Source organism: Sutcliffiella halmapala (genome assembly GCF_050107295.1).
Taxonomy (GTDB): domain Bacteria; phylum Bacillota; class Bacilli; order Bacillales; family Bacillaceae_I; genus Sutcliffiella_A; species Sutcliffiella_A halmapala_A.
Genome location: NZ_JBNIKR010000001.1, coordinates 345,152 through 575,837, shown reverse-complemented (window position 1 = coordinate 575,837; position 230,686 = coordinate 345,152). Strand labels below are relative to the sequence as shown.

The 230,686-nt window shown below is 41.1% G+C and carries 218 protein-coding genes, 3 pseudogenes and 1 riboswitch (2 of these 222 cut by a window edge); of the genes and pseudogenes, 67 read left to right on the top strand and 154 right to left on the bottom strand.

Translation table 11 applies throughout. The features are described from left to right. A protein-coding gene (locus tag ACQCT5_RS02780; protein WP_499638771.1) for an FAD-dependent oxidoreductase crosses the window boundary here: on the top strand, positions 1-498 show its 3' end. The gene continues 579 nt to the left of window position 1, outside the view; 498 of the gene's 1,077 nt are visible here — the last part of the coding sequence; the start codon falls outside the window, past its left edge; the stop codon is at positions 496-498. A gap of 23 nt (positions 499-521) precedes the next feature. On the opposite strand, the gene ACQCT5_RS02775 is transcribed toward ACQCT5_RS02780, so the two are convergent. From ACQCT5_RS02775 to ACQCT5_RS02755, 5 genes are all read right to left on the bottom strand, one after another. Next, complete coding sequence (locus ACQCT5_RS02775) at positions 522-1,478, bottom strand: ABC transporter ATP-binding protein (protein ID WP_499638769.1); 957 nt, start codon at positions 1,476-1,478, stop codon at positions 522-524. Positions 1,479-1,484: 6 nt separating this feature from the next. Then, positions 1,485-2,273 (bottom strand): ABC transporter permease, encoded by a 789-nt coding sequence (locus tag ACQCT5_RS02770; protein WP_499638767.1) that lies wholly within the window; start codon positions 2,271-2,273, stop codon positions 1,485-1,487. A 15-nt stretch (positions 2,274-2,288) separates the two neighbouring features. Then, complete coding sequence (locus ACQCT5_RS02765; RefSeq protein ID WP_499638765.1) at positions 2,289-3,152, bottom strand: ABC transporter permease; 864 nt, start codon at positions 3,150-3,152, stop codon at positions 2,289-2,291. Continuing rightward, positions 3,130-4,362 (bottom strand): ABC transporter substrate-binding protein, encoded by a 1,233-nt coding sequence (locus ACQCT5_RS02760; RefSeq protein ID WP_499638763.1) that lies wholly within the window; start codon positions 4,360-4,362, stop codon positions 3,130-3,132. The genes ACQCT5_RS02765 and ACQCT5_RS02760 overlap by 23 nt, the downstream gene beginning before the upstream one ends. 153 nt (positions 4,363-4,515) lie before the next feature. Continuing rightward, positions 4,516-4,758, bottom strand: a complete 243-nt coding sequence (locus tag ACQCT5_RS02755) for a glutaredoxin family protein (RefSeq protein ID WP_499638761.1) — start codon at positions 4,756-4,758, stop codon at positions 4,516-4,518. A gap of 87 nt (positions 4,759-4,845) precedes the next feature. On the opposite strand from ACQCT5_RS02755, the gene ACQCT5_RS02750 reads away from it, so the two are divergent. The 3 genes from ACQCT5_RS02750 to ACQCT5_RS02740 all read left to right on the top strand — a co-directional run bounded on the left by ACQCT5_RS02750 (position 4,846) and on the right by ACQCT5_RS02740 (position 6,840). Then, positions 4,846-5,526: a Crp/Fnr family transcriptional regulator gene (locus ACQCT5_RS02750; RefSeq protein ID WP_499638759.1), complete on the top strand. Its 681-nt coding sequence runs from the start codon at positions 4,846-4,848 to the stop codon at positions 5,524-5,526. Positions 5,527-5,598: 72 nt separating this feature from the next. Further along, positions 5,599-6,105 (top strand): peroxiredoxin family protein, encoded by a 507-nt coding sequence (locus tag ACQCT5_RS02745; RefSeq protein WP_499638757.1) that lies wholly within the window; start codon positions 5,599-5,601, stop codon positions 6,103-6,105. Positions 6,106-6,180: 75 nt separating this feature from the next. Further along, positions 6,181-6,840 (top strand): haloacid dehalogenase type II, encoded by a 660-nt coding sequence (locus tag ACQCT5_RS02740; protein ID WP_499638755.1) that lies wholly within the window; start codon positions 6,181-6,183, stop codon positions 6,838-6,840. Between the two features lie 234 nt (positions 6,841-7,074). Here the strand turns inward: ACQCT5_RS02740 and ACQCT5_RS02735 are convergent, their stop codons facing one another. After that, positions 7,075-7,509 (bottom strand): hypothetical protein, encoded by a 435-nt coding sequence (locus ACQCT5_RS02735; protein ID WP_499638753.1) that lies wholly within the window; start codon positions 7,507-7,509, stop codon positions 7,075-7,077. 220 nt (positions 7,510-7,729) lie between these two features. Between ACQCT5_RS02735 and ACQCT5_RS02730 the strand changes: the two are divergent. Next, positions 7,730-8,270 (top strand): annotated as a pseudogene (locus ACQCT5_RS02730) (ABC transporter permease); the annotation flags it as partial. Positions 8,271-8,328: 58 nt separating this feature from the next. Here ACQCT5_RS02730 and ACQCT5_RS02725 read toward each other — a convergent pair. After that, entirely contained in the window at positions 8,329-8,748 is a 420-nt protein-coding gene (locus tag ACQCT5_RS02725; protein ID WP_499638751.1) for an Lrp/AsnC family transcriptional regulator, read from the bottom strand. A 221-nt stretch (positions 8,749-8,969) separates the two neighbouring features. Here ACQCT5_RS02725 and ACQCT5_RS02720 point away from each other — a divergent pair, with 221 nt between their 5' ends. Then, positions 8,970-9,521 (top strand): cysteine hydrolase family protein, encoded by a 552-nt coding sequence (locus ACQCT5_RS02720; RefSeq protein WP_499638749.1) that lies wholly within the window; start codon positions 8,970-8,972, stop codon positions 9,519-9,521. A gap of 212 nt (positions 9,522-9,733) precedes the next feature. Here ACQCT5_RS02720 and ACQCT5_RS02715 read toward each other — a convergent pair whose 3' ends face one another. Then, on the bottom strand, positions 9,734-10,192 hold the full coding sequence (locus ACQCT5_RS02715) for a 2-thiouracil desulfurase family protein (protein ID WP_499638747.1): 459 nt from the start codon (positions 10,190-10,192) through the stop codon (positions 9,734-9,736). A gap of 491 nt (positions 10,193-10,683) precedes the next feature. Between ACQCT5_RS02715 and ACQCT5_RS02710 the strand changes: the two genes are divergently transcribed. The 3 genes from ACQCT5_RS02710 to ACQCT5_RS02700 are packed head-to-tail and all read left to right on the top strand — an operon-like array spanning position 10,684 to position 11,580. Then, positions 10,684-10,890, top strand: a complete 207-nt coding sequence (locus tag ACQCT5_RS02710; RefSeq protein ID WP_499638745.1) for a helix-turn-helix transcriptional regulator — start codon at positions 10,684-10,686, stop codon at positions 10,888-10,890. Next, positions 10,890-11,381 carry a hypothetical protein gene (locus ACQCT5_RS02705; RefSeq protein WP_499638743.1) on the top strand — a complete coding sequence of 164 codons (492 nt, stop codon included), beginning with the start codon at positions 10,890-10,892 and terminating at the stop codon, positions 11,379-11,381. The genes ACQCT5_RS02710 and ACQCT5_RS02705 overlap by 1 nt, the downstream gene beginning before the upstream one ends. A gap of 13 nt (positions 11,382-11,394) precedes the next feature. After that, complete coding sequence (locus ACQCT5_RS02700; protein ID WP_417897740.1) at positions 11,395-11,580, top strand: hypothetical protein; 186 nt, start codon at positions 11,395-11,397, stop codon at positions 11,578-11,580. Between the two features lie 185 nt (positions 11,581-11,765). Here ACQCT5_RS02700 and ACQCT5_RS02695 read toward each other — a convergent pair whose 3' ends face one another. The 10 genes from ACQCT5_RS02695 to ACQCT5_RS02650 form a co-directional block, all read right to left on the bottom strand. Beyond that, a complete protein-coding gene (locus tag ACQCT5_RS02695; protein WP_499638741.1) occupies positions 11,766-12,140 on the bottom strand; it encodes a hypothetical protein in 375 nt (124 codons plus the stop codon). Between the two features lie 1,026 nt (positions 12,141-13,166). Then, the gene (locus tag ACQCT5_RS02690; protein WP_499638739.1) at positions 13,167-13,481 is read right to left on the bottom strand and encodes a DUF3888 domain-containing protein; all 315 of its coding nucleotides are present in this window, start codon (positions 13,479-13,481) and stop codon (positions 13,167-13,169) included. 215 nt (positions 13,482-13,696) lie between these two features. Beyond that, complete coding sequence (locus ACQCT5_RS02685; protein WP_499638737.1) at positions 13,697-14,023, bottom strand: hypothetical protein; 327 nt, start codon at positions 14,021-14,023, stop codon at positions 13,697-13,699. 195 nt (positions 14,024-14,218) lie between these two features. After that, positions 14,219-15,526 carry a DUF4179 domain-containing protein gene (locus ACQCT5_RS02680; protein WP_499638735.1) on the bottom strand — a complete coding sequence of 436 codons (1,308 nt, stop codon included), beginning with the start codon at positions 15,524-15,526 and terminating at the stop codon, positions 14,219-14,221. Further along, positions 15,519-16,040 (bottom strand): sigma-70 family RNA polymerase sigma factor, encoded by a 522-nt coding sequence (locus ACQCT5_RS02675; RefSeq protein WP_499638733.1) that lies wholly within the window; start codon positions 16,038-16,040, stop codon positions 15,519-15,521. The genes ACQCT5_RS02680 and ACQCT5_RS02675 overlap by 8 nt, the downstream gene beginning before the upstream one ends. 270 nt (positions 16,041-16,310) lie before the next feature. After that, the gene (locus tag ACQCT5_RS02670; protein ID WP_499638731.1) at positions 16,311-18,299 is read right to left on the bottom strand and encodes a phospholipase D-like domain-containing protein; all 1,989 of its coding nucleotides are present in this window, start codon (positions 18,297-18,299) and stop codon (positions 16,311-16,313) included. Positions 18,300-18,952: 653 nt separating this feature from the next. After that, on the bottom strand, positions 18,953-19,864 hold the full coding sequence (locus tag ACQCT5_RS02665; protein ID WP_499638729.1) for a LysR family transcriptional regulator: 912 nt from the start codon (positions 19,862-19,864) through the stop codon (positions 18,953-18,955). A gap of 284 nt (positions 19,865-20,148) precedes the next feature. Beyond that, entirely contained in the window at positions 20,149-24,159 is a 4,011-nt protein-coding gene (locus ACQCT5_RS02660; protein WP_499638727.1) for a S8 family serine peptidase, read from the bottom strand. A gap of 409 nt (positions 24,160-24,568) precedes the next feature. Continuing rightward, on the bottom strand, positions 24,569-25,777 hold the full coding sequence (locus tag ACQCT5_RS02655) for a sugar efflux transporter (protein ID WP_499638725.1): 1,209 nt from the start codon (positions 25,775-25,777) through the stop codon (positions 24,569-24,571). A 133-nt stretch (positions 25,778-25,910) separates the two neighbouring features. After that, positions 25,911-26,762, bottom strand: a complete 852-nt coding sequence (locus ACQCT5_RS02650) for an aldo/keto reductase (protein ID WP_499638723.1) — start codon at positions 26,760-26,762, stop codon at positions 25,911-25,913. Between the two features lie 207 nt (positions 26,763-26,969). Here ACQCT5_RS02650 and ACQCT5_RS02645 point away from each other — a divergent pair, with 207 nt between their 5' ends. Continuing rightward, a complete protein-coding gene (locus ACQCT5_RS02645; RefSeq protein WP_499638721.1) occupies positions 26,970-27,887 on the top strand; it encodes an AraC family transcriptional regulator in 918 nt (305 codons plus the stop codon). A gap of 111 nt (positions 27,888-27,998) precedes the next feature. Here the strand turns inward: ACQCT5_RS02645 and ACQCT5_RS02640 are convergent, their stop codons facing one another. Next, positions 27,999-28,685, bottom strand: a complete 687-nt coding sequence (locus ACQCT5_RS02640; protein ID WP_499638719.1) for a DUF4405 domain-containing protein — start codon at positions 28,683-28,685, stop codon at positions 27,999-28,001. A 57-nt stretch (positions 28,686-28,742) separates the two neighbouring features. Next, positions 28,743-29,450 carry a cytochrome P460 family protein gene (locus ACQCT5_RS02635; protein WP_499638717.1) on the bottom strand — a complete coding sequence of 236 codons (708 nt, stop codon included), beginning with the start codon at positions 29,448-29,450 and terminating at the stop codon, positions 28,743-28,745. Between the two features lie 525 nt (positions 29,451-29,975). Between ACQCT5_RS02635 and ACQCT5_RS02630 the strand changes: the two genes are divergently transcribed. The 4 genes from ACQCT5_RS02630 (at position 29,976) to ACQCT5_RS02615 (ending at position 31,218) form a co-directional block, all read left to right on the top strand. Continuing rightward, complete coding sequence (locus ACQCT5_RS02630) at positions 29,976-30,137, top strand: hypothetical protein (protein ID WP_499638715.1); 162 nt, start codon at positions 29,976-29,978, stop codon at positions 30,135-30,137. Continuing rightward, the gene (locus ACQCT5_RS02625; protein WP_499638713.1) at positions 30,103-30,498 is read left to right on the top strand and encodes a hypothetical protein; all 396 of its coding nucleotides are present in this window, start codon (positions 30,103-30,105) and stop codon (positions 30,496-30,498) included. Before ACQCT5_RS02630 ends, ACQCT5_RS02625 begins: the two co-directional genes overlap by 35 nt. 64 nt (positions 30,499-30,562) lie before the next feature. Beyond that, entirely contained in the window at positions 30,563-30,757 is a 195-nt protein-coding gene (locus ACQCT5_RS02620) for a hypothetical protein (protein ID WP_499639102.1), read from the top strand. Then, the gene (locus ACQCT5_RS02615) at positions 30,715-31,218 is read left to right on the top strand and encodes a class F sortase (RefSeq protein WP_499639093.1); all 504 of its coding nucleotides are present in this window, start codon (positions 30,715-30,717) and stop codon (positions 31,216-31,218) included. Before ACQCT5_RS02620 ends, ACQCT5_RS02615 begins: the two co-directional genes overlap by 43 nt. 131 nt (positions 31,219-31,349) lie before the next feature. Here the strand turns inward: ACQCT5_RS02615 and ACQCT5_RS02610 are convergent, their stop codons facing one another. From ACQCT5_RS02610 to ACQCT5_RS02555, 12 genes and pseudogenes are all read right to left on the bottom strand, one after another. Further along, on the bottom strand, positions 31,350-32,291 hold the full coding sequence (locus tag ACQCT5_RS02610; protein WP_499638711.1) for a DNA/RNA non-specific endonuclease: 942 nt from the start codon (positions 32,289-32,291) through the stop codon (positions 31,350-31,352). Positions 32,292-32,526: 235 nt separating this feature from the next. After that, positions 32,527-32,640: pseudogene (locus ACQCT5_RS02605) on the bottom strand (excalibur calcium-binding domain-containing protein); the annotation flags it as partial. Positions 32,641-32,654: 14 nt separating this feature from the next. Then, the gene (locus ACQCT5_RS02600; protein WP_499638709.1) at positions 32,655-33,395 is read right to left on the bottom strand and encodes a DUF6946 family protein; all 741 of its coding nucleotides are present in this window, start codon (positions 33,393-33,395) and stop codon (positions 32,655-32,657) included. Positions 33,396-33,406: 11 nt separating this feature from the next. Next, positions 33,407-33,646, bottom strand: coding sequence for a hypothetical protein (locus ACQCT5_RS02595; protein ID WP_499638707.1), 240 nt, complete (start codon positions 33,644-33,646; stop codon positions 33,407-33,409). A gap of 160 nt (positions 33,647-33,806) precedes the next feature. Further along, positions 33,807-34,832, bottom strand: a complete 1,026-nt coding sequence (locus ACQCT5_RS02590) for a hypothetical protein (RefSeq protein ID WP_499638705.1) — start codon at positions 34,830-34,832, stop codon at positions 33,807-33,809. Positions 34,833-34,878: 46 nt separating this feature from the next. Beyond that, on the bottom strand, positions 34,879-35,082 hold the full coding sequence (locus ACQCT5_RS02585; protein WP_499638703.1) for a hypothetical protein: 204 nt from the start codon (positions 35,080-35,082) through the stop codon (positions 34,879-34,881). A 254-nt stretch (positions 35,083-35,336) separates the two neighbouring features. Then, positions 35,337-35,660, bottom strand: a complete 324-nt coding sequence (locus ACQCT5_RS02580; RefSeq protein ID WP_499638701.1) for a pyrophosphohydrolase domain-containing protein — start codon at positions 35,658-35,660, stop codon at positions 35,337-35,339. Between the two features lie 18 nt (positions 35,661-35,678). Further along, positions 35,679-38,126, bottom strand: coding sequence for a DUF2357 domain-containing protein (locus ACQCT5_RS02575; protein WP_499638699.1), 2,448 nt, complete (start codon positions 38,124-38,126; stop codon positions 35,679-35,681). Then, positions 38,098-40,665 (bottom strand): MrcB family domain-containing protein, encoded by a 2,568-nt coding sequence (locus ACQCT5_RS02570; RefSeq protein WP_499638697.1) that lies wholly within the window; start codon positions 40,663-40,665, stop codon positions 38,098-38,100. Before ACQCT5_RS02570 ends, ACQCT5_RS02575 begins: the two co-directional genes overlap by 29 nt. Before the next feature lie 249 nt (positions 40,666-40,914). Further along, positions 40,915-42,039, bottom strand: coding sequence for a hypothetical protein (locus ACQCT5_RS02565; protein WP_499638695.1), 1,125 nt, complete (start codon positions 42,037-42,039; stop codon positions 40,915-40,917). Further along, positions 42,029-42,877, bottom strand: coding sequence for a hypothetical protein (locus ACQCT5_RS02560; protein WP_499638693.1), 849 nt, complete (start codon positions 42,875-42,877; stop codon positions 42,029-42,031). The genes ACQCT5_RS02565 and ACQCT5_RS02560 overlap by 11 nt, the downstream gene beginning before the upstream one ends. Positions 42,878-42,880: 3 nt before the next feature. Continuing rightward, complete coding sequence (locus ACQCT5_RS02555; protein WP_499638691.1) at positions 42,881-44,806, bottom strand: hypothetical protein; 1,926 nt, start codon at positions 44,804-44,806, stop codon at positions 42,881-42,883. Positions 44,807-45,059: 253 nt separating this feature from the next. Between ACQCT5_RS02555 and ACQCT5_RS02550 the strand changes: the two genes are divergently transcribed. After that, positions 45,060-45,374 (top strand): hypothetical protein, encoded by a 315-nt coding sequence (locus tag ACQCT5_RS02550; protein WP_499638689.1) that lies wholly within the window; start codon positions 45,060-45,062, stop codon positions 45,372-45,374. Positions 45,375-45,454: 80 nt separating this feature from the next. Here the strand turns inward: ACQCT5_RS02550 and ACQCT5_RS02545 are convergent, their stop codons facing one another. From ACQCT5_RS02545 to ACQCT5_RS02465, 17 genes and pseudogenes are all read right to left on the bottom strand, one after another. Then, positions 45,455-45,907: a hypothetical protein gene (locus ACQCT5_RS02545; RefSeq protein WP_499638687.1), complete on the bottom strand. Its 453-nt coding sequence runs from the start codon at positions 45,905-45,907 to the stop codon at positions 45,455-45,457. Between the two features lie 91 nt (positions 45,908-45,998). After that, positions 45,999-46,895, bottom strand: a complete 897-nt coding sequence (locus ACQCT5_RS02540) for a hypothetical protein (protein WP_499638685.1) — start codon at positions 46,893-46,895, stop codon at positions 45,999-46,001. Between the two features lie 143 nt (positions 46,896-47,038). Beyond that, positions 47,039-48,538 carry a DUF2357 domain-containing protein gene (locus ACQCT5_RS02535; protein ID WP_499638683.1) on the bottom strand — a complete coding sequence of 500 codons (1,500 nt, stop codon included), beginning with the start codon at positions 48,536-48,538 and terminating at the stop codon, positions 47,039-47,041. Further along, on the bottom strand, positions 48,513-50,777 hold the full coding sequence (locus ACQCT5_RS02530) for an McrB family protein (RefSeq protein ID WP_499638681.1): 2,265 nt from the start codon (positions 50,775-50,777) through the stop codon (positions 48,513-48,515). The genes ACQCT5_RS02535 and ACQCT5_RS02530 overlap by 26 nt, the downstream gene beginning before the upstream one ends. Before the next feature lie 279 nt (positions 50,778-51,056). Continuing rightward, complete coding sequence (locus ACQCT5_RS02525; protein WP_499638679.1) at positions 51,057-52,985, bottom strand: 3'-5' exonuclease; 1,929 nt, start codon at positions 52,983-52,985, stop codon at positions 51,057-51,059. Positions 52,986-53,217: 232 nt separating this feature from the next. Next, the gene (locus ACQCT5_RS02520) at positions 53,218-54,498 is read right to left on the bottom strand and encodes a HEPN domain-containing protein (protein WP_499638677.1); all 1,281 of its coding nucleotides are present in this window, start codon (positions 54,496-54,498) and stop codon (positions 53,218-53,220) included. Beyond that, the gene (locus ACQCT5_RS02515) at positions 54,491-55,624 is read right to left on the bottom strand and encodes a GmrSD restriction endonuclease domain-containing protein (protein WP_499638675.1); all 1,134 of its coding nucleotides are present in this window, start codon (positions 55,622-55,624) and stop codon (positions 54,491-54,493) included. Before ACQCT5_RS02515 ends, ACQCT5_RS02520 begins: the two co-directional genes overlap by 8 nt. Positions 55,625-56,130: 506 nt before the next feature. Next, positions 56,131-58,848, bottom strand: coding sequence for a phospholipase D-like domain-containing anti-phage protein (locus tag ACQCT5_RS02510; RefSeq protein ID WP_499638673.1), 2,718 nt, complete (start codon positions 58,846-58,848; stop codon positions 56,131-56,133). Positions 58,849-58,851: 3 nt separating this feature from the next. Next, entirely contained in the window at positions 58,852-61,686 is a 2,835-nt protein-coding gene (locus ACQCT5_RS02505; RefSeq protein ID WP_499638671.1) for an anti-phage-associated DUF1156 domain-containing protein, read from the bottom strand. Continuing rightward, positions 61,686-62,282 carry an anti-phage-associated DUF3780 domain-containing protein gene (locus ACQCT5_RS02500; protein ID WP_499638669.1) on the bottom strand — a complete coding sequence of 199 codons (597 nt, stop codon included), beginning with the start codon at positions 62,280-62,282 and terminating at the stop codon, positions 61,686-61,688. The genes ACQCT5_RS02505 and ACQCT5_RS02500 overlap by 1 nt, the downstream gene beginning before the upstream one ends. Then, positions 62,279-65,347, bottom strand: a complete 3,069-nt coding sequence (locus ACQCT5_RS02495; RefSeq protein ID WP_499638667.1) for an anti-phage-associated DUF499 domain-containing protein — start codon at positions 65,345-65,347, stop codon at positions 62,279-62,281. Before ACQCT5_RS02495 ends, ACQCT5_RS02500 begins: the two co-directional genes overlap by 4 nt. 428 nt (positions 65,348-65,775) lie before the next feature. Continuing rightward, complete coding sequence (locus ACQCT5_RS02490; protein ID WP_499638665.1) at positions 65,776-67,998, bottom strand: DEAD/DEAH box helicase; 2,223 nt, start codon at positions 67,996-67,998, stop codon at positions 65,776-65,778. Then, positions 67,995-68,858 (bottom strand): HamA C-terminal domain-containing protein, encoded by an 864-nt coding sequence (locus tag ACQCT5_RS02485; RefSeq protein WP_499638663.1) that lies wholly within the window; start codon positions 68,856-68,858, stop codon positions 67,995-67,997. The genes ACQCT5_RS02490 and ACQCT5_RS02485 overlap by 4 nt, the downstream gene beginning before the upstream one ends. A 402-nt stretch (positions 68,859-69,260) precedes the next feature. Beyond that, positions 69,261-69,639, bottom strand: a pseudogene (locus tag ACQCT5_RS02480) (glutathione-dependent formaldehyde dehydrogenase); the annotation flags it as partial. A gap of 286 nt (positions 69,640-69,925) precedes the next feature. Continuing rightward, positions 69,926-70,828: a DUF4238 domain-containing protein gene (locus ACQCT5_RS02475; protein WP_499638661.1), complete on the bottom strand. Its 903-nt coding sequence runs from the start codon at positions 70,826-70,828 to the stop codon at positions 69,926-69,928. A gap of 19 nt (positions 70,829-70,847) precedes the next feature. Further along, complete coding sequence (locus tag ACQCT5_RS02470) at positions 70,848-71,069, bottom strand: hypothetical protein (RefSeq protein ID WP_499638659.1); 222 nt, start codon at positions 71,067-71,069, stop codon at positions 70,848-70,850. Next, a complete protein-coding gene (locus ACQCT5_RS02465) occupies positions 71,032-71,907 on the bottom strand; it encodes a hypothetical protein (RefSeq protein WP_499638657.1) in 876 nt (291 codons plus the stop codon). The genes ACQCT5_RS02470 and ACQCT5_RS02465 overlap by 38 nt, the downstream gene beginning before the upstream one ends. Positions 71,908-72,140: 233 nt before the next feature. Here ACQCT5_RS02465 and ACQCT5_RS02460 point away from each other — a divergent pair, with 233 nt between their 5' ends. Further along, positions 72,141-73,445 carry an HRDC domain-containing protein gene (locus ACQCT5_RS02460; protein WP_499638656.1) on the top strand — a complete coding sequence of 435 codons (1,305 nt, stop codon included), beginning with the start codon at positions 72,141-72,143 and terminating at the stop codon, positions 73,443-73,445. Positions 73,446-73,546: 101 nt separating this feature from the next. Next, on the top strand, positions 73,547-75,163 hold the full coding sequence (locus ACQCT5_RS02455; RefSeq protein WP_499638655.1) for a serine hydrolase domain-containing protein: 1,617 nt from the start codon (positions 73,547-73,549) through the stop codon (positions 75,161-75,163). 53 nt (positions 75,164-75,216) lie between these two features. Here the strand turns inward: ACQCT5_RS02455 and ACQCT5_RS02450 are convergent, their stop codons facing one another. Continuing rightward, entirely contained in the window at positions 75,217-76,794 is a 1,578-nt protein-coding gene (locus tag ACQCT5_RS02450) for a restriction endonuclease (RefSeq protein WP_499638653.1), read from the bottom strand. Between the two features lie 372 nt (positions 76,795-77,166). Between ACQCT5_RS02450 and ACQCT5_RS02445 the strand changes: the two genes are divergently transcribed. From ACQCT5_RS02445 to ACQCT5_RS02425, 5 genes are all read left to right on the top strand, one after another. Then, the gene (locus tag ACQCT5_RS02445) at positions 77,167-78,246 is read left to right on the top strand and encodes a M42 family metallopeptidase (protein WP_499638651.1); all 1,080 of its coding nucleotides are present in this window, start codon (positions 77,167-77,169) and stop codon (positions 78,244-78,246) included. A 67-nt stretch (positions 78,247-78,313) separates the two neighbouring features. Next, positions 78,314-79,774 carry a sulfatase family protein gene (locus tag ACQCT5_RS02440; protein WP_499638649.1) on the top strand — a complete coding sequence of 487 codons (1,461 nt, stop codon included), beginning with the start codon at positions 78,314-78,316 and terminating at the stop codon, positions 79,772-79,774. Between the two features lie 192 nt (positions 79,775-79,966). Continuing rightward, on the top strand, positions 79,967-81,256 hold the full coding sequence (locus tag ACQCT5_RS02435) for a spore germination protein (RefSeq protein WP_499638647.1): 1,290 nt from the start codon (positions 79,967-79,969) through the stop codon (positions 81,254-81,256). Between the two features lie 16 nt (positions 81,257-81,272). Further along, positions 81,273-82,337, top strand: coding sequence for a hypothetical protein (locus ACQCT5_RS02430; RefSeq protein WP_499638645.1), 1,065 nt, complete (start codon positions 81,273-81,275; stop codon positions 82,335-82,337). Beyond that, positions 82,334-83,419, top strand: coding sequence for a Ger(x)C family spore germination protein (locus ACQCT5_RS02425; protein WP_499638643.1), 1,086 nt, complete (start codon positions 82,334-82,336; stop codon positions 83,417-83,419). Before ACQCT5_RS02430 ends, ACQCT5_RS02425 begins: the two co-directional genes overlap by 4 nt. 271 nt (positions 83,420-83,690) lie before the next feature. Here ACQCT5_RS02425 and ACQCT5_RS02420 read toward each other — a convergent pair whose 3' ends face one another. The 11 genes from ACQCT5_RS02420 to ACQCT5_RS02370 all read right to left on the bottom strand — a co-directional run bounded on the left by ACQCT5_RS02420 (position 83,691) and on the right by ACQCT5_RS02370 (position 95,172). Continuing rightward, the gene (locus tag ACQCT5_RS02420) at positions 83,691-84,092 is read right to left on the bottom strand and encodes a hotdog fold thioesterase (RefSeq protein WP_499638641.1); all 402 of its coding nucleotides are present in this window, start codon (positions 84,090-84,092) and stop codon (positions 83,691-83,693) included. Positions 84,093-84,160: 68 nt separating this feature from the next. Next, a complete protein-coding gene (locus ACQCT5_RS02415) occupies positions 84,161-85,324 on the bottom strand; it encodes an ABC transporter substrate-binding protein (protein WP_499638639.1) in 1,164 nt (387 codons plus the stop codon). Positions 85,325-85,382: 58 nt separating this feature from the next. After that, entirely contained in the window at positions 85,383-86,120 is a 738-nt protein-coding gene (locus ACQCT5_RS02410; RefSeq protein ID WP_499638637.1) for an ABC transporter ATP-binding protein, read from the bottom strand. Next, on the bottom strand, positions 86,117-86,899 hold the full coding sequence (locus ACQCT5_RS02405; RefSeq protein ID WP_499638635.1) for an ABC transporter ATP-binding protein: 783 nt from the start codon (positions 86,897-86,899) through the stop codon (positions 86,117-86,119). The genes ACQCT5_RS02410 and ACQCT5_RS02405 overlap by 4 nt, the downstream gene beginning before the upstream one ends. After that, positions 86,892-87,923, bottom strand: coding sequence for a branched-chain amino acid ABC transporter permease (locus ACQCT5_RS02400; protein WP_499638633.1), 1,032 nt, complete (start codon positions 87,921-87,923; stop codon positions 86,892-86,894). Before ACQCT5_RS02400 ends, ACQCT5_RS02405 begins: the two co-directional genes overlap by 8 nt. Next, on the bottom strand, positions 87,924-88,802 hold the full coding sequence (locus ACQCT5_RS02395; protein WP_499638631.1) for a branched-chain amino acid ABC transporter permease: 879 nt from the start codon (positions 88,800-88,802) through the stop codon (positions 87,924-87,926). An 80-nt stretch (positions 88,803-88,882) separates the two neighbouring features. After that, a complete protein-coding gene (locus tag ACQCT5_RS02390) occupies positions 88,883-90,208 on the bottom strand; it encodes a phenylacetate--CoA ligase family protein (protein ID WP_499638629.1) in 1,326 nt (441 codons plus the stop codon). 449 nt (positions 90,209-90,657) lie between these two features. Next, on the bottom strand, positions 90,658-91,233 hold the full coding sequence (locus ACQCT5_RS02385; RefSeq protein WP_499638627.1) for an MEDS domain-containing protein: 576 nt from the start codon (positions 91,231-91,233) through the stop codon (positions 90,658-90,660). A gap of 175 nt (positions 91,234-91,408) precedes the next feature. Then, a complete protein-coding gene (locus ACQCT5_RS02380) occupies positions 91,409-92,014 on the bottom strand; it encodes a YdcF family protein (protein ID WP_499638625.1) in 606 nt (201 codons plus the stop codon). Between the two features lie 250 nt (positions 92,015-92,264). Then, positions 92,265-93,602, bottom strand: a complete 1,338-nt coding sequence (locus ACQCT5_RS02375) for an alkaline phosphatase (protein WP_499638623.1) — start codon at positions 93,600-93,602, stop codon at positions 92,265-92,267. Positions 93,603-93,978: 376 nt separating this feature from the next. Beyond that, a complete protein-coding gene (locus ACQCT5_RS02370) occupies positions 93,979-95,172 on the bottom strand; it encodes an aminotransferase-like domain-containing protein (RefSeq protein ID WP_499638621.1) in 1,194 nt (397 codons plus the stop codon). 195 nt (positions 95,173-95,367) lie between these two features. Then, positions 95,368-95,475: riboswitch (SAM riboswitch) on the top strand. Positions 95,476-95,589: 114 nt separating this feature from the next. Between ACQCT5_RS02370 and ACQCT5_RS02365 the strand changes: the two genes are divergently transcribed. The 3 genes from ACQCT5_RS02365 (at position 95,590) to ACQCT5_RS02355 (ending at position 99,259) form a co-directional block, all read left to right on the top strand. Continuing rightward, complete coding sequence (locus ACQCT5_RS02365; protein ID WP_499638619.1) at positions 95,590-96,708, top strand: sugar ABC transporter substrate-binding protein; 1,119 nt, start codon at positions 95,590-95,592, stop codon at positions 96,706-96,708. A gap of 69 nt (positions 96,709-96,777) precedes the next feature. Continuing rightward, on the top strand, positions 96,778-98,277 hold the full coding sequence (locus ACQCT5_RS02360; RefSeq protein WP_499638617.1) for a sugar ABC transporter ATP-binding protein: 1,500 nt from the start codon (positions 96,778-96,780) through the stop codon (positions 98,275-98,277). Position 98,278: 1 nt separating this feature from the next. Then, positions 98,279-99,259 carry an ABC transporter permease gene (locus tag ACQCT5_RS02355; protein WP_499638615.1) on the top strand — a complete coding sequence of 327 codons (981 nt, stop codon included), beginning with the start codon at positions 98,279-98,281 and terminating at the stop codon, positions 99,257-99,259. A gap of 31 nt (positions 99,260-99,290) precedes the next feature. On the opposite strand, the gene ACQCT5_RS02350 is transcribed toward ACQCT5_RS02355, so the two are convergent. The 3 genes from ACQCT5_RS02350 to ACQCT5_RS02340 all read right to left on the bottom strand — a co-directional run bounded on the left by ACQCT5_RS02350 (position 99,291) and on the right by ACQCT5_RS02340 (position 100,337). Continuing rightward, positions 99,291-99,503 carry a helix-turn-helix domain-containing protein gene (locus tag ACQCT5_RS02350; protein ID WP_499638613.1) on the bottom strand — a complete coding sequence of 71 codons (213 nt, stop codon included), beginning with the start codon at positions 99,501-99,503 and terminating at the stop codon, positions 99,291-99,293. A gap of 9 nt (positions 99,504-99,512) precedes the next feature. Beyond that, entirely contained in the window at positions 99,513-99,992 is a 480-nt protein-coding gene (locus tag ACQCT5_RS02345) for a DUF2975 domain-containing protein (protein WP_499638611.1), read from the bottom strand. 156 nt (positions 99,993-100,148) lie between these two features. Beyond that, a complete protein-coding gene (locus ACQCT5_RS02340) occupies positions 100,149-100,337 on the bottom strand; it encodes a hypothetical protein (protein WP_499638609.1) in 189 nt (62 codons plus the stop codon). 193 nt (positions 100,338-100,530) lie between these two features. Here ACQCT5_RS02340 and ACQCT5_RS02335 point away from each other — a divergent pair, with 193 nt between their 5' ends. Genes ACQCT5_RS02335 through ACQCT5_RS02325 form a run of 3 tightly spaced genes read left to right on the top strand, consistent with a single transcriptional unit; the run spans position 100,531 to position 102,024 of the window. Continuing rightward, positions 100,531-101,076, top strand: a complete 546-nt coding sequence (locus tag ACQCT5_RS02335; RefSeq protein WP_499638607.1) for a class I SAM-dependent methyltransferase — start codon at positions 100,531-100,533, stop codon at positions 101,074-101,076. 21 nt (positions 101,077-101,097) lie between these two features. Continuing rightward, on the top strand, positions 101,098-101,601 hold the full coding sequence (locus ACQCT5_RS02330; RefSeq protein WP_499638605.1) for a GNAT family N-acetyltransferase: 504 nt from the start codon (positions 101,098-101,100) through the stop codon (positions 101,599-101,601). Between the two features lie 24 nt (positions 101,602-101,625). Beyond that, complete coding sequence (locus tag ACQCT5_RS02325; protein ID WP_499638603.1) at positions 101,626-102,024, top strand: VOC family protein; 399 nt, start codon at positions 101,626-101,628, stop codon at positions 102,022-102,024. A gap of 116 nt (positions 102,025-102,140) precedes the next feature. Here the strand turns inward: ACQCT5_RS02325 and ACQCT5_RS02320 are convergent, their stop codons facing one another. The 3 genes from ACQCT5_RS02320 to ACQCT5_RS02310 all read right to left on the bottom strand — a co-directional run bounded on the left by ACQCT5_RS02320 (position 102,141) and on the right by ACQCT5_RS02310 (position 103,640). Further along, positions 102,141-102,539, bottom strand: a complete 399-nt coding sequence (locus tag ACQCT5_RS02320; protein WP_499638601.1) for a VOC family protein — start codon at positions 102,537-102,539, stop codon at positions 102,141-102,143. A 22-nt stretch (positions 102,540-102,561) separates the two neighbouring features. After that, complete coding sequence (locus ACQCT5_RS02315) at positions 102,562-102,921, bottom strand: VOC family protein (protein WP_499639091.1); 360 nt, start codon at positions 102,919-102,921, stop codon at positions 102,562-102,564. 65 nt (positions 102,922-102,986) lie between these two features. Further along, positions 102,987-103,640: a sigma-70 family RNA polymerase sigma factor gene (locus ACQCT5_RS02310; RefSeq protein WP_499638599.1), complete on the bottom strand. Its 654-nt coding sequence runs from the start codon at positions 103,638-103,640 to the stop codon at positions 102,987-102,989. A gap of 154 nt (positions 103,641-103,794) precedes the next feature. Here ACQCT5_RS02310 and ACQCT5_RS02305 point away from each other — a divergent pair, with 154 nt between their 5' ends. The 3 genes from ACQCT5_RS02305 to ACQCT5_RS02295 are packed head-to-tail and all read left to right on the top strand — an operon-like array spanning position 103,795 to position 105,824. Then, a complete protein-coding gene (locus ACQCT5_RS02305; RefSeq protein ID WP_499638597.1) occupies positions 103,795-104,433 on the top strand; it encodes a YhbD family protein in 639 nt (212 codons plus the stop codon). Continuing rightward, positions 104,430-105,086, top strand: a complete 657-nt coding sequence (locus ACQCT5_RS02300; RefSeq protein WP_499638595.1) for a hypothetical protein — start codon at positions 104,430-104,432, stop codon at positions 105,084-105,086. Before ACQCT5_RS02305 ends, ACQCT5_RS02300 begins: the two co-directional genes overlap by 4 nt. Before the next feature lie 12 nt (positions 105,087-105,098). Further along, positions 105,099-105,824, top strand: a complete 726-nt coding sequence (locus ACQCT5_RS02295; protein ID WP_499638593.1) for a polymer-forming cytoskeletal protein — start codon at positions 105,099-105,101, stop codon at positions 105,822-105,824. 68 nt (positions 105,825-105,892) lie between these two features. Here the strand turns inward: ACQCT5_RS02295 and ACQCT5_RS02290 are convergent, their stop codons facing one another. The 18 genes from ACQCT5_RS02290 to ACQCT5_RS02205 form a co-directional block, all read right to left on the bottom strand. After that, a complete protein-coding gene (locus ACQCT5_RS02290; protein WP_499638591.1) occupies positions 105,893-106,798 on the bottom strand; it encodes an HD domain-containing phosphohydrolase in 906 nt (301 codons plus the stop codon). 84 nt (positions 106,799-106,882) lie between these two features. After that, positions 106,883-107,338: a hypothetical protein gene (locus ACQCT5_RS02285; RefSeq protein WP_499638589.1), complete on the bottom strand. Its 456-nt coding sequence runs from the start codon at positions 107,336-107,338 to the stop codon at positions 106,883-106,885. A 247-nt stretch (positions 107,339-107,585) separates the two neighbouring features. Beyond that, positions 107,586-108,527 (bottom strand): DUF4097 family beta strand repeat-containing protein, encoded by a 942-nt coding sequence (locus ACQCT5_RS02280; protein ID WP_499638587.1) that lies wholly within the window; start codon positions 108,525-108,527, stop codon positions 107,586-107,588. A gap of 204 nt (positions 108,528-108,731) precedes the next feature. Continuing rightward, a complete protein-coding gene (locus tag ACQCT5_RS02275; RefSeq protein ID WP_499638585.1) occupies positions 108,732-109,286 on the bottom strand; it encodes a CBO0543 family protein in 555 nt (184 codons plus the stop codon). Continuing rightward, the gene (locus ACQCT5_RS02270; RefSeq protein ID WP_499638583.1) at positions 109,283-109,768 is read right to left on the bottom strand and encodes a hypothetical protein; all 486 of its coding nucleotides are present in this window, start codon (positions 109,766-109,768) and stop codon (positions 109,283-109,285) included. Before ACQCT5_RS02270 ends, ACQCT5_RS02275 begins: the two co-directional genes overlap by 4 nt. A 281-nt stretch (positions 109,769-110,049) precedes the next feature. Beyond that, positions 110,050-111,132, bottom strand: coding sequence for a diguanylate cyclase (locus ACQCT5_RS02265; protein ID WP_499638581.1), 1,083 nt, complete (start codon positions 111,130-111,132; stop codon positions 110,050-110,052). 180 nt (positions 111,133-111,312) lie between these two features. Continuing rightward, positions 111,313-112,281 carry a carbohydrate kinase family protein gene (locus tag ACQCT5_RS02260; protein ID WP_499638580.1) on the bottom strand — a complete coding sequence of 323 codons (969 nt, stop codon included), beginning with the start codon at positions 112,279-112,281 and terminating at the stop codon, positions 111,313-111,315. 171 nt (positions 112,282-112,452) lie between these two features. Then, positions 112,453-113,928 carry a glycoside hydrolase family 32 protein gene (locus ACQCT5_RS02255; protein ID WP_499638578.1) on the bottom strand — a complete coding sequence of 492 codons (1,476 nt, stop codon included), beginning with the start codon at positions 113,926-113,928 and terminating at the stop codon, positions 112,453-112,455. An 87-nt stretch (positions 113,929-114,015) separates the two neighbouring features. After that, a complete protein-coding gene (locus ACQCT5_RS02250; protein ID WP_499639089.1) occupies positions 114,016-115,629 on the bottom strand; it encodes an ABC transporter substrate-binding protein in 1,614 nt (537 codons plus the stop codon). A 24-nt stretch (positions 115,630-115,653) separates the two neighbouring features. Next, a complete protein-coding gene (locus ACQCT5_RS02245; RefSeq protein WP_499638576.1) occupies positions 115,654-116,529 on the bottom strand; it encodes a carbohydrate ABC transporter permease in 876 nt (291 codons plus the stop codon). Positions 116,530-116,544: 15 nt separating this feature from the next. Beyond that, positions 116,545-117,450, bottom strand: a complete 906-nt coding sequence (locus ACQCT5_RS02240) for an ABC transporter permease (protein ID WP_499639087.1) — start codon at positions 117,448-117,450, stop codon at positions 116,545-116,547. Positions 117,451-117,687: 237 nt separating this feature from the next. Beyond that, complete coding sequence (locus ACQCT5_RS02235; protein ID WP_499638574.1) at positions 117,688-119,022, bottom strand: ABC transporter substrate-binding protein; 1,335 nt, start codon at positions 119,020-119,022, stop codon at positions 117,688-117,690. 13 nt (positions 119,023-119,035) lie between these two features. Then, complete coding sequence (locus ACQCT5_RS02230; protein ID WP_499638572.1) at positions 119,036-120,640, bottom strand: response regulator; 1,605 nt, start codon at positions 120,638-120,640, stop codon at positions 119,036-119,038. Continuing rightward, positions 120,615-122,420, bottom strand: coding sequence for a sensor histidine kinase (locus ACQCT5_RS02225; RefSeq protein ID WP_499638570.1), 1,806 nt, complete (start codon positions 122,418-122,420; stop codon positions 120,615-120,617). Before ACQCT5_RS02225 ends, ACQCT5_RS02230 begins: the two co-directional genes overlap by 26 nt. Positions 122,421-122,641: 221 nt before the next feature. Then, positions 122,642-123,307: a type 1 glutamine amidotransferase domain-containing protein gene (locus ACQCT5_RS02220; RefSeq protein WP_499638568.1), complete on the bottom strand. Its 666-nt coding sequence runs from the start codon at positions 123,305-123,307 to the stop codon at positions 122,642-122,644. Positions 123,308-123,581: 274 nt separating this feature from the next. Continuing rightward, complete coding sequence (locus ACQCT5_RS02215) at positions 123,582-124,085, bottom strand: response regulator (protein WP_499638565.1); 504 nt, start codon at positions 124,083-124,085, stop codon at positions 123,582-123,584. Positions 124,086-124,166: 81 nt separating this feature from the next. Next, on the bottom strand, positions 124,167-125,201 hold the full coding sequence (gene desA, locus ACQCT5_RS02210) for a Delta(5) desaturase DesA (RefSeq protein ID WP_499638563.1): 1,035 nt from the start codon (positions 125,199-125,201) through the stop codon (positions 124,167-124,169). Between the two features lie 357 nt (positions 125,202-125,558). Next, complete coding sequence (locus tag ACQCT5_RS02205) at positions 125,559-126,374, bottom strand: aminoglycoside adenylyltransferase domain-containing protein (RefSeq protein ID WP_499638561.1); 816 nt, start codon at positions 126,372-126,374, stop codon at positions 125,559-125,561. 115 nt (positions 126,375-126,489) lie between these two features. On the opposite strand from ACQCT5_RS02205, the gene ACQCT5_RS02200 reads away from it, so the two are divergent. After that, positions 126,490-127,197, top strand: a complete 708-nt coding sequence (locus ACQCT5_RS02200; RefSeq protein WP_499638559.1) for a metallophosphoesterase family protein — start codon at positions 126,490-126,492, stop codon at positions 127,195-127,197. Positions 127,198-127,248: 51 nt separating this feature from the next. Here ACQCT5_RS02200 and ACQCT5_RS02195 read toward each other — a convergent pair whose 3' ends face one another. From ACQCT5_RS02195 to ACQCT5_RS02165, 7 genes are all read right to left on the bottom strand, one after another. After that, positions 127,249-128,076, bottom strand: coding sequence for an STAS domain-containing protein (locus ACQCT5_RS02195; protein ID WP_499638557.1), 828 nt, complete (start codon positions 128,074-128,076; stop codon positions 127,249-127,251). A gap of 199 nt (positions 128,077-128,275) precedes the next feature. Further along, the gene (locus ACQCT5_RS02190; protein ID WP_499638555.1) at positions 128,276-128,764 is read right to left on the bottom strand and encodes a hypothetical protein; all 489 of its coding nucleotides are present in this window, start codon (positions 128,762-128,764) and stop codon (positions 128,276-128,278) included. A gap of 86 nt (positions 128,765-128,850) precedes the next feature. Beyond that, positions 128,851-129,267 (bottom strand): FosM family fosfomycin resistance protein, encoded by a 417-nt coding sequence (gene fosM, locus ACQCT5_RS02185; RefSeq protein ID WP_499638553.1) that lies wholly within the window; start codon positions 129,265-129,267, stop codon positions 128,851-128,853. A 26-nt stretch (positions 129,268-129,293) separates the two neighbouring features. Continuing rightward, complete coding sequence (locus ACQCT5_RS02180; RefSeq protein ID WP_499638551.1) at positions 129,294-129,821, bottom strand: DinB family protein; 528 nt, start codon at positions 129,819-129,821, stop codon at positions 129,294-129,296. A 425-nt stretch (positions 129,822-130,246) separates the two neighbouring features. Beyond that, the gene (locus tag ACQCT5_RS02175; RefSeq protein WP_499638549.1) at positions 130,247-130,717 is read right to left on the bottom strand and encodes an NUDIX domain-containing protein; all 471 of its coding nucleotides are present in this window, start codon (positions 130,715-130,717) and stop codon (positions 130,247-130,249) included. Continuing rightward, positions 130,714-131,337, bottom strand: coding sequence for a histidine phosphatase family protein (locus ACQCT5_RS02170; RefSeq protein WP_499638547.1), 624 nt, complete (start codon positions 131,335-131,337; stop codon positions 130,714-130,716). Before ACQCT5_RS02170 ends, ACQCT5_RS02175 begins: the two co-directional genes overlap by 4 nt. Positions 131,338-131,417: 80 nt before the next feature. Further along, complete coding sequence (locus ACQCT5_RS02165; RefSeq protein WP_499638545.1) at positions 131,418-132,254, bottom strand: TetR/AcrR family transcriptional regulator; 837 nt, start codon at positions 132,252-132,254, stop codon at positions 131,418-131,420. 100 nt (positions 132,255-132,354) lie between these two features. Between ACQCT5_RS02165 and ACQCT5_RS02160 the strand changes: the two genes are divergently transcribed. After that, entirely contained in the window at positions 132,355-135,441 is a 3,087-nt protein-coding gene (locus ACQCT5_RS02160; protein WP_499638543.1) for an efflux RND transporter permease subunit, read from the top strand. Between the two features lie 85 nt (positions 135,442-135,526). On the opposite strand, the gene ACQCT5_RS02155 is transcribed toward ACQCT5_RS02160, so the two are convergent. Then, positions 135,527-138,964, bottom strand: coding sequence for a S8 family serine peptidase (locus tag ACQCT5_RS02155; protein WP_499638541.1), 3,438 nt, complete (start codon positions 138,962-138,964; stop codon positions 135,527-135,529). Between the two features lie 449 nt (positions 138,965-139,413). On the opposite strand from ACQCT5_RS02155, the gene ACQCT5_RS02150 reads away from it, so the two are divergent. Beyond that, positions 139,414-140,049: a lysoplasmalogenase gene (locus tag ACQCT5_RS02150; protein WP_499638540.1), complete on the top strand. Its 636-nt coding sequence runs from the start codon at positions 139,414-139,416 to the stop codon at positions 140,047-140,049. A gap of 169 nt (positions 140,050-140,218) precedes the next feature. On the opposite strand, the gene ACQCT5_RS02145 is transcribed toward ACQCT5_RS02150, so the two are convergent. The 4 genes from ACQCT5_RS02145 to ACQCT5_RS02130 form a co-directional block, all read right to left on the bottom strand. Further along, on the bottom strand, positions 140,219-141,187 hold the full coding sequence (locus tag ACQCT5_RS02145) for an NAD(P)-dependent alcohol dehydrogenase (protein WP_499638539.1): 969 nt from the start codon (positions 141,185-141,187) through the stop codon (positions 140,219-140,221). 129 nt (positions 141,188-141,316) lie between these two features. Further along, a complete protein-coding gene (locus ACQCT5_RS02140; protein ID WP_499638537.1) occupies positions 141,317-141,700 on the bottom strand; it encodes a nuclear transport factor 2 family protein in 384 nt (127 codons plus the stop codon). Positions 141,701-141,705: 5 nt separating this feature from the next. Continuing rightward, positions 141,706-143,262 (bottom strand): AMP-binding protein, encoded by a 1,557-nt coding sequence (locus ACQCT5_RS02135; protein ID WP_499638535.1) that lies wholly within the window; start codon positions 143,260-143,262, stop codon positions 141,706-141,708. Then, on the bottom strand, positions 143,259-144,110 hold the full coding sequence (locus ACQCT5_RS02130; protein WP_499638533.1) for an SDR family NAD(P)-dependent oxidoreductase: 852 nt from the start codon (positions 144,108-144,110) through the stop codon (positions 143,259-143,261). The genes ACQCT5_RS02135 and ACQCT5_RS02130 overlap by 4 nt, the downstream gene beginning before the upstream one ends. Before the next feature lie 397 nt (positions 144,111-144,507). Between ACQCT5_RS02130 and ACQCT5_RS02125 the strand changes: the two genes are divergently transcribed. Next, positions 144,508-144,975, top strand: coding sequence for a DUF2975 domain-containing protein (locus ACQCT5_RS02125; RefSeq protein ID WP_499638531.1), 468 nt, complete (start codon positions 144,508-144,510; stop codon positions 144,973-144,975). A 134-nt stretch (positions 144,976-145,109) separates the two neighbouring features. On the opposite strand, the gene ACQCT5_RS02120 is transcribed toward ACQCT5_RS02125, so the two are convergent. The 6 genes from ACQCT5_RS02120 to ACQCT5_RS02095 all read right to left on the bottom strand — a co-directional run bounded on the left by ACQCT5_RS02120 (position 145,110) and on the right by ACQCT5_RS02095 (position 149,619). Beyond that, the gene (locus ACQCT5_RS02120) at positions 145,110-145,817 is read right to left on the bottom strand and encodes a M48 family metallopeptidase (protein WP_499638529.1); all 708 of its coding nucleotides are present in this window, start codon (positions 145,815-145,817) and stop codon (positions 145,110-145,112) included. Positions 145,818-145,917: 100 nt separating this feature from the next. Beyond that, the gene (rlmD, locus tag ACQCT5_RS02115) at positions 145,918-147,327 is read right to left on the bottom strand and encodes a 23S rRNA (uracil(1939)-C(5))-methyltransferase RlmD (RefSeq protein ID WP_499638527.1); all 1,410 of its coding nucleotides are present in this window, start codon (positions 147,325-147,327) and stop codon (positions 145,918-145,920) included. After that, positions 147,324-148,205, bottom strand: coding sequence for a DNA-3-methyladenine glycosylase family protein (locus ACQCT5_RS02110; RefSeq protein WP_499638525.1), 882 nt, complete (start codon positions 148,203-148,205; stop codon positions 147,324-147,326). Before ACQCT5_RS02110 ends, rlmD begins: the two co-directional genes overlap by 4 nt. Before the next feature lie 130 nt (positions 148,206-148,335). After that, positions 148,336-149,148: a delta-lactam-biosynthetic de-N-acetylase gene (gene pdaA, locus ACQCT5_RS02105; RefSeq protein WP_499638523.1), complete on the bottom strand. Its 813-nt coding sequence runs from the start codon at positions 149,146-149,148 to the stop codon at positions 148,336-148,338. Positions 149,149-149,241: 93 nt separating this feature from the next. Then, complete coding sequence (locus tag ACQCT5_RS02100) at positions 149,242-149,415, bottom strand: hypothetical protein (RefSeq protein WP_499638521.1); 174 nt, start codon at positions 149,413-149,415, stop codon at positions 149,242-149,244. 66 nt (positions 149,416-149,481) lie between these two features. After that, entirely contained in the window at positions 149,482-149,619 is a 138-nt protein-coding gene (locus ACQCT5_RS02095) for a hypothetical protein (RefSeq protein WP_499638519.1), read from the bottom strand. A 107-nt stretch (positions 149,620-149,726) separates the two neighbouring features. Here ACQCT5_RS02095 and ACQCT5_RS02090 point away from each other — a divergent pair, with 107 nt between their 5' ends. Beyond that, positions 149,727-150,560, top strand: coding sequence for an undecaprenyl-diphosphate phosphatase (locus tag ACQCT5_RS02090; protein ID WP_499638517.1), 834 nt, complete (start codon positions 149,727-149,729; stop codon positions 150,558-150,560). Positions 150,561-150,604: 44 nt separating this feature from the next. Here ACQCT5_RS02090 and ACQCT5_RS02085 read toward each other — a convergent pair whose 3' ends face one another. Next, positions 150,605-151,222 (bottom strand): hypothetical protein, encoded by a 618-nt coding sequence (locus tag ACQCT5_RS02085; RefSeq protein ID WP_499638515.1) that lies wholly within the window; start codon positions 151,220-151,222, stop codon positions 150,605-150,607. Positions 151,223-151,412: 190 nt separating this feature from the next. Here ACQCT5_RS02085 and ACQCT5_RS02080 point away from each other — a divergent pair, with 190 nt between their 5' ends. Beyond that, a complete protein-coding gene (locus tag ACQCT5_RS02080; RefSeq protein ID WP_499638513.1) occupies positions 151,413-151,667 on the top strand; it encodes a hypothetical protein in 255 nt (84 codons plus the stop codon). 265 nt (positions 151,668-151,932) lie between these two features. Here the strand turns inward: ACQCT5_RS02080 and ACQCT5_RS02075 are convergent, their stop codons facing one another. From ACQCT5_RS02075 to ACQCT5_RS02055, 5 genes are all read right to left on the bottom strand, one after another. Beyond that, positions 151,933-153,474, bottom strand: a complete 1,542-nt coding sequence (locus ACQCT5_RS02075) for a fumarate hydratase (RefSeq protein WP_499638511.1) — start codon at positions 153,472-153,474, stop codon at positions 151,933-151,935. A gap of 264 nt (positions 153,475-153,738) precedes the next feature. Next, positions 153,739-154,203 carry a hypothetical protein gene (locus ACQCT5_RS02070; RefSeq protein ID WP_499638509.1) on the bottom strand — a complete coding sequence of 155 codons (465 nt, stop codon included), beginning with the start codon at positions 154,201-154,203 and terminating at the stop codon, positions 153,739-153,741. 4 nt (positions 154,204-154,207) lie between these two features. After that, positions 154,208-154,996 carry a hypothetical protein gene (locus tag ACQCT5_RS02065; RefSeq protein ID WP_499638507.1) on the bottom strand — a complete coding sequence of 263 codons (789 nt, stop codon included), beginning with the start codon at positions 154,994-154,996 and terminating at the stop codon, positions 154,208-154,210. Between the two features lie 170 nt (positions 154,997-155,166). Next, positions 155,167-155,412 (bottom strand): hypothetical protein, encoded by a 246-nt coding sequence (locus tag ACQCT5_RS02060; protein ID WP_499638505.1) that lies wholly within the window; start codon positions 155,410-155,412, stop codon positions 155,167-155,169. 252 nt (positions 155,413-155,664) lie between these two features. Then, positions 155,665-155,847: an SE1561 family protein gene (locus ACQCT5_RS02055; RefSeq protein WP_063562007.1), complete on the bottom strand. Its 183-nt coding sequence runs from the start codon at positions 155,845-155,847 to the stop codon at positions 155,665-155,667. Between the two features lie 150 nt (positions 155,848-155,997). Between ACQCT5_RS02055 and yfkAB the strand changes: the two genes are divergently transcribed. Both yfkAB and ACQCT5_RS02045 read left to right on the top strand, forming a co-directional pair. Beyond that, positions 155,998-157,122, top strand: coding sequence for a radical SAM/CxCxxxxC motif protein YfkAB (gene yfkAB, locus ACQCT5_RS02050; RefSeq protein WP_499638503.1), 1,125 nt, complete (start codon positions 155,998-156,000; stop codon positions 157,120-157,122). 111 nt (positions 157,123-157,233) lie between these two features. Then, a complete protein-coding gene (locus ACQCT5_RS02045; protein ID WP_499638502.1) occupies positions 157,234-157,722 on the top strand; it encodes a hypothetical protein in 489 nt (162 codons plus the stop codon). A gap of 34 nt (positions 157,723-157,756) precedes the next feature. On the opposite strand, the gene ACQCT5_RS02040 is transcribed toward ACQCT5_RS02045, so the two are convergent. The 4 genes from ACQCT5_RS02040 to cax all read right to left on the bottom strand — a co-directional run bounded on the left by ACQCT5_RS02040 (position 157,757) and on the right by cax (position 161,483). After that, on the bottom strand, positions 157,757-158,140 hold the full coding sequence (locus ACQCT5_RS02040; RefSeq protein WP_499638500.1) for a hypothetical protein: 384 nt from the start codon (positions 158,138-158,140) through the stop codon (positions 157,757-157,759). Positions 158,141-158,348: 208 nt separating this feature from the next. Beyond that, positions 158,349-159,158 carry a YfkD family protein gene (locus ACQCT5_RS02035; protein WP_499638498.1) on the bottom strand — a complete coding sequence of 270 codons (810 nt, stop codon included), beginning with the start codon at positions 159,156-159,158 and terminating at the stop codon, positions 158,349-158,351. Between the two features lie 329 nt (positions 159,159-159,487). Beyond that, the gene (locus ACQCT5_RS02030; RefSeq protein WP_499638496.1) at positions 159,488-160,102 is read right to left on the bottom strand and encodes a YczE/YyaS/YitT family protein; all 615 of its coding nucleotides are present in this window, start codon (positions 160,100-160,102) and stop codon (positions 159,488-159,490) included. Between the two features lie 322 nt (positions 160,103-160,424). Further along, positions 160,425-161,483 (bottom strand): calcium/proton exchanger, encoded by a 1,059-nt coding sequence (cax, locus tag ACQCT5_RS02025; protein WP_499638494.1) that lies wholly within the window; start codon positions 161,481-161,483, stop codon positions 160,425-160,427. A gap of 147 nt (positions 161,484-161,630) precedes the next feature. On the opposite strand from cax, the gene ACQCT5_RS02020 reads away from it, so the two are divergent. Continuing rightward, the gene (locus ACQCT5_RS02020; protein ID WP_499638492.1) at positions 161,631-162,050 is read left to right on the top strand and encodes a pyridoxamine 5'-phosphate oxidase family protein; all 420 of its coding nucleotides are present in this window, start codon (positions 161,631-161,633) and stop codon (positions 162,048-162,050) included. A 56-nt stretch (positions 162,051-162,106) separates the two neighbouring features. On the opposite strand, the gene ACQCT5_RS02015 is transcribed toward ACQCT5_RS02020, so the two are convergent. Genes ACQCT5_RS02015 through ACQCT5_RS02005 form a run of 3 tightly spaced genes read right to left on the bottom strand, consistent with a single transcriptional unit; the run spans position 162,107 to position 164,977 of the window. After that, positions 162,107-162,814 (bottom strand): LutC/YkgG family protein, encoded by a 708-nt coding sequence (locus ACQCT5_RS02015; protein ID WP_499638490.1) that lies wholly within the window; start codon positions 162,812-162,814, stop codon positions 162,107-162,109. After that, a complete protein-coding gene (locus ACQCT5_RS02010) occupies positions 162,795-164,240 on the bottom strand; it encodes a LutB/LldF family L-lactate oxidation iron-sulfur protein (RefSeq protein WP_499638489.1) in 1,446 nt (481 codons plus the stop codon). The genes ACQCT5_RS02015 and ACQCT5_RS02010 overlap by 20 nt, the downstream gene beginning before the upstream one ends. Positions 164,241-164,260: 20 nt before the next feature. Next, positions 164,261-164,977 carry a (Fe-S)-binding protein gene (locus ACQCT5_RS02005; RefSeq protein WP_499638487.1) on the bottom strand — a complete coding sequence of 239 codons (717 nt, stop codon included), beginning with the start codon at positions 164,975-164,977 and terminating at the stop codon, positions 164,261-164,263. 141 nt (positions 164,978-165,118) lie between these two features. On the opposite strand from ACQCT5_RS02005, the gene ACQCT5_RS02000 reads away from it, so the two are divergent. The 7 genes from ACQCT5_RS02000 to ACQCT5_RS01970 all read left to right on the top strand — a co-directional run bounded on the left by ACQCT5_RS02000 (position 165,119) and on the right by ACQCT5_RS01970 (position 173,124). Next, complete coding sequence (locus tag ACQCT5_RS02000) at positions 165,119-166,219, top strand: CdaR family transcriptional regulator (RefSeq protein ID WP_499638485.1); 1,101 nt, start codon at positions 165,119-165,121, stop codon at positions 166,217-166,219. A gap of 102 nt (positions 166,220-166,321) precedes the next feature. After that, the gene (gene glcD, locus ACQCT5_RS01995) at positions 166,322-167,734 is read left to right on the top strand and encodes a glycolate oxidase subunit GlcD (RefSeq protein ID WP_499638483.1); all 1,413 of its coding nucleotides are present in this window, start codon (positions 166,322-166,324) and stop codon (positions 167,732-167,734) included. After that, complete coding sequence (locus ACQCT5_RS01990; protein WP_499638481.1) at positions 167,731-169,074, top strand: (Fe-S)-binding protein; 1,344 nt, start codon at positions 167,731-167,733, stop codon at positions 169,072-169,074. The genes glcD and ACQCT5_RS01990 overlap by 4 nt, the downstream gene beginning before the upstream one ends. A gap of 182 nt (positions 169,075-169,256) precedes the next feature. Next, a complete protein-coding gene (locus tag ACQCT5_RS01985) occupies positions 169,257-170,147 on the top strand; it encodes an SEC-C metal-binding domain-containing protein (protein ID WP_499638479.1) in 891 nt (296 codons plus the stop codon). A 13-nt stretch (positions 170,148-170,160) separates the two neighbouring features. Then, entirely contained in the window at positions 170,161-171,084 is a 924-nt protein-coding gene (locus tag ACQCT5_RS01980) for a nuclease-related domain-containing protein (RefSeq protein ID WP_499638477.1), read from the top strand. A 373-nt stretch (positions 171,085-171,457) separates the two neighbouring features. Beyond that, the gene (locus ACQCT5_RS01975) at positions 171,458-172,174 is read left to right on the top strand and encodes a DUF459 domain-containing protein (protein WP_499638476.1); all 717 of its coding nucleotides are present in this window, start codon (positions 171,458-171,460) and stop codon (positions 172,172-172,174) included. Between the two features lie 101 nt (positions 172,175-172,275). Then, positions 172,276-173,124, top strand: coding sequence for a protein-glutamine gamma-glutamyltransferase (locus ACQCT5_RS01970; protein WP_499638474.1), 849 nt, complete (start codon positions 172,276-172,278; stop codon positions 173,122-173,124). Between the two features lie 121 nt (positions 173,125-173,245). Here the strand turns inward: ACQCT5_RS01970 and ACQCT5_RS01965 are convergent, their stop codons facing one another. From ACQCT5_RS01965 to ACQCT5_RS01950, 4 genes are read right to left on the bottom strand one after another with little or no spacing between them, the layout of a single operon-like run. Continuing rightward, positions 173,246-173,383, bottom strand: a complete 138-nt coding sequence (locus ACQCT5_RS01965) for an FbpB family small basic protein (RefSeq protein ID WP_499638472.1) — start codon at positions 173,381-173,383, stop codon at positions 173,246-173,248. Positions 173,384-173,395: 12 nt separating this feature from the next. Then, positions 173,396-173,836: a flavodoxin domain-containing protein gene (locus ACQCT5_RS01960; RefSeq protein ID WP_499638470.1), complete on the bottom strand. Its 441-nt coding sequence runs from the start codon at positions 173,834-173,836 to the stop codon at positions 173,396-173,398. Positions 173,837-173,850: 14 nt separating this feature from the next. Continuing rightward, the gene (locus ACQCT5_RS01955) at positions 173,851-174,738 is read right to left on the bottom strand and encodes a hypothetical protein (RefSeq protein WP_499638468.1); all 888 of its coding nucleotides are present in this window, start codon (positions 174,736-174,738) and stop codon (positions 173,851-173,853) included. After that, entirely contained in the window at positions 174,728-175,195 is a 468-nt protein-coding gene (locus tag ACQCT5_RS01950) for a flavodoxin (RefSeq protein WP_499638466.1), read from the bottom strand. Before ACQCT5_RS01950 ends, ACQCT5_RS01955 begins: the two co-directional genes overlap by 11 nt. A 183-nt stretch (positions 175,196-175,378) precedes the next feature. Here ACQCT5_RS01950 and ACQCT5_RS01945 point away from each other — a divergent pair, with 183 nt between their 5' ends. The 4 genes from ACQCT5_RS01945 (at position 175,379) to ACQCT5_RS01930 (ending at position 179,692) form a co-directional block, all read left to right on the top strand. Continuing rightward, positions 175,379-175,633 (top strand): group-specific protein, encoded by a 255-nt coding sequence (locus tag ACQCT5_RS01945; RefSeq protein WP_499639085.1) that lies wholly within the window; start codon positions 175,379-175,381, stop codon positions 175,631-175,633. 272 nt (positions 175,634-175,905) lie between these two features. Next, positions 175,906-177,426, top strand: coding sequence for a spore germination protein (locus tag ACQCT5_RS01940; protein ID WP_499639083.1), 1,521 nt, complete (start codon positions 175,906-175,908; stop codon positions 177,424-177,426). Positions 177,427-177,458: 32 nt separating this feature from the next. Next, positions 177,459-178,550, top strand: coding sequence for a GerAB/ArcD/ProY family transporter (locus ACQCT5_RS01935; protein ID WP_499638464.1), 1,092 nt, complete (start codon positions 177,459-177,461; stop codon positions 178,548-178,550). Next, on the top strand, positions 178,547-179,692 hold the full coding sequence (locus ACQCT5_RS01930; protein WP_499638462.1) for a Ger(x)C family spore germination protein: 1,146 nt from the start codon (positions 178,547-178,549) through the stop codon (positions 179,690-179,692). The genes ACQCT5_RS01935 and ACQCT5_RS01930 overlap by 4 nt, the downstream gene beginning before the upstream one ends. Positions 179,693-179,820: 128 nt before the next feature. On the opposite strand, the gene ACQCT5_RS01925 is transcribed toward ACQCT5_RS01930, so the two are convergent. The 12 genes from ACQCT5_RS01925 to ACQCT5_RS01870 form a co-directional block, all read right to left on the bottom strand. Beyond that, the gene (locus ACQCT5_RS01925; protein WP_499638460.1) at positions 179,821-180,996 is read right to left on the bottom strand and encodes an anhydro-N-acetylmuramic acid kinase; all 1,176 of its coding nucleotides are present in this window, start codon (positions 180,994-180,996) and stop codon (positions 179,821-179,823) included. Beyond that, on the bottom strand, positions 180,993-182,603 hold the full coding sequence (gene nagZ, locus ACQCT5_RS01920) for a beta-N-acetylhexosaminidase (protein WP_499638458.1): 1,611 nt from the start codon (positions 182,601-182,603) through the stop codon (positions 180,993-180,995). Before nagZ ends, ACQCT5_RS01925 begins: the two co-directional genes overlap by 4 nt. A gap of 28 nt (positions 182,604-182,631) precedes the next feature. Continuing rightward, a complete protein-coding gene (locus ACQCT5_RS01915) occupies positions 182,632-183,786 on the bottom strand; it encodes an exo-beta-N-acetylmuramidase NamZ family protein (RefSeq protein WP_499639081.1) in 1,155 nt (384 codons plus the stop codon). A gap of 25 nt (positions 183,787-183,811) precedes the next feature. Beyond that, entirely contained in the window at positions 183,812-184,486 is a 675-nt protein-coding gene (locus tag ACQCT5_RS01910; protein WP_499638456.1) for a YesL family protein, read from the bottom strand. Between the two features lie 20 nt (positions 184,487-184,506). Next, positions 184,507-185,616 carry an ABC transporter ATP-binding protein gene (locus ACQCT5_RS01905; RefSeq protein ID WP_499638454.1) on the bottom strand — a complete coding sequence of 370 codons (1,110 nt, stop codon included), beginning with the start codon at positions 185,614-185,616 and terminating at the stop codon, positions 184,507-184,509. A gap of 11 nt (positions 185,617-185,627) precedes the next feature. Further along, positions 185,628-186,371 (bottom strand): carbohydrate ABC transporter permease, encoded by a 744-nt coding sequence (locus tag ACQCT5_RS01900; protein WP_404802014.1) that lies wholly within the window; start codon positions 186,369-186,371, stop codon positions 185,628-185,630. A gap of 171 nt (positions 186,372-186,542) precedes the next feature. Further along, on the bottom strand, positions 186,543-187,460 hold the full coding sequence (locus ACQCT5_RS01895; RefSeq protein WP_499638452.1) for a carbohydrate ABC transporter permease: 918 nt from the start codon (positions 187,458-187,460) through the stop codon (positions 186,543-186,545). A gap of 294 nt (positions 187,461-187,754) precedes the next feature. Next, positions 187,755-189,074 carry an ABC transporter substrate-binding protein gene (locus ACQCT5_RS01890; RefSeq protein WP_499638450.1) on the bottom strand — a complete coding sequence of 440 codons (1,320 nt, stop codon included), beginning with the start codon at positions 189,072-189,074 and terminating at the stop codon, positions 187,755-187,757. 23 nt (positions 189,075-189,097) lie between these two features. Beyond that, the gene (gene murQ, locus ACQCT5_RS01885) at positions 189,098-190,009 is read right to left on the bottom strand and encodes an N-acetylmuramic acid 6-phosphate etherase (protein ID WP_499638448.1); all 912 of its coding nucleotides are present in this window, start codon (positions 190,007-190,009) and stop codon (positions 189,098-189,100) included. A gap of 27 nt (positions 190,010-190,036) precedes the next feature. Then, positions 190,037-190,894 (bottom strand): MurR/RpiR family transcriptional regulator, encoded by an 858-nt coding sequence (locus tag ACQCT5_RS01880; protein WP_499638446.1) that lies wholly within the window; start codon positions 190,892-190,894, stop codon positions 190,037-190,039. 10 nt (positions 190,895-190,904) lie between these two features. Beyond that, the gene (locus ACQCT5_RS01875) at positions 190,905-191,885 is read right to left on the bottom strand and encodes an N-acetylglucosamine kinase (RefSeq protein WP_499638444.1); all 981 of its coding nucleotides are present in this window, start codon (positions 191,883-191,885) and stop codon (positions 190,905-190,907) included. 256 nt (positions 191,886-192,141) lie between these two features. After that, positions 192,142-192,525 (bottom strand): OsmC family protein, encoded by a 384-nt coding sequence (locus ACQCT5_RS01870; RefSeq protein ID WP_499639079.1) that lies wholly within the window; start codon positions 192,523-192,525, stop codon positions 192,142-192,144. 150 nt (positions 192,526-192,675) lie between these two features. Between ACQCT5_RS01870 and ACQCT5_RS01865 the strand changes: the two genes are divergently transcribed. Together ACQCT5_RS01865 and ACQCT5_RS01860 are read left to right on the top strand one after the other, a co-directional pair. Then, entirely contained in the window at positions 192,676-193,842 is a 1,167-nt protein-coding gene (locus ACQCT5_RS01865) for an MFS transporter (protein ID WP_499638442.1), read from the top strand. A gap of 608 nt (positions 193,843-194,450) precedes the next feature. After that, positions 194,451-194,600 (top strand): BH0509 family protein, encoded by a 150-nt coding sequence (locus ACQCT5_RS01860; RefSeq protein ID WP_386638178.1) that lies wholly within the window; start codon positions 194,451-194,453, stop codon positions 194,598-194,600. A gap of 40 nt (positions 194,601-194,640) precedes the next feature. Here ACQCT5_RS01860 and ACQCT5_RS01855 read toward each other — a convergent pair whose 3' ends face one another. Then, the gene (locus tag ACQCT5_RS01855; RefSeq protein WP_499638440.1) at positions 194,641-195,591 is read right to left on the bottom strand and encodes a DMT family transporter; all 951 of its coding nucleotides are present in this window, start codon (positions 195,589-195,591) and stop codon (positions 194,641-194,643) included. A gap of 271 nt (positions 195,592-195,862) precedes the next feature. Between ACQCT5_RS01855 and ACQCT5_RS01850 the strand changes: the two genes are divergently transcribed. After that, positions 195,863-197,785, top strand: coding sequence for a heavy metal translocating P-type ATPase (locus ACQCT5_RS01850; RefSeq protein WP_499638438.1), 1,923 nt, complete (start codon positions 195,863-195,865; stop codon positions 197,783-197,785). Positions 197,786-198,039: 254 nt separating this feature from the next. On the opposite strand, the gene ACQCT5_RS01845 is transcribed toward ACQCT5_RS01850, so the two are convergent. From ACQCT5_RS01845 to ACQCT5_RS01835, 3 genes are all read right to left on the bottom strand, one after another. Continuing rightward, positions 198,040-198,864, bottom strand: coding sequence for a YihY/virulence factor BrkB family protein (locus ACQCT5_RS01845; RefSeq protein WP_499638436.1), 825 nt, complete (start codon positions 198,862-198,864; stop codon positions 198,040-198,042). Between the two features lie 70 nt (positions 198,865-198,934). Further along, entirely contained in the window at positions 198,935-199,279 is a 345-nt protein-coding gene (locus ACQCT5_RS01840; protein WP_499638434.1) for a YtxH domain-containing protein, read from the bottom strand. Positions 199,280-199,293: 14 nt separating this feature from the next. Beyond that, entirely contained in the window at positions 199,294-199,764 is a 471-nt protein-coding gene (locus ACQCT5_RS01835; protein ID WP_499638432.1) for a low molecular weight protein-tyrosine-phosphatase, read from the bottom strand. A gap of 179 nt (positions 199,765-199,943) precedes the next feature. Here ACQCT5_RS01835 and ACQCT5_RS01830 point away from each other — a divergent pair, with 179 nt between their 5' ends. Then, a complete protein-coding gene (locus ACQCT5_RS01830; protein ID WP_204415081.1) occupies positions 199,944-200,171 on the top strand; it encodes a DUF1128 domain-containing protein in 228 nt (75 codons plus the stop codon). Positions 200,172-200,217: 46 nt separating this feature from the next. Here the strand turns inward: ACQCT5_RS01830 and ACQCT5_RS01825 are convergent, their stop codons facing one another. Then, positions 200,218-200,670 (bottom strand): SRPBCC family protein, encoded by a 453-nt coding sequence (locus ACQCT5_RS01825; RefSeq protein ID WP_499638430.1) that lies wholly within the window; start codon positions 200,668-200,670, stop codon positions 200,218-200,220. A 105-nt stretch (positions 200,671-200,775) separates the two neighbouring features. On the opposite strand from ACQCT5_RS01825, the gene ACQCT5_RS01820 reads away from it, so the two are divergent. The 3 genes from ACQCT5_RS01820 to ACQCT5_RS01810 all read left to right on the top strand — a co-directional run bounded on the left by ACQCT5_RS01820 (position 200,776) and on the right by ACQCT5_RS01810 (position 202,582). Then, a complete protein-coding gene (locus ACQCT5_RS01820) occupies positions 200,776-200,955 on the top strand; it encodes a hypothetical protein (RefSeq protein WP_499638428.1) in 180 nt (59 codons plus the stop codon). Positions 200,956-201,102: 147 nt separating this feature from the next. Further along, positions 201,103-201,969 (top strand): metal-dependent hydrolase, encoded by an 867-nt coding sequence (locus ACQCT5_RS01815; protein WP_499638426.1) that lies wholly within the window; start codon positions 201,103-201,105, stop codon positions 201,967-201,969. 448 nt (positions 201,970-202,417) lie between these two features. Further along, on the top strand, positions 202,418-202,582 hold the full coding sequence (locus tag ACQCT5_RS01810; RefSeq protein ID WP_386638203.1) for a hypothetical protein: 165 nt from the start codon (positions 202,418-202,420) through the stop codon (positions 202,580-202,582). A gap of 109 nt (positions 202,583-202,691) precedes the next feature. Here ACQCT5_RS01810 and ACQCT5_RS01805 read toward each other — a convergent pair whose 3' ends face one another. From ACQCT5_RS01805 to ACQCT5_RS01785, 5 genes are all read right to left on the bottom strand, one after another. Further along, entirely contained in the window at positions 202,692-202,829 is a 138-nt protein-coding gene (locus tag ACQCT5_RS01805) for a hypothetical protein (RefSeq protein WP_499638424.1), read from the bottom strand. Positions 202,830-202,853: 24 nt separating this feature from the next. Beyond that, a complete protein-coding gene (locus tag ACQCT5_RS01800) occupies positions 202,854-204,092 on the bottom strand; it encodes a S1C family serine protease (protein WP_499638422.1) in 1,239 nt (412 codons plus the stop codon). A 115-nt stretch (positions 204,093-204,207) separates the two neighbouring features. After that, positions 204,208-205,623 carry a sensor histidine kinase gene (locus tag ACQCT5_RS01795; RefSeq protein ID WP_499638419.1) on the bottom strand — a complete coding sequence of 472 codons (1,416 nt, stop codon included), beginning with the start codon at positions 205,621-205,623 and terminating at the stop codon, positions 204,208-204,210. Further along, positions 205,620-206,300: a response regulator transcription factor gene (locus ACQCT5_RS01790; RefSeq protein WP_499638417.1), complete on the bottom strand. Its 681-nt coding sequence runs from the start codon at positions 206,298-206,300 to the stop codon at positions 205,620-205,622. The genes ACQCT5_RS01795 and ACQCT5_RS01790 overlap by 4 nt, the downstream gene beginning before the upstream one ends. 209 nt (positions 206,301-206,509) lie before the next feature. Beyond that, positions 206,510-206,878 carry a DnaJ family domain-containing protein gene (locus tag ACQCT5_RS01785; protein WP_499638415.1) on the bottom strand — a complete coding sequence of 123 codons (369 nt, stop codon included), beginning with the start codon at positions 206,876-206,878 and terminating at the stop codon, positions 206,510-206,512. A 194-nt stretch (positions 206,879-207,072) separates the two neighbouring features. Here ACQCT5_RS01785 and ACQCT5_RS01780 point away from each other — a divergent pair, with 194 nt between their 5' ends. Continuing rightward, the gene (locus tag ACQCT5_RS01780) at positions 207,073-208,368 is read left to right on the top strand and encodes an NCS2 family permease (RefSeq protein WP_499638413.1); all 1,296 of its coding nucleotides are present in this window, start codon (positions 207,073-207,075) and stop codon (positions 208,366-208,368) included. A 126-nt stretch (positions 208,369-208,494) separates the two neighbouring features. Here ACQCT5_RS01780 and ACQCT5_RS01775 read toward each other — a convergent pair whose 3' ends face one another. Both ACQCT5_RS01775 and ACQCT5_RS01770 read right to left on the bottom strand, forming a co-directional pair. Then, positions 208,495-208,941, bottom strand: a complete 447-nt coding sequence (locus tag ACQCT5_RS01775; RefSeq protein ID WP_499638411.1) for an NUDIX domain-containing protein — start codon at positions 208,939-208,941, stop codon at positions 208,495-208,497. A 219-nt stretch (positions 208,942-209,160) separates the two neighbouring features. Beyond that, entirely contained in the window at positions 209,161-209,478 is a 318-nt protein-coding gene (locus tag ACQCT5_RS01770) for a hypothetical protein (protein ID WP_499638409.1), read from the bottom strand. Between the two features lie 336 nt (positions 209,479-209,814). Between ACQCT5_RS01770 and ACQCT5_RS01765 the strand changes: the two genes are divergently transcribed. After that, positions 209,815-210,621: a DUF4397 domain-containing protein gene (locus ACQCT5_RS01765; protein ID WP_499638407.1), complete on the top strand. Its 807-nt coding sequence runs from the start codon at positions 209,815-209,817 to the stop codon at positions 210,619-210,621. Beyond that, positions 210,605-211,270, top strand: coding sequence for a class F sortase (locus tag ACQCT5_RS01760; RefSeq protein WP_499638405.1), 666 nt, complete (start codon positions 210,605-210,607; stop codon positions 211,268-211,270). Before ACQCT5_RS01765 ends, ACQCT5_RS01760 begins: the two co-directional genes overlap by 17 nt. 33 nt (positions 211,271-211,303) lie before the next feature. Here ACQCT5_RS01760 and ACQCT5_RS01755 read toward each other — a convergent pair whose 3' ends face one another. Continuing rightward, complete coding sequence (locus tag ACQCT5_RS01755; protein WP_499638403.1) at positions 211,304-211,864, bottom strand: hypothetical protein; 561 nt, start codon at positions 211,862-211,864, stop codon at positions 211,304-211,306. A 243-nt stretch (positions 211,865-212,107) separates the two neighbouring features. Between ACQCT5_RS01755 and mreBH the strand changes: the two genes are divergently transcribed. After that, entirely contained in the window at positions 212,108-213,115 is a 1,008-nt protein-coding gene (gene mreBH, locus ACQCT5_RS01750) for a rod-share determining protein MreBH (RefSeq protein WP_499638401.1), read from the top strand. 112 nt (positions 213,116-213,227) lie between these two features. Here mreBH and ACQCT5_RS01745 read toward each other — a convergent pair whose 3' ends face one another. Further along, on the bottom strand, positions 213,228-213,983 hold the full coding sequence (locus tag ACQCT5_RS01745) for an AAA family ATPase (protein WP_499638400.1): 756 nt from the start codon (positions 213,981-213,983) through the stop codon (positions 213,228-213,230). Positions 213,984-214,067: 84 nt separating this feature from the next. Beyond that, positions 214,068-214,886, bottom strand: coding sequence for a helix-turn-helix domain-containing protein (locus ACQCT5_RS01740; RefSeq protein ID WP_499638399.1), 819 nt, complete (start codon positions 214,884-214,886; stop codon positions 214,068-214,070). A gap of 215 nt (positions 214,887-215,101) precedes the next feature. On the opposite strand from ACQCT5_RS01740, the gene ACQCT5_RS01735 reads away from it, so the two are divergent. Continuing rightward, positions 215,102-215,530, top strand: a complete 429-nt coding sequence (locus ACQCT5_RS01735) for an SRPBCC family protein (RefSeq protein WP_499638397.1) — start codon at positions 215,102-215,104, stop codon at positions 215,528-215,530. A gap of 54 nt (positions 215,531-215,584) precedes the next feature. Further along, positions 215,585-215,788, top strand: a complete 204-nt coding sequence (locus tag ACQCT5_RS01730) for a hypothetical protein (RefSeq protein ID WP_499638395.1) — start codon at positions 215,585-215,587, stop codon at positions 215,786-215,788. A gap of 355 nt (positions 215,789-216,143) precedes the next feature. Here the strand turns inward: ACQCT5_RS01730 and ACQCT5_RS01725 are convergent, their stop codons facing one another. The 4 genes from ACQCT5_RS01725 to ACQCT5_RS01710 form a co-directional block, all read right to left on the bottom strand. Beyond that, positions 216,144-217,394, bottom strand: a complete 1,251-nt coding sequence (locus ACQCT5_RS01725) for a helix-turn-helix domain-containing protein (protein WP_499638393.1) — start codon at positions 217,392-217,394, stop codon at positions 216,144-216,146. A 252-nt stretch (positions 217,395-217,646) separates the two neighbouring features. Beyond that, entirely contained in the window at positions 217,647-221,888 is a 4,242-nt protein-coding gene (locus tag ACQCT5_RS01720; RefSeq protein ID WP_499638392.1) for a S8 family serine peptidase, read from the bottom strand. A gap of 889 nt (positions 221,889-222,777) precedes the next feature. Next, on the bottom strand, positions 222,778-223,326 hold the full coding sequence (locus ACQCT5_RS01715) for a hypothetical protein (protein ID WP_499638390.1): 549 nt from the start codon (positions 223,324-223,326) through the stop codon (positions 222,778-222,780). A gap of 5 nt (positions 223,327-223,331) precedes the next feature. After that, entirely contained in the window at positions 223,332-223,487 is a 156-nt protein-coding gene (locus ACQCT5_RS01710) for a hypothetical protein (protein ID WP_499638388.1), read from the bottom strand. Between the two features lie 736 nt (positions 223,488-224,223). Between ACQCT5_RS01710 and ACQCT5_RS01705 the strand changes: the two genes are divergently transcribed. Genes ACQCT5_RS01705 through ACQCT5_RS01695 form a run of 3 tightly spaced genes read left to right on the top strand, consistent with a single transcriptional unit; the run spans position 224,224 to position 227,917 of the window. Continuing rightward, a complete protein-coding gene (locus tag ACQCT5_RS01705; protein WP_499638386.1) occupies positions 224,224-225,726 on the top strand; it encodes a spore germination protein in 1,503 nt (500 codons plus the stop codon). Further along, positions 225,711-226,814: a GerAB/ArcD/ProY family transporter gene (locus tag ACQCT5_RS01700; RefSeq protein WP_499638384.1), complete on the top strand. Its 1,104-nt coding sequence runs from the start codon at positions 225,711-225,713 to the stop codon at positions 226,812-226,814. Before ACQCT5_RS01705 ends, ACQCT5_RS01700 begins: the two co-directional genes overlap by 16 nt. After that, positions 226,811-227,917 (top strand): Ger(x)C family spore germination protein, encoded by a 1,107-nt coding sequence (locus ACQCT5_RS01695; RefSeq protein WP_499638382.1) that lies wholly within the window; start codon positions 226,811-226,813, stop codon positions 227,915-227,917. The genes ACQCT5_RS01700 and ACQCT5_RS01695 overlap by 4 nt, the downstream gene beginning before the upstream one ends. A gap of 159 nt (positions 227,918-228,076) precedes the next feature. On the opposite strand, the gene ACQCT5_RS01690 is transcribed toward ACQCT5_RS01695, so the two are convergent. The 3 genes from ACQCT5_RS01690 to ACQCT5_RS01680 all read right to left on the bottom strand — a co-directional run. Further along, positions 228,077-228,796: a YebC/PmpR family DNA-binding transcriptional regulator gene (locus ACQCT5_RS01690; protein WP_499638380.1), complete on the bottom strand. Its 720-nt coding sequence runs from the start codon at positions 228,794-228,796 to the stop codon at positions 228,077-228,079. A gap of 177 nt (positions 228,797-228,973) precedes the next feature. Beyond that, complete coding sequence (locus ACQCT5_RS01685; RefSeq protein WP_499638378.1) at positions 228,974-230,062, bottom strand: nitric oxide synthase oxygenase; 1,089 nt, start codon at positions 230,060-230,062, stop codon at positions 228,974-228,976. A 401-nt stretch (positions 230,063-230,463) separates the two neighbouring features. Next, positions 230,464-230,686, bottom strand: partial view of a polysaccharide biosynthesis protein gene (locus ACQCT5_RS01680; protein ID WP_499638376.1) — the end only. 1,109 nt of this gene lie beyond the right edge of the window; the window shows 223 of its 1,332 coding nt (coding positions 1,110-1,332); its start codon lies beyond the right edge, outside the window; its stop codon occupies positions 230,464-230,466.

Here is a 230,686-nt window from a genome sequence, read left to right as displayed (position 1 = left end):
TGCAGAAGCAAAGGGCTCCAAGTCTTTGTGGACGAAGAGGTAGAAAATATTGAAGATCAGATTATCCGAACGAGCAATCGCTCTATCAAGCATTCCGGAGTCCTGCTGCTCACAGGGCCAGCCTCCTCGCCGCTTTTTCGGGAAGGTGGTGTAAGCTGCACAGAAGACGGGTACCTGCTTGTCCGGAATAAGCTGCAAAGCGAGAGCCATCCGGAGATCTTCGGTGCTGGGGATTGCGTGACCCTCTCCTCCTACCCGGAGCTTGCAAAGAATGGTGTCTATGCGGTGCGGCAGGGAACAGTGCTGTGGGAAAATATCAAACGCACGTTAGCGAAAAAGGAACTGACTACCTTCGAGCCACAGAAAAGGTTCCTTTCCATTCTATCCACAGGCGGGAAAGAAGCGATGCTCCTGTACGACAGGTTCTATTTTCACGGAAAATCCCCCTGGAAGCTCAAGAACAGGATCGATCGTTCCTTTATGAAAAAGTATACATGACAGCTGGGTTCTTCACCCTGCTGTCATTCTACTGTTATCACATCTTCTTCCTTCTCTATTCCTATCAGAAGTTCTTCCCCTGCCTGATAGTCGTCCTCTGCCAGAATGGTCAACTGCTTTTGGTTGTCTATCAGTTTAATATCGTAAAAGACTTTTCCGTGCTTCATTCTTTTATTCACGATAGTTGCCTTCCAAGATCGGGCATTGGTTTCTCCATGTTTAATGACATGGAGTTTTTCGGTATGTACAAACGTAGACGGATTGAGCATGAACCCGTCTGAGTAGAACTCTGCCACAAAAGTGCTTTTCGGATGGTAGTAGATGTCGGACGGGTCGCCAATCTGCTGGAGTCTACCTTCCCCAAAGACTGCCACCCTGTCCCCCATGATCATCGCCTCTTCGATATCATGTGTGACAAAGATAGCAGTTGTGTTCTGCTCTCTCAGCAGCCGCTTCACCCAATCCCTTGTTTCCTGCCGAAGCGCATTATCGAGACTGCTGAACGGTTCATCAAGCAGGAGCAGGCTTGGACTGGTGACCAATGCACGGGCAAGGGCCACGCGCTGCTGCTGCCCACCTGACAATTCATAGGGCATGTATGCTTCATAGTCTGTGAGATTGACCTTCCCGAGAAATCTTCTTGCTTTTGCCGTTTTCTCTTTTTTACTTCCCCGCTGAAACTTGAGGCCGTACATGACATTATCGAGTACCGTCATGTGCGGAAAAAGAAACGGCTGCTGAAACATCATGACAACCGGCCTTTTGTTGGCAGGGACTGTGGTCATTTCTTTTTCTTCGATATAGTAGGAGCCGCCAGTCATTTCCTCGAGTCCTGCCAGGCATTTGAGAAAGGTCGACTTTCCGGTGCCTGATGGACCGACAATGCTGACGATTTCACCCTTTTCCATCGTAAAGCTGACCGATTCAAAAACGGACGACGACTTTTTATAGGCTTTTTTCATATCCTGAATGACAATCATGTAAAATCACTTCCTGAAAGAACGGTTTTTATAGGGATTCATTAAATAGAACATACCTTCAAACAGGATGACCACCAATATCGGAAGAATCGCAAACAAGAGCGAAAAGCTTGCGATCACAGAGGTGTCGACACTGTTCAAATAGGGAAAATACAGCAGGGCCAAGGTCAACACATTCCCTCCCCCGATGATGGCGGTGAGGGCGAATTGACTGAGTGAGATGACAAAAATGAGAAACACTGCACTGCGAAAGCTTGAGATCATCTGCGGAAGGTACACCGAGTAGAACGCGTACAGCTTGTTCCCGCCAAGTGTCACCACCTGATTCTCAAAGCCCCCGCCAAGCCGTTCAAAACCGGCGCGGAAAATCTTGATTGAATAGGGAACCGTCGGAATCAGGTGGATCAGAATCACACCGAGCATCGTGTCACTCAATCCCACGCGAATCATGGCAATATGAATGCCCATGACAACAGCGAGACTTGGGATGAGGATCGGGAGGATCAACAGGGTTTCAAGCCATGCTTTTCCTTTGAAAGAGTGAAAGGCGAGCTTTCTTGCTGCAGGCAGGGCGATGACAAAGTTCAGGAGTATAACACTGATCCCAATTGCAAAGCTTGTAAGCACCGCTCGGATCAATTGTGGCTCTCTCATAAGTACCGACCAGCCCCTCAGGCTTAAACCCGGTGGCAGCACCTCTCCCCATCTCCAGTTGAAGGCAAAACTATTTAATAAAAGTAATAGGACAGGCGTGAGAAAGAATAGCGCCCACACGAAATGCCAAGTTCTTTTCATAGAATCATCCATTTTCTAGTTATTTCCCCTCATCATCTGATAGCGCTTCTTATTCATCGAGGAGGATGCTGCTGCCGTGATGAGCAGAATCAGGACGGTAATACAAATCATAAATGCGAAAGATAATGGTCGTTTGCCCCAATCTCCCTGGAAGAACCATTCATACGCGACGACCGATACCATTTGCGGGTAAGTTGTGCCGAGCAGATAAGGCAGCTCGAATGCTGCGATGACAAAGGCGAAGACAATGATCCCCGCCTCGACCAGCACCGGATAGACCCATGGCCATTCGACCGTCTTGAAAACATTCCACCTGCTTCCCCCAAGGGTCCTTACCACCTGTGGCAGCTCCTTAGGCATATTCATATATACCGGCATAAGGAGCAGTACCACAAAAGGGACCTCTTTTGATATATACGTAAGGATGATACCAATTCCGTATTCATCCTGAATGATCAGCGGAAAGGAGGACGAGGTCTCAATGACACCCATTTGATGGAGAATCGATGAGAGCCAGCCCGTCTGTGAAAACAGGAGGATCATCATGTATCCCCAGACAAAGTGTGGAAAAAGCATCGGTAGCCAAAGCAGGCTCCGCGACCTTCCACTCAAAAGCCTATGATGCAAGAGCTTTGTCACACCCAAGCCGATCACAAGGGAGCAAAGGGTGGAGACACCTGCGATGAATAGACTGTAGGTCATCGAATCCCGGAAGCGTTCCTCTTTAAACAATGCCGAATAATGCTCCCACGTCCAGCTTGTGCTGCAGGCGACACTTTCACAAAATGAAAGAAAGAGCGCATAGAGTACGACAAGGCTGATCAGGATAAGCGCAGGCAGAAATGCCAGAAAGTGCTTAGTCTGTCTTGACCACTTCATTGATCCAATGCTCCTTTAGCCAGTTCACATACTTCGCGTCCACTTCCGGAAGGTTTTTAGCGGCAAGCACCTCAGGCGACAGGACGGAAGCTCCTCTATCCATCGACTCCAGCTTAGCCTTGTCTTCTTCCGATAGTAGACTCGGGTCCAATGCAATGTTTTCTCCCCAGTAGGTGGAATCATACTTTGTTAGCTGTGCTTCCGGGGAAAGCAGATAATTGATGGCCGCCATTGCCCCTGCTTTGTTTGGACTGTTGAACGGCACCGCCAGGAAGTGCGTATTGCCGATTGATCCTGAGTCCATAATGAAGGATTTCGTGCTCTTTGGGAAGTTTCCGTCTTTGATCAGGCTCTCGGCACGCGCTTCGTTATACCCGAACGTCATCCACACTTCCCCCTGGTTATACAGGCGGTCGAGCTCCGTCAGGTCGGAAGGATAGGTTTTCCCTTCTCTCCATAGATAAGGCTTGATGTCCCTGAGGTAGCTCCAGAGATTCTCCTCCCCTTTTTCGAGCAAGTCTTCACTGTAGCCGAATTCTAGTAATTCATCCGGACTTGCCACCTCTTCATATAGGAGATGCCTCAAGAATGCATTCCCCGTAAAATCGGAAGCTTCCGGATACGTGAATCTTCCTGGATTCTCCTTGACCCAGGCTTTCAGCTCGTCGAAGGAATTGGGAGGTTCAGCTACCTTCTCTTCATCATAAAAATAGACAAACTGCACCTTGCCCCATGGCGCCTCCATTCCTTCCACTTCCGTCCCGAAGTCATACTGGATATCGAGGCTTTTAGTATCAACGTACTCCTGCACATTCGGCAGTTTCTCTGTAAAAGGTCCGACCAGGAGCTCATTGTCCTTGGCATTTTTGAAGTTCTCGCCGTTGATCCAGATAACATCAATGGTTCCCTTCTCTTTTCCAGCCTTCTTTTCATTGAACAGCTTTTGCAGGATCTCGTTCGTATCCATCGGAACCCGCTCAAGCGTAATATTATGCTCCTCTTTCAAGCGCAGGGCGACAAATTCATCCATATAACGGTTGATCCCGTCATCCCCTCCCCACATATACATGCGGACAGTCGTCCCATGTGCGGACTTTTCTATTTCACTCCAATCCTTCTGCAAGAGCTCTTCTGCATTCTGCCCGCTTTCAGACTGGCAGGCTGCAAGCAAAAGAACGGATATGATCATTGCGGCAAGCTTCTTTATCATGAATGGCTTCTCCCCTTCACTATTTGTATCAGATACACCTATCATACTATTAATGGGTGGGTGGTAAGAACTTTAATGTTCTGTGGGATGTGCAGGTAAAACTGGCTTAGTACTCATTATTTTTATATAAGTCCCATCCCTGTTATGATTTACTTATCTGGTGGGATTTAAAAAGGATATTTGCTGCAAAAGGCTTAACAGTGTTCTGCCTTTATATATAGATCGAGCAGTCAGAACAACCGGAACCGTTACTTCACCGATTATTTCCTGTAGCTCCTGTGCTGCTTGGGGCACTTCTAGGATATTCTTCTCAATAAAAGGAATCTGATAGTGTTCAAGATGCGCTTTGACAGAGTAACACCTTTGGCACCCATCCATTGTATAGAATGTAATCAACTGCATCCCCCCCTACATTAACATTATCATGTTGGTTATTTATTTCCGTAATACAGCTTACAAAATGAATCTAAAGGGAGAAAATTTATGGATAAGATCATGCAGCTTTCCCAAATTACGCTATTCGACGAATTACCGATGAAAGAGCTGAAAGTGATAGACCAACTGAGTGAGATGCGCCCTGTCAGAAAGGGAACCATTATCCTTTCTCCAGATCACCCCATTTCTGCACTGTTTTTGTTGAAAAAAGGACAGGTCCGCTTGTATAGAATGAACGCGCAAGGCAAACAATTTACCGTTGATATTCTGACCGATGGAAACATCTTCGGGGAAACCTCCACTTTATCTCTGACTGACGATCAAATGTATGCCGAAGCAATGACTGATACATATCTCTGCGTCATTGGGGTAGAGGAATTCGAGGAGTTTATTGAAAAGAACCCGAAAATCGCGATAAAATTCATCAGCATTCTATCTAACCGATTAAAAGAAGTCTACTCCATGAGTGAGAAAATCGCGTTAAGCGATGTCAAATATCGAATTATCTTCCTCCTGTTGAAACTTAGTGATAAAACAGGGAAAAGAAAAAAAGAGTGGCAGACCATCAACATGCGTCTAACGCATGCAGACATTGCAAACATGATAGGATCGACACGTGAGACTACGAGCGCCATCCTAAGTCAATTAAAGAAAGAAGGGCTGATCAAGAAGGGGTTAAAGCTATCCATTGACGCAGACAGAGCTTTTCAGCTACTTGATGAATTGTAAGGAAGATTACATACTGTCAGCGTCAAAAGAGATAGGATGTAATAGAAAGATATTAAAAAGGAGGCATTTATTATGAGCAAGCTAGAATTAAATCATGCTGCACCAAATTTCTCTCTACCAATGACAAACGGAGAAAATTTCAACTTTAGCGACCACATGGAAAAACACGATAGTTGGCATCTTCTCATTTTCTTCAGAGGAGCCTGGTGCCCGGTATGTGTACAGGATCTAAAAGCCTTGGAAGAAAACGTCGGATATTTCAAGGAGAAAAAGGTTCATATTATTACTGTATCTTCGGACAAACTAGATGCATTGAAAGAGATGACGGAAGAGCACAAGCTTAGTTTTCCCGTTCTTTCCGATGAAAACCTGGAAGCATTGAAAGCATACGATGTATTCTATCATGGGCCAGATGCACCTTATGAAGACCATGGAACGCATGGTGAGCCTGCCTATTTTCTAATAGATGAAAAAGGAAGACTGCTCTATCAACAAAGACAAACCAGTCCTTTTGGCCGTCCAACTGCAACAGAACTGAGAAAGATTGTGCAATATATTAAAAAGAATATTAAAGGTTGATTGAATATATGGGAAAAGCGGGTATGACTATTCATACTCGTTTTTTTACAATTATAAGGAGAGAGAGGTTTTCAGATGATTACTCCGATTAAAGCTTACGTATTTGATGTGTACGGCACACTATTTGATGTTCATTCAGTGAAAGAAAAATGTGAGGAACTATTCCCTGAAAAAGGAGAAAGCATAAGCCTTACCTGGAGAAAAAAACAGCTTGAATACTTCTTCTTAAGACAATTGATGGGTGATTACGAAGATTTTCAGAGTCTAACAAAGGCTGCCTTACGATATGCGCTTGAAGAACATCACGAAGAATGGAGCAGCCACACAGAACAAACTCTGATTAGTGCCTATTCCCACTTGACGCTTTACCCTGAAGTTGTTGGGGTCTTAAAGAAATTAAGTGAAAATAAAATAGCAATTTTTTCAAATGGAACTCCGGGGATGCTTGACTCTCTAATCTCAAATGCCGGATTGACTCCTCATTTTGATCGGATCATCAGTGTCGATGAAATCAAGCAATATAAACCGACTACTGCTTCCTATAGCTATGCTTTAAAGCAATTAGGTGTTGAGCGGGATGAGGTATTATTCATCTCTTCCAATGGATGGGATATATCTGGTGCAAAAAATTTCGGTTTTCAAACAGCTTGGATTAATCGTGCCAACCTTCCAGAGGAGAAACTAAATCTCTCCCCTGATCGTATTTATAGTGATTTGAAAGGAATAACAGAATAGAATGAGAAAAACAAATCAAGGTAAATAATATAACAATGGAGAACCCCTTTTGGGTTCTCCATTGTTGGCGGTGAACGGTTTTAGAAACGTTACCTTCCTTAAAGAATGTTACTGAAAAATAAAAGAGGAACCGAGCTCTATTACTAAGCTCGGTTCTTTTTTGTTTTCACGGATTTGAAAATGTGATTTTGCTTTTGATGTTGTAAAAACTCGTCAGTTAAAAGGCGATTTTTTTTATTTATTCATTAATTGCAGCACTTCAAGATTACTCTGATCTTCCCCACTGATTTCCAAGCTGTATACCTTCCCCTTTTCTAGATTCAGCGGGAATTTCTCACCTATTGTGACTCTTTTCCGTTCATCTTTTACATCAATAAGAGTCAGTTCAAATAACACTTCCCCTTCTAATGACAAGTCCGCTTCTGTCAGTTCAAACTGAAGGAGCTCTCCTTTTTTCAGTTTGAGGCCATCTTCGGCTTTCATCGTTCCCTGAGAACCTTTCAATTCTTCTTTGTTGTACCAGCTTAGTTCAAGCACGTAGATATCATAATCCGCATTATTCAATACATCTACCACTACCGTGTCTTCTCTAGGCTGGATAACTTCCGTGGAACAGCTGCAAGCAGTTAGACTTAGTACAAGTATAACCGTCAGCATCAGCTTCTTCATTCAATTATCCCCCTTCTTTAAAACCAGTTTACAGTTTTATACCTGGTTCTTTTTTTCTATTATTTTCCTTAATGATACATTTTCACTTATTGTTTATCAATAAATTTTTATCTTTTTTCGTAAGAACCTTATATGTAAAAATCCGTTCATATAGAAGATTTATTCTAAGTTTACAAATGAGGCTCATGTCAAGAGGCCCATAAATAAAGGCGGTATCCCAATGAATCTTGCGTGGAAAGAAATGAGGAAGAATAAAGTGAGGTTTCTGATTTTTGGTTCCATTGTGTTTCTTATCAGTTTTTTTACGTTTATCATTTCTGGTTTGGCCAACGGGTTATCTCAGACAATGCTGCATTAATCAAGGATTTATCGGAGGGGCAATTCTACATGGCGGAGGACGCAGATGAATCCTATAATCTGTCGAGAATTGAGAGCAGTATCCAGGAGAAAGTGTTAACAGATCAGAAGAAAGCTGTGGCACTTTCCATTCAAATGGGGTTTGTGAATGATAAGAGCGACAAGCCACTAAGCGTAGCGTATGTCACCTCGACTGATTCAACACATTTTCAGGATGTTCAATGGAAAGTAAGGGGGTTAAAGAAGGAGACCGCCTGACCGTTCCTTCATCTAGTAAAAAGTTCACAGTAAAAGGATTTGTCGACCAGAAGAAATTCGGCCATGCACCAGTTGCTTTCATTAACATGGACGATTACAAGCTCATGCATAGGGTGGAGGAAATGCAATTGATTTTCATAGTTGGAATGGGCGGTTCCCGCATCCGCATGGCCCCCTATTCTGGAAGATAAACACTTGTGCCGCTTAAATTATTTTGTTAGAAACCGGCGAAGAAAGGTTTATCATAGTGTATGGTTCTCCGTATTCCATTGCTGAATCAATGAATTCTTCCAATAACTCATTCGTTTCCGTTATTACCTTAACAAGATAACTATATTCCCCGGTCAGTCGATGGCATTCAACAACGATGGAACTATCCTTACAAAATTCTCTAAATGCCTTACAACGATGGGTTTTAATTAATACAAATGCTTTAACTGATTTATGTATTTTATTTGGATTAATTTGAGCTTTATATCCCTCTATAACCCCTTGATCCTCTAGCTTTCTTACTCTCTCTGTGACAGCAGGGACAGACAAAGAAATTTTCCTTCCCAATTCAGTCATGGATATTCTGCCTTCTACTTGTAAAATATCTAATATTTGACGGTTTACATTATCCATAATCTTTCACCTTCATATTTTATTTAAAATCACATTATTTTCTATTTTATTTAAGGATAACAGTTCAACTACCTTAAAAAAAGTATGTGTTCTCTTTTATTTTAGAAATAAAATAAGTGTAAGCCAATTGAGGAGGTAAAACATGGGGTTAGAGAAATGGCCGAAACCAATCAGGGTATGTCCCATAAGCTACCTATAATTCTGTAAAGGGAGAATGTTCAATGAACAAAGCACTGATCATAATAGATGTCCAGAAAGCATTTGATGATCCCAAATGGGGAATACGAAACAATTTGGATGCAGAGAAAAATATAAAGTCGTTATTAACTAAATGGAGGGAAAACCAATACGAGGTGGTCTATATTCAACATACATCCAAAAACCCTCAATCTGTTTTTCACCCAGAAAATGAAGGGTTCCTTATAAAAGAAATAGTAAAACCTCATGAGAATGAAACGGTTTTAACAAAAGAGGTCAATAGCGCATTCATAGGCACATCACTTCAGCGTTATATAAATAATTTTGGAATTAAGGAAGTAGTCATTACCGGTTTAACTACTCCCCATTGTGTGTCTACGACCACCAGGATGAGCGGAAACTTAGGATTTGAAACTTACCTTATATCAGATGCAACAGCTGCGTTCGGCTTAATAGATCATAACGGGAAATACATGGATGCCCAAACCGTTCATGATGTTTCTCTTGCTACTATTCATAATGAATTTGCTACTGTCTTATCAACTAAAGATTTTATCGAAAGGCATTTAAAATAGTGAGTGTGGAAGGATACTTTTTGAAAACTGTGTTGGGATAATATTTTTCAAGATTTAATCTATCAAAAGGCATATAAAATAGAGGTTGATACATATGAGTCATATTTCATATATATCAACCTTTACTTCTTTTTCCATAATCGCGCCCGATCGGGGATTTAACCCTTTCATTAAATTAAAGCGCCTGTTAATGGAAAATAACTCGATTTAAATCAACTGAGATCATCGCAAAACTGTTCTTCTGAAATTACTTGTAATCCGTTTCTTTTGAGTAAAGCAGTTGTAACACCATTTCCAACAATTTTCTTACCTTCAAAATCACCATTATAAATCATTGAACTTCCACAAGATGGGCTATACTCTTTAAGAACAACCACATTTGCATGAACCTCTTTGGCCTTTTTTAAAGTAGCATAAGCCCCTTTTATGTACAGTTCCGTAACGTCTCTACCTGACTTCTCGACTACTTTAGCTTTCCCATCCAATACATCTTCCCCGTTACCACCTAATATCTCAGCAGGTTCTCTGGGAGTTAAAAATCCACCAAGCAATTCCGGGCATACAGGTATTGCCTTATTCTCTTCTATTAGTTTACTGATCTTATGATCTAAACTATGCGTACCGTTATATCTTACTTCAAAACCCGCTAAACAAGAACTCACTAATATCATTGATAACACCTCATTGTTCCTAATGACTTTGTACAATAACTCCCTGTTAATTGAATAGCTTAGAGCTTCGATTCACTTTCTAATAGTTACTACTCTTTTACAAGAATGGGAAGCTCTTATTCCAACATCCTGCCAGTTAACGGAACAAGAGCAATTTCTCTATATTTGCATCTTAACATAAATTACCTTTTCCACCTTTTCATTATCGATTAAAAAATACAAAAAAATTTTTTTCGAAAAAAACGATCTAACTTTTGCCCCCGTGCGTTGGGTAGTTGAAACCAAATCATAACGTAGTGTTTGTTGATAAAGAAAAATGTGAACTGGAAAAAAGCAATGATTGCCGTACCATGCTTCCATATCAACCCCATACTGATTTCCATTACAAAATAATGTAAAGCGCCCTTGACATCATTCGGAATGTAAAGTAAACTTTACTTACAAGCTTTTGTAAAGCTAGCTTTACAAAAGTGTTAGGAGTTGAGGAAACGATGAAAAACCGAATCAAAGATATGCGCAAAGCTTCAAAGATGACGCAAGAGGATTTAGCAGTTCAGGTAGGCGTCTCGAGACAATCCATCATTGCGATTGAATCGGGGAAGTATAATCCATCACTTGAACTAGCATACAACATTTCAAAGGTATTCGATTGCATCATTGAAGAGGTCTTTATTTTAGAAGAAGGGGGAGAGGAATAATGGAGGTACAAATAGGTGGGTTGATTGGATTATATGGAGGTGCTGTAATAGGGATATTAGCTTGGTGGTTTGGTCGCCGATTGGCCAAAAAGCAACGTGGTCTGGATGAACTGCATGCTCATATTTGGCAAAAGGCACGGGCCATATCTTGGTTCTTCACCCTTGCTTCCACTTATTTATTACTTACTTTGATCATGTTCGGTATGGAATTAAGGGTCGCCATCGTTCTAGCGGTCATTATGGTTGTTCATATGACAAGCTGGGGTTTTACAGGCATGATTCTGTCCATCAATATGAATATGGAAGAGCCTTTGAAGCCTTCTAGAGTCATATTCGGCATGTTCATTGTGGCCCTGTCAGTTATTTGTTTTGCAATCCTATCTATTACGACAGGTAACTGGTGGTTCATGCTTGCCAGCGTTCCACCAAATACCATTGGGTTAATATTTGCATTGACTCCAGAAAGAAGCCGTGAGGATTTCGAGAAATAAGGAGGTGGCAACTATGACACACGAGGCTAAAAAGCTGATACCAGGTTTAGGCACGCTCGTTAAGATTCAACCGGATGAGGTTAGTTTTCAGATAGAGCACCAAGCTGACTCTACTGCAGCTACACTACCTGAATTAGTAGCAGACTTTAACGAGCTATTAGCAAAGCTTCAAGCAGCAGGTATTATGAAAAAGCAATAGTCCATAACCAGGTCAGGGGCAATAAACCCTGGCTTATTATTTTTGGAAGCATAGGGACGGTTCTCAGCATGCAATTGAACCGCCAATGTGGATTTTTATCACATTCCATCGCGGAACAGATGTCCCATACGATGATTTTGGCCATACTTATTTGACTCTAGCAGTTACATTAATAACAAATTCTATTAATGGAATAACTCTTTCATACCTTCTGGAACAACAATCACATCTTCTATTTCAATTTCATTGTTTCCATCAGGTGCCGTAAGCCTTACCAACAGCAACTCTCCGTTATCAAAGTTTACTAACTCATACCTTATGTAACCAGCACGGGCTGTTGTTATATCTTTAAGTTCTTTGAAATCACTTTCGGTAATACTCCCTTTCCTCCCATCAGAAAACAATGAGTTAAAACTTTCATAATCATCATTTTCTATTGCTAATTTCATTAACCAAGTAGTATTTTCGGGACTATTAGGTTTGACAGTTTCGTTGCTACAACCGAGAGTTGTCCCAAATGAAAAGATAACAAGTAATAATAGATTAAAATTAGTTCTCATACATATCCCCCTCGTGCCAGTTATATTGATTGTCATTAACCTCTTTTTATTCTATTTTACATTACTGCTTTTCTTTAACGATCCTACCTAATTGTTCCATAAGAAATTGCATTCTCGCTGTACTGCAATCGCTCCCATATTGCTAAAGATACGAATACTCACCTAGTAGTTATTGGACTTTCTTTCTAATTCTTCTATTCGATTTTTCAATTCCCCTATTTCCTTGTTGCTAGTCCTTTTAGCTTTGTTTTTGAATACTAAAAAAATTATTATTGATATCATTAACATAATAATAACTAATAGTGGGTTATGTAATAAAAATTCTATCATCTTGTCCCCTCCTTTAAATCATCACGTAATTTTATATAATGTGTTCTATGTCTCAATTAAATTGATAATTACTGTCCGTTCCATAGCAGAAAAAGCAATTACTATGCTGCAACCGCTCTTTGATTGTTGAATATATTTATTACCTTATAAAGAGCCAAACTAAGATAAGTATGATTGCAATTATAGACCAAAAAACAGCCTGCTTATTCTTCATATCTAATCCCACCTTTATTAAATCTATCCTCAAGCCACCCTCTATAAATAAAGGAGAACACATTTCAACAATCGCTCCCAGTTAGAAGTATTACAGCTTCTCTTTCAATAAACTGATTAAATATATAAGTAACGATATTAGTACAGATAACAAAATAATTATTATTGTACTAAATGTGTAAATTGGTGTTTCGTATTGAATATCACTCATAAAAAAACTTGATAAGCCCATAAATAGAAGGACATTAATAAATATTAACAATAAAAATCCACCAAAAACATTTCCCATTTATGCCCCTACCTTTATTAAGATTAACAATTGACTTATTAAACTATAATATTTTGTTTAACTAACCTATTGCTTTATACCAATTATTTCAAACTAGTGTAACTTCTACAATAAAAATTTATATAAAAAAAAGCTTACCCTGTCATGGATAAGCACCCGATTATTGAAAAGCTACATTTATACATTACAAATTCTTATGAAGGGTCTCTGCATTCATAATTTTGATTTAGGACATATTTTCTTACTCTATATTCCTTTAGCACCCAACCTTTGTCCTCCCAATCTTTCTTTACTATAACCGTAAATATATCGTGCGGTGGACTATGAGCCCCAGAGTAAGTCATTCCTTCCAAAGTAGCTTCAAACAACCAAGAACCTGGGTGGTGAAGTTTTTTTATCTCTATTACTCTTAAGCATTGAAAAGCCTTATCGTATGTTGTGCCATAATGTTTTTGAACTGCTTCGTACATTTGTGGTTGCAATAAGTCAATAACGGCATCTTCTAACAAATTTTCTCTTGTTGCTTCGGTTTTTGTGGGTAAGTTAGCATAAGCTGAAGTTGTGATAATTAAAGTACAAAGCTAATATTCTTTTCAATTAATCACCTTTATCTTTTTCCATTAGTTTCGCCCATAAAAAAGACTTTATTCTTACTTAGCTAACCCGCACAATTTGTAAAGAGCTACTCAATATGCAGCAATCGCTCCTAGATTCTTGAAGAAAGCTATTTTTTAGTAATTTTAATTTTTTTCGCAATGTACTGCCCTTCAAATACTTCTATCCACACTTTAACCTCTTGATTTTCATTCAAATCATTAATACTACTAATTTTTCCTGATACTTTAGTATTCTTCAAAAAATAAACTTCAGGAGTAAATGGTTCCTCTTCTGGATCTACTTTTGTAGGGTATAGGATAAATTTATTCTCTTCTAATTCTCCTACTAAACCTTGATGATCTGGTTTAATTACATACCATCCTGATAGGAAAGCCACAACAAAAACTAAGAATATGGAAAGTGAAATTAATTCTTTTTTCACCCTGTTTGTCATCGTATTCTCCCTTCCTTATTCTTGAATACTGCCCGATTGCTCAATACCAATTATTTCAAATACAAACCATTAACTCAATAAATAATTTCATAAAAATGAAGCTTACCTTGTTTGAGATAAGCTTCCCATTATTGAATAAGGATTTCGAACAGCTTTCACAAAAACGACGTCCTGGCTAAAGGTCCACCTCTTTCTTTATTTTACTTTTATTTTCTCCTTTCCTTTGATCCATTGAGGATAAAACGCAAGCTCAATCGTGATCGGGTTTTGAGAACTCGTTATTGCAGGCAGATCCATGCCTATTCTGCTTACTCCTTTTTCATAAAAGGCACTCATTGATGTTGTGGAGAGATCTAGTTCTTTCCCTTGTGCATCTATCACTTTGCTGAAGATAAAGTAATTGAATTCCTTTTTGGTCCGCAAGTCAAAAACCAGTTCACCATTCTCCTTCCGAACATTCTCTAGATTATTTCCAGCAGGCTGTTTCAGGATTTCGAGCTTTTCTGTATCCACTATAACGGTTGCATTGTCTTTTTCAATCGCTTGAGCATTGTTTAAGACAAGATACAACTCTTTAGGCTCCTTAAAATAGTTGCTTTGCAAATAGATTTCCTGTTCAGAATCCTTATCACCTGACTGCGTTATCCCATTTGAGATTTTCCCCCATACCTCATTGTTCTCATCAACAAGACGCAAATCATCCAGATGAAGAATCTGCTTTTTATTATTTGGATCCATCTTTAAATGAACAGCTGCTCTAAGGGGATATATGGTCACTTTTTCAATATTTATCTTTTCACCTTCTAACTCCAACGTTTGATTGACAGGGTATTCTTTTTTAGCTTTAAATTCATTAAGTGTAAATGGTAGGGAGAATTGTTCTCCTTTCACCTCTAAATCTACCACATACTCTTTAGCTGTCAGAGGCGCTTCAAAAAAATACTCAATTGTACCACTGAACGAGTGCTTCCCTTCATCTGAATAATGGGGTTTTCCGTATGAAATAGATGCTTCGTCAAGAGGGATGCCGTTTTGAGCTTTGATGTTCACTTTATCAATCATAATCTCTTTTATCTTCTTGTCTGATTCCAATGTATAAAATAGGACGATTCCCATTTCATCGGATATGGCTCCATCGATCGTAACTTGCAAACTGCCATTTTCATCAGACACACCAATCTCCTGAAAGTATTGATGTTCAACAGCAGCCATCCTTCCTTTATCATCCCTAATCAGCTCGACGATCTTTTCCATGCCGGGTATCCCGGAAATATAGCTCGCAAAAGCAGGTGAAACCCTAATCGTAGAAAACAACCCTAAGAGTAAAAGTGCTACAGCAAGTAAGCTATAGAACCCTTTCTTTTTTCTGGTAGGCTTTCTTTCTTCTGCTTTCGCTCGGTTGAACCCTGCCATGATCGCTTTATCCAGCGAATCGAGTGAAACGGGGATGTTTTCATAATCCTGTTTTAAATGATTCAGTTGTTCCTCTTCCCTTTTAAACATTGAGATTCTCTCCTTTCTCCCCGAGCTTTTCACGTAGCGCTTTAAGTGCTTTATTCAGCCACGTTTTCACCGTTCCTTCAGGGCATTGCATCGAATCGGCGATATCCTTTATCTTCAGGTCATGAAAATATTTTAAGGTCAGGATTTCTCGCGACCGTTCATCAAGGCTGAGCATCGCGTCTTTTATTTCTAGCTTATTATGATTCTGTGAAACTCCCTGCGACTTTAAAAGTTCATCATCAAGTAGAACTCTCTTCTTCTTTTTCAGCTGGTCATTACAATAGTTGATCATGATCCGGATGAGCCATGTCTTAAAATAAGAAGATTCTTTTACAGTCCGAATCCCCTTGTATGCACGATATGTGACTTCCTGAACAGCCTCTAGCGCCTCCTCTTCGTTTCTTAAAAAAGACAGTGCTGTTTTATATAAATCGATTTTAAACAGCTGGATGAGCTGTAAAAATGAATCGTCATCGCCTTTAATGGCTTTTCTGGCTAATTGTTCGATCTCCAAATTCTCTCCTCCTAACCCATACCTATATATTAGACCGTGAAGATTGGAAAAAGTTTTAAAATTGATAAAAAATCATCCCTTTATTTTGAGATGAATTTTTGTTGTAATAATTTGTTCAATTAAAAAATGCATTTCTTCTTATTGAAGAAATGCGATCGATTGCGGAATAAAGTCTTATAGCCTAATGTTATGATAGTTGCCATGCCTGGCACACAATAAAAAGCACGACCATTGAAGGTCGTACTTTCGTGCTCTAGTAAAGGTACTATTCTAGTCTAAACTTCCACCAGCACTCAGGTAGCGTGCATTAAATTCTTGAACAAATTGATTTACTACTTGTGCATCGTGAATGATTAGCATGTTTTCATCATTCACATCATTTCCATTGTTACTCCAATTTGTTGAACCTACAATTACCGTTGGATCACTTGTTGTATCCGCATCGATTATCATGGTTTTGCTATGGAGTTTTCGGTCTTCATTAGCTTTATATACTGGTGCAGGATTGGCCCAACGAGTGTTTGGGTTATCTACACTCGTCTGACTAGCTGTACGGCCTGTCATATCTACACTAGCACTCCACCATTGATTCCAGAAACTATAGTCAAACAACCCTTTCACATCAAATCCAGTAAGCGTTCCTTCTAAGTCATTGTAAGAGCCTTCATATTTATTTTTCAGTTCGTCTACAAGCCCTTGGTCACTCCAAGCAAAAATGGTGAAGTAGGTGTTAATGTCTGCTTCATTTCTAACCAATTCCCTCATACGGCCCAACGCATCGTCTCCAGTAGAAAAATAAACCTCTACCGTTTTCCCACCTACATCAAACAAATGTTGCGTGTTGTCTGTCTTTCCTGTTCCAAAATTAGAAACCATAGGGTCAGGTATCAATGTATCACTACCCCACATTTCATTGAACTCTGTTTCATATGCGTTTGCGATTTCTGGGGCATGAAGTTCTACTACATGCTGCTGATTTCCACCTAGCACACCATTTGCCATGTTCTCTTCTGAACCATATAGTCCAGTGACGGTAAAATTCCAACTACCTGTAAATACCCACGTATCATCTACCACCGCAAACTTATTGTGCATTTGGACACCAGGGGAGTAGTAATTTCCATCTGTCTTTTGCTCGCCGTCAACAAATAAATAACCAGTGTGATCTGTGTTTCCGATTGTGTATGTTCCGTATGCAAAATCACTTGGAACAGACGGTAATCCATGTTTCTCTCTTAAGGTCGTATCTTCTACTGCTAACATAGCGGAATCAGAGAAAACGTGAATATCATCATTCGTATCAACAATACCATCTTTCCCCCGAACCATTTCTTCTATATATAATCTCATGGTGTTAAAACGATCCGCATAATGAGGGTCTGTAGCATCCTTTGCATCCGCAATCACACGAACATCAACCCCTTCTGCTGCTTTATTGATTAAAGTATCAACCACTCGAGGTAAATTGATTTCATAAGTAGCAAAATCAATACTTGTTGTAGCTTGATTTAGCCTCTCAATCAAACGGTCTTCAAGATTAACGTTATAGTTAGCTAGATTCCCTGTTGAAGCATAATCAGTAAAAGCACATTTATTGAAGTAAACATTAATCGCAAACAATTCGCTTGATACGTTGTTTACATGTTCAGTTGTATCGCCGCATATGTTATCACCTATTGGGCCCTCATTAGAACCGCCACTATTGATTGTAGAGCTATTAGCAGGTGTACCATATCCTCCATCATAAACTTCTGTCGCTGTTCCCCAACTTTCAGCAACCGTTCCTGAACCATTCGTGTCTACTCTTTCCATCGTGGCCTTAGAAGTATTGTCACCACCATACCAAGCATTTACAGAATCCACTAAAATCCCACTTGCATCACGCAGCTCTAAAATCTCTTCGCTATTTCCAAGAGAACCACTGTAAAGTAAATCAGCAGTTAAACCTACTACTGAATTATCATCCGTCTTTTCTAATAAAAAGAATCCATTAGCAGGGATTTGTCCGTCTAACATGATAGAAGGAGAACCATCTTGAGCGTTTAACGACCATCCTGTTAAGTCAATGCTCTCAGTTGTGTTGTTATGTAGCTCCACCCATTCATCTGTATAACTGTATGACGTTCCCATCCATGCAATTTCGTTAATAACCACGCTATTAATAGTTGTAGCATGCACTTTTTCTTCCTTTTCATAAACAGGAACAAAAAACGAGAGTACGAGGGCAAAAACCAAGGATAGATTTAAATACCTTTTCATTCTTCCAACTCCTTTAAATATAATTAAAATGATTACTTTACTAGTATATCGGAGCCTAGTAGTTTAATTGTTAACTCATTATTATTTACCTGTAAATATTCTAGAATTCCAAAATAAAGCAGCAACTTCCTTAACTGATTCCCCTTTTCATTTACTTTCACAATCGATTTTAAAAACTTTTAAAAACTTTTTTCAAAAAAAGTGATCCAGATTTTGGTCCGGTGCGTTAGGTAGTTGAAACCAAATCATAAGGGAGTGTTTGTAGATGAAGAAAAATGTGAACTGGAAAAAAGCAATAAATGCCGTACTTTTAAGTGTTGGGTTATTACTACCAGCGTATGGAGTAGCGAATGCAGAGGCTCATGGATTGTAACAGCTATAACGAAGGCGACTATGTAAGGTGTAGGCGAAATGATGGCAGGTGCGATAGATTTGTCGAATAAAAAGAAAGAGAGCGATTATTAACTCTCTTTCACACTCAATTTTTCTGTTATCCATTTCCATAAATTAACTTACTAATAGGTAAGTTACGGATTTATAGTTCTAATGCGAGATTAATTTTCTAGCATTGAAAGCATGAATTGACTTGAATTGAATTGTTCGAAAAACGGAATTTATATATAGTTTTTTTAAAAATATATACTAAATTTCTTTTATTTAATACCTAATAAATGATTATAAACACCTACATTAAATCTATTCACATGTGAAATCAATAAATCAATAAAACCTTTTGCTGCTTTCCCAATGTGTTTTTGTTTATGGTGCACGATGGTGACTTCCCTAATAATAGCTGGATTCATAATCCGTATCGCCTTCAATTCCCCTTTATTTTCCAGAGAAAAAAGTGTATTAGATATAATAGTAGCCCCTATCCCTTCTTTAACTAGATTCAAAATTGACATTGAATCGGTTGATTCAATGATTGGCCGGATTTGAATTCCTGATGCACTACACTCAGCATCTAGTAATTGCCTAAAACAGTGACCTTTAGGATTTAATATCAAGGGTATGTGCTGAATGTCTTTAAAATCTATGGCATTTCTATCTGACCAAACATGATCCCTTCGTACAGCTAAGAAAAATTCTTCTTCGTATAATGAAATATTTGTTAACCTTTCATCCTTTCCTGGCATAAGCGTCAAGGCCAAATCAAATTCATTTTGTATAACCTTTTCAACTACATCATCTAATGAGAAAATCTGTATTTGTACATCTGGGTATAGGGAATGAAATTCTAACAATACCGTGGATGCAATATGATTTAGATCTCCTGACAAGGTGCCGATTACAAGTTTTCCTCTTTTGACATTTTGAAGCTCTCCTATTTGTTCTTTAGCACTTTCTAAATTAGCGAATACCATTTTGCTGTGTTCAAGGAGAATTTTACCAGATTCTGTAATACCTATTTTCTTCCCTAAGCGATCAAATAAACGAACTCCTAGTTCGTCTTCTAGTGCTTTCATTTGGTAACTTAAAGTAGGTTGCCCAATTCTTAATTTTTCAGCAGTCTTTGTAAAGTGCATTTCTTCACAAAGAGCCATAAAATGTTCTAGTTGTCTCAATTCCAATATTCCCCATCCACTCCTTTGATATATGTAAATCCATTTTAAAGCAAAACTCATATAATATACCATTCGAAATATTTTACAAATCTTTTAATAAATTCTCTAAAACGTTTATGAACTTCATTAAAAGTAAAGTATATAACAAAATAGTTCTAACAGACTAAAACTAACAATATGATTTCAAATTTAAGAGACAGTTCACCTATCTTTAAATCAGTGAACTGTCCCAAACAATCTATTACTTTCCCTTTGACTTAATAAATTTCAAACTGGACAACAATTTATTTGACTTTAACTTGAATCGTTTTTCTCCCTATGTTTCCAGCATTATCAATCGCCTTTACGACAATAGTATTGATCCCCTTTTTTAGCACTACTCGATGGAGGAAAGCTCCTTTTGAATCTACTTCTGCTTCTTCTCCCTGAATGAAAACCTTATCCAAATATTCGTCTTTTGCCGTACCACGTACGGTGACCTCATCTCCTTCTTCAAAATGGCCTTTTATCTTGTCTATCGTTAACTTAGGATTCTTCTGATCTAAAATAATATTGACTGGAGCAGATGGATCCGTACTTCCTTCTTTCGTCAAGGCAGCGGCGGTTAACGTATTCAATCCCTTTTTCAATTTAACTGAGATGTTGAAGGTACCGTCCTGTTTGCTTTTGCCGGATCCGACTTTTTTGCCGTTACTTTGAATCGTAACCGTGCTTGCAGGTATTGCTGTTCCCTTTATCATAATCTTTTCTTTATTCGTATACGTATTATCCTGTGGTGTTTCAATAACAGGCGCAGAGATCGCATTATTCATGACTGCTCGAATCATCATGTTTCCATATACTGGTTCCGTATTTTGTACCCAATTTGAATTATTCAAAAACCAATTTCGGTCATGGAACGGGCTATCATTATCACTATAGAGACTTGGTAATGTACCTGTGCCATAAGATTCAGGCTGTACATAGACTAGATAGAAATCTCCAGTGACAAAAATGTTTTTATCCGCTAAATCGACATGAGTCCATTCCCCATCAGTCTGGGCAGTTGCTTCAATCGGACCTGCGATTCTTTTACCTGGAGCTCCGTTAACACCCGTTGAATCATAAACCTCTACTTGAAATCTAGTTGAGCCTGGGTCTGGCCATTCTGTATTAACCTTAAAGAGTCCGCCTGTCAGCCAAGATTTCGTGACTCCTTCTTCCAAAGACATTCGAACAGCAAGGCCGTTGTTTGCATCGAACCAATGCCATGAATTTTCTGATGTTCCATCATCATAGCCGATTTCTCCGGGAAACCCGATAAATCTATTCAATTCGACATTTTGTTTTGTATTCTTTTTCGCCTTGAGTGTAATAGCGTATTCTTTATACACATAATCTTTCTTGAACACATGTAACGTATAGGTACCTTCATAGGCAGTGAGCGTAAATCTTCCCTTACTATCCGTTTTCACAGGTGTAATTGCTGCATCCTCAACTAATGAGATGATAGCATCTGATATCGGTTTCCCTGTCGTTTGATCCTTGACTACCCCTTCTACTGTTCCTTCTCCCAAAGGTTTGAGATTAAAGTCTGCTTCGACGATTCCGTCTTTTGGGATTGAAACAGCTTGGTCTGAAGAATGAAAACCATAGGCCTCAGCACGAAGAGTGAATTCCCCTGCGTTATGTGTGATGGAGTAACTTCCATTTGCCGGATTAGTTGCAACTGAGTATCCAGAGTCTACAAGCGTTACCTTTGCACCGATTGGCAATACATCTGGATGACTAGATGTATGTTGAACCATTGTAGCCGTTGGCGCTAAGATACTATTGTTTGATTGTTTTTTCGTATGGATTTCTCCTGTTGTCTTTTCAGTATTTTTTTCTTTACTATTTACTAGAGATTTATCAGTTAAAGCTATGTCATCCAAGTACCAGCCATCAAAAGGTTCCCAATCAAATCCTGTTAGCACTGTTTTCATAAAGAAGCTGATATAAATCCGCTTTCCAGCATAATCAGAAAGATCAACTTCTGCATCTACCCAATCATCAGTAGTATACTCAATAGGTACCCCATTTTCATGAAATTTAGTGGCTTCCGTTTTAGTTAGGATTTTCCAGTTTTGACGGTCGGTAGAGACCATGACCGCTCCAAAATCTGTTGATCCGTCGACTCCATCTGGACTAATGTGATACCACTGCTTAAACTGCAGGTAGGAATCACCACTTTCTGGAAGGTCGATAGGAGGCATATCGAGATAAGAATACGAATCATCAGCGTGAGGACCATCCACATTGGTTCCATATACTTTTTGTCCTGAATAAGCTTGTCCAGGTCCCCCTACTGGGCTACCCCATTCCCAATCGTTATTCCATCCTTCTGAATACCAGCCTTCAGGAACAGTTTCTAAATCTTGAAAATAACCAATTGTGATTGCAGGCTTCACTTCGACATCATAAGTGGAAGATGTTACTTGATTTTGACCATAATCTACGATATTCCACTTATACATAAATGTACTACCTTTCCTTATATCCTCTCCTGGAACTACAGCTTGATAGGTCCCGTTTCTAAAGTCTCCGGCAGTTCGAGTTGCTTGTACAGTCTTCCATTGTTTATCAACTAAATACTGAATTTCTACAGTATCTACGCTGATGTTATCTTGTACTTCCACTGTTAACGGCAGCACTACCTGGTCGTATACAAAATCAGGAGAGGTATGCTGGTAGGTGGGGTTGGTCGTGTCTTTCCCGTCATGGACAACAACACCTTTAACCTTTCCAGTTCCATTATTTAATGTTTTTATCGCGTTATAAGCATTAACAAACCCATGCCCATAACCGTAATTTGGTGAAGATGAATATTCTGAGTCTGTCAACGGGATGGCAGAAACTGTCAGAATGTCCTCAATTTGGTCAATTGTCAAGGATGCATTTGTTTGCTTTAACAACGCAACAATTCCTGTAATATGAGGAGTAGCCATTGATGTACCGCTCATAAGATCATAATTATTGTTTGGTACAGCTGAACGAACGTCTACACCAGGTGCTGAAACATCTGGTTTCGTCTCATCATATGGTCCTGGTCCACGGGATGAGAAATATGCTAAGGTATTGTCATGATCCGTTGCTGCTACTGCGAAAGATTCAGGATAGTTTGCCGGTGATGCAATCCCTTCCTTAGCACCGTTGTTGCCTGCTGCAAAAACAGGGAAGATATTGGCTGCCCGCCAATTTTGGACCATTGGGCGATACCATTCGTCCAGACCTGGCCCGCCGCCCCAGGAGTTGTTTACTACATCTGGAGCCAGTTCAGGATGGGGATTACCTTCAGCATCTTTCGGTGCCAATATCCACTCTCCAGCTTCGAGCAAGTCAACATCCATTCCACCGCGTGCAGTGAATGCTTTAACAGCGATCCATTGTGCACCTGGGGCCACACCAATTTGGTTACTTCCATCAGACTCTGAGCCAACCATGGTCCCAACCGTATGAGTACCATGAGCTAAATCATCATATGGAGTTTCCCTTCCCCCGACGGCATCAAACCAGTTTAATTGATGATCTGCCTGATTTGGATTCGCTGGATTGTAACCACGGTATTTTTCCATTAAAGCAGGATGGTCCCACTGAACACCTGTATCAATACTGGCTACCACGATACCTGCTCCATCGATTCCCATATCCCATACTTGAGGGGCCCCTACTCGTTCAACTCCCCATTCCACCGATGATGAATTTGCAGCAGATGTTGTTTTCTTATTATGAATAGGTGTAATTAATTGCCGCGTTTCATTCGGCAGTATCTTTGCAACTTCCGGATATGTAGCCAATTTGTCCATCACATCTTTTGTTGCTGTTACTGCTACTGCATTTACAACATAGAAAGGTTGGATCTTTTCCACGTTGCCTTTTAGCTTTGCTTCCTCTAGATATTCAATTACTCCAGTTTGAGTCTCCATTGCAGTATTTCGTAATGTTGAAACAATGGCAGAACGGACCTGAAGTTTTGCACTTACTTCCGTGAGTTTCTGTTCTTTTGCTTTTTCTGCCGCTTCGATTGCTACTCTAGTTGTATCAACCTGCTCTTCAAACTTTAATAAAAATGTGATCTGATCCTGATCCTTAAATTGTTTATGAAGCTTAGAATCTATCTTATTTTCAACCGAAACGTTTTTAATAGCTGAGATTGGCTTACTGCCTACTGAATTACCATATGCGATAGTAGTATACGGAACGACTATACTGATTAATAACATGAAGGATACTAGTAACCGTAACTTAAGATGAAACAAGTTAATCTTTTTGGCCAAGATGGGTGAACTCCTCTCAATTTTCACTTTGTTAAATCTACTAAAGTTTCCTAGTTTATAATTTGGTTAAAATCCCTCCTTTGTTTTTCTAGTCTAAATAGTATTATTATTCAGAAATATTAACAATACAGGATTTTTGATTGAATCGATTCGGTTTTTTAATTGACAATAATGCCCTATCTTTTTTCACCTTTATATACCCATATAAAAGGAATGACAGATCGAAACGACTACTCGTCATTTGAGATATTGATTGATTTAAGTCCACTAAAAAAACTCGTCAACATTTTCTTGACGAGTTTTTTCGTTTATTAAGATTTCTAGTCTCCGTTACAAGATCTACGTACACTAAGTTCCATTTTTATTTATCTTCTTAGATCAGCCAGTAATCGTATCAAAAGATTGCAAATTAACAGGAGTGAGAGGTTTTGATTGATATTTTTAATTTTTCACCAGACTTTGTTGTCCATAAGATAATAATCAATAAGACCGAAATGAAAATACACACCCAATAAACATCACGAAACCCTACATACTGGGCAATCATTCCACCGCCAAAATTCCCCACTAACCTCCCAATAATAGATCCGTTGTAGTAAATGCTTGTTGCTACTCCAGGTGAATCTGGTAGCAGATCCATGAAATAACTTAGTCCATTGCCCATGACAATCGCCACAAACGTTGCTTGCAAAAACTGCGCTGCTATTAGCTGCCATAAATGGTCTGATACTCCTAGAACAGCGAAATAGCTAACCGCGATAAAACAACTGATTATTAGCAGGGTATGGTTCGATATTTTTTTGCCAAATGCACCAAGCGCAATCATTATGGGAATTTCCAAACCTGCACAAATACTAACCACCAAGCCGACATCCGAATATGTACCATTAATTTCATTTACAATAAACAACGGAGTGATAATTGCGTTAATGGCATTAAGCGCAAACAGAAAAATAAAGGCAATCATCGGCTGCCAGACGAGTCTGTTTTTCGGTGACACCATTTTTTTCTTCTTGTTTGTATGCTGAAATGTTCGTTTTTGCAAAAACATGAACATAAGAGAAGCAATTAATAGAAAAATAGTGGATGTTCCCAAAAAGAGTCCCTTGTACCCTAACGCTGCCAAAATCAATGTACCGCCTAACGGTCCTAATACAAAACCAAAGGAGACCAGTGAGCGTAATGTAGATATCGCAAAAGTCTTGTCGTCGGATTTACTATCATTTGCAGATATTTGGGCGTAGGAAAAGATTTGCGGCATCGCAATAGCTCCAAAACCATTAAAAACAGTTACAACAATCAGCAAAATAAAGAAGTTTTGAAACACTACATACGAAGCATATCCTAAAGCAGACGAAAGCAATGCTGTAATAATCAGCCATTTTCGATCTAACCCGCTATCTGACCGTTTCGCGATGAGTGTATTTACCAAGACGCCGCCCAATGAACTGATTGCAATGAAAGCGCCAAAGGCTCCTGTGCTCATTCCAAGTACTTCTGTACAATACAGGGCTAAATATGGCAACGTAATCGAAATTCCGAAGCCAACCAGCAACACACAAATGACAAATAAACTATATCCTTTGATTTCAAATAATTTTTTTAACCGTATAAACAAGCTTTAGCCCTCCTAGGAATTCCGTTGAAAAAGGAAAATCCTGCAAAACCATCATACATCTTACTATAATAATGGAAAAAGCGTGTGTAGAATTCACACGCTTTTTTATGGATTCAACACCTTCCTTCGTACATTAAATATCAAGTTTACGAGTACCGATCCACTTCACCATTTCAGGGTCCCTATGGGAAAAAAACAGGCTTTCTTTCGTGTCTAATGCAGCAATGTTCTCCATATCTTCTTGGCTTAATTCAAAGTCAAAGATATTGAAGTTTTCGATGATTCTTTCCTTACGAACCGACTTCGGAATTGCAACAACTCCTCTTTGTGTCAACCATCGCAAGATAACCTGTGCAACGGATTTGTTGTGCCTTTCAGCAATTGAAACTAATACTTCATTTTGGAACATGTTATTTTTTCCTTCAGCAAATGGTCCCCACGACTCTATTTGAACATTGTTATCTTTCAACAATTTAGCACTTTCAATTTGTTGGTTGAAAGGGTGCGTTTCAACCTGATTTACAGCAGGTACAACTTCATTATGAATCATGAAATCGGTCAGACGATCCGGATAGAAGTTGCTAACTCCAATTGCTCTAATCTTACCCTCGCGGTACAATTCCTCCATCGCAGCCCATGAGCCGTAAACGTCGCCAAATGGCTGATGGATTAAGTACAAATCTAAATAATCCAGTTGCAGTCTTTCAAGCGATTTTTCAAATGCTTTCTTTGTCCGTTCATAGCCTGTATCCTGCACCCATAATTTCGTAGTGATAAACAGTTCCTCTCTTGCTACACCACTGCGTTTAATTGCTTTGCCGACTGCTTCTTCATTTAGATAAGAGGCAGCGGTATCAATAAGACGGTAACCTGCCATAAGTGCATCGTAAACAGCTTGTTCACATTCTTTTTCATCGGTTATTTGAAATACACCAAAGCCTAGTATAGGCATCTCAACACCATTGTTCAAAATTATTTTTTGCATATGAAATCCTCCCATTTAATATAACTGTCACTTTAATCCCAACTCTTGTTCATTGCTTTCTGTGTCTCATTATGCACCATATGAAAAAGTGACTGGTATCACATTCCTATCAAATTATTGCCTAATCCTCCTACAACCATTTACGCAGATAGTAAATTAGTTTTATAATGGGTCCATCGAGGATGAAGAAAACAGAGGTGGGATTTTATGTTTGAACAATTATACAGACAAAGAATTGAGCTCGCCAAAATCATAGATGGCCATACAGGACAGGACGGAACTCAAATGACGGCTATTCCGTCTTTATTTTTCTCCCATTATTCTCATGATACTGGACCAAAATATGGAGTTAATAAGCCTTCCTTATGCATTGTCGTTCAAGGGATGAAGGAGGTATTGCTGTCACAGGAGCGTTATCAGTATGGTCCTGCCGATTACCTAGTTGCATCCGTGAAGCTGCCAATAACCGGACAAGTCACTGAAGCCTCTTCCGAAGTTCCTTATCTTGCTCTCAAACTTGAATTTACACCGAGTGAAATATTGGAGGTGTTACATGAATTCCAAATGGGATTTGAGAAGAAGGAAAATACCAAACGAGGTATGTCTGTAAGCAAGATAGAGTCATCTATGCTAGACGCGGTAACAAGATTAGCCCGGTTGCTAGATACGCCGAAAGACATCAAGGTACTTGCTCCTCTATTCGTGAAAGAAATCATCTACAGGGTTCTGCAAGGAGAACATGGTGGTATGTTAAAACAAATAGCAATAGAAGGAAGTGCTACCCAGCAAATCAGTGACGTGATTGAACATATCATGACTAATTATGAAAAATCTTTTAAGATCGAGGAGCTTGCGGAAATAGCAAACATGAGTGTTTCTTCACTTCATCGGCATTTTAAAGAGGTGACTGCGATGAGTCCAATCAAATACCAAAAACAACTAAGACTTCAAGAAGCTAGAAGCCTGTTGCTAACCGAGTCATCGGATGCAGCAGATGTTGCCTTCCGTGTAGGCTATGAGAGTCCATCACAATTCAGTCGTGAATATTCGCGCATGTTTGGTTTACCACCAAAAGAAGATATAAAGCTCCTAAGGGAGCAAAATGAACAAAGTGTAAAACCTTAATTTCCCTTCCAATGAACTGTCTCAATTATAGTGGCAGCTAAACATTAAATAATATAAAAAAGTGCATTAATCTACTTCCTGATCAATGCACTTCTTCATTCTGAAATTTATCTATCTTTGTATCTCCATAACCTTATGCTGCTTCCGAACAAATTTAAGAGCATAATGAGTCCCACAAATATATATTCCCATGATGGATAGATGATCTATTAAAAATCCCATAGCGGACTTATCACTATTCCAACCAAATGGATTATAGACAGTTAACTTGTAAAACATATCTCTCTCAAAAGAAGCCTGCACACCATATACAACAATCAAGACCGCTAATACACGTAATACAATTGTACGGATACGATTGGTACTAGTAATTCCCCTCATCTTTCGTACTGCATTGATAATTGTTCCCCAGGACATTCCTATATGCACAGACATTAAGATAAATCCCCAATATGAAGTCATAATATGAATCTGTAAAAGACTCATGTTATTGTTTATAGGTATAAAAGCAAATAGGTCACGGGATATTGGCACTGAACTTATCATGACCACAGCCATAGATACAAGAAAGAGCAAATTGACCGCAATGCTCAGTATACGTCGTAAATTGTGCTTTCCTTTAAAAATCGTCGTATACCACCGTCGATTTAAAATATTATGGACAATAAACAACGAAAACAATAAAACTCCTACCAGTTCATGGATTGTATTTCCGGTAATCTGGTAAGCCATTGCTACTAACATCAGTACTGTCATAGAAAGATCAATGACCAGCCTAATTAACATATTGGATTTCAAGAATTTCTCCCCTTTCTTTTTAATCGACTGCCGTTCACATGCTCAATTCTCTGTCACTTAATTAAAATGAATCATTAGTAGAACCTTTTGGATGATTCCAGCTTTTTCTTCTTCTTCCATTGAGCTACTTCCAAGCAAATTATTCTTTGAATCCTCTTTTACCTCCCATTGATCGATAGGGATACCTCTGATTTGGGATTCTGTACTGCCGTCTTTTGACCCTGTTAAATTTTCGAGATCAAAACTCTCCATTTCATCCAATGTGTGAACATATTCATCCCGTTCTTGATTCGCATGGCAGGAAAAGCAGCGTCCAATATCTTCTTCGTAATCCAACGACCTGTCTGCATTGAATTCCTGGAATTGCCAATCTCCGTTACTTGGTGTCCCTTCCGGTGTTTGACCTCCCCATCCAGTTCGCTTTTCCATCACGAAGATCTCATCAAGCTCTTCATCCCTATATATTTCGAGAGTGATTACAGTGCCATCTGGAAATGACTCCCCGTTCTGCACTGCTTCGATTGCTTCTCGGCTCGTGTAAAGTTCCTCTCTGACATTTCCACGATGGACTGTCGTGTAGTTCACACCCTTATCATAGTTCTCAGGGAATTCAACAAGTTCACGGTCATAACCAGTTTGTTCCTGTTGGGAAGTTTCACCTGATGGCACCTGTTGGGAAACCCCATTTGTGTCATTATTGGTGTTGCATGCCGTAAGAGTGAGGGACATCACCAATGCAACAGACGGAATTAGTAGTTTTTTCATATTGTTTTCCTCCTGCAATTTTTCGTATTTTTATCTATTCTTCTAGTCAAATTTGCAATAGAATCTGGGATGTTTTGCTGTGTTTATGGTAAATAGTGTTTTACCAAAGGTAACGACTATTATTAGGGACTAGCAACTTATGTTTCTATTTATCAAGTGGAAGGTATTTAGAACCTTGGATATTATTCAAAAAAAAATATAGAAAAAGTAGAGACTTTATTATTATGCAACAAATAAAAAACCGACCGGTATCCTATTCCTCTCAAAATGTTGCCTAATCCTACTACAATGTTTTAAGTCTGTATATTTTTATAAAGTCTCAAATAGCTACGTATTTAATTATTCACCAGACGGAGAGGGCGATGCTACCTCCTTGCAAGTAATCGCATTCAAAATATCGAAGAGTCAATAGTTATTAATGATATCTACATGCCTCCTTTTCATTTACTTTGAATATCGGATTAAAAAACTTTTAAAATTTTTTTGAAAAAAGTGATCCAGATTTTGATCCGGTGCGTTAGGTAGTTGAAACCAAATCATAAAGGAGCACAATTCGAAAAGATCTGGAGCAGCCATATCGGTTACTTTGTAGACTATGTAGTAGCAACTGCTGAAGCGAACGAAGAAGGTAAAGAAATGGCATTGGCCGAGCTTGAAGAGTACAAAGTGGAGCAAGCAGCTCCTTGAAACAGTAACTGAAGGAAGACTGAAAGCAGAAGACCTTGAAGCAGGATTGCAAATGCATATCGATGAGTTACTGAAGGCATTCAACAGCTATAACGAAGGCGACTATGAAACTGCCTACAACACCATCCGTGAAGCTTATGCGCACATGTTCGGTGTAGACGAAATGATGGCAGGTGCGATTGTCGACCAACATCCTGAAAAATTTGCTGAAGAAAAACCATCCGACATGCCGAATGCCGGTATGGGTGGAGCAGCCACAACTGGCATGAACCCGGCTATCATGTGGAGCATTGCAGGAGTCATCTCTGCTCTAGTAGCCATGACAGTGATCGCTAGAAGAAAAACTGGAAACCAACAATAATAGAGTGATAGATGAGAGAGGGTCCTCCCTCTCTTTCTATTATTCCAAAAAGGAGTCGCTAACCATGAAGCACCTTATCATCGTATCCACCATGCTTCTACTACTTGCCGGATGCACATCCGCAAACGATACTGCGAACAACGCGAATCAAAAAGAAACCCAGAAAACCGAAACTGCCACCACAGAAGCGGCAGCCCCGGAAAAAGAAAAACAGCCATTCCCACCCGCACCCCCTCCACCAATGAGAACGGAAAAGTAGTCAAAGAAGAACGCACCATCATCGAACCACACCGCATCGACATCTCTAGCATAGGCGTCGATGCAATCGTCGAACAAGTAGGCGTCATCGAAAACGGCCAAATGGGCGTACCCGAATCCTTCGAAACCGTCGGCTGGTACAACCAAGGCCACATGCCAGGCGAGCGTGGCAACACCGTCATCTCCGGCCACGTCGACAGCAGAAACGGACCAGCTGTTTTCTTTGAGCTAAAGAATCTGGATACTAGGGATGAGATTCAAGTGTTTAACAAAGAAGAGGAATCGCTTACTTATGTAGTGGATCGGATAGAAACGTATGGCGAAGGCGAAGCGCCGGTTGATGCGATTTTTGATTATTCGTGTCAGAGTAATTTGAACTTGATTACTTGTACAGGGACGTTTGATCGGAGTGTGCGGGAATATTCGGATCGGTTGGTTGTTTATAGTAGTTTGAAGAAGTAAGAGAAGCCGCTTTCCCGATTTAGGGTGGGCGGCTTTTCAATTTGAATCTATTTATATTCGCAAATGGTTATCAATCGTCCAAAGAGAAAAATCTTCTTCGTTCATTTATTTTGCCTCAAAGTTCTAGGGGCTTACTCACCTACTAGACCATCACCATCTGGATCGTCCATATATTTATAGAGCCAATGATCACTCGTAATCGGCATACTGAAACCTGCTTCTTTTGCTTCTTTGATCGTTACCTGTTCATTACCGTTTGTATCGACACTAGAAACATCACCGTCTGTATCCGAACCGGTTGAATCAGTTGGCTCACTGTCAGTTGTACCGAGTGATGCGTTTACTTCATCAGGGTTCACATTGTCAAATCTATCAATGATCCTGTTACCCATTAAAGTGTAGGTATACTGATAACTCGAAGGAATCTGAGTTTCCGTATCCGGATAGGTGATAATTGCTTCAAAATTGGTTGCCCCACCTGCTTTGCGGATCACTTCTTCCATATAAGCTTGATCACCATGTCGGTTGAGCGTACTTTCTTGTGGGGTAATATTATAAGCATTCGATACGCCTCCAAGAGAATCAGCAATAATATGTCCCTCATCTAAAATGTCACTTTCGACACCAGGAACCTTCGCCTCATCAGAGTAGTATCTGCCAGACGATAATACAGGTTCGTTCAGGTCATCTTGTACAATGATTTCATCAGCTATGACACGTACCAGTTGCCCGTATTCATTCGTAAATGCCCAATATTCACGGTCCCCATAACCAATGTCAACGACGACGTTAGCCTCTCGATATCCAGACAAATCACCACCATCAACTTCAATAAGTTTGTATCCCGAGAACAAATCATTTTTTGGTTGCGTTGGCGTTTCCTCTACCTCTGGTTCTTCATCAACAACCGGAGTGACAGCTTCTTCTTTTTCACTATTATCATCTGTATTAACTGTGGTTACTTCTTGTGAGTCTATCTCTCCATCTGTATTGGATGCATCTTCTACGTTGGTGCAACCAAACATCAACATGGCCGTTAAAAGTAACATTAAATAGTTCATTTTCTTTTTCATTCAGGACTCCCCTATTGTTATATCATGTTGTTCATTCAAAAAATCTCGATTACTTCATTTTACAGATTAGTAGATTTCTATCAACTATCATTATATTCCATTAAACAGGATTTATTACTTTATTTTTCTAGGTCTTTCGATTCAAATCTACATTCGGGTATTTCAATTAATCATTTCAAAATAAAAAAATAATCCCATCTCATTATTTGAGAAGGGATTATTCATCATTCAGTATCTATCTTTCACAGGCAAAATTATCTTTATCTCTATCCATTTTAGGTTGATAGGCTGGATGATCAGAAGCTACACCATTTGGATATTTCTTTCTTAGTTCCGTACAATTTTCAAAGTACAAAACATCTACTATAAATCCGTCACGATCTTCCCCACATACAACGGTATCCCCTCAGGAACAAACTCTCCCCCGTTTACTGATACTGGTCCCAGCAATTCGTTTGGCTGTAGGTCAATGTCCTGCTCGAACAAGTCGAATAAGAATCTATTCAGATCATCTTTGTTTCTCGTAACATTCTTGGAGTTCGTTTCTACTGAGTGAAATTCATGAACAAGGAAAATGGCTTGTGTGGCGCCGAACTCTTTTGCTTCAATAAGCGTTCCGGCAATGGCGTGCAGAAGTTGATATCTGAGGTGTTCGCTAGTTTTCGTGCCAAGGATGGAGGATGTTAGATGCTCGATTCTGTTTGGAACGTTTGATCGTGCACTCACACTCTTCAGGTAATCCCCTACCACCTTCCCATAGGCTTCGTCCGCCTTTGCTTCTACAGATAGGAGAATCCTTTCTTTCCCCGTTTCCCCGAATAGAACGAGATCATGATTTCTTCCTTTTCCGTAATTGTCCAATCTGGTTTCTTTCTCGGGGTATGCTTCAGAAATAACCAGGCCCTTTGTAATATCATTTGCATCTAACAGGGACTGCAGCTCTTCTGGAACCTTTGCTTCTCCATCACGAAACCAGCATTTCGCCAATTCCATTGCACTTCTGAAATCTTTCAAATGCCCACCCTTCTTGGCAGGAGCTGCGTAGGTCAGCCAATCACTTAACGAATGGATTTCTTCATTGTTTTTCCCATAAACTTTGATCATCTTCATTCCTCCTATTCCCCTATCAATCTATATACACCTGGCCTAACTCTTCCTAATTGTCTGTATCTAGTGGGGACAGTAGAGCTGTTATTCCCTCCCAATTCCCGTGGAACCATATCAGCCATGATAGTCCCAAAGTCCTTCCACTTCTCTCCGTATTGCTTTGTAACCCAATCTCTTATTTCAGCAATGTTTCTTTCGTTTCCGAGAGTAATAAATGCTTCTATGACAGCTTCAGCCTGGGTTTTCATGTTATCCTCCAATCGGTATAAGAAATTTTAATAATAAATGGTCTATATTTGTACATAGCAATTTTCTTTGGAATACAAGCATTATCTTATACTCACAAAGTATGAGTATTTTTATAGTAGTTTGAAGTTCCCCATTTCTATTAACCTTACTGGAAAATTACTACTTCTTTATATATTTAGGATTAATAATAACTTTTACATCTAGCAAGTGCTTCTTCCAATAATAATTATCGCGGTTATAAGTGTCATTACAAATTGAAGTTATTTTTGTTCTTAGATTGTTATCCTCGAATATAAAGTAATCTCTATTTTTCTGGCTGCTGAACATGCTCATTAATGAAAAGCCATAGGTTGCATAATTGGATATCCCAGCTGTCCCTCTAGGAATAATGTCTGCAATTTCTTTAATAGAGTAACTCTTTCTATAGTCTAGCTCATTCTCTTCTATTCTTTTTAATAAACTAACGAATAATTTGTCTGCATTTACTCTATTCCGAATCATTTTAGTTTCGAAAAATTCACTACTGTTTTCCCAGTCAAATTTAGATTTAATATCCTCTTCAATATTGTTACTTAAAGGATGAAACTCTTCTTCAAAACACATATTATAGTAGCCGAACTCATCTTGCTTACAAATAGCTTTCCTTACTCCTTCTATACCGTTTACAACGAAGTGATACGCCCACACTCTTTCTACTCCTAAACTCTCATCATTAAACCTATATATCATTAATACATTCGATTTTTGTTTCTTATTCTTCTCTAGTATTAATTGGTTTAAAAATGAGATTCGGTTTACAGATTCCACGTATAGTATCCCGACTACATCTTTAGGAATAAAACCCTCATCGGTTTCGGAAAATAGCTTTTCAATTGTTTCCTCATCCTTACTCCAGAGGCTTTCTCTTTCTAGATGTAATGCAAGATAGTCATAATTCTCTGGATCTACTCTCAGATCCCACTTCCACCAGGATAAGTCCATAGGCCGAGAACGGTTCTTTAGCTTATCAAATTTTGAATCTTCTACAAAGCTATCGAACCCAAGCATCTCTCCTAAATCTACAAAATAATTTATTTCTCTCTGAGTAAACATTGATCTGTTATGTAATGTATTTAAATTCAGTTTTCTATAATTTTTTACAAAGCCTTCAAAGAACTGCATAAGATTGAGATGCGGTTTATTCAAATCATTCAAACCCTTCGTATATCATCAGATTCATTTTGTAACTTGCTTAAATGTTAAATTCTTTCTTAATAACTTTTAAAAATTCCTGAGCAGATTCTTTATCAAATTGAATAGATTGACTTACCTTGCCACGAAATTCTCTTTGGTTGGATCCATAGGTATCAATTTGAAGGATTCTATTTCCTTCTTTATCTATAAAGCTTGTATATGTATTATCTACTTCATTATGAACTGTATTTCTTTCTTTCATGATTTTTTTATGGTATTCCCTTTAATTAAGGCCATTTCTTTTTCTCCTAGTCAGTAGTATTGTTTAATTATAATCCCACTTGAGTGTCACGCATGTATATCCCTTGAACACCCAAAATACTTTAAAAATATAGATCCTAATTAAGGTTCTACAAAAAATTACATTATCCTTTATTTTCCACAAAAAAAGACATGTCGCGCATGTCTTTTTACTTTTATCATCAATAAAGTACACTATTCTAATACCTCACACTACTACTCTTCCACCTCAACCAAAAAAACCTTCTCCTCAAACTCACCGCGTTTCACTGCTTTCCCCTGACGAATCTTCTCTATTTCCTCCATAGATAATCCGTGGTATTTTGCTAGAGAACGGATAATTTCCATTAAGTCGGCAAGTTCTTCTACAGCTTCCTCATTTGTATTTGCTGCACAATACTCGTCTAATTCCTCGTAGCATTTTTGTTTAAGGTGCTTAATGAATTCCTGGTCGTTTAAAATTCTTGTTGTGAACTTTTTTCCTGTGGCTTCAATGATTTGAGGGATGTTGTCTCGGACTAGCTTGTTGTAAACTGTCATATGTGTTCCTCCTAGCAATCAGTTAAGCAGATTCCTGAACACTTTCACTCGGTCGTTTTTTAACTCCTCAAAACTTACTCTCTGAACCACATTTCCCTTCACAATCTCCAAAGCCTCTAACTCCCGATTAAAAATAACCGTCGCATCCTTAATGTTATACTTCACTACCCGCTCTGCCTCATCCACTCTCTTATTGTCCAATTCTACCTTGATCCGATCCGACAACCGCCTTAACATCTGCCATACAACTTTCTCTTCCTCGGATTTCATAAACAGCTCGGGTAGCTCAGTCGAGTTTTCCAAGCTTCTTAGGGTGGTCATCATGTATTGAGCCACTCCATAACCAACAGGCACAATTACGTTGTTTAACCTCTTCCAGTGTTCCACTGTGAATGTTGCTCTGTCTCCACTAACATCAACATGATTCACTCTTCCATAACAAACAACCCCGTTGTCCATTCCAACTTCCTTTGTAAGGTAGAGTGCCACATACTTCGCTTCCTGCCATCCTCTTTTTAATACAGCAGCTGGAATCTGGTATTGAGCTGACCTCATATTTTCTCGATATTGACTCTCCGATGAGACCACTCCCACCAGCACCTTCTCCTCCACTCTTTCCTGCCACTTTTGCAGAGAGCCTCTAGGGAGAATGCCTTCGCTTTGGATTTCCTCCGGACTCTTGTCGATGAGGTTTTCGATAAAGCGCTCCACAAGATCCGTGGCATTCGGTAGGAAAGGAAGTGCTCCGATATTTACTTTACCGATGCTTTTGTAAAAGTGTTGGTCCTGATAGAGCTGTTCTTCGTTCCACGGAAAAAGAACATAGGCACCAAATGCTGAGCGTTCGTAGGGACCGTTTTGTTCGGTTACAATGGAGTCACGGTAGCGATGCATGGTATTGATGTCTTCTTCCATTGGGCCAGGAGTGTAATATTTTTTGCCGTAATAGCTACCCTCGAGCGCGAAATCTATTCTGTATTTGGCATCAAAGACATAGTTGAAGGTATAAGCATCCCCTTTTTTCTCAATACTGAGCATCGTGTCTGGTACTTGAGCGATTGTAGGAAGGTTGCCTTCGTATTTTTGGTACGTTAGAGTGATCTTCTCTTTTGTAACTGGATGCCTGTACACGCGGGTTGCTCGGCGATTGGCTTCCATATTAACCTGCAAGCCCTTACGATCAACCTTTATAATGTCCTGGCTAATCATATCGTATTTTTTGTTTAGGATTTGTCCTAGCTTTAGGTAGGTCCAGTATTCGTATAAGGTTGCCACGTCCTTGACCGACATTTTGTACATGCCGTTTTGTAGGGCTAGTCCTTTTGAGATGGTTAGGTAGATTTGGTAGGCATCGCGATAGCCCGGTGCTAGCTGCATAACAAGACTCTGAACCGTTCGATCAGGGAGTGCAAGCTCTATCCAGAATGGAGTGTTTAATTTTCTAGTTAGCGTGCGTTTCATCCCTTCAATAGAGACCAACAGCTCTGCATCCTGATCGCCTTTTGACCAGCGATTATTCTCAATCCTGTAAAGCAAGTCTTCAAGCTTGCTAACAAGGCGCGTAATCATCCATTTAGCAAAACGATTTTCATAGGTGTGAAAGGTGATTTGCTTGTTGGCGGTTCTCCCCTTGCTCGGCATGTATTGCTTATCTCTAATTGGAATGCCATGGGTTACTTCTTGAAAAAGGTGGCTGTTTTTCCGTAAATAGCTCCGGCCACTTCCATCGAGGAATTTAATTCGATCACCTCTCACAATCTCATGGGTTTTAACTAACTTATGATGTGGCTGCCGCTCTATTTGCTCGACTGCTTTAATAAACGTTTCAAAATAAACCGTAATAAGGCGAAAAAATTCAGCTGGGGACGGAGACCCTTCCAACTTTGTTTGCGCACTTAAATAGGTTTTCTTTAAAAAGTGAAAGGCCAGATTATAGATTTCATCGTTTACTTCATCTAAAAGCTTTCGGTAATCCTCCTTATAATTGAGCTTAGTAGGGAAAACCTCTATCGTTACCTCGAGTAAGGTACGTTTTCCCTCCTTAATTTCAAAGGTGGAATAACCGATTTCATTTTGAAAGTGGAGGTTTCCTAGCAGCACATAGGAGTGACCAAGCTCCACTCGGTCAATTGCGTTTCGAAAAATCGGATGCTCATGATAAAACGTTAATTCCTTTCCCGTTTTCGGAGACACCATGACAGTATACACACCGTTTTCAAAGAAGATCGGGCGATGGGTTTGAAGATCGACCAGCTCCAAGGCTTCTACGTCAAAAATCTTGACTTCATCATGGTCTCCCACTACACTGAATCGCATTTCATCATGAAAATCCATGGTACGGTATTGTTGGAGCCCTACATATCTCTCATGATAGGGCTTCCCTTTTATCACTAAGGAAAAATCGGCTGTTTCGATTTTAACTAGTTCGACATCTCCTTTAGCTAATCCAGAAAGAGGTAAAGCCATCGTGCGTTAACCTCCTATACATCTCTACAAGCTTTTCTGTGCTTCGAGGGTACTTAGAGAGCTTAATGAACGCTGTATAATCCTCTTGATCTTCCCGTAATTCTTGATTAGTAAGGAGCTTAAATAATTCCTTTAGTGTGTGCTCTACTCTACTATCACTGCCAGATATTCTAGGCAAAATTTTCTGTACAATACAGTAATCAAAGGCGTCATCAGGCGAAAACAGCTTACCTTCCTGGTTATAGGCAAGGTACATGCAGATTTCATCCCGAACTCGGTAACCAACCTGTGCTCCGAGTGGCTTTAATGCTTCATTGATACCGACTAGTGTAAGAGATGTATCTTTAATGAGTTCCATATGCTTCTCCGTAAGATCCTTCAAATACAGATAATCAGAGCGAAGCATGTCATTTTCAATAATTTTTGGTTCTACAGCTTCACTTGTTACCTGAAGAAAGTCCAGATAATCCAGCTTCACTCGATTAAATTCAATCGTATTTGCGCGATCTAAAACCTTCTTGCTAAAAGGATGCGTTGTTTCATCCATATTAACAGTACCAATGATGTACATGTTTTCCGGGAAACCAATTGACCGTCCCACCATAGACCTGTTCAAAATCTCAGAAGAAATAATCTCATTATCTTTCCAATCCCTGCTCTCCATCACACTAAGAAGATCACTAAAATAATACTCCACACGAGCAAGATTCATTTCATCTAATAACACAAAGTAAGGCTTTGTTGGATTATCCAGAGCCTTCAACATGACCTTGGTTAAAGGACCTTCTATAAAATCACCTTTAATATCCTTATATCCAATCAAATCCGAGCCGTCACTCCAATCTGGTCGTACAGGAATTAATGCGAACTGCCCGTTATCTTGTGTAGCACCTAGACTTTCCGAAAACCATTTAATAACCATTGTCTTTCCTGTACCTGAAAATCCAGAAATGATCACAAACGGCTTTGTTTTCATGGATAGAAAAAGGTTCTTAATTTCGTCTTTTTCATAGAAAAAGCCTTTGTTTTTTATGTACTGATAGATATGATCTACAAGCGCTTTTTTACTCATATAATCTGCCGTTGGAACCGCAACAACCTGGGGTGGGTCATTGGGTATATAACCAGTCCCTTCATTTAATTTAATAAAACCTTCATAATACTCCACCATTTTTTCCAGGTCACGGACAATCGTATCCTCGGAAGGAAAATCCTCTAGCCTATATCTCACATATACCGCTGTTGAAGCAGCATAATCTCTTGCACGCTTGGAAGGGCCAAGGTAAATATCATCATCCTTACGGAACCTAGTATCCATTTCAAGCTGACTTCTAATCGCCTCTTTTATTCTTAGCATCTCTTCCTTAGAGGTCTCTGTAACACCTTGCGCAAATGTCAGATATAGCTCCTGCATATCCTCACTAAACAGATAGACGATGTAATAGCCTCTTTGAGTACTGGAGGTAATCTTCTTATTCAAAATGGCAATCCAAGGAACACTGGCCCAGTTACCTTGACCAACTGATCCGGTAACTATATATTGATCGCTAAGAAACGGGAGTTTTTTTAGTTCGTCAGTAACATCATTTCTTACGAAGGTACCCAAAGAGTGTCCTCCAAAAGATTGGGTTTTGGCTTGTGGGTAATTGCTAATGATATGTAAGAATTGATCTCTTATTCTAGTACTCACTACTTTTCCCTCCAAAGTTATCTCTTCTATAAGTGACCAGTTACTATCTATTACTTCTAATTTTTCTAGCCACATTAATAGATTATGTGTCCGTTCCTTAGCAACCGATTCCACCATCAAGTTTTCACCTTGAGAGTTGCGGACAATTAGCATTCCTAACTCAATAAGAGCAACTTTTTTTTCGTTTTTAGGGTATGCTTCTAAGAGTTGCAGAACAAAAAGAGCTATTTGGAAATATTCTTTTTCAAGTACAAGGTTTCTAATAAATGCTAGTTTATTTTGCGAGGCCTCATAAGCATGAAACTTCTCACTTATTTGATTTGCTTCATTTAACAAACCTAGAAGCCTTAAATCCTGTCTAGCTCTAGAAAGGATTCTATATTCATTATCATTCTTTGCTTGTTTGCTTAAAGCTAGAGGGTCATAGGCACCCTCTGTGACCTGATCTAAAAATCGTAGTACCTTATGGAACTGTTCACACGGAAGCTCATCCGTTTTAAATTCTTTAAGCTTTATCTTTGTTCCAGCTGGTTCTTTCATTACTTCTATATATGGAAGTTGTGCAAAAAAAGCCATTATAAAAGATGATCTACCTCTAGTTTTAGTAAAATCATTAGCCGAAACCATTCTTTTTTGAATAAATTCTTCCCATGCTGTGGTTAAAAACTCAAAAGGGATGTATGCATGAGGATCAGTTGCTTCATTATTTTCAAATTTTCTTTTGGAAGCTTCGGATTCTACATAAATTCCGTTAGAATCAGTTCGGACTATTTTATTTGGTCTATTGGAGGTTAATGTGTGGATGGTATTAACTTTGTTTAATAGTTCGAGTAATATTTTTGTTAGCAATTATGTAATCTCCTTCTACTATTTTTCTAATATTACCACTTTCGACAAAAACCAGCTTTTTCCTTCCAAAAGGCACTTCTGGTTTAAAGGGCTTGCTTCAATAACAATAAAGCCGACTCTCTTATAAATTCGAGAATCGACTTGGACTTTACAGCTTCGGTGTGAGTAGAAAAAAGGTGATTATTTATGTGGTCTGTTTCTACATTTTAAAAGCTAAATTAATCACAATTTGACTTTTTATCCTTAAAATTATTTTTCATACCAAAACCAGGCAGGCCTGTAATTTGATGCCTTTCCACCGGTTGGTTTAAATTTAAAGCGTACTCCCGCTTCCTCTAATGGTTTTAAGGCGCTTTCAATTCCTTTGTTCCCTATTAGCCAGAGGGACCCACCCTTACTACGATGATCAACATATTCCAATTTAAGACTATCTAAATACTTTAGTAAGTTTTCTTTTAATTTACCTCCGCTATCTTCTTGCTTTCCATAGATTATATTATTTTTGTCTTCTGAAGCAGAAACTTCTGTATCGAGGTTGTGACTAGTTACACTCATATCTTTGTATACCAGCTCATCATCAGCAAAATCTGCGGCTACCTCTTTAAAGGAAGATTCTTTATAAGGGAACATTTCGGCAATATCATAATAATAGCTTAAGTACTCTATGAATAGCTTTTGGAGCTCTTCTTTATCAAGCATCGGGGACATAATTACCGGATAGCTTTTATTAAATTCAAAGATTACACGTCGGCCCACACGTTCATCATCCCCTAGATCTTCACGCCCTTTAATTTTTGCTTTTAATACTTTTGATAAGTTCAATTCGTCAATAATTCTTAAAATATTTATTAAAAAGTGATCATTTCTAAAAATCTCGTATTTTATCATATAATTATACAGATCTAGATTCTCAATAATTAATTCATAATACTTTAGACGGTCTTCCTGATTAGTGATGTTGTCATGGATGTATTGTGCACCTAAGATGACTTTATAAATGTAGTTCTCCCAGTCAAATTTTTTAAGGACCACGTTTCGAAAAGTATTTTCTTTTTCTGCAACTTCCGGATACTCCGTGAGGATAAAGTTTTGCTTATTTGTTAAAAGTAACGAGTGCCAAAAAGTCTCATCCAAAAGCAAATCTCTCTCTGTGTTTAAGTAAAACTGTGAAATAATTTGGAAAGCCTTTAAAAAATTCGTTTTTCTTTCTTCTTCACTTCCTCGCCCCATATATATTGGGAAATCAGGAGCTTCTCGTATATAGACCACCTTATCAGAAAAGTACTCCTCCTTTTCCTTTACTTTCCCTTCGAGAAAATCAGGATATAAAGAGTCCAAGTTTTTATATCCTTTTTCCAGTAGCCTAACTTCCATATGTTATAACCTCCCCTAACGCTGATGTATATCTCTCAATAATTCGATCCGAGATCATATAGATGACTTCATCAATATTATCCATGTTTAGTTCTGACACGTTCTTCTTTTTTAACAAATAATATAATTTTAGATCCAAAGGATTTTCTGGTTCTTGAATATCATCCAAATCTACATCGCCATCATCACCATTATTCATGATAAATGCCAGAAGTGCTTTAGAAAGCCCTGCATATATGTAGGGGTTGTTTAGCACATTGCTTTTTGGAAGGTGATTAAACTGAAACTCCGGTCTTCTGTAATGGATAATTATTGTCTCCTGCCCCAGTTCAACCTTAATATCTGAATTTAGGTTTTCATCCAATTTTTTCTCAAAGAGTTCAAATGGCTTGTTAATACTGCCATCAAATGTAATAACGTTGGAATAACCTAATAAAAAATACTTAGGGACCGTCACCTGTTTTCTAAATTGAATATAGAATTCACTTAAATCATCATTTGTCGCAAAAGATACATCATCCAATGCTTGAATTTGTAATTGGATGGACGTTCGCTTATTCAGAGAAATGCGGCTTTTGTGGAGTTTTACAGACCTATCCATTGCATTCAATCTGAAGAATTTATTATCTTTAGATTGTATTATTAGGATTACTTGTGCTTTCTCGCGCCTTATTTGTTCTCTAATAAATTCTGAATCAATTTCATAATCAAATTCAAAGTGAAAATAGTCTGCATTTTCACTAACGTTCACATCTAAGTCAAAGATATTATTTACGTAGCTTTGGGAAGTACTAGACAAAACTGGATATGGAAAATTGGCATCTTTTCGATAGATCACTCCTTACACCTCCACGTAATAAACAAACTTCAATGATCGATTGAAGGATTTTCTTAATTTTAATTGTAGTAAAGCAATTCCATCTTTTATTTGGACATTCTTAATAACGTTTTTTTTGTAAGAGCAAGTTTCTCCAGCTTTCATATCCATAATTCCTTGATAGCTGTTTTGGATCTGAAATTCATCTGAATACTCCACACCCATCCCATCAATAATTGCAAACGAAATATTGCAGGCACTCTCTCCTGCAAGCTGATCGCTTTTTGTGAAATTAAACTTAATCATCTCTTCATTATTGAGAATGATCCTTTCCACCATATCCGGGTGCACACTGTACCTTTCATTCCCTTCTGTATTATCATTAATATTTTCATTGCTTTTTTGCCTTTTTAGGGGATCTCGTTTTCGGATAGTAGTGGTTTTTCCGCTATCTTTGCTGGTATTTTCTTTTTGCCCACGCTTTTCTTTTTGGGATTGTCTTGTAGTAGACTTGACTAATGATTTCCCTTGATTTATTTTCACCGTACCCATAGAGGTTTCGAGATCTTTTTTAAACTGTGTCTCAACAACGTATAGGATATCATGTGTATCGATTAAGCCATCTGTTGGATTGTTTTCATTTATAGCCTCTTTAATCACCTTGGCAATCTCAGTTGATAAATTATTGATAAATCTTGTTGCTAGCCTCTTTAATTTCTTATCGCTAAAGTGATCTTTCGATAATTGTGTGTGTGATTCATTTTCTAGTGACTTCAAGTAGGCATCTTCATTAGGACCACCAATAAGTACCGCATTATATGGTTTAGTAGCGTTAGCCACAACTTTAAAATCTTCAATCTTCATTCCAATTGTACGCACAACCGCTACTCTCCCCCTTGGAATCCTTTCATCGTATCTAAAGTAAAGCTGAAAGCTGAAGTCTTTTTCTCCATTTGATACTGTAATTTCTTTAGCAGGCATACCCAAATATGTATCTATATATAAAGGGGTAAATTCTTTCTTTGCCTCTTTAATATCTTGATTATAATAGTCTTGATCTTTGACATACTGCAAAATCGTATCTTTATTAATCTCCTTTTCATTCACATGTACTTGCAACTTATCTTTTAGAATGGATATGAAAAAGCTATCACAAATACTTTTAATTATTTCTTTTTCATCATCATATTCTTCGCGGAGATATGGAATAACGATTTTTAACCCTCTTGTATTTTTCATAAATACTTGATGAAAGGTGTTCTCATAAGGATAGAACTTTGTGTTACCGTTTTCCTCCTGTTGTACCTTAGTAAAATATCCTGTTGACCTATAGGCCTGGCCATTATGAACATGCTCAATCAATTGTACAGTACCACCCAAATGCTGATCACCGTTTGCATCACAATTCGCAAAGTACATCACATGGAGATCTGAGGCTGCATTAGAAGCAATTTTCCCAACTCCATGAGATCCACCTCGTGAAACTTCCACATCTACGCTTTCTTCCTCAAAGTGAACACCCTTATTGTAAGCATAGATCCCCCAGGTATCTTTTTTTGAGCCGCTCTGTCCGTTTTTGGCACCTGTCAAACCTCGCGTATTTATATCTTCAAAAGAAATATATCTAATTTCATTTTGGTCAAGCCTGTTCTTCATATGACTTATCGTTTCTTTTGTATAGTTATTGCGTCCTTCAAGTTTCAGAATACGGTTTTTAACTTCTTGGATACCTGGAATATTTTCTTTATGAATTGTTCCTACTTCGATTTTTAAAACAACTGGTCCATCATAATCCAATAAGCGACCATCCAATGAATTTTGTATATTTTCTCGGACTAAACCACTTACGCCCATGTCATGAAAACGTTCTAGCGATTTATTAAAATTTGATTCTTCTATATTTGGAATAGGGGAGAACTTCCATTTTTCCTGAGTTGGTATTTGTGACATTGTTGTCAGTCTCCTTCACAACTTTGTTTAGGTTATTAAACTTCATAATAGGACATTAGAACACTATAGAATAATTTTTTAACACACAATTTAATAGTATTTTACCATGTATATCCATTGAAAAATATGTTATATTAAACAATTTATACTCTAACCTAATAAATTTTGAGCAATAAAGAAAGACCATTTATACCTATAAGTGATAATTATGGTAAAATATAAGATATAGCAAGCAACACAAAGGGGATTTACTATGGAAATTATCACTTGGTATCATAACGAGTTGCGAGGTCTTGAAAATCAAAATGTAAAATCTTTGCTCGAAGCTTTGACTAGTAATCAGATGTTGGATGAAATCGACACGAAGGAAGCAATCACACTTTGTAAGGCTAAGCTAATGGGTGAATATCATGGGATATTGATTAAAGAAATGCAGGAAGTTCTAGAAGATGCAGAAATCTATCTTCTAATATGGGACGGGGAAGCATCAGATGGTGGAGAGATGATTAGAATTAACGAGGCTGTTTTAGCTAAAATTGCTAATGAAAGTCTGTTCACCGAAAGATAATAGAAGAACGTAGGACAATCCAATGTCTCTACGTTCTTTTTTTAGGTACTTGGCCAATTAAAATCCTTTTTGTAGTACTTTTACTTGAGTTTACTTAGATCACTCTCCCACTCAGATATGGCATATCGATACTTAGTGAAGCCGTTTTTCTGACCTTTCCTCAGCTTGATATTTCCTGCTATTGTGTAAGCAACTTTTTTTAGCCCGATTAGAGGGACTGCTCTCTCTAACGCTGCCCATCGATGTTCTTTGGTTGTATCAGTTTTCTGGTAGCCAAGTTTTATGAGTGCGCTTTTCTGGTTTAACCCATTAGTTTCGGAATCAATTCCTGCTCCGGAAAGCTCTGTAGACGGCCAAGTGAATAAGCCTAGGTTTTGTTCATTTTGAACCGTGGCTCTTCTTTCAACTAAATTAATGTAATGCGGTCCATTTTCACTCTTTAGCTTCTTAACCGTTGCACTACTTACATAGTACTCCTTTTGATCCTTTAAAGATAAAACTTCAATTGGTATACTTCTAATTTGTTTCTTCATTGTTGAGTTTTCAAAAATAGCCAATTCTACTTGTATTTTCTGGTTGATTGAATTTACCTTTACCCCCTGTGGTAAATTCATAGGTGTAAGTTTAATTACTTGTACTAATTTCCTCTTTCTTTTCTTTCACCTTTTCTGCAGACATCTCAAGATTACTTATATTTCTCGAATGATCATCTAGTCGCCAGTATATCTTCTGAATGAAGAATTCTTTTTCTTTTGCTGAATAATGAGGTAATTTATTGAACTTTGAAATGGCTCGATTCACTTTTTCTGAATCTAGGGGTGTATATTTAGAAAACTTTTTTAACAAATATACATAATATTTTATGCCCCACCTTTCACTTTTTATCTGAAAATCATAATCAGGTATGGTATCTGCTAAATAATCCTCTTCACCAAATGAAAATCCATACCAAAGAAGCTTTTCAAATGCCTCTTCCTGAGAAATCACTTTAAATTCGTTCCAATCTGTTAGCGTATCCATAAGTAATCCTCTAACATCTGCATGGTCTAATAAAAGGTAGCTATGTAACAACTCTACCGTAAGGTCAAAGCGGAAACATTCATAGATGTTCCCATCCATATTAGCTATATTACTCTTATAAATTGCTTTGTTTTCGTTTAATTCATCCACAGAATTCAGCAATTTTAAGGTTAGAAAGTAGATTTCTTCCTTATTTTTATCAAACTGAATAAAGATCAACTTACAAAGCTGTCTCACATTAGTCTCGTTATTTTGGAGGTGAAACTTAGTATGATTTTGCATATGGAGAAACGTTTGTAAAAGGAGTAAAGCAAGCTCTCCATCTTGAGTTTCTAATATATAATCCAATAGTTCTTTAGAATTATCATGGAACTTATCAGTATTTTCTTCACCAACTATTCCAATATGATTAAGCTCCACCAAAAGGGTGAGAAACACTACTTTATCCTGTATTAGATCCATTGAACTTTCTCTCAAGTAAATTAAATCGGCTTTCCTCATGTGAATCCCTCTTCGTAATCTATTTGTTCTTTTCTCATTTGTTGTTCACTGTCATTAATATAACAACAGGTACCTTGCTCTTTTTAGAGTCTCGGTCGATTTCTTATGCAGCCTTAATGTAGCCTATTCCATGCCTTTGGTAGTTAGGAATCTGATGATAATATTCTAGCAACCCATTCTTCAAAATATGAATCCATGTTGTCAGGATTGAAACAGAACGCTCCCATTCCATACCTCTTATGGAATTCCACGCTATAATAATCCTTATCCTTCGCCATTTCATTCTGATTAGGCGTCAAAATGTATACCTCTCTTACAACCGGCTTATCATCTTCACGTAATAATATCCCATCCCGATACTTATGCATTTCTCCCAATGCAGTTGGGAGGTTGGATGCTATGCGATATTTGGGATCCAATACAAATAGTTGGCCTTTAAACTCCAAAACAATATCAGGTATCATCCGCTGGGTGAAGGAGTAGAATGGACTTGTATTGATTTGAATGATTTTTTGATAAGTGAGCTTGGCACCATTGGTTAAATGTATCGTGCTCTCCTTGTTTTCTGCCAGGTTCAAAAAGAAGAATCCATCTCTTTTGGAGAAGATTTCTGAAGCATCCTCTAATAGATTTTGCTTTCTAAATGTTTTAATAATTTGAAGATAGCACCACATTTCATATAGTAAATATGTATCCTTCACGGCAAGCTTTTGGCCCAAATCAAATGACAAATCGTTGAATTGGTATAATGCTTGGAACCATTGATACCATAATCGGTAGGTGGGATGCTTTCGAAACACCTGCGAGATTTTGATTGTACTAGAATGAACTTGGATATTTTGAAGGAAGTTGGACTTCTTCCATACACTAATCCAGTTGAGATACTTAATTGCTTTATTCGAAATCTCCTCATCCTGTATGAAGCTATAGCATTTTAGAAGTTTCTCTAGATCAAGTAGATTCCTAAGTATCACTCGGTTTTCATAAAGATTATATGTTTCTTGTACTCTTGTAGTCTGAAAATGGCTTGGCAGCTTCGTTGGTGTTGCACCATAGGTCTGCCCATGTCTTTCCACCCAGGAGATACTCCTTGGGTTGACATGCTTGACCCGCTCCCTTCTCATAAGAAGCTCTTCTCGCTGCAAGTTGCGCAACGGTTGACGTTCGATTTTACCAAATATATTCCGAAGCTGGTATACCGATGCTTCGATATAACTCCATTGAAGCATTGAACATTCTCTTGTGAATCCAGAAGCAGAAACCGTAGATTGAAGTCCGGACTGCTGAAAGCAGATCTTTGCCTCTTGCAGAAGCTCCTCTAATATCAACTTGTATTGTTGCTCCGTCATCTTTCGGCTATCCGTGTACACATAAGATTCAATAAACATTTCTTCATTTTCAACTAATACGACAAACTGAACTAGTCCACTTTGAAAAGGTGTTTCAAAAGTACCTTCCCACCCATCACTTGTTTTGGTCATTGGAAGAGGTACCTTTTGCATCAACATGCGAATTGGTTTGTCTGTAATGCACTTCCATTGATATACTTTTGCTTCTTCCAAGTAAAGGTCTTGTAGAAATACCCAAGTCTGTAGTTCCTGGTCAAATACTTTAATGTTAGCGCCAGAATTGAGTGGCTCCATAGCGCTCCAGTTCCTTTCTCATCCGCACGATATGCTTGTATGACTCTGATTCAAAGTCAAATTTATTTAAAAACAGGTCTTCCAGCTTATCCATAAGAGGTGCAATTCTTTCGTCTCCTCTTATTTTAGGGATTACTTTTTCAGATAAGACCCTATCAATCGCAACTGCCGACTCCATACGAAAATCCTCAGGTAATAGGCTATTCTTGTAGAGCTTGCGGATTATCTCTGTCATGGTTCTATAGCCGAAGTGCAAGTCATAGTCTGAAAGTTGTTTATGTATTTGTAACAATAGCTGCCATTCCTCTAGTACCGAGTTTTTCAGCTTGCCATCCAGGTCTTCCCAATAACTTGTAAAGTCAACATCAGAAAGTGTCATCACAAATGCACGATCCAGCACCTTGTCCGAAATGCTGTGCGTTGTTTCGTCCACATTGATGGTGCCTATCACATAGAAGTTATGTGGAATTTCTATTGTTTTTGGAATATCCATAAGATCTTCTATATTATGAAGCTGGATTGGCTTCCTCGACTCTACTGCACTTAAATAATCGCTGAGGTAATATTCCACACGTGCAAGATTCATCTCGTCCAGAACTACAAAATGCGGCTTGTCCTTTTCTTTGCTTGCCTGTAGAAGAATTTCTAGAAATTCTGTTTTCATATAGCGCTTTTCAAAAGAGCTATAGTATCCAAACAGTGAAGTTGAATCCATCCAGTCAGGACGCACCGGCACTATTTTCAGGTATGGGTTTTCTTCACTATAATCTAAACCATATACTGCGTTTGAAAACACTTTACAAAGTTGTGTTTTACCTGTTCCTGAAATTCCATTCAGAATAACAAAGTGTTTGTCATCCAAACTGGTTAGATTTAAATAAAAGTCACGGATTATATCCATGGAAAAAGTGAATCCGCTCTGCTCTACAAAGTCCATGATTTGCTGGAAATCAAAAGAGCTTTCGTAGCTTTCAATTTCCTGTTCAAAATCATCCTCTTCTTCCTCCGATATTAGATCTAGGACAATATTGCTTTTAGGAAAGGTGAAATTTTCTTTCACTTCTGCGATAAGGGAAGCAGCTGAAATTAATCTTTCCTTTAACCTCGATATTGGCTCCGTAAACGTCTGGCTCTCTCCAAGGTAAGTACCAACATAAAAAGCATTTGCATCATTAAGTTCAAAGTCGTGTTCTTTTAGCATTTTGACTGTTTTTTCCTGATAAAGCTGGTTTTCATTATTCTCATTGGATTTTCCACGTTGATAAAAGGCCTTCTTGATATACCATTCAAACTTAGCTCTCGCAGTAGCGAGCTTTCGCATCCGGTGAAAAATAAGACCATGGTTATTCACATAAATCCCAATAGACTCATGTGGATCCCTCGTGAAATAGCTTATGTGTCCTTCAGTAATTAGCTGATCCTGCTCATAGATATAGAATAGCTGTTTATAGTCATTGGTACGTACTTTCTTTACTTCCTTGTCGGTTTCAACCCGGTATGTTTTGGAGAATAACTCTATAGAGATGGGTGTCGTATCTTCTTGCATACTTTTCATAAAATGAATTGCTCTGCTATGTACTTCTGCTTCTCTTTCCAACAATTTTCGAACAGGAGAAAGATCTAGGTAGGCAGTCCATAATCTATTAATAAGTTCTTCTTCATGCATTGGCCCTTCCAGAGGAATTGATGTACCAAAATAAATGGTGGGTTTTCTTTTATTCTTGATAAACTGATTTACAGTCTGCATAAAGTTCATTTTTTCTATGTTTGTTTTCTGTTCTTCTATTGTATAAATTTGCATTTCAGAATTCAGTTCCTGAATAGCGTTGTCCATTTCCAGATGAAGTGCTTTAGTATAATGGTAGACCCATATTGGATAAAAGTTTGTACTCATAGCTATACGAACTTCTTTTAACTTCAATTGGAATTCTAATCTAAGGACCACAATGACGCTATCTTCATAACTGTCATCTATCAGCTCCACGAATGCTTTATCTCCATAATGCTGTTTCTTTTCTGCATAATTAGGATTTTTCGAATCGGTAATGGTTGTTTTAAGTGTTTGTTCATACGTATGTACTTTTAGTTTGCGCAAATATGGGTCTCTCTCTGCATATTTATTAATAAATGATTCTATTAAGTTTCTTACTGTCGGCTGCACCTGATCAAGTATTTGCTGGTTACGTTCAGTCGTATCTTCTATATCAACAATAGACGTTAATTTTTCTGTTTGGATCAATGGGGTCAACTCCTATATTTTTGCTATGTATGTTTATATTAGCAGATAAAGGAAGAAGACTAAACACATCAATTTCTTTATTTTCTTCTTACGTATAGGCTAACAGCACTAATGAAATTTTAAGAAAAACTCCAGTTTCCTTAGAGGAAATTGGAGTTATGTTTGGATTTTGATATTTAAATGTTATGAGCCTTTTCACCTGATTGAATTCACATTAGTATTTTTGTTATTCATCTTTATGAGTTAAGAGTGAGTTCCTCGCCTATTATTTCAACCCTACTATTCATAAAGCTTTTTCACTCTCTGTTGTGTCTCTAGTCTGTTCTTTTGCTGCCATCCCTCAAAATAAGAAGTAAACTCAGACTCCCCTGAATACGAAATACACAAATACTCCTTCGCCCTCGTCATTCCAATATACATCAACGACACTTCGCGCTCTTTATCTTTCTCAAGCGGGAATGGCATGGTATCCGCTTTCACAATAAACACTGTTTGGAAGTCAAGCCCTTTGCTGCTGTCTATGGTGCTGATCTTTACTGTCTCTTCTTCTCTATTAAAAGCTCTTTTGCTGGCTTCGTTTTCTGTTATCCATGTTACGGGGATGCGTTCTTTTTGGAGCGCTCTTTGGATGGTACCAATTATATCTGCTTTATGTGTTCTTTTTACTCGATATAGAATGAGCATTTCAGAGTATGGAACTTTCCGCACTTGGTGGAGCTGTTGTATTTGTCTAGCGATAATCTGCATTTCTTTTGGAAAGCTTTCTGCTTTTAAGATAGCCGGTTCTGGACCTTTACGTTTCGTGCTTTTGGGTGAGATAATCTCTACGCCTTCTGTTTCGCCCACTACCACCTTGTTTTGCAGTGAGGAATTCTTTTGGAAGAAGTCCCAGGCACAGTTGACGATTTGTGATGTGTTGCGGTAATTGATATTCAATATTTTCGATCTACCACGGAAATCCAGACCTGTGTCCTTGAGATAACTTCTTTTTCTTGGATAAATTGTTTGTGCACGGTCTTCTACGAGAAGTAGTGCTTTGGTTTCAGGATTTAGACATAAGCTGACGAGATGCAGCCAGCTTGTTTCAAAGTCCTGTCCTTCGTCAATAAGGATAGCGTCATATTTAGGAGCAATTGCTTCTCCCTTCTCTAACTTCTCAATGTATGTATCGACGATTCCTTCACTCATCTTTAGGTCATTTTTTAACCATTGATGAAAGTTTCTTACTTCAATATTCCTTGGATTTTGCTGGATTTGTATTTCTCCATCTCCAAAATGAAAGTCAAATAGATTATCAGGCTCCAACGCCATAGCTCTTACTATTTGCGCGATATTTTGGGAGAGTGATATGTTATAAAACAAGATAAGGATTTTCCAACTAGGATTCTCTTTCGCAAGCATCTTTGCTCTACTCGCCAAAATAATGGTTTTCCCACTGCCTGCTACTCCTCGGATAAGCCTGTTTTTATCTCCAATTTGTTTGGCCATATTCTCCTGGTGGAAATCCATTGTTTTGATATCCCTTAAAGATAAAAGCAGCTGATCCTGATAAGGAACAGGCTCTTTGAATTCAGCACCAATCCGGACCTCTGGAAACAGATAGTACCTAATCGTATTAATTTCTTCATATGTAAGTGGCTCTCTCAACCTGAAAGGTACTTGGAACATATTAATTAATTTCTCAGCAAGCACTTCCTCCGAGAACTCTCCATAATCCGGATCTATCTCTTCCCGTGTAAGCATGCTGTCTGGATCAATGATAGAATAGATCCCGTCCTCTAGAACCTGCTTTTGGTTTAGTCTTGTAAAAACGACGCCATAGCCATAAGGAAACTTCAATTTAAACTGATGTTTTCCCTCCGTTTGAATCAGATTCTTATCTTTCTTCAACACATCATTTATCTTAAACACGTAATCTCTTGCCTGTTTAAGTGGACTCTTCACACTATGTAGATTTCCCCCAGTATCTCTGATAGTCCACTCATCCTTATTCAACTGATACAACGTATTTCTTGTATAATCCTTCACCTCGAGCACAATCAGTCCCAAATCGGGACCAATAATAACAAAGTCCGGCCTAGTCCCCTTAATCTCCGGTTCAAAATATACAATATAGTCATCCGGCAAATACTCCTTCAAAGTACGAAACAAAATCCTCTCCCCAGAAGTAGCACTGCTCCTAATCGTTTCCGGAACCGTAACGGCCATCCTTTTCACCTACCGACAAAATATTACTTTTATTATAGCAAAAGAACTATAATTTTTTACATAAAGTTACAAAAAGATGCCTCTATAGCTACTTAGAGGCATCACTTTACTTTTTCTTATTTATATAATAAGTAATAAAAAATTCCTAGTTCCAACAGTCCACTTATTCAAAGTGTATTTGCAATATGGGGTGTTGGTGAAATTAAAAGTAATAATCATATAAAAAACTCAATCAATTCGCTGTTTGAGGGCTTGTTTCCACCAAAAGATGGACAATTGCTTTTCTTACTTTTCCTCTTAAATCAGTCCGATCTTTTAATTCTTCTAGATTTGGAAGAACATCTCCTTGATATTTCTGTTTAGAGAGTTCAATCACTCTATCAAAAATCTTCAATTCCTTTAAATTCCTATAATTTATTTTAGTAACATCATCTTCGTCGCATAGAAGTATTACAAGTTTACCAAGGTCTAAATCTTTTTGATTCCAAGTTTCAAGAATGTTCAATAGTTCTTCATAATGATAAGTTGTTATTATTCCTAAAATCGCCATTGCTTGCTCACGAGAATATTCCATCAGTGTATCTGGCTCACTCAAGTTTTCTATGAAAAACTCAGATAACAACTCACCTATTATATTTAATTCTTCACTTTTTAAAATATCATTAGATAATTGTTGTAGGGTTTTTAATGAATTAAACAATAAAGCTTTAAAATTCATTGGTATTTCTTTACTAAGTATTTCAATTAATAAGTTTAACCTTTCAGTGGAAACAATTAACGGCAATGAATTTGTTATAAATTTTATTATATCAACCCATAATTCTTTGTTTAGAGCAAATTCTTCATTCTCTAAACATAGACATAAAGCATTTGTAAGGTTAGATAGACTACTAAAAGAATGTGTATATTTAGACAAAACCCTTATTAGAGTGTTATGTTCTGATTCGCTTAATAAGATCCCTCTTAAACTTTCAACAGAGTTTGCTTTTTGCTCAATTTTATTTATTAATACTTGGTCATCGTTTTTTACTACTGAATCAAGAATGTCAATTATCTTTGAAGCCTTAGTAAAATATAATAACACACCATCAAAACTAACAGTTGTGTTCTTTCCATGAGCAAAAGAATTTCTAGCTTCGTTTAAAGATTCTAATGAAGTAAGTAAGGCAGAATCTCTACTTTTCTCTATATTGACACTATTCTTAAATTGTTCATTCCAACTATTATCTATCTTTTTCAACAATGTACATATATTGCTATAACTTGGATTTTTCGAACTTTCTCTTATCTCTTTTTCAACGAAGGTCTTTACTTTTTCACTAGCATTAAAATCAAATGCATCGGCAATAATTGTTTTAAAAGCAGTTTCAATAGACCCACTTATCCTAATTACACAATACTTTACTAAATAAGGATTTTTACTGTTAAATTTATCTCTATTTATAAAGTTGTTGATTATATCAAGTTCATCCTTACAATCCTTAAGGATTTGTTTAGCTTCTATATTATACATAAGATACTCCATATAAGTATTCGGAAGCTAAATTAATTCTTCCGTTTATATGTTCAATCCTTGTTGTCCTTTCACTTATATATTTCTTAAAGTCTTCATCTTTTAAAAGTCTTAGACGTCGCTCCAATAATTTGCCTGAATTAAGTTCTTTGATGGCTCCTTTTTCAAATGCATTGGCAGTAGCTATTGCAATCGCATCAAAAATAGTTGGATGGAATCTAGGAACAAACTCTTCACCTTTTGAATTAAGATTATGAAATGCGTTTTCTCCAAATATGTCAAAAATTAAATTAATAGTATTACTAAACAAAATCCTACATTCTTCAATGTTTTCTAATGAATTATGCTCCACCTTACCCATATAAAGGTTTAATGCTTTCTTTAATGAAATCTGTGCCGTATCATCATTTTTAACATCATCAGACTTTAATGTAAAAAATCTTAAAATTAATTCAATATCTTTCATTCTTGGTTCAAATTCCAAACTACCATATAAATTTCTCCAATTTGGAAATTTATTTAAATCTATTAGCAATTGGTTTACATTATTATGATAAACACAGTTTCTAATTTCTTGCGGCATTAAAGTTCTTCCACCTGTATTTATTCTTTCAAAGACCTGATACAAACTCGTGTCAGAATTGTATGGATGTTTTTGCTCGAAAATAATTGCGTGTATTGTTGTACTTCTAATTCTCTTTTTTTCTTCCCTAGTTAATTGACTAAAAGATTTACCTCTCCATCTTTCATTTATTTTTGATGAATTTGACAATTTAAAGATAGAGTTATCCCTCTGGAAGACCCCTTTTACAAAGTCAAATACGGTCATAATTCTTTGATATCCATCAACAATTAGTTTATCCTCTCCAACTTTTGCTAAGAAGATACTTGGTACAGGTAAACCCATTAAAAGTGTTTCTATAAACCTACTAGCTTCAGCTTTATCCCATACATAATTCCGTTGCATTTCAGGTTTAATTAGTTCATCTTCCTCATACATTGTTATAAGTTCTCTAAAAGATAAATCTGCTCCCCACGAATTTATATTGAATAAATCATCATCGGAGTAATCATCCTCCCGCTCACTTTCGATAATCTCTACATTAGGCTCTTTAATCTCTAACAAAACAATCCCTCCATAATAGTAATCACTTATACTAAATTATAACAAAACTTAGTAGAAATTGTTATTTTATTCAAAAAATCACCCTTTATCGTTAATCAATTCTGTCTTTAAAATATCAAACTTGTTTCATTATTAGTCAAACAAAAAATAAGGTTTCCTCAAATTTTTACAAAAAGATATATTATATACTTTTGAAATTTAAAAGAATTATTCAAATTATAACTAATAAACAACAAAAGCTAATTAAACTAAGTACATAATTATGGAATTGTTACTTATACTATTGAAGATATGAGGGGAGCACATAATATTGATTTCTTAACAGTGGAGAAGTAAAAAGATTAAAATCGGCAGATCTTGGAGAATTCCTCCGACATCGATAGAAATATTTGTAATTTAAAAACACAAAAGCTAGACCTCGCTTAACGAAATCTAGGCGAGGTCTTATTAATTCTTCTCATGATGAATGCCTATTAGCATAAGCATCTTTTTAATAATAAATATAATTACCAAGGCTCACTAAGTTTTCTTACAATGTCACTACGAGATAATACAGACGCACATCGTTCCCATAAATGAGCTTCAGGATCTATGGTCCCACGATACTTCACACTAAAAGCATCTTGAGCCTTTTTCCTTTCATGAATGTATTCATTCATTCTTTCTTTAAGCTCTTCTTCATCTTTAATCCAGTCATCATCAATTGTATCTGGCAGGCTTCCGAAAATGTCATAGGTGTCACGCAGGCGTTCTGACAATACGTTGTACACTTTCTCATCTTGAGTTTCACTATAAACAAGATTTAGCATATCAACAAACTTACGAGATTGGCCAAATCGTTTAATTCTACCCAATCGCTGTTCAAGCCGCGACGGGTTCCAAGGAAGGTCAATGTTAATTAAGGTGCCTAAGGTTTGAAGGTTCAACCCTTCGCAAGCTGCATCAGTTGCTACTACTAGCCTAATCTCACGGGTTTTAACAGCAGCCTTGATGACTTCACGTTCAACATTGTTAAACTGCATTTCTCGAAAAAGACCACTTTTTCCAACACCAGCGTATACTGCCACAACTTCACCTTTAATAGATTTAGCCAGTTCTTTAGCGATCCATTCTGCAGTGTCATAATATTGGCTGAAGATAATACAGCCGTGCTCAAGCCAAGTTTTTCCATCAGTTCTAAACTCAGTTAAGAACCACTTCAATGTATTAAGTTTAGAGTCTACCGCTTCAGGTCGTGAAAGCTGTCTCTCTATTTCTTTGAGGCAGTTGACTTCTTCGGGAGTCATTTCAGAAAGTATGTGTTCTACTTCTTCGATTCGGTCCTCATCCTCGTTTGATATAGAGTGCTTTAACATCTTCTGTGCAGTTTTTAACCCAGATGCAAAACTTGAACAAATACGCTGTAGCATTAACGATTTCATAAAGCCGCCAGCTTTGGTTCTAGATTGAAGCAGCTGGCTAAACTCTTCTGCTTTTTCATACGCAACCTGAAAGGGCGTATTGGTTGGAATCCCCAAGCCAACAAAACGAGACTGATACTGGGCAAGGTTTCGGCTTAATGGGTGCGTATTAACCCCTACTTTTTCTAACAGACCATCGTCTTCAAGCTGCTTTCGCTTTCTTAAAACCGTATGTCGTAAGACGGGATTATTTTCTTTGAAAAATTTGAGATCCAGGCATTCAGAAAGCCACATGTTCTTAATCATATAGTCCAAGTCTTCAAACCGATGTCCGCAATAGAAAGACTGGACGTCAATTGACAAATAATCACGAATCTGCTGCATAATATGATGTTCATATGCCGGTGGTAGTGGATTGCTTAACCATTGCCATGCCTCTTGCTCTGAGGTGACTTGACTTTTCCCAGTCACCAAGGGAATTGCTTGCTCATGATCTCGCCAAGGTGATAATGAGTCCCCAAGAACAAACTCTGCACCGCTATTCAGAATTCCTAAGAGGTCCCAAAGTTCTCGGACGTTTGTCTGGATGGGAGTCGCAGTACCCAAAATTATATGTCGAGTTCGCTTTCCAATTTGCTGCATAAATGCAAGAAGATTGTTTGGTTCAGTTGCTTTACTACCAAGTCCTCCTCTTAATCGTGCCTTGTGCGCCTCATCCAGGATGACTGTTCCAAATCGATTTTTAAGGAGCATTCCTGCTTCTTTGATAAATTCAGTTCTATCTCGCTGGTGCATAATCAAACCTGTTGAAATTATGGCAATTTTGTAAGGGCATTTCTTTATAGAAGATGCGTCTCCACGAGGTGATAAAATCTGACCTTCTACACCAATCCACACCTTTTTTTGAGAAGACCAAACAGCCGTGGGAATCCCAAGCTTATCCATCATCTCAATTTGCCATTGAATTGTTAACGTGGACGGAGCAAGGATGAGAACCGGGCCATCATCAAGAAGAGAGCTTACTAGAGCACTTGTCGCCATTGAGAGTGTTTTACCTACTCCAACCTCGTCGGCCAGAAGTAAGCGAGCTTTTCCATAGATTTCTCGGTGCTCCAAAAACATAGTTACAAACGAGCGTTGCCATGGCTGCAATTGTTCTCCACCTCGATATATTGGAGATTCTGCCATTGCTGCAGCGGGGACCTCTTCAGGTTTTAATACTTCTACAGTGACTTCCCTACGATTTGCCACACGACTAATCTCTGATAAAATGGCTTCGGGCAGAGGAACACCATCATTCCACAATGCCCAGAACTCTTCCTCTACCCAGTCAGCGCTTTCCTCATCATCATCCTGCCATATAAGTTCATAGTTGTGAGAAAAGGCACTTTTTGATTCGTTTACAGATCCTATGAACGACTTACGGCTGCCATTAGTATAGTGTATCGATCCAGCCTTACCATGAAGAAAGAGACGTTCTCTAGGCACAACGCGAATTTCCACATTACCTGACTGCAATAACTGATCGAGGAGCTGATATCGCTCCTTTTTTAGGAGAGCCTCTGCTTCTACATCCACTTCATTCCAGCGTTCTTTAAGGGCTGAGTTCCTACCTGTAGCCACATGAAAATCGGCCAAATCCAGTTCTGAATTACAGATAATCTTTACTTCCGGAATTTGAGCGATTTCCTCGCCAACCAACTCGAATATAGAACTTCTGAAATAGCCTGCAATACGAAAATACTTTGATGCACCTTTCAGAGTTTTAGCCAAAAACTCAGTATCCAATCTTTCTGTTCGAGAAGAAAAACGCTTTAAGGTCATATCTTATAACCTCTGATTCCTTATAGATTCGGCCAATACGCGAGCGCAACTTGCTTCCAAATCGGGGTTATATATTTTAGTGCCTTTAATACCTTCCCTTTTTTCTGCTAGGTAGTCTGCCATTTTGGCCAATAGCGTTTTGTTAGGGAGATAGTTAGGACAGTTTTCCATTAGGTGCAACAGCACATCATCCACTTCTACCTCTTTAGAAAGTTCAAAGAGAGCATATAGTAAGGCTCTCAAGGGAGTTTGAGCAATTTCAGCATTTCCGGACATTAATGAGCTTTTAAACTCCGTCGCTAGCTTCAATCTTGCAGAATTAGCTTTTGAATTATCACTCATCAATTGATCAAAGTTGTGCACCTTAAAGGCTTTGGCAAAGTTCTGGTAATTATCTAGTGTTTTGGCACCCTGATGCTCCATCTCAACCATTTTAAGATAAAAGCGCTCCACAGACTGCAGTTTCTGCCATTCTCCTTTTTCGAACCCCACCGGTACAAGGAACTGGACGGCGGTTTGGACTGCAAATTCTATCAATTCGTCAACAAAAGTCTTTTGGCCTTTCTGGCGAGGTGCTTCCGCCTCTGTCACCATGTCCTTGCCGTCAATACGGGAATAGGCTGTCAGGACTTTCAGAGCAGCGGCATAGCCAGCCATCTGCAAGTCAACATCCGTGTAAAGCCCTTCTGAACCCTGAGCCCTCACCTTTTTATCTAGTCCCATCAAAGACTCTACCTGCTCTTTGACTGCATCCTCAATCTCCCAACCAAGATCATCACGGAAAGTTTCCAAATCTTTATGGCGCTTCCGGAGAATTAAAATAATGGTACCCTTAACATTAGCTCCTTGACGCAAAGCAGAATCAGTTTCCGTTACCACATACCAAGCCGCGGTAACTTGCAAGCCGCTCGCCCAAATGATGTTTGCCATATCTGCCCAGATGGCACCACTTTGATGGGTAAACATTAACACCTGAATGCCATTATCCGGCATTTTTTCGGCCATCTTACGATAGGCTCCTACCATGCCTTTACGGAAACCTTCATCTTCACCTTTAATTGCTAACGAACGACGACTGTCCCAGGTCCAATGGGCAAATTCCTTAGGTGGGTTGTTTTGCAGCCAGGTTATAAAGAACTCCGTAATTTCTTCATATTTAACTGCATCGCCGTATGGAGGATCTGTCACATAGATGTCATTATCTACTTCGAGGTCTTGGGCAGGATGGGAGTTCACAATAGTATTTGAATAAATAGGGTTTGAAGGGTAATCGTTATTAAGGAAAATAATTGATGATTCTGTAGCTCTGCACCCATAGTCAAATAAAGTATTTAAAGCTTGATTGTAAAAAACATCTTTTACACTGCCTCCTCCACCGATTTGAGACCTATCCCAACGTGAAAGTTTTGCATTTCTATTTAATGTTTGAAAAACAGCAAGCGCTGTATTGCTTGTAGCATGTTTCATGCACATAGCACCCCAAAGCAACTGCCTTGGATTAAATAAATGATGCCAGTGGGTCCAGCCACGTTCTCGAATTGGCTGATTAGTATTATATCCCTTTTCAATAACCATATCTGGTATATAGCCTTTTTCCTGCCACTCTTTCAAATGTTCACGTACATAACTAATAACCTTTTGTTCGCGCTTCAAATCATCATCGGTGACTGAGCGAAACTCATAGTCGTACTGAGAGCCAATTGGTTTTTGTTTCATCCACTGGATGCAATAAAGTCGTTCTTGAAAAATATCATCTGGACGAGGTACAAAATCAGACTTTTCCCACAATCGAAGGCGATTTCTATTAATTTTCCCCTCCTTGTAATCTCCTCTAATAGTACTTATTCTAAACCTTACTTGATTAACTCCATCAGGAGAATGAATAACTTCTCCTTTTGCATAAGTGCCCTCTGTGAAGGAAATTAAATTCTCATCCTGTTTTATGTCACGAACTTCAATTTTATATTTCATCTCATTTGGTAGAGGTATTAAATCAACTACTATTTTCCAATCTTTACTGATAAACCTGTTGGGGAGAATAGGCACAATCCAACCAGTTTCTGGACATTTTACTTCAGTACAATAGAGGAAAAATTTAGCCTTCCACCCATTCTCATTAGTTTCTACTTCCAGAGTGTCAATTTCTTCCCTAACCAGGTTTGCTAATTTTTCTTGATCCTGTTTTAATTTTATCCGCTTTTCATCATTTGCGCCAATGATATTGAAACCACCCCATGTAAGCATACAGGCAATAGGATTAAGATCAGATGCATAGACATCACAACCTAAGCGAGCCGCTTCGTAAGGAATTTGACCAGAACCAGAGAATACATCAGCTAGTTTTGGACGTCTTCCGAAACGAGCTACCCCCATTTGTTCAATGAGGTCAGGAAAGGAAGTTGCTGAAGTTCCAAGGTGTTTATTCACTTGATCCCAAATATGTAGGAAAAGGGGTTCTCCAATCTCTTCAGGACGTTTTGCTCTCTTAACCTGCTCATTATATGGAAGAACCAAAAATTCACCGATAGCATGTCTTTTTGATGCAGGAAATTTTGCTTCAAGTCGTTTTTGTATAGACTCGTTATCCATCCCCATCAAAAGCTCAAAGATTTCGAGATCTTTAAGGCGATCATCAGTAGCTGGAAGTAATGCTCCTAAAATACATGCCTTGTTAAGAATGAGCGGTTTTCGTCCTTTCCAGTAACTACCTAGAGAGGTGAGAGCTTTACCTGTATTAGCCATCTGCTCTTTGTAACTCTCAGCGGATATTTTCTGCACCGGAAAGAGATATTCAATCAGTGCTGGTTTTTCTCTCCATTCAAATGACTTTAATGCCATCAGATATCCCCCTTTTCGATTAAATCAAAATCAAAAAGAGACGGTTCCTCTTTTTGTTCAAGTTTATCTTTTTTTGTCTTAGTGTTTATTTTAGGTCCTAGCTTAATACTAGCACCATCCGACATTGCGCAATAAAGTGCCTTTCGCCAACCTCGTTCAGACTGATTGTTATGCCCAGCCTCCGCTGCAGTTTTACTATAAAGCCACCAACGCTCCTCAGGCCGCAATGCCAGCCACTTTTGACTTATTACCTGGCATTCTTCAGGGGAGGCATGCTCCGCTGCCCAGCCCAGGACGCATAGTTCTCTACCCAAAAATCGGTCCAGCTTTACTTTTCCGGTTATCCAACTACCAGTGCTTTGCTTTTTCTTTTTCAAACGGTCATTAAAATCTCGTCTGGCGTCATCTCTGATTTTGGTCCAAAGCTCACGAGCCAGAATTAGTCTACATTCAACCGTTTCCCGACGAGCTTCATCGCCGTCAAAGCCGAAATCTTCATAAATACTGATAGCGTCCCGTGGAGATGCTGGAATCTCCACGTAAAAATGATGCATACCGAATTTAGTTGGCGCTCCAAAATCTGTAGTTCTACTCATTTTTGTTCTACCTCTCCATTGCCTATTTCAATACCGAGTTGCTTGGAAAATTGCTCTAAATCATAACCGGTAGGCGTATAGGCTTTTTTAAATGTCATAATAACAGGTGCATCCGAATTAAGGAGAGTTTGAAGATTTTTTAACTCCATTTCAATAAATTCAGCACCGATTTTAATTTCACCAAGGGAAAGATTAATTGCCTTTGGTGCAGAACCCACCATTAACATAACTTGCTCAAATTCAATGTTTTTCTCCTTAGCGATTTTTAACCCTTCATAAGTTTTAGTGGAGCTATCCAATCGTTTCGGTGACTGGCTGACTAGAATAGCTGGCGCTTCTTTAATTATTGGAACTTCCGTGGAGCCTGACTTAGCAAAGGTAAATTTTCTTTTTTCCTCAATACCATCAGACTCGGCAAAGACATAAATAGTCGTTTCTTCATATCCCAATTGAATTGGACCTGTATAGTCTATTCCGTTTCGGGCTTCTGAGCCGTCCAAGGTATACTTAATAGAACCTCTTGGTGCTACAAACAACTGTACTGTTCGGGAAGATTCGTTAAATCTATTTCGTAATGTCAAACGATTTTTCCATGTTTTAGGTGCTCCAGTCAAATTTTTCCCAGTAGGATCAACGGCAAGAAACTGAACACGAAGCGCTTTAGTTACTAGTGTATTTTCATTCATTATCGGGCTACTTTCTGAAACTTCACCGTCTTCTGCATAATAGATTCGTGGACTGTTACCTGCATTCACTACATCAATTTTCAACCGCACTGTACCTGAATCATCAGGAGAAGTATCTTCACTAAAAATGACTTCGGTTGTTTTAGGTTTAGGCGTTTTCGTGATGTATCCATTCCCCAGATCTTCCCATAGACCCCGCTGGTACGCTTCAATAGCGAGCAGATCAAATCCACGGTTTGGAAGCCATGGCATCTGAGTCTTCTGCTTCATTTTGTCCATCAAGTCTGTTTTTCTTACCTCATCCTGAGAACCGAAAAGCAACGATTCTGCTCTCGCTCGAAGAGCATCAAAATTTTCAGTAACCTGGGTATATAATTTAATAGGATCAGAAGTTAGCGTTTTAACAACCTGCCGTTCACCATTATAAGATTCATTTGATGGATACGTACTGTCAAGTGCTTTCGGTCGAAGCACATCTTCTCCTCGATTGTTTCCTGGGAAGAGCAGTTTGTCGAAGACAGAAAGAACTGTCGTTTGGAAATCCTGTTCATATTGAGCTTTCTTTTCATCTAGTTCCTTTCGCTGTGGGTGTGAATCCAAAATCTCATTATCTGCTTTTATTACTGCATAGACATGGCGAGCGGCCTTTTCAATACTGGCAATAGAAGACTTGTCGCCAGTCAAAACCAATATATTATTTTTATTAACCATTTCCTTGAAAAATTTATCAACAACACCCGGTGGAGTCTTCCCATCTGGACTGATAACCAAAAGTGCTCGTCCAGTTTTAAGAACAGCCTTTGCTTCGTCCATTTCAGGCAGAGGTAACACTTTTTCATACGCTTCTTTGGTTACTGGTTTATACATTTCTTCAATTCGATGACGTATTAGTTCATCAACCTTGTTTTGAGGAGCTTTATCAGCATACCCTTGAAGTTTTTTGGTCAAATTTTCCTGACGACTAAAATAGTTACGTCCTTCCTGGGTCTGATGTAAATACCAAGCGGACTTTTGAAGTTCACTGAATGCAGTCCTATAATCATTTCCTTGGCGAATAGGGTCAATCAAGCATTCAAACATTTCACTTTCAGTAAGCCCTCTTACAGAATTGACAGCAGTTGAAAGGCTGGCTGTTAACAAAAGAGTTCCAACCTGTCTTGCGTAATCATTCCCTCTGTCGATGTCAATAACCTGCGCATGAGCGCTGTAAGTGGAATCCCAGAGGTCTCTTGCAATTACATCTCGCATCTCAGAGATTTCGGTCAATTTTTCACGAACTTCGTGAAGGGAAAGATCAAAGTGCTGAGCACCAATCAAGTACACATCTTCTTTGCTTTCCCATACAGATTTCAAAAGACGTGAAACTAATTCCATTAAACCACGTGTTTGTTTAAACTTTTCGTTATTCTTAAACAGGGCAATAATACTCTTGAAACTTGGGTGGAATGGATAGGTTGATTCAATATCATTAGCCAAAGCCTCTGCGCTTCTTTCAACCGTTTTTGCCCTCGCTGCTTCTGCAAGCCTTGACGCATAGACTGAGGCAACTTGTGCTATTTCGTTTTTATCTGGCAAAGAAAGAAAGAGACGTTTGCGGAGAATTTCATAGATTTCATTAGATTCTAGATTTACCGGAGTAATAGAAACTTCCGCACGTCCTAGCTCCTGTGTAGCATCATCAAGAGCACGTTGAATTAATTTTCCCCCAGTATCGTAAGCAGCCTCTAAGTCAGATACTACAATACACACATTTTTCTTTTTTTGAGCTGCAGTAAGCATGTTTGAAAATGCTCTGGTAACCACGTCGGCAATTGTTCCATGACCTAACACCTGAGTGCTATAATAATGGAAATATGGTGGTATCTCATCCAAGAGAATAAGAATAGGCTCTTCGCCATCGAAGAGGTTCACCCATGACTGTTCGTCCGGAGCCTTAGCACCCGACTCCCAATATTCTCTAAAGAAACTTTCTTTTCCTAACTGACGAGCAATTTCTCCCCAGAAATAAGTATGAGGGTTATTACGTCCATTAAAAGCGGCTATCTTTGCATTATTAAAGTCAGATTGATATGGCATGTAACCTATTTGAGCCTCTCGCAGTGCCGAATCTTTTGCCAGTAGTCCAAATCCAACCATCAAGTGAGTTTTACCTCCACCCATAGCTTGTTTAAGATGGAATACGGTATCGTTTGACTTTCCGGCGAGACGTGCCATACCTTTAGAAAGAAGAGTCTTCATTCCATCTGTTATAAAAGTTTTCTTAAAGTATTCCTGCCCATCGGTTTCATGAATAATTTGATCTAGTTGTTCAATCTGATCACCAACATTTATATCAAGTGCTTTAGGTTGTAATTGACATGCCAATTTAATTGTTTTCATTCTATGTTCATCCCCTTTTTATACTTAGCCAGTATGTAGATATTTATATTTTCACTTTTATATTTATATAGTATATTTTATCGCTTTGTTGGAGTATTGCATAGCCGTTACTCGTCTATTAGTTGGATTTTCACTGGAAAAATTCTCATTCGTAATTAATCTATGCTTTTCATAGTAATATAAAAAAAAGTAACTCACACCACTGATAAGCTAGTAGCATTTTAGTTACCTTTTCAAAAAAATATAACAGATTTTGAAACTGTTGATTTTGAATAAATAGAGTATTATTTACTAAATTAATCAAAACCAGTATTAAAAGTATTTCGGTTTTTTCACGTAAATAACAAACAAATCATTCAATATTTTCTAATTTTATTTAAATATAGGAATTAATAGGTCTGATGCCAAATTTTCTACTTTCCAATTATTTAAACGTACTTACTTAAAATAGCTTTTTCATAATCAGATAAGTTACCTGTGAGGTTGGGGTTCAAAATTAACTTTGCTTTTATCTTATCAATGTTATCACAATCTTCAAGCCCACTTGATATTTTTTTTATAATTCCAACTGGGACCCCCGCTTCTTTTAATGCGATTTCGTGTTTTTCTGTTGAACCGAACTCTAATTTTGTAATTAAAGCCTTTAAACTAATTGCATCTTTAGTGTTATGGTTTTCAAAATAAACATGATTAAATAATACTTCAAAAGCCGAGAAATACTTAGGCAACGCAAACTCAAAGTATCTACTAATTAATGAAAAAGCTAGTCGTACTTTTGTATCTGTTTTTTCTCCGTTTTGTGTTTTTATTATCTCTTTAATAGATGGGTTATTGTATACATAAAAATTTGTTAACCTCTTTAAATTCCCTATCGAGAAACTCCTATTATTTCTATCAGATTCGTTAAACAAATGTGAGTAACATAAATCCATTATAGTATTTAACTGTTCTTTTTTAGGATAATGTGATGAAAATAACAAGTTGTCTAAATAACTTGTATTATTACGTAAAAAATTGATTAATGAATACTGAAAATGTATGGGTATAAATTTATTTTTCCGAATTAATTCTAATGGAATTTTCCAACTATCTAAATTTCTTTCCGTCTCATTTCTTTTATCCAAATTCCCTTTACTCAAATCAGTCTTATCAACTTGTATAATTTCTTCAGCTGAAAGATTCTCATTATCATAATAACTAAACTCAATTGTTCCCTTCTCTTCTTCTTTGGATATTGGTTCTAATGCAATAACCCTTCCAATGAAATGTGAAAGGAATCTTCCTGCTCTTCCCTTTATATTTTTCACATCGAATCCTGACAACATATTAGTACCCTTACTATTAGAGTATATTACAATATTTTTAGCTGAGGTATTAACCCCTTCAGTAAGAGTAGATGTACAAACAAGAATGTCAATAATACCATTATTAAAGGCGTCAACTATTTCAGATTGTATGTATTTGGGTATTGCACTATGGTGAAATGCAATACCTTTTCTAAGACAATTAACAAGGGACCAATCTTCATCAATAGTTGTCTTTATGTAGTCAATGAGATCACTTTTTTTATTTACAACATCTCGCTTCTCAGCTAGCTTTCTTGCTCTCGTTTCAACCGTATCTTTTCTCCCCAAATATACAAGAGTTTGACCATCAATTTTATTTGTTATATTAATTAGGTTTCTATCATTATCTTTTAACTTCTTAAATTTATTTTTAGATATTACATATTCGCTTTGATATTCCAAATTAGATATATCAATTGTGTCTTTCTGAACAATCTCTGCAGAATACCTATTAAATTTAGCATTTGTCCTCTCAAGAAACTTATTGCTAAATTTTTGAAAGTATGGACCTATTAGATAAAAATCAATTGCCATTTTTGATAGTCGATAAAGACAATGAGTAAATACATGTTTTCTTTCTTCATCGTCTTGAATTTTATAAATTTCATCCATTGTAAAAAAATCAACCTTGAGTTTTGGATGTTGGTCTAACAATAAGTCCATTTTTTCCGGTGTTAGTATAAAAATGTTTCCATTTTCATTAAATTCTTGAGTCAATGTATTAATTAATCTATACCTATCTCGAATTGCTGGAATTTTTCTGAAGTTCAAATAAGTTTCATTTAATAATGCTATGGTAGGTAAAACAATTGCAATATTATTATATGAGTTATGAATTATTATTTCAGAAACTATTCTTGATTTCCCAAATGATGTTGGAGCACTTACTACCAATCTTCTATTTTTCTGAAAATCTTTAAATAACCGCATTTGGTCACGTGTTAATATTGTACCAGTTTTTAGTGTATAAAATGATTCACTAAAGTTATCTATCAAACTGTGTTCGATATTTTCTTTATATTTGGTATCTATCTTCTTATACATTTCATGATATAAAAAGACCCTTGATTCAATAATGCAATCAAACAATAATTGATGAATAAAGGCATCTTGCGGTTTTGCCTCAGCAACATGGCAAATGATTGATAAGCCTAGATTATATACTTCATCTTTATTAGAAGAAAATAAATAATAAGCCGTTTCAAGTAAGAACTTATACTCATTATTAGAAAGTGGATCATTTTCTTTTAATTTTTTTAGTAACTCTTTACTCATTTCTACCCTTTCTCCATTAATGAAAGTCATCGCATTGCCGCCTCCAGTTTTTCAATTTCCGACTTTATATTACTGACAGATTCAAAGGGTAGTATAATAAATAGAACTTCAATATTAGGTTTCAAGGTAAGCACATGGGTATCAATATTTTGATATTTGGAAATAAAATCTTTACCCATCTCATTAACGAACTTTGCATCTTCTATATTCGTATGGTTAGGGATTAATTTACAATCGTATGTCAATAAAACAGGTATCCTAATTTTAATTTTATCTAAGGTAACCCCGCCATTAAGTACATTATTAATTTTTTCATACCCCTGAAAGGTCTCATTAATTTCAATGTTAGATGCAAGAATACTGATTTCATCTTTTAGATAATCAATATTACAATGCTCATTCACTGACTTTATTGCATCTGTAATTGCACCACTAAATTGTTTGTGGAATTTTGCTTCACCTAACCACAAAATCACTTCATCATTTTCTATAGAAAAGTGTGCACAATCAAAACCTTTGATCTGGTCCTTCATCGAACTTCTTAGTCTAACTTTAGTAACAAACTTTTCCGCTGGAAAGAAAATACTGAGAATTATAAACAATAATAGTTCCCCATAATCACCTTTAGAATTTTTGTGAGCTTTTGAAATCCGTTCCCAAGCTTTTCTTTGCATCTCACCAAAGTCATCATCTTCTTTATATTTCTGAATTTCTCTTTTTGTTAAAGCAAAATGTACTACAGTATCTCTTATTATGCGCACCAATTCAGACTGCCTGTACTTTCCATCCTCATAATTTAATGTCATTCCTGTTTTTTCTGTTTTTAAATGTGGATGACTGACCTCAAATTTATAAATTAAATTCTTTGCTCTCATAGTTAATTGCTTCATTAAAATATCCTCCAACAATAAAGTAGTAGGTAAATACAATTGGTTCAATATACTTATTCGACATAATCCACTAATAACCTCCACAATTTTCCACAAAAAGTATAATCTTGCCTTGTGTAAAATAACCTATATAATCAATTGTCATTGAAAAAGAAAAAAAGTAATTAAGGAATTAATTTAATTCCTTAATTACTTTCTCATTAGTTTAATAAAATCTGATGGTCTTTAATCTAGCAGATATAACCTAAACAGTGGTGTCAGCAATTTAGATTTTGTAAACCTAAGAGTTTACCGTTATTTATGGTAAGGTTCTCCCAAATACATCCTAAAATATTCCCAATAAAACCTCTTTACTTTATGCAACTATACTGCCCCATTAAACTACTTGACTATGCGCAAGCCTCAAACCTTCAACACCACCTTCACACACCCATCCTCCATCTCATTAAAAATCCGATACCCATGCGCCGCCTCATCCAAAGGCAACCTATCCGTAATAATTTTCCTCGGATCAACCCTCCCATCCCTTATCTGCTTATACAAATACGGCATATAATGACGTGCCGGAGCCTGCCCCATTCTAATTTTAATGTTCCGCGCAAAGAACGACCGAAGTGGAAACATATTGTACAACCCATCGTATTTTGCAGTGTCCCTGCTTTCCGCACAGCTTTTGTAGCAATCTGGATCGGCCCGAGTGTTCCTCCTTGTAGCTTGAGCTTTTGTTCTACCCATTCCAGCGGTATTTCTTTCCGTCCATGCCTACGCAATCAATGATAAGCATCGGGGACGGTTCCAGATGTTTCTTCAACATTACATAGGGTAATTTTTCTAATATTCACTCCAGATCCTTGCCATCTACGAACATAACAAATGATCTACCCGTCTTAATGGTAAGCACCTTGTTAATGAAGGTACATTTAATTGCTCAAAATCACTCATGATTTAGTGACACTTGCGCCAATTATGAATCCCATTTGTGCAACCTATAGGAAAGTCGATATTTCGATATTTATAGCCCAGGAAGCAACCGGAACCGTCCTACATTACAGTGGTCTTTAAATTTCTTATTTAGGAGGTTCTAAAACTTTGAACCAAAAATCATTTCTATAATTCTTTTTTACAACGTAATACTTGTCAGCATGAAACCTCGTTTTTCTATTGATGCTATCTACCATCCTCATATCCGCGTTTAAATACAATGGTAAAGGTGTATGCGAAATTAATATTGCTTGTTTCGGTGATATGGGCAATGTAACTTCAACACTTCTCTTTCCCAATCCAACGAAGCGATAAAATGGTGGTCTTTTATAAGCTTCTGGGTCAAACCAGACACAAGGATTGTCAGAAGTAATAAATCCAACTTCATCATCAGTATTCAAAATGGATAGATGCATTTTTTTATATTGGTTAAATTCTGCATTGATCCTTGGTATCATAATTGTCTGTATTGGTTCTTGATGCAATTTTCCCACTTCATCTAAAGTAAAAGAAGGACCATCCTTATTTAACGAACCAATAGATTCCATGGCTTTCCTATGCTCAGGAGTTCTCTTCTCATAGGATTGTCTCAGCATAATTCCTAACTCTAAAACTTTTCCCCACTCTGAAGACAAATGATCTTTAATTGCTACTGTTCGGTTATGAATCGCTGCAACGAAAATTAATATGTAGTATCTCTCTTCTAATGAAAGTTTCTGTTGGAAAGCTAATTTATTGTCCCTTATTGAAGCGAATTTTCCTTCAAGACCTGACAGCCCATGTTCAATATCTAAAATTCGATTCCCATTTTCATCAACAATGGTATACATATCTGATTCAAAAAATATATTTTTTGGATTTTTCCTTGTGACAGATTCTCCATCAGCGCTAAACATCCAAACGTATTCATCATATCCCTCTGGGATGTTTGAATCACACCAACTCTCCAGATAAGATTGTGGAATATAATGCTGTTTTTTATATTTCATTATTTTCACCTACAAAGATTTAATATAAATATTTTTCCATCAATCCCCAATCAATTAACGGATAATATTGATGTCCAACATATTTAATCTCACCCTTAACTTTAATAAAAAGAAGCATTAATCCTACTTGGATCAATGCGTTCATTAAAGTATCTTTAGCTTGATTAATTATCCGCAATTCTAATGATGTACCCCAGATACTCTTATGATAGCTGGAACCTTGCTCCGGTTGATTGCTCAATAACACTCCACTTTTCATCTTCATGTACAAGTTTCAGACATAGGGGGTCTGGTGTATTTCCGTTAAAAGTTTCTTGAAACAAGCAATCATTTTCAAGAACGTAGTCCTCTATTTTACGTAACTCTTTAACCTGTCCTTGATAGGTCCGCACGTCCTGCATAGCATCTCTTGACGTTGTGATCCCCAGACCGGGTGGAGCTATCACAAGAGTATCTCCATTGACGTCCTTCAACTCGAGAATTACTGCTACACCTGCGTTTCTAAAGTCTGCATGTTGTTCTTCTGTATACTGGTGGCTTAGCCCAATTACTCCTTTTAAAACATATGGTTTTATTAGATCGGGCCAGTTATCTTGCACTGTTTGAAGGATTGATTTATCTGCCCAGTCACCATGTTCGTGTACATTTATTAAATATGCATCATCTTTCATTAAATATAGAAATAATAGTGGGCCTGTTCTCACAATAAACCGTCCATCTCTTGCATCAGGTCGATCCCCAAGATGAAGATGCAGTACTCCCCAGTCATTAAACATCCCATCTATAGCAGATATATTATCAATTTGTTTACTAAGGTACGGAGATATATCTTGTCCGTTCTCTAGTAAATCCACTAACTGATTAAGTCCAGTCAATAGTTCAGGAGGGCATACAAATTCATTAGATCGATGTACACGACGAGGGCGGGGCGTTTGTCCTCCTTTCTTCCTCAAGTAAGTGAAGTAGCGGATCACTAACGAGTCTTTTGGCATTGTACTTGAAAACTGAAGCCCATCCGTGGTCATATCGTCGATCATTATGTCTTGCCAATCAGAAACAAAATCCATTTCAACGTTCATCAAATCAACTCCATCTTTGACCTTATCTGATAAAATATAATCCTATTTCAATTTAATTTCAACCTCCCTATTGATGATTTCCTTTTTCCCCAATCTTTATGGATATAGTTCATCTCTTGATTTTGCGAAATCTACAATTTCATCCAATTCGAACAACTTTATCTGCTATAATCAAATTACATAATGTGACAAAACTACCACTGTAAAACAAATACTACTTTGCGAGGTAAACCATGTCCTTTTTAAAAAATGTAATTAACGGTTTAAAAGATAACCGAGTAATTAAACAACCTATAGTACATAAAGATTTCAACGAAAAATCCAATCTTTTAGAAAACCTGACAAGTCTCTCAGAAAGCAGCAATCCCCTTGTGGACTATAAAAAGGTGGAAAACCACCTTAAATTGTTTTCCATTGGCCATACAGGTGAGAAAAGTGTGATGTTTGAATTGAAGAACTCCATGGTTCCCATGCTTATTCTGCATGATGTATATCTGGAGTTCGAGGATTATCAAGCTCAGATGGATTTTGTTATCGTCACTCCTAAGTTCATTCTTGTGCTTGAGGTAAAGAAGCTGTTTGGGGATATTCTTGTGACGGATAAGGGTGAATTCCAACGTGTAATCAGGAAGAATAATAGAATGGTAAATAAAGAGGGAATGTATAGTCCCATCAACCAGGTGGAAAGACATGTGGCAATACTCGAGAGATACTTAAAGGCTAAAGGGATTATAAAGAAATGTCCTATCAGATATGCTGTTACTTTTGCCAATCCAAAGACTATCCTGGAGATTTCTAAAAATGCTCCATCCCCTATTAAGGACTGTGTCATCCGTCATGATCAAATAAGTGCTTTTTTAAAGGCGGAAATGAAGAAAAGCTCTCCAGTCGAAATGCATGCTTCACTCGTCTATAAGATTGCGGATGGAATCTTGGAGGGCAGCCAACAGAAACCATTTAATGATCAGGAGTATCTGTTGGATAACGTGGAAGTTGGAGCATCCCAGTTTATAGCAACTACTTTTGAGAAAGAAGTATCCCCTAAACCTAATGAAAATACCAATATTAAAAGTTTGCTGACTGAATACCGCACCCAAAAAGCAAAAAAATTAGAAGTAATGCCCTATCATATTTTCAGCAACAGATCCTTGGATTTCCTTCTTGAGAAAATGCCACAAACCATTGAACAATTACTAGAAGTTGAGGGCATTGGTCAGAAAAAAGCAGATGATTACGGACATGACATCCTATCAATTTTACAGACAAAGAATAATGATAGATTCCAAGAATCCCACAAAGTTTCAGAGCCTGTAAAAGTAAAAACGGATGACCTACGATCTCTTTTAATGGAATATCGTAGAACTCGTGCCAGGGAGCTCGATGTAAAGCCATACTATATCTACACTAACAAAACTTTAGATGCAATTCTTGAGCTGAAGCCTCGTACTATAAAAGCTCTATTAGAAATTGAGGGTATTGGACCTAAAAAAGCGGAAGTGTTTGGAGAAGGGATTATAGCAATAATAAATAGAAACTAGATGTAATCCACTAGATCATTAATAGTAGGAATAGAAGGATATCTCGTACACCGGACAGAATTAATAAAGGGCATGATGAAAATAAAAGGAGCAATTACTCTATGGCAACATCACAAGAAAACATCAATAAAATAATTCAAAACTCAATCCAATCCAACTACCTACCCGCCGCAGCCTTTGCAATCATCCAAAACAACGAGATCACCCTCTCCCAAGGCTACGGCAAGACAAACATAGAAGACTGGGCAACTCCTGTCACAGAGTACACGCTCTTCCGCATCGCCTCTGTCAGCAAGCTTTTCACCGGCACAGTGATTATGATGCTCGTGGAAAAAGGGCTGATCGATCTGGACAAGCCTGTTCAGCATTATGTCCCATGGTTTGTTACAGCTGATGCAGAGCGCTCAAAAGAAATAACGATTCGTATGCTGGTGACGCATTCTTCCGGCCTTCCTACTGGGGGGGATGTGAGTTTCTTTTATAAGGAATCGGGCCTCCATGATTATATGAGAGAGGTGGTTCCGACGCTGCCGGTGCTGTTTGCGCCTGGGAGTGCTTATTCGTATGGGAATCATGCACTGAATATTGCGGGGTTTGTGGCAGAGACGGTGACGGGTGTGAAGTTTGCGGATCTGATGCAGGAGATGTTGTTTGATCCGCTTGAGATGACGCAGACGACCTATCATCCGTTGCGGGCGATGACCCAGCCGTTGGCGCTGCCTCATGACCGGGATGCGGAGGGAAATCTCACGGTCGCGAAGCAGTTCTTTGATAACAGTGCGAGCTATCCGTCCTATTATGCGTTCTCTTCCATTAAGGACCTGACCAATTTTGCGCTGATGCATCTGCAGGATGGGATGTTCAATGGGAAGCAGATTCTTTCCGCTACGTCGATCCAGGAGATGAGAACGCAGCAGAGCAAGTGGTATACGACGAATGATGGCGGCTGCGGCATCACTTTCTTCAAGGAGACGAAGGGCGCCATCGAGCGCTTCTGGCATTATGGCCAGTACAGCTACCAGTATTCCAGCCAGTTCATCCTTGTTCCGGAAAAAGGGATCGCGGTCATCGCGCTTGCGAACGGGGAGAATATCTTCCAGGCAGGCTATGAGATCGTGGACGAGCTGCTGAAGGATGAGGCGGCGAATATGGAACCTTCCCCACAGGCTATATTAACGGATGAAATCGACGGTAAAGTCTATGAAGGGACCTACCTCCACAGCTACCACGGACTGTTCGAGATCTCTGAGCTATCCGGGAAACTTTTCATGAAGCATCGTGAAAATAGCTATGAATTGAAAAGACAAACAAGCGACATCTTCAGTGCCCAGGACGAGAACGGCAACAATGTCTTCTCTGTCGGCTTCCCTCCTCTAACTGCAAATCATGGGGATAGATGCATCGTCGTGGATACGAAGGCATGTCCGGAGTTTGAACTGGCGTATACACCAAATCCGTCTGACTGGCAGGACTTTATCGGGACGTACAGTGATGGGACTGAATCCTATGAGGTGGAGCTTGGTGATAGTACGGTTGTTATCAAGGATGTGCAGAATAACAAGGAACTTGTCGGCCATGCCATTGAGCGCAACCGCTTCTTGACGAGGGAATATGGACTTGTTAGTTTCATAGATATTAACGGCGTTGTGACGTTGGAGTTTGATTATGCTTGGCGTTATGCGAAGCAGGTAAAGGGTGCGTTTGTAGGGCAGTCTTAATAACAAAGAAAGTCATCTATCCATAATGTTAGGTGACTTTCTTCATTTTTTTATCATTTATCCTTCATTAACAGCTTAGCCTCTTTTAAATCAATTTTGGCTTGGTGTCCATGTTTGTGAAGCAAGTGTAAAAGGTTGTTTCCATTTAATAAAAAGAGAGGTTTATCCTTTGCAAAACTGTAGGCATCTGGGCCAAAATCCGCTGTTGAGACTAGGATTCCTTTGGTTGCGCCTTCGTTCATGACTGTACCATATAAATCTCGAACGGCAGAGACACCTACGACGTTAGTATATCTCTTCGCCTGAATAACAATTTTCCCACCTCTAATAGGATCAGGGTCAAATGCGACGGCATCCACTCCACCATCTTTGCTGGCCCTTGTAATTCTTACTTCGCCCCCGGAACTATTGAATTCTTTTTCAAAAAGTTCTCTAATCAAATGCTCAAAATCCTGCCAGTCCATTGCAGCCAAATTGGTTCCTTCGTCAATATTCCCGGCTACATTATACGAATCGACAAAACGAACATCTTCCCTATTAATTTTTAGTATTGGGGCAATTGGTGTAAGACTGAACAGTTTGCTACTACCAATACCTTTTAGATTTTTAAAACAGGTTTTTGAATCCACCAGTTTTAAGTTGATTTCCATAAATTCTTCTTTCGTTGTTTGTACAGATAAAATACACGCTTCCTCGCTTTTACCTGTAGCCCTATTTACAGAGGTGACCCATCCGTTAAATACGATGGAATCTATCGCATCAATGGCATCTGCTTCAAAGAGTTCATGTATGGTGCGTAAAGTAATGTCATATAGCAGCTTGTCATACATCTTTCTAAGTGCAGCTTCCGTAATAGCTGATTCTTTGTACTCATCTCTTGTAGCAATATATTTTACCTCTTTAAGGGTTGGAAGCTCCGAAAGATCCGGTAGGTTATATTCAACGATTAATGTGCGGTTATTAGGGTTATAGTCAATATCAAATTCCTGTGGAAAATAGTCTGGATAGACTGAATTTGATAATACCATGTCACAGTATTCCATAATCGATTCACTTTCCCCGGCAAAATACTGTTCCTTTTTCTTTTCGATAGCATCGTTTTTCTCTTTCTTCATTGATTCGTGAATATCACGCATCTCATTCCATTTCTTTAATTGCTCTCCATAGACTTCGACTTCTTTCTCATGCTTTACTTTTAACCTATCCGTTTCGTTTTTCCATTTATTCATTGCATCCTCAAACAACTTATCAGAAGCCTGTATTTTCTTCTGTTTACTCGAAGAAAATATCCTATCTAATAATCCGAAACTGGGCTCAAAAGATTCCTTCACCGGCTCCAAAGGATATATTGGAGCATTAGGGCTTCTAGGCTTTGATTTGGTGAATTTTGAATGATCCTTTAACGAATCCCAATCGATTTCATCATCTATATCTAAAGTATGTAAGAGAGTGTTATTAATTATCTCAAGCTGTTCTAAAGCTTCTAATGTTTGCTGTTCTGCCAGTGCCTTCTTCTGAGCTTTTTCCATTGCAGCAGTTGCTCGCTCGCGTTTTTTCTTCTCTGCTTCCTGTTTTTTCTGCCACATTTCTTCCCACTGTCTCATTTGAATATGAGCTTTTTGCTCAACCACATACTTATCGTTTCCTTTGATATGGCGATACTTATGTAATCCATCATGCCTGATTTCCACTGAATACATGAAATCCCCTCCTTGTTAAGATGCTATACTTCCTTAATTGGAATTTAAATCCTTATTAGTATTATATAGTATTAAATATATATAATTCGACTTTTTTTGCCAATTTGATTTAAGCGTAACAAAAAGCCACCAGTGGGTGAGAGGGTGGTTCTCTCTGAGGCTGAAGCCTTTTTTACGGACCAAAGCCAAAAGGCTAATTCTAAGTGGTTACATCCTTCATCTTTATGCCGCCCTATTTTTCTACCAAATCTAAATATTCAGTATTATGGTATAATAGATATTATTTTGAAGGGAGATGAATTTGTGGAAAAACAGGAATTTCTAGATCAGTTAAAAGAGTTAGCCGAGATTCAGGGGACTCCCGGACAGGAAATGAAGGTTGTGAAGGTATTAGCAGATTGGTTTAACGAGTTTGCTGATGAGGTAGAAGTGGATCACATGGGGAATATCTATGCTTATCTACATGGAACAAATCCAGGACCAACTGTGATGGTTTCTGCACATTCCGATGAAATTGGCCTTGTTGTCCGTGATATAGATGAACGAGGCTTTATCCGAGTGGAGCGGACAGGTGGTGTGATTGAATCGCTCCTGATTGGCCGAAAAGTAAACGTAAATGGTCACTTTGGAGTAGTTGGTGTTAAAGCCGGTCACTTGCAAACACCTGAGGAAAGGAAAAGAATCCCTTCTATTTATGAGTTATATGTTGATGTAGGTGCGGGTTCTAAAGCCGAGGTTCGTGAAATGGGCATTGAAATCGGTGACCCTATTACATATAAGAGTGAAATCGAACAATTTTCCAATCCTGATTTAATCTGCGGGAAAGCAATTGATAACCGTTCATGCTGTGTACTATTACTTCAGCTATTTAAATCTCTATATGAGGAGAAAAATTTCTCCGGAACTTTAGTTGGTGTGATTGCCGTTCAAGAGGAAGTAGGATTACGTGGCGCGAAGGTTGCGACCTATAAAGTTAACCCGGATTTTGCGATTGTGCTTGATACCATTCCTTGTGCAGATACGCCAGACAGCTTAAATAGTGGCTATCCTGTAGGAATTGGAAGAGGACCCGTATTCCCTGCTCTAGCTGGTGGCTCTGTTCGTGGAAATATTATGTCTCCATCGTTTAAGAAGCTGTTAACGAAGTATGCGAATGACTTAGATATTCCCTATCAATTAGCTGTTATGACAGGAGCTACCACTGATTTGGCAGCCGTTCATCTAGAACGAGAAGGAGTGCTCGCTGGTGCGGTAACATTTGCACGACGCTATTCCCATTCTCCAGTTGAAGTTGCTCACCTACGTGACTTCGAGCAAGGCTTTACATTACTTCACAAATTGATCAGTGATGTAGAGAATTGGGGAGAGATGAAATTTATTTAACATGAGCCACCGGGGACAGGCCCGACCATTTTTCAAATTCACCTATTTAAAGAAAGGATGAACGAACATGCGTGTATTATTTTTGGATCTTGATTCATTGAGTCCGGATCATTTAGGCTGTTATGGGTACCATCGTAACACTTCTCCGAATATCGATTCGATTGCAGCGGAAGGCGTCCGCTTTGAAAATTACTACACGACTGATGCTCCTTGTGCACCGTCGCGGGCTGCATTAATGTCCGGCCGTTTCGGTATTCATAACGGCATAGTAGGACATGGCGGCACTGCAGGGGATTTCCGCCACGAAGGTGAAACGAGAGATTTCAGTGATACGTTATCACGAGAAAGTTTACCTGCCTTTCTTCGTTCAGCAGGAATGAAAACGGTACTTTTCAGTCCATTTCCACAAAGACACTCTCAATGGACTTTCTATGCTGGATTTTCCGAAATGCACGATACAGGGAAAAATGGCATGGAATCAGCAGAAGAAGTCACGCCACATTTATTGAAATGGATTGATCAAAACGCCGAAGAAGACGACTGGTTCCTTTATGTAAACTATTGGGATCCGCATACTCCTTATCGGACACCTGAAGACTTTGAAAATCCATTCCAAAACGACCCGCTTCCTGAATGGCTGACTACGGACGTTTTGGAACAGCATAAAGAAAAAGTTGGGCCGCACAGCGCGCGTGAAATCAATATGTATGATAACAAAACCAATCCCGAGTTTCCGAAACATCCCGGTGAGATCCTGGATGAAGAGGGCCTAAGGAAAATGATCGACGGGTACGACTCTGGAATTCGCTACATGGATGAACATATCGGCCGCGTGTTTAAAGCCTTGGAAAGTAAAGGCGTGATGGACGACCTTGTCATTATCATCACTGCCGATCACGGGGAGAACATGGGGCAACTTGGTATTTATGGTGAACATGGCACCGCAGATCAGGGGACTTGTCACATTCCTATGATCATGCGTTGGCCTGGGGTGACGACACCTCATGTGGATACAGGTCTTCACTATCACCTTGACCTCCTTCCAACTTTGGCGGATCTTTTGAATAAAAAGCCGTCTCAGAGCTGGGATGGACAGAGTTACGCGCCTGTACTGACAGAAGGGAAGGACAGTTCCCGTGAATACCTTGTCATTTCACAATGTGCCCATGTTTGCCAGCGAAGTGTTCGTTTCAAAGATTGGCTGTATATTCGTACATACCACGATGGATATCATCTGTTCCCTGACGAGATGCTATACAATCTAAAGGATGATCCTTTCGAGCAGAATGACGTTGCAGAAGAAAATCTGCAAGTTCGTAAAGATGCCGTCTATTACCTTAATGAATGGAATGATCAGATGATGAAAACCATGCCATACGATGTAGACCCACTATGGACAGTCATGAAAGAGGGCGGACCGTTCCATGCAAAAGGCAATCTTCAACGCTATGTGAAACATTTGGAGTCCACTGGCAGAAGCCATGCCGTACCTGAACTTCGCCGCCGCCATCCGAGGGAGTTTGAGTGATTATTTTCCATTAAAAAAATTACAAAAGTGAAAGAAAGTCACCTTCAATTTTGGAGGTGACTTTTTATATGGCATGTAATGACCCTAAGTTAATAGATGACAAATACAGGTTATAGCTGAACTTGTCCCGCACACCGAATTTAAAATGCATAATTTTTCATATTAAGGAAAAAATTTTTGAGAGGTGATTTAATGAAACTGAAAGACTTGCAAGAAAATGATGATTTTGTTCAGAGAGAAGTGAAAAAAGGAACTTTAACAATCACTCTCTATTATCTTAAATCACTTTGTGATGAAAAAAGAATAACGGATCATGTTATCTCACCTTTTTATGAAATAGACGGAATGAATGAATTTATAGATTATGTAAAGTCGTTTGAAGAATGGGATATGGTTAAAGAAGAAAAAATTGCAGTTGAAAAGATTTTCAGTGGATTTGTCTTACTCTTACAAGAAGATGACAGATACGCTGTCAACCTCGACAATTTTGAAGTTCGATCACTAGGAGAATCAACTGAGGAAAGTGTTCTACAAGGACCTAAAGATGGCTTAAGCGAAAAAGTAGGTACATCCTTAAACGTTATTCGCAACCGGTACAGGAAAGAAACATTGATCGCGAAAAACCATACATTAGGAAAAAATTCAAAAACAAAACTTATGGTTCTTTATGATAATCACCTCTGTGACCAGGATATTCTTCGGCACCTGAATAATAAACTGGAAAACATTGAAGTTGATATACTGCAATCAGCGGGTCAATTACAGAAATTATTGATGGATAGTAAGTGGTGCCCTTTTCCGTTATTTTTGACAACGGAGCGCCCCGACAGAGTGGTTACGAACCTGTCCCAAGGGAAAATTGTTTTTCTGATTGAAGGGTCTTCATGGGCTTTACTGGGTCCAGCCAGCTTCTTTGATTTTTTCAAATCGATGGATGATCCAGTAGAATTGCCACTCGTAGGAAAGTTTTTTATTACGCTTCGATATATCGCACTGATGATTACGCTTTTCTTTCCAGCTTTATACGTTGCAGTGATTTCCTACTCTCCGGAAATTCTGAAAGTCCAATTTGCGCTCTTGATTGCCGGGAGCAGAATATCGGTGCCCTTCCCTTCCTACTCGGAGATTATCTTTATGATGCTGATGGCTGAATTTTTAAGTGAAGCTAGTATTCGTTTACCGAGAACAATCAGTTCTTCCGCCACAACGGTAGGTGGCCTGATACTTGGTCAGGCAGCATCCCAGGCTGGCTTGATTGGCAATGTGATGATTGTGGTGATTGCTGCTGTGGCACTTTCGATTTTTGTTATCCCGATAAATTCGATGCATCAGGCTATCAGGATCATCCGATATCCTTTAATTATTCTCGGAAGTCTGTTTGGATCGATCGGCGTATTGATAGGCGCTTTTGCACTTATTGCCTATCTATGTAATTTACGCAGTCTAGGTAGACCGTATATGCAGCTATTTGCTAATAACTGATTGTAGGTGGATATTCATGCTAAGGCAACGCTATTACATATATTTGTTTTCGATTAATGCACTAGTAAGCTTAGCAGCTTTTATCCCTCAGTTTCTATACAAAAACCGCTACAATGGCAGTTTAACGAGTCTTGCCATATCCACCCTGGCCGGATCGCTTCTACTATTTTTATTTCAAGCCCAAATGAAGAAATTCCCGGGACAAAACATTTCAGGGATGTTGAATAGAGTCTTGCCAGGCTTGCTAAAAAAATCGTTTCTTTCTTTGAATTACATTCTCAGCATTTTAACTGGCGTCTTGTTTCTTTCCTCCATTATGCAAATCATCGGGGAATTTCTGACTCTGAACTCATCTATTATCTATTATTTTTTTCTTCTATTAATCGTATTTTCCATATTGAGTGAAACAAAATCCCTCTTGTTCATGCTGGAAATTACTATTTTATTTGTTACTCCCGTCTTCCTCCTTGTACTGCTGAGGTTTTTTACAGACGATTTGGTATTAGTGGATTCCATAAAAGAATCGTTGACTTACTTCAAGCATTTTCCCAAATGGCAATCTCTTGTAGCGGGATTATTTGTATTTACGGGATTTACAAATTTATTGGTCTATAGTGAACATATTCTTCCTTTTACGAAGAAACATCTATTCATCATATGGATCATTTCTTGTGCTGTTCTTTTTTCTTCCTATTTCATACCCATAGGTTATTTTGGACTGAATGGAGTAGGACTGGAAAACCATGTATGGATAACCACCATAGATAGCATGCATATCAACTACTTTTTTCTGGAAAGAATCGTGTTAGTTTTTATTCTAGTCCTGATTGGCGTTACATTGATGTATCTAGTATTAACTTATCACTCGTCAATGAAGTTTCTTCAGATGATGACAGAAGATTACGGAGGGAAAACGAAGTGGGTCGGTATATTTATCATCGTTATCTCAGCTTTTATAACTCAGAATTATTTAGACGAAATAAACCTTTTGAGATTTTTCATTTTCTTCTTCGTTTTCCGGATTTTTATGGACCTAATCTTAATCGTGCTTTTATTTTTGGTTTCCAGAAAGGCAATGTGAGAGCACTAATTGTTACGTTGATATTATTTCCTATTATCCTTACTGGGTGCTCATTTATGGATATTGATAAACGCGCCTTTGTCACTGCAATTGGCATTGATGAGTCTGACAGCATGGAAAAAAAATATAAAGTGACGCTCAAAATTTCACTTTCAAAAGGAGATCCAGCGACAACCGGAGCTGAATTCACTCTCATATCAACCGATGCTGATTCTATTTCTGAGGCCTTAAAAAGCATGAAATCCATGACAGATAAGGAGCTATTCTACGGACAGACTAAAACCATCCTTATCGGTGAAAAAGTTGCTGAAAAAGATATTCGCCCCATTTTGGATTACTTCGTAAGAAGAGCTGACATACAAAGGACTGCCTATTTAGGTGTCGCTGTCCCGACTTCCAAACAGGTCCTGGAGTTTAAACCTGATGTAGAACAAGTAGCGGGCAGTTATTTATACTCCTTGTTTGAGGAAACCAGTGCGGATTCCCCTTATGTCCATGCATTACCGCTATTTGACGCCTTCAGGAGAGAGACAGAAGCTGGCATGAATATTGCAATGCCCATCATTGAAGTGCAAGGCGAAAAAATTCACGTTGATACCATTGCCCTATTCAGCAAAACAGGAATGGAATCTAAACTTAATCCAAAAGAAACGGAACTTTACAACCTCTTGACTGCAGGGATGAAGAACGGCAGTACACTCATTCGTACAAAAGATGGTACATATACAATCAGTATTTCGAATGGTAAAACAAAAACCAGAGTGAAAGAGGAGCAAAACAACATCATTTCAACCGTTTTTCATATTAAACTGGATGCAACCGTCGAAGAGAAAATGGATGATCAACTAAAGCTCACTTTCGACCAAGTAAAAAAAATACAGGACGAAACCGAAAAAACAATAAAAAAAGAGGTTTATTCCCTTCTGGAAAATATACAGAAAACAAAGCTGGATCCCATGGGACTTGGCCTGAAATTCAACTCAAGCAATTTTCAGCATACAGATTTAAATCAATTTTATGATAACCTCAAGTATGAAGTAAAAGTGGATTGCAGGATAAAGGAAGCAGGTATAGTGGAATAAAGTTGGCTTGAATCTTTCCGTGATAGGTAGCCCCCACATTCCCATCATTTGCCTAAATAGAAACGAAATAAATCGTTATTGGCGCTTGTACTAAATATCTCTGGGTAGTCACACTGGAGTTTGCCTTGGCGCTATCCGATGAAGGCGAAGGAATCGCTTGTAGAGCTGGCATAAATAAGTAAAGTCACCTCTCGAGTGAGAAGGTGACTTTACTTGTTTTCTTTATCATAATATCATTTCTATACGCTTATGTTGATACCTTTCCCGACGCTCACGCAAACTGCTCTTTTTTACGGTATACCATTCCATCCGCTGTAGCTAATAATTCCCCATTTTGATTTCGGACTGTCATGCGATAAAGACCAAGCTTGGGATTTTTCGATACCTCTTCTGCTGTTGCAGTTAATGTATCCTTAAAGCTCCCTGCCTTCATATAATTGATTGTCACATGAATGCCTACCGCAGTTTGTCCGTATGAGTTACTAGCAATGGCAAAAGCAACATCCGCTAAGGAAAATATTACACCACCATTTACAGCACCGTGAAAATTCAGCATATTCTCCTTTATGTTTAAGGAAACAATCGCTTTTCCCTCTTCTATTTCTATAGTTTGTATCCCTAAAAGCTTTGCAAAGGGGTCTGCAGATATCTTTTCCATAATTGCTTCGTTCAACTGTTCCACCTCCATATCTATAGAAAAGGCTGACTCATAACAAAGGGTCAGCCTTCTGAATTCCATTTTTATTTTTTCAATACCCATTTCCCATCCTTTACTTCAGCAAGTACCATGCTATCCGCTTTTAACCCATTATGGTCTTCTGGACTGAATGTAAAAGTACCGGTCGCGCCAACATAATCTTTTACATTATTCTCTAAGTAATCACGAATGGATTCTCTGTCTGTTGCGCCGGATTTTAATGCCTCTACCACTAACATTAAGTTATCGTACCCATAAGAACCGAAGTTGGTTGGCTCTCCGTCGTATTCAGCTGTATAACTATCGTAAAAGCTTGAAATAACATCAAATTGTGCATCATCTTCTGGTATTTGTGTCGGGAATAGGAGTTTACCTGTTGGAATCACGACACCTTCTGCTGCATCACCAGCCAGGTTGATGAAGGATTGGTTTGCAATCCCATGACTTCCGATATAGGGAATATTCATCCCTAGCTCTTTCATGTTTTTTGCAATAATAGCTGGTCCAGGGTTGGTACCCCAAACAATCAATGCTTTTGCACCGGAACTGTTGATTTTGGTTAATTGTGTTTTCATATCTGCATCGTCTGTGTTATAGGATTCATTCGCCACAATTTCAATACCGTATTCACTTGTTAAAGCTTCCAACTGCTCCACACCACTTGCTCCGAAAGCATTTGAATCTGCTAAAATAGCTACTTCCTTCATACCTGCTTCTTGCAAATACATATATACTCTTTCGGCTGCATGTGCATCAGAATGAGGGGTTTTAAACACCCATTTTGATTCTTCCACTGGTGAAATGATACCAACCGCTGCACCTGCGGATACCATCGGAACTTCATTATCCATTGCAATGCCTTTCATGGCTAGACTTGCCCCACTTGTCGTAGATCCAAGTACAGCTAGGACCTTCTCATCGTTGATCAGTCGATTCATTTGTTCCATCGCTTTTTCAGGTGTTGATTCATCATCCACTAATATAATCTCTACTGGGGTACCATTAATACCACCGTCATCATTGATTTGTTTTTCTAATAATTTTGTAGCATTCCATTCAGGTTCACCAAGCGGGCTGCCATCACCTGTTTTCGAATAGATCGCACCAATTTTATACACATCTTTCCCATCTCCACTAGTCTCCGAGTTGCAAGCTACTAATCCAAAGGCAAGGGCAACTACCAACATTATCATTAAAAGCTTTTTCAAAAAAAATCCCCCTTATATTCTATTGGTTTCATTCAAACTGCTTGATAAGCGTTCAACCTTACACCACTGAGGTGCCTAAGAAAGCCTCTTTAATCTCAGGATCTTTCAGCAAATCTTTTGAATGTCCTTCTTTGATGATGGCCCCATGTGACATGACATAGCCTCGATCTGCAACCTTTAACGAAGCGCTTACATTTTGTTCGATAAGTAATATTGTTACACCAAAATCATCCCTTAATTGTTTCACGTATTGCAATACCTCTTTGACTATTAAAGGAGCTAGCCCGAGAGATGGCTCATCCAGTAAAAGAAGATTCGGTTTTGCCATAATAGCCCTGGCAATCGCCAACATTTGCTGTTGACCTCCTGAAAGAGTTCCTCCAAGCTGCTCTTTTCGCTCTTTTAGAATCGGAAATAATTGAAACACCTTTTCAATATCTCGTTCCACTTCTTTTTTTCCTGTTCTTTTATAATGATGATAGGTTCCTAGATATAGATTATCCAATACAGATAATGTACTGAAGACTTGTCTATGCTCAGGCACAAGAATTAACCTTTTTTCCACAATCTTCTCTGCCTCAAATGGTGTTATATTCTCATCCTCAAAAAGAATTTGACCTTGGGTTGGCTTGAGAAGACCAGATATATTTTTAAGGATCGTCGTTTTCCCGGCACCATTTGCTCCAAGCAGTGCCACAACTTCACCCTTATTAACATGAAAATCAACACTGTTTAAAGCTTGAATGGGGCCATAACTAAAGGAAACATCCTTGATTTCCAAAATCTTCGAGCTCATCGGCTTCCATCCTCCCCTTCGTCTGCCCCAAGGTAAGCCTCTATGACATGAGGATTGTTTTGTACTTCTTTTGGAGTCCCTTCGGCAATCTTTTCCCCTTGATCGAGAACGATGATTTTATCGCAGATTCTCATAACCAAATCCATATCATGCTCTACGATAAAAACCGATATGCCCAGATCCCTTATTTTTAAAATAAGCTTACTCATTTCCAATGTTTCCTGGTGATTTAATCCCGCTGCAATTTCATCAAATAATAACAGCCTTGGTTCGGTGGAGAGCGCTCTTGCTAATTCCAGCAGCCTCAATTTTCCTAGCGATAGATTTCCAGCCTCTACGTCGCAAATGTCTTCAATTTCTACAAATTCAAGTACTTCCATCGAAGTCTTATAAATAAATTCTTCCTCTTTTTTGAACCTGGGGAGTCTTAACGCCGCAGCTAATATACCGGATGAGGTTCTGGTATGCAAACCAACCATCACATTCTCGAGTACTGTCATATTCTTAAAAACTTGCAGGTTTTGAAACGTTCTTGAAATACCTAATGGAGCAATTTTATACGCTGGGAAAGAATCGATTCTTTCATTTTTGAGCCAAATCTCTCCTTCGGATGGAGGAAAAACAGCTGAAACTATGTTAAATAAAGTGCTTTTTCCTGCTCCATTTGGGCCGATTAAGCCCGTTATTTTTCCTTCCTCAATCTCAAAAGAAACATTTTTATTTGCAACGACTCCGCCAAAACGTTTTGTCAAATTTCTTACTTCCAGTAAGCTAGACATTGGTATCCCCCTTGCTAAGGTTTTGGGATTGCCCGGTAGGTTTAGAATTTTTGTATGTCTTTTTGACCAAAGAAGCTATAGAAGGGAACAATCCTTTAGGAAGAAAAATGACAACCAACATCATAATGAATCCATAAAGTACATGTTCAAAGTCACTTGTGATAAAGGAGATATGTGTCCCTAACGTATGGACTACCAAACTGATGACTGTAATCAGCAATGCTCCCCATACAGCCCCCCATACACTAGTCGCCCCGCCTAGAACCACCATTGTCAAAAATAAAATGGAACCATTCAAACCAAAGGACCCTGGAGAAATACTATAGGACATATGAGCAAAGAGCCAACCGGCCAGCCCCGCAAACATGGCACTGATGACAAAAACCTGCATCTTATACCGCCCTGTATCTACTCCCATTGCACTTGATGCAACTTCACTATCGTGGATGGATCGTAATGCCCGCCCGATCCGTGAGTGAATAATATTCAGGGAAATAATGATCACAAGTAAAGCAAATGCCCAAACTAAATAGTAATAGGGAAGGCCTTGTTTAAAAACAAAACCAAATAGCTCAATCTTGGGAATTCCAAAAAATCCAGAAGCCCCTTTCGTTACGGATTTCCATTCCACCAAAAGCACGTGGATGATAATACCAAATGCGAGTGTCGCCATCGCTAAATAATAGCCGTGAAGTCTTGCCATGGTATGCCCTAATATATACGCAATAAGGGCAGGTGCCGCTATAGAGATGATTAAGCTGATCCATGGATTCATTCCATAAGTGGTCGTTAATACTGCAGTAGAATAGGCACCAACCCCATAAAAGGCAGCTTGTCCCAGTGAAATCTGACCAGCAAATCCCATTAATAAACCCAGTCCAACTGCGATAATGGTATATATCCCTGCAAAAGTAGCCTTTGTAATAAAAAAGGAAGAAGATAAGATAAACGGGAGAATGAGGATAAATACCGCAAAAGCTATAATTCCTTTCCAACCAAATCGTTGGATACCTTTATGTATCAATTATAGCCCTCCCTTTCCAACATTTTTTTCTCCTAGTAATCCATATGGTCTAATAAGTAATAGCATCAGTACCACACTAAAAACTATCGCATCTTTCATTCCAGAACTAATGTAACCAGCTCCAAATGCTTCAATAACACCTAATAAAATCCCCCCAATTACAGCACCTGGCGCACTGCCCAATCCACCTAAAATACTTGCAGAAAACCCTTTAATCCCTAACATGATTCCCATATCATAGGAAGGGAAAAGAATAGGGGCAATAACAAGTCCTGCTAACGCTCCAAAACCGGCACTTAAGGCAAAGGAAAATGAGGACATTTTCTTTGGACTTATGGCCATTAATCTGGCTGCAATCGGGTTAACTGAACATGCTCGAAACGCTTTTCCAATCATTGTTTTTTCTATCAACAAATAGAGGATGACAACAACGATCAACATAAAAACCATTACCCAGATGCTTTGCGGAGTGATGGATGCCCCAAATACATTTATCGGATCATCACCAGTAAATGAGTCGACCTTGACCGCGTTTTTTCCCCACACCATACCCGCAATTCCTCGAATGAATATGGCAGTACCAATGGTTAATATAATCAAGCTTAATGGATCTGCTCCTTTTGCTTTTCGGATAATCATATATTCAATTAACCAGCCTATTGCCACCACTATGACAATTGTTAAAAGAAAAGAGACAAAGTAGGGTATACCTAAACTTATTAAGGAGAACATCGTCATTCCGCCAAGCATGACAAATTCACCTTGTGCCAGATTAATAACTTTTGTTACGCTGTAAATCGTTACAAATCCTAGGGCGACTATCGCATAAATACTCCCGATAGTAAGCCCGGAAATCAAAAATTGAATAGAGTCAGTCATTCTACCACCCTTTTATTGAACGAGATAATATTCATTACGAAATTAATACGGAATTTTATTTAAATGTCATAATAACACCCTTATACTTCTTGTGGTTCATTCATACGATTCACTATTCTTACTGCTTTTCCTTCAGATCTTGGAATGGATTTTGGTTCAAGCACGTTAACTTCTATAGAAATTAAGCATGAACTTTTGATCAGGCTTTGGATTTGTTTACCTAGTCTATTAATATTTTCATGATTCATATCGCTCTGCACTCCATTATAAAATTCTTCTTTTACTTCCACATGCAGTTCCACATGTTGCATGCTTCCTTTCTTATACAAATGGAGCTGATAATGTGGTTCGATTTCATTTACCGAGAGGAGAAAATGCTCAATCTCAGACGGGAACACATTTACTCCACGAATGATGAGCATATCATCTATTCTGCCTTTTACCCGTGACATTCTAATGGTAGATCGTCCGCATTTACACTTGTTTCTATTTAGAGAAGCAATATCACCTGAACGATAACGGATAATAGGGTTTGCTTCTTTGGTCAAACTTGTGAACACGAGCTCTCCGTCTTCTCCATCCGGAACAGGTTGTTGTGTAATTGGATCGATCACTTCTACTAGGAAATGATCTTCTGCAATATGAAGGCCATCCTGTGCTTCATGACATTCCATTGAAACCCCTGGTCCCATCACTTCACTTAATCCATAGATATCACATGCTTTTATATCAAACTTTCCTTCTATCGTACGGCGCATTTCCTCTGACCAAGGTTCTGCACCCAATATGCCGAATCTTAAAGATGTCTCTCTTGGACTCTTACCAAGTGCCTCCATACGCTCCGCTATATTTAATAAATACGAAGGCGTGCAGCATATGACCTCTGGCTTAAAATCTTCAATGAGGGAGATTTGGCGATCTGTGTTCCCGCCCGAGACAGGAACCGTAATCATCCCCAGTTCTTCCCCTCCATAATGGAGACCAAGCCCACCTGTAAAAAGGCCATATCCATATGCATTATGAAGTATCTTTCCAGGCTCCCCACCGGAAACAGCAATAGCACGTGCTACAAGCTTGGACCAATTTTTAATATCATTTTTTGTATAACCTACAACCGTAGGCTTTCCACTAGTTCCTGATGAAGCATGAATACGCACCAACTCTTTTTGTTCAACAGCAAAAAAATCAAATGGATAGTGATCTCTTAAATTACTTTTTACTGTAAAGGGAAGTTTTATCAAATCTCTTATAGATTGAATATCTTTAGGCTTTACACCTAATTCATCAAACTTATTTTTATAAAATGGGACCTTTTCATAAACTCTGCTTACTGTCTCCTGTAGCCGTTTTAATTGAAGTTCCTCCATCTCCCCTTTGGAAGCGGTTTCAATTTTATGAATAATCATGTTATACCTCCTATATACATTTTGGCTTTATAAGTATCCTGATTATTTGTATAACGTCATTTGCTCTTATCGTATAATTTTCGTTTTACTATTAACAATAATTTTACTAAGTAATACTAAAATGTCAATCGATAATTAAAAATATTATTTATATTCTGAATAATTTGATTAGATAAATTAGTTTTGTTTGGACTACAAATAATACGGAGTGAATCCTGGATTATAAGTTAAGGATGCGTAAAATGTTCCGGAAGAGAATATTGTAGTATTGTGTCAAATAAGAGAAAAATCACTTTCTGCTTTGGGCAAGCCTGCAATCAAAATTTCTTCTTAATGAAGACTATGTAATGTTTGGACGTAATCCCAATTTCGGATCTTAGTCCAGTAACCATCTCCCTATTTGAGTAAGAACTAAAAGAGGAGTCACCTTTTTGAGGTGACTCCTCTCCTTATCTTGTTCCGCTATGATATTGTTTCGAGTCAATCAAATCATCCTCCACCAAAACGTAAGGATGTGTTTCCAGCAAAATGTTTCTCAGGTAGTCTGGCATCTTCTCTCCTTCGTACGCACAGATTAAAGGAAAGGACACCACATTCACCGCTTTATCAACTATTCTTTCAAAATCCTCTATCAGATGCAGAGGATCCTCCATCGACCTCCACTCCACATGCGCCCAGGACCGGAAAGAAATGTCTTTTTCAATATATGGCTGTACCGTTTTTTGAAAGTACTTCTCGATAGCAGGAGGATGATAGCTGCCACTTGAAAAGTAAAAATCGAAGCTGTTGACCCAGTGAAAAAACTTCATTTGTTCTTTTGTTAGCCTCATGCTCAATTCTTTGTGGATCATATGGGAAAGACGGTCGTTTTCAATCAGAATCACGTAATCTCCCGCCAATATGCCATCTTGTATATATTGGACTACCTGCTCAAGGTAATTCTTCATTCCTTTATAGGCATACAGCACGTGTACACTTTTTTGTTCGTCAAACAGCTGTTTCATTCTGCTTTTTATGTGAATCACCACTACTTTTCTTTTAGTACCTTCATTTTACTATATTGATGTAAAGAAATCTCAGTATTTGAAATGGAATACCCACATGTCTTCTACATAGCCTGAACAGCCTTTTTCCTTGCTTAGGATATGTTCGGGAAGGTCTAAAAACGAGAAAAGTCACTTTCTTTTTTGGAAAGTGACTTTACAGGAAGATGTCTTCGTCCACCAAAGCGCCCTGTTTGACATACATGATGATCTTCCGTGCCTCTGCCTCCACCCGCTTTCTCCCCTGCTCACTCTGAAACCAGTTATCCGCACGTGTTGTGCGGTCATTCATCGGACAGAGGGTAAAGTTGATCCAAGGCGGCATATACGTTTTCAGCGTCAGGTGTAGCCTTTTCATATGAAATGCCGTAGTGACAATCAGCAGCCTGTCTATATTATGAAGGGAAAATGCCCTGTCCAATACCAGCATGGATGCCAGCACATTCTCTTTCGTGTGGAGGGAGAGATCCTCTACTAATATATCTTTTTCAGGCACTCCCATTTTGACCGCTTCATGTTTTAGCGCAACAGCCTCAGCATGCTCCTGCCCGTCCCATTTCACACCACCGGAACATAGAATCTTCCCTGCTCTGCCGCTGTGGTAAAGTTCTACCGCTTTTGGCAGGCGGTATTGGACCGCTTTGCTGCTACCGACAACAAGAATGCAGTCGCCATTGTGCTGATCATCCTCCAGGCCTTTGAACAGTAGGCTTGCCATTTGATCATCTGTTATCGTATTCTCATCCAACTCTGAAATGAGCATCAGTTCACCTCCACTTATTCGTAGTAAGCTCTTCTTACAGAACTCCCTACTTATAGGATACTCGGTAAGCTTTGGGGTGGTGACTGAAAATGATAATTTTCTTGGTCTCCTGGTCGATTCTACTTCGGTATAGGCAAGATAGAGTAATTTAGTTTTTCGGGAGTGTCCTGGCCCCGCCCACGTTATCATCTCTTATAAAAAATGCCCTCCGAAAGTCAAGTGATCAACTTTTCGGAGAGCCGATATAAGCTTATTTGCCAAATTTAATTTTCATTGCTTCCGCCATAATTTTAGGGAGGTCTGTGTTATCATGCATTCCTATGAATCTATCTGATTGTGGACCATAAGCGTAGACTGGTAAATCAGTTCCTGTATGTGCGCTGCTTGTCCACCCCACCAACGCCCTGTCACTTATCACTTCATTTATGGCGAGTGCCGGTTTTTCTGCATTCCTTATAACAGCCACTTCCTTATCGGAAAGCTCCAGCTTTGTATATTCTTTCACTATTTCCTTCACATTACTTCGATCATCATTCAATTGTTCTGCCATCATGTCGCCAGTAGCCTCTACCTGATGGAGAATATCAATATTCAAGTCATACTGGCCGTTTGACCCGACAGACATTCCTCCTGTTTCATGATCACCTGCAATCACGACAAGGGTGTTGCCATCCTTTTTTGCAAATTCAAGGGCAGCCTCGACTGCTTCATCAAACGCTTTTGTATCATTCATGGCCCATGCAGCATCGTGAGCGTGACCTGCCCAATCAATCTGAGAACCTTCCACCATCAGAAAGAAGCCATGTTTGTTCTGTTTAAGGGCACCGATTGCTGCATTCGTCATTTCCGCTAGGCTAGGTTCGTTAGTCTCCTTCCGCCCCATTTCCGTTGCCATTGCATTATCAGCGAACAGCCCAAGAATTTTTCCACTTTTTGCAGTAGCCAGTTGGTCACGATCTGATACATATTTGTATCCATTCTCTTTTGCCTGTTCAATAAGGTTCGTGGTAGGCTGTTTGCCGCCTTCTTCTACTGTGGTAAAGTATTCTCGTCCGCCACCAAAGATGACATCCACACCATTTTCAAAATATTGGGGGGCAATCAACGCTTCATCTCCGCGTGAGGTGACGCTGGCTCCAAAGACAGCCGGAGTTGCATGAGTAATCGTGGACGTCGCCACAAGCCCTGTGGACTTTTTGGATTTCTCTGCAGCATCGAGAATGGAGTCCACTTCTTTTCCATCAGGTGTCACCCCAACCATCCCATTATTCGTTTTTACCCCTGTAGCCATTGCAGTACCTGCTGCAGCGGAGTCTGTCACCTCTGTATCAGCTGAGTGAGTTTTTATCAGCCCCTTCACATGTGTATCATATGAAGAGTCTTCTCCTTTATACCAGCGATAGTTTGTGGCATAGGCTGCATTATATCCGTCAGGGATCATATAAATGACATTCTTTACCTTGCCATGCTTTTGATTAGCTACTATTTCCGGTTTTTTTGCCTCTGTTTCCTCCAAACCGATATTTACGCCCAGTCCAGATAATAGAACACCTGCCGCAATCACAATACTTGAAGTTTTTTTCAACATGGTAATTCCTCCCTCATATTTAGCTACAAGAAAATGATAACAAGCTCGTGTAAAAGGAGTATGAACCTACCATTAATAGGTAGTGAAAATATTAAGGCTAATCGCCCTATTCCAATTTCCTCTCCTATTATTATCAGTGACAAATGGAGGAGGTGGTAAGTAATTTACTAGTAAGAGTGACATGGCTGATATTTCAATAGGTTTACAGTGTAAATGGAAGGGATTTCCTAATTCTATAAAAAAACCTGTAAAGTCAGGATTTTATTTGTAATAACCTACATTCACAAAGGCTTAACAAGTAAGAGGGATACAGGTCCCATGTCCCCAGTAAAAAGGCCGTCCGAAAAGTAAGCAAACTTTTCGAACGGCCTCTTCTTTATTTTGCAACATTCACGACTACTTTCCCGAGTTTCTTTATTCCTTCCTCAATCTCCTTCACATCCGCATAGCTGAATGAAAGTCGCAGAAACTCTTTTCCTTCTGCCTGATCCAGAAAGAAGTGCTTCCCAGGAATGTAGGCTAACCCTTCTGCCATGGCCGCTGCCAGCATTTCCGCTGTATCGACTCCCGGAATCCTCACCCAGGCAAAATAGCCTCCTTCGGGCACAAACCACGTAACGGATTCTGGCATGTTTTCCTGCAATGCGGAGAGCATGGCCGCACACTTTTCGCGATAGGTCCTCCTCAGCATCTCAAGCCTCGATTCGAAGTCGATGTTTTCCAGAAAAGTGGCCATTGTACTATGGGCAAATGGATGATCGAGGTCTTTTTTGAACCACCATTGTGCTGTAATGAATTCACGCGCTCCTACTACCCATCCGATCCGCATGCCTGGAGCCACGACCTTGGAGAGGGAACCGATATGAAGCACCCGTCCCTCTTTGTCCATCGCCTTCAGCGTCTCTGGGCTTTCGTTGAATGCAAGCTCCCCATAGGCATCGTCCTCGATGATGAGAAAGTTGTAGGAGGAGGCAAGCTTCAGCAGATGCTTCCTCCGTTCTGCTGCCAGGGTGGTCCCGGTAGGATTTTGAAAGGTCGGGATGGTGTACAGGAAACGCGGCAAAGCGAGGCCGCTCCGTTTTCTTTCTTCGAGCTCTTTTTCCAATAGGTCAGTCTGAAGACCCTGCTCATCAACCGGAATGGAGATGTAATGATCCGTGTAGTTCCGGAAGATTTCCAATGCCTCCATATAGGTTGGTGCTTCCATTGCAACGACCGCTTCCTCGTCAAGGAGGATCCGGGCAACCAAATCAATCGCCTGGCATGCGCCGGAAGTGATCAATAGCTCATCACCGGATACACGCATCCCACGCTCCACCAATCTATCTTGAATCTGCTCTTTCAGCTTATCGATACGCCGACTTCCTAGATAGTGAAGAGGCAAATCCCGCTCCTCATCCAGGAGGCGCGCCACTGCTGCCTTCAGCTCCTGGTCAGGAACAAGCTCTGGTGCAGGATAGCCGGAATTCAGCCGAATACAGTTCTCCGGAATATTTGGCATCCATTCACCAGGCGGACTATTTTTCAGTGCAGCTTTTATGTTGTTGGAGAAAAAGGATTTACTGTCCATGTTCACCATTCTCCTTCCACGGGGACAGTCCCCACTCATTTATATTGATTTTAAACTTCTTCCTTGATCAGTTCCAGTAATTCTTGTTTATAGCTTGCAAACTCTCCAAATTCTCGGAAAATTACTTCTTGACATTACCTCTTCAACCTATTAAAGTGATAATTATAAATTTTTCAAAAGAATTTAATACGTATTCTCTTATCGAGAGTGGCGGAGGGACTGGCCCTATGATGCCCGGCAACCGTTCCATTTGGAATTGGTGCTAAATCCTGCAGGACATATCTGTGTTCTGAAAGATGAGAGAGGAGCATCCCGATATATATATTGCGGTGAAACCTCTCTTTTCAGGGAGGTTTTTTTATTTTGTATGATTCCTCCCTGGCCAAAAATAGAAAAAACTAAAGGGGAGTCATGAGCATGAAGAATAAATCAATCGTGAAATCAGTATTTGCCGCAACACTATCCTTATCACTACTTTTAACAGGATGTTCTTCCGGGAATTCCGGCCAGACTGCAGGAGCCGAGGAAAAGGTATCCTTTGAAAATGTACCGGAGCGCTTTGCAGAAGGCGAGGGTGCGAAAATCAAGGTCATCCGCAAAATCGGGGGCGATGATCATACCGCACAATTCCTGGCAGGTGCAAAACAGGAAGGAGAAGCACTCGGTTTTGAAGTGGATGTATTCACAGCAAACGGGGACAGCGCCAAGTTCCACGATGCAATCGAGCAGGCTGTCACTCAGGATTATGATGGGGTCATCCTTTCCCACGGGGATGATGCGGCGACTGTAGAAGGGGTGAAGAAGCTGGTGGAAGCAGGCAAGAGCGTCGTGACATTCGACTCCAATCCGGATGTCGGGACTGTGGAAGGTGTGACACAGACTTCCCAGGACGATGAAGAACTTGCAAAATTGGCACTTGATCAGCTGGTGAAGGATTTTAATGGGGAAGCAAATATTGTTTACCTTTGGGTGGACGGTTTTCCTCCAATGGTAAGACGGAACGCAGTCTATACGGATACGCTTTCTGGCAATCCCGGCATCAAGGAAGTCGAGCGATTCGGTGTGGCAGCTGCTGATACTTCCGTTCAGACCCAGAATGCCGTAGCTGCGATGCTGAATAAACATAAAAAAGGTGAAATCGACGCCATCTTCGCGACATGGGATGCCTTCGCAATCGGTGCGGCACGTGCGATCCAGGAAGCTGGACGTGACGAGATCAAAATCTACGGAATCGATGTATCCAATGCCGATCTTCAGGAAATCCAGGTGGAAAAAAGCCCATGGAAATACACAGCGGCAGTAGATCCGAAACTGATTGGTGCAGTCAATCTGCGTCTGCTTGCAAAGAAGCTGGCTGGCGAGGAAACGCCGGAAACCTATGACCTCGAGGCATCCCTCATCTCCCAGGAGGAGCTTCGCAAATCAGATCAAGCCGTAAATATGGTGAACCTCGCAGATATCATTGACGGCTGGGGAACCTCCTCGGCATTTGAAGAGGACTGGATGAAGGTGCTGAAGGAGCATTATCAGAAGTAGCCAGCATATTAGGGCACTCTCCTTTCCTAGTAAAGAGAGTGTCTCATTTTTGTGAAAGGAGGACATGATATGGCAGCACAGATTCTTCAAATGACCGACATCTCCATCGAATTTCCGGGAGTGAAAGCGTTAAATCAGGTCGATTTCACAGCGGAAACCGGAAAGGTACATGCGCTTATCGGAGCCAATGGTGCAGGAAAGTCCACACTGATGAAGGTTCTCTCTGGGGCCTACAGTCACTATACCGGCCAAATTGCGCTTGATGGAAACCTCCTCCCCATCCGCACGCCAAAGGATGCACAGGACTTTGGCATCCAGACGGTCTATCAGGAAGTGGATACCGCACTCGTTTCCTATCTGACAGTCGGGGAAAATATCATGCTTGCAAAGACAGTCCGTGGGAACAGACAATTCATCGACTGGCGAGGGCTGCATAAGGAAGCATCCGTTGTGCTGGACAGGCTCAACATCAATCTATCCTCCAGAAGGCTTGTCAGCGAACTGACACTCGCGGAAAAGCAAATGGTGCTGATCGCAAAATCCATCGCAACCGATTGCCGATTCTTGGTTCTGGATGAACCTACAGCCCCATTAAGCCAGACGGAGACGAAGGAGCTTTTCCGTATAATAGAAGACTTAAAGAATCAAAATGTTGGCATCATCTTTATTTCTCATCGGCTGCCTGAAATTTTCGAGCTCTGCGAGGAGATAACGGTGATGCGTAACGGAAAGCTTGTGTCTAGAGAAGTGACAACGGCTACTACTCAAAACAGAGTGGTGGAACAGATGCTTGGCAAGAAGCTGGAGGAGCAATTCCCGGAACAACCAGCCATGCGTGGGCAAACTGTGCTGGAAGTGAGCAATCTCTCCGACTCTACTAAACTGAATAACCTTTCCATCAAAGTCGCAGAGGGCGAAATCGTAGGGATTGCCGGTCTTGTTGGCGCTGGCAAAACGGAGCTATGCAAGACGCTATTCGGCCTATCGGACGTGACATCCGGTGACATTTTCATCAAAGGGCAAAAGGTTCAGCTAAAGAGTCCTCATGAAGCGGTGAAAAGGGGTATAGCACTCGTTCCGGAAGAAAGAAGAAAAGAAGGAATCCTTGTGGCTGAAACGGTTACGACAAACCTTACGGCTGCTTCCTTGAACTCGTTCACTTCTTTTTTCAGCTTTTTAGATCGAAAAAAGGAAAGGAAAAAAGCAACTGAACTTATTACGAGTCTCGGAATCAAAACACCCTCCCCAGATGCCTTTGCACAGCATCTTTCCGGCGGAAATCAGCAGAAAATAGCGATTGGAAAGTGGCTCATCACAGACGCCGATGTGTACATTTTCGATGAGCCGACAAAGGGTGTAGACGTTGGGGCAAAAAAGGATATATATGAATTGATTGCCAATCTGGCAAGGCGCGGAAAAGCGGTCCTCTATGCATCCTCGGAAACATCCGAGATAATGGGGATCACGAGCCGTATGTATGTATTGTATGATGGCGAGGTTTCACGGGAGCTTATTACATCAGAGACCAATGAAGAAGAAATCCTATATTACTCAGCAGGAGGAAAGTAACATGCAGGGTAGCACATCACTCAGTTCGAACTCTTTATTTCAATTTTTATATAAATATGGAACCATCCTGACCATTTTCGTGTTGATTGCCGTCTTTACCATGGCCAATCCATCCTTTATCCAAGGCAACAACATCATCAGCATTCTTCGATCCATTTCGATTGTAACGATCATTGCCATTGGCATTACCGTTTCACTTGCTGTGAATGGATTTGATTTATCGGTCGGCTCTGTCGCCTCCCTATCGAACGCGATCGTGATTTCCATGTTTGTATGGTTTTCACAGAATACTTTCATTGCCATCATTGCAGCCATCACGGCTTCTTTGATTGTTGGCCTTTTGAATTCCCTGCTGATCGTAAAAGTGAAGATTCCGGATATGCTCCTCACCCTTGCCATGATGTTCATCATTCAAGGAATCGCCCTTACATATACAAGAGGCGCGGCCATCTCTCAAAACATGATCATGCCTGATGGAAACTTCTACGAAGGACTGATCAGCCCTCTTTTCAGTAAAATTGGCCAAGTTCCCTGGATTATACTGATCATGGGCACCGTCGTTCTTTTCGTACATATCTTTTTGACATACTCGAAGCACGGCAGGTATATGTATGTGATCGGCGGGAATGCGGAAGCCGCCAAGCTCTCAGGGATTCCCGTGAACAGATACAAAACGGTAGCATACCTGATGTCTGCCCTTTTTGCCTCCATTGGCGGAATCGTCCTGGCATCAAGGATCATGACAGCTGAAATCAATGCAGGAGCACCTTATCTCATGGACTCCGTTGCCGCAGCCTTCATCGGCTTCTCCGTATTAGGCGCAGGCAAACCCAACGCCTTCGGAACCTTCATCGGAGCCGTACTCATCGGCGTCCTCCAAAACGGCCTCGTCATGATGTCCGTCCCCTACTACGCCATGGATATCGTCAAAGGCGGTGTACTGGCTCTGGCACTCGGGATTACGTATTACAAAATGAAATAATGGGGACAGGTCTACTGTCCCCACTCACTCTTCACTCTTCGTCACTTCTGTATTCTAATATATCTCCAGGCTGGCATTCCAGCGCTTTGCAAATCGCCTCTAAGGTTGATAGTCGGACCGCTTTTGCCTTTCCGTTTTTTAATATGGAAAGGTTGGCCATTGTGATTCCGACCCTCTCTGAAAGTTCGGTTACGCTCATTTTCCTTTTAGCCAACATTACATCAATATTGATTATAATCGCCATGTTTTCACCTCAGACCGTTAAATCGTTTTCTGATTTTATGTCGATCGCATTTTTTAACAACTTTTGGAGTACAGCGGAAAAGACTGCAATGACCATGCAACCAAAGATTATGACCATTCCGATCAGTATCATACCCGGGGCATCGTCCACCTCTGCCATAAGATAGATGAGTGGCATAAATACCACATAAAAGGAACCGATAATGATAGCGCAGTATTTGATTTTCTTTAAAGCACTGACTGAAACTTCAGAGAACGCCTCGTTTTTGTCAATATAGCTTAAAAGCATTAAAGTTTGGTACAGTGCAGCGAAAAATACGATTGCTGTTATATACAGCCCGATTAAAAAGGGATACTGCAAAAAATCCAGGGTTGGATTTAATTCTGCAAAAAATCTCGCTATCTCAGGTAATACAAAAATACACAAAGCAAGAACAGGCAGTCCCATCAGAACCACAACGAGTTTTAAAAAGATTGTTTCCCGTTTCATAGAATGCACCTCATCTACTTAATAATAATTTGATTTTAGCATCGAATTTATCGATTTGCAATAAATTATTATTGAAATAAAGAAATGCAAAAAGCAGTGTGATTTCTGTTGTGAAATCACACTGCTTTTTTCTAGCTGGCACTAAAAACAGAAAGGCTAATCCCTGGGATCAAGCGCCTGATAATCCAATTGATATCTTCCGCCTTCAGCAACCTCTGAATGATACAACGCTTTTAGGGCGAAGTTTTTTTCCAGGCCGTGCTGGTCCATCAGCTCTCTTAGGCGCTGCTGTAGGTGGTCGTTGTCCTTGATCAGCTGTTTCATTTGTGATTTCATATATTTCATAGGGAGTAACTCCTTTCAATCCAACTTCTATTCTCCCTAGTATACATGATTACATCATAAAAGGATAAAGGCACTATTCCTATATCCTAATCCTTCAAAAGAGGATCATAAGGGCACTGAAGTTTCAATCGGGAGGATTGATGCTGTTTTTGTTGAATATATAGAAGAATTGAAATAGAGGAGTGGTGGAATTATGAAAGTTGTCGTGGGAGCTGGCGAGTATCATAATAATCCAGGGTGGCTACATACCCAGGAACAGGAACTTAACCTATTGGAAGAATCCACGTGGAGAAATAAGTTTCCCGAGAATTCCCTTTCCGCCATTTTAGCGGAACACATATGGGAGCACCTAACGTATGAAGAAGGGGTGGAAGCGGCCAAGGTCTGCTATCAATTTTTGGCCCCGAATGGCTATGTACGCTGTGCGGTTCCTGACGGTTTTTTTCCGAATGAAGAATACCAGAATATCGTGAAAATAGGTGGCCCTGGCCCCGAAGACCACCCTGCTGCAAGTCACAAAATTGTACACAATTATAAGTCCCTATCCAACATGTTCAAGGCTGTAGGATTTAAAGTGAAACTGCTGGAGTATTGCGATGAAAATGGCAAGTTCCATTTTAATGATTGGGATGGAAAGGAAGGGGTGATATTCCGATCCAAGAAGTATGATTCAAGGAATCAAGGGGAGAACTTGGTCTTTCCTTCTCTCATTGTGGACGCGACCAAGCAGTCTGAATAACTTTAAGGTGAAGGTGATTTTATGGACAATTCTATTCTAATAGATACCATGAAACCGGAAGATTGGAATCAAGTGCGCCAAATTTATCTCGAGGGCATCGCCACGGGGAATGCCACGTTTCAACAAGAGGCACCTACCTGGAGTGATTGGGACAGGGATCACATTTCGGAATGTCGTATTGTAGCCCGTTCAGGAGATACTGTAATGGGATGGGCTGCCTTGAGTCCTGTTTCCAGCAGGTGTGTCTATAATGGTGTAGCGGAAGTAAGCGTCTATGTTGGTAGTAGAAGTATGAATATGGGAGTCGGCAGTATGCTTCTGCATGCATTGATTAAATCAAGTGAGCAGCATGGTTACTGGACGCTGCAATCAGGTATTTTTCCCGAGAACCATTCCAGCATTGGCCTACATAAAAAATTTCATTTCAGGGTAATCGGTGTCCGTGAAAAAGTGGGTAAAATGAATGGTGTGTGGCGTGATGTAGTATTGTTGGAGAGAAGAAGCAGGACGATCGGAGTCGAATGAATAATAGCGAAGGAGTCGATAACAATGGAAAAAGTTACACCATTCTTGATGTTTCAAAATGCCGATGCAGAGGAAGCGATGAATTATTACACGTCTTTAATAGAGGATTCTGAGATAAAAAGTATAATTCGTTACGGAGCCAATGAATCTGGTGACGAAGGAACCGTGATGCATGCGATATTCTCCTTGAAGGGCCAGGAGTTTATGTGCATTGACAGTAATATAAAGCACGCGTTCTCTTTTACTCCTTCCTTCTCCATTTTTATCACATGTGATACGGAAGAGGAACTCGATACGCTATTCGAGAAGCTCAGTGTCGATGGACAAGTACTTATGCCATTAGGGGATTACGGCTTTAGCAAGAAGTTCGGCTGGCTGAATGACCGTTTTGGTGTTTCGTGGCAGGTAAATCTTCCTCATTGATAGTGAATAACGGTAAAAGCACGGATAGCGTTTCCGTGCTTTTAAAATTTTGCCCGCCACTTTTTGAATGACCGGAGTGGAAAGCAGGATGCAGACAGAAATAATGTTCACACTCTTTATCTACTATTTTTAAACTTTGGACTCAATTCACTCCATACATCGAAAAGATTTCCATCCAAGTCATAGAACACAAAGTTGTTTCCCGCGTGGCCACGGTCTTCTATCTGCCCGACTTCGACTCCTTTTCCTTTTAAGAACGTATGTAAGGAAGAAAGTTCTTCAAATCCATCCACTTCAAATGTCATGGAGAAATGAAGGTTCCCATGAATGTCTTCAAAACCCAATCTCTCCCCTGGCTTAGCTTTGACAAGAAAAATGCTTTGATCGGCAAAATCCATAATCGCCTTGTCCTCATTGTGGAAATTTTCCACTGCACCCAAAGTCTCCTGATACCAGTTCGAAGCAGTCTCCGGATCTGAAACCGGTATATAGGTAGTCCCCACTCTTTTTATCATCGTGATATCCTCCTTATTACCTTTAAAACTCCACCACACCCAATGTATTGCCATCCGGATCATAGAAGTCAAAGAAACGCATTCCATCCGCAGAGTGGATTTCCCCTACGTTATAGCCGTTTTCCACCAGGAAAGTATGGAATCCATCGACCTCCTCGATATAGAAATTGAATGGACTGTGAATGCGCTCCGGCAGCTTCTCGGTTTTGAAAATCGTTAATGCCGTTTTCACTTCTTCCCCTTCCTCATTAAAACGGAAGCCAACATAGTTACCATCTCCGCTCCGATACACCACTCGAAAAGGAAACACTTTCATATACCACTCCTCCGACCGCTGAATATCCGTCACAGGAACAAAAACCGTATCAATTCTCTTCACCATTTTCAATAGTATTCACCCCCTTTATTAAATAACGAGTTTACGAGCTGAAAAGATACGAAAATCTTTTAAATTTTTTCTAAAATGTCAAACGTATTGCCATCCGGGTCTGTCAGCGTAAAAACAAAGTGTTTGTCACCGCTTTTGACCTTTACTCCTCTGGACACCAATATTCGATATGTAGAAATGATTATCTTCGGGTCATCCTTTTTTAATCCACATAATAGACGGTTTATCAGTGAATCGATTGGCTCTCTTTTCTCAGGAGAATCCATCATCACCTTTAACCTCGTTCTCCCTCGATTCAAGGCAGCTTTTACTCCCCCGGTTGTCATCCCAAGCATGTCCGCCACCTCACTAGCGGAGAAGCAAAAATACTCCGTAAGCAAGATGGATGCCGCTTGCTTAAACGGCAGGAGAACCGTCAGCATTTCCACAGAATCCAACAGACTGATGTCAATTGTCGAAGGGGCCTGAACCTTATCGAACTCCAGCAGATTTACTCTTTTCCTTTTACGGATGGTATCTCGCCACTGATTGGTAGCTGCTTTAAAAAGATACCCCTTTGGATTTGGATGAAGTTCCATGTCAGACGCTCTTTTCATTATATTCATCACGGTATCCTGGAATAAGTCGTCCCCATCCCAGCGACTCCCTGTTATGGAATAGCAGTAATTTCTTAACTCATGTAACAATGGATCCATTTGAGTACTTAGTTGCATAAAATACCCCTTTATTCTCTTTTTAATAAAAGACCTACTTCTTCACCCCACAGTTAATTTCCTGCTTTTAAGTAGATTGATTACACCGTTTACAAACGTAACAGTGTTATGTTACACTGGATTCACATAATGAAACTATAACGGAGGAATAGCCATGGAAGAAGAATTGATTTCCAAGAAGGATTTATTGGATGAAGCCAGTATTTCTTACGGTCAATTGTATCGCTGGAAGCGTAAAGACCTGATCCCTGAAGATTGGTTTGTTCGCAAGTCCACTTATACCGGACAGGAAACCTTTTTTCCACGAGTAAAAATATTGGACCGAATCAATAAAATCAAACAGATGAAGACGGACGTTTCTTTAGATGAATTAGCTGAAATGTTCTCTCCCAATGCTAAACAGATTACTCTCACCAAAGCTGAATTAATTAAACAGAACATTGTTACAGAATCTATCCTTACTTTTTACTCTGAGCAAATCAGCGAGAAGGAAACATTCGAGTTTGAAGGAATTTTACATCTCTTTCTTGTGAACAACCTGCTTCAAGAAGGTCAGATCGTCTTGGAAGAAGCGAAGCAGATTCTTCATACCTTACAGGAGCATTATTCAAAAACAGATCAGACCAATGCAAAGTTGCTTGTTGTAAGAAAAATGGGGGTCGCATTTGTTCTCCTCCTCGGTTCTTCCCATGATGTTTTTGCTGATACCCATGCAAAGGTTATTGTAGAGCAGCCAATGGGAGCCGTTATAGAGGATTTAAAAAACAAGTTGGTAATGGGGGGTAACAGATGACCGCTATCACTAAGAAAAACATTCGGATTTTTGGAGAAGGCACATCCACAGGTGGCATTTATAATAAAGTAAGGATCCATGGGCAAGGGCATATCCGTGGGGATCTGCATTGTGACACGATCAAAATTTTCGGAGATTTTAAAATGAACGGCAAAGCATCCGTTGACACGTTTAAGATGTTCGGAAACAGCAAGGTCTATGACGAGATCAAAGGCAGGAACTTTAAGGTTTTCGGCAACCTTGAGTTGATAAAGAAGATGACCGGGGATGCCTGTCTTGTGAGAGGTTGGCTGTCATCCAAAGAGTCAGTGGAACTCGATACTTTGTCCGTCAAAGGTGGATTGGATATTGAAGGGCTTCTGAATGTCGGGAAATTAACTGTAACATTGGCGCATAGCACAAGCCGCATAAAAGAAATCGGCGGCGAAACTATTCGTATCAAAGGGAAATGGCTAAATTTTTTCGGAGGACAAAACCGGCTTATGGTTGAAAGCATCGAAGGTGACAACATCTATCTCGAACATACCACTGCAAAAATAGTGCGGGGCAACCACATTACCCTTGGTCCAGGTTGTGATATAGAAGTTGTAGAATATCAGAGCAGCTATAAATCCAATAAAACTACAAAGGCCCACAAAGTGGTTCGATACTAAGGAGATGACGAGATGCAAAATGCTAAAAGAGAAGATTTAGTTATTAATGGAAGTGGCAGTGTAGGAGGAGGAACATTTAATAAGGTGGTCATTAATGGCAGTGGAACCATTGTCCATGATCTTGAGTGTGTGGATTTGGAATGTAATGGTGCGGGGAAAATCACTGGAAACGTACACGCCGAGAACACGACCATCAAGGGCAGTTCTACCATAACCGGGAATCTTTTAACTGAAAGAGTTCAGATTCACGGTCATGCAACTGTCAAAGGATTTTTCCATTTTCAGCAATTAGAAGTGAAGGGTGCTTCCACTGTAGGCAAAAGTGCAAAGGGAGAACAACTGACAATAGAAGGATCGATAGATATAGGGGAAGATTGCGAATGCGAAAGTTTTCAGGCAGAAGGTGCCTTTCAAATTCAAGGCCTTCTTAATGCTGATACAATCAACGTTATTCTGCATGGAAAATCCTATGCAAAAGAAATCGGTGGAGAAACCATCACAGTGAAGAAAAGAAATACCCGCTCCTTATTAGATAAGTTTATCAAAAACTTCAACAAAAACCTGCAGTCAGAGGTAATAGAAGGCGACCACATCCACCTGGAATACACCAAGGCAAAAGTCGTAAGAGGAAACTTTATCACTTTGGGCCCAGGCTGCGAGATTGATTTAGTCGAATACAAACAGGAATTCACAGCAGACAAAAATGCTGTTATTAAAGAGAAGAAGAAAATAGATTAATTTTGGGATGTATTTTACTTGAATATGAAGTGAGAGAAAGTGCGAAGAGAATAACAACTTGAGGGACACTAGGAGAGGTGTCCCTCTTCTTTTAGTATTTCTTCTAAGGCATTAACCACTGTTTGGTCATAATGAGTTGGTGTAAGTCTTCTTATTTCCTCCATCGCATAGGCTGCTGAATATGCTTTCCTATAGGCTCTGTCTTCTGTCATCGCATCATATGTGTCGCTTACTGAGATTATCCTTGCCTCAAGGAGAATCTCATCTCCTTTTATTCCATTCGGGTATCCGCTGCCATTCAATCTTTCATGATGCTGTTCAATTATTTTAGGAATTTCTTCATTATAGAAGCCCTTTACCATATTCGCTCCATCTAATGGATGCAATTTAACGATGGAATACTCTTTCTCTGTAAGTTTTCCTGGTTTGTTTAATATCTCTGTAGGTATATTTATCTTTCCAATGTCATGCAGATAGGAAGCGATATATAAGTTTTCCAGTTTCTCTTTTTCAAGTTTCATTTTTCTCGAGATCTTTATGGAGTATTTTGACACCCTATCACTATGCTTACTTGTATATGGGTCTCTTTCCTCCACTTTTTCTACCATTTTCTTTAATTCCGTTACATTTTGGCTTATATGGTAGAATGTCGGCTCAGTGATGAACCACAGGTATGAAACATCTGTTAGTGCATTAAAATGTATCGGCTCCTGTAAATTGCTCGCGGAATAATAGTCATGTGGGCCAAGTATTATCTTTTCTCCATTCAACTCACAAACTACTTCACCTTGGAGTATATAAAAAAACTCCATCACTTCTGGAGATTCACCTGGGTAGATATAAAATATATTATCCTTGCTAATAGACTGAATCATCACTTCAGCCCCATTACCCCTGGATAATAAACTAATATCAAAATTATCCAAATTAACCTTCTCTAAGCTAGTCCCTTTTCTCCCTATGGAAAAACCCACTTTATTCACCTCAAATATTATGAAAAAGCGAGTCGAATTAACTATTAGACTCGCTTTCACTACCGTTAAATATGTACCATTTGGCTATTTCTTTAACCCTACCACACGAACAGGATCAATCCATACATATCGATCAGCAAAGCGCACCAGTACCCAGCTGCACTCCGCTTCCACGCCAAGGTCCGCAGCTTTTTGGATTGTTAGAGCTGACATCTCAAGTGTTTCGTCATACACTTTTGCAATAATTTTATCCAGTTTCTTTTCGTATTTCGCTTCTATCTTTTCTTTTAGCTCTGTTCTCTTCGCCAAATCATTTTCCAACTTCTCGTCCTCTTCAAGCCTTTGAAGATCCATCAGATATGCAGCATGAAGTTTATCCGCCTTCGTGACTCCCTTTTCGATCTTTTTCTCAATCTCGAGATTCGTTTGTTCAATCATCTCCAGAGCCTTTGCTATATCTTTTACTTCAGAGGCAATTACAGGAGACGAAATCCCCAACATTAATATTGCAGTAAAAATAAGCGCCATTATCTTCTTCATGTTCCTTTCCCCCTCTTTTTTCTGGTCTCTAAAAAGGTCTATCATGAAACAGAAATATTGCTTTTGTGCAATTCGCTAAGAAGTCCCAAATTTCTTCATACTTTTACTCTATCACCCATAATTATACAAGGACAATATGCCTAAATCTATTATTTTTTTAAATATTTTGTTTTTTGTGACAAAAAGTCTGACACAAGAAAAAAACACTCTTTATCAAAGTAAAGAGTGCCGTTTCGTAAAATATTCCCTAGTTCAAACTAAAATCCCCTGACGTTGTCCTTACCTTCAGCATGTACTTCCCGTCGCCGACCTTGCCTAGGATTTCGTCCTCCGCTTTTTCATCGTACAGCATTTCCTCCAAGTTGACAGTGCCGTCACCTGAGCTTGCGCGAAAGTCGAGTGACAGGGTGGTTGGTGCATCGCGGAATGATACTTTTACATCTCCACTTGTCGCTTCTGCATGGATATTGCCCTGCACTTCCTTGTTATCAATCGTGATGTCCCCGGAAGATGCCTCCAAAGTCAAGTCACCTGCCGCCTCATAGACGGTTATATCCCCTGAGGATGTATCAACGGAGACCTCTCCTTCCACACCATCAAGTCTAATGTCCCCGCTGCTCGCTGACATAGTGAACTTTGCCGCTTTCACGTTATTCAGACGCATGTCTCCGCTGCTGGCATCCAGTTCAAAAACGGATGCCACAGTAACGTCCTCAGCACGGATATCACCCGAACTCACTTCAGTAAGGATCTCCTTGGCCCGGATTCCCCTGATGTCAAAATCCCCTGACGACGCATAGAGTCTGATGGATTCATACTCTTTTTCCGGAAGCTCGATGACCATCTGGAGGTTGATCATAATAGCTCCGAAACGGAAATTCGGCTCCTCGATTTCAACCTTCAGCGTATCTCCATTCTCTTTCACTTTCAGTTTAAAATCATCCTTATAACGCTCACTCACTTCCCCAGCAAGCTCCACATTAATTTCCTCACCAGTTGTCGATACCACTTTCACATCAATGGAGGACACATCGACCTCCACCTTCTTTATTCCATCCCCCTTTACTGAACTTGCATCCTGAAAGCCAACCGTCTTAAAAGAAAAAACATCCGTAAACTGCCCAGCAGCAACCGTTGCCCCGACTACGATCAGGATTAGGATCAATAGGACTGTTCCCACTTTTTTCACGCTCCATCCCCTCATTTCTATCTACTATAAACATGGCAAGATAAAGCATTGTCCGACTACCACTATCGGAAAACAGATTTGTAAAGTATCTATGTACCTCCAATGAATATCTTACTTCTTCTTTAATAATAACAAAAATATATGGATATTAAGTTAAATATTGTAAATATTTTCAACAAGTTTCTTTGTGCTCTCTTTATTATATTAAAGCCTCTCAAACTTATTTCTCGTAACAATAAAATGTGAAATAAGATAAATGATAAAATATAAAAAAAATGAGTAAATATACTCCCAGTTAGGATATTCATAATAGCCCAGCCACAAAAAAAGTGGTTCAGCAATAAATGCAATGATTGCAGCATACACTATTCCTTTTATAAAAGGGCTTAGACTTGGTTTGAATTGTAAAAAAAACATAGTTGTTACTGGCAATAAACTGAAATCCCATGGCTTAAAGGAAGGAGTAAACGGGATTAGCTCATATTTGTAGTACCACCAGCCTAATTGAGTACCCATACTGTCTAACCAAAGTGAAATAAATATAGTAAAAAATCCTACAAATAAAAGGCGATGGGTGCTTCCTTTTTTTCTATATACCAACCATATAATCCAAGGAATTAGTGTTAAACCTAGTAAAAACCACCATCTCCATGTGAAAACAACATAATCTATCCATATATCCATATGTAAATCAGCGGATTTTTCCAATAGTTGATATACTTTCCTTGCTCCTTCTGTGACCTTTTCATTAACAGTCATATTTTCTCCTCACTTATATCTGTAGGTTTTCTTTCCAACTTTAAAATCCATTTATAATACATTAAAAGAATAACTAATAAAATGGGATCGATAATTACTGAATGCCATATTGTCCACCAACCATAATTGAAATATCCTATGGGTTCAGGCAAAAGTGCCAAAATTTCATAGGCAAGTATACCAAAAACCCAAAAAGTAATGTATTTTATCTGTTTGCTTAACGATTTATTAAGGGGATAAAAGTTTAAAAATATTATGTTTACTGGAGGGACTAGTATTGTTGTAGCAGGTAACTCCCACCAATCCACTGCTTTTGTAAAATACCAATAGCCCTGAAATTTATAATTTATATAAGCATCAAAGCTGGTTTGAAAGGCTATTGTAAACATCCAAATATGAGCAATGTGATTGCCTTTCAATTTTTTATTGAATTTTAATGCAATGAGATTAAATGTAATAATTGAAAGCACGAATCCTATCATAATAATTTCCTTTTTATTTTTTAATATCTCCAAAAAGCAAGAAAAAATGAAGAGTTGTTAAACTGGATTAAATTTGCCTTATTCTTAGATTGATCTGTATCTTCGGTGTTTAAAATTTAACTTTCTCCTTTAAACAATGGAAAATAAAAAAAAGTCCAAATCAAGAATCCATGATTAAGACTTCTACAATTAAGCTATTTTTATGGTTGATTTCTATTTTGAGGAATCGTAATACTAGCTCGACCAGCTGAGTCATACCCTCCTCATATCTGGAAGGTTTATTAATAACAAACCTGGTTACGACCCGAATGCTTCGCTCTATACAGACAATCATCCGCACTTTTAATAATGTTTTCCGTGTTGATATTTGTTTCCGGATAGGTTGCAGCACCTATGGAAACGGTGATGTTTATATGTTCGTCTGCTGAAATTGGAAAAGGATGTGTTTCTACGGCGAGACGGATTTTTTCCCCTTTTTCGATTGCCTGGTGTTTCGGGCAACCGGGCAGGATAACAGAAAACTCCTCGCCTCCATTTCTAGATACCAAGTCGAAGGATCTGGTGTTGCGCTTTAGTACTTCCCCAAGTTCCCTTAGAACCATATCTCCCACTGGATGACCGTATGTATCATTCACCTTTTTAAAATGGTCGATGTCAATCAGTAGCAAAGAAAGCTGTTCTTTTTTTTCTTCTGCATGAATCACCATCTGATTCCACACCACATCAAACTGACGAACATTATTCAGACCTGTCAGAAAGTCTGTGGTTGATTCTTTTTCATACTTCTTCAATAGGGAATGAGATTTCCTTAAGTATCTTACTGCGTATATGGAAGTAAATCCGCCAATGGTCGAAATAATCCAGTAGACAGGAATTAACTTAAGCAATATCCCACTATCTTGAATGAGCAGCATTAAAAAGAAAGAAAACGCGATATTAGCAAATACAATCATCATAATCGCCTTTTTCATCAACATTCTTACAGTATCCTTGTTTTTCAGAATAAGAAGGAATCCGATAAAAATGGCCAGCATTAAAAGTAATGCCGAGACAGATGAAACATTCCAACCAAATAAAAACCTTCCAGCAATAATGAGAGCAGTACTGATTAATCCAGGAAATACACCAATGAATAGCATGGTTAGCATGACTGGCAAATACCGCAGATCGACGATGGTTTCATCTGTGACCTGAATGGAGAAATACATGAGTATATTCCCAAGCAGCCCACCAGCAATACCATCCACCAGGCTCAGTTTTTTAGGCTCCCAATTATCCAGATATGTATTCCACCTAATCTGAAGATATATGAATAGCAGTGCAATTAAAATACATAAGTTAATAAAAAGATCTGACAAAAACATTTGCAATATTCCCCTTCAGGTTGCTTCTTTCCCATTAAACCAAATGTACAGGGTCTAGGTCTGTGCATCCGGCCGATTTCACTACTCTTAATCATATAATTTTTGTCAGATATTTGATAGGGGAATATAAATTATTCCTAAAAATAAAAACTCCTTCCCAATATGAAAAGGAGTTTATTATTACATGGAAATTCCGTTCTCATACAGTTCTTCCATACTCGGCAGTGCAGAGATTGCCCCTATCTTCGTACATACCAAAGCGCCGACTTTATTGCTGAAAACGACCATTTCCTTCAACTTTTCAAAGTCTTCTATGATGTTTTTGGGGTTTGGCACCATTGCCAACTGGTGTAGCATAGCGCCGACAAAGGCGTCACCTGCCCCGGTAGAGTCGATCGATTCCACTTCCATGCTCGGTATGATATCCGACTGCTGTCCATTGGATAGGAATGTTCCTTCTTTTCCTAATGTAACCGCGACGATTTTCGCCCCCATCTCATGTAAGGCGGAAGCTCCAATCTTCAGATCCGTTGTACCGGTGATGATCTCCATTTCTTCTTCACTTACTTTTACAAAATCGGCCAACCCTATCCCTTTTTGCGCCAGTTGCACAAAGTCCGTTACTCGCCCGCGCCAAAGGTCTTTTCTGAAATTCGGGTCAAAGGAGAGGAATTTGCCTGCTTCCTTTCCCGCCTTCATCGTATGAAAATAAGTGGTTTGGAATGGGTCTTCCAGCAATGCCGTAGCAGATCCGAAATGAAGGATCGAGCATTCCACCAACTTGCTTTGATCAATCTCTTTTTCCGTCAGATAGGCATCCGCACCGCGGTTAAAGGTAAAGTCCCTTTCTCCATTTGCTTTCAAAGAAACAAAAGCCAAAGTCGTAGGATGCTTGTCATCCAAAACGAGCATGGAAGAATCCACGTTTGACCTCTCTAAGGTCTGTTTCAAAAAGTGTCCGAATGGGTCATTCCCGACTTTGCCGCAGAACACGGCATGGCCGCCTAATTTCACGGCGGTTGCACATACATTCGCCGGTGCTCCACCTGCCTGCTTCTCAAAATGCTTTCCTTCCACCAGGTCAATATTTACTTCAGTACAGAAAAAGTCGATTAGTAATTCTCCGATGCAAAAAATGGATCCGCTCAAAGTTGGATCACCGTCCTCTTTTTAATAGTAGATTGTAAGGTGGTAAAGGGTAAGAAACATCAAAAATGAAAGCACCCTTTTTACCAGTTTTTCTCTCCTGATTGGAGAGGGTTATTATATGCCTATTTTAACAGATTATCGACTAAGCACCACACTAGACTACCGAAGAGCTTAAGCCCCCCAAATAGACTTCATTTCCGTCAATTTCAAACTTCCTAGTTTTACAGTACCATCCTCCACAAATAGCTGAAGCTCCTGATACGACTCTTCTGGGAACACGAGGCTCGTAAATGCGGCTTCACCGTCGTTCGCAAACACTTCGATGGTCGATACATCCAGGAAGATTTGCAACTTGATTTTGCTGCCCACCGTGTTGACCTTCGCCTCCTGGACAGCTGCAAATGAATCGGAAAAACTGTTATCCCCGCCATGCGTCCGGTCCACTGCCAGGATTTCCTTTCCTACATCAAAGCTTACTACCAGCTTTTCCCCTTTAGCGTTTCGAAGAATAAGACCAAACACCGTTGCATCCTGTACTTCAAAATCCGCCACTATTTCCACACTATCACTCATAAGGTCATAGGTAAATCCTTGGGATTCCATAATCAAATTTTCGTAGATATCTGTTTTATCCCGAAGCACCTTCACTTCCTCAACAGGCTTCTGAACGAGACGCACACCTTCCTCACAGGAAACCAATGATAGCTCCCGTGGCAGGGTCATCGCACTTCTCCACCCTTCTGTTGGTACCAGATTCGCATAGCGCCAGTTGCTCATCCAGCCGATATAGATCCTTCTGCCGTCAGTTGAGGGAACATCCGACCAGCTTACTCCCGCATAATTATCTCTTCCATAATCAAGCCAAAGTATGGTCTCAACAGAATGATCGTTCACGAAAACAGAGCCATCGAATTCCCCGACAAAGTATTGGGTTCTGGAGCCTTCCTTGAAATCGTGGTTATCCCCGATGCTTACAAGGAGGACCCATTTCTGACTGCGCTCATCTCCATCCACTGGCAGCCTGAAAAGGTCTGGACATTCCCAAACTCCAGCATGTGATCCTGCTGTATTTCCAAATTCACTGGCAAACTCCCAATCTATTAGATTCGGGGAAGTATAAAGCATCAGGGATTGCCCGGTGGCCAATACCATCACCCATTTATCTGTTTCCTCATGCCAGAAGACTTTCGGATCTCGGTAATCAGTAATGTTTTCATCGGATAAGACAGGGTTTCCCTCATACTTGATCCACGTTCTTCCGGAGTCCTTGCTGTAGGCGATGCTTTGACGCTGACGTGGACGCTCGGAATCAGGATAGGTTCCCGCACTTGTATAGATGGCAACCAATCCCGGTGCATCCGGAAAGAAGCCGGTAGTATTATTCCAGTCCACCACGGCACTGCCGGAGAAAATCGCGCCATGTTCATCCGGTTCCAAGGCAATAGGCTGATGCTCCCAATGAACCAGGTCCTTACTGATGGCATGGCCCCAGTGCATCGGTCCCCACGTCGTTCCAAAAGGGTGGTGCTGATAGAAAAGGTGATACTCCCCGTTAAAATACACCATGCCGTTCGGATCGTTCAACCAATTCTTTGCTGGTGAAAAGTGATATTGCGGGCGATGCTTTTCTTGGTATGTCACCGTCATTATTATTTCCTCCTTTATTAGGGCAGCGTATTGAAAAAGGCTGTACCTGCCAAACTCTGTACAGCCTTCCCTATTTTTCAAACTCTATTATTCTTGGTTTCGGTCATAGCCTGCCTGTTTGATTTCAAGCCATTCGGATAACCCGTAGCGCTCCAATTCCGCTAAATATTCTTCCCATTCAGCTTCCACATTACCATTGGTGATCCATTCGGCTTTCTTTCTGTGAACGTATGGAATGAGGTCCGCTTCAATTTTGGAGAGGCGATCCAGCTCATCCAGGGAGAAGAATACTCTCGGATAGATATTCTCCGCCAACATGTCTTGAACCATTACATCTTTCATTAATCCAAGTCTCCAGGCTGCATCGTCTGGCTTTGTTGTAACCTTTCCATAATACTCATCCAAAATAGCCAGTGGGCCGCCGATGGATGTTTTCTCCCTTAATTCTACAGGAGCCGTCCCATTCAGTGGAAGGTGTTTCAGCATACCTGCGCTTTCATCCATTTCAAAGATGTTCTGCTGCTTGTCGTCGCCATACGTCCCCCAGTTGTTCTGGACGGATTGGTGCGGGTCATACAACTGGTCGATCCATTTTGCTGTGAGCTCGAGGTTTTTGTTGGCACTGGTGATGACCATTCTTCCTCTGTCAAAGCCCATGCCGTTCGTTCTTGCGACATTCTTATGGCCGTCCGGACCTGCAAGTGCAGGCATCAAGTCATACTTATCATTCATTCCGGTAATGTTCGCCTTATCCCAAGTGAAGTAAAGTCCATATCGCTCTTCTTTCCCTTTCGCCAGGTACGTGTTCCAGTCCTGCTCAAACGCTTCAATATCGATCAAGCCTTCATTATAGAGCTCGTTGAAGAATTTGATTCCTTCCTTGTAGCCTTCCTGTGCAGAGGTGAAAATCACTTCCCCCTCATTGCTTACCACTGTATGATCCCAGTTATCGCCTAGTCCGAATGATCCGAAAAGGAAGGAAAGATCCTGCCCGCCATCATTGATGATCAGGGACATAGGGATTTCGTCCGCTTCACCGTTTCCGTTTGGATCCTGTGTTTTAAAAGCGATCAGAACCTCTTTTAATTCTTCGGTTGTGGTCGGCATTTCCAAGCCTAGCTTATCGAGCCACTCCACATTGATCCACGGGAAGCAGTCCACAGAGTGGATGCTTTCCTTCCCTGCACCTAGTTCCTCGATCCATGGGAACGAATAGATATGTCCGTCTGGTGCGGTCATCATCGCTTTGTATTCCGGTGCTGCCTCCAGCACTTTTTGCAGATTTGGCATGTGGTTTTCAATCAGTTCCTCTACAGGTACAATTGCTCCGTCCTTTGCAAGCTTCAACAATTCATAGTCACTATAGCTGGCATTCAGGATGGCATCCGGAAGCTCACCGCTTGCGATTGCCAGGTTTCTCTTTTCGATGAAAGTATCATGTGTGTAGTTCTTCCATTCGATATTGACTCCTGTTTGCTCCGCCAAACGCTGATAGATCAGCTTTTCGTTCGGATCGGTAGGTGCCATTGGAGAGCTGTTTGTCATAAACTTCAGGCTGACTTTTTCTTCTAATGGAAAGGATACGTCGGATAGCTTATAGTCCTCCGAAGAAGCATTCCCACTGCTTTTGTTGCTGCAGCCTGTTGCAATCAACATTCCCGAAAGCAGTACCGCAGACATTGTTTTCACCGTTTTTCTCATCATAAACCCCTCACTCTGCATGTTTTATTTTAAAGACCCAACCATAACGCCTTTTTCAAAATATTTCTGGAAGAATGGATACATGATCATCAGTGGCAAGCTGGCAATGACAATCGAGGAATACTTGATCATTTCTGATATCTTCTGAAGCTCGGCTCTTGCCAGCTGATCCCCGATCATGCCAGGCTGTACTTCGTTCTGGATCAGGATCGACCTGAGTACGAGCTGCAATGGATAGAGTTCACGATCTTCCAGATAGATCATGGCATCGAAGTAGGCATTCCACTGGCCGATGAATGCGTATAACGCTAGTACAAAAATGATTGGCTTGGACAGAGGGAATACTATTTTCAGGAAAATCTTGAACTCTGATGCCCCGTCTATTCTTGCCGCTTCCTTCAATTCTTTCGGAATGGCCTTGAAATAGGTTCGTGCGAGAATGATGAACCATACATTGATGGCATTTGGAATAATGATGGCCCAGACTGTATTCAACATCCCAAGGTCCCGCACCACAAGATATGTCGGAATCAATCCGCCGTTGAAGAACATCGTAATAATGAAGAACACCATGATCGTTTTCTTCCCGACGAGGTCATCTGTCGATAGCGTGTAGCCAGCCAGTATGCAGACCAGTACTGTGACAATCGTGAATCCGGTTGAATACAGGATCGAGTTGATGAAGCCTCTTACAATGGTTCCATCGGAAAAAATCCTTTTATACCCCTCAAGCGTCCAGTCAGAAGCATGGAGTGAAAGCCCCTTCCTGAGTATGACGTTCGGCTCCAAAAAGGAAGCCAGTAGTACATATAAAAGAGGAAGCAGTACGATCATAACCACCACGCTTAGCAGTACTTTATTTATCAGTAGCAGCATTCGGTCACTTCTTGCGTTGTTCATCCCTTGACCTCCTTTCTATAAAAGTCCTTCACCTTCATTTAATTTTTTCACCACTTTATTAACGAAAATGAGTAGGGCTACATTAATGATGGCGTTAAACAGACCAACCGCTGTCGCAAAAGAATAGTCGCCTGCCTGCAATCCCCGTTTATACACATAGGTTGGGATGATCTCGGATGACGGCAGGTTCATCGCCGTTTGCAGCAGGTAGGCTTTCTCAAACCCGATCGCCATGATCCCGCCGGCAGCGAGAATAAAGAGGACCGCCATAACCGGTTTCAACGTCGGTAGATCGATATGCCAGATCCGCTGAAGGAGTGATGCCCCGTCCACCGTTGCAGCGTCATGCAGTTGCGGATCGACATTGGCCAATGCTGCAATATAGATGATTGACGCCCAGCCCGCTCCCTGCCAGACACCGGACCAGATATAAATCGACCGGAACGCATCAGGGTCTGACATGAACGAAACTGGTTGGTCCATGAAAATCGACAGAATCGCATTGATCGGTCCTGTTGGGGAAAGAAAGAGAAACACCATCCCCGAAATGACAACGACAGAAATGAAATGTGGTGCATAAAGAACCAGTTGAATGTTCTTCTTGAACTTTGCCCTCCTCACCTGATTCAGCATCAGAGCCAAAATGATTGGGATCGGAAACCCTATCAGGAGTTCAAAGGAACTCAGTTTGAGCGTATTCATGAATATACTCATGAAATTCGGTGAGGTGAGAAAGCTGGTAAAATGCTTCAGACCAACCCACTCACTTCCCATGATTCCTTTGATCGGACTGAAATCCTTGAATGCAATGGTTGCTCCGTACATCGGGATGTACTTAAAGATGATGGTTAGAATAATAGCTGGGGCGATGAGCAGGTAAAGGATATAGTTCTTTTTCATGTAGTTCAGCTTCTTCGCCATTTTACTTTCCGTTTTGATTTTCGTGGCAGTATCTTTCCCAGCCTTCACTATTTCCTGCAATGCTAGCAACCTCCTTTTGTAAGATTTCCTATCAATAAATAAAGCGTTTTCATTATCTGATTAAAAATATAACAAAATCCCAGCACGGAATATTTCAATATCTTTGGGACTGACATTCTAATATTTTTGGATAAAAAAAACCCCCAGCCTACATCGCCAGGGGATACTAGTTATTTATTAATCTTCGAAGGCCTTTAGCCCTTTGTTTATCTTTTCTACTGCTTCGTCCGCCGCCTCTTTCACATTTTGGCCCGAGATTCCCACATCTTCAAATAATTCCTTGAGCGCCACACTGACCACAGGATAGGCCGGAGTGACCGGGCGATTCTTGGAGTAGTTCTGCGCCTGGGTAACAAAGATTTTTTTAGGGTACTGATTCAGCTCAGGGAACTCCTTTGCGACAGAATATCTTGCAGGTATATCCCCTGTGATTTCTACATATTTTTTTGCTCCTTCAAAGCCTGTTGCATATTTGACAAACGCCCATGCCTCGTCAGGGAAATCTGTTTTCTGTGAAATCCCAAGGGCCCAGCCCCCATTTGGAACTACCTGGTTCTTTGCCCTCGGTAACGGGGCGATGCCATAATCCTTCCCCAATTTGAAATCAGATTCGCTCTTTTCATAGTCTGCCAATGTCCAGGAACCCATTATTGACATGCCAAGATGCCCCTCGACAAATGGATCTGTCGGCAGCTCAACCGCTGCTACCTTATGTGTGAAGTAAAGATCCTGGTAAAATTGCAGTGCTTCGAGAGCCTCTTCTGAATTCAAATAGCCTTCCGCTGTGCCGCCGTCGGGACTTAATACTTCCGCTCCGAACTGCCATAATATCGGCAGCTTGAAATAAGTCGGGGACTCCCCATCGCTGAATCCCTGGGCAGGATCGATGCCATAGACATCCTTTGAAGGATTGTTTAGTTTCTTCGCAATTTCCACCACTTCACTCCAGGGCAATGGCTGATCCTTGGACGGAAAAGGGACACCTGCTTCTCTGAAAATATGCCTATTATAAAATAGAGCCACACCGGACTCAACGATACTCGCCAAGTAGATTTCATCTTTATAAGTCAGCCCCCTCAGTGTGGTTTCAGGGATATCTTCCATATTCCCTTCTGACCTCATTTGCTTGTCGATCGATAGAAGCGAACCGGAATTTGCATAGACTGCCAAATTCGGACTGTCAATCGCCATAATATCCGGTGGATTTCCGGCTGCAATTTCCGTTCTCAGCTTCAGCTCATAATCTCCGTATGGTATGGAAATCATATTGATTTTAATCGCAGGGTGTTCTTTTTCAAATGTAGCAACAATCTCCCTGTACGCCCTGTTCTCAAGGGAATTCCCATAGTTTCTCCAGAACGTCAATTCCGTCACGGGCTGGTCTTCCGCTTCTTCCTTTCCCGAATTGGTGGACCTGTCGGGGAAAAGGGTGAAAAAAGACAACACATAGGCTGCAATAATCAGTATAATGCCCGTTACGATTCCAATGGCCATCCTTTTTTTCATCATCATACCCTTTCCTTCTTTAGACATGCATCCTATGTGATTTCCTGTATTCGACAGGAGTCTGTTCAAAATGCTTTTTGAAAACGGTGCTGAAATAACCGGAATTGGAGAACCCGACCAGATGTGCTACATCGATTATTTTTAATTGCGGATCCCTGAGCAGCTGCTCGGCCTTTTCAAGTCGCAATCCTATCAGAAAATCACTGAAATTCTTGCCAGTATGTGTCTTGAATATTTCTGATAGATAGGCACTATTGATATGAAACTGCTCCGATAAGCTGGTCAGGGAAATTTCACTTGCATAATGTTGTTCCATATAACGGCGCACCTTTTCCACAATCACGGATCCATTCGAGGAGTTCCTGACTTCCTGGACCTTCCTGATGATGGACTGCGCCAGTTCTGTCAGGTGTTCGATTACCCTGCTTTGTGAATTCAGTTCCCAGATACTCTGCTGGCAATTCCAGATTTTACCATGGGTTTCATTCGTATCAATCTCATATTTTCTTGCATGGGCACTCAACAGAAAAAGGATGCGATTGGCTGAAAGGGAAAATGTCAGGGCCGACTGCCTGGTCGTATACCCCAATACCGCTTTCACATTGGAGATAAAAGCATCCTGGTTGGCATGTTCGATGGCATTAATCAGCCTTTTTTCATAATCTGTGGAGAATTCGAGCTTTTCCTGTTGCACAGCACCTTCTAGCACCTGTGACTTAGAACCAAGCTGACTTTGACTCCACGAAAGCAAGGCAGAAATAAAGCCTGTCTTGAATGCAGCCTGCCCTGTCACCACTTTCCCGATGCCAATCACCGTTTCCAAGCCGAGGAACTCTTTTACAGTGTGCTGCAAATCGATGATGAAGGGTGATTTGTGTGTCAACTGTTCAGATTCAATCCTGTGGATAAAATGAATCATATAGGAATAGTTTGCATCATAAAAAGAATGGGTACCTTCCTTTCGTTCCGCAATTTCCTTGCATAACATACGAAATGGCAGCCAAAGTTCCTTTAAGCTGCCGGAAACAGAAGGGCTGTCGGACTCTCTGATTTCCACGGTGACAAACTGCACTTGCACTTTTTCATTTGCAAACTCTTCTAGCTGCAGCTGTCGCAATCTCTCCTGTGCAATATTGAGCTCCGACCATTCCTCTTTGACTAAGTAGAGCATATACTGTTCTCTCATTTCTTCAAACTGGTTATGAACGAGTCGGTTCATCTGTTCGGATTCCTTTGCCTTCTGCTTTTCCGCTTGCAGCTCACTCCTGATCCGCAGGAGTGCAGCCAGCAATTCATCTGGAGCTACCGGCTTTAATAAGTAGTCTTTCACTCCCTCAATCATGGAGGAACGAACATAATCAAAATCGGAATATCCGGAAAGGACTATCACCTTGACCTGCGGATGCTCCAGACTGCATCGTTTTACAAATTCCATTCCGTCCATGATCGGCATTCTGACATCTGTCAGGACGATATCCACATCCATCCTCCCGAGCAAATCGAGTGCCTCTTTTCCATTCGAAGCTTCCCCGACGATTTCGAATCCTACCTCTTCCCATTCCACCTTCATCCTCAACCCTTTACGGATCTGAACCTCATCATCTGTTATCAACACTTTCATCATGTATATCCCCCTTTAGTCTTATACACAATGTTACCTTTGTGCCTTTCTGTGCTTTTGATTGGATTTTAAACGAAAAATCCTGACCATGATACAACTTCAATCTCCCCAGGACGTTCTTCAATCCGATGCTGCTCCCTTTACTTGCCAGAACTTCATTGAGCTCGTTGTTCTTGTCGGAATGCAACAGCTCGGTAATCACTTCCTCTGATATCCCAACTCCATTGTCTTCCACCGAAATGTAGATTTGGTTATCTGCCTTTTGGGTCTCTATTTTTATGACAGCATGTGTATTTTCGATAAAACTATATTTCACCGCATTTTCCACAAGCGGCTGTACCACAAACCGGATGATCGGGAGCGATCTCGTACCAGGATCTTCCTTTACATCAATGGAAATGTTATCTTCATACCTGACTTTCAATATATCCGTAAAATTTCGGATATAATTGATTTCCTCTCCCAATGTCACCACATCACTTGACGTATCCAAGGAATATCTCATCATGCGGCCAAGATAAACAGTGACATTCATGACCTCTTTATTCATACCTTGTGCAGCCAATCCGCCGATGATTTCCAATGTGTTGTTCATAAAATGCGGATTGATTTGCAGAAGCAATGCTTTATACTCGGCATCCTTTCTGCGGATGTTTGCCTCGTACTCTATTTTTATGAGCCTATTCAACCTGTGGATGGTCTGATCGAACACCTTTACGAGATAGCCAACCTCATGATTGTCCGATTTAATGGTGGGCATCACCAGCTTGGCACGGTCAAAGTCCCCCCGCTCCACATGCGTCATCGCTTTTGCCAGCTTCCCTAACGGACTGACGATATTGGAGGAAAGCAGAAAGGAGGCGATTCCTGTCAAAATGAAAATAAAGGCACTTGTCAGAAAGAGCTTTTTTTGCAACTGATCAATTTTATGGAATAATTCCGACTTAGTAATTTCACTGAATAGAATCCAATCCCCAATGGTCAGTTTTTGATAGAATACAAGGTATTCCTCCCCATCATGATTCATTTCGAGCAGTCCTTCATCCGGCCTGCCCTCTTGTATAAGGGACAAGCTCTCCCTCAATACATGTTCCGGGGTTTCTACCTTTCCGGATAGGACATTTTCTCCAGCGCCATTCAAAAGATAAACACGGCCACTTTCGCCGAGCTGTATCTTGCTTAGCGCCGTTTCAAGCAGAGAGGAAGGGAAATTCACCTTTATCACACCGGCAAGCTCCATGGTATTGATATCAAACAATGGGAGGAGATAGCTGTTTATGGGAACCTCGCTCATTTCATTTCGATGCTGGAATTCATCCAAATGCGTTTTGATCCAACGTTGATCATCATTAGGGAAGTCTTCATACCAATTCATTTTCTGCAAGGATGGGTTATCCGTCCACAAGCCAGTCCCGTCATGAAGGAAAATGGAAAAGGACATTGTATTGGAGTTGTTTATGACCATGGAGGAAAGCTGTCCCCTCAGCTCATTTTTCATCATGAGTCGCTCGGTTTCTGTAATACCCGTATTCTCCCGTTCCATGCGCAGCCACTGCTGTGTGGTCTGATCGACAAGCACCTGTTTTCCCAGATCCTCCGCCTGCCTCGTAATGGAATCAATATACAGCGAGTATTGATCCATCATGTCCTGCGTCGAGCTTTTGGTCTGATTCTCAATGATGGAAGTAAACCAGCTAGGAATCAGAAAGGATAATACTAAAAAGGGAACCGTCAACAACAAAGTAAAAATAAGAAATATACGATTTCGTAAAGAAAAAAACATATGGCCCCTCCGTAAAATAGAACGTCTCGTAATCTATTGATTCTCACCCGTTAAAATAGTCTTACTTTTCTTATTAATCTATCATAAGTGTGTGAACCTTACCATATGGGTTTAAAAGGGAAACGGTTGTCATATTTTATCCATTAATAAAAGCAGGCAGGAAAAACGGTTGTTTTTCCTGCCTGCTTCATGTAAATATATATTTAATTTTTCCACCTTGATTAACCTAACTGCTTCACTACCTCTTTTGCCACACTGGTCGTGGACTGCGGGTTCTGCCCTGTAATCAGCTTGCTGTCCTCTTTCATATGATCTGCCCAATTATCTTTGGCGATGAATTCCGCTCCAAGCTCACGAAGACGGGTTTCCAGGAGGAATTGCACGTCCTTGTCGAGCGTTGTTTCGCGCTCCTCCTCATCTGTAAATGCAGTCAAAGTCTTACCTGCAACAAGTGGGGTATCATCGGATAGCTTCACGCCCACAAGTCCTGCAGGTCCGTGGCATACGGCTGCTACAATCTTGTCCTCTTCATACATATCACGAATTAAATCCTGCAGGTAAATGTTATCAGGGAAGTCAAACATCGTTCCATGTCCGCCTGGAAGGAAGATGGCGTCGAATTTCGTTGAGTCGATCACTTCATCGAGTTTGATGGTGTCCTCTAGGTATTGGGCCGTATCCAGGATTTCCTGCGGTATTTCCCCACCCTCGAGACTTCGTGCATCAACCGGTGCTTTTCCACCTTTTGGGCTTGCCACAGTCACCTCGTAACCCGCATTCTTAAATTCCACGTAAGCTTCTCCGAATTCTGAAAGCCAAAGTCCTGTTTCGTTCCCGTTCTTCATTTTATCTGCTGTTGTTACTACCATTAATATGTGTTTACTCATTCCTGATTCCTCCTCCAGTGTATTCTTTTTAGGGGATGTTCAAAAAGTCCGGTAAAAATAGCTTCGAATTTCTTCGTCAGCTTGTCTCTCCGCTCCTCACGTATGCCAACTATACGCTGCGGTGCTCGAGACTTCGCTTCCTCGAACTTCTTTGCTCTTTTTATCCTCCTTTTTGAACATGCACTTTTCGACATTTCTATATAATACCCGCCCTATATTTTTTCAATCATCTACAAAAAAAGACCATCCACCTCGAATACAAGGTGAATGGCCTTTAGCTGACAATATTGGATAAATAATTTTTTACTGCACGGATGGGTGTCGGTCGAAGAACCACTTTTTCCTCTTCCAGCATATTAACCTGCGGATCCATGTCTGATTTAACCGCATCGTCTGCAAGATCCGGTTCAAAGATTCTTTTTCCTTCAATAATTAATCGGACCGCGTCCACTAATTCTTCACTAGGATTATCTTTCAGCAGGTAGCCACGGACATCTGCATTTCTAGCCCGAAGGAAATAGCCGTCCCTTGCGAAGGTCGTCATGATGATCACCTTGCATGCTGACTCCTTTAAAGCTTCTGCTGCTTCAAGCCCGCTCATCTGGGGCATTTCAACATCCATGATGCAAATATCCGGCTTCATTTCTTCCACCAGCCATAGCGCCTCTTTTCCGTTGCGCGCCTGTCCGACCACTTCCATGTCATCTTCCAAATTGAGGAGGGATCCAATGGTCCCAAGCAACATTTCTTGATCTTCTGCTATTACAATTCGAATCATGGATGTTCTCTCCTTATCGGGTGGCTGATTTTAACGAAAGGCTCCCTTAGATTTAAGAGGAGCCTTTCTTAGTGAAGCATTTTATAGTTCAGGGTTCATTTCTGTGTTCATACTGCGTTTCACCATTTTTCTTGCTTCTCTGAACGTGACAAAGTTCTTTGTCTTTTCATCCCACAGACGGAATTTCAGGGAGCGAAAGCTTGTCGCAAGCGTAATAGTCGGAACATTTTCCAACGGAGGCGTATTCTTGTGCGCCTCTTCAAGCATATAGTTCGGTACTCTCGGGCTTAAATGATGAACATGGTGGAAACCGATGTTCCCAGTCAGGAATTGAAGAAGCTTCGGAAGCTTGTAGAAGGAGCTTCCTTCCACAGCAGCCAGTACATACTCCCATTCTTGATCCGGCTCAAAATAGGAATCCTCGAACGTATGCTGTACATAGAATAGCCAGATACCGATGGATCCTGCTACCATAAAGATTGTTCCGTGTACGATAAGGAATGACTGCCAGCCGATTGCCCAGCAAAGCAATGCAATTACAGCTACGATCAGAACATTCGTCAAGTATAGATTGTTGCGCTCTTTCTTACGGGCGTTTTTTCGATTAAAACGATTTCTCAAAGCGAATACCCAGATAGGTCCAAGTACGAACATGACAAACGGACTGCGATATAAACGATAGCCGATTTTAGTCTTTAATGATGCTGCATTATATTCTTCCACTGTAAGTGTCCAGATGTCGCCAACTCCGCGCTTATCAAGATTACCACTTGTTGCGTGGTGGACAGCGTGATCATGGCCCCATTGCTCATAAGGGAACAAGGTCAATACACCTGTGATGGTCCCGACAACTCGGTTCCATTTGCGGTTTTTAAAGAAAGAGTGATGCGTGCAGTCATGGAAAATGATAAACACGCGTGTCATGAAGCCAGCTGCCAGAACCATCGGAACGAGCGCTAACCAATAAGAAACGGAAAGACTGATATAGGCAAGGTACCATAGTAGAAAGAATGGTCCTAGAGTATTAATGATTTGCCATACACTTTTCATTGTCTGTGATTGTTCAAAGGGAGCCACTTGCTTTTTTAGCGTTTTCGTATTGTTTTGTGTAGTCATATTTTCAAAATCCCTTCTTCTTAATGTTGTTATTTCACATTATAAACAAAGGGGAAAAAAATATTAGTAGCAGGTGTCATATGCAGAGTATGACAAATGTCATGTTGATGGCTGGAAGTGTTGATATAACTGGGATTAGGATCGAAAAGTTTTTTTGAAGACAAGCATGACAGTCGGTGTTCCGCTGTGATTATCAGTTCTGGAGCATGACATTGCCCCCTGTTAGTGCGGGGTGATGGGACATGTTTGAGGACTTCTAGCGATTATTGGAGAGGTTCTAGCGATACTGTTGGGACTTCTAGCGATTCGATAAAATCCCTTTCGTTCGGCAAGGTGACACATTGAAGGAGAAGCATGTTACCTTCTCCCACGCTTGTCATCCAGCGCATTGCATTCCCCTATCACATACTCCATATACGCCAACGCATCAGCACGTCTTTTCCTGATAGATCGATATAAGGATTTCCTTTCTCCTTTTCGCCACCTTATCGCTTCTTGAATGATTTTGTGCCATTTTTGCGGAACGGTTCCAAGGGCATATTCCCCCGCACCCACCTTGGATGTCATGTCCTTTTCCCGGATGGTATAGAACAGTCTTGTCACCCCCAGCACACCCCATTCAATTGATCTAATACTCACAAAGGAACCAAAATAGTTGATGGAAGGAAACCTCTTGCAGCCATCCAGCCAATTTTGCCAGTAAGTATTGATGTTATCCTTCTGATTTTTGAGTACGACATTGAAGTCCACGGAGTAGTCGACCCGCTGACCCTTTATGATGATTCCGTATTTTTTCAATTGAAAAGCATCTATGGAATCTTTGCTGAAGCTTCTATTGCCATTAAACTTTCCTTCTGAAAAATACTGGCTAGGAATGACCCGTTGATTTTCTGCTTCCATTTCTTCCTTCACGATATAATAACCATCCAAAATCGTATTAGAAAACTTTCTCTGCATGTGCTTATGGATATCTTTCATCCTTTGTAATTCATCATCTGTTGGGTGTTGATTGATTAATGCAATAAAATCAATATCACTGAATCCATTTTGGAATGCTCCTAATGATATGGAGCCATATATGTAAAAGTCCTGTAGAAAGCCAGGTAACAATCTATCTATTTCTTCGATCAATTCTTCCACAATCATATTGGTATTTTTAGGAATACTCCTCATAATAAATCCCCCATTTTTCACAATAATTCTATTTTAATGCAAACCTCCAAGCACTTGAATACCCATATTTCAGAAAATTATGATAGAATTTTCTCAAGAAAAGGACGTGATCTAAATGAAACGCATGCTCGCCATCAGTGATATTCATGGTGATATGGACAAATTCGAGAAACTTTTGAAACTAGTAAACTACAATAAAGACAAGGACCAATTGCTTCTACTTGGCGATTATGTAGATCGCGGTCCGAACTCCCGGGCGGTTCTGGACAAGGTGATGGAGCTGACGTCAGAGGGAGCGATCGCCTTGATGGGCAACCACGATAAAATGATGATTGATGCGTTTGAGGATAACGATGACCCTAAGGCATTGAAGAGATGGTTCTATAATGGGGGAATCAAGACCCTCTTGAACTACGGGTACGAAATTGAGAAAGACGATGCAAAGTATTGGTATACGACAGATGAGATGCCAGAGCCGATCGAAACCAATGACGAAATCCGTCCACATATTGAATTCCTCAAAGGGCTTCCTTTCTACCATGAAACCGACACCCATATTTTTGTCCATGCAGGTGTCCATCCGGAGACTCCTATTCACTCGACTGAGCCATATACCCTGGTGTGGATCCGCGAGGAGTTCCATAAGGGCTACAACGGAGAAAAAACGGTGGTCTTCGGTCACACCCCGGTAAAATATTTGCATCAGAAGCCCGAGGTCTATTTTGGCGAAAATAAAATCATTGGAATTGATGGCGGCTGTGCGTATGGAGGCAGGCTTTATTGCTTGGAGGTTGAGGGCTTGCATATTGAATTTGTGGAGTAATGCCCTCAAAATAGCAAAAAGTGGCCCATCCAATGTGGATGGCCACTTCTATTACATCACCAAATATTTCTTCAACGTCTGTTGCAGGGTCCCATGTGTTTCGGCCTGATGGTTGAAGGTCACTCCTAAACGAATCATGTTTCTTACAAGTTCTGCACGCATTCCTGTGATGACTGCCTTGCATCCCATCATCGTTACCCCGCTCAGAATGTTTTCAAAATGGACGATGACATCTTCATCCATTTCGGTCAATCCGGAAAGGTCCATAATCAATGTTTCCAGCTTCAGTTTGGAAATATCCATCAACACTTTTTCCTCAATTGTCTGCATACGGTAGTCATCAACGGCTCCAATCAACGGCAGCACTGCCACAGTAGGGCTGACCGGAATGATAGGAACGGATAGATGCTCGACAAGCTTTCTTTGGGAATTCAACAGCTCATCCTTGTATTCGGAATAGCTGAGGAAAAAATTATTAATGAAAGAGTCTATGGAATCGTTGACCTTTCTTTCCAATTCAAAGAAATCATCTCTGGTGAAAGTGTTACTGTTGAATTTTTCGTACTTATGTAGGAAATGCCACAGCGTACGTCTGATAGCCTGTACCCATTCGAGCTTAAAAGATAGTGTCAAGGAATGCTGCGCCCATAACACTCCTTCAATTCTTGCAAACTCGATCAGCTCTTTCTCTTTCTCTTCCACCACATAGATGACCAGGTTTTGTGCATTCTTCAAAAGGTCAATATTTCCGGTGTTCAAAATATCATTGATTTTGCCCGCTACATTCACCGCTTCGGAAAGCAGCTTTGCTTCGAAATTAGTTTGATTATCTTTAATAAAATTTGTCAGTTCCGAATTACGGTTAAATTTCACCTTCATTTTTATGTACTCTCCTCGCTATTTTTTCTTTTGGAATGAGCTAAAAAATATGAATTAATGTAGTATTTCTATAAAAATCATTCTATTCCTGCTTTTCATTCGACAAAAGCCGCGAATTTAGAACGCTCTTCTCTATCAAGCAATTATATCACTATGAAGATAAATAAAAAAGCAGGCCTGATTTGCTCGGTCTGCTTCATCACTCTATTTTTCTACCTTTTCTCATTATCAAAAATAGAACAAGCGCTACAACCAATCCCCCAAAGAAGAAAATCAGGATCATGGAGAGATCCACCTGTTTCATTCCCTCTTCTTCGAAACTATCACCTTCTACCGTTGCTGCATACTTCCCCTCTCGTTCGGCTTTTAAATAAATTCCTTCTGACTCTTCCACTGCTATCATATCTTCGGGGTTGACTCCTTTGATGGAGTAATACTTTGTTCCACTAGGATAGATATTCGAGAAGTTTCCAGGAAGGCTTTCCATGTCGGAATACTCCGTAACGCTTCCTATTTTCTTCTCCACTTCCACTTCCCCTACACTCTCCTCGCTTACCACATACATGTATCCCTCGTACACTACAAACGGATATGCCCAGGATGTGGCGGATGCTTTACCTGGATAGGAAAGTGCTACAAACAATGTAAAGGAGATAAATAATGCCCATTTAAACCTGCTTCTTTTCATCCTAATTCCTCCTTTTTTCCTTAGACGGAATAGAGAAATAAAAGTTTCGCAGAAGAACGAAGCTGGCGATTCTATATATAGGTTAATCAAAACTCCATATGCATTTTTTCTTGTTTATAGTAATTCAATCTATCCTGCAAAGTCCCTGTATGAAACTCAAACTTATGTCCATCCGGGTCCGTGAAATAAATGGATTGTTTATCTCGCTCATCTCTTGGACGTCCCGACAAGATATTCACATTCCAACGCTTCAGCTTCTCGTACATATCCACAATTTCCGCTTCATCGATCGAAAAAGCTATATGGGTGTATGACTGGCTAATTTCATTGCGAGGTATGTCTTTCTCTTCATTAAGAGCAAGCCACATACCATGGAAATCGAAATAAGCGGTGCTTCTTCCTTTTACGAGCAGCTTCGCATCAAATACTTTTTGGTAGAATTCGATCGACTTTTCCAGATTGGATACGGAGAACAGGAAATGGTTGAGACCTTTTATTGACACTTCAAATCACCTCAAAATCAAGCTTTTCATTTGTTTTTCAATATGCTTAAATAAGCCTCCCACGACCCCACGTCGGTCTGGTATCTCTTCGCCATGACCCGGACGATCTGGCTGATATGGGTCAGGTCATGGACCACCCATGTAGCAAGAAGCTCTCTTAATTTCACTTCCCCGAATTCAGGATGGATGCCTCTTAAGTCTAAAAGCTCATCACTGGTAATCTGCCCTTTCAGCTTGGTCACATTGTTCTCCCGGAGTGAAGAGAATTCCTGTAAAGCTTGTTCAATCGTCTTACTTTCTTGCCCGTTTAGATGTGAAAAGCGGTCAAACGGCGGAAAATGCTTCATCTCTTTATCGTCGAGGATAGACTCCATTCTCGGAATCCAATTTGTTTTATCACATTCAATGAGATGGTCCACCACCTCAGCGGCATTCCAAGTACCTTCCCCTTCGTTGCTTTGCAGCCAGTCACTTGTCAGACCGGAAAGCATCGCTTCAAGCGTTTTTGGGGTCCGTTGGAGTATTTCAATTGCTTCTTTAAGGTTAAAATTCATTGCAAGACGCTCCTCCTCTTCTTTTTATGGACTAATTCCATAATGGAGAGCTGAACTCCTTCTTTCATTGGAACACGACTGCAGGGAAATGAGGTTTTACTTGTGGATAATACACTCATACAAGTGATTTTTCACCGCTTTTGGGGATAATTCGGAATTTTTTGTGGAAAAGCATATGTTTCAAGCTTGGAGGATGGTTGGTTCTGGGGATTCATTTTCACTTATGCACAAACTTGATGGTGATATGCACAATAATTTCAATTTATGCACAATTCCGGGATGCTTACGGTGAAAAATCTCCACTTACGGTGAAAAACACTGCAGATATGCACAAAACTGCTTTATAGCTACGAAAACCGCTGACTCGGATCCGCTCAACAACGAAAATCCTCTACAAAAGAAGCAGCCCCTCAAAGGCTGCTTCCCTATTGAATCTGATTCTTCACTTTGCCCCATAATTCCTTGGTATCCGAATGCGTCAATCGCCCTTCCACTTCTTCCACCTTATAAAATCTCGCTTCCTTTATCTCTTTATCCACAGGCTGGAGCTTGTCTTCATCCCCCAGATATTCCACAAGGAACATCTCTGTTTCCTGTCTTTCAAAGCCGCTTTTTTCGACGATGATTGACGGAAACGGGAAGCAGATTTTCTCCTCCAGATGCCGTACAATTTTAAAATCAGTGGAACCTGTTTCCTCATGCAGCTCTCTCAATAGGGCATCTTCAAGGCTACCATCCTTCTGCTCTATGCCGCCTTTTGGAAAATCCCATTCCCCTTTGTCAGGCCCATCCCAATCCTCTAGTAAACTCGCCATTACTTTATTGACCAGCAGAATTTTCTGTCCCTTATATATGACCGCTCCTACGGCTTTTCGAACACTATCGATCCTTGTCAATGGATGGTTACCTCCCCGCGATGGGATACATCCCCCTCTAAAAGGATATTAATCTGATTGTCAGAGAGTTCTATCACAGTCAAGCAGGTATCATGGATATAGGCGCCTTCCCAGAAATTTTCGAGCTGCAGCTTTTTCATATGTAACAGTAGTGCTTTGATAAAAACGGTGTGGGTGACAATAAGAACATTTCCGTCAGTTTGCTCTTTTTGCAGACGGTCGAGAAAACGCGCAACCCTGCCTTTCAGCTGCTCAAAGTTCTCCCCTGTTTCATTTTTATACAAATGAGGTGTGTTCCAGAAAGCTTGATAGGCCTGTGGATATGCCTCCTTTAGATAGTCGTGGGTCTGGCCCTCCCAATCTCCCATATTGATTTCGCGAAGGTTTTCGTCTTGTAAAATAGCAATCTGCTTTTCTCCAAGTATCAACTCGGCAGTAGCCAATGTACGTTGGCTAGGGCTTGAATAGACCTCAGCAAAATCAATATTCTTCAATCGTTCACCCAAAAGTCGGGCATTCCGCTTCCCGTTCTCTGTCAGCTCCGAGTCTTTCCATCCCTGCAATTTTTTCTCGGTGTTCCAAAGCGTTTCACCGTGCCTTGTGATATAAAGTGTCAGCATTCCAGTTCCTACCTCTCTATTAATAATTATGTAATATTTTACCTTATCCATAAACAAAAAAGATAGCAGGAAAATTCCCGCTATCTTTTTTCCTCATAACTCTCCAGCAGATAGGCAACCCATTTGCACTGGGGCTCCTTCCGTATATTCTCAATCAGACCTTTTACAATGGCTGGACTGAGCGAAGGATTATTCACATGTTCCTTTAACAGCATCAGCGATTCCTTTGCGATTGGCTCCTCCACTTCTGCATTCTTCTGCTCCATCAGCTCCAGGATCTGTTCTTTCGTCATTTCTTTTTGCACTGCAGGCATTTTGAACATTTCTATGAGGTCCTCTGAGATGAAGGGAATGGTAGAATGCTTTGCCAGCACGTTGGTTTTTTCTACCAAGGACCTGGCAAGCAGATCTACATCAAGTTCAAGATTGCAGAAAAGGAACAGCTCGGAATAGATTCGGACGAAGCCCTTTATGCAGTAGATCAGATCATATTTGGTATGATGTATTTCATCGCCATACAGCCGTTCCACCATCATGAGGATGCTCTCATCAAAACGGCTGTCGTAGCTGCGCATTTTCAGGATGACCTCCTCATTCAAGTAGTGTGCAGGCTCCTTCATCAGAACCTTGGCGAAATCGGAATGCTTATAGAAGGACTCCAGCATCGTGTAATAATATTTATATAAAAGTTCTTTTTCATCCACGTTTCTGACTATATGGTCAATCTCCGTTAAAATTTCTATCATAAAGTGGTCAATCAAGCCCAGAATCAGCTCATCCTTCGACTTGAAGGACAAGTAGAAGGCACCCTTGGAAATCCCGCAGCGTTCGGTGATCTGCTGTATAGAAGTGGCTTCGAATCCTTGTTCCGCAAAGAGTTCGAGTGCTTTCTCCATAATCAATTGTTTCTTCATCATATCTTCGCAACTCTCCTATACCATTTTCGTTGACAAATGACTATGTAGTCATTAGTATATGTAATTGAGCTTAACAAGTCAATTAGGGGTAGGTGTAACAGTGAAAGGGTTAGTCAATTTTGTAATTAGAAATAAACTTGCAGTATGGATGCTTACTATTATCATCACCGTATCCGGGATCTATTCCGGAACCAAGATGAAGATGGAGACCATACCGGATATCTCCATCCCATTCCTGATGGTCATGGATGTGTATCCAGGTGCCACTCCGGAAAAAGTGATGAAGGATGTCTCCATGCCTATGGAGCAGGCAGTTGAAAATTTGGAAAATGTGAAATCCGTCTATTCCAATTCCTATTCTAACGTATCAAGTCTGCAAGTGGAATATGATTATGGTATAGATATGGATGAAGCCAAGCGCCAATTGGAATCGGCTTTGGACTCCGTGACATTGCCGGAAGGCGCACAAAAGCCGACCGTAACGGCGATCAGTATGAATATGATGCCGGTTGTCGCACTTAGCGTAAGCAGTGAATCAGAGGATATTGTGGAATTATCTTCTACAGTCGAAGAGGTTCTCCTTCCTAAAATAGAGAAAATTGAAGGTGTCGCTTCGGCTACCATTACCGGTCAGCATATTGAAGAGGTGCAGCTCAGCTATAACCAAGAGAAAATGGCGGAGCTTGGCCTGAAAGAAGATGATGTCAAACAGATGATCCAGGCAAGCGATATGGCTGTATCTCTGGGTCTTTATGAATTTGAAGAAGGCGAAGAAGCTGTGGCAATCGACGGTAAATTCATGACAGCAGATGAATTGAAAGAAATGCTGATCCCTGTCACACCAACTGATGCGAACCAGGTTCCATTTGTGAAGCTTGGTGATATCGCATCCATTGAAGTGATTGGAAAAGTGCAATCCGTTTCCCGTACGAACGGTGCGGATGCGATTGCCATCCAGATCGTAAAAGGCCAGCAGGCCAACACAGTCGATGTGGTCAATGATGTAAAAGAACTGATTGAAGAAGAACAAGATCGAATCGATGGACTTGTTGTCGATGTCACCCTTGACCAAGGGGAGCCAATCGAGAAATCGGTGGCTACCATGGTGGAAAAAGCATTGTTCGGCGGATTGATTGCCGTATTAATCATTCTTTTATTCCTGCGTGATATCAAATCGACAATCATTTCGATTGTTTCCATTCCGGTTTCAATTTTCATGGCATTATTGCTGCTGAACTGGATGGATATCACCTTGAACATTATGACCCTCGGTGCCATTACCGTTGCAATCGGCCGAGTGATCGATGACTCGATTGTAGTAGTGGAAAACATATATCGACGTCTGCATTTAAAAGAAGAGAAATTATCAGGACGTGCACTTGTCCGCGAAGCGACGATTGAAATGTTCAAACCGATTCTATCTTCCACATTAGTAACGGTTGCAGTTTTTGCTCCGCTTATCTTTGTCGGCGGAATGGTCGGAGAGTTGTTCATGCCATTCGCCTTGACGATGACATTCGCCCTTGGTGCGTCGCTGTTTGTGGCGATTACCATCGTTCCTGCATTATCTCACTTCCTTTTCAAGAAAAAGCTATACAGTGAGAAAACGGAAAACAATCATCATAAAGAAGCCGGCAAACTGGCTAAATGGTACAAAGGAATCCTTTCTTGGACCCTTAACCACAAAATCATCACCTCTATCATTTCTGTTCTACTATTGGTTGGAAGCTTGGCCCTTACGCCAATCATCGGCTTCAGCTTCATGGGCAGTGAAGAGGAAAAAGTGATGTATCTGACGTACACACCTGAAGCCGGCGAGCTGATGGAAGATACGTTGGCTAACGTTGAGGTTGTAGAAGAAGAATTGATGAAGCGTGAGGATATCGATATTGTCCAGCTTTCTGTAGCGGAAAGCGGAGATCCGATGTCTGCCATGATGGGCGGAGGCTCGGAAGGCGTATTGATGTATCTGATTTTTGATAAAGACATGGAAAACTTCCCGGAAGCACGCGAAGATGTGGAAGATTATGTGTTCAACATCGGCCAAACCGGCGAATGGAAGAGCCAGAACTTCGCCGCTGCCGGTGGCATGGCATCCAATGAATTGAGCTATACCTTCTATAGTGAAGATCTCGATAAGTTGAATGAAGCAGTAAAAATGGTGGAAGGCGTGATGGCAGAGAACGACGGCTTGAAAGACGTTTCCTCCAGCGCTGAGGATGCCTATGTGGAGCATACCTTCAAAATTGCCCAGGATGAGCTTCTCCAATACGGTCTGACTACCGGACAGCTCGTCATGATGCTTAGTCCGAAGCAGGAAGAAACACTGACAACCGTAGAAAATGACGGTGAATCCATCGAGGTGATCGTTCAGCAGGAAAAGACGGAGCAGCCAAAGTCCATCGAGGATATCCTGGCAACACCGATTCCTACTGCCATGGGCACGACCCTTCCACTTTCCGAGCTTGTGACAGTGGAAGAAGGAACCACGATGAACACCCTTTCCCGCAGTAAAGGTGAGTACCATGCATCTGTTTCAGGCACCATCGTTGGCGACGATATTTCGAAAGCAACCGCAGAAGTCGATGAGGCCTTGGAAGAATTGGATCTGCCAAAAGGTGTGACAATGGAAGTTGCCGGTGTCACAGCAGATATGAATGAAACCTTTACACAACTAGGATTGGCGATGCTCGCTGCTATCGCTATCGTCTACTTCATTCTTGTAGTGACATTCGGTGAAGGTGTCGCACCATTTGCGATCCTGTTCTCCTTGCCGTTTGCTGTAATCGGCGCATTTGTCGGTCTTTTGATCGGCGGGGAAACGATTAGCGTACCGGTTATGATGGGTCTATTGATGCTCATCGGGATTGTCGTAACGAATGCAATCGTTCTTGTCGACCGTATCATCCATATGGAACGTGACGGCATGACAATGCGCGAAGCAATTCTTGAAGCAGGGGTAACCCGTCTTCGTCCAATATTGATGACAGCTATTGCAACAATCGGAGCATTGATTCCACTTGCTATCGGTTCAGGTGGTGGCGGATTGATTTCCAAAGGACTTGGAATCACCGTTATCGGCGGATTGACGAGTTCAACCTTATTGACGTTGATCATCGTACCGATCGTCTATGAAGTATTGTCGAAGATGTTTAAAAAGAATCGTAGAGAGATTCAAGAAAACTGATAGAAATAGAGAATGTGTAAAGCCCAGCAAGGCGGTTGATGCCTTGCTGGGCTTTTTTGTTTACCATAACGGGGTCTGGCCCCTATTAGTGCTTCACTGTCATTTTATATGGTTTGGATGTTAAGCTTAATCCATTTTCGTCTGTTCCTGTCACGGTGACGAAGTAGTCTCCGTTCGGATATTCTGTGTCAGGATACCAGCGCAATCCATAGATGGAATGCTCGTTTTCGATGTTCGCTTCTTCCAGAACATTTCCTTCCGCATCCGAGATTTCAAAATGCCAGTCCAGACGTTTATATCCGAATACTGAAATGGAAGCCGGTTTGTTCTGATTGATGTTGGTGCCTGATACATGCATATAGTTGATGAATGGATCTGCATGGAGAAGCTCTTCATTGCCGAAATAGCTTACTCCTACATTTTGGGCATGATCAATCGCAGATATCATCACGATTTCAGGCTTTACTGCAGCAATGTACTCTTTGGCCCCTGCAGGCAGTGACGTATAACTTCCATTTACCCATAGTATACTTCCAATATAGCCTGTTCCCTCTTCTTTTACATTCCAGGTAATTTTATATTTACCATCCTGCTGCTCCTCTACTTTAATGTCCTTTGCAAGTGGTGCAGTCGCATCCACTTTGATTGGTACCTTGACTTCCTGTGGCTCTGCTCCCTCGAAATCTAGCGTACTTGTAAAGACATAATAGTATTGGCCGTCCGGCAGAATATTTCCTGCATCATCCAATGAATTCCAGAATGGATACTCAAAGCTGTAATAATAGTTTCGGTAGCTCATGATATTTTTTCGGAAAGGATATGGACTTCCATCTTCAGTGAACTCACTAAAGTTCCCGATGGAAGCGACGCTTTTGCCATTCTCATCCTGGATACTGAGTGACATTTCCTTCAAATTGCGTAATGCGGTAAACGATGGGTACGCACCTGAACTGATGGATTCAGATGAAACGCCGATACTATCCTTGTTAAATGTCCCAGTTGACCCGTCATATCCCAATGGTAAATTCAACATTTCGTTCCATAAGACTGTATAGCCAAGGAATGCATCCCCGGTTACAGGGCTTTCGTCCACATTGGAGATGGCACCCCAATCCCCATAGTAGCCCATGAAAGGAATGGTCAGATTCGTCAATTCCTTGACAGAGCTTCCTTTTGGAACAAAACGTACAAACCCTTCTACAAAACGTCCTTCACTCAGCTCTTTTGGAAGTGTGACAGAGATTGTTACCTTATCGTCTCGATGCGGCTTGTATTGGAACTTGCTGTTTCCTTTTTGTTGTTTGCCATTAATTTTTATGACAGCGTCTTCTACTGGAATAGAATTTAAAGTGAGGTACTCCCTTTCAATTCCATCATAGGTTCTTTTCTCTGTTTCATCGGTTAATAAGTCAACATAAATTTCATATTGGTGTTTAGGATGTACAAGGTTTTTAGCTAAAGCATCTACTTCAAGTGTAAAATCAAAAGTTCGATCGATCTCTTTTAATGCAACAGATGCAGCCTCTTCCAACGGAACACCAGCATGCTGCAGCAAGTAAGGCGTATTTAATGCCTGTTCGATTTTCATCAAACCCGAACCCTGTCTTCTTGGTGAATACAGCGCATTTTCTTCTTTTGGATTAGTTAAAAGCTCTGATGTATTCATTAAAGCATTTTTTGCTTTCAACACGGTATCCATGTTCTTCGGGAGATTCCATTCCGTGTAATACTTTTGGAGTAGCAATGCTCCTCCACCAGCAACATGCGGACTGGACATGGAAGTCCCGCTCATTGTTTCGTACTGGTTATTGATGACAGTGGAACTGATTTTTCCTCCTGGTGCAGTGATTTCCGGCTTGAAGCTTAAATCAGTTGGTGAACCAAATGAAGAGAATGTTGACATCGGCTCGGTTGCTGTATTTTGCACCCATAGTCCTTCATCTGATAATTCGACACTTACTTTTTCTCCACTTTGTAAGCGTTCGACGATACGGTTGGATTCCACTTGATCTGTTGTTACCCCTGGAATAAAGTAAGGGCTGAAATATAAATACGAATAGGCAGATAAGCCGCTTGGAGGAATGACGATGACAGCAGCTGCACCTTTTCTGCCTGCTTCATTTTGAATATATGAATAAGTTGCATAGCTTTGTAAAGGTTTTGCAATCGCAATTTTCCCTGTCAAGTCCAGGTCTTTTACATCCGCCGATCTACCTTCTCCAACGTAAACAAGCTCATATTCTTTTGTAGGATCTAAATTTCCGATTAACTTCTTGGAGCTTGGCTGAATTTGATAGCCCAATGTACTCCCATCACTTAAACGTAGGCCGTCCACTTTCATCAAGTCATTTTCAGAAGAAGCTACCTGAAGTGCATATGGCGTCACTCCCGGATCCCCAACCAGACCGATGTCAGGATTTTTTGCTAAAGGAAGCTGAGAGCGTTCCAATAAATTTTGCTTTGTGCTATATGCCGCATTTCCGGCTGCAGCGACTACCAATACTCCGTTTTCTGTTGCAAATTGAATCGCTCGTTGAATTGGATCATTTGCATCCACCTTACCAGCTTCCGATCCCAAGCTTAAGTTAATGACATCCGCACCAACCTCTACAGCATGGTAGATTCCTGCTGCAATGTCATCATCGTAGGCATAGCCAGCTGTATCAGAGAATACTTTTTCAGCGATCAATTGTACATCAGGCGCTACCCCAACCGCCTTTTTTTGAGATTCTTCAAAGGCACCAACAATTCCGGCTACATGTGTCCCATGGGAATCCTTGGATGGAATGACATCATTGTCTTTATCCGCCCAGTCATAGCCGGTAGGGACCTTATCCGAATACCAGGTATCATTGATTTCTGTAGTATCCAATAATGATTGGATGTTATCTTCTGTAAGCTTCGCATTCTTTTTCCCATTTTCCGATAAAGTCATGGCTTCATGGCGGTAATCGATTCCTGAGTCGACAACTGCAACTACCATTCCGTCCCCGCGATAATTGTATTTCGTCCAGACATTCATCGCTTCGACGAGTTCTTTACTATTGACGACGGTTTGTTCATAGGTTTTGGCAATACGGACATCCTTGACGCCATTTAATGCCTTCACCTTTTCCACTTCCTCAAGTGTCGACTCCATACTGAATCCATAAAATCCTTCCGTGTATGTATGCCTTACTTTGGATGAGATATTTCTGGCTTTGGAAAGATTGTTTTTCACTTCCTCTATCTGTGTTTCTGGAAGTGATTTCGCCTTCTCGTTCACCTCTACTTCAACTACTAATCTTACTTTCTCATTCGGATTGAAACTGGATGGTTTCTCTCCATATAACGGATCATTGCCAAGTTGTTCAGTGAACATGTCAAAAACATTTTGGACTTGTGCATCTTTCTGTAATGATTGCGGTTGGATTGCTCCCTTTTCCGGAAGCTGAAAACCTGCACTCGCCGGTGATGCTGCTCCATTTAGAAGCAGGACACCTGCAAATAAACCTGAGAAAATCTTTTTCGTCTTACCCTTCATCTTCGCGCCCTCCCCCTAATAGTGATTAGATTCTTACTATTCACACTATTAATATTAGGTGGGCAGATACTAGAAGTAAAATGGGGTTTTATTTGGCGATTTCTGACTGTTTCATAAAGCCCTTTTGCCTAGCTTTCATGTTTTTTATCCGGATTCCACCCTACAAAAGACCTCATTTTAGCAAAATATGATTCTACCATTAAATATTTTTTTATTGAATTACCCCAACTCATCTAACTTGCAAAATAATGGATCATGTATTCTGAATATACATAACAGACATCCAACCTATGAAAAGGCTCTATTTTACAATTGTTGAAGATGTTAAGATAGGTAAAAAATATAGCTGCTTACTGACAAAAAATACCCATCCCTATGAAAAGGGAAAGGTACCTACGTTGAACTTTTTATTACTTTCACACATTATCATATCCGGGAGTGCTGCTATTATGTTTACCATTTTATCTTTCCTTGCCCTTTTTTCTGCTATTATCTATTTCTTCGGCATCAAAACAAAGAATCAGAAACTAATTTATTTACATAAACCGCTTACCATGCTTTTTATCATTTTCCTTGCTGTAAACGGAGCTGCAACTTCCTGGACTGCCTTAGCAATGTGGATTATCATCGGTCTAATCTTTTCCTTGATCGGGGATGTATTTTTAATGCTGCCAAGTGACCGTTTTCTGTATGGATTGTTAGCCTTTCTGCTTGCTCATGCCTCCTATATGGTTGCATTCCTTCAGTTTCCCTCTTTGGAGGAGGGGAACTATCTGCTTATAGCATTGCTGGCAGTGGTCGCACTTCTTTTTATCCATCGTTTGCACAAAGGAGTGCTGGCTAAAGGCGGCAAGAAGCTGTTTTTTGCCGTTACGTTTTACATCCTACTCATTTCTTCCATGGTGTGGCTTGCGTTTCTGACGAATAATCCATGGATGATTACTGCTGCCATTCTTTTTTATATTTCAGATGCTACGCTTGCATGGGATCGGTTTGTTAAACCGCTGCATTATAGAAGCTACATCGTCATGTCTACGTACTTTGGTGCGCAGTATCTTTTTGCTTGTTCTGTCTATTTCCATTGATTATTAAACCGGTTGCCCCTTCTTTAGTACCTCTCCCACTCGAACCGTTTTTTCATAATTTTTGCGGTTCCATAGTGGTCATAAAGCTGCTGAAACGGCAGGATTCCAAGTTTGGAATCCTGCTTTCGTTATTGTTTACCATAACGGGGTCTGACCCCATTCCCTCGTCCTATACTGCTATAATCACTTTCCCCTGCGCGTGGCCCTCTTCAAAATACTCAAATGCTTCTCTTATTTCACTGAGCGTATAGATTTTATCAATGACAGACTTCACTTTACCAGATTCTAAGAGTTTTTTCATTTCACTTAGGTCAGCCGGGTTGGGTTTATGTAGAAAGACACCCATTTTCTTTTTTCCGGTCATGGAGATCCAAGGTCCTTCTGTCATTGTCTGGAACAATTGCAGACCCGAGCCCCCGACATGGACAAACCTGCCTTCCGGTTTTAATGCTCGCTTATACACAATGGGCGGCTGATGGCCGTTGACACCGATAATCAGGTCATACTGTTGTGTTAGTTTTCGAAAGTCTTCTTGCTTATAATCGATCACATGATCTGCCCCAATCGATTGGACAAGGTCCACATTCCTTGTACTGCATACAGCTGTGACTTCAACCTCGTATGATTTCGCAATCTGCACGGCAAACGTCCCTACACCACCTGATGCACCATAAATCAGCACCTTTTGCCCAGGCTGTATTTCCCCTTTATCACGGATAGCTTGCAAGGCAGTGACTCCCGCCATCGGAACAGCCGCTGCTTCCTCAAAGGAAATACAGGATGGCTTTTGAACTAATACATCTTCAGGAACCGCGACGTATTCACCGAAAGCTCCCCATCCAGATCCGGACAGGTCCGCAAACACCTCATCACCAGGCTGAAACCTCTTCACATTTGGACCAACCACTTCCACTAGACCTGCCATGTCCCCGCCTGGAATGCGAAACTTCGGTTTTGTTAAGCCGAAAGCTAACCTGACCAGAAACGGCTTTCCGCGCAAAAGGGCGAGATTACTAAAATTAACGGATGTGGCATGAACTTTGACAAGCACTTCATTGTCCTTCGGAACAGGCTTTTCAACTTCTTTCAGCTCGAGTACTTCTGGTGAACCATATGTGCTACTTATGACTGCCTTCATGACACTCCCCCTAGAAACCTATTAACTTATAGATATTCGGGATGTATCAAATTCTTGTCCGTCTTGATAAACAAATATCGAATGCAAAAAAACACACCCTATAAAGAATGTGTTTTTTGCATTCGCCTATTAAAACATCCCGTTTTTATTCACGGATTCTTCCGGTACCGCCATGCCCAGATCCCATAGCTCCACAACCCGGTCCCCTTCAAAGCGGAAAATGTGAACAACTGCCGCTCCGAGGTCCTTCGGGTTCTGCCTGACATGGGAGTGTACGGCGACATAATCTTTCTCTTCCAATGCCAGTTTCACATCGAAGACCTTATCCGGGTTCTGTGCAGCATTTTCCTCCATCGCAAGCATGATTGACTCGGCATCGCCTTGAAAAAAAGGATTGTGGTGAATAAAGTCATCACTTATGTATTGTGCAAATCCCTCACGGACGCTTCCGGATGCTACAAGTTTAAGAAAATCTACCGCCTTTTCCTTGCGGGAATTATTATTCGTTTCCATATTCATCATCCTTTCAATTTGTGTGACTCGCTATATAATCCAGCATAATCTATTTCGTACTCTTCTCTCAATCTTTTCTTATCCATTTTCCCAACTGGTGTATAGGGCATAGAATCCATGAAGGCAATCTCCCTAGGTACTTGAAATCTGGAAACTCTCGCCCTCACCCATTGAGTCAGCTTCTCTTCAGTTAGCTCGGCACCCTCTATAGGAACGACAAATGCCTTTAATCTTTGTCCGAAATCCTCATCATGTATACCTACGACTGCTGCTTCCTCCACCTGTGGATGAGTGATCAGCAGCTGCTCCACTACGACAGGATAAACATTTTCCCCGCCGGATATGATCATATCATCCTTTCTGCCGTTCAGAAAAACCAACCCATCGTGATCCTGATAAGCAAGGTCCCCTGTCCCTACCCACCCGCCTTTTGTTTTCAGGCTTATCTCTCCAACTGTACCAGCTTCCACTTCCTCTTTATAATCATCCACAATCCCGAGTTGGACTCCATCAATTATTCTTCCAAGCGTTTGCGGTGCACGCTTTAAGTCCTGCGGGGTGGCGATGATATTCAATCCGGTTTCTGTTGTGCCATAGAGATTGTATAGTACATTGCCTAGCTTTTGGCTTACCTCTTTCGCCAAGCTGGCATGAAGAATTGCTCCTCCTGAAGCAATGGATGAAATCGAAGATAAGTCCGCACCCTTCACCTTCAGCATTCTCTTCACCATCAATGGAACAACGGTTATGATATCCACCTTGTGTTTCCGGATAAGAGTACACGCACGCTCTGCATCAAAATTATCGCTGAGCACAACCTTTTTACCCAATGCCATGAAGGAAAAGAGGATTGCGACGCCATATCCATGATATATTGGCGTAGCAATATATGCGGTATGATAGTCTAACAGCTTTAATCTATTGAGCAGCCCCAAAAAAGGACTAAGATAACGCGATAGGGATTGCTTATGCTCGACCTCTTTGGGCTTTCCTGTCGTTCCGCCTGTCAGGAGCATGATTTTACTGCTAGAATTCTTTTTAAGAGCACGTTTCTGAACAGACTGCAAACGGTTAATTGCCGGCTGGCTTGTGTGGTAGCTCAAGAGCTTCCTACTGCCTGCATCCTCTATCGCTGGCTCAAATTCCGCATCATATATCAGCAGATCAAAACGATGCTGCTCCAGAGCCTGCTTGATCTGGCTCCTGCTCATCCCTGTGTTCATCAGATAGAGCGTTGCCCCGAGTCTTGAGGCAGCGAAGATAGCTTTCACGAATGAGGCATGATTCCTGCACAAAAAACCTACTTTCAAACCTTTTTGCAACTGATATGTATCATGGAGGGTATTTGCTAGTTGCAGCGACTGGGAAAATAATTGTTGATAAGTCAGAGATTCCCGGTCATCCACCATTGCATCATGCTGTGGATAAGCTCTGGCGGCAAAATTCAGCAATGCCATGACATTGAGTCCATTATGCAGGAAGGAAGCTGTCAAATGGAACATGCCTTTAGGAGTAAGTACCTTCATCTTGTAGAGAACAGAAAATAGTTTGAGGATGTTCATTTGTTGTCACCTTTTTCCCTAAGTCCCGCTGGTGCAAAACGCTCCCAGACGCTTCTGAACAGGATTGAACCCCATTGGGCAAATGCCAGCCACCAAGGTGTGTAAGTTCTTCTTTTCGTGTACATTGATTTGGCAATAATGCTGGCAGCATGAACCGGGCTCATCGCAGGTGTATCCCGATAGGATGCAGTCGGAAGGATCATCGGTGTCCTGACCAATGGTAGGTAGATCGTGGTTGTGGATATCCCTGTCGCATTCAGCTCAGGTGCAGTGGAACGGAACCAGGTGTCAAAAGCAGATTTGGATGCCTGATAGGCCGCCCAGTATGGAAAAGGAATCATCCACATATTAATCGTGGATATGTTGATAATCTGCCCCTTGTTCTTTTGCAGCAGCGGAATGACTGAAAGCAAAAGCTGGACAGGTGCAAAATAATTGATGGCCATCGTTCGCGTGAAATCATGGAACCGGTCCAACGATTCGAAAATGGACCTCCTGATGGAAATCCCCGCGTTACTGACTACCATATCCAGCCCCTGTGGAAAAGTGTGCAGGAAAGATAGCAAGCGCTCCATTTCCCCCTGATTGCGAAGGTCCGCGCGGAAAATGCTTACTCTCGCTGTTCGTTTTTCTATATGCTCCTTCATGGCAGACAGCTTCTCTTCCCTTCTTGCCACCAAAATCAGATGACATTCTGTATCAGCTAGCAAATATGCCAACTGCTCGCCGATACCCGAGCTCGCCCCTGTAATGAGGACCGTCTTGCCTTGCAGTTCTTTTTCAAGTTTTTTCATGTGAATGTGCTTAGATCCAAAAAGCAGCTTTTCCTTTAGGGTATATTTAGGCATATTAGGTTCCTTTGCTTTTTTCTCCTATTATAGCAATCTATTACATTTAATGACGTAATTAATTTCACTAGCATAAAAATATGGATATTATCACAAAAGAAAAATTAGAAAGGAACATGGCGAATCTCGCAATGTTCCTTTCCCTTCAAGCTTAATATTACGGTGTTCCACCATTTCCATTATCTGATTCTATATCGAATATACAGAATACAGTGAGAGCGAAGTGGTTGATATGTTTTTTCTTAATCTTTGTTGAACTAGTTGTAAATTTAATATTTTAAAGCAAATGGATACAACTATAACAATAATTATATAATAAAAAACAATATTAGTTTATTGAAAAACAATAAATATTATGTTAAATTCATTTTATGATTAAATCGGTGAGGTGCTTTAAATGAATGTTAAACAAGGTTCAACAACTTTCTTAAAGGTAATAATATTTCTGGCTGGAATTGCAGTGCTTGCATTATGTATCTGGTTGCCTGAGATAGCGGTTAGAGATGCAAGAGTACATCCAGATACGGCTTACTTCCTCATCCCCTTTTTAGTATGTGCATATGGATTCTGTATTGCGTTTTCTGTTGCGTTGTATCAAGCATATAAACTATTAACCTACATTGAAAAGAACAATGCTTTCTCTGAATTATCCCTTAAATCTTTGAGGGTTATAAAAAAATGTGCTTTAACAGTCATTTTTCTCATTTTGTTAGGGATAGTAAGTTTAATAGTGCTTGCTCAAATCACCGGAGATGACGCAGCAGGTCCTATATCACTAAGTCTAATGGGCATTTTTGTGACAAGTATCGTTGCAACTTTTATAAGTGTTCTTCAAATACCTATTAAAAATTTCTTAGAAAAATGAAATAAAAATGTGAGGTGTTTTTTAGTGTTTATTTCGCAACACTTTAAAGGGGACTCAGAGAACCGTTAAAATTCTTTTACCTTCGAAGCTTTGGTTAAATCTGGTAAAGAACAAGGTTTTATGTATGATGACTTCTACACAGTCATTTTCCAGTTTGAAAACGCCAACCATCTTTCTTTATCCTTATAGTCCGGCATGATTTTTCCAACTAGTCGCCAAAAGGAGCGGTCGTGATTTAGATGGACCATATGACACATTTCGTGAACAACTACGTAGTCAAGCACTTCACGTGGTGCCATTGCCAGTTTCCAATTAAATGTTAATTGAAGGTTTGAATCACACGTTCCCCACGTTGTTTGACTATCCGTGATCCGTATCGAACGCGGTTTCTTTTTAAAATGACGTTGATAGGACGCGATACTCTCTTCTACTAAAGCTTTGGTTTGCTGATAATAGAACCGTTTCATTGTTTGTTTCAGCTTTTCTTCATCCAACTGCCTTACATAGATTTGAAAGCTGTCTCCTTCAAACACAACATGATCTTGCTCCATCGTTCTATCTTGGATAATGTTAATTGGATATGTGTTTCCTAAATAAAGGAACTGCTCATCATTTTCATACACCTTTTCTTTGGGTCCATTCATCCGGGCCTTCACTTCTTGAACTTTTTGCACAATGGCATCCCAATTTCCCTCTAACAGCCGAATCACCTGTTCATCCGGTGTTTTTTTCGGTACCGACACTTCCAGATCTCCATAACTATCAATTGCGATCCCGATAGAAGTCCGATTTTTATACTTGATTTCAAAACGTATCGTCTCACCTAAGTAGGTATGTATCATATTATCACCTGTTGAATTCTTTGTTTTTATTATCCATATTGTAGCCTTCTATTTAAAAAAGTTCCTGTCATCTAAGATAACAGGAACGAGATTGCCGAGTCTATTTTAACTTTAGCATTGTTACAGTCTCTACATGCGAAGTCTGGGGAAACATATCCACAGGCTGAATCCACTCCACCTTATACTTCTTGCTGACATACTGGATATCTTTTGCAAGTGTGGATGGATTACAGGAAACGTACACAAATCGCTTCGGCTCGACTTCGAGAACGGTCTGCAGGAATTTTTCATCACAGCCTGTTCTAGGCGGATCAACCACGATCGTATCAGGCTTCCATCCTTCTTTGACCCATTTCGGGAGCCATTTCTCGGCTTTGCCTGTAACATACTGCATGTTGTTGTAGCCGTGTTTGGCCGCGTTCTTTTTCGCGTCCTCGATCGATTCTGGGATGACGTCCATGCCGCGGACCTCTCCCGCTCCATCCGCTAGCCACAGTCCAATAGTACCTACACCACAGTAGGCATCGACGACTTTTTCTTTTCCAGTCAGTTCAGCTGCTTTTTTCACTTCATCATACAGCTTCACCGTCTGCACCGGATTCAGTTGGAAAAACGCGCGTGCGCTCAGCTCGAAGCTGACATCTCCAAGTGTTTCCTGGATGACTTTTTCGCCGCTCAGGTGGATGGTTTCCTCCCCAAAGATAAGCGATGTCTTCTGGCCGTTCACATTTTGGAGGATGCTTTTCACTTTAGGCAGACGCTTCTGAATTTGTTCCACAATCAGGTCTTTTCTCGGCAGTTTTTCCTGAGAGGTTATCAACACAACCTGAATCTCCCCTGTGGAAAAGCCGACTCTTGTCATGATGGTACGGACAATCCCTTGACGGTTCTTTTCGTTATACACAGAGATATTAAAATCCTGCAAAATCTGCTTTATCGTGTTCGTCACCTCGATGGTCGAAGGGTGCTGCACAAGACATTCGTTAATATTGATCAGCTTATGTGAATTCTCGCTGTAAAGACCGGCGATGATTTTCCCTTTTTGCATACCAAGCTGAAATTGGCTCTTGTTGCGATAATACCAAGGGTCGTCCATGCCGATTGTCTGCTTGATTTCAAGCTTCGTCAAATCAAGTTTTGTATGACGCTCCAGTGACTGAATCACAATATCCCGCTTATATTCGAGCTGCTGTTCATATTGCAGATGCTGAAGCTGACAGCCGCCGCATTGCTCATAAACGTGGCACGGCGGGCTGGTCCGGTGCGGCGACTTTATACGGATTTTCTTTATTTTCGCCTCGGCAAACTTGTGTTTGACGCTTGTGACCTCAGCCACAACTTCCTCGTCAGGCAAGGTACCAGGGACAAAGACGACCTGCTTTTTGAAGTAGCCGACTCCCTCACCGTTGATGCCTAAGCGTTTGATGGTCAGAGGGAATGTCTGTCCTACTGTCATGGTCACCTGAGATTGCGATGGTGCCGGTTTTCTTGATTTATAGTTTGTTTTCATTTTACTAACTCCTCATGTTGCGGTTCGATGCTTCTCCATAGGTAAAGGGATGCGTAGCTTAAGTACGGCTCCCACTCCTTGCTCCATTCCTGCATCTGGAGAGTGGTCGGTTTCTCGTCGAGCCCTTTTAGTTTTTTCAAGGCATTCTGAATGCCGATATCTGCGATTGGGAAAAGATTCGGTCGTCCAAGTCCGAACAATAGCAGGTTCTGAACCGTCCAAGGTCCGACGCCCCTTATCTTGACGAGCTCTTTTAAAATCTCTTCATCGTTTTTATTTTTCAGGTCATACAGAGGCAACTCACCCTCTGCAATCAGCCTGGATGTATCAATGATATACTCCGCTTTGCGACGGCTCATTTTAAGTGCGGTAATGTCTTCATAGTCAAGCTTTGCCACATCCTCTGGTCTAGGATAAAACCAGACTCCCTCATGCTCAAAACCGAAGGAATGAACAAATCGCTGTGTCAGGGTATGGGCAAACTTCATGTTCACCTGTTGATGGATGATGCATTTCATCAGGCAGTGATACAGGTCGAAATCCAATACAAGCGGGGTTCCTTTATGTTCCTCGAAAATATCCGCCAGGACGGTCGAAGAAAAATGGTCGCCTACTGGCTGAAGAGACTTGTCCCATTGGAAGATCTCTTTTAGCTTGACGATTTCTTTTTCCGTAAATTTGGAGCTGCTAGTGAGTTCAAATTCCGGCTGATCAGTCGTGCCGGTTGCTTTCACCTTCATGACAATCGGTGTTTTATCTTTATACAACGGCACTCGTACAGATTTCTCCGCATGATCAATCACCATCAATGGGTCAATCGATAAGCGCTGCAGCACTCTGTCAAACTGATAGGGACCTTCGATATTAATTTTCACCATTCTCTCCCGCCCGCCTTCCTTTTCAATCCTTTCCCAATTATAACGGCTTTCTGGTTGCTTGCCAAACGAGTAAGATTCGGCCTGTTTGGGGAGGGTAAAAAGGAAAAGCCCTCTGAGCGAAGTCAAAGAGCTAGTTTGCCGGCAATAATAGCATCGGATCCGGGATATTCTTTTGCGCAGCCGCATAATCCAAGCTTTTGAATTCATAGCCCTGCTTGCGAAGGTCGTCAATCACTTTCGCCAATGCTTCTGCGTTATCACTTGATACAGTATGCAAAAGAATGATGGCACCGGGATGGATCTGCGCCATGATGTTGTCATAGGAGTATTTCCAGCCTTTCTGCTGATCTGTTTTCCAATCAACAAATGCCACGGACCAGAAAACATGCTGATAACCAAGCTTATTGGCTAGCACCAAAGTCCGTTCACTGAAGGTTCCACGCGGCGGCCGCAGATAGGTCATATTGTCGAGTCCGGTAATGCTCTTATATTCCTCGCGAATCATTTCCAGCTCTTTTTTGAAGCGGACATCATTAACCTTTGTAAGGTCTGGATGGTGCCAGGAATGGTTCCCGACTATATGCCCTTCCTTGACCATACGTTTAATAAGGTCCGGCTGATCCTTCAGATAATAGCCCGTCACAAAAAATGCGGCTGTTACCTTCTTGTCTTTCAGAACATCCAGGACCTGCGAGGTATAGCCATTTTCATAACCATTATCGAAGGTAAGGAAGATCTCCTTTTTCGAGGTATCCCCCAAATAGAAAGCATCATTTTCTTTCAGTAGGTCATTCAGCTGCTTTCCGGCATCCGCCGGAAGATGTTCACGGCTTTTCTTGAAGCCCCAATGCAGGGTCGTATTAGAATAATCAGAAGCGATACACACTTCTGGGATTAAAAATAGTGCTATTGCAGTCATAACGATAAGAACTTTTGTCCACATTTCTTTTCCTCCTTTCCAGTAAAACCTATTGTAGGTATAGGTTTCGTTTGGAATGAAGGAATGATACTCTGTATTGTTTTCCAGTTGGGTTAATTACACCGATTTTATTCCTTTTATAAAAACAGGTCCCATCGTGACTCCCAGACATAGGCCAATAACCGTGCCAAGTAACTGACTTTCAAAAATTGGAGTGAAAACTGTCAGTCCGATGGTGACCCCGATGATTATGGATATTAGGTATATCCCTGCATCTTTCTTGTTTTTCATCTCTTTTCCCCCTTTGATCTTTTGTTAATTGTTACTACGGACCAACAGGGAAAACGTTTCAATATTTTACCTATTTTTCTTCTTCAAAAGCTCGATTTCCTCCTCTAGGCCATTCATCCTTTTCTCCAGCTTTCGTTTTGTCGTTTCCGCTTCATAAAATGCGCCAGCCGCAACCGCAAATGCAAACCATGCCATTAAGCTCATTTAACCTTCCCCATCTCTATATAATATTTATTTCCTAAATGTGCGAATTGTAATATGATAGTACAGTTAAAGTATACTTTGAATTCATGTTTTAAGGAGATAATAAGATGGATTTTTTAACCATATTAAAAGCGGTCATTCTCGGAATTGTGGAAGGATTGACGGAATTTGCACCTGTTTCATCCACCGGACACATGATTATTGTAGATGATATGTGGCTGCAATCGGAGCAATTTTTGACCAAGTACGTAGCCAACACCTTTAAAATTGTCATTCAGCTCGGTTCGATTTTAGCGGTAGTCGTGGTATTCAGGGAAAGGTTCTATGACTTGCTTGGACTGAAGAAATTGGACAACAAGAAAACGGCTGATGGTAAAAAGGGATTGAAGCTGACCCACGTCATTGTCGGTTTGATTCCTGCGGGGATTCTCGGCGTCCTATTTGAGGATTATATAGATGAGTACCTATTTTCACTTGAAACCGTCCTGATCGGGCTTGTGGTCGGGGCATTCCTCATGATTGCAGCAGACCTTTTCGGCTCGAAGGAACCAAAAACAGAAAGCATTGACCAGATTACGTACAAGCAGGCGCTATCGGTCGGGCTCATCCAGTGCTTATCGCTTTGGCCAGGCTTTTCCCGTTCTGGCTCGACCATTTCAGGCGGCGTGCTGCTTGGCATGAGTCACCGTGCTGCAGCAGACTTCACCTTCATCATGGCCGTTCCGATCATGGCAGGTGCAAGCTTCCTGTCCTTATTGAAAAACTGGCAGTATTTCTCGATCGAAGCTTTGCCGTTTTTTGCAGCAGGATTTATCAGTGCTTTCATTTTCGCACTGGTATCGATCCGCTTCTTCTTGAAGCTGATCAATAAGATCAAGCTGATGCCATTTGCGATCTACCGGATTGTGTTGGCTGCGGTTATTTATTTCTTGTATTTCTAAGAATAAGAAAAGGCATTGCCTCGGTGGCGATGCCTTTTTGTATTTTATAAAGATTCGTCCTCAGATTCTACGGTTTCTTCCGGTGTATCGAAACCACGCTTACCAAAGTGACGCCCTTTTCCCATAGGCTTGATTCCAAGCTCTTCAAGCTTTGCTTTCGCTTCCTCTTTCGTGATTTCCCCTGAATCGACCTGCGCCTTTATGGCATCTAGCTTAGCCTTCGTTTCTTCATCAAGTTCCATGTGTCCGCCCATATGCAGAGGGGCTTTAATTCCCAGCTCATCCTGCTTTGCCTTCGCTTCCTCTTCGGTCAGTTCACCCGCTTCTACTTGCTCTCTTATCTCCTCCAACTGGGCACGAGTCTCTTCATCAAGTTCCATGTGCTTGCCTCGATGATGACGCGGCTTTATACCTAACTCCTCCAACTGGGCCTTTGCTTCTTCCTCGGTTATTTCACCAGCCTCCACCTGCGCTTTAATCGCATCTACCTGTGCCTTTGTTTCTTCATCCAATTCGCCTTTACAATTTGTTTCATTTACGATAACAGTCTGCTCCGTTTCCTGTGTTCCGGAATCGGTTGTAGCGGCATATGTCGCAGTTGGCAGAACGACAGCCAAGGCAAGTGCACCTAGGATAAATTTTGATGAAAAGAGTTTTAGCATGTTTAATCAACCTCCAATTGACTTAGTGGTGTTACACTTCCGATTTTAGGGAGGTTGTGTGTCGGGAGAATGTCGGACAAGATTTTGTTAAAAATTCTTTTGAGGTAATTTTACCAGTTAAAAGGAATATGTCATTCAGTAGCGAATACTTGGAAGAATTGTTTTGTTTTGATGTCAGGAGGAAAACCAATTGTTTATATTTTACTTAGGGAGCTGCATATTTGCTGGAATTCTGATTCTGCTAGTACATAAAAAGGAACTGCCTTCACTAAATTATCTGTTTTTAAGAGGAATTTTCATCGGATTGGTTTGTTTTCTGTTTACGAATGCTTATGCGGCCCATTACAATCATTTCATTGAGTTCAACCTGCTTCATTGGGCCGGTTTGATTGCCGTTTCGGTCTTTGTAAGCTATTTTGTGAGCAGAATTTCGATGTGGACGTAGGGAAGGAAAGGATTTAGTCATGGGATGGGGTCGCATTTGATCTGCTGGCTGAGTTAATCTATCCACTTTTAGTGATAATCTATCCAGTCCGGGCAGTATTCTATCCACTTTTCCGATTTACTATCGACTTCAAGCATTAATCTATCCAAAATACCAATTAATTTATCCACTTAACAAATAGTGGAAAAACCACCAACCAGGAGGCCACTCCTCCACAAGTTAAAAAAGCAACCCAGCCCAAAGCCAGGTTGCTCACAATCTAATCTTAGCTAAACACACGATCCTTGAATTGCGCGAGCTTTTCCAATGAGGACTTCTCCACATCGGCATGCAGGCTGTTTCCGTGTGAATCCATCGTCACAACCGCTGTAAAGCCTTCTACACGCAGGTGCCACATTGCTTCAGGAATACCGAATTCCATCAGGTCCACTCCGTCGACACCCTTGATACAGTCCGCATAGTATTGCGCCGCTCCACCGATTGCATTCAAGTACACGCCGCCGTGCTCCTCGAGTGCTTTCAACGTTTTTGCACCCATACCGCCTTTACCCATTACTGCACGGATTCCGAAGCGCTTCATGATATCCCCCTGGTAAGGCTCTTCACGGATGGAAGTAGTCGGGCCTGCCGCTTTCACTTCCCAGTTTCCTTCCGCATCCTTCAGCATAACCGGTCCACAATGGTAAATGATTTGGCCATCAAGGTCAACCGGTGAGTCGTTGTCGGACAGGTATTTGTGGATGGCGTCGCGGCCTGTGAACATGCGGCCGTTGATGCGTACCACGTCCCCAACCTTCAGGGAACGAATCTTCTCTTCTGTAATCGGTGCTTCCAAAACGATTTCAGGAGAATCGGACGTCGCTGCAACCTCTTCCTGCTGTGCCAGTTCTTTTGAGAAATCAATCATTTCGCCTTCTTGGTACATCCATTCCATCAGGTCACCGGATTCGGCATTTATTTTTACACCAAGGCGACGGTAAGCCCAGCAATTGTACGCTACAGATACGAAGAAGCTCGCCGGAATACGGTTTGCCACTCCCACCTTACAGCCAAGCAAAGTCGTTTCGCCGCCAAATCCCATTGTACCGATTCCAAGCTTGTTGGCATTTTCCATCACATACTCTTCAAGCTCTTTCAATTCCGGAACCGTATTCTCATCATCAAGACTGCGGAATAACTGTTCCTTCGCAAGCTCATAACCGGATGTTCTGTCACCACCGATTCCAACACCGATGACACCGGCGCTACAGCCTTGTCCCTGTGCCTGGTACACAGAATGCATCACACATTTGCGGATACCATCGAGGTCACGGCCCGCACGGCCAAGCCCTTCAAGTTCACATGGAAGGCTGTATTGGATGTTCTTGTTCTCACAGCCGCCACCTTTTAAAATAAGGCGTGCATCAATGTAATCCTTTTCCCATTGCTCGAACTTGATGACAGGCGTTCCCACACCAAGGTTGTCCCCGCTGTTTGCACCAGTCAAGGAATCCACGGAGTTCGGACGCAGCTTGCCGTCCTTTGTTGCCTGCGCAATCGCCGTATAGATCGCTTCTTTGATTTCCAGCTGGTTCACTCCAACCGGCGTTTTTATTTTAAAAGTAGGAAGTCCTGTGTCCTGACAGATCGGGGACACATTCTCATCCGCCATTGTAATGTTTTCAGTGATCGTCGCAAGGGACATCGCCGCTCTCGTCCCCGCATTCTCGCTCAGCTTCGCCTTCGCAATCGCACGACGCACGTCTTTCGGTAGCTTTGTGGATGTTTCCACAATCAGCTGGTACATACTTTCAAATAATTTCTCCATACCTTAATCCCTCTCCTATCCCCTATTTGAAAAGCTATTATCTAAAATACGAAATTATCTATTCTTTTTCACAATAATTATTATACTGCTTCTCAAGGAGTTGATAAAGGGATTTGTAATCGATTTCAAGATTGTGAAGCTATCATCTGGAAAAGTTTTGTCGGAAGTATCTAATCAGTGAGTAAAGCTGGCAAATGAAAGTGATTAACTTAAAAAGTGCAAATCCATTTTGGATTCGCACTTTTGGTTTCCCATTTATTCTTCCTATTTTTTCACCACTTTTGCTACGCCCATCGCCAAATGCTCCCAAAGTATTTCTTCCACTAAATCCGCTTTGGATTCATCGCAATCAATAATGACTATTACTTCCGTGCATTTACCTTTCAAGAGATTATTATCTTTTTTTACGACTTTGATGAAAAACAACTTGATAGCTAGACCTAGAACAAATCCACTAAAACCCCCTATCAGCCCCCAAAATATGGGGCCCCAGTAGAGAATGAATCCTACACTTGCACCAATAACGGAAAATGCGGTGGCAAGTGCCATTGCTAGATCAATAAGTGAGATACCATCGGATCTGTGGAGTGTGTCGAGTATTTTCCGTTCTTCTTTCCTGTTATCAAGTGAAACAGCAAAAATATCTTCTCTCTTTATCCCCTTTTTTTCTAATAAGGAAATCGCCAATTCCAAATAGCCTGAGTCTTCAAAGCTTGAAAATATTTGCATCTCATCACTCCACTTTTTTTCCTTTCAAAATGGTAAAACCCGGATTTTGATAATTGTTTTTCAAATAGTTCCTTTGTTCGAATTCGAACAGTTTATTATTTTCAACCGTGTTTACATAAGCATCATATGTGGCAAACCCATAAATGGATGGAAAGAAAAGCAGCCATTCTGCATCCAATACAGCGGTAGCTTGCTGAAGCTTTCCTAGGAACAACAATGATACGGCTTCAAGAAGGTGCGAATAATAGAAAAAGACGACAGACCAGATGATGACAAACAAGGCGGTAACGATTCTATGTATGTATAATTGGCCCAATCCAGGCATAAACAATGACCATATAACAGAGGTGCTAGGTTTTCTTTTATCCAAATAGTTAATTTCCATGGCACCCATGCTAAAAGAATTGAACGGGTGATTTTCCCGCTCTGCCAAAAGGTAGACCTTATTCAAATCAACTGTAGTACGATAGCTATCCCATATGGCAAATAGATAGACAGGGATGTAGATGAGCAGCCACCTAGTGTCCAGCACGTCTTTTGCCATATCAAATTTACCTTGAAAGGAGTAGATCATGGCTACATTCACTTTTGCCTGAATATTAATGAAAACTTCCCATATAAATAGCACAAATCCACGTAGATATTTTGAAAGCAGCAGGTGTCCAAAACCAGGGAAGGCCATTGACCACCAGGCAATAATATAAGGATTCCTCAAATGAAATTGCGTGGTTCCAAAAATACTGACATGAGCCAAATAACGTCTTGCGGTATTGGAATTAGTGTAGTTGTCCATGTTTACATTCAAACCCCTGACATATCTAGATGGATTAATATTTATCCTTCCCTAAAAGGGTCGTAGTATGACAGATAGAATCCGCATTCTAAAAAAGTGCAGTACATGATGGACTGCACTTTTTCCATTACATTAGAGCATAGAGGAAGCAATTACTTTTTGGAAATCCCTCAATAATATGGATAGTAAGGATACTGATAATAAGGATACGGCGAGATATACGGTAATAGGGCTAAGGCTGCAATCGTAGCAATTGGAAATCTACGACGTCTAAAACGCCGGAACCGTCTTCTAGGACGAGCATAACCACCATATTGACGGTAATCCGATACATTCCCACTTTCCTGCTCCATTACATCCTCACCGACAAGCATGCTGACACTATCTCTATCTACATCTTCAATAATACCGTCCATTGTACTTCCATCTGCCATAGTCATAGACACGAGGTAATACTTATGTTTTCTGCACTTTTCATATAAATTACGAAAATGGTTTTCATAATCATAGTTTTCTTCATTCATGATTCACTTCATCTCCTTTCAACAACATGATATTCACCCAGGAGAAGAGCGTTACTTTTTATTTAGTGTCCCTAAGCAGAAAAAAAGAACCTGGAGAAGACCTCCAAGTTCTTTCCTCAATATATGTTGTTGACCGATAATATCTTACCAATCTTTTTTAAACTGATTATATTTCCCTTCCAGATCATCCAGCATCTGAATCAAGCGGTCGATGTCCTCTACGTCTGTTGATTCCGGATCCAGGGAGTCCACTACCTCCAGGAACATATTCAAGCGGTTTTTCAGGTAATCTACTTGGGAATCCTTGTTCTCTGTTGCTTTACCCATTATTTCCTCACCTTTCTTTATTTCCTCAAAGTTTTGATTCTATCGTACCGTACTCCATGCATACATTCAACCAAATATGAATTTTCCAAGCTCTCCGCCCCGAAATCGTGATACAATGTTGGGTAGGTTTTTATGGAAAGAGGAGTATAAATGAAAACAACAACATTGATGCCCATTACGCCTTCCTATGACCCATGGGAAGCTTATTTAGATGTAAAAGAATACGGCCAGATGGATTTGACGAATGTCGAGTTTACGACGACCACTCTCTGCAATATGCGCTGCGAGCACTGTGCAGTCGGATATACGCTTCAGCCGAAGGATCCGCAGGCTCTTCCTTTGGACTTGCTGTTGCAGCGCTTGGAGGAGATTCCCCGTCTGCGGTCGATTAGCATCACAGGAGGCGAGCCGATGATGTCGTTGAAATCGGTCAACGAATATGTGGTTCCTTTACTTAAGTATGCCCATGAACGCGGCGTTCGTACACAGATCAATTCTAATTTGACACTGGATTTGGCTCGATATGAAAAAATCATTCCTTATTTGGACGTGCTGCATATCTCGCATAACTGGGGAACGATGGACGATTTCGTCGAAGGCGGCTTCGCCATGATGGAACGCAAGCCAACCTATGCACAGCGTGCGAAGTATTTTGAAAAAATGATTGAGAACTCGAAGGCTATTACAAAGGCCGGAGTTATTGTGTCTGCGGAAACGATGCTGAACAAACGAACATTGCCTCACATCGAGCATATCCATAAGCAGATTGTCGAGGAGATGAACTGTCAAAGGCACGAGGTGCATCCTATGTACCCTAGCGATTTCGCCAGCGGCATGGAGGTGCTGACTTTGGATGAGATGCGTTCTGCCATCCACCGCCTGTTGGATATGCGCCATGAGGATGTGTGGATGTTGTTTGGTACGCTTCCTTTCTATCCGTGCAGTGACAATCCGGAGGACCTTGCTTTGTTGAAACGGGTGTACGCGGCGAAGAACGTGACAGTAAGAAATGATCCGGATGGCCGTTCCCGTCTGAATGTGAACATCTTTAACGGCGACATCATTGTGACAGACTTTGGCGACACGCCGCCGCTTGGCAATATCCAGATCACCGACCTTCCAGCTGCCTATGCAAAATGGAAGGATACTTCGATTGCAAAAGAATTGGACTGCCATTGTCCGGCTGTTGCATGCTTGGGACCGAATATTCTGGTAAAAAACGCCTATTATCCGCATTTGGATTTTACAGTACGAGAAACGAAGATGACAAAATAGACAGTAGAAAAACTTGGGGACATTCCCCAAGTTTTTTTGTTGAGGTATAGGAAATTTAGTCCAGGAGAAAACTAGTGAAATAAGAACATGGCATCCTAAAGGTGGGTTTGTATGCTAAACAAGATTGTTCTCTGGGTTGTACTTATTGCTCCATGGTTCACCTTATTTTTCCTCGAAAAAGAAGAGATCAAACGCTATATGCCTGCTGCAATTTTCGCATCATTCCTCATGACTGTTTATAATATCTTTGCATATAATCAAAATCATTGGGAACTTAAAGAGTCCATCCTACCTTGGTTGGATCCGCTGTTTGTTTCTGGTGTTTTTGGAGCCTTTCCTGTTATTACACTATGGGTATTTCATTTTACATACGGAAGGTTTGGCTCTTATCTGCTAACCAATATTGTTATTGATTTCATGTTTGCCATCTTTCCTATCCACTATGTGTTTCAAGAAATACTGGGGATATACAAACTGATCAACATCTCCGCATTGGAACGTTTTATTCTCTTCGTAATTTTCTCTGTTGTGCTATATGGTTTCTACAAATGGCAAGAAGGGATTTTCAGGCCGCATGTCAGTCCTGGCCAAAATAAATAGGAGCCCAAAGAGGGAGATCTCTTTTGGCTCCTTTTTAATTGAATTTTACTTGTGCTTCGTAATAGGCTTTCGGGTTACTGATTTCGTTTTCTATGTAGAACTTTGCCGTCGTTTTAATTACTTCTATGTAGTCTTCTTCTGTCATGTTGTCCGTTAAATGAGTGAGCTCCTGAATGCTTCCATTTACTTTGACCGTGTCAGCTCCGACATCCACGTATACGAGCATACAGACCTTCCCTTGATAGGAGACCCTTCCTGTTACTTGTTTATTTGCAAGGTCAATACGAAGGTATTCTGTATGAATTCCCGTGGATTTATATACTGTCCGTCCTACACTTGATTTCACATTACGCTTGGCCAGCCAATACAGCCCAACCGCAAGAAAAACTAATAAAAAATAGATATAAGGCAACCCCACCTTGATCCACCTACCCCCTGAAAAAACTAACACTACTAGTTATTTCGGCACAAATCCATTTAGGTGAACATACCTACTTGTTTTTTAGAATAAATTTTGCCTTTTTTTAGGGGCCTGACCCCCGTCTCATTAAAGCACTAACGCAACAGGGGCCTGACCCCCGCCGCATTAAAGCACTAACGCAGTGGGGGTCAGGCCCCTTTTTAAATTATCGTGGTCGATCCGACGCCGCAAAGATGAAGGATACGTGGTCTTGCACTGGGATCCATGCGCCGATTCCTTGGGAGGTGACGTTTTTGACGACGATTTTCATTTCTTTGCCTTTGAGTACGAGGTACACTTCTCCGTAGGTGATTTTTCCTTTTTCGTTCACTGCAGGAGTGAAGGCATATAGGTAGCCTAGCTTTTTGACCGGGATGTTGTAGATCTGATCCTTTTTCGTCCCTGCCCCGACGATGGTCTGGAAGGATAAGGGAAGCTTCGTTTTTTGCATTGCTTTTAGCATCATCATCTGCTTCACTTCTTCAGAGCTTGCAACCTTCGAGGTCAGTCCGCCTTTTACATTCTTCTGCGCTTCCTGGCGGTAATAAATCTGCTGCGGTATATTTCCACCGCGGTTGTCGGAATAGTTGGTGTTGATTTTCTGGTATTCCCAGTTCACATTCGTCTCATTGGATTCATAATACAGCGGCCATTGTCCGAGATAGATGGTCGCACGATAGCCGATTGCAACCGGAGATGGGTTGATGCTGGACTCGTTCATAATCTTGATCAAGTTCGGGTTTTCAATTTTTACATTGGAAGATTCAATTAGTTCTTGCGTCAGCTCACTTGGCTGCAGATACGGTACATCTTCGGCAGGGTTCGGATACGTATTGTCCTTTGAAATATCCAAAACGGAATTCGGTACCACGATTGCCTTATCATCTGTTTTCCCTTTCGTCGCCTGCTCTGCATGTGCACCGGTTACAAGGCCAAAAGAAAGAATCAGTAGAAAAAATAGTTGAAGAATTCGCATGGTGTCTTACTCCCTTCACTCACTAAAGTAATCTTTGTACTGTTATCATTTTCGAACCCTTTTGAGATTATCCGCGCTTGGGAATATTTTTTACAAAATGATCCTAATTTAGTGGGATACTGTGATGCTATATACTTTTAGGAACTGATTTTTAACGATATCCTCACTCAACTCGGGTTTATCCTCACGTAACTACAGTATATCTTCACGTAGAGCTTGATTATTCTCACGTAACTCGCCCCCATCCTGACATAACTCCAACACATCCTCACGTCCTCAATTTCTGCCCAATCCTTCCGCATGAGAAAAACAAAAAACACGAAAGCTCATCAGCTCTCGTGTCGCAGTTTTTTATACACTTTTTCCACACTTGGAAAGAACACTTGTATCAACGGTCCGATACCGAACGTGATGATTAGGGTACCAATTCCAATTGGCCCTTTGAAGATAAAGGCAAAAATCAAAGCTAATATCTCCCCGATCGTTTTTGCCGTCATCAGTTTGATGTTGAAGCGCTCCTGCAGGGATACCATCAGATTGTCGATTGGTACGAGTGGAAATTTGGCTTGCAGGTAGATGGCAATTCCGAAAGATAGTGCCACAATCCCACCCAATAACGTGATGAAGCGAACAACCGTATCTACCGGTAACCATGCCTCCAGCAAAAAGAGAAGCACAAAATCTATGAATGTCCCAACAAGAAAAATCGTGATGACCGCCAAGTAATCAGGCTTTTTCTTGCCAAGAAAGGCGTTCACGATGATCAGAATGATTCCAACGATAAATACCCAGCTTCCGACTGTCAAACCGATTGTCTGGGATAACCCGACGTTCAGAGCGTCCCAGGCCCCCGCTCCAAGGTTCGATTTTATGGTTAAGCTTACACCAAAGGAAAGAATAAATAATCCAATTAAATAAAATAATACCCGAATAATCAAAACCATTTCTCCTTCATTATAAAACTTGTCCGTGCTCTTACCATTGTAATCCAAGAACCAGTTAAATATGAAAAAGAAAAAAAGATAAAATAAATCAGAATATTTACAACATTCCGCTTATATAGTATACTAACCCTATAATGAAGGAGGGAATAAAAGCCCCTACAACCAAGAGTGAAGGAGGGATCTCCCCCTACTTACAAAGCTTTTCATTCCTTAGTTTATTATGTTTTACCTCCTAAAATGCGTACTTAGAATGTTCTTGTTTGTCCTACATGTTTAAGACTCTGTGCAGAGCCTACCAGCACAGAGTCTTTTTTTGTCCATTTTATAAAAAGAAGAATCCAATACCCATAATCAAGTACGCAGCAAGTATGGTTGCCCCCTCGAACCAGTTTGTTTCTCCGTCGTTGGAGATGACGATGGCCAGCAATACCGCCGTGACCATGGCAATTAGCTCAGGTAAGGTAAAAACCAATGGCATCTGCGTTGGGAAAAATATCGATATCAACACGAGAACCGGTGCGACAAACATCGCAATCTGCAAAGTGGAACCTACTGCAATTTCCACCGCAATGTCCATTTTATTTTTATAGGCCATGATGATGGCTGATGCATGCTCTGCTGCGTTCCCGACAATAGCCACAACGATTACCCCAATAAACAATTCAGACCATCCGAATGCTTCTCCCACCTCTTCAAAGGTATGAACAAGACTTTCTGATACATACGCAACTGCAAGGGTGGCAAGCAGCAGGATCAGGATAGCTTTTCCTTTGCTCCATTCCGCCACTTCCTCTTCGTGACCTGCCCCTACTGCATGGTCACTCTGATAAACCCCTCGATGGGTGACGAGTTTAAAGAACAGGGCAGCCAAGTACAAGAGAATCAATATTACCGATATGCCCACACTGAAGGTAAAGGTATCCCTGTCCCCCATCTCTTGGGCAAAAACTTCTGGAATAACGAAGGCAACCAATACAGCAAAGACTAGCAGCCCGGAATTATGCCTGGCATCAAACACGTTAAATTTCTGTCGCTTAAATTTCAAGCCCCCAATAAAAAAGGACAATCCCATAACAAGAAGCAGGTTCCCCAGAACGGACCCAGTCAGGGAAGCCAGCACCACTGTGATCAATCCCGCTTTTAAGGCAAAAAAGGCAATGATAAGTTCTACTGCATTCCCAAAAGTCGCATTGATGAGTCCGCCGATCCTTGGACCGGTATGGATGGCGATGCTTTCTGTGGCACGACCCATATAGCCTGCCAAGGCCACGATGGTCAAGCTAAAGATGATGAACATCATAACGACAGGCCAGTGCAGGAAATTACCGAGAACACTTAATGGCAGCCCCACTGCAATCATAAGTAAAAATATCTTATACAAGATCTCACCCTCTTTTTCTGTTCAGATTCTAATAATATACCCACCTTCCTACTTTTATTGCCTGATTCCAAATACATTCTTGATTAAAAAATAAAAAATATGACACATTAACCATGAAAGGTTGAATGAGAAAGGTGAGATAAAACCATGAGTGAATCCTTGAAAAACAAACTTTCTAAAATGTTCAGTGACCATAAAGTAGGAACGCTTGCCACCATCAGGGGAAATCGGCCGTATTCCCGTTTTATGATCTTTTTCCATGAGGGCCTGACCCTCTACACCGCGACCAATCAGCATACCCATAAAATCGAGGACATCAAAGCCAATCCCCATGTGCATATATTGCTCGGGATGGAAAACACAAGCTGGAATGAGCCCTACGCGGAAATTGAGGCAGAAGCAACGCTAGAAGAAAGTCAGGAGCTGAAAAACAAGTTCTGGGACGACAAGCTATCCGAATGGATCAAAAGCCCGGATGATCCGGAGTATCTCCTGCTGAAACTCTCGCCATCAGCGATTCGCTATTATGAAAAGGCTGGCAGCGAGGCGGAGGTTTGGACGGAATAGGTTAACGCGAAAAGACCTGCTTTTGGGAGCAGGTCTTTTTATTTTCCTTAAAGTTACTACTTATCTTCCACCACAATATACGTTGCCTTGATCGGACCATGGACCCCGACCACCAGATTCATCTCAATATCAGCCGAGTTGCTCGGGCCACTGATGAAGTTGATACAACTTGGGATTTTCTCGCCATCCACAACCCTGTTATGAATGGCGTGGGCCGCCTGTGTAATCCGGGGGACAATCGTGCTTTTCGGAATAATGGCAATGTATGTCGCAGGCAATAAACTCACTGATCTGCCTTTTCCGCCTCCACTGAAAAGGACCACTGTTCCAGATTCTGCGAGTGTCTGGTCGCTAAAGGTGATGCCGACATTGGATCGTTCTGCCATGATAATGTTTTCCTCCCCGATTGCGGGGTCCCACACATGAACATCCGCCGCAACAAATGCCATTTCCTCCTTCAAGCCAAACTCCTCAAAACGCGGGTCATCCCAAGTGATGACCTGGCCGCCGCCATAAGAGTCGACCACCTTTTTCAGCGTATCTGGCAAGCCTGCCACCCTGGTCTCCACGATGTCCGTATGAATATGCGCACACTGCTTCTTCAGCACTTCAACAAGCTCATCCTGCGTGGCATCCTTCAACACCTTCCACTGTGGCTGATGCTTCCAGACCGGGCGCACCACGCCTTCTTTTCGCACCGGCCTGCCGAGGCTCGTTGAGATGTTTGATAAAAAGATCTCCCTGTTATGAATCGTTCCGTTCATTAGATTTACCTCCTTTATCCCGCTCGTCGAACCAGTCACGGAATCGTTTTTTGTCCGGTGCCGGGAATTCCCTGATTGCCGTCCAACTTTTTAGGGGGCCTGGCCCCTTAGATATCGAATCATCGACTGTAAAAGGGTTGAGTGCGGAAGGTGCCAGCTTGGAGCCGACCTTATACATGAGAGGCGAAGCTGCACCAAGGCCGAACGCTTTCATGGCAAGCTTTTCGGAAATGGGTGCACGGCCAACACTATCGACTATTTTCTGACGATGCTTGTGCAACAGATCATGCAGCGGTATTTTCACCGGACATGCTTCCGTACAGGCTGCACATAAGGTCGAAGCATATGGCAGCTCCTTGTGATCGTCGTACCCGTCGAGCAATGGAGTCAATACCGCCCCGATCGGACCAGGATAGATGCTGCCATACGAATGGCCGCCTATATGCCGGTATACAGGACAGACGTTGATACAAGCCGCACAACGGATGCACTGCAGTACGGACTGGAATTCCGTACCGAGAATTTTCGATCTACCATTATCAATGATGACGAGGTGGAATTCTTCCGGGCCATCGACATCGCCATCTTCCCGCGGTCCCGTCAAGGTAGTCACATAGCTTGTCAGCTTCTGCCCGACAGCACTTCGTGTCAGAAGACTGACCAGAACCTCGAGCTCCTCATAGGTTGGAACGAGTCTCTCCATTCCCATCACGGTAATCTGCGTTTTCGGCAGGGCTGTTACTAATCTCGCGTTTCCTTCATTGGTAACGAGACTGATAGAGCCGGATTCCGCAACGGCAAAGTTGCAGCCAGTGATTCCGATGTCTGCTGCGAGAAATTCCTTTCGCAGCATTTCACGGGCATGCAGGGCGAGTTCCTCCGGCTTATCTGTTTTCTGATAGGCTAGCTTTTCGCGGAAAACGTCCCTGATCTGCTGCTTGTTTTTATGCAAGGCTGGCGCCACGATATGGGATGGCGGATCATGGTCATCCACTTGCAGGATGTATTCCCCAAGGTCCGTTTCAATCACTTCGCACCCGACCGCTTCCAACGCTTCGTTCATCGAAATCTCTTCGGTTACCATCGACTTGGACTTCACGATTTTTCGGGCGTTTTTACGTTTCGCCACGTCTTGGATATACTCATTTGCTTCTTCTGCCGTTTTTGCAAAAAAGACGTGCCCACCGCGTTTCGCCACGTTTTCACTTAGCTCATGCAAGTAGTAATCCAGATTATCGAGTACGTGCTGACGGATCTCCTCGCCATGGGAACGCCATTCCTCCCAGTCGCCTAGTTCGACTGTCGACTCTATCTTTCTCGTCCGAAGCCGCTCCTGTGCACTTGCCACAGCACCGCGCATGAACTGGTCTTCTATGCCTTTTTTCGATCTGTCTTTAAAAGATTCATTCCCAATTTTCAAAGCCACTGCCTTCTGCGCCCCCTCTCTTAACGACTATTCAACACTTCCGCAATATGCATTACTTTTACCGGCTTTTCCAAGCGCTTCGAACGTCCACCGATATTCATGAGGCAGCCGCAATCCGCTCCAATGAGATATTCCGCCTGCACTTCCTCAATATGGTGAACCTTTTCATCGACCATCTGCTCAGAGATATTGCCCATTTTCACGGAGAATGTCCCGCCGAATCCACAGCAATTATGGGCATTCGGAAGTGGCGTAAATTCCAATCCCTCGACATTTGCGAGCAGCTTCATCGGCTCATCCTTTACACCAAGCAATCTCGTCATATGGCAGCTTGTGTGATAGGTGGCGCGGCCCGAAAGCTTTGCACCGACGTCCTCCACCTTCAACACCTGTACAAGGAACTGTGTGAACTCGTAGGTTTTGGCTGCCAGCTTCTCGGCCTTCTCTTTCCAGACCGGCTCATCTTTGAAAACATGGGGGTATTCCTTGAACATCACGGCACAGGATCCGGATGGGGTAACCACATAATCGGATCGGTCGAATGTCCGGATCATCCTTTTCATGGCTTCCTTCGACTCTTTCACATAGCCGCTATTATAGGCGGGCTGCCCACAGCAAATCTGCCCTTCTGGAAAATCCACCTCACAACCGTATCTCTCCAGCACCTCAACTGTTGCCTTTCCGACATTCGTCTGGAACATATCCACCAGACATGTTGCGAATAAACTTACCTTCATCCCGAAAACTCCCCTCTATTCAGAAAGCGTTTACTTTTATAGTAATCTTATCATGATGAGTTGAAAAAAGAAGATGAATCTCGTCCTATATTTGGTATGCTAGAAGAAAATTGCCTAGGACTGCTTATTGGAGGACCCCGCATGCTGCGTACATCACTTGCAAAAAAAATCATACGAGAAGTAAAAAGTTTTATAGAAGAAGACCTGATCATGGTCGATACATCCGGAACCATCATTGCAAGCACCGATCCTGCGAGAATCGGAAACTACCATGAGGGTGCTTTTATCGCTGCGTCGCAAAAGGAAATGAAAATTATCAGCTCTTTGGATGAAGCGATGCTCGCAGGCGTGAAAGCCGGGATTACTTTACCCCTGTTCCATCAGCAGAAGGTTGTTGGTGTAATCGGCATTACCGGAACCCCTGAGAAGGTATTGCCCTACGGAGAACTGATCAAAAAGATGACCGAGCTTCTTATCTCGGAAAACTATTATCAGGACCAGTTCGAATGGGAGGCGAGGTCGCTTGAAACCTTTGTGTTTGATTGGCTGTTGAAGGACGGACCATCTTCTGCTTTCCAAAAGCGAGCGGAGGTTCTCGGGGTCAATATGGAGGTAAGCCGCCAGGTCGTTTTAATCGAATTTCAAGGTGACAGCACCCTGCTTCAGCCGAAAAGATGGAATTTCTCGGAACAGGATCTTGGTCTGAGTGAAGATGATATTCTCGTTCAATGGGGACATAACCGGATGATTCTTTTATTGGAAAAACGAAAAACCGCCATCCTGCCTCTATTGGAAAAAATGAGAATAATACTGGAAAAGCTCGCTGCCTCATCTGTATTTATGGGAGCTGGAAAAGACAGTACCCTGTCATCTGTAAAGGAGTCCTATCTGGAAGCAGAAAGGGCCTTGGAAGTTTGCAATTTCGACAACCCCATTGTTCTGGAAGAGAACCTGCGCCTGGAAATGATCCTGCAGTCCATCCCAAAGTCCATCAAGAAGGAATTCTCTGAACGTATCCTCCATCAGGTACTTGGCGAGCAGGAACTGATGGAAACGATTCACGTCTACTTGGAGAAGCATTCATCACTGAAAGAAACCGCCGCCGCGCTGCACATTCACATCAACACGCTGCACTACCGGCTGAAAAAGTTTGAAACGCAAACCAATTTGAACCTCAAGGAAGTTCGCGATCTGAGCTCTCTCTATCTATCCCTTCTCTTTTTGGATGAATATACAAAATAAAACGAACGTAAACCCTTTCTCTTTGGATAATAACACATAGAGAAAGGGTTCTTTTTTTATTATGATGAAAGAAAGAAGTGACCCAAGAGGAGGCTCATTCAAATGATATCAAAAAGGTTAAAAGACCAGTTCATTCAAATAGTCGGGGCAGACAATTACCGGGATAGTGCAGCGGAGAAGCTTGTGTATTCCTACGACGCCACCCCGAATTTCCAGTCGATGCCCGATGCGGTGATCGTGCCCCATAATGCGGAGGAAATTTCCCGGATTGTGAAGCTATGCAATGAAAACCGGATTCCTTTAGTACCACGCGGCTCCGGAACAAACCTGTGCGCAGGGACCTGTCCGACAGAGGGCGGCATTGTTCTTCTTTTTACCAGTATGAATCAGATTCTCGAAATCGATGAGGAGAACCTGACTGTGACGGTACAGCCGGGTGTGGTGACGCTCGATATGATCCATGCCGTGGAGGCGAAAGGCCTTTTCTATCCTCCAGACCCGAGCTCGATGAAAATCTCGACGATCGGCGGCAACATCAATGAAAACTCCGGTGGGCTTCGCGGCCTGAAGTATGGTGTCACAAGGGATTATGTGCTTGCATTGGAGGCGGTCCTTCCGAACGGTGATATCATCCGGACTGGCGGGAAGCTTGCGAAGGATGTGGCCGGGTATGACCTGACCCGCCTTTTTGTAGGATCAGAGGGCACCCTATGTGTGATAACGGAGGCAACCTTGAAGCTTGTACCGATGCCGGAGACGAAAAAGACGATGCTTGCGTTGTATCAGGATATCGAAGCGGCAGCGAAAACTGTTTCCAAAATTATTTCGAACAAAATCATTCCGACAACTCTGGAGTTCCTGGATCAGCCAACATTGGAAGTCGTGGAGGATTTTGCGAAGATCGGCTTACCTACCGATGTAAAAGCAGTGCTGTTGATTGAGCAGGACGGTCCATTGGAAGTGGTGGAAAGGGACATGAAAAATATAGAGGACATCTGTCTTCAAGAACAGGCCGTTTCCGTTCAGGTAGCAAAGACTGAACTCGAAGCAGAAGCATTGCGGACTGCCCGCCGCTCCGCACTCTCTGCCCTTGCACGACTGAAGCCGACGACGATTCTGGAGGATGCCACGGTGCCTCGCTCTGAAATCGCAAAAATGGTCAAGGCAATCAATGAAATCGCCGTACGCCACAACGTAAAGATCTGCACATTCGGCCATGCCGGAGACGGAAACCTCCATCCTACTGTGCCTACGGATGCTCGTGATCATGAGGAAATGGAGCGCGTCGAAGCTGCCTTTGAAGAAATCTTTGCAGCTGCCATCGACCTTGGCGGAACGATTACCGGTGAGCATGGAGTCGGCGTGATGAAGGCTCCCTATCTCGAGTGGAAGCTTGGGGCGGAAGGAATTGCGGCAATGAAGCTTGTGAAGCAGGCTTTTGATCCGAACAACATCATGAACCCTGGCAAGGTATTTGCAAAAGAATCCCGCAAACGGGTGGTGATTTCGCGATGACAACCTTAAAAGAAAAACAGGTAATCCAGTCTGAATTCCAGAAGCGCATGGATGAAGATGAACTTTTGAACTGTATGCGCTGCGGATTTTGTTTGCCATCCTGTCCCACCTATGTGGAATCGGGATTCAAGGAGTCACATTCCCCTCGCGGACGGATTGCGTTAATGAAGGGTGTCGTCGATGGGCTGATCGAGCCGGATGAGGATGTCGAACGTACTCTCGACCTTTGCCTTGGCTGCCGCGCCTGTGAGCCTGTCTGTCCTTCCGGGGTAAAATACGGTCACCTGCTCGAAGAAGCGCGCGATATCATCAACCAGCACAAAAGGCATTCACTTCCTGTCATGGTGCTTCGAAAGACCGTTTTCAATGGCCTCTTCCCTCACCAGAACCGGATGCGCATGATGACCGGGATGCTTGGGATCTATCAACGTTCCGGGGTCCAAAAGGTGGTGCAGAAATCCGGGATGATGAAGCTTCTCCCAGAAAGCATGGCGACGATGGAGCGTGTGCTTCCACAGGTTCCGAGCCTGAAGAAAATGAAGGATCGTCCCTCCTTTCTGCCTTCGATGGTGGAGATGAGGAAAAAGGTCGCCTTCTTTTCCGGATGTCTGATGGATACGATGTTTTTGGACACCAATAATGCAACGATGAAGCTCCTGCAGCATGCCGGCTGCGACATCGTTATTCCTAATAGTCAGGCCTGCTGCGGTGCCCTTCATGGACACAGTGGCGAAAAGGACGGCGCTAAGTCATTGGCAAAACGCAATATTGCCGCTTTTGAAGATCTTGGTGTCGACTATATCATCACCAACGCCGGGGGCTGCGGGGCGTTTCTAGTGGACTATGACCATCTGTTGAAGGATGACGCGGAATGGTACCCTCGTGCAGTTGCGTTCAAAGGGAAAATCAAGGACATGTCCGCCATTTTGGTAGAGTTGGAGTTCCATAAGAAAATGAAATTACACGTGCTCCCGCAAAAGGTGACGTATCAGGATTCTTGTCATTTACGCAATGTACAGGGAACATTCCTGCAACCCCGGATACTTCTTCAGGCTGTCGAAGGTGCAACGTTCATCGAGATGAAAGATGCCGATCGCTGCTGCGGCTCTGCGGGAATCTACAATATCGTGGAATCGGAAATGTCGATGAGGATCCTTGACCATAAGATGGAAAAAGTGGCGGAAGGTCAGGCGACAACGATTGTGACCGCTAACCCCGGATGTCTCCTGCAGATGAAGCTTGGGATTGAGCGTGAGGGACTTTCCGGAGTGATTAGAGCCGTGCATATTGCGGACTTTTTGCTGGAGGCCGTTGAGGGGTTGGACTTGGAGAGCTCTTAATCATTGTATTTTGGATAGTGGATTGCCCTCAAAAACGTCTTTTAACAGGTGTTTTTGGGGGTGTTTTTTGTCTTCTCCCTACTAAAATATCATTTTGTCGATGTGACAAAATTCTGCTTGTTCCTTATAATTTTGAAGTAATTCACCTCATAAAACCCAATAGAAAGTTGGTTGATCATTTCATGCTAAACACACTACTTTGCCCCTGTGGCAGCGGAAAAACATTTATTTCCTGTTGTCAAAACTCTCCTAACGTCCGAGTCTTCAGTGCCCCGTTTGCCAATGAAAAAGAGCGGCAGGATTTCATTGAAAACGTGGAAATCGCATCAAAATTCAAAATGCCGATGCGCGGACATCTCCTCTTTTACGGGAAGGATCTGGTTGCATATGTAAAGGATTCCTCATCGGTAAGGGAAGACACCTATAAATTCCTCCAACCTTTTTCTTTTTTTCTATTCCAAAAGAACGACGAAGGAAAAGTACACTCCTGGAAAGATTGTACATTCAGCTTCTGGGATGAATTGATTTCCACCTATTTCATCCATTCTCTTCGCTTATCGGCTCAACAAAATGAAGTGGAGACTCTTTTTCATGAGCTGAAAAAGTTCGCTGCCTGGCTGAAAAAACACCAAAAAGGCTCTTTTCTAAAAAAGATCCATTCACGCATCCATGCCTATGAAACAGATCTGCAGTTATGTGAGAAAGTAATTAATTCTCTCTATGAAAGCCATTGGGGAGATTTTCATGATAAAGACTGGGACTACAAACGTGCTGTTTTCGAATCGGAAAACCGTCTAAACAGCTATTCAGTCACAGAAGAAGGCATATTTGAAGTCACCGGTGTAATGGGCAAATATACGGTGGCAAAGTGCTGTGAAACGGAAAAATACTATTACTTCAAAGGTCTGCCAGTAAAGCTCATACAGCCAAAGCTCCTACTATCGGGCACAATAGGGAAACACTACAACCAGGACACATGGGACTGGATTTTCACTTCAGCTGTATACCCGAATGAGTCTAAATCGTACCTGCTTTCCCCTGTGACAGACCTTTACACTAGCACACTCGTTTAATGGGGGATCTCTCATGCTAATTAAGCAGCGAAGTGAACCGCTCGAGTTAACCATGCTTAAATCGTTGAATGCCCGTTCGGTCATGAATGCCACGGATTCCTCCAAATTCCACAATCTCGATAAAGGCTATCGTGGGGAAATCATGTTTGACGAGTATATGAAGGATGTCTCAAATGAAAACAATATAATCCTTAACGACCTACTCTTGGAATACAAAAATACCATCTTTCAAATAGACTCCTTGTTTCAATTCTCCAATACCCTCCACCTATTCGAAGTGAAGAACTTTGAAGGCGATTTTTTCATCGATGAGGAGAAATGGTATTCAATCGGAATTGGGCGAAAAGAAATTAAAAATCCCTTACTACAATTAAAAAGAACTGAATCCTTATTGCGACAACTACTTCAAGAAATCGGGTACCCCTTCCCCATAGAAGCCCATCTCGTCTTTATAAACCCAAATTTTCAGGCTTATCAAGCTCCAGCCGATCAACCTATCATTTACCCATCACAGCTGAGTCGGTTTAGGGAAAAATTGAAAAGCAAATCTCCGGTACTGAAGGCTTCACATAGGAAACTGGCGAAACAACTACTCTCTTTGCATATGGAAGATAATCCATATGCTCGAATTCCGGAATACCGATATGGAGGTTTGGAAAAAGGGATCATCTGCCCGACCTGTCATACATTCTATGCTACTTTTAAAAAAACACATTTGCTTTGTCATGAATGCGGCGGTATTGAAGGTAATAAAACGGCCATAATTAGAAGCATTAAAGAACTTCGGTTACTTTTCCCTGAGGTGAAAGTTACAACTAATTTGATTTATGATTGGTGTAAGATTATAAAAGACAAAAAAACAATTAGAAAAACACTTTCTGAGCATTTTAATAAGATTGGTCATGGTAAGAGTTCATATTATGTAAATCTGGAATAACCAATCAATGCTGAATTAAGCCTTCTTATACTTTTGAGACCACCATTTCCCTCTTTTTACATTTTCGTGGTCTCAACGGAGGCTTTTGAGACCACCATTCCCTTCTTTCTGCTTTTTCGTGGTCTCAACCGGGGCTTTTGAGACCACCATTCCCTTCTTTCTGCTTTTTCGTGGTCTCAACCAAAGCTTTTGAGACCACCATTCCCTTCTTTCTGCTTTTACGTGGTCTCAACCAAAGCTTTTGAGACCACCATACACCCCGTTTTGCTTTTTCGTGGTCTCAACCGGGGGTTCATTCATCACCACTCCACCACCCCAAAAGTTTAACAACCCACCCCACAGGGAAAACTACACTATCACAAGGAGGCTCATCATGAAAAAAACCATCATCTTTGTCACCGCCTTGGCCATAATCGTCCTGATTGCGGTCGGTGTCTTAAATTTATCCCAACAGAACAAAGCCCTATCTGTTCCCGATGAATCGGAGAAAATGGTTTCACTTGGAGACTCTCTCACCCATGGGGTCGGTGATGAATCTGGCGAGGGTTTTGTGGAAAACCTGGAAAAACAATTAAAGGAAGAAAAGAATGCCATCATTACTGTAGAGAATCATGGAATCCCCGACCAGCAGACGGACGGGTTGCTGCAGCAGGTAAAGAAATCAAAAGTGACGAGTGATCTGCAAGAGGCGGATTATGTCACTTTATTTATAGGAACCAATGATTTGATAGAGAGTAACGGCGGCCATCTGAAGGAAATCAATGAAGAGAAGATTGCAGCAGGACAAGCCGACTATGAACGCAACCTCATAGAAATCCTGGATATCATCCGTGAGGAAAATAAGGATGTTCCTATCCTGTTCCTCGGACTCTATAACCCTTATCCGGACTCGCAGAAAATAGAAGAGGAAATCGTCGAATGGAACGAGAAAAGCCAAACAATCGTGGATGACTACGAGAAAATAAAATTCATCTCAACAAACAATCTCTTCCAAGAAAAATCAACCGATTACTTCAGTGATGCACTCCATCCCAATGAAAAAGGATATAACCTCATAACAAAGAAAATATTAGAAGAATACGATTTTTAAGCGGAGACCGCATTTCCAATTAGGAGATGTGGCTTTTTTGTTCACATCCGCCCACCTCCCGAATATCCTAGATACAACGCCACCATGAAAAGAGGAATACCATGATACAACTATCAGGAAAACCTTTCGAACAAACCGACCTGTGGCCACCCGGAAGCACGCATGCACTGATTGTCCAATCATTGATGGATGACCCGGATATCCACTCCTATGAATCAATGGAGGAACTGCAATTTGAGCTTACGTTCAGGAAGAATATTATTTCGAGTGCGGAGCTGATGAGTCAAGGGGAGGCCCGGTTCGAGACCTTCGCCGGATCAGTGGGGAATCCGGATTATTGGATGATGACAAATAAAGGTGCGTTCCACTTGAGGGATGATGTCGAGCCGGCTACCGCTATTCGCGATATTTTCAAAAATAGTTCCCTGTATGCATATGAATGTGCTACTGCAATGATTATGATCTATTATCATGCAGCTCTGATGACTATTGGAGAAAAGCTGTTTAATCAATTATTCCAAAACCTTTACTTATACAGCTGGCACACTGACGTCGACCTTGGTGTCCAATCCGTTTTTACCAAACACCTGATACCCGGGGATGTTGCCTATTTTAATAATCCCGACTATCATCCAGAAACGCCTTGGTGGAGAGGGGAAAATGCCATTGTGATGGGGGAGGAGATGTATTTTGGACATGGAATCGGCATTAAGACTGCACAAGAGATTACCGATTTCTTAAACAGTGTGAGACAGCCAGACAGTACTACCCCTGCGGCTTTAATCAATCTTGTGGCAAGACCGTCCATTAAACATCTGGCCGAACTGTCGAAGCTGCCGCGTGGCTTCAACCGGGGCTATAAGCCACAGCATTTCATCATTCATCATAATAAGACGTCCATTTCGTTATATCGATATCTTTACTATGTGTATATGGGTTTTTCCAGATAATCAAGTATAGAGCAAACATGAAGTATCAGGAGTGGATGTTGCTTTTTTAAAAAGGATACACCACTCCTGACACAGCAATCCACCAATGCTTCTCGGCCGTTTCCACTCCGAGCCATTTAACCTATGTCAGACCCTTTTTCGTCTTCAAAATAATCATCTCATCTATCTTTTCATAGATTTCGTTTATTTTATCTTTATCTTTCAAAATAGTCTTCTTGTTCTCTTCTATTAGTTCCTGCATGAATTTTTTTCGCATCATACACAGTCCTTTCTATGGAGTTTTCATTGCCTCCGTGACAAAACTCCTGATCGTTTCTTCATCATCCGGTTCCGGGTTGAACTCTATTTTCAATGGCGGAATGCGTACCTGCCCTCCTTGACTCTCAATGAGCTGTTGCAACTTATGAAGTGCACCACAGTAATCGGGATAGGAGGTATCGCCTGAACCAAAGATGGCAAAGGGATGCCCGTTCAACTCCAATTCTTCCAGTTCCTCCATGATATCGAGACATTCATCGGGATAGTCCCCGTCTCCCCATGTGTACATGCCGATAAAGGTAATATCATAGTTAAGTAGTTCTTCCGCACGTACCACGCTATGGAAATCATCTAGGATCACTTCGTTGTATTGCTTCATTAATTCATCGACAATAATATCGGCTATTGCTTCTGTATTCCCGGACATGCTTGCATAGATGACACCTATTTTCATTTTATCTCCTCCTGTTAGTGCAGCAGTACTGGCGCATTAAAGCGATTGGCAATCCATTTGCTTTCCACTGGGGATGAGATGAACAGCTGTTCATCAAATCCAGCGCCTCTGAATCCGTGTCCCTCAATCGTTTCAATCGGAATGAGGGACATTTCCTCTCTTTGTAATTCGTAGATTCTTGAATAGCCGAAAGTATCTCTGCTTGTTGTTGCATATAGTTTTTTATTTGCTGAAAACAAGTCTAGAAATGCCTTTTCCTGAATCGGCTGTGAAAATCTCTGCCAGCGTTTCCTGATAGGATCGCTCACTTCAACAGATCCTTCTCCTGTATGGACATTTCCTTTTGTGATGATAAGAGAGTCTTCAGAATCCGAATAAATGGATGAAATCATCGAGCTTTCTTCTTTTTTTACTAGCCTGAGTTCTCCACTTTCGAATGAATAGCTCCATAAACCGCCACTGTCTTTGTTTACCTGTGTCCCGATATAGACTCTCCCTTTTTCATAAAGCAGGGATCGGATCAATGGCTGCACATCTAGCGTAAGAAAAGGCTTGGTGACAGACCAGCTCGCTCCAAAGTTTTCGGAAACATACAGTCTGCTTCCAGCATGGGTCACAATCAAGCCCTGATCATTCCCTGTGATGTCCCATAATCGCTGTACCGTCGGAAAAGACGTATGATTCCATTTCCTCCGCTGCAGGTCATAGCGGACAATGGTTCCATAATCGCCAATTCCAAATATGTAGTGGCCTAGCCTTACCAGCTTGTAAATGTTTTGGGAGAGGCCATATTGCAGCAGCCATTCCCCTTCCTCAAAGGAGTAGATGCCAGCTTTATTTACTGCGACGATGAAGGGAATATCAGGAGTGGATAACACTGCCGTAGATCCCTTAGTAAACATGTTCCGGCTCCTTTGTGTTAATCCAGGCAAGGAAGGATCGTGCAAATTGCCGGCAATCTGCTATCTGTTCATTCGTTTCGGGACTGAGCTCCATCTTCAGCAGTTCAGGATAAAGGCATCCACCCTGTTCTTTAACCCTGTGTGCGAGTGTATCCACAGCTGCACAGAATTTCGGATAGGCATGGTCACCTGAACCGAAGCAAGCAGCAAGCATGCAATCGAGGTTCCAATCATTCAATTCCTCATAAAAATCCTCTGCTTCATAGGGCAGATCTCCATCTCCCCACGTGTAGGAGCCTAATATTATTCCATCATAGGTGAGCAATTCCACCACTTCCATCGTTTCAAGGCTTTCCATATCGACTTCGCAGCCAGCAGAAAGTAGTTCTTCTTTTATGATGGATGCCATATCCTCTGTATTACCTGACATACTGACATATCCAACAAAGATTCTCATCGAAAAACGCTCCTAATTGATAATTATTATCACTCAATACAAACATGATAAATGATAATGATTATCAGTGTCAATCATTTTTTTTTCAGGCATATAAATGAAATAGCAAACTTTGTTGGCAAGAATCTCAATTAGTAACATACACTTTTTAAAAAGTCAGTCAAAAGGAGGAATAACTTGTCTATGAATTCAAATGGGGTACGTCTAAGGAAAGTACAGAATCTGGCCCAGGAGATTATGGATGAAGTGAACAGAACAAAAGATGGACGTGATACGGAGCTACTGAATTTGGTCATTGATAATCTGTCAAGAGCGGTGGTCGATGCCACAGACCCTTCTGGCCACTATTCACTGGAGTACTTGGAAAATAAAGTGGGCAAGGCGCATTCCCTGCTTTTTAAAAAGACTTGCAGCCAGAAAATGATGTATTACAAGTAGTTTAAGTACATGTAAGCAGTTCCCCTAATCATCAGACAATCAAAAAGGAGATTCTTCGATGACCCACATCATTCGGAGAATCTCTTTTTGGTTTGGCCCTCAGTAAACGTTTCCACGAATAATTCTTCTTAAAAGAGAGAAAATAATGGCAAAGATCGGCCCCGCTATTGGAGGTTCCATTCGTGCAAATACTTGAAAAGATTAAAGAATTCCTTCCAGAAATCAACGTATATGTGTATGCGTTGGTTTCTTTAATCGTACCTATCCTGATTATGAAAATGAATAAAATGCTTACAGAAGGTAATTTGCCTAACTTGCCAAAGCAAACCGAGACGCCCATTTCCCTGACGGATGACCTAACCGCCAATATCACCTTGATAAATGACAGTTTGGGAGAAAATAATGATGTGAAGACAAGAAAATTCCTTGACCGTATTAGCCAGACAAAGGCTGCCATTATTTTCACGAATGGTCTGGTTGATTCTACTACTATCAATAATAATATTTTGAAGCCTCTCATGCTCCATGACCGAAGTTTCAGAGAGGATTTTCAACCTGTACTGTTAACAGATATTCTGCCGGTTAGTGAGTGCTGGGAGGAGACAGACCTTCCTTCTATCACTTCTAAAATATTAAATGGAGAAACTGCTCTGCTACTTGAGGGCTCAAGTAAAGCACTGATTCTAAAAACAAGTGATATAAAAAGTCGCAGCCATGAAGAACCGGTTACAGAGCAGCTGGTGAAAGGACCGCGGATCGGTTTTAATGAAAATCTGGCAGATAACCAAGCGATTCTGAGGAGAGCCGGTGTCAATACGGATCTAAGATTTATCAGCTATCAAGTCGGGGAACGGTTTAAAAAAGAACTCGTCATCACCTATATCGATGGAATTGCCAATGAAAAGGTCATCAGCAGTGTAAAGCAGAAAATTGAAGCAATTGATATTGATAATCTCCCAGAGTCCGGCTATGTGGAGGAGCTAATAGTAGAAAACGTATTTTCCTTTTTTCCTCAGATTCAGAGTACGGAACGGCCGGATCGGGTAATTGCTGCTTTGGCGGAGGGTAGGGTTGCGATTCTTTTGGATGGAACGCCATTTGCTTTAATCGCACCGGTAACCATTAATATGTTTATGCAGTCGCCAGAAGATTACTATGAAGGATGGGTGCCTGGTTCTTTGCTTCGTCTGCTGCGCTACCTGGCTGCTTTTATTGCTGTTTTTACACCTGCACTTTATATTTCCTTTGTATCTTTCCATCAAGGTCTGATTCCTACCAAGCTTGCCATCTCGATTATCGGCTCTCGGGTCGGGGTGCCATTTCCCATTCTCATTGAAGCTTTATTGATGGAAGTTTCAATCGAAATATTAAGAGAGGCTGGGCTGCGTTTACCAAAGCCAATCGGCCAGACCATTGGAATTGTTGGGGGTCTTGTTATTGGGGAGGCAGCGGTCCAGGCCGGGATAGTCAGCCCCGTTACGGTTATAGTCGTGGCACTGACGGCTATCTCCTCCTTTTCTCTTCCTCAATACAATTTAAGTGCATCTTTGCGGATTCTCCGCTTCATCGCCATGTTTCTAGCGGCAATACTCGGGTTATATGGGGTCATCATCTTTTTTCTCTTTTTCTGTATCCATCTTGTCCGTTTAAAAAGCTTCGGAATCCCCTATCTGGGTCCTGCTGTTCCTTATCAGATTGGTGATTGGAAAGATTTCTTGATACGCTTACCCATCAAATTCATGAAAAAAAGACCCAACATCACCAAGCCAGGTGACAGTATCCGCAAAGGCTGAAGGAATCCAATATCTGAAGGGATTTGTCCATAATGAGTACGCAACAACAGGAATTAATCAGTCCAACCCAAGCTATCATTTTGATCATCAACTACATTCTCGGTGTAGGAATCCTGACCCTACCTAGAACCGCTTCCGCTGAGGTAGGTACTCCTGATATTTGGATTACCATTATCATCAGCAGCATTTTTCCGATAGCAGCCGGATTGATTATTCACACGCTGAATCGAAGATATCCAAGTAAAACTTTTTTTCAGTACAGCAAGAAGATTGTCGGCAAGGTAGTAAGTGTGGTAATCGGCCTTGGCATGATCATCTATTTCATCTCTCTTACCAGCTTTGAAGTCAGGGTAATGGCTGAGGTTACAGAAACATATTTGTTGGAGGGGACCCCCATCCAGATTTTAATCCTGCTTTTTCTTTGGCTTTCCCTCTATTTGAATACGGATGGATTAAATTCGATTGCTCGCATGTTCCAGATCATTTTTCCTTTGACCGTCCTCGTTTTTATTTTGATTTCAACGATGAGCCTTGGTTTATTCGAGCTTAAGAATGTGCGTCCGGTATTGGGGGATGGGATATTTCCCGTATTGAAAGGGATAAAGACTACTTCCTTATCTTATATCGGGATTGAGATCATGCTAATTCTATCGGCGTATCTAACCAACCCCCGTAAAGGGAAGAAAATCGTCCTTATTGGCGTATTGTTGCCGATGGTATTCTATCTGATTACAGTCATCATTGTGATTGGGGCGTTATCCGTTGATGGGGTCAGTACTCTTGCCTGGCCAACCATTTCCCTCATTAACTCATTTGAATTTCAGGGTATTTTCTTCGAACGATTTGATTCGCTGTTTTTGATTATCTGGATCCTCCAGATTTTTGCAACCATTTCAATAACTCTTTTTGCGGCATCACTTGGAATGTCCCAACTGTTTGGTAAAGATATAAAGTTCTTTTTGCTTGCGCTTCTCCCGATCATTTTCGTTCTCTCCATGCTGCCTAAGGATATACATCAAATTTTTTCCTTAGGGGACCAGCTAGGCAATGCTGCCATCGTTCTGTTTGGGATTCTGCCGATTCTTCTACTGGGGATTTCCTTCGTAAGGGGGGCATGGAAATGAGAAGTGCGAGAATATTGATCCTGCTGGTCCTCATCATTTCGCTATCAGGCTGCTGGAGTTCGAGAGACATTGAAAAGCTGGATTTACTATTGGGCGTAGGAATAGACGAAGCCCAAGGGATTCAAAATGACAAACTACTAACTGTAACCTATCAATTTGCACAAGTATCGAATAACCAAACCACGAACAATTCGGCACAATCTCCAAAGCCTTTTTCAAATGTGGAAGTGACTGGGAATTCCATTCTTGAATCGGCACGTGAAGTGATCCAGAAACGAAAGAACATCATCAATGGGCATCATCAGCAACTGATTATTATCAGCAGAAAGGTCGCAGAAAAACGAAATTTGAGGGAATTGGTGGATTTCTTCATCCGTGATCCGGAAGCAAGGATGAGCTGCTTGGTGATGGTCACCGATGATCGATCGAAGAACTTACTGGAGATAACAGATTCCGAAATACCGACCCTTTATATAACGGATATGACGAAGCATACAACAAAATCAAATAAAATAATAGAACCTATGCCTTTATCAAAAATTAATGCACAGATGGAAGCGAAATCAAGCTTTCTATTGCAGAATGTAGTAAGGACGGACAACAATGAATTGATGCTGAAGGGTGCTGCTGTAATCCAGGGGGACACGTTAAAAATGATCGGCTCCCTGAACGAGGAAGAATTGGAGGGTGTCTCGTGGTTGATGGCCTATACTGACGGCGGCATCATAAAATTCCAGCATGAAGATAGTGATGCCATTATTGTATATGAGCTTGAATCGATTGACAGCAGGATAAAGCCGAAGTTATCTAATGGCGTGCTCTCTTTTCAAATAGAGACAAAATTGAGTGGCGCCATTTCCGAGTTGGCTGCTCCCACCCACGATATTACCAATGAAGATAATATTCAAAAATTAGAGAAACAGATCGAGGAAAAAGTAAATTCTCAAATAGAGAATAGCCTGGAAAAATTGCAGAAAGAACTTCAATCGGATGTGATTGGATTGCACGACTACGTCCGGATCAAATACCCGAAATACTGGAAAGAACATAAAGAGAACTGGGATACTCAATTCGGTCAAACGGAGATAGACTATAGCGTCGATGTGAAAATAACCGAGTTTCATATGAATATCGGTAGTTAGAATTCTATGCCTCCAATGTTTGTAGAACTTAGTTGTAATGAGATTACAGTAAATCCTACTTCCAATTAATCAATTAAAGGGAGTGCTATTCAATTAACCCGAATAGCACTCCCTTATTTTTTTCCTAATCACACAGTCAACTTCCCCAGCACCACAGGCTTCCTCGCCCCTGTCGCCGAAGGTAGGTTGTTCGGCACGCCAAACAGCGTCTCGTTCGCAAGCAGGGCGAACGCCACCGCTTCCTTCGAATCACTCGAAAACCCGTAATCCTCCTGAGTTTTCACCTCAAAAGAGCCTAGTTCACGCAGATATTGAAGCAAGGTTGCATTATACGCCCCGCCCCCACTGACAATCAGTGTATCAACCGGACCTCCTAAGAATCGCCTATACTGATCCACAATCGTCAACGCAGTGAACTTAGTCAATGTCGCCATGATATCCGCATCGGAAAGCCCCTTCGAAAGCAGCTGCCCAACAAGTTCACGTGTATATGCAGCACCAAACAGTTCACGTCCCGTACTCTTAGGAATCGCCAAACTGAAGTAAGGATTTCCAAGTAATTCGCGTAAAACCTCTTCATCCGCACTCCCGTGTGCAGCCACCCGTCCGCCATCATCATAATGGGCCTGGCCCTCCGTCAGAATCGCCATCGCTTCGTCCATGATCATATTCCCCGGACCGGTATCAAAGGCAACCACCTGATCTGCACTGCAACCCGCAGGCAAATAAGTGACATTCCCGATTCCGCCGATATTCTGCAGAGCGATGCTTTCGGAAGCGGATCGGAACAGCAGATAGTCGACATAAGGAACGAGCGGTGCCCCGCCTCCGCCTGCTGCCATATCACGGACACGGAAGTCGGACACTACCGGGCAGCCAAACCTTTCCGCGATAACGGATGCCTCACCGAGCTGCAAGGTTGAACGCACCAATCCAGCCTCCTCCACAGGAATGTGATACAAAGTCTGGCCGTGCGATCCGATGAAATCAATATCCTCCACCCGGACACCATGTTTCTTCACAACAGACTCTGCCGCTTTACAGAACATTTCCCCAAGCTCAAAATTCAGGCTGCATAAGGCGTCCACCGAACTTGCCTCAGGATCGAACTGCCGGAAGATCCGCTCACGCAACTCCCCGGAAATCGAAATATTTTCAAATGCCAGTTCCTTGTAAGACATCGTTTCACCGGCACCTTTTACCGACACAATCGCAACATCCACGCCGTCGACCGAGGTACCGGACATCAAGCCGATCCCGATTCTTTCCTCTTTTTCAGCAAGCTTCTGTAAAAGCTGGATCATCCTTTGTTCACCTTGGCATCCACCAGCGTAATAGGTAGTTTACCGGTCGCCTCGAGCTTACCCAATAGCACCTTGCTGGCAGATTCCAATGCAAGCGCGCGACTCTCATAGGTGACAAGATACGTCCCCACCTCCGGGAATTTTCCGATATCATAAGGGCTGCGCATCGCCACAACGCCAACACCATCGCCAAAGGACAACACAAGCTTCCGAACCAATTCAACCTGCGAAGGGTTCGCCACAGCTTGATACGTCGCAACCACCACTTTGTCAAAATCCCCAGCTTGCTTTACGATCCGATCGATTGCTTCTTCAGTCGGTGCAACCTTCACAAACACTTCTTCCGCATGTGGCAAAGCAGCCTTCAAATAGGTTCCAACCGTTACCTTCGTAGCCAATGTCTCATCTACCTCAGTCGCCACATTCGGATCTACCGCAACCACCAACACATTTTCAGAAGCACTCAAAGGCAAAAACGCCCCGCTATCCTTCACAAGCGTCATGCTCTTTTCGCTCACACTGCGAGCAACCGCCAAGTCCTCTTCCCTACCGACAAGCGCCGCTGCCTCTTCCCAGGTAGCCACTGATTCCGCAAGCTTCCTTTTTCCCTTCAGCTTCAACACCCGTGCAACAGAACGGTCTACCTGCTCCATTGTCAGTCGGCCGTTTTCCACCGCTTTTTTCACAGCCTCCATCGCTTTGCACTGTCGCTCGAATGTATGGCTAATCAGCACGATATCAATGCCAGCTTCTATAGCCATGATTGATGCTTCTTCGATTCCGTAATACTCGATGATTGCGGTCATTTCCATGCAGTCGGTCATCGCCACACCTTCATAGCCAAGCTTTTCACGCAGCAATCCGCTCACGATGCGCTTGGATAGCGTTGATGGAACATTATCGGGTTCAATGGATTTGAAGTTGATATGCGCGACCATCACGCCGTCCACGTCATGAGCAAATGTTTCCTTGAACGGAACGAGCTCCAGGCTTTCCAGTCTGTCAAGTTCATGTGCTATCACCGGCAGGTCCAAGTGGGAATCGACGTTGGTATCACCATGACCCGGGAAGTGCTTGCTCACCGCTGACACATGCTCTGCCTGCAGGCCTTTTACCGCCTCCACCCCAAACTCTGCGACAACGCGGGGATCCTCGCCATAAGATCGGACACCGATTACCGGGTTTAGAGGGTTATTATTCACGTCCACACAAGGTGCAAAGTTCATGTTCACTCCAAGTGCACGCAGCTCTTTCCCGACAATTTTACTCAACCTATATGCAGCATCTTTATCGCCTGTTGCACCCAATGCCATGTTGCCGGGGCTTAATGTGACTCCCTCAGTAATGCGCGCAACCATGCCGCCTTCCTGGTCAATTGAAATAAACAACGGATGTTTGCCTGCGTCCTTCGCAATCTTTTGAAGGGAACTAGACAATTCATACACCTGCTTCGTGTTCTTCACATTCCTTGTAAAATAAATCACTCCACCGATATGGAAGTCCCGGATTAGCTTCGTTATATTCTCACTCGGCTCTGTCCCCTGGAAACCAGCCATGAATAGCTGGCCTACTTTCTCCTCAAGCGTCATTTCATGAATCTGTTTCATACGCTTTTCTCCCCTTTTTAAAAAAAGTCTATGAATAAAGTAAAATGGAACTTGTTCTTCTCTTCCAATCTTCCAAACCAGCTTGCCAGCCTCCAGCTACCTCTTCAAAAGAGAGACCCTGGTCAATCCCTTTACGCACCTCATCCGTTCCCCAGAGAAGGTCGATGAAAGGATGCATACCTTCCTTGAACGGCGCGAGCCACTGTGCCTCCCCGACGTGAACGGCAAAAATGCTATGTAACAATTCGAAGCCGAGCCTTGCAACATCAAGCTCAATCCGGTCCGTGATAACCAACTGCACCCCTCTGCATAAGTCACCCTGATGCTTACTCATGTTCGGTGTGAAAAATGCCGGTACTAGCTCCAAGCCAGGCAGCTCCTTACGAGAGAAATGCTCCATCACCTCATCCTTCTTGAACCAAGGAGCCCCAATCCATTCAAACGGCTTCGTTGTCCCGCGGCCTTCTGAGAGATTCGTTCCTTCGATAAAGCAACTGATAGGATAGTAGAGTGTTGTAGTGAAATGCGGGATATTTGGTGATGGCGGGATCCATGGCTGCTGCCATTCCTCTCCCCACATCGATCGGTTCCAGTTTTCCAATTCATAAACGTGAAGATCCACATCAGGAAAACGCTCCTTCTGCAGCAAGCGTGCATATTCCCCCACCGTCAACCCAAGGCTCACCGGAAGCTCATAAGGTCCAACAAAAGAGGCGTAGGCCATATCCAGCACATTGCCTGACACTAGCGGTGCAATCGGGTTCGGCCGATCCAGGACGACGAAGGATGTCCCGGTTTCGGCACACGCCTCCATCACATTTTTTACGGTTGCAAGGAACGTATAGAAGCGTACCCCGACATCCTGAATATCAAAAAAAATGGCATCTACATCCTCGAGCAATTCTGTAGATACCTTCTTGGTTGGTCCATATAAGCTGTACACGGGAAGCGAGGTTTTTGGGTCTGTGGTATCCTCCACATGGACGCCTGCCTGGACGTCCCCCCTGATTCCGTGTTCACAGGCGAAAAGCTTTGTCAGTCTGATAGAATCTGATTCATTGAGTGCATCGATCGTGGATTGAAAGCTTGAGGTCATTCCCGTTTGATTCGTTACGAGGGCAATATTCTTGCCAGCCCAGGCTTCCAAGCCGTTTTGCAAAAAGCGATCAATGCCGTATTTCACCTTTTTCAAAAAATCCCTCCTCCATTTAGGCACTAACTGGGTTCCAATCTGTATCTTCTTCCTCTGTTGAAATGACATTGCTTGTGACAATATTGCAAAAGAGTGTGGACAGGCTTGGAAACAGGAAAAACAATCCTACTACAGAAAGTAGCAATAAGCAGAAAATCGATGTGATCTGCAAGAATGATAGAATCGTATACAGCGGATTTTTCACAAGCAGCTTGACGCTGGTTAAGATGCTGTCCTTTAAGGAGTACTGGAATTTCACCAATAATGGAATCGTGTAGATCTGGCTCAGGAAAATCATTCCGCAAAAGTAAGACTGGAAACATGCCAGTGCAAATGCGAACGTTCCGCCGACTTGCGTGTAGTGCCACCATGATGCTGCAACGATCACAACAAAGAAGGATAGGAACAGACTGTACCCGATGCTTGCCAGGAAGTATTTTTTCATGCCGGTAAAAAACATGACGATCACGGATTGGCTTTTATCCAATAGAAGCTGCTGGACAGCCCATGCCGCCCCAACGAAAATCGGTCCGCTTACGAGCATCACGTAGAAAACCGAGTATGGCAATTGGATGAGAAAGAAGGACGGACTTAGCACCGTTACGACCAAAAAGCTGATGAATACCATCGCTACTATGTGTTTATAGTACTCTCTTCCTGTTACACGTAAAATATGTGTCAATCCATCCATCTGCATTCTCTCCTTTTTGATTAAAAAATCCTTAACTCAGTCTCTCGGTCAAACAGGTGCATTTTATCCAGGTTGAAAACGAATGTTTTTTCTTCCAATGGGCGGATGAAGCTTTCGCCGCTTACTTTGGCGGTGATCATACGGTCACCCATTGTGAAGTATACGAGGTTTTCTCCACCTAGATGTTCGATTGCTTTTACTTTGATGTTCGCTTTGTTGTCTGTCGGAACGGTAAATGCGAATTCTTCATCATAGATGTCTTCCGGACGAAGTCCCAGCACCACGTTTTTGCCGACATAGCCTTTATATTGTTTTACAAGTGCATCAGGAATGGTGAATGTCAATTCTCCCACTCGAAGCTTGTTCTCTGACTCTAGTATAGCATCAAAGAAGTTCATTGGTGGAGACCCAATAAATCCTGCGACGAACATATTTGCCGGGTTGCGGTACAGGTCTCTTGGAGATGCGATCTGCTGGATTTCCCCTTTGTTCATGACGACGATCCTTTCGCCGAGTGTCATGGCCTCGACCTGGTCATGCGTGACGTATACGATGGTAGCCCCGAGGCGCTGGTGCAGCTCGGCTAGCTCGATCCGCATCTGGACGCGCAGTTTGGCATCCAGATTGGAAAGCGGCTCGTCGAAAAGGAATACCTTCGGGTTGCGGACGATTGCACGTCCTACTGCCACCCTTTGACGCTGCCCCCCACTAAGCTCCTTCGGCTTTCGGTCTAGCAGTTCATCAAGTCCAAGAATTTTGGAGGCATACTCGATTTTCTCCTTGATTTCCTCTTTGGATGTTTTCATATTTTTCAGGCCGAATGCGAGATTCTGCTCGATCGTCATATGCGGGTACAAGGCGTAGTCCTGGAATACCATCGCGATGTCGCGGTCTTTTGGATGCATATTGTTGACCACTTTGTCCCCGATATAGATGTTACCTGATGTTTGGCGTTCAAGACCAGCGATCATGCGCAGTGAGGTCGTTTTTCCGCAGCCGGACGGGCCTACGAAAACAAGAAACTCTTTATCTTTTATTTCAAAGGTTGCATCGTTGACAGCAGTGAATGTTCCGCCACGCTTATCGTCCACGAATGTTTTCGTTACATTTTCTATTTTTATACTTGCCATACCTTAAACACCTATCCTTTCACTGCACCGATTGTAATACCCTGTAAGAAGTAACGCTGTAGGGCAAAGAATAAAATAAACATTGGCAATGCCGCGAGTACCGAGCCTGCCATCATCGCCCCGTAATCTGTTGCGTCCTGGAACTTGAAACTTGCAAGCCCGACCTGAATCGTTCTCATGGAGCTTGATTGCGTCACAAGGAACGGCCAGAAGAATTCATTCCATGTTGATACGAATGTAAAGATTGCAAGTACCGCCACCCCAGGCTTGGAGATAGGGAGGATGACTTTCCGGAAAATGCCGAACTCGCTGCAGCCGTCGATTCGTGCTGCCTGGATAAGTGTCGTCGGCAAGGTCGACATGTACTGCTTCATCAGGAAGATATTCCCGACCACCGTGAACATCGGTAGCATGATTGCCAAATATGTATCAACCAGGCCGAAAATGTTCACGACCATGATGTACACCGGAATCAAGGTAACCTGAGCCGGGATCATCATCGTACCAAGCAACAGCCAGAAAATCGTTTTTCTGCCCGGGAAGCTCAGTTTTGCAAAGGCATAACCTGCCAGTGATGAGAAAACGACGTTGGATAAAGTCAGTACACTTGAAACGAACAAGCTGTTCATCAGCCAGCGAACTGCGTCTGTTTCCGTCAAGAATCGAATATATGTAGCCAGTGTCACCTTGGAAGGGAACCATTCCGGCTTAAAGGATGCGGAGACCGTGGTATCCCGGAAGGAGGAAATCACCATCCAGTAGAGCGGGATGATGGTCAGCACCACCCAGAACAAAAGAACCGCCCAACTTAGTACACTGTAGACCTTTTTGCGCTGATTTCTTGCCTTCTCTCTTTTGATGGCAAGCTCTGCATATTGTGCATTGTTTGTATTGTTTGCTGGTTGCATTTAGATTTTCCTCCTTTCTTAGAATTCCACGTCAGATGACATGACTTTAAATTGAATAACGGATGCCAGGATAATGACTGCTCCAAGCACAAATGATTCTGCTGCAGCCAGACCGAATTGGTAGTATTGGAATGCATGTGTGTAGATCAGATAGGCGATGGTGGTCGTTGCAAAGTTCGGACCACCCTGTGTCATGAGGTAAATGCTCATGAACACCTGGAAGCTCATGATGATTCCGGTTACCAATAAATAGAGAGTAGTAGGTTTCAATAATGGCCACGTTATATTACGGAATTTCGACCATTCAGAAGCATGGTCGATGTCTGCTGCTTCATACAGGGACTTCGGTATTCCGCCCATTGCAGCCAAGTAAAGGATGATACCGGCGCCGTGTCCAGTCAGATAGGACATTAGCATAATAGAAAGCAATGCTGTGGAGCTTTGCCCAAGCCACATGATATTGTCGAACCCGAGCATCTCAAGGAACATATTGAATAGTCCCGCTTTTGTCGGATCATAAATCCAGAACCATACAAGCGCAACCGTTACTCCGGAAGCTACTGTCGGCAAGTAAAGTGCCGCTTTGAAAAAGGTCTGCGCCTTTTTTGCCCGCGGGAAAATCAACACTGCAAGAAATAAAGTGATCGCGACGTTTACCGGTACTGTACCGACTGTGAAAACGAAGGTGTTCCACATCGCTTTCCAGAAGATATCGTCGTTTACCATCGTTTTATAGTTGTCTAATCCAACCCATGTGGAGCCGAGTACATGATATTTCTGAAAACTCATGACAAGGGCATAGCCCACTGGGAAAAGCGTAAACATGAGAAACAGGATGATTGGGACTGCGATAAATGCGTAGCACCAGCCATAATCTTTTATAAATTGGGAGAAATTGAATTTTTTCGATACGGAGACCGTTGATTGGTTTGGCATTGTCTACACTTACACCTCCAGATTTAAGGTGGCTGTTTTCGCTTTTGTCAGAAAGGAAACAAGACCATAAATATATGCTCTGTTAAACACCGCTGTTGATTTCCGCAATAGGCTGCGCTTTCCGCTGGGCTTGCGAGAGCCTCCTCGGCTTCGCCTGTGGGGTCTCCACTAATCGCTACCTCCAGCCGGAGTCTTCGCCTATTGCTCCAATCAACAGCTAGATTCTTAGGTATCAATACTAGCCTTTAAAATAAAAGAGGAAGAGCAGTTACACTCCCTCCTCTTTCTTATGGCTTACTGGGAGAAAATAGCTTCTCCCTTGGTTTTGAACTCTTCCGCCGCCTCTTCAGGAGTCAATTCTCCGCTTAGTAGACCTTGGAAAGTCGGGATGACAACTTCAGTACGGAAGCGGTCATCTTTCGCAGCAGCTGCTGCAGACGCATTACTTGGAGGTAGAACGTGAGAAGCCAATACTTCTGCTGCTACTTTGTTGTAAGGAGCAAGCGGCATTTCAAACTTGCCTTCTGCATCCTTATGAACCTGTGGTAATGCCAGTGCTGCTGCTGCTTTTCCAGCTTCTGCACTTGTCAGGTGCTCAAGAACCTTCACACTGTTCTTCATGTGATCTTCTTTTGCATTCTTTTGAGTGAACAGCATATAACCTTCAGATCCTCCGAAAGATACTTGCTCTTCTCCTTCGTTATGCGGGATTGGTAGAAGAACAAAGTTTACTTCTTCCCCTTCCACTTTTCCGTCTTTGATTTCCTGGTTGCGTGCTTCTACTACAGGATCAAAGTAAGGAATAGCGCGACCGAAGAATAGTGCTTGGTGGTTGTAGTATAGCTCCATACGTTTAGCAGGATCTACAGCCGCCGTTTCTTTCGGCATAATGCCTGAATCTACTAGATTCTTGATGTATTTCATTGTTTCCAGGATTTTTTCGTCATTCCATGTGATGCCATCTTCTGTGTAGCGGTTTGGCAACCCATTGTTCATTGCAAGGTGTACTAATAGCTCTTCGTTGTTCCCTTGGAAAACAAAGCCGTATTTATCGTCACCAGCTGCATTCTGTCCAACGCCTTTTTTCGCCAGGTCTTCGAATTCCTTCCAAGTCCAGCCTTCCTGTTGGATCTTTTCATAATCAATGCCAGCCTCATCTAAAAGCTGTTTATTTCCACCCCATACGTGAAGGAACATGTAGATTGGAAGACCGTAAAGTTTGTCTTCGATTTTCATGTAGTCCAAAGCAACTTGGTTGTAGTCATCCTTTGATACATTCAATTTGTCATCAAGTGGCACTAAAAGGCCTGAATCAACATATTTACCTTGTGGCTTACCGAAGTAGATATCCGGTGGATTACCGGAGTTCAATGCTATATCGAACTTTTGCGGACCTTCAGCCCAGCTCAATACTTCATACTCGATTTCGATGTTTTCGTTTTCCTTTTTGAAAGATTCAACCAGTTCTTTCAGTTCTGCTTCGTACTCACCATGCACCGGATATGTCCAAACCTTTACAACATCCTTTTTATCGGATGAAGAACTGTTGGAACAACCAAGGATAATGGAAGCAACGAGCAACATAACCATTGCTAAACTTAAACCCCTTTTCATTTCCAATTCCCCCTTGAAAATTATTATTTATTATAAGCCTTTATAGCCTTATAAACGAATCCCTTTGCGTCACTGAGCAGTTCTGCCGCTTTCACGGCGTCCACCTGACACGTATACATGATGATTGCCACTTTAGGGTTTCCTTCTGAACTGTCAAACAATGCTGTTGATTCCTCTGAGGAACATCCCGTCACTTGTTGTATGATGCGTTTTGCACGGTCCACCAGCTTTTTGTTCAATGGCTGGACATCGACCATCAGGTTATTGAACACCTTCCCTATCTTCACCATGGAAGTGGTCGTGATCATATTCAACACAAGCTTCTGTGTCGTACCCGCTTTCATTCTAGTGGAGCCAGTAATCACTTCCGGCCCTACTTCTATATTAATCTTGTAATCTGCTACAGTATTAAGTGTAGCATCCTTTGTACAAGTGAAGGATACCGTCTTGGCCCCAAGCTCCTTTGCCTGTTTCAGTGCCCCGATGACATAGGGTGCACGTCCGCTTGCCGTGATGCCGATGACCACATCGTGCAATCTGACGCCATGCTGTTTGATGTCATTCGCCCCAAGCTCCTCGCTATCCTCGGCCCCTTCCACCGCTTTAAAGATGGCAGGCTCGCCACCAGCGATGATCGCTTTTACCATGTCCGGCGGGGTGCCATAGGTTGGCGGGCATTCGGATGCATCGAGAATCCCGATTCGTCCGGAAGTGCCGGCTCCTACATAGAAAAGGCGTCCCCCTGCTTCAAAGGATTCCACGACACTGTCGACCACTTTTGCGATACTTGGAATTTCCCTCTGGATGTGAAGCGGTACTGTTTGATCTTCTTCATTGATGATGGCTAGTATTTCTTCTGTTGATTGTCTATCAATCTGGGTGGTCTTCCCATTCTGCTGTTCTGTCACCAGATTCTGTAAGTTTTCTAATCCCATTTATCACATCACCTTTTTAGTGTGTATTCATTCTGAGCGATACGCTTTCTGAACCGCTTCCCGTGAACGTTTCAAATAAGCTACGGATTGATCAAAATCTCTTGCTGCCACTGCTGTGAACAGGATATCGATCACATTCAGCTGAGAAATCCTCGAGGAGGTTGCCGCACTTCTAATGGAAGATTCCATGGAAGAGATGCATAATGTTATGTCTGCAAGCTCCTTCAATGAATTTGAGCCGTATTTTGTAATCGCGATTGTCTTCGCTCCCACTTCTTTTGCCTGTCTGATTGCGGCAAGCGTGTGACTCGTTTCCCCTGAGTACGATATCCCGACTGCCACATCCGTGTTGGTCAAAGTTGCAGCAGATGTCAATTGAATATGGGCATCGGCATATGCCGTACACAGCTTATTTATTCTCATAAACTTCAACTGGGCATCCTGTGCAATCAACTGGGAGGCTCCCACACCGTAAAAATCGATACGATTGGAAGTATGTAAATAATGAACCGCCGCTTCCACCTCATTTTTGTCCAAAAGGTGGAGCGTATCCCTTAAAGAAAGAACGTTGTTTTCAGTAATCGTCTTCATAAAAGTGGGAATGTCATCGTTGTCCTTGAACTCGTGGTATTCCTCCTGTTCTTTTTCAAACGATGTCATGTCTCCGGCTATCCGAAGCTTCAACTCTTTGTAGCCATCCAAGCCGATTTTTTTGCAAAGGCGTATGATGGCTGCCTGACTCGAATCGCTTTTCTCCGCCAGTTCCTTGACCGAAAGAGTTACCACTTCTCTTGGATTTTCTAAAATAAATGTTGCTGCATTTCGCTCTGCCGGGTTAATTGCCGAGAGTGCCTGACGCAGCCGTAACAATCCACCATTCATCATTGACCACCCTTTACTTGCTTCTGTCTCTTACTTCTTTTTCAAACACCTCAGTGAATGTTGGTGCCACCTCATGCTTCCCGTTCTTGATCGCCGCATAGATGGTACCTGCAATCGGCGGCAAGGTTGGAAGTGTAAATGCAAAAGGGTAATCTCGGTTTGCCGCTTCCTCTTCAAGAAAGGACTGCATCACGTGTGAATGCCCGATGATGCCGCCTGTCAGGACGATCGGAAATTTTCCGTCTGCCGTTTTTTCCTGGTGCAGCTTTTCATAAAGCGTATGAATCTCCTTCAACATGCAGCCTGCAGCTTCTTTTAGAATATCCATACATAACTGATTTCCTTTGTTTGAAAAAGAAATAACCATGCTTCCGAGTGACGCGATCCTGTCCCTTGTTTTCCGAAGCTCGTAGACAAGCGAGACTATTTCGCTCATAGCCGTTACTCCGAAGTGATCGAGGACCGCTTTTGTCAATTGACAAGGTGCATTCCCCTTGTCATATTGTTCAAACACATAGTCCAAGAGTCGCTTGCCGATAGCGAAGCCACTGCTACCGTCCTGGATGAGATATCCCCATCCCCCGACCCGGGCACGTTCCTCCTTGTCATTGATGCCAAAGCTGATTGATCCGGTTCCGGAAATACTGACAATGCCCGGCTTCCCTTTCGTCTCGGAATAAAGGGCAGTGATCGCGTCGTTATCGATGATGATGGTCGGTTCCTCGCCCGTTATCTCTCTCAGCAAGGACAGAAACCATTCCTTCTTTCCCCCACTTTCCACTCCGGATATTCCTGCAAAGACGACATCTTCTTTTGTAAGCGGTTTCTTAAGTGTGAAAAAATAAAAAAGCTTTTTCAGTTCCTTCTTGACTGTTTCATAGTCTGAACTATTAGGGTTTGTCGGGCCAACAGTAGCTTCAGCAAGGATTCTCCCTTGTTCATCCACGACCATTCCTGTTGTTTTCGTGCCCCCGCCATCCAATCCAATGATCATGCTTTAGCGCCCCTTAATCTGACAAATTGCTCTTGTACTAAGTATAGTGCCGGTGATATTCAGTGTCAACATTATTTTTATTTTCTGAAATTAAATTTCAAAACAGACATATTTTTATTGATTTGGTCATATGGATGTAGTGCTGACAGGGAGTGAAGTTTCCATGCATCCTTCTGCAATTTAAAGGACAAAGCATTGCTCTCTCCCCCTATTAGTACGGGGCCGGATTTCGTATCGCAGCCCCTATCTTGAAATTTCACTCCACAATTTCAAAAGTCTCTGTCACTTCAATGCTATCTTTCACAGATTGCACCATCGGACAATTCTTTTTCGCAAGCTCCACAGCCTGCTCGACCTTGTCATGCGCCAGGTCTTTTCCTTTGATCAAATAATGGATCTGTATCTTTTCGATGCGGTTTGCTTCCTTTTCGTTTCTCGTCACTTCCGCTGTCAAGGAGATATCCTCCACTTCCATGCGTTTTTTCTTTAAAATCGTGCGCAACACGCCTCCGCTGCATACTGCAATGGAAGATACCATCAACTGATACGGGCGGAATCCGTACTGCTCATCTCCCGCTACATGCAATTCCCCATACTCCAATTCGGTTGAAAATCCTACTTCTCTCATATTAAATTTCATCATGCTGTCATCTCCTTTTTCATTTACTTTAGCAGAATCGGAAAAGGGATCGCTACTAAAAAGTTCCTGAATTTTATACATTCCAATCCTTATCTATTTTATGTATCATAGAGGATGTGTTTTAAAATTCAATATTTTGAGGTTAATATTATGAATCGTTTTCGTTTTTGGATTTTGGTTTCCATCGTTGCCATTTCCGGCTTCAGCCAAGGAATGCTACTGCCGCTGATTGCCGTCATATTTGAAGATAGCGGGCTGTCTTCCTCTTTGAATGGATTGAATGCAACTGCCCTTTATATCGGGATATTACTCGCGTCCCCCTTTATGGAACAGCCGCTTCGGAAGTATGGCTATAAACCAGTCATCCTGGTGGGAGGTTTTCTCGTTGTCATCTCACTTGCCCTGTTTCCATTATGGCAGACTTTCTGGTTCTGGTTTTTCCTGCGCCTCCTGATCGGGATCGGGGACCATGCCTTACATTTTGCCACCCAAACCTGGATCACCTCCTTTTCACCTGAGGATAAACGCGGGCGGAACATCTCCCTATATGGGGTTTTCTTCGGGATCGGATTTGCCACAGGCCCTTTAATGACACCGCTTGTCGACGTCAATCCGTCTCTCCCGTTCATTGCGTCTTCCCTGTTATGTTTGGTTGGATGGGTTTTTCTATTCTTCTTGAAAAATGAACACCCGGAACAGGAAATCGGTGTGAACTCCTTTTTCGAAACCATCAAGCGTTTTTCAAAAGCCTGGAAGTACGCATGGATCGCATTCCTGCCTCCACTTGGCTATGGATTCCTGGAATCCTCCTTGAATGGAAGCTTTCCTATATATGCTTTGAGAACGGGAATGGATTTGACGAATGTGTCAGTTTTACTAGCTTCCTTTGCCATCGGGGGAATCGTGTTCCAGATCCCGCTTGGGGTTCTGAGTGATAAATGGGGCCGGAGAAATGTACTGCTTGTGATTTTGTCACTCGGATGCATCAGCTTTGTAACAGCCAGCTTTTTGGAGAATCACTTTATGGGACTGGCGGTGTGCATCTTCATTGCGGGAATGCTGGTAGGCTCCACCTTCTCGCTTGGCATAAGCTATATGACCGATCTTATGCCGAAGAACTTGCTGCCAACCGGTAATCTGCTATGCGGCATCGCCTTCAGTCTTGGCAGTCTTGGCGGTCCATTTTTCGGCGGACTTTTCATTCAGTATTTTCAAGGCATCAGCTTTTTCCACATCATCAGTTTCCTGCTCTTCATCATTTTCGTCTTGACGTTTTCCTATGGAAACAGGGGGATGGTCGTGGTGGCGAAGCAATAGTGTATTTGAAACAGGCAAGCCCCTTAGTTGAAGGGGCTTGCCTGTTTTTATTTTGGAGGGGTATGAAGGATGTGGGGGGGATGGAGTGGAATTGTTGGGGATCATGGTCTCATGGCCACGCTTTGAGACCACGATTGAACGGAATTGCTGGAATTGTGGTTTCATTACCCTGCTTTGGCACCGCCATTTAGCTGAATTCCAGGAATCGTGGTCTCATTACCCTGCTTTGGTACCGCAATTTTGCTGAATTGGGCAGATCATGGTCTTATAACTCCGCTTTGGCACCACCATTTACCGGAATTGGGCAAATCGTGGTCTCATAACTCCGCTTTGGCAACGCCGTTTACCGGAATTGCGCAGATCGTGGTCTCATAACTCTACTTTGACACCATCATCGAGCAGATTTGAGCAAATCGTGGTTTCATTACCCCATTTGAGCCCATGATGAATTATCACAAGGAGCTCTAACGTCTCCCTTCGCTAACCACCGTCTATCTTTAAAATTCGGGCGGAAAAACTTTCTAAAAGTTGTTCCAATTTTAAATATTCTGTTATATAATAATAAAAACAGATACTTACTGTACTAATACAAAGGAGGAAGAAATATCATGAGCAGACAGGAACGGAAAAACATGGTTAGATTTATCGAGGTTATGAAAAAGGCGGATCGTGATTCACTGGTTTATATGACGGACGCAGACATCGAGCACTTATACAATCATGTCTATCAGCAAATGGTGATTCAGGAAGGCCTTTAAATTTACGGCTCCCCATATAACGAATAACTGCAGCTCACCTTCATCCGGTGGGCTGCAGTTTTTTCTCTTCTTTTTTATTTTCCTTTTGTCTGTTTACGATGATGATCCCCACCGTTACAAGGGTGAGACCGATCAGGATTGTATAGTGCATCACTTCATCCAGGAACATAGCCGACAATATGACTCCGAAAACCGGTACTAAAAAGAGGTACATGGAGACTTTTCCAACCTTGTTATACTTCATGACATTGTTCCATAATATAAATCCTGCTGCTGATAAAAAGGCTAGATACAACAGAAGGACCGCTGTAGAACCGTCAAATTCAAATGGTACAAAGCCCGCGGACCAGCCTCCAGCCACAATCAAACCTACAGAGCCGAACAGCATCTGATAGGCGGTCAGATAGGAAACGTCCATTTTCCCCGACCTTTCTCGTGCCATGATGTTCCCGTAGGCGGAAGCCATCATCGCAATCAGGAGCAGAATCTCCCCGATTCCAAATTGAAAATCCGCTCCTACTTTGGGCAGATTCACCACAAGAACGCCGCCAAATCCTAGGGCAATCCCCACCCACTTTCGAATCGACAATCCATCATCCGAGTACAGGAAATGCGCGAATAGAATCTGGAAGAACGACGCTGTCCCAGCAATTACCGCACCTTGCATCCCTGTGGAATAACTTAGGCCGATATAGAAAAGGAGATACTGAAGAAAGGTTTGGACAAACCCAAGTTGAAACAATGGCACCAAAGTTTCTTTCCTTAGTTTTAATGATTGTTTAAATAGGGTAAAAAATAGAAAGATCATGATTCCAGCCAGCAAAAAGCGGTAGCCTGCAAAGAGAAGCTGCTTGTCATAATCGTCTGCCCCGATGTTTAGTGCTGTATAGCTCAGCTTGATTGCAGGGAATGCGCTTCCCCAAAGAAAGGTTGCAATCAAGGCTGCAGTTATCACGCCAAATTTACTTTTGAAAAATTTCTCGGCTGTCAAAGTGCCGTTCACCTTCTTTCTTTTCCAAGCTACATTATACACAGAAATCCTTGAAGTTACATACTTTATAAACCCCTGATAAATAATAGTAGCCAAAAAGCCTAAAATAAACTATAATAAAAATTAATTAATAATAAATATAATTAACTGACAAATTTATGTTTTTTTTTAATAAGGTGAAAAACCTTGCTGCTATCCCTCCGATGGCAGCTTTCGTCATTTTTATGGAAGTAGTGATTCTGATTCTTTTTCTCAATTAGGAGGTCATGATATGACAGAACTAGCACAAAAACAAACAAAGGATCTGGAAACTCAACGAGAGAACAATGTAGTAGAGCTCTTAAAAACACATATAGAACTAGTCTTCGCTCTTTTTTCCGGGGTGCTGATCTTCGCAGGGTGGCTCTTGCTAAAGTTTGACTCATCCACCATAGCCGCACCAATCTTTGTCCTCGCCTACTTAATCGGCGGTTATTTTAAAGCAAAAGAGGGGCTCGAGGATACGATAGCGGAAAAAGAGCTGAATGTGGAAATGCTCATGATCATTGCAGCAATCGGGGCCGCGATCATCGGATACTGGATGGAAGGCGCCATTCTGATTTTCATTTTTGCATTAAGTGGTGCACTTGAAACGTATACGATGAACCGAAGCCAAAAAGAAATATCCGCACTCATGGGGATCCAGCCTGAGGAAGCGGTCCGCATCCAAGGTGACACGGAAGAACGCATCCATATTTCAAAGGTGGGAATCGGCGATCATCTGTTGGTCAAACCAGGCGAACGCATTCCCTCTGATGGAAAAATAGTCAGCGGCGAATCTGCTATTGATGAAGCAGCCATTACCGGCGAATCAATCCCGCTAGAAAAGCAAAAAGGAGACACTGTCTACGCCGGAACGATGAATGTCAATGGCTCCATCGTTCTTGAGGTGACAAAGCCTGCAAATGAAACCCTGTTCCAGAAAATCATCAATCTTGTTCAGAATGCTCAAAGCGAAAAATCCCCTTCCCAGCAGTTTATGGAGCGTTTCGAAGGACCATATGTAAAAATTGTCCTGCTTGTTGTGGGGCTGATGATGATCCTCCCGCATTTCTTGCTCGGATGGAGCTGGAACGAAACCTTCTATCGTGCCATGATATTACTTGTAGTCGCATCTCCTTGTGCACTGGTTGCTTCCATCATGCCAGCGACCTTATCTGCCATCTCGAATGGGGCTAGAAAAGGGATTCTTTTCAAGGGTGGGGTCCACTTGGAGAATCTTTCCCACCTGAAGGCGATTGCGTTTGACAAAACTGGAACGCTGACAAAAGGAAAGCCGGAAGTTACGGACGTATTAGTTCGGGAGGATATCGACAAGAAGGACTTCCTCTTCTCTGTCGGTTCGATTGAAAGCTATTCCAATCACCCTCTCGCCCAGGCCATTACCGCTTATGCCAGAAAAAACAGTGAGCAGCCATTGCAGCGTCCGGAGCAGTTGGACGATAAGGCTGGCTGGGGTGTAACCGGAACGATTCATCAGAAGAAGTGGATGGTCGGAAAGGCCGAATTTGTCGGCAAGGACGCCGCACTTTCTTTTTCAAATGGTGCTGCAGAGGCTCTCGCACGTGAAGGGAAAACCGTTGTCTTTGTAAAAGACGAAAATGGCATTGTCGGTTTAATAGCACTGAAGGACGTTATTCGAAAAGAAACCGTTGAAGCGATTAAACGACTGCAGGCACTCGACGTCCAGGCAATCATGCTGACAGGAGACAGCCACAGTACAGCAGCAGCGATTGCCGCGGAAGCTGCCATTGAGAGGTACATTGCCGAATGCCTACCTGAGAAAAAGGTGGAGTCGGTCAAGGAATTAAAAGGCGAGTACAGTTCGGTGGCCATGGTTGGAGACGGCATCAATGATGCTCCCGCACTCGCGACTGCCAATGTCGGAATTGCCATGGGTGAAGGAACGGATGTTGCGCTGGAAACGGCGGATGTCGTCCTTATGAAAAACGACTTGCTGAAAATTTCTGAGGCGATCGAGCTTTCCAAACGCATGAATCGGATTATTAAACAGAACGTCATCTTTTCCATCACCGTCATCATGCTCCTGATCTGCTCCAACTTCTTTCAAGCGATTGATTTGCCTTTCGGTGTAATCGGCCATGAAGGAAGTACAATCTTGGTAATATTAAATGGATTGCGTTTGTTAAGATAAAAGGAAAAGCAGTGGAATCCCGGTTCGGGTCCACTGCTTTTTTGTGTAAAGATGATTGATTATCCGGGTCGGTTAGTGATAACCGTTCTGCCCGTTTGCACTGCCTGATGTCTTGTTTTTCGGCTTGTGCTTCGCGTTTTGTTTTGTACCGCCATCTTTTTTCGTGTGCTTGGTCATGAAAAATCCCTCCATAATGTTGAAGTATCTTTCATTTATAGATTCTCCAAAATCCGCCCAAAATTCACTGGGAATTTTTACGAAACATAGTTCTTTTCAGACTGCAGGATGATGGCATTTATTTCTCCCCCGATAATGATCATGAGGCCTGATAAATAAAACCAGACGAGGAGGACAATGATTCCTCCCAAGCTTCCATACATGGCTGTGTAGTTCCCGAAATTGCTCACATAGTACGAAAACAGAGAAGAAACCGTTATCCAGCCAACCGTAGCAAAAAGAGACCCTGCGAGAATGTCCCGTATGCGGAGCCGAATGTTCGGCGCGGCCAGGTATAGGCAACTGAACACGAAAAACAGGATGACAAAGCTGACGCCCCAGCGAATCGCATTCCAGATATCCAGAAATTCATCCGACATACCGTAGGAGGAGAAAATGAACAAGCCGATTTCCCTTCCAAAAACAGGCAGCAGCAACGCCACAATAATGACAAAGACCATGGCAAGTGTCAAAAGGATTGCCACTCCCCGAGCCATGAAAAAGGACCTGTTTTCGTAAACATCATAGGCTCGATTGAATGCACGGACAATCGCATTGATCCCATTGGAGGCAAACCAGATGGTCGCGATGATACCAAAAGAAAGCAATTCGCCGCGCTGCTCACTCAATATCCTTAATACATTGGTCTCAATGATATGCATGGTATCACCAGGCGCGTATTGTCTGATGACACCTAAAACATCTTCCTGGGAAACAGGGACATAGGCAATCAACGTAAGTAGAAAAATAAGAAAGGGAAACAAGGACAATAGGAAAAAGTATGCCAACTCTGCAGCTCTTCCCAATACCTCATCGCGCTCAAAACGGTGCAATAGATGCTTAAAAAACATGATGATTTCCATCCTTTTTCCTCCAGCACTTATCATTTACTCTTTATTCTATTGACGCCTGCCCTGTTCTAGGACATGTTTTTCAATTCCCTTTATTGGAATCCAGGTGTTTTGAAATGACTTCCTTTGTATCCTGTACAATCTCCAATACTTGAGGAGTTGTTTCTTTCAGTTGATTTACCTTCGTTCTTAAATATTCCAGGTCCTCTGTTACATCATCTACAGCCGTTTTCACAGATTCTATCTGCTTACGGACAGAATCCGCTATCTCCTGAGGATGCTGGACAACATACTTTAATTTTCCACCAACCTGCTTACCATTATGTATGAAATTCGTTCTTGTTTCTTTATCCAGCAATGAAATCGCAGCCCCAACCAAGGCTCCAATCAGCATTCCTTCCAACATTTTATTTCTCTTCTCCATCATATCCACTCCTTTTTCTATTGGAAATTCTCTTCTTTGATCTTGTTAAGCAGGTTCTCGCAGCCTTCTGTGACCAGACTATACACCTCATCGAAGTTCCCGGTGAAATAAGGGTCCGGCACATCATTTATCTTGCTTGCAGGGACAAAATCCAAAAGCCTTCCGATAAAACCGGTCTTATCATACCCAGCCATTTTCCTGAGATTTCCGAGGTTCTCTGAATCCATGGCAATGATATAATCATAATTCGACAAGTCCTCTTTCACGACCTGCCTTGCCACCATCCCTTGATAGCTGATTTTTTTCTCATCCAACAGCTTTCGGGTTCCTTCATGAGGAGGGTGGCCGATATGCCAATCGCCTGTTCCTGCAGAATCGACTTCCACCCTGTCTTGCAGGCCAACATTTTCCACCAGCTGTTTAAATACCGCTTCCGCCATCGGAGAACGGCAGATATTACCGAGACAAACAAACAGTACACGTACCAAAAGCTTAACCCCTTTCCATTAGTTCTTACTTTCATTATATACATGTTTAGCGGTTTCCTCGAATAATCTAAGGTTGGACTTACATTTGATATACCCTCTTCTGTGGAGAATGGTACTTTTATTTTGATTTTCGTGCTAAAATAAACAAAAGTCGAGCTTGTTCGAAAGGAATGTTCCGAATGAATCTAACAGAAAAGTCCACCGAAAACGTGGAATATATGATTGAAGCAATCAAAGGAAAACTGAAGGTCCTGAACCTTGGCGCCATCAAGCCTTCCCACTTTGACGAAGAAATGTACGAAGAGCTAAAGGATATTTATGACCTTGTCATGAGAAAGCCTTCCTTCAGCCCAAATGAAATGCAGGCCATTGCCGAAGAGCTTGGAAACCTTCGCAAAAACAAATAATCGAAAAGCCAAAGCACTTGAAATGATGTTTCAGGTGCTTTGGCTTTTATTTTTGTTCAGCAATGACTTTCAATGCATGCGCACGTTCTTCGATGAATTTTTGCATATATGTTTCAAGGAAAAGAAAATCCGCCACTCTTCCCAATGGTCCTAAAGGAGCCTTATATACAAAGCGGTCGCTCATCACGGTTCCACCCTTCATTTCCTCGAACGTATGCGTATGGGTAAAGGAATGGAACGCCCCTTTCACCATAACATCAACAAAAAGAAAGGGCCTCTGCAATTCTGTTATCCGGGCAGTCAGTTTCTGCTTCACCCCAAAGTGTACCGCTTCCCATGTCACCTTGTCCCCTTCTTCCAACAGCCCAGATGTTACCCCAGATACAGCCCTTTCTTTTGTTCTTCCAGTTGTTTTCGTATGTACATCCACGTTTCGCGCCAAATCAAAACAGTCTTCAATCGACGCTTTGATAAAGATTTGATGATTGATGACCGGCATATTTTCCCCCTCCTTTTTTTATTATAACAACTTGGACAAACTTTCCCTTCCCTCAGTAATGAATCTACCACCTCCTGCATATATGTGTACAGAGGAGGGATAGCGATGCTTGGCTATTATGCTACTACGATTGGTTTGACCATTCTACTTTTCTTATTAATGGGTGTTTTCATTTATTCAGTTAGAAGCGGATTGAACAAAAAAGATTCCATCGAAATTGATCCTCTACCTCCAGAATTGCGTGATAAGGATGACTTGGATGAAAATCTTCACAAAGACGATTAAGCAACTTTTCAGGACAACCTATTACAGGTTGTTTTTTTGTTTGGACTCCCTATTTAAGGTAAACTGTTAGAGTAGGCTTTTTGCTTTCATGTCAAGCTTGTCGGGTGAGAACGAACCGGCTCCGCTTTTCTCATAAGGGGGATTATTTTGGATACAATTACACACACGCTCTTTGGAATGACCATATATGGAGCCGTGGATAAAAGAGAAGATGATAAAAAAACGAAATTAGCGCTGTTCGCCTCTTCCATTATCGCCAGTCAAATTCCTGACAGCGATGTGATCTCACAGCTTTGGGACACAGAGGGCATGTACCAGATGTGGCATCGTGGCATCACGCACTCCCTGTTCATGGTCCCGGTATGGGCGCTACTGCTTTTTTTGCTGAGCATGCTGATTTTACAGAAACGGGATTGGCGCTTTTTATGGGTCCCGCTCATCGCTGTTTTCATACATAATACGAGTGATTTATTCAACGCCTGGGGAACTGGCTATCTTGAGCCCTTTTCCTCGCTGCGGATAACGTTTGGAACCATATCGATCGTGGATTTTATGATTTGGTTCATTATCGCAGTCGGTTTTTTTGCACGCCGTTTTTGGAAAAAGGAGCGCCATCAACTTTATCGAATGGTGTGGCTACTCATTTTATTCCATGTCACGATTCAGACATTCCAGGGCTATCTCCTCTATAAAAGCTATGAGGGTAAATACGATCAGGTTGCACTTTCAGCGAGTTTCATCCCATGGCATTACTCAGTGATAGGTAAAATCGATAATACCGTCATGATATTTGATGACAGCCTATTCACAAAGCCGACCTTGCAATATTCCTTGGAATCTGCGGAAGATGCAGACCTCGAAGCTTTGTTTGCCGAAGTGCCGGAAGCAAAAACCCTGTATGAGTGGTCTCCATTTGTCGTAATTGTGGATGATGACGAACGTCTTGGCGTCTATGATCCGCGCTTTTACCGGGAAGGCCAGTCGTTTTTGTTTGAGTTTTTGGAAAAAGAATGATGTGTTGTTTTTTAGCTGTTAAGGTGTACTTTTACGAGGCTTTCTCAGATTTCAGCGGTTGTGTTTCGCATTGCTGCTCAAACTGGGAAGCTTTTTTCGCGGGAGGCATTTTTGGGCATTTTAGTAAATTGGATAGATTGCGGTGGCTTTTGGATAGATTAACAGGCGTTTTGGATAGAATAATACTGATTGTGGATAGATTAACACTACTTTTGGATAAATTACACAACAAAGTGGATAGATTCCATTTTGCACACGCATTCTTCATCTCCATCTATTCTCGATTTCCGGCCCCAGCCCAGCAACATCACGGCCTCAGCCACGCCTCCTAAAATACAATCTAAAAAAAACAAAAATTTTATTAGAAAAATAGTTTTTTAGGTATATAAATCTAGCAAACTGGGAATTACTATAGAAAATACAAAAAAAATTAAATGAGGTGCTGAACATGCTAGTAGCAAAGAGATATTTTTTAACTGATATGGAACGTGAAAGTGTAGAGCAAACGCTAATGGATAAAGGTCACCTGCGTCAAAACTTACTTAGCTTAGATGATGAGGAAATTATTCATATATATCAAAAAATTATGGTGGATCAACTTATCACCAAATAATAAACTTTTCAGCTAAAACAAAAGCGCAACATCTTCCTTTCGTGTGAAAGGAGATGTTGCGCTTTTTTCATTTATGTTAAGGGGGGGAGGAAACATAAATTGTTGTGTATTATTGGGGGCTTAGCCCTTTAATCAGGTCAAGCCTTGGCTTGCATACTTCCACATTGATGCCTTTTTTCTTGTATTTTTCCACTATTTTGCGAACATCGATACCTTTTTTCTCTTTATCAGTCTTTTTTTGCATCATTTAGATCGCCTCTATTCGTCGAATTTAAAACATTTGTTTTACTAACGTCATTTCAGCTTCCTGCAATTGACCATTTCGATAGAACGACACTTTCACTTTGTCTCCAATTTGCTTTTCATTGTACAGGAATTTGCGAAGCCCTAATGCATCCTTGATCTCCTGTCCATCCAGCTTAACAATGACATCATATGCCTTTAATCCCGCCTTTTCAGCCGGTGACATTTTTTCCACACCTGTAACAACAATCCCGCTTTCAACTTCTTCTGGAAGCTTCAGGGTTGTGCGCTGCTGTTCTAGTGGGACGTCAGAAAGTGAGGCAAGACCGACACCCATAAATGGTCGCTGCACTTCTGCATGCTGCTCCAGATCTTCGATGATTGGTTTGACCGCTGAGATTGGAATGGCAAAGCCTAAGCCTTCGATCTCGGACTGAGCGATTTTCATCGAGTTGATTCCGATAACTTCTCCTCGCAAATTGATCAATGCTCCGCCACTGTTGCCAGGATTGATGGCTGCATCTGTCTGGATGACATCCGCTTCCCAATCCGGCTGTCCGTCTTGATTTATGTCAACGGGAATGATCCGTTCTTTTCCACTGATGATGCCCTGTGTCACCGATCCGAAGAATTCAAGTCCTAGCGGATTACCGATTGCGATGACCGGCTCGCCAAGTGTGATGGATTCGGAATTTCCGAAGGTTGCAACCTTGTTGACCTTTGATCCATCCACAGTGAGTACGGCAAGATCTGTCAGTGCATCACTGCCGACTACATTTGCTTCGACCCTGCTTCCGTCAGCCATGCTGACTTCCACTTTGGAAGCTCCGTCTATTACGTGGGCGTTTGTGACGATGTATGCTTTACCGTTCTCTTTTTTATAAACGACTCCTGAGCCTGTTCCCGCTTCCTGCGAGGATTGGGATGGTCTTGGATCAAATAGTGAATTTCTTCCTTCTTGTATATTTACTACCCCAACTACGGCATCAGAAACTTTTTCCACTGAACTTGTTACATTTGTCTGGATCTGTTTGAAATCCACCTGCTCCGTCTGGATGTTGGATGTGGTTGTTTCCACAGATGGCGGAGTTTCTGATTCCTGACTTTCATGATCGATATAAAATCCCCAATCCATTAGGACAGGCAGCATGGAGACGACCCCAAGCGCCCCGACAATCCCTCCTGATACGGAAGCGACTATCACTTTACCAAAAGACTTGTCTTTCCTTGAACGCGTCCGGTTCACATGTTCATCGTAATATCCCATTTCGTTTTCACCTCATCTTTTATTTTCAAGAATCATCAATGAAATATTCTATATCTATATTTAACCGTATTGTGATGAAAACAACCTTAAAGAAAAATTAGATTTTGATGAGAAATTAAGAGGGATGCTTTTCAATATCAAATTGCAGTTGAATGTCGGTCCATTCCCCTTCTTTACTGTCAGCTTCAATCAAACCGTTATAATTGTGAACTATGCGCTTGGCGATTGAAAGTCCCAACCCTTGTCCACCTTTTTCCCGGCTTCGGGCTTTATCCACCCGGTAGAAGCGGTTAAAGATTTTTTTCAGGTCTTCCTTCGGGATGCCGATACCATAGTCCTTGATGTGGCAGATGAACTTGTCTGCTTTTTTCTCGGCTATAATTTCAACCTTTGTGGATTCCTTGGAGTACTTCACTGCATTGTCCAGGAGGATGATCAAAAGCTGTTCAAAGTGCCGATCGGCCATTTGTATCATTATGTCTTCTTTTAAACTGTTTTCAAATGTAAAAGAAAACTCAGGATGCAGCAGGGTGAATTTTTTAATAAGCTCTTCTATTACAGGGACAGGACTTATGACATCGTCGCCGATTTCGAATCGGTCGGACTCCAGTCTTGTCAGCTCCAGCAATTCAAATACAAGCATTTTCAGTCGCTCCACCTCTTGCTGGGAGGCTTTCAGCGATTCCTCGAGTACCTCGGGGTCATTTTTACCCCATCGGTTGAGCATGGACAGGTGGCCTTCGAGGATGGATATCGGAGTTCTCAGCTCGTGGGATGCATCCTCCACAAATTGCTTCTGCTTCTGGAAGGATGTTTCTACATCTGTCATCATCTCGTTGAACATATTGGAGATGTCCGCAATCTCATCCTTTTCGTTGCTATCCTGAGGAACACGCTCCTTGAATCCTCGCTTTTTGATGCGTTTCATCGTATCCGTCAGCGCTGCAATCGGTTTAAGGAGCTTTCGTGCAATAAGCATCCCACCTATACCACTAAGAAGAATCGCCCCAGCTCCCGCTGACCAGGTAACTAGGAAAATGAGTTTCCTTAGCCGTTCGTAGTTTTTCAGGTCCCTGATAATTTCTATGTATCCGATAAAACCGTTTGTAATGACCGGCTGGCGATGAATGAGATAATGATTTCCGTTCACCTTCACATGCTCGAGATTATCGCTATCCACCGGAGTCACGAGCAGCTCCTGCGGTAGATTGGTCGCTACTGCAAGAACAAGGTTTCCGTCGCGGTCAATAATTCTGATTAGCTCATTGGCTTCATTTACTTTTTCCAAAAAACCGCTGCTATAGATGATTTCGTTGCGGTCGACCAGAAAGGGCTTGTCTGCCAGGTAAGCTTGGACTTCATTCATCTTGTCCTGGATATTACGCTCCTCCTGGTCGATCATCCACGTTCTCATCACATAATATTGAATGGAATTATAGGTTACAAATAAGATGAACAGCACTAAAGACGACCAGATGGTAATTTTCCAACGGATCGGCAGCTGATAGAAGAAATTGGTTATTTTCGTCATTTTCTCATCACATAACCCGTCCCGCGCACTGTCTGGATATAGCTTTCTCCGTCTGCTTTATCAATCTTGTTCCGTAGGTATCGCACATACACATCCACCACATTCGTTTCTGCATAGGTGCCAAGCTCCCATACCTTTTCAAGGAGAAGCTCCCTGGTCAGGACGCGATTGATATTGGTCATGAAAACGACCAATAGATCGAACTCCCTTTTTGTCAGCTCAATAGGTTCCTTGTCCCGATGGACAGTTCTGGCATCAAGATCCACTTCCAGCTCCTGAAAAGTGAGGGTTTTCGTACTGGATGCGGACTTCTTTCCTTCGAGCCTACGCAACAGGGCACGTATTCTCGCAAGCAGCTCCTCAATGGCAAATGGCTTGGACATATAATCATCGGCCCCGCTATCTAGGCCTGATACCTTGTCCATCACACTATCCCTTGCTGTGAGCATGATGATCGGCGTATCTTTTGCCGCCCGGATCCTGCGGCACACTTCCATACCGCTCAGGCCCGGCAGCATCAGGTCCAAGAGAATGACATCCCATTCCTCATTTATCGCTAAGTCAAGGCCCGCTCTTCCATCATACGCAGTGGCGATCGTGAAGCCTTCATATTGTAGTTCCAGCTCAATAAAGCGCGCCAGATTCTTTTCATCTTCTATTATAAGTACTTTACACATCTCTCCACCTCCAGGTATAAGTGGCACCTTGCTTACAGTTTAGTCTATTGCCGTAAAATTCAATCGCAAAACTCCTATATATTAATAGTACCTAAAATTCTGTCCTTACGGCATGAGAATTTGATGAGAATTAAAAACGTAATGATTGTAATTTTGTTGAAATGAATGGGGAAAGCACAAAAAAACCCGACACGTTATGCATCAGGCACTTACTTTAACCTTTCATCGATCCGGTTTTGATAATTCTTGAACACTGCCGAGTTTAGGTCCTTTTTCTTTTTTTGCATAAGCTGGTTGAAGCGGAGCTGCTTTTCATTCAATCTTACCTTCAGGCGGGACTCTTCAAGGTCATCATGCGCCCCTTTGATCAGGTCTTCGAGATATTCAATCTCTGTTTTCAATTGTTGCTCCTCCATCATGCCGGAGTTTTTCATGATTTTATATGCCATTCTCATTTCAGGCGGAACATGCGACATGTCCTCTAATTCCAAAGGCTTTCCAAAGCCAGGCAAATTTTCAAATTCACCGTCTTCATAAGCTTTGCGAATTTTCTCTTCCGTTATTCGAAAAAAGTCCATCCCATCACCCATTTCCTTTGCGTTACTTATAGTATACCCGAAGATTTTCAAATTGATTGTGAATGTTTTCTGAACATTCTAATATAATGTTTCAAAATTTTTCTATTGTCGTTTTCTCCTTATAGATTTATAATACTAGTTTGTGGGTCCTGCGAGACCGGGTGGGAGAGGGAAACTGAATAAGGTGTTTTACTATGCTTCAATGGATAAAGTCTTCTTTTGATTTGCCTGGCCATGAAACCACGTTAAAGCGTGAATTGATGGCAGGTATGATATCATTCTTTACCATTGTGTACATTATTGCTGTCAACGGAACGATTCTTGCTGAAGCAGGAATCCCAATTGAAGCTGGAATCATTGCCACGATCCTCACTTGTGTAGTGGGTTGCTGGCTGATGGGATTTTGGGCAAATGCCCCGATCATCCTTGTTCCAGGTATGGGAATAAACGCGATGTTCACTTATACATTGGTTCATTCCATGGGATTATCCTGGCAGGAAGCGTTGGGTGTAGTAGTGATTTCTGGGGTGATCGTAACCGTCATTTCGTTTACGAAGCTTTCTCAATTACTGCTAGAAGCAATTCCAAACTCTTTAAAGCATGCAATAACAGTAGGTCTGGGGTTATTTTTAACCTTGATTGGGTTGGAAAAAGGCGGACTTGTGACAAAAGGCGATAATTCGCTATTGGCACTTGGAGATGTGACGAGTCCTTATGTGATCGCTACCATCCTTTCTGTCATCCTTGCTGTTATTCTGTTCATGCGCAATGTTCCTGCCAACTTTCTGATCAGTATGATTGTCGGTACAGGTATCGCTGCAGCTTTAGGAGTGGTAAGCTTTTCCGATGTAGGTGGAAATGCATTGCCATTGGATACTTATGCTTCCTTATTCGGTGCCGTTTCATTTGCAAAGATTGGAGAGTTTACGTTTTTAGTAGCTGTCTTCTCTTTAACGATGGTTCTCTTATTTGAGAATATCGGGCTGATAAATGGTCACCTGAGTATGATCAAGCGTCCGGAAAAATTCAAGCGTTCTTTCCAGGCAAACGGGATTTCCGTTCTTACGAGCGGACTCTTCGGCACAAGTCCAACTGTTTCCACAGTGGAAAGTGCTGCCGGTATTGCTGCAGGAGGACGAACTGGTGTGACAGCCATTGTGACAGGAAGCTTATTTTTGCTTTCCATTTTTGCAATTCCTTTCATCAAGATCATCCCTGGAAGCGCGATTGCACCAATCCTGATCATCATTGGGGTCCTTATGCTGCAAAGCGTCAAACAGATCGATTTCCAAGATCTAACGGAAGGGTTCCCGGCATTCCTTGTAATTGTAATGATCCCATTCTCTTACAGCATTGCTGACGGAATCGCATTCGGATTCATTGCCTACCCGCTGGTTAAACTGGCACTCGGCAAAGCAAAAGAAGTATCCGCACCGCTCTATGTAATCGCGGCGCTGTTCTTCCTGACATTTTTGACAAATGTGCATTAATGATAGATCGATCGTTTAGTGAGTGAAAAAAATCCCTGCCAGGGGCCAGACCCCGGCAGGGATTTTTTCATTTATGTCGAAACACCTTTTCGAAGCACCTTTTAACCGTATGCTCATGCGGTCCGATTACCGCACAAATGCTTCTCTTCGGTCGGAGAATGCATCAACAAGCCATCTTGGGTGCATGGGAAGTAGGTCATGTGGCAGTCTGTTCGGTGCAAAGTAGTCGATTTCGATTAGTGCTTTGTTCTTCTTTTCTGTGGTTCCACCTGTTATCTCGGCTTCGAAGTAGGAGGTGACAAACTGTACCAGTCTTCCATCTGGATATTCGAATGTCTGGGATTCAGGATCGGAATATACCCCGATAAGACGGTGCGGATCGACAATTAATCCGGTGTCCTCATATACCTCGCGCACGGCTGCCTCCTCAACCGTTTCTCCAGGCATCACATGTCCGGCAGGGATGGTCCATAGCCCGACATCCGCTCTTTTTTGAAGCAGTATTCTCTTTTGCTTATCGAAAATTATCACTGCAACCGCAGGATACATATTGATTGGTTTTTGCTTATTCATAGGAATACTCCTAACACAACGTTTTTACAATAGTCTATCGCGGTCCCCATCTACTTTCAACGGAAACCACCTACCCTTTTGAAAAATAGTTCATATTTACAAGAGAAATATTCCAAATTATGCATTTAACTGGTCTAAACCTACCCATTTTCTTATGTACCCCCATAAAAGGTGCAGGAGCATTAACCTTTTCAACAAAAGGAAAAACCAGCGTGCTTTTTACACCCGCTGGTTCAATCCGTTCATTGTCTTGATCTCCTCTTTTGTTGTTTCCGTTCCCAGTTCATAGATTGACACAAAGATCTTGTCCATGATCAGCTGCTGCTTGTTTCGATGCTCCTGGGTGCTTTTTTCATTCAACGGGGCTTGAAAGCCATCAAAACTGTATTCGGAACGATTCAACTCGTCGAACAGTACTTCAAGTTCCCTTATCTCTTCATTAGTTGCCAGTACTTCATAATATTTCACCTGGTCATCGAATGGTTCACGGTGTATCTTACCGGTTTCCATCGTGACATAATATAGATACTTATCCATTGTTATTTCCCTCCAGATTCCAAATCCGAGTATCGGTTATTGTGTTCTTGGAGTCTTTTTTCTTTCTTTGAAATATTTATAGCCTTCCTTTGCCAGAATCGGCAACACTGCAATGAATACTCTTCGAAATAATCTTCCCATGAATATCGCCTCCTAAGCTTTATACCGTATATCTACCCCCGCCCCTGATAAATAAAACAAAATCCGGGATTAGGTTTTCCACTGAGCACATTCGAGCACATCAATAGTTTGAATTCAAAATAGTTACATGGTATACATTAGTTATACAGTTAGTGAACACACACTGTACAAAAACAAAACAAGGGAGAGATTGAATTGAAAAAGTTTCGTTTGTTGATTGCAAGTATTGTTAGTATTTTTGCATTTTCGTTGTTAAGTAGTTTTGCAAGTGCAGATGACCATGCAATGGTTCGAATCATCCATGCTTCCCCAGATGCTCCGGCAGTTGACGTTTTTGTAAATGGTGATGCTATTGTGGAAAATGCTTCTTTTAAAGCTGCTACAGATTATATGAATTTGCCGGCAGGTACACACAAAGTTGAAATTTATGCGACAGGAACAATGGGAGAAGCAGATCCGGTCATTGCAACCGACTTGACTGTGGAAGCAGGAATGTCCTACACAGTTGCCGCTATCAACAACGTGGCAAACCTGGAACTTTCCGTTACAACCGATAACAACATGGTAGAGGAAGGAAAGGCGAAAATCCGTGTAGGTCACTTCTCCCCTGATGCCCCCGCAGTAAATGTAGGACTGATTGGCGGGGATGATGTATTCTCCGGAGCGGAATTTAAGGCTGTGACAGATTATATGGCTTTGGATGCTGGATCCTATGACTTGGAAGTTCGCACTGCAGATGGCGGTCAGCAGGTTTTAGACCTTTCCGGCACGGAACTTGAAGCCAACAAAGTATATTCCGTTTATGCAATAAATACAGTGGATAGCATTGAGGTATTAGTATTGGTGGACAACACGATGATGCCAAGCGAAATGCCGCAGACTGGTATGGGCGGCGCATCTGCTTCTGCTTCTGAAGGAATCAATACTTGGTCAGCAATCGGAGCACTCTTATTGGTGGGAGCTGCAGTCATTGGGGTTCGTCGCTTTGCAGCGCAGAAATAAGCTGATTCTTCCCTTCTTTGTACTAGCAATTCTTATCGGGTGTCAGACCCCCGAAAATTCTAGTGCCCCTACACCGGAGCAGGAGCAGCCCTCCTCGGCTCCGGTGGAAAAGAAGGAAGAGACTACCGTAAATAATCCACAAGTCGAGATCAATAGCTCCGAAGGCACCTTCTCTTCAAAAAGGCCGAAAGTCGCACAGGTTACCGTTACCCCTATTCAATTGCGTATTCCAGCCATAAATGTGGATGCTCCCATAAACCCGCAAGGACTAACGGAAAACGGGGAAATGGAAGTCCCGGATGATGGAGAAACGATTGGATGGTATGAGCCAGGGACGAAGCCTGGAGGAATGGGTAATGCAGTACTGGTAGGGCATGTAGATGATTACACAGGTCCCGCCATATTTTTTAATCTAAAAAAACTAGAAGTCGGAGATGAGATTCTAGTAGACGGAGAGAACGGGGAAACCCTGACATTTGTTGTAAGAGATAAGCAGGCGTATCCATATGACAATGCTCCGATAAGGCAGATATTTGGCCCAAGCAGCAAAAAACAGTTGAATCTGATAACCTGTACAGGCTTGTACAACCGTTCCACCAATAACCATGAAGAGCGGCTTGTTGTCTACACAGAGCTTAAAGAAAGCTAAAAGCACCCGACACTTATTGCGTTTTGGGTGCTTTTAGTATGTTTTAAAATAGAAACGGATGGTTCCATCCTCTAATAGCTCATAGTTGATTTCTGCTTGATCCATCGCTGCAATCAAACTGTTTTTCTCTTTTTCCTCCAACAGATCAATTCTCGCAAACTTTTCTTCTGCAGCCTTACGGGAACGGTTCCCAAGAGAATATCCGTAAACTGCAGCATACCTTTCTGCCAATATGGCATTCATTGAGTCCTTATGTTCAAGGAACTCCCGGGGCGCCTCCAGCCCTTTGCCTTCTGCCATTCTTTGTTTAAGGGATTCCAGGTCTTCATCCACTAACGTAAAACTGTTATTCTCCCCGTTCGCATACATCATTAAAGATTCAGTAAGCAGTTCCGTTTCCTTGAGAAGCCTATCGGAAGTTGAGAGGTATTCACTGATCCTTTTTTCCTTGTTTACTGAGATCCCATCATAGAATAGTAGGAAGGTTAATGCCCCAATGATTAATGTACAGGCTATTAAGAAGTAGGTGATCATTCGATCCAAGGAAAAGTACTCTTCCTCGGTATTTTCCTCTATTTTTCTTTTAAAAGACATAGGCCCGATTCCCCGCTGTTTTTTCTCTAATATACCATAAAATGACTATATTTCCCACTAAAGGGTATACATCTAGGTGGAAGGAGTGAAAAATCAAGTAAATAGAATAGCCTACTATTCTTCTTTATTTTAACAACAAGTATATTACCATATTATTCTATTACTTTTACCCCCACAAAACGACATATTTCTTAGAACGTATATAAGAGACCTAAACTAAAAGAATGATTGGGTGAAGTGACTATGTTTTCAACAACGGAAATTGGTATTGACTTAGGTACAGCGAATACGCTGGTTTACAGTAAATCTAAAGGGATTGTGTTCAATGAACCGTCCGTAGTGGCAATTGATCTAGAAACTAAGGCTGTTCTTGCAGTAGGAACAGAAGCAAAGAATATGATTGGTAAAACTCCTGGCAGAATCGTTGCCGTTCGACCTTTAAAAGATGGTGTAATTGCAGATTTCGACATCACTACAAGCATGCTTAAACAAATCATGAAACAAGCAGGAAAAGCGATGGGCTTCTCCATCCGCAAACCAAGTGTGGTAGTTTGTACACCGTCCGGCTCAACATCGGTGGAACGTAGAGCAATCCAGGATGCCGTGAAAAATTGCGGCGCAAAACATGTTCATCTGATTGAAGAGCCGGTAGCAGCTGCAATCGGTGCTGATCTTCCTGTGGACGAGCCAGTGGCAAACGTGGTTGTCGACATCGGCGGAGGTACAACGGAAGTTGCGATCATCTCCTACGGTGGCGTGGTTTCCTGTAACTCCATTCGTGTAGGTGGCGACCAGTTTGACGAGGATATCGTTCATCACGTTCGCAAAAATTACAACCTTCTAATCGGGGAGCGTACAGCTGAGCAGATCAAGATGACCATCGGCTATGCATTGGTCGAGCATGAAGAATTGACCATGGAAATCCGTGGCCGTGACCTTGTAACAGGTTTACCGAAAACGATTGAATTGCATTCTACTGAAATTCAAAAATCCATCAGAGAATCTCTGCTCCACATCCTTGAAGCAATCCGTGCCACATTGGAAGATTGCCCACCGGAACTGAGTGGAGATATCGTTGACAGAGGTGTCATCATCACTGGTGGCGGGGCATTGTTGAATGGCATGCAGGAATGGTTGAGCAACGAGATTGTCGTTCCTGTTTATATAGCTCCAAATCCTTTGGAATCCGTAGCAATTGGCACAGGGAAATCCTTGACGTTCCTTCATAAGCTGCAGAAGGCTGCGACTTAATTTTATTGAAAAGAGAAAAGAGCCTGTCCCCAGAACCAATCAGTTGTTTAGACTGGACTAAGGGGATAGGCTCTTTTTATTTAGTTACGGAAGCTTCTCCACTCCCTATCTATTATTGAAATAGATGGTACAGTAGCCGTTCCTTATTTTCAAAAAACTGTTTCATAACCGAATAGTGATTTGTGTCCTCCAATAATGATTCTTGCATGCCACCTTCTGTAATTTCAAAAATAGACGCATGTGGATAGGCCATGATAATAGGTGAATGCGTAGAAATGATAAATTGCGAGCCTTGATTCACAAGCTCATTTATCCTGGCGAGCATGGACATCTGTCTTAGCGGGGATAAAGCTGCTTCCGGTTCATCGAGAATATAGAGACCATTACCTTGGAATCGCTCCATGAATGCAGCAAAAAACGATTCGCCATGTGATTGTTCATGCAGTGACTTCCCGCCAAAGGAATCAATAATCCTGCGGCCCCCTGACGCTTCTTTATCCAATTCATCTATGTTGGTTGCTACATTATAGAAAGTTTCGGCCCTAAAGAAAAAATGATCCCTAGCCCTATTTACCCCTTTTTTTAAACGAAGATAGTCATCCAAATCAGAATGGGAGTCATAGCTTGAGAAATTAAAATTCAGTGTGCCTCCTTCCGGATTAAATCCAAAAGCAATGGCAATTCCCTCCAATAAGGTGGATTTTCCTATGCCGTTTTCACCAATGATATATGTGACATTAGGATGAAACTTTAACTCTTCGAAATTCCGGATAAGAGGAAGATTTAGTGGAAAAGATTCATAGTTGGTTATATGATCTCTCTTAAGATTGACTGCCTTGATGTATTGGGACTCCTCATTCAGCTTCACAGATATTCACCTCGGTTTGCAGAGCGAAATAGAGGGGGGCTGGCCCTCTCTGTTTTTTTATACGGCTTTCCGGAACGTTAGCATTTAGACCTCATATTCTCCAGGTCGTTTTCCTGTTTCTACATATTTCTTTAAAAACACTCCAAGTAGCTCCTCCCAACCTTTCCGATGACCCTCTTCCCAACCCGGTTCGATAAGACCAACCGCATGGTGGGAAAGCTTCAATAAAGTAGAAGTTCCCTTCTCTTCTAAAACATATTTATAACTGCTTTGCACAGCTCCTTGCATACCGAGAAGACCTTGCAATCGGATTTCTACCGGCTTTTTTAGATAAGTAACTGTCCCCCATAAAGCCCCTTGACCATTTCCAAAGTCTTCGTAAAACGCTCCTCCAATTTTTGGTTCTAATAAAAGTGGCGCATCTTTGTCTTCTCCTAATCGATATGCCCACCATTCCCCGATTCTTTCAGTTAATGCATCGTATACACTTTCTTTTGGTGCATCAATAAAAATTTCTTGTTCAATTTGAAATGAGCTAATTTCAAACTTATTTTCTTTTTCTACCATGGTCTTACTCCTTTCTTCTTCCTCCAATTTTTCCTTTAAACTTAACAGTGAGGTCGCTGCCTGACCGGCATAAAGGCTAACCCACCTCTGGTACAGTTGCTGCAATGGTACAGCATTTAAATAATTCAACCGGGTTCTTCCTACTTTTCGGGGTACTAACAGTCCGGTTTCTTCTAATACATCGATATGTTTCATAACAGCAAATCTTGTTACTTGAAACTGTTCGCTTAATTCTCCAGTACTCATTGGACGATCTTTAATATAATCCAAAATTTGAATTCTCATAGGATGGCCCAATGCCTTGAAAATATTCGCCAATTTTTCGTTAGTCATCATTTCGGAATATCTGCAAGTCTCCTTTCTCTAACCAATAAAAGTTTCAAAAATAAAACGTGACTAAAATGTAACATATTGTTGACACCATCACAAGAGGATGCTATATTCTTAAATGTGACCATTTGGTAACATTTTATTAAATCACCATGAATGTCCGAATAAAGCTCTACAATAGAGCAAATCATAAAATTAATAGAAGAAAAGAGGAGTAAATAATGATGAACATGCCACATCAAATCACTATCAATGCATCGCCTGAGAAAGTATATGAAGCAATTACCACTTCAGAAGGTTTCAAGGGTTGGTGGACAACAGATGCTAAAGCTGAACCTCAAGTAGGCAGCATTGCTGAATTTGGCTTTTACAATCGTCAAGCTGTATTTCAAATGCATATTGATCAGCTTGAAGAAGGTAAACTGGTTGAATGGACAGCGCAACACGAGATGCCAGGTTGGAAAGGTACAAAAATCCGATTTGAGTTGAATGTTAATGATAACGGAGCGACTATTGTCAACTTTAATCATTCTGGATGGGAGTCCATGGAAGGACCATATGCCATGATTAATACAACGTGGGGAACACTTATGTACATTCTTAAGCACTATGTAGAAGGCAACAAACCGGCTGTCTGGCATAAAGGATAAATAAATTATCGTTTACGCATTAATGAAATAATAATTTTTTACAAGGAGGCTCTTATGGATTATAAATCTAATGCAGAGTTTAATGGTCAATGCGCATTTGCAGTGAGCTTGGGCAAGAAAGACGTTTTGTGCAAAGGAAACCACTATATTGTTCAAAATGGAAAGAAATATCAGTTTTCAAACCCTGTTGCCAAGTTTTTGTGGAAGGTAATTCCGGGAAGCAAAAAGAAAGCAGAATCGAATTGGTCATCCCGATAAATTTGTTTTGAAATTGTCTTGGTCTTCTGTCGTGTGGTTTGAATATTATTTAGACCATAATCGTTGAAAGTCATGATAATAAGGTTCTATGTTAAATGTTGGGGTGAAGTGAATTATACTTCACCCTTCTCCAATATGCGTACCTAGTCTAATATTATACTTATGTGTTAATAGGTATTTTTTCTCGGAAGCGCTCAAACCTTCGTGATCCGAATAATTTTCTCTTCATCGCTTTCGTTTAATTTTCAGCTCAAATTTCTTTACCTGTTACCAGTGAACCAAGACGTTCCATATCATTATCACATTAAACAATACTCTCAAATCAATAAACAAATTATCAGTTGATAAATAAGACCTAGACACCCAATTTATCCTCTTTTTTATCCATAAAAAAATGCGTAGCTATTTCTAAAGCTTTCTCCGTTTCACCATTATTTGTATAAAAATAAAAAAGTTCTTTTTCTGAACGCTGAACCAAATAGATATATCCACATTTTCTAAAGTAAGGTAAGCCTTTTGTAGCTAAATAGCTGAAATACTGATCCTCTTGCCCTTTTATTGAATATAATAAGAGATCAAAAAGGATAATAAACAATTCATTATTCATTTCTTTAGCTTTCTTTATACCCTCATTAGTTAACGCTAATAATTGTTCCCTTGATAATATTTCTCCTTCAAACAAGCTGCGAATATAGCCTTCAAAGGATAGTAAGTATTCAATGGAATTCTTATTCTTTAAGTCACATGACTTTTTATAGAGTTCACTTGCTTTTTGATATTTTTTCCTAATTAAATATTGAAACGCTAAATTATGTAAAAGCTTTGATTTTCTTCTTATTGCATGGAGTATTTCACAGCTTTCAATTAAGCTCTCATATTGTTTTACCGTATTATCAAAATCATGATGCTTATCAAATTGGAGTTGGACTAATAGAAGCATTTCAGTATCAATAATTTTAAGAAAGTTATTACTGTTTTTAAAATAGTGTAATGCTTTATCTGCATAGTAATAACACATAATTTGAGAGTTAATATTATGATAGGCGACAGCAAGGTGATAATAAAATTCAGAGTTATTATACTCGTTATGCGTGATAGTTTTCAGAATATTAATTGCTTTTAAATAATTTCCTTTTGATAAAAAGTACATTCCTTTTACGTGTGTAAATAAGTTCTTCTCATATGTGGATAAATGAACTTCGAATTTCTGCAGATCTTTTATTAGTTCATGTGCTTTCTTATAATTATTATGAGTTAGTTCATACCTAACAGTTTGCAATCTGTATAAATTTTTATATATAGAAATTTCTATTAATGAAGAGTTTTCAAGCTCTTTTTTTATTACTTCAATTTCTTGAAATCCTTCTTTGACCATCACCTCAAGCCAACGGTCTAGAAGCTTTTTTATCTCGTTAAGTTTATCCATTTCCTTTTCAATTTTTATTCCTAAACGGTTTGCTATGAGAGCAATCGTATGCGGAGAGCACTCTGTTAAACCACGTTCAATTTTACTTAAATGAGTTATAGAACAAATTCCACTAACAAGCTGGCCTTGTGTCAGTTTAGCTTTCTCACGATAAAACTTAATGATTTTCCCCTCAATCATCAATAAGTCTCTCCTTCACTAACTTTAATAACAATCTTAATACATCCTTTATTTTAAATCTTTCCTGGTAGATGTGGAAATATTCTTCTGAAAAACTTGAATCAGTGCATTTTGATAGTCAGTCAGAACGCATGTTGCCTAATGATTAAAGCCTCCTCTTGAAAATAGGGCCCCTAAATGGGCCCTATTTCTCATCTTTAAAATTATTAAAGAAACATTTAGCTACTTTCTCTGAATCTAATAACTTAATTATTAATTATTCTCATTTAATAAATCACTTAAACCCAACTCTTCAAGAATATCTTCAAGCGTTTTACCACCTTGTTTTTCTTTTGGAACTGGTGGATTGTCAACCATTTCATTCACACTTAAATAATTTTGGACGATGAATGTCATATCAGCAGCATCAATCGTTCCATCTTGATTAAGATCTGCTTTTAATGGTCTTTTTCCTGGTTTATTGATATGATTTTTTAAGAAAAATGCATCTTTAACATCAATAACCTGGTCGCCGTTTACATCACCAGCTAACTGTAAGCCGGGATAAATTCTTACTTTTTCTCCTATTACTTCACCATTTACAACTTCGCCTACAGTTACCTCAGTGTGTGATTCGAAGTGACCTGGCACTTTCACCACTACTTTATAGGTCTCTTCTGCAGCTGGAATACCATGAATTTCAAATTCTGATTTAGATGATTCTACCAGATCACCTTTATATTTTTCCCCCTTTGGTGAAATTGCGGTAATTTCAACACCTTTATCATGTAAATCTACATTTACCCATCCTTCCTCATGAAGGAATGCTTCAGGTCCTAAATATCCCCAGATAACAGAATGCTTAGGTACTATTTCAAGCTTTTCTGTAATAAAGCCCGGAACTTGTACTGATCCCTCTTCTCCTGATTTAAGATATTTAGCTTCTGTAAAATTAATAGAAGAAACATAATCATAAAACTCGTCATTGATGACCTTAAAGGTAACATCCAGAATAGACATATTGCCATTTACTCCTTCTATTGAATCCCCTTCTAAAAATGCACTAACAGGGATTTGACTCTCCCATAAATCGTGATTGATTTCCCCAACTTCTACTCTAGTGCTCAATTTCTTATCTTCTGCGAATTTTTTCAACTCAGGATTAACTTTGGCAACGACAAACTCATAAAAAGAATTTTGGTAACTAAGTTTGAATTCTCCGCCAATTAACTCTTCCACATTTTTCATCGTTAATGTAACAGTTATTTCATCATCCAAGTACAGTTCATGTTTATCAAGATTAGCCGTAGCATACTTTTCGCCTTTTCCTATGAAGTAATATTTATGCATACCGCCTCCTTGATCTCCTGCTGTAGCAGCATCAAACCCATAGAAACCAAAGTCAACGTATTGACCGTTTGCTACTTCTTCAGGAGTAACACCAAACTTAAAGCTTCCGTCCGATTCAGGAGTAAAATAATGAGTCGGCCATCCCCACCCTTTACTGTCATAGCCCACTACAGTATTTAATCCTTGGTCAACAGGGCTAAATTGCCCATCCACATTATTTCTTATTTCCTTTAAACCTTTTTCTTTCATTAAATCGACGTTTGAATCATATACCATACCTTTAAACCAATTGATTCCTTTTTCATCATTCTCGTTATACTCAATTTCATAAACGCCAGGCTCTTGTTCCATCATTATTTCCGGTACTTGATTATCTATAAATACATAATCTGTCGAGTTAAACATTTCATCATCTTCATTCACACCAATGATTTCAAGTTCATAGGCTCCATCAGGTGCTACCACCATCTCTTCATTTATCGGATTTTCTTCATCTCCAGTAAATGGGTAGTATGCTCCACCACCAAAAACAAATGGCACTAAAAAGTCAACGCCCAGATTTTCATTTAAAAATTCTGGATTGAATGAGCCTAGATAACCTAAACATTCACCTGTATCTCCATCTTTGACTACTAAATCCATGGTTTCCATCGGACTTCTTAATCCTACATATAAAAAAGTTGCTGGGACACTCATATGTGCATGGTATTTACTGCTGTCCGAAGCAAATGCAGGTCGATCGACTGAATAGTTAATTCCTCTATCAGCTACGATTATGGAGAAAGGAATTTGATATTTCTCGTGTTCATTATTAACATTTGTAAAATGAATATATCCTTCATATGTTCCAGACTTTGCGTCTGATGGCACTTCTATACTTGGAGTAAATTCAACTTTACTGTTTGCTTCTATAGACATAGAATCATTTACTTTAATTGCAACGTCATTGGTTTTTCCATTATTTGCACCAGAAATATCAGAAGACAATAGTTCTACACTTACGTTAAAATCTTTCTTTTGATCACTATCATTTTGTAATTCTACTATTCTACTATCTACAGTAGATGAATCTTTTCGTTTGTAATGATATCCATACGCAATCGCTCCCGTAATATCATCAATGACAACTTCATTATAAGATTCATCTAATGATGGCGTTTCATCCATAACTTGAAATTTCACTTCTGAATGAACAGCATGATATGGATCTACTCTGCCGGCACCCACTTCAAATACGCTATAATCTTCACTTAAATCATCTGCGGTATTCATTAATGCCGTTTTCACATCAAATGGTGAATATTCAGGGTTATTTTGTAGTACCAATGCAGCTACACCAGCAGCATATGGTGTTGCCATGGAAGTACCAGACATTCTTTCATAAGCATATTGATAATTAAAAGGATCATCCTTATCGTTTATATAACCTGGAACCGTCGAAAAGATACTAACACCTGGTGCTGTAATCTCAGGCTTTATATCATACGTTTTTAAAGCTGGTCCACGAGAACTGAAGTCAGCTAATTTATCTCCTTCTGTCTTAATCTCGGCGACTTCTTTAAACGAAAACTTCGTCTCTTCTGTCAAACTGTCTTTCAGGCTTTGTCCATCTTCTTTCGTCATTGTGAAAGTAGGAATATGATTGATTCCTTCACCAAAAAAACTCGGAATCACTCCATCAACATTATTCCAAATAATGACTGCACTTGCTCCAGCATTTTTTGCGTTAGCAATTTTCTCATTAAAAGGTAATGTACCGCGTTGAATCAAAGCTAATTTACCAGTAAAATCTTTCCCTTCAAAATCCTCAGCAAAGCCTAATCCTGCATCAATTACGTCAAGTGATATATCAATTAGTTCCGTTATATTATCGTCAAAATGCTTTGCTAGCAACCGTAGATTATATGAGTTTTCCCCCACTTCTCCTTTTGCTGTAGGAATACTAACGGAAACATCACTAGCCCCCACTGTTATTGCTAGAGCTGATGTTCCAGGAGAGCCTAAAGTATAAGCGTCAGAACCATTATTTCCTGCAGCAACAAGAGATACTGTTCCTACTATCATCGCATTATTTAACGCAACAGATGTTGGATATAAAGGATCATTTACACTCGCACCTAGTGAAAGATTAATGATATCCATACCATCTTCAACCGCTTTATCAATACCAGCCAGAACTGAACTTGTATACCCCGATCCATATGGTCCTAACACACGATAAGCATATAAATCGACACCATTCGCTACACCTGTCACCTTATGTTCTGAATCAGCTTTACCTTGTCCAGCAATAATACCTGATACATGCGTTCCATGTGATGTCCAATATGGAACCCCATTCCATGTTTCTGGCCAAGCAGAATGATCTAGATTTTGCCACTCTCCATAGGTAGCCTCCATTGGGTCAGCATCATTATCTACAAAGTCATATCCACCTTTATAGACATCCTTTAGATCTGGATGATTATAATCAAGTCCAGTATCAAGAACACCCACTTTAACCCCTTTACCTGTTATTCCTTCATCATGTAGACCATCCACTCCCAAAAAAGGAATACTATCATTCATCAATGGAGAAATGGATGATTCCTTTTCTTCTACAGGCAGATCTAGCTGTACCTTTTGGTCAACCCAGACTGCTTTAACTTCTGTTAATTCAATGAGCTCCATTACCTCTTTTGCTGGTAATGTCATAGCAACACCGTTAAACGCATTTTTATATTCCTTATTAATCTTATTAATTTTAGGTGATTTTGATTTGTTCATTTTATCTTTAAAATCTTTATGGGATTTTTCTACTTTTTTCTTTGCCTCGTTAAGTCCTAGAGCTTTAGCCTTTTTACCTTTAGCTTGCTCTTTTGCCACTTGCACTTCTGCAGGGTCTACTTGAAACTGAACGATTATATCCAACTCTTCTTCATTATTTAGATTTACATCAGATGAAATACGTAATTTCGCTGCTTCTTCTGAATATAAGTTATGCAGCTTTGACCTTTGCTTTTCTGTTAAATTTTTCAAGAGACCTTCAACGTCAGAGATCTTTGCATGTTCATTTGAAGCCGGTTTCAAATAATCTAACCCTATTGCAAATGAGCTTATTGGAGATATAAATAAACTAAAAATTAATACTAATGATATTAATGCCTTCAGAATAGTTGACTTCACGTTTCTAATCCCCCTTTAATCTTTTAACCAATTTTCTATTGCATGTTTTCCCTTTCTCTCTTTTTGAACAGTAGAGAGAGCTCTATTTAAACTAGGTAGCTTGAACTATTCTTTTTTTCATTAAACAGCCCCTTTTCCAATTTTTAGAAAAGTCTAACTTCTTCTCTTTTTGAATAGTAGCATGGTGTCTATTAAGCAGTAAATCGGGGTTTTTGCATGCAGAACGTCCTGATTCGCACACTATTTATAGTGATATATAATCATTATTTCAGCTCTATCTATACATAATTAGTCAAAAAGACTCTACCAAGTGGTTCATGATTTTGGGTAATTGAAATATTTCCCACTAAATGAAGGGTCTTATGTTAATGGTCATCTAACCCAAAAACAAAAATATTACATCAATATAATAATTCAGGCTACATATGTAAAAGGAGTATTTTCTCAATCATTACAGATCAAGCAATTCTTCAAGAAGGTGCAGAATAGGGAAACGCTATTAAAAATAGATTCGAGGTGAAAAAATTGAAGTTGAAGGCGTGATGATACTGTATTAAACCTAGAAAAGAAAATTCCATTTCCTATAGCGATTCAACTTTTTAATCACCCCTTCCACCTATTAGTGAAAAAACAATATTTGTATGTCACACAACAATTTTTAAAAAAGAAAAGGATAGATGAACAGGGGAATATTCCTGCATTCATCTATCCTTTTGGTACTACAAATTTTCTGTTGACCATTTTTTATATCGATACAAAGTTTTTGTGGAAGGTTATGCCTGTTAGAAAAAGAAAGCCGAATCAAATTGGTCATCCCGGTAAATTTAATATTAAATTTACCGGGCCTAAGCCTTCGTTGGTTTTCTGCTATAATATTTTTTTTTATTTATTATTGTGACATTCCCCTTTTTGATATTCTTTTATTTAATATTGTTTTAAGTTTTTCAAAAAAGAATACATTCAAAGTCATCACAAAAAAATAGAAGATTATAGAATAAAAAAATTTCCAACTTTTATATGTAAATAAATGAAAGATATATACACCAATAGCCTCAAGTCCACTCAATATAACGACTCCCACTAAAATAAATACTATCTTATTTGGGGATGTTTTTTTGTAAAAATGCATAATAATAAGCACAGTCCCAGGATAAACAATATTCTGAAGGAAAATATCCATAAGTTCTCCACTATTTCTATCTACTGTGTCATAAAAATCATATGGTGGCATAGCCAAAAAATAATCTCCCATTGTCGTCAGTTGCAAATTAAAAAGGGATATACCTATTATTTCTGACCAAAGAAGCTCCCTATTTTTCTTTGTAATGTAGTAGATAGATATAAGAATTATTATTGTAATAGCTATTGTAAACCATTCATTCTCGTCAAAGTTTTTTGGAAGCATTGGCTTAATGGCATTTTCATATATCTCCTTCATATTTATTAAATCACCTTCTCTTTTCTTAGTATTCGAGGTATGATTTCCATGAAGTAAATACTAGAGGACAGTACTATCATTGCAATGACAAAATCCACAGATGGGTACCAAGTTTTACTTTTTGATTCCAATACACCAATAATAAGCAATATTTTATCCATTAATACTCCACCAGCTATCCAAAACAAACAAATTGTAATTTTCAATGATAATTTTTGATTTCCTCTCAATACATACATAACCCACAATAATAATATAGGTAAAATAATTGCATACTGGATTCTTGCTGACCAAAATGGCAAGTGTTTCTCCACTACCCTTAAATGATTATATGGGGAGGATAGTAGATAGAAAAAATTCTGAACGTTGTATGAGGCAAACATGAAGAGAAAAAAGAGTTCTAAAGAATCAAATCTCTTTTTCAGGCGCTTTAAACTGAATAGTAACAGAATTGATATAACTGTCAGGATAATAAAAACAATTAACATATATTTTACTTCCTTTATGAAAATATCTAATAAGGCTATTCTTTTCTTTCGTTCAAAATGTTATTCAGTAAAAATGGTGCTTCCTTGTTCAATTAACTGCGCCGTTAGTTCAAGAAGAATTAAATCAAAAGCAACCATCCATATAAAAACAGCCATTTTTTTAATAGATATATTCTTTTTATTGTGATTACCTATAGCAATAATCAATTCGAATACATCGATTCATTCATTAATTTCGAAAAATACCCAGGCTGTTTATTGCTAAAAGTTAGTTCTGGCGGAGTATTTTCTTTCAATTCCTTAAAGAACAACAAAATAATTTACCTATTTTTATAAAAATATCTTATTTGCATACTCACATGAATAAAGGAAATAATAGGATTTATTAGTAGTCTAAGGGGTAATTAAGATGAAATTTTTTAAAAAAAATTCATTATCACCAGATACAAAAGCAAATAATGAGAACCTGTTAACCACAAATCTAATAGATAATATCGAAAAGATAAAAAAGCATATGTGTCAGACAGAAGATTTGATAATAAATGAAATAAATCACAATAACCAAAAGTCTGTCATTCTCTACATGGAACCGCTAGTCAACAAAGAACTGCTTCAATCCTACATTATTGAACCTATGTTGGAAGGTAATTCTGAAGATATTGTTGCAAATATTAAATCCTACGAGATGAAAAACATCTCTGATATTTCAAATATTTGTAATGGCATCTTGGACGGTTTTTGCATCATCATAAAGGAAAATTGCGCTAATGCCATAATGGCAGCTGTTGCAGGCAGCCAGGAACGTTCTATTCAGGAGCCGGAAAATGAACAGAATATCAAAGGTCCCCGTGATGGATTTGTGGAAAGCATTAGCACTAATATCCAACTAATTAGAAGAAAGGTTAAAAGTCCTTCTCTAAAGGTAAAATATTTTACTATTGGAAACTACACAAATACAAAAGTGGCCATGGTCTATATAGATGACCTTACAAACAGGAAGATCATTGAAGAAGTGGAGAAACGAATATCAACTATCGAAATGGACCAGCTTTTATCAACCGGAAGCTTGGAGGAGTTGATTGAAGATAATCCTTTTACACCTTTTCCTCAAGCTTTAAGTACAGAGAGACCAGACAGAGCTGCCTCTTATTTGACTGAGGGAAAAATCAATTTAATCGTGGATGGAAACCCTAACGTAGCAATTGTTCCGATAACATTCTTTTCTTTTTATCAAGCTCCTGATGATTATAATAGTCGCTGGTTAATCGGGTCATTTTTTCGAGTCATCCGCGTGTTCAGCTTTTTCATTGCGATTAGTTTACCAGCTATATATATCGCCATCGTATCGTTTCATTCTGAAATACTTCCTATCGGTATTCTTTATTCGATAAGAGTTTCACTGGAATTCGTACCATTCCTTCCATTAATAGAAGCTTTTACCATGCAAATCATCTTGGAATTACTAAAGGAAGCAGCTATCCGCCTTCCATCTCCCATTGCTCAAACGATTGGTATTGTTGGGGGGCTTGTCATTGGGACAGCAGTGGTGGAAGCGAATTTAGTATCGAATACGATGATAGTTGTAATTGGTTTTACGGCAATCGCATCATTTGTGGCACCAGTAAATGAAATGGGGACAAGTTCAAGATTACTAGGATTTCCTACAATGGTTGCAGCATCTGTTCTTGGTTTCTTCGGGATTGTTTTTTCACTGATGCTTATATTTATGCATATGTGTAAATTAGAGTCTTTCGGGATGCCATACTTATCCCCTTTGGCACCGTTCAAAAAAGAGGATGTAAAAGATACAATTTTAAGGCTTCCTATATGGAAGCTTAATACGCGACCGACTAACTCAAGACCAAAACGATTAGGTCAGCAAGGATACTCTAGGGTGTGGAAGAAAAAATGATGAATAACTCGATATCTATTTCAAAATCCCAATTGTTTTTTTTCCTGGTTCAGAGCCAACTAGGAATTGGTTTACTCTCTTTACCTAATACCGTTCAGAGTTCAGCTAAAGGTGATGGATGGATTTCAGTCCTACTAGCAGGAGTTTTTGTTCAATTCATTCTCCTCATCTATTGGTTACTTTTAAAACGATTTCCAAATGAAATGTATACTGATATAACGAAAAAAATTTTGGGGCGTTTTTTGGGGAAGCTATGCAATGCTATCATATACCTCTACTTTATTCTTACAGGAAGCTTAGCTCTTGTATTATTTATCAAAGTAATCAATTTATGGTTATTGCCATTAACACCTTCGTGGATTCTTTCATTGCTTATTATAGTTTCTTGTATCTATTTAACATTAAATGATTTAAGAATCATTGCGAGATTTTTTGTCTTAGCTTCCTTTCTAATTTTTTTATTAGTTTTCCTTTCTTTTTTAACTTTTAGCTTGTCGAAGGATTTTACATTCATCCTTCCAATAGGAAACTCAGGAGTAAAGAACATTTTACAGGGTAGTGATAAATCTCTCATCTCTATGTTGGGTTTTGAAGGATTGCTTCTAATATTCCCTTTTATCATGAACAAAGGAAAAGGTGTATTTAAAACCATCTCGGTAGCGAATATTTTCATTACCATTTTATATACATATTTTGTCTTTCTTTGTCTAATAAGTTTTAACCCTGTCCAATTACAAATGATACGAGAGCCTTCTATTTACTTATTCAGATCGCTTTCTTACACGATGATTGACAGAGTTGATTTAATTTTTTTATCCATTTGGATTGTTCCTATGACAACTTCTGTGATAGCTTATTTATTTTTAGCAGCTAAAAGTTTCGGTAAAAAGAAGTTTTATAAAAGGAATGTCATTATCAGTGGTATTATCATTTGGTCCCTTTCACTCGTCCCGTTGAATGAAAAAATGATGAATCTCTTTAGTAAATATGTATCCTATTTAAGTTATTTTATTGTCATAGGACTTCCAGTTATTCTTCTTTGCCTGTCGATAGTTTTCAAGAAAACGGAAAGTAGTGAACGAGCATGAAAAAATGCCTTCTAATTCTTCTTTGTATCGTTTCGATTTTAACAGGATGTTGGGACCAAGAATTATTAGTAAATAAAAAGCTGATTAATGGCTTTAGCCTTGATTTAACAGAGGACGATGAAATACTAGTAACTGCAAGAGCATTAAGTATTCAAAGTAAAGGAGGCGGCCAATATGAAGTTAATGATGAATTGGTTGAGTCTATTCGTCCATCTGTAGCTGGATTAGGAATAGAAATTGACAATAAGTTGCCAGGTACTTTAGACATAAATAAAACTCACATAATCATATTAGGCGAAGATTTCGCAAAGAAAGGAATACATCCTATTCTAGAAGCTATGTATCGCCTTAAAGGTTCGTATATCACAGCAAAAATTGTGATAGGAAAAGGGAAAGGATCTGATATCTTATCAACTGAACCTGAAAAAAGTCCCATCGCATTTGACATACTACAAACACTTAAGTCAGCTGTAAATACCAATGTAGTCCCTGACGAAACAATAATTAGCTCCTGGTCAAAGGTTGTTGATTCAGGTAAGGATACTGTTTTACCATATTTGAAAAGGGATGAGCCTAATAGAATTGAGGTAGATGGGGTTGCTCTCTTCCACGGTGATAAGTTTACCGGGTCTAAATTATCAAAGGAACAAAGCAAGATACTATTACTATTAATGAATGAATTAAAAAAAATCAGCAATTTCGCTATAGTGCTGAATCAAGAAAATAAAGTCCGATCCATCGGATTTACTGTGAAAGGCCTGAAAAGAAACCTTGAGCTTAAAGTAGATAAAAAGTCCCGTCAAATTCGCTGTAGAATAGATTTGAATTTGGATATACAAATTAACACCTATCCACAAGAATTTGATAAAAAAGTGGATATTGAAAAGTTACAAAAAGACCTTTCCGAAGAATTAACAAAAAAAACAAAAAAAGTGACAAATACTCTTTTGGAGGCTAACTGTGATGCTCTAGGAATTGGGAGAAGAATAGCCAGTTTCCATCCAGATTTATGGAAGAAAATCAATTGGGAGGAAGAATATAAAAATGTTCAATTTGAACCAAATGTAAAGGTGAACATTATTAATACAGGACCTATTTTTTAGAGTAGAGGAAAATGTATGCATGCCCTAACTATTGGTTCTTGCTTCCTTTACCACATGATTAATAAAAAATAGAGTATAAAACCCTCTGTTGGTTGGTTTCATACTCTATTTTCTGTATTGATTATATTGTTGCTCCGATGATTGTCTAACTATTAATTATTATTCCCCTAATTCCACATTATGATAAACGCGTTGAACATCCTCGAGGTCCTCCAATGCATCAACCAGCTTCTCGAATTGAGCAACGGAATCTTCCGGAATCTCCACTTCGTTCTGGGCAAGCATCGTCAATTCCGCAACGGTGAATTCCGTGATTCCAGCTTCCTTCAGTGCCGCCTGGATGGCATGGAATTGGTCCGGCTCTGCGTAGATGATGACAGACTCTTCCTCTTCAAAGATGTCACGTGCATCAAGGTCCGCTTCCATCAGAATCTCCATGATGTCGTCTTCCGTTTTGCCTTCGATACCGAAGACTGCAGTATTATCAAACATGTAAGATACGGAGCCACTTACGCCCATGTTCCCGCCATTTTTACCGAATGCAGCACGCACTTCGGAGGCTGTACGGTTTACGTTGTTTGTCAAGGCATCCACGATGATCATGGAGCCGTTCGGACCAAAGCCTTCGTAGCGAAGCTCGTCATAGCTTTCCTCGCCGCCGCCCTTGGCTTTATCAATCGCACGGTCGATGATGTTCTTCGGTACATTGTAGGTCTTCGCACGTTCAAGCACGAATTTCAGCGCCATGTTGGACTCTGGATCCGGCTCGCCCTGCTTTGCCGCTACGTAGATCTCCAAAGCGAATTTCGAATAGACACGGCTTGTGTTGGCATCCTTCGCCGCTTTCTTCTCTTTGATATTGTTCCATTTACGACCCATATATTTCACTCTCTTTCCTGACATTGAATCCTCTAATTCCACTATCCATTATATCAGATATTTTTGGGGAGAAATATTAAAAATAGAAGCATCGATTTAGATGCCCCCTCTGCAGAAATCTATTTACCGCTTTATACAAAAATCCGGTGCCACAATTATTTTCATCTTAATCCTCCTTTAATAGAGCTTCTCTTGATAAAAATAATTCGGAGTAACTATCTTATCCTCGTAGGAATGGTGGAAAATATGTGTCGCAGCTGGGGAAACAGGCGGGATCAGCCACGCCCATTCCCCAGTCACATGCCGGCAGCTCTTCGCTTCCTGCTGTTCAAAATGCTGAAACTGCATCGCTGCGGTATGATGGTCAACGATACTGACCCCCTTCTCCTTAAAGGAATGCAAAACGCCTACATTCAGTTCGATCAGCGCCTTATCCCTCCATAGCGTTGCATTCGTGGTCGTGTTGAGCCCCATGATGCTTGCGACCTTTGGAATCATATTGTACCGGTCTTTATCCGCAAAATTCCGCGCACCAATCTCCGTTTCCATATACCAGCCATTAAAAGGCGCTGCCGTATAGTGAATCCCGCCAATTTCGAGCCGCATGTCGGAAATGAGAGGCGTTCCGTACCATTTCAATTGCAGGTCTTGAAACTGAGGGAGCTCCGGGTGATGAATCGGGACCTCTAACACAATGTCCCTTGGAATCGGAAACAGCTTCGGATCGGCTCCGTCAATCTGCACCACAAGCGGCAGAATATCAAAATGGGTTCGCAGCCCCTCCCAGCCTAGCTCCTCACACACCTTTGTAAAAGCAGTCGATGCCGGATCGCCGATTGTGCCGTGCTCCGTTTCATACCCTGCATACCTTAACAGCTGGTGATTCCAGATTCTTATCTCCTTATCTTCCTTCCTCTCTCTGAAAATAGTAATCGTCGGTCTGATTTTCCCTTTGTTTGTGGCAAAATCGATATGATGAAGGAGTGCTTTCGCTATTGTCTCCTCGTTGTTCAAATGTCTTCTATCGATTACATGAAGCGCATTCCAAAACAGCCGGCCAATACAGCGATTGCTGTTGCGCCAAGCCATTTTCGCCCCATGCTCCAATTCCTCATATGTATGCTCATACGTTCCATAGAGCTGTATACCTTCTTTTACTTCCTGCAACCTGAATGAAAGCTCTTCTGATGACTTTTCAAGCTCGGAGTAGCACTGTTTGATAAATTCCTCCGCCTTTTGAAGGAGTGTTTGCTTATTTTCTGACAAGATGTCCACCTCAAAATAGAATTCCTTGCCCTCTATTGTATACTGATTTGTTTTGGAAAAGAAATAATAGGTATGTGGTAAGTTTTTTCAGTGATTCTGGGCATGTGGCATTATTTCAGAAATCCTTTTTTAAAAGTTAATTTCTCCAAAAAACTTTTCTGCCTTGGTACACAAAGATTCTGCGATCCCCTTAATCAAACGTTGGTTTAAAAATTCCTATTCCGCAAAAGAAAAAAGAGAGAATTCGCCACAAAACACGGCCTTCCTCCCCTTTTTCGAAAACTATCGCGAAAATCCTTTTTTAAAAGTTAATTTCTCCAAAAAACTTTTCTGCCGTGACACACAAGGATTCTGCTTACCTCTTAATCAAACGTTGGTTTAAAAATTCCTATTCTGCGAAACTATCCGATTTTCTGCGGTCCGACATGCTTCAACCAAAGAGTGACCTTTATTTTATGACAGACCGTCAAATAATGCATCATCGTCAGCAGTACAATGCCCGTATTCATCCCAAGTATGACTCCTGTCATGCGCAGCGATTCCATCGAGCCCAATATGAAAATCAAAGCAAAGGAAACCATCGTCGCCCAGATGGAGTGCAAAAAGGCATCTTTTATCAAACCA

What these genes read in the sequence shown, in the direction of transcription:
- ACQCT5_RS02775 (WP_499638769.1), bottom strand. Translation starts at nt 1,478, where the DNA reads ATGATTGTCATTCAGGATATGAAAAAAGCCTATAAAAAGTCGTCGTCC.
- ACQCT5_RS02770 (WP_499638767.1), bottom strand. Translation starts at nt 2,273, where the DNA reads ATGAAAAGAACTTGGCATTTCGTGTGGGCGCTATTCTTTCTCACGCCT.
- ACQCT5_RS02765 (WP_499638765.1), bottom strand. Translation starts at nt 3,152, where the DNA reads ATGAAGTGGTCAAGACAGACTAAGCACTTTCTGGCATTTCTGCCTGCG.
- ACQCT5_RS02760 (WP_499638763.1), bottom strand. Translation starts at nt 4,362, where the DNA reads ATGATAAAGAAGCTTGCCGCAATGATCATATCCGTTCTTTTGCTTGCA.
- ACQCT5_RS02750 (WP_499638759.1), top strand. Translation starts at nt 4,846, where the DNA reads ATGGATAAGATCATGCAGCTTTCCCAAATTACGCTATTCGACGAATTA.
- ACQCT5_RS02745 (WP_499638757.1), top strand. Translation starts at nt 5,599, where the DNA reads ATGAGCAAGCTAGAATTAAATCATGCTGCACCAAATTTCTCTCTACCA.
- ACQCT5_RS02740 (WP_499638755.1), top strand. Translation starts at nt 6,181, where the DNA reads ATGATTACTCCGATTAAAGCTTACGTATTTGATGTGTACGGCACACTA.
- ACQCT5_RS02735 (WP_499638753.1), bottom strand. Translation starts at nt 7,509, where the DNA reads ATGAAGAAGCTGATGCTGACGGTTATACTTGTACTAAGTCTAACTGCT.
- ACQCT5_RS02725 (WP_499638751.1), bottom strand. Translation starts at nt 8,748, where the DNA reads ATGGATAATGTAAACCGTCAAATATTAGATATTTTACAAGTAGAAGGC.
- ACQCT5_RS02720 (WP_499638749.1), top strand. Translation starts at nt 8,970, where the DNA reads ATGAACAAAGCACTGATCATAATAGATGTCCAGAAAGCATTTGATGAT.
- ACQCT5_RS02715 (WP_499638747.1), bottom strand. Translation starts at nt 10,192, where the DNA reads ATGATATTAGTGAGTTCTTGTTTAGCGGGTTTTGAAGTAAGATATAAC.
- ACQCT5_RS02710 (WP_499638745.1), top strand. Translation starts at nt 10,684, where the DNA reads ATGAAAAACCGAATCAAAGATATGCGCAAAGCTTCAAAGATGACGCAA.
- ACQCT5_RS02705 (WP_499638743.1), top strand. Translation starts at nt 10,890, where the DNA reads ATGGAGGTACAAATAGGTGGGTTGATTGGATTATATGGAGGTGCTGTA.
- ACQCT5_RS02700 (WP_417897740.1), top strand. Translation starts at nt 11,395, where the DNA reads ATGACACACGAGGCTAAAAAGCTGATACCAGGTTTAGGCACGCTCGTT.
- ACQCT5_RS02695 (WP_499638741.1), bottom strand. Translation starts at nt 12,140, where the DNA reads ATGAGAACTAATTTTAATCTATTATTACTTGTTATCTTTTCATTTGGG.
- ACQCT5_RS02685 (WP_499638737.1), bottom strand. Translation starts at nt 14,023, where the DNA reads ATGACAAACAGGGTGAAAAAAGAATTAATTTCACTTTCCATATTCTTA.
- ACQCT5_RS02680 (WP_499638735.1), bottom strand. Translation starts at nt 15,526, where the DNA reads ATGTTTAAAAGGGAAGAGGAACAACTGAATCATTTAAAACAGGATTAT.
- ACQCT5_RS02670 (WP_499638731.1), bottom strand. Translation starts at nt 18,299, where the DNA reads ATGAAAAGGTATTTAAATCTATCCTTGGTTTTTGCCCTCGTACTCTCG.
- ACQCT5_RS02650 (WP_499638723.1), bottom strand. Translation starts at nt 26,762, where the DNA reads ATGCAAAAAATAATTTTGAACAATGGTGTTGAGATGCCTATACTAGGC.
- ACQCT5_RS02645 (WP_499638721.1), top strand. Translation starts at nt 26,970, where the DNA reads ATGTTTGAACAATTATACAGACAAAGAATTGAGCTCGCCAAAATCATA.
- ACQCT5_RS02635 (WP_499638717.1), bottom strand. Translation starts at nt 29,450, where the DNA reads ATGAAAAAACTACTAATTCCGTCTGTTGCATTGGTGATGTCCCTCACT.
- ACQCT5_RS02620 (WP_499639102.1), top strand. Translation starts at nt 30,563, where the DNA reads ATGAAGCACCTTATCATCGTATCCACCATGCTTCTACTACTTGCCGGA.
- ACQCT5_RS02610 (WP_499638711.1), bottom strand. Translation starts at nt 32,291, where the DNA reads ATGAAAAAGAAAATGAACTATTTAATGTTACTTTTAACGGCCATGTTG.
- ACQCT5_RS02600 (WP_499638709.1), bottom strand. Translation starts at nt 33,395, where the DNA reads ATGATCAAAGTTTATGGGAAAAACAATGAAGAAATCCATTCGTTAAGT.
- ACQCT5_RS02595 (WP_499638707.1), bottom strand. Translation starts at nt 33,646, where the DNA reads ATGAAAACCCAGGCTGAAGCTGTCATAGAAGCATTTATTACTCTCGGA.
- ACQCT5_RS02585 (WP_499638703.1), bottom strand. Translation starts at nt 35,082, where the DNA reads ATGAAAGAAAGAAATACAGTTCATAATGAAGTAGATAATACATATACA.
- ACQCT5_RS02580 (WP_499638701.1), bottom strand. Translation starts at nt 35,660, where the DNA reads ATGACAGTTTACAACAAGCTAGTCCGAGACAACATCCCTCAAATCATT.
- ACQCT5_RS02575 (WP_499638699.1), bottom strand. Translation starts at nt 38,126, where the DNA reads ATGGCTTTACCTCTTTCTGGATTAGCTAAAGGAGATGTCGAACTAGTT.
- ACQCT5_RS02565 (WP_499638695.1), bottom strand. Translation starts at nt 42,039, where the DNA reads ATGGAAGTTAGGCTACTGGAAAAAGGATATAAAAACTTGGACTCTTTA.
- ACQCT5_RS02555 (WP_499638691.1), bottom strand. Translation starts at nt 44,806, where the DNA reads ATGTCACAAATACCAACTCAGGAAAAATGGAAGTTCTCCCCTATTCCA.
- ACQCT5_RS02550 (WP_499638689.1), top strand. Translation starts at nt 45,060, where the DNA reads ATGGAAATTATCACTTGGTATCATAACGAGTTGCGAGGTCTTGAAAAT.
- ACQCT5_RS02545 (WP_499638687.1), bottom strand. Translation starts at nt 45,907, where the DNA reads ATGAAGAAACAAATTAGAAGTATACCAATTGAAGTTTTATCTTTAAAG.
- ACQCT5_RS02540 (WP_499638685.1), bottom strand. Translation starts at nt 46,895, where the DNA reads ATGAGGAAAGCCGATTTAATTTACTTGAGAGAAAGTTCAATGGATCTA.
- ACQCT5_RS02535 (WP_499638683.1), bottom strand. Translation starts at nt 48,538, where the DNA reads ATGGAGCCACTCAATTCTGGCGCTAACATTAAAGTATTTGACCAGGAA.
- ACQCT5_RS02525 (WP_499638679.1), bottom strand. Translation starts at nt 52,985, where the DNA reads ATGGCCGTTACGGTTCCGGAAACGATTAGGAGCAGTGCTACTTCTGGG.
- ACQCT5_RS02520 (WP_499638677.1), bottom strand. Translation starts at nt 54,498, where the DNA reads ATGTATAATATAGAAGCTAAACAAATCCTTAAGGATTGTAAGGATGAA.
- ACQCT5_RS02510 (WP_499638673.1), bottom strand. Translation starts at nt 58,848, where the DNA reads ATGACCTTAAAGCGTTTTTCTTCTCGAACAGAAAGATTGGATACTGAG.
- ACQCT5_RS02505 (WP_499638671.1), bottom strand. Translation starts at nt 61,686, where the DNA reads ATGGCATTAAAGTCATTTGAATGGAGAGAAAAACCAGCACTGATTGAA.
- ACQCT5_RS02500 (WP_499638669.1), bottom strand. Translation starts at nt 62,282, where the DNA reads ATGAGTAGAACTACAGATTTTGGAGCGCCAACTAAATTCGGTATGCAT.
- ACQCT5_RS02495 (WP_499638667.1), bottom strand. Translation starts at nt 65,347, where the DNA reads ATGAAAACAATTAAATTGGCATGTCAATTACAACCTAAAGCACTTGAT.
- ACQCT5_RS02490 (WP_499638665.1), bottom strand. Translation starts at nt 67,998, where the DNA reads ATGACTTTCATTAATGGAGAAAGGGTAGAAATGAGTAAAGAGTTACTA.
- ACQCT5_RS02485 (WP_499638663.1), bottom strand. Translation starts at nt 68,858, where the DNA reads ATGAAGCAATTAACTATGAGAGCAAAGAATTTAATTTATAAATTTGAG.
- ACQCT5_RS02475 (WP_499638661.1), bottom strand. Translation starts at nt 70,828, where the DNA reads ATGAAATATAAAAAACAGCATTATATTCCACAATCTTATCTGGAGAGT.
- ACQCT5_RS02465 (WP_499638657.1), bottom strand. Translation starts at nt 71,907, where the DNA reads ATGAACGTTGAAATGGATTTTGTTTCTGATTGGCAAGACATAATGATC.
- ACQCT5_RS02460 (WP_499638656.1), top strand. Translation starts at nt 72,141, where the DNA reads ATGTCCTTTTTAAAAAATGTAATTAACGGTTTAAAAGATAACCGAGTA.
- ACQCT5_RS02455 (WP_499638655.1), top strand. Translation starts at nt 73,547, where the DNA reads ATGGCAACATCACAAGAAAACATCAATAAAATAATTCAAAACTCAATC.
- ACQCT5_RS02440 (WP_499638649.1), top strand. Translation starts at nt 78,314, where the DNA reads ATGCGTGTATTATTTTTGGATCTTGATTCATTGAGTCCGGATCATTTA.
- ACQCT5_RS02435 (WP_499638647.1), top strand. Translation starts at nt 79,967, where the DNA reads ATGAAACTGAAAGACTTGCAAGAAAATGATGATTTTGTTCAGAGAGAA.
- ACQCT5_RS02430 (WP_499638645.1), top strand. Translation starts at nt 81,273, where the DNA reads ATGCTAAGGCAACGCTATTACATATATTTGTTTTCGATTAATGCACTA.
- ACQCT5_RS02410 (WP_499638637.1), bottom strand. Translation starts at nt 86,120, where the DNA reads ATGAGCTCGAAGATTTTGGAAATCAAGGATGTTTCCTTTAGTTATGGC.
- ACQCT5_RS02405 (WP_499638635.1), bottom strand. Translation starts at nt 86,899, where the DNA reads ATGTCTAGCTTACTGGAAGTAAGAAATTTGACAAAACGTTTTGGCGGA.
- ACQCT5_RS02395 (WP_499638631.1), bottom strand. Translation starts at nt 88,802, where the DNA reads ATGACTGACTCTATTCAATTTTTGATTTCCGGGCTTACTATCGGGAGT.
- ACQCT5_RS02390 (WP_499638629.1), bottom strand. Translation starts at nt 90,208, where the DNA reads ATGATTATTCATAAAATTGAAACCGCTTCCAAAGGGGAGATGGAGGAA.
- ACQCT5_RS02380 (WP_499638625.1), bottom strand. Translation starts at nt 92,014, where the DNA reads ATGCTCATTTCAGAGTTGGATGAGAATACGATAACAGATGATCAAATG.
- ACQCT5_RS02375 (WP_499638623.1), bottom strand. Translation starts at nt 93,602, where the DNA reads ATGTTGAAAAAAACTTCAAGTATTGTGATTGCGGCAGGTGTTCTATTA.
- ACQCT5_RS02370 (WP_499638621.1), bottom strand. Translation starts at nt 95,172, where the DNA reads ATGGACAGTAAATCCTTTTTCTCCAACAACATAAAAGCTGCACTGAAA.
- ACQCT5_RS02365 (WP_499638619.1), top strand. Translation starts at nt 95,590, where the DNA reads ATGAAGAATAAATCAATCGTGAAATCAGTATTTGCCGCAACACTATCC.
- ACQCT5_RS02360 (WP_499638617.1), top strand. Translation starts at nt 96,778, where the DNA reads ATGGCAGCACAGATTCTTCAAATGACCGACATCTCCATCGAATTTCCG.
- ACQCT5_RS02355 (WP_499638615.1), top strand. Translation starts at nt 98,279, where the DNA reads ATGCAGGGTAGCACATCACTCAGTTCGAACTCTTTATTTCAATTTTTA.
- ACQCT5_RS02350 (WP_499638613.1), bottom strand. Translation starts at nt 99,503, where the DNA reads ATGGCGATTATAATCAATATTGATGTAATGTTGGCTAAAAGGAAAATG.
- ACQCT5_RS02345 (WP_499638611.1), bottom strand. Translation starts at nt 99,992, where the DNA reads ATGAAACGGGAAACAATCTTTTTAAAACTCGTTGTGGTTCTGATGGGA.
- ACQCT5_RS02340 (WP_499638609.1), bottom strand. Translation starts at nt 100,337, where the DNA reads ATGAAATATATGAAATCACAAATGAAACAGCTGATCAAGGACAACGAC.
- ACQCT5_RS02335 (WP_499638607.1), top strand. Translation starts at nt 100,531, where the DNA reads ATGAAAGTTGTCGTGGGAGCTGGCGAGTATCATAATAATCCAGGGTGG.
- ACQCT5_RS02330 (WP_499638605.1), top strand. Translation starts at nt 101,098, where the DNA reads ATGGACAATTCTATTCTAATAGATACCATGAAACCGGAAGATTGGAAT.
- ACQCT5_RS02325 (WP_499638603.1), top strand. Translation starts at nt 101,626, where the DNA reads ATGGAAAAAGTTACACCATTCTTGATGTTTCAAAATGCCGATGCAGAG.
- ACQCT5_RS02320 (WP_499638601.1), bottom strand. Translation starts at nt 102,539, where the DNA reads ATGATAAAAAGAGTGGGGACTACCTATATACCGGTTTCAGATCCGGAG.
- ACQCT5_RS02315 (WP_499639091.1), bottom strand. Translation starts at nt 102,921, where the DNA reads ATGGTGAAGAGAATTGATACGGTTTTTGTTCCTGTGACGGATATTCAG.
- ACQCT5_RS02310 (WP_499638599.1), bottom strand. Translation starts at nt 103,640, where the DNA reads ATGCAACTAAGTACTCAAATGGATCCATTGTTACATGAGTTAAGAAAT.
- ACQCT5_RS02305 (WP_499638597.1), top strand. Translation starts at nt 103,795, where the DNA reads ATGGAAGAAGAATTGATTTCCAAGAAGGATTTATTGGATGAAGCCAGT.
- ACQCT5_RS02300 (WP_499638595.1), top strand. Translation starts at nt 104,430, where the DNA reads ATGACCGCTATCACTAAGAAAAACATTCGGATTTTTGGAGAAGGCACA.
- ACQCT5_RS02295 (WP_499638593.1), top strand. Translation starts at nt 105,099, where the DNA reads ATGCAAAATGCTAAAAGAGAAGATTTAGTTATTAATGGAAGTGGCAGT.
- ACQCT5_RS02285 (WP_499638589.1), bottom strand. Translation starts at nt 107,338, where the DNA reads ATGAAGAAGATAATGGCGCTTATTTTTACTGCAATATTAATGTTGGGG.
- ACQCT5_RS02275 (WP_499638585.1), bottom strand. Translation starts at nt 109,286, where the DNA reads ATGACTGTTAATGAAAAGGTCACAGAAGGAGCAAGGAAAGTATATCAA.
- ACQCT5_RS02270 (WP_499638583.1), bottom strand. Translation starts at nt 109,768, where the DNA reads ATGATAGGATTCGTGCTTTCAATTATTACATTTAATCTCATTGCATTA.
- ACQCT5_RS02265 (WP_499638581.1), bottom strand. Translation starts at nt 111,132, where the DNA reads ATGTTTTTGTCAGATCTTTTTATTAACTTATGTATTTTAATTGCACTG.
- ACQCT5_RS02255 (WP_499638578.1), bottom strand. Translation starts at nt 113,928, where the DNA reads ATGACGGTGACATACCAAGAAAAGCATCGCCCGCAATATCACTTTTCA.
- ACQCT5_RS02250 (WP_499639089.1), bottom strand. Translation starts at nt 115,629, where the DNA reads ATGAGAAAAACGGTGAAAACAATGTCTGCGGTACTGCTTTCGGGAATG.
- ACQCT5_RS02245 (WP_499638576.1), bottom strand. Translation starts at nt 116,529, where the DNA reads ATGAACAACGCAAGAAGTGACCGAATGCTGCTACTGATAAATAAAGTA.
- ACQCT5_RS02240 (WP_499639087.1), bottom strand. Translation starts at nt 117,450, where the DNA reads ATGGCGAAGAAGCTGAACTACATGAAAAAGAACTATATCCTTTACCTG.
- ACQCT5_RS02235 (WP_499638574.1), bottom strand. Translation starts at nt 119,022, where the DNA reads ATGATGATGAAAAAAAGGATGGCCATTGGAATCGTAACGGGCATTATA.
- ACQCT5_RS02230 (WP_499638572.1), bottom strand. Translation starts at nt 120,640, where the DNA reads ATGATGAAAGTGTTGATAACAGATGATGAGGTTCAGATCCGTAAAGGG.
- ACQCT5_RS02225 (WP_499638570.1), bottom strand. Translation starts at nt 122,420, where the DNA reads ATGTTTTTTTCTTTACGAAATCGTATATTTCTTATTTTTACTTTGTTG.
- ACQCT5_RS02220 (WP_499638568.1), bottom strand. Translation starts at nt 123,307, where the DNA reads ATGAGTAAACACATATTAATGGTAGTAACAACAGCAGATAAAATGAAG.
- ACQCT5_RS02215 (WP_499638565.1), bottom strand. Translation starts at nt 124,085, where the DNA reads ATGATTCGAATTGTAATAGCAGAAGATCAAGAAATGTTGCTTGGGACC.
- desA (WP_499638563.1), bottom strand. Translation starts at nt 125,201, where the DNA reads ATGACTACACAAAACAATACGAAAACGCTAAAAAAGCAAGTGGCTCCC.
- ACQCT5_RS02205 (WP_499638561.1), bottom strand. Translation starts at nt 126,374, where the DNA reads ATGAGGAGTATTCCTAAAAATACCAATATGATTGTGGAAGAATTGATC.
- ACQCT5_RS02200 (WP_499638559.1), top strand. Translation starts at nt 126,490, where the DNA reads ATGAAACGCATGCTCGCCATCAGTGATATTCATGGTGATATGGACAAA.
- ACQCT5_RS02195 (WP_499638557.1), bottom strand. Translation starts at nt 128,076, where the DNA reads ATGAAGGTGAAATTTAACCGTAATTCGGAACTGACAAATTTTATTAAA.
- ACQCT5_RS02190 (WP_499638555.1), bottom strand. Translation starts at nt 128,764, where the DNA reads ATGAAAAGAAGCAGGTTTAAATGGGCATTATTTATCTCCTTTACATTG.
- ACQCT5_RS02180 (WP_499638551.1), bottom strand. Translation starts at nt 129,821, where the DNA reads ATGAATTTTAACCTTAAAGAAGCAATTGAAATACTCCAACGGACCCCA.
- ACQCT5_RS02170 (WP_499638547.1), bottom strand. Translation starts at nt 131,337, where the DNA reads ATGCTGACACTTTATATCACAAGGCACGGTGAAACGCTTTGGAACACC.
- ACQCT5_RS02165 (WP_499638545.1), bottom strand. Translation starts at nt 132,254, where the DNA reads ATGATGAAGAAACAATTGATTATGGAGAAAGCACTCGAACTCTTTGCG.
- ACQCT5_RS02155 (WP_499638541.1), bottom strand. Translation starts at nt 138,964, where the DNA reads ATGAAGGGTAAGACGAAAAAGATTTTCTCAGGTTTATTTGCAGGTGTC.
- ACQCT5_RS02150 (WP_499638540.1), top strand. Translation starts at nt 139,414, where the DNA reads ATGTTTACCATTTTATCTTTCCTTGCCCTTTTTTCTGCTATTATCTAT.
- ACQCT5_RS02145 (WP_499638539.1), bottom strand. Translation starts at nt 141,187, where the DNA reads ATGAAGGCAGTCATAAGTAGCACATATGGTTCACCAGAAGTACTCGAG.
- ACQCT5_RS02140 (WP_499638537.1), bottom strand. Translation starts at nt 141,700, where the DNA reads ATGGAAACGAATAATAATTCCCGCAAGGAAAAGGCGGTAGATTTTCTT.
- ACQCT5_RS02135 (WP_499638535.1), bottom strand. Translation starts at nt 143,262, where the DNA reads ATGAACATCCTCAAACTATTTTCTGTTCTCTACAAGATGAAGGTACTT.
- ACQCT5_RS02130 (WP_499638533.1), bottom strand. Translation starts at nt 144,110, where the DNA reads ATGCCTAAATATACCCTAAAGGAAAAGCTGCTTTTTGGATCTAAGCAC.
- ACQCT5_RS02125 (WP_499638531.1), top strand. Translation starts at nt 144,508, where the DNA reads ATGAATGTTAAACAAGGTTCAACAACTTTCTTAAAGGTAATAATATTT.
- ACQCT5_RS02120 (WP_499638529.1), bottom strand. Translation starts at nt 145,817, where the DNA reads ATGATACATACCTACTTAGGTGAGACGATACGTTTTGAAATCAAGTAT.
- rlmD (WP_499638527.1), bottom strand. Translation starts at nt 147,327, where the DNA reads ATGAAAACAAACTATAAATCAAGAAAACCGGCACCATCGCAATCTCAG.
- ACQCT5_RS02110 (WP_499638525.1), bottom strand. Translation starts at nt 148,205, where the DNA reads ATGGTGAAAATTAATATCGAAGGTCCCTATCAGTTTGACAGAGTGCTG.
- pdaA (WP_499638523.1), bottom strand. Translation starts at nt 149,148, where the DNA reads ATGTGGACAAAAGTTCTTATCGTTATGACTGCAATAGCACTATTTTTA.
- ACQCT5_RS02100 (WP_499638521.1), bottom strand. Translation starts at nt 149,415, where the DNA reads ATGAAAAACAAGAAAGATGCAGGGATATACCTAATATCCATAATCATC.
- ACQCT5_RS02095 (WP_499638519.1), bottom strand. Translation starts at nt 149,619, where the DNA reads ATGAGCTTAATGGCATGGTTTGCATTTGCGGTTGCGGCTGGCGCATTT.
- ACQCT5_RS02090 (WP_499638517.1), top strand. Translation starts at nt 149,727, where the DNA reads ATGGATTTTTTAACCATATTAAAAGCGGTCATTCTCGGAATTGTGGAA.
- ACQCT5_RS02085 (WP_499638515.1), bottom strand. Translation starts at nt 151,222, where the DNA reads ATGCTAAAACTCTTTTCATCAAAATTTATCCTAGGTGCACTTGCCTTG.
- ACQCT5_RS02075 (WP_499638511.1), bottom strand. Translation starts at nt 153,474, where the DNA reads ATGGAGAAATTATTTGAAAGTATGTACCAGCTGATTGTGGAAACATCC.
- ACQCT5_RS02070 (WP_499638509.1), bottom strand. Translation starts at nt 154,203, where the DNA reads ATGCAAATATTTTCAAGCTTTGAAGACTCAGGCTATTTGGAATTGGCG.
- ACQCT5_RS02065 (WP_499638507.1), bottom strand. Translation starts at nt 154,996, where the DNA reads ATGGACAACTACACTAATTCCAATACCGCAAGACGTTATTTGGCTCAT.
- ACQCT5_RS02060 (WP_499638505.1), bottom strand. Translation starts at nt 155,412, where the DNA reads ATGGACGGTATTATTGAAGATGTAGATAGAGATAGTGTCAGCATGCTT.
- ACQCT5_RS02055 (WP_063562007.1), bottom strand. Translation starts at nt 155,847, where the DNA reads ATGGGTAAAGCAACAGAGAACAAGGATTCCCAAGTAGATTACCTGAAA.
- yfkAB (WP_499638503.1), top strand. Translation starts at nt 155,998, where the DNA reads ATGAAAACAACAACATTGATGCCCATTACGCCTTCCTATGACCCATGG.
- ACQCT5_RS02045 (WP_499638502.1), top strand. Translation starts at nt 157,234, where the DNA reads ATGCTAAACAAGATTGTTCTCTGGGTTGTACTTATTGCTCCATGGTTC.
- ACQCT5_RS02035 (WP_499638498.1), bottom strand. Translation starts at nt 159,158, where the DNA reads ATGCGAATTCTTCAACTATTTTTTCTACTGATTCTTTCTTTTGGCCTT.
- ACQCT5_RS02030 (WP_499638496.1), bottom strand. Translation starts at nt 160,102, where the DNA reads ATGGTTTTGATTATTCGGGTATTATTTTATTTAATTGGATTATTTATT.
- ACQCT5_RS02020 (WP_499638492.1), top strand. Translation starts at nt 161,631, where the DNA reads ATGAGTGAATCCTTGAAAAACAAACTTTCTAAAATGTTCAGTGACCAT.
- ACQCT5_RS02015 (WP_499638490.1), bottom strand. Translation starts at nt 162,814, where the DNA reads ATGAACGGAACGATTCATAACAGGGAGATCTTTTTATCAAACATCTCA.
- ACQCT5_RS02005 (WP_499638487.1), bottom strand. Translation starts at nt 164,977, where the DNA reads ATGAAGGTAAGTTTATTCGCAACATGTCTGGTGGATATGTTCCAGACG.
- ACQCT5_RS02000 (WP_499638485.1), top strand. Translation starts at nt 165,119, where the DNA reads ATGCTGCGTACATCACTTGCAAAAAAAATCATACGAGAAGTAAAAAGT.
- glcD (WP_499638483.1), top strand. Translation starts at nt 166,322, where the DNA reads ATGATATCAAAAAGGTTAAAAGACCAGTTCATTCAAATAGTCGGGGCA.
- ACQCT5_RS01990 (WP_499638481.1), top strand. Translation starts at nt 167,731, where the DNA reads ATGACAACCTTAAAAGAAAAACAGGTAATCCAGTCTGAATTCCAGAAG.
- ACQCT5_RS01985 (WP_499638479.1), top strand. Translation starts at nt 169,257, where the DNA reads ATGCTAAACACACTACTTTGCCCCTGTGGCAGCGGAAAAACATTTATT.
- ACQCT5_RS01980 (WP_499638477.1), top strand. Translation starts at nt 170,161, where the DNA reads ATGCTAATTAAGCAGCGAAGTGAACCGCTCGAGTTAACCATGCTTAAA.
- ACQCT5_RS01975 (WP_499638476.1), top strand. Translation starts at nt 171,458, where the DNA reads ATGAAAAAAACCATCATCTTTGTCACCGCCTTGGCCATAATCGTCCTG.
- ACQCT5_RS01970 (WP_499638474.1), top strand. Translation starts at nt 172,276, where the DNA reads ATGATACAACTATCAGGAAAACCTTTCGAACAAACCGACCTGTGGCCA.
- ACQCT5_RS01965 (WP_499638472.1), bottom strand. Translation starts at nt 173,383, where the DNA reads ATGATGCGAAAAAAATTCATGCAGGAACTAATAGAAGAGAACAAGAAG.
- ACQCT5_RS01960 (WP_499638470.1), bottom strand. Translation starts at nt 173,836, where the DNA reads ATGAAAATAGGTGTCATCTATGCAAGCATGTCCGGGAATACAGAAGCA.
- ACQCT5_RS01955 (WP_499638468.1), bottom strand. Translation starts at nt 174,738, where the DNA reads ATGTTTACTAAGGGATCTACGGCAGTGTTATCCACTCCTGATATTCCC.
- ACQCT5_RS01950 (WP_499638466.1), bottom strand. Translation starts at nt 175,195, where the DNA reads ATGAGAATCTTTGTTGGATATGTCAGTATGTCAGGTAATACAGAGGAT.
- ACQCT5_RS01945 (WP_499639085.1), top strand. Translation starts at nt 175,379, where the DNA reads ATGAATTCAAATGGGGTACGTCTAAGGAAAGTACAGAATCTGGCCCAG.
- ACQCT5_RS01940 (WP_499639083.1), top strand. Translation starts at nt 175,906, where the DNA reads ATGAAAATGAATAAAATGCTTACAGAAGGTAATTTGCCTAACTTGCCA.
- ACQCT5_RS01935 (WP_499638464.1), top strand. Translation starts at nt 177,459, where the DNA reads ATGAGTACGCAACAACAGGAATTAATCAGTCCAACCCAAGCTATCATT.
- ACQCT5_RS01930 (WP_499638462.1), top strand. Translation starts at nt 178,547, where the DNA reads ATGAGAAGTGCGAGAATATTGATCCTGCTGGTCCTCATCATTTCGCTA.
- ACQCT5_RS01925 (WP_499638460.1), bottom strand. Translation starts at nt 180,996, where the DNA reads ATGATCCAGCTTTTACAGAAGCTTGCTGAAAAAGAGGAAAGAATCGGG.
- nagZ (WP_499638458.1), bottom strand. Translation starts at nt 182,603, where the DNA reads ATGAAACAGATTCATGAAATGACGCTTGAGGAGAAAGTAGGCCAGCTA.
- ACQCT5_RS01910 (WP_499638456.1), bottom strand. Translation starts at nt 184,486, where the DNA reads ATGGATGGATTGACACATATTTTACGTGTAACAGGAAGAGAGTACTAT.
- ACQCT5_RS01905 (WP_499638454.1), bottom strand. Translation starts at nt 185,616, where the DNA reads ATGGCAAGTATAAAAATAGAAAATGTAACGAAAACATTCGTGGACGAT.
- ACQCT5_RS01900 (WP_404802014.1), bottom strand. Translation starts at nt 186,371, where the DNA reads ATGGTGATTTCCTCCTTCCGGGATACCACGGTCTCCGCATCCTTTAAG.
- ACQCT5_RS01895 (WP_499638452.1), bottom strand. Translation starts at nt 187,460, where the DNA reads ATGCCAAACCAATCAACGGTCTCCGTATCGAAAAAATTCAATTTCTCC.
- ACQCT5_RS01890 (WP_499638450.1), bottom strand. Translation starts at nt 189,074, where the DNA reads ATGAAAAGGGGTTTAAGTTTAGCAATGGTTATGTTGCTCGTTGCTTCC.
- murQ (WP_499638448.1), bottom strand. Translation starts at nt 190,009, where the DNA reads ATGGGATTAGAAAACTTACAGAATCTGGTGACAGAACAGCAGAATGGG.
- ACQCT5_RS01880 (WP_499638446.1), bottom strand. Translation starts at nt 190,894, where the DNA reads ATGATGAATGGTGGATTGTTACGGCTGCGTCAGGCACTCTCGGCAATT.
- ACQCT5_RS01875 (WP_499638444.1), bottom strand. Translation starts at nt 191,885, where the DNA reads ATGATCATTGGATTGGATGGCGGGGGCACGAAAACAACAGGAATGGTC.
- ACQCT5_RS01870 (WP_499639079.1), bottom strand. Translation starts at nt 192,525, where the DNA reads ATGAAATTTAATATGAGAGAAGTAGGATTTTCAACCGAATTGGAGTAT.
- ACQCT5_RS01865 (WP_499638442.1), top strand. Translation starts at nt 192,676, where the DNA reads ATGAATCGTTTTCGTTTTTGGATTTTGGTTTCCATCGTTGCCATTTCC.
- ACQCT5_RS01860 (WP_386638178.1), top strand. Translation starts at nt 194,451, where the DNA reads ATGAGCAGACAGGAACGGAAAAACATGGTTAGATTTATCGAGGTTATG.
- ACQCT5_RS01850 (WP_499638438.1), top strand. Translation starts at nt 195,863, where the DNA reads ATGACAGAACTAGCACAAAAACAAACAAAGGATCTGGAAACTCAACGA.
- ACQCT5_RS01845 (WP_499638436.1), bottom strand. Translation starts at nt 198,864, where the DNA reads ATGGAAATCATCATGTTTTTTAAGCATCTATTGCACCGTTTTGAGCGC.
- ACQCT5_RS01840 (WP_499638434.1), bottom strand. Translation starts at nt 199,279, where the DNA reads ATGATGGAGAAGAGAAATAAAATGTTGGAAGGAATGCTGATTGGAGCC.
- ACQCT5_RS01830 (WP_204415081.1), top strand. Translation starts at nt 199,944, where the DNA reads ATGAATCTAACAGAAAAGTCCACCGAAAACGTGGAATATATGATTGAA.
- ACQCT5_RS01825 (WP_499638430.1), bottom strand. Translation starts at nt 200,670, where the DNA reads ATGCCGGTCATCAATCATCAAATCTTTATCAAAGCGTCGATTGAAGAC.
- ACQCT5_RS01820 (WP_499638428.1), top strand. Translation starts at nt 200,776, where the DNA reads ATGCTTGGCTATTATGCTACTACGATTGGTTTGACCATTCTACTTTTC.
- ACQCT5_RS01810 (WP_386638203.1), top strand. Translation starts at nt 202,418, where the DNA reads ATGCTAGTAGCAAAGAGATATTTTTTAACTGATATGGAACGTGAAAGT.
- ACQCT5_RS01805 (WP_499638424.1), bottom strand. Translation starts at nt 202,829, where the DNA reads ATGATGCAAAAAAAGACTGATAAAGAGAAAAAAGGTATCGATGTTCGC.
- ACQCT5_RS01800 (WP_499638422.1), bottom strand. Translation starts at nt 204,092, where the DNA reads ATGGGATATTACGATGAACATGTGAACCGGACGCGTTCAAGGAAAGAC.
- ACQCT5_RS01795 (WP_499638419.1), bottom strand. Translation starts at nt 205,623, where the DNA reads ATGACGAAAATAACCAATTTCTTCTATCAGCTGCCGATCCGTTGGAAA.
- ACQCT5_RS01790 (WP_499638417.1), bottom strand. Translation starts at nt 206,300, where the DNA reads ATGTGTAAAGTACTTATAATAGAAGATGAAAAGAATCTGGCGCGCTTT.
- ACQCT5_RS01785 (WP_499638415.1), bottom strand. Translation starts at nt 206,878, where the DNA reads ATGGACTTTTTTCGAATAACGGAAGAGAAAATTCGCAAAGCTTATGAA.
- ACQCT5_RS01780 (WP_499638413.1), top strand. Translation starts at nt 207,073, where the DNA reads ATGCTTCAATGGATAAAGTCTTCTTTTGATTTGCCTGGCCATGAAACC.
- ACQCT5_RS01775 (WP_499638411.1), bottom strand. Translation starts at nt 208,941, where the DNA reads ATGAATAAGCAAAAACCAATCAATATGTATCCTGCGGTTGCAGTGATA.
- ACQCT5_RS01770 (WP_499638409.1), bottom strand. Translation starts at nt 209,478, where the DNA reads ATGGATAAGTATCTATATTATGTCACGATGGAAACCGGTAAGATACAC.
- ACQCT5_RS01755 (WP_499638403.1), bottom strand. Translation starts at nt 211,864, where the DNA reads ATGTCTTTTAAAAGAAAAATAGAGGAAAATACCGAGGAAGAGTACTTT.
- mreBH (WP_499638401.1), top strand. Translation starts at nt 212,108, where the DNA reads ATGTTTTCAACAACGGAAATTGGTATTGACTTAGGTACAGCGAATACG.
- ACQCT5_RS01740 (WP_499638399.1), bottom strand. Translation starts at nt 214,886, where the DNA reads ATGATGACTAACGAAAAATTGGCGAATATTTTCAAGGCATTGGGCCAT.
- ACQCT5_RS01735 (WP_499638397.1), top strand. Translation starts at nt 215,102, where the DNA reads ATGATGAACATGCCACATCAAATCACTATCAATGCATCGCCTGAGAAA.
- ACQCT5_RS01730 (WP_499638395.1), top strand. Translation starts at nt 215,585, where the DNA reads ATGGATTATAAATCTAATGCAGAGTTTAATGGTCAATGCGCATTTGCA.
- ACQCT5_RS01725 (WP_499638393.1), bottom strand. Translation starts at nt 217,394, where the DNA reads ATGATTGAGGGGAAAATCATTAAGTTTTATCGTGAGAAAGCTAAACTG.
- ACQCT5_RS01715 (WP_499638390.1), bottom strand. Translation starts at nt 223,326, where the DNA reads ATGAAGGAGATATATGAAAATGCCATTAAGCCAATGCTTCCAAAAAAC.
- ACQCT5_RS01710 (WP_499638388.1), bottom strand. Translation starts at nt 223,487, where the DNA reads ATGGATAAAATATTGCTTATTATTGGTGTATTGGAATCAAAAAGTAAA.
- ACQCT5_RS01705 (WP_499638386.1), top strand. Translation starts at nt 224,224, where the DNA reads ATGAAATTTTTTAAAAAAAATTCATTATCACCAGATACAAAAGCAAAT.
- ACQCT5_RS01695 (WP_499638382.1), top strand. Translation starts at nt 226,811, where the DNA reads ATGAAAAAATGCCTTCTAATTCTTCTTTGTATCGTTTCGATTTTAACA.
- ACQCT5_RS01690 (WP_499638380.1), bottom strand. Translation starts at nt 228,796, where the DNA reads ATGGGTCGTAAATGGAACAATATCAAAGAGAAGAAAGCGGCGAAGGAT.